Below are 230,686 nucleotides of genomic sequence, written 5' to 3'. Positions count from 1 at the left end.
ATGAGATTGTCGTCAGTTGCCGACGTTGCCACCGTCCAAACGCCATCGCCGTTCGGATTTGGCCGCTGGGCAACAAGCAGCGTAGCGGCAGGTTCCGGCGTATAGGGCGCATCGCTCTCATCGGAGGTCATGAGGCTCGCCAGGGAAATGTTGAACGTGCGGTTCAGCCAGTCGTCAAACGAGGAAATCTGGCCGCGCCAACCTCTTCCGGAAAGCCGCTCGCGCCACTCGTTGAAGTCGCTCTGCGTATTTTCCTCGGGTGCCGGTTCGACATTGCCTTTGACGGCACTCCAGATCGTCCGAGTGTTCTCGGAAATCCCGGTCTGCGTCAGAACGCTCGATTCGATTTGCGGGATGGCGCCGATAAACAGGGCATTTGAATTCATGGCGGAATTCGCGGTTGCCCTCGGATCGACCTCCATCGGCCGCCCGGCAGCCACGGCCATGCGGGCAAGCAGCGTTGCGGCCGCCGACAGGCTTTTTTCCCCGGCATTGTTCATCACGACAGGCAACGGTTTGTCCGAACGATTATAGGGGAAGCTCGTTCCGCTCAAGCCGGCAAGGTTGGGGAGGGTACCGATCCTGGCAAAACTTGGAATGACGAACTCAGACGAATCGAAGAGCGCGAACCGCGTCGTCGAGGATGCGTTGGATCCAGGCGCGCAGATGGAATCCGTCTTGGTGGTAAGCGCTGCCTCGATGGTGATCAGGTTCACGCCGGGCCGGAAGTGCCGCATGGTGAAGCTGATCGGAAAATGCCGCAGGATTTCGCCGCCTGAAGTGGTTATCGGTAGCGTGGCGGCAATATTGTCGTTGACGTAAATATTGATCTGACTGCCCGGCAAGACGTCTTCCGAGTAGGCGGCGTCGAGGAGAATGGTCGCCTTTCCATACTCGTTCGCGTAGAAATCCGAAGGAACGCCAATTGCAAATTCAGTTCGCAGCCGGCGTCCGGTGAAATTCTTCGTATCCACCCCAAGTTCGCTGAGCTTTACCCGCGATGAAGAAATGAAAAGCGGCACGTCGGGTGACCGCCATGTCTGGGTAGAAATGAACGTCCGCGGCACGCTGAGATCGCGCTTCAGCGGGTCGACAAAGCCGGCAACCGCATTGGTGACAGATTGCCAATCGGCGCCGCGAAAGCGGAGGATCGAACTGCCGGTTGCAGGGTCGTCCACAAATGCCACGCCGGGTGCCGTTCGACTGTCTCCTGCCCACGGCGCGAGGGATTGCAGTTCCTCGTCGGTACCAAGAAGGACCGTCAGCGCGCCGGGCGACTGCTCTGCCGGCAGGGTGGACGAGACCGTCACCGTCTGGTTCGGCATATTGGCAAGGATCGCCAAACCCTGGGCTGTGTGAAGCATGGGAGCCGTCGCTTGGGTGCGGTCAATGGCGGGAACGACAATGTTGAACGCCGTTCGTCCGGTCCCGTCGACACCGATTGCACGTATGTCGTCCAGCTTCTTGAGCCTGCGCGGATTGTCCCCGGTGAAAGAAAGATAAGTCTTTGACGGATCGACTTCAGTCCACAATTCGTAGGTCGATTGCACCGTGCAGTCGGTGCGGTGGCGAAGGCTGGTGTTTATGCGGAATGTGTTGAGCCCCTCTTTCAGGACGCCGGCCGGTATCTTCGCCGTCAAAGTCTTCCGGCCCTCCGGCGACTGTACCGGCTCGCTGATGATGCGGGCGTTGTTGATGGAAACGGTCATGGTGGACCACTCCGGCGCCACGACGAGGCTGCTCTGATAGGCCAGCGTCAGAGTGGCAGGAGCTGCCGCCTGATCCGCAGTAATGAAAACGGCCCACGTCTTGTCACCGTTCTCACCGTTGAACGAAAGGCTGTCCTGAGGCACGATATAGCGTCGCCATTGTCCGTCGGCCCTGATCGGCGCCGGCGCCAATTTGGGAGCGGGGGCGGGTGCGGCCGGTGCCTGCTGGCCGGGCAGTGGCGAGAACGGCGCGGCCGGCTTCTCGGCCGGTGCGGGTTCGGCGGGGCGCTCGGGCGACATGTCGAAAGGCGCGACCTGCGCATAAGAACTCAGGGTGGAAAGGCCGAGAAACAGGCAGGCGCCAAGCAGCCGCTTCATAGCGTGCCCTCCCATTCCCTTTTGCCTCTTCCAGTCAAGTGGCGGAAAAGATAGGAAAAACCCCGGTATGTCTGGAATATCGCCACCCCGAAAAACCAGATCGTACCCTTGAACAGGCCGGGATTACCACGCCGATCCAGCTGGAATTTGGTCCACTGAGCCGAATTGGCAAAGATCAGGTCGGCGATCAACGAGTGATCGGAGGGCTGGTCAGGCATGAACATGCAGCCGACCGACGTTTCTCCAGCTTGCTTTCTGACATTGCGGACCTGCAATGGAAGATCGCCGAGATCTCCCGTTGCGAATGTCTTGAAGCGGACGTCGGTCAGCATGCCGACGGAAACCGCCTCGGCCACATCGCCCAGCACCTGAACGCGCAGACCATTGACCGACACATCGTCGATCGTCCCTTGCAGCCAGCGCTCGCCCACGCGAAATTCGCAGCGGCGGCTCACCTTCACGCGTCGCGAAGGCCGCTTGTCACCGCGCTCGGATACAACCCCAAGCGCACAGCCCGCGAAAACCAGATTGAGAAGGTTCCACGCACCCACGACAAGCGTGACATCCGCTTTGTATGGCTCGGTGTAAATTCGATAGATCGTCACCCCCACGCCGACTAGCAGCACCAGGAAGATGACAAAGAATGGCGTGCTCAATTCCGAAAGGCGGCTTCGGTCGATACGCTCGTCCTTCGCGGTGACCTTGAATGTCGGCTTGCGCGGGTTCAGGGCAACCGACACGACTGCCGGCAGGAGATGCACGGTCTGGACATATTCGTAGAGCTCGGAAATCCAGGGCCAGCGGAATGCGCCGTAAAGATAGTTCTGCATCATCAGGTTCACGACCATATAGATGAGCGTATAGGCGAGGAATTCGCCGCCTGATGCCGTGAAGATCTCAAGCCCGAAGAACAGATAGAACAGCGGCGCGACCAGAAAGATTGCCCGCGGGAATGGAAAGAGCCAGAACAACGTCGAAGAGAGGTAGCAAAGGCGTTGCGGGATCGTGAGCCCGCCATTGAATAAAGGAAAGCGGAACCGCAGGATTTGCATCATACCCTGCGCCCAGCGGCTGCGCTGGCCGATGAAACTCGCGAACGTGGCGGGTTGCAAACCTGCAATGAGGGGCTTGTCGAGATAGACGCTGTTCCAGCCCTTTGAATGGAGCGCGATGGCAGTCTCGCAATCTTCCGTGATGCTGATGCCGCTGAACCCGCCGGTAACATTCAGGGCCTCGCGGCGGAGCACGGCGGCCGAGCCGCAAAAGAAAGCAGCGTTCCATTTATCGAGCCCGCGCTGGATGATGCCGTAGAACATTTCGTTTTCGGATGGCATTTCCTCGAACGTACGCAGATTGCGCTCGAGCGGATCCGGGTTGAGGAAGAAGTGCGGCGTCTGCACGAGAAACAGTTTGTCGTCCTCATCGAAATAGCCGACCGTTTCGAGCAGGAAATCGCGTGTTGGCGCGTGATCCGCATCGAACACGGCGATCAATTCGCCGGTTGAATGTTCAAGGCCATTATTGAGATTGCCAGCCTTGGCATGGACGTTCTTCTCACGCGTCAGGTAGTGAACGCCCAAAGCCTCGCAGAGCACCGAGAGATCCTTGAAACGCTTTTCAGCGATGTGGGATTCGACAATCTTGTCGGCATTGCGCTTTTGCAGCGTACCGCCGTCATCGAGTATCCATACGGTGAGCTTGTCAGCCGGATAGTCCATGGCCTTGGCTGCGGCCATGGTGTTTGCAAGCAGTTCGATGTCCTCGTTATAGGTCGGGATGAACACGTCAACGCTTGGCAATTCACCTTTGGTTGCCGGCCGTGTCGTGCGGTGCGGCAGTGGCATCGAGACGACAAAAAGGCTGAGCGCCAACATCATCACACTGTAAATCTCGGCGAGATACAGCAGGAAACCGGGGATGAAGTTTTCGAGCTGGTTGACCGGAGGCAGCGTGCTCGTCGTACGCCAGTAGACATAGCGCATGACGATGGCCGTACCGAAGGCAAGGGCGATCAGCCGCCAGATACCGCCGGCATTCAGCGTCTTCAACACCATCATGAGGAACAGTACCGAGGCGCCGGCGATCAGCTGCGTCTGCAGATTTACCGGGAGCGTGACCAGGAGCAGAACGCTGATCGACGTTACGAGCCACATCAGGATGATGAGGAACTTACGCATGGACGGCCGTGCTTTTCGATGGGCGGGCGGGCGAAGAATTCATCTCATGTCCTGGCGGTGGGTTAATGGGAGGGTCATTCCCCAATGAATGTAACTGCGTTTTGGCTCCGGTTTATTGGGCGGCGGGTGGCGGGGGTGGAACGACGGCCCGATTGATCTGGGTCGGTGCAGGCATGGGCGGGGCCGCACCCGATACAGGCGGCGGCGGTACGATGGGTCCGATCGGCGCAGGTCTTGCCGGACGGGTCTCGACAGCCGGCGCGGCGGGGAGCCGTGCGCGCCGTTTTGGCGCCGCTGCAACGGGTTGCGGCGCCGGAGGCGGCATCAATGCGGCAGATGGCGGCATATCAGGGCCAGCCGGAAAGACATTGGCGCCCGGGCGGCCAAGATTGTCCGGCACGCCAGCCGGTTCGCCATAAGGGTTCCAGCTGTAATTGTTGAAGGCTGCGTTGATGGTGAACCCATACATGAACGCCAGCAATTGTTCTTCGGTCAAGCGCGAGTCGCAAAGACGCAGCCGGATCTGGATCGAGCCGCGCCCGGTAAACCAGCGCGATTGTGTTTCAGGTGGCCGGATGCGCTGCCAGGCATAGACGCAGGTATCGCCGGAGCGTGAATGCCCGCTGGCGAAACCGAAGGCACCGTAGCGGTTCTGCACGAAGTTGGGAGAACGATGCATTGGAACACCCGGCAACGTGCCTCGGAGCTCGCGATCGATATTCGTTGTCCCAAGCTGACGGTCGCGCAGCGTATCACCACCCGAAAGGTTTGCCTTCACCGGTCCGAACAGCTGTACGCGCAGGACATTCTGCCCAGGCGTGCGCGCGGACGTCGCCAACAGAATTTCCTGTTGAACGGCATTGTTGTAGGATCGTTCGACGACACTGACGATGGATGGACCGCCAGGCGGCGGTAGCGCATAGGCCTGCTGCGCGTCGACTGTTCGCGTCGATGCCAGGATCTGCGGCGGCCCCCCGGACGCGCAGCCGCCAACCAGAAGTAGCAAGATCAGACAGGAAGTCCTCTTCAACATTTGGGAAAACTAGGCGATTGAATTGATTCGTACAAAGGAAATGCTCTACGTCGTTGGGAAAGTTCAAACTTCTCACATCAACAGTTGCCCGATGGTTACACCTAAAAATTGAAGAACGGCATGTCCCGCAGAACTGTCCGTCGCACCTTAGCTTTATTTTCAACGTGGATCTTCGCAATTTGATAGTCCTGGCCCTCGTCTACTTCGCTAATCCATCCGTCTGGCAGCTAATACTCGCAATCGCGGAACCTTCTGCCGAAACTTCCATCTATCTCCAAGGGAGATCGAAGGAGCCGCGTTGCGTGCCACAGTTGGTTTTTAACAGCCACCCACACACAGTCAGCCCGATTCGGATCGGGCATAGCGCCTGCGAAAGCCTTCCGGCTGTCTCTCAGATTTTGGCCGCTTGATCGCGGCCTTCGTCGGCACTGAAACTATGGTCCGGCTGGAAGGCCACCCGGACGGTAGTAATGGGTCCAAGATCATTCCAGGTTGTGCGATGCAGGATCAACAATGCCTGGCCCTGCCTCGTCTGCAATAATCGCGCATCGCGCCGGTCGGCATTCTCAGCTGAAAACGAGAACTCAGCCCGCAGGTAGGGTGCGTTGCGCACCAGCCATTCATTCGCATTCAAATCCCGGAAGCCGGCGTGCTCAAGTCCTGGCACGACGTGCGGATTAATCCAGCGGTCTTCGAGCTGGTAGGGTTTGCCGTCGGCGTAATGCACCGCCCTGAGATGGACCAGCCGTTCCCCTTCCGGAAGACCGAGGCGTGCCGCGATGTGTACGGGAATCGGACTGAGCCGCTGCGCAACGACACGGTGGCTGTAGGTGAGGCCCGCGTCCTCGACCTGCTCACGCACGATGGGAATCGAGAAAGTGGCCTTGCGCACCGGATTGACCACCACCCGCGTGCCCGCGCGACGCCGGCGATCGAGAAGGCCTTCATCGGCGAGCACTTGTAACGCCTTGTTGACCGTCGCCCGCGCGGCGCTGAACTCGACCGCCAGATCCGCCTCGTCCGGTATGCGTTCGCCTTCACGCCACTTCAGTTCGACAATGCGACGACGTACCTCGTCAGCGATGCTTTGGGCCTTGCGCATGGTTGCCGCCTATGGCTGCTACCGCCGATGAATATCCAGCGGAATGCGAGCAAGTTTAGACATATCCATAAAATAAGTATAGACATATTTGCGGGCTTATGTGTAGACATATTCCGTCACAGCGCGCTATGGAGGAGTGCAGATGTACCGTTCCCGTTATACGGCAGCCAGCAATTTTGCCGCGCGTCCAATGTCGGAGGCGCGGGCATGAACCGGCCGCTGGCGGGGATCAAGGTGCTGGATCTGTCGCGTGTGTTGGCGGGTCCTTACTGCACGGCGCTCCTCGCGGATCTTGGCGCCGAGGTCATCAAGCTTGAACCGCCGGCAGGCGATGATTATCGCCATGTAGGCCCGTTCAGCCAAGGTGAAAGCGCACTTTTTACTCTCAACAATCGGGGCAAGCGCAGCATCGTTCTGGACCTCAAGGTTCCGGAAGACCAGGCGCTGGCACAAATGCTCGCCGAGCGCGTAGACGTGGTGGTCGAGAATTTCCGTCCCGGCGTGGCCGAGCGCTTGGGGCTGGGCGCCGCGGCGCTGCGGGCGGCGAACCCCAGGCTTATCTATTGCTCGATCTCCGGCTTTGGCCAGGAGGGACCATTCAAGGATTTGCCGGCCTATGACCTCATCGTGCAGGCCATGTCCGGCCTGATGGCGAGCACCGGCGAGGAGGGAGGCGGTCCGCTCAAAACCGGTGAAAGCATTGCGGATCTGCTCGCCGGATTGTTTGCCAGCTGGTCCATCATGGCCGCGCTGGTGCAACGCAATTCGACAGGGAAGGGTGCCACGCTTGACGTCGCCATGTATGACGCCCTGTTTTCAGTGTTGACGACCAGCCATGCACTGCACCTCTATGCTGGCCTATTGCCGCAACGCGTCGGCAATCGCCATCCGCTCTCGACGCCCTTTGGCTGCTTTGCCACCAGCGATGGGCAGGTGGTGATAACCGTTCTGAACCCCAGGCAGTTTAGCGCGCTTGCTCAACTTGTCGGCGCCCCTCAGGCCGTCGACGACCAGCGTTTTGCTACAGATGAGAGCCGCACCGAACATGAACCAGCCTTGAAGGCCTTGATCGAAAACTGGTCGCGCGAGCTGACCACCGAGGAAGCCATTGCCGCACTCTCTGCAGCCGGTCTGCCGGCTGCCCCGATCTGGGACATTGCGCAGGCAATTTCGAATGAGCATTCGGCGGCGCGTGGCTTGGTCAGCCTACTGCAGCATCCGGTGCTGGGGGAGGCGCCGACAGTCGGTCAGCCCGTTCGTTTCGACGGCGAAAAGCCGTTAGCAGCAGCTTCGGCGCCCCGGCTCGGCGGCGATCGCGAAACAATTCTGCGGGAGTTCGGGTTGGAGAAGCGCGCATGACGGATGAATGGTACATGCTGTCCGACGAGGAGCGGCTGTTCTGCGACGTGCTTGGGCGGCTGTGTGCGGAACGCATTGCGACGAAAGCGGCGGCAACCGACGAAGCCTCTACCTTCGTGCATGAACAACTCGCGGTTCTGGCCGAAGCCGGAATGCTGGGCGCAAATCTGCCGGAAGCCTATGGCGGGAGTTCCATCTCGGCAACTGCGCTGCTGCGGGCAGTGGCGATCGTCGCCGGAGCCTGCGGTTCCACTGCTTCGGCGCTGACCGCGCACTATCTGGCGACCGACTCCATCCTCATCGGCGGAACGGAAGCGCAAAAACAGAAATGGCTGCCCAAGGCGGCAACGGGCGAGGCTTTGGGATCGTTCGCGCTGACCGAACCCACTGCCGGATCCGATCCTGCCGACATGAAGACTCGGGCGCGCCGCACGAGTGCGGGTTGGCATGTCAAAGGCACGAAATGCTTCATCTCCAATGGCGGCGTTGCAGATTTCATTGTTCTCTATGCCGTGACCGATCCGGAAAAGGGACATCGCGGCATTTCAGCCTTTATCCTCCCCAAGGGGACGCCGGGGCTTGAAGCTGGTGTGGCTGAAAGGACAATGGGTCTCAAGGGCGGCCATGTCTTCACACTGAACATCGACTGCGAGCTGCCGTCCGATGCGCTGTTGGGGGAGGAAGGCAAGGGTTTTCGCACGGCCATGCAAGTGCTTGACAATGGCCGTATCGAGGTTGCCGCGCAATGCCTCGGCATGGCCGAGGCTGCAATGCAAGCTGCGATCGCTTACGCTAAGGAGCGTGTCATCGGTGGGCAGCCACTGAGTGACCGGCAGGGCATACGCTGGATGATCGCCGATATGGGTTTGGCCTATCGCTCGGCGTTGCTCGTTGCGCAGGACGCGGCGCGACAACGGGATCTGGCGCATGCAGGCGGCGGGCGGTTTTCGCTCGCAGCCTCCATGGCCAAGTTGCACGCATCAGAAGCTGCGGGCCGCATTGCGGATATCGCGCTGCAACTGCATGGAGGTTATGGATATACGCGTGATTTCCCCATCGAACGGATCAATCGCGATCTTCGGATCATGCGGATCTACGAAGGCTCGAGTGAAATCCAGCGCATTATCATTTCCGGCCATATGCTGAACTGACCGAAGGCGACCCGTGCATCAGTCAAAGCGCAATGCATCCAATGTTTTCCCAGCGAGCGCCATGGGAAGAAGCGGCAAGAACCGGCGGAGTGTAATGCCTCCGCTCGTCGCGCCGAACGGCCGGTTCCTATCCGGTGGTGACGGGCCAGACGGCGGTCCTGCTGCTTTGCCGAATCCGCTTATTGAGTACTTTTCGTTGCATTCTGGCATGGTAAGGTTGCGCAGCGAAGCGGAAGATACCGGGCGGCGGTGGACTCCTGCGCTGTGGAATAATCTGGCGAAAAGCGTGATCCGTTGCGCTTTGGCCAACGTGAACATAACAGCCGGTCAAGGAGCGACATAGGGCCTCGATCGGCGAGGCATTTCTCTGATCTAAAAAATACGGCGACACAATAAGTGCCCGCCGTGTCAATCCCGTGGGAACAACTAGGAGAACTTAAATGAGCATTCACATCACCTTCAAAGGGGCGCTTGTCGGCTTGGCCGCACTCTGTCTTGCCAGCGCCGCCGAGGCGGACCAGCTTGCGGACGTCAAGGCCGCGGGCAAGATCGTCACCGCCACCGACATGCACTATGCACCCTTCGACATGCTCAACAACGGCACGTATGAGGGCATGACCAAGGACCTGTTCGACCAGGTTGCCAAGGAAATCGGGGTCGAGCCGGTCTACCAGGATATCCCGTGGACCGCCGAGCTCCCGGGTCTTGAAGTCAAGAAGTTCGACATCGTGATCGCCCCCGTTACCATCACCCCGGAGCGGCTCGAGCGCTACGGCTTCACCCTACCTATTGCCGATGCCACCGTTTCGCTGCTGAAGGCTGCGAGCAACACCGAACTCACCAAGCCGGAAGACATCAAGGGCAAGACCGTCGGCGTCCAGCAGGGTACCGCGCAATTCAAGCAGCTTGAAGCCTATGGCCAGAAGCTTGGCGGTGTAACGATCAAGGAATACGGCACCACCGACGAAGCCTATGCCGACCTCGCTGCCGGCCGTCTCGATGCGGTTGCGGGCTCGCTTCCGAACCTTACCTATCTCGTGAAGAGCCGTCCTGAGAGTTTTGCTCTCTTCACTCCTGCCCAGTTCGGTGAGCCGAAGTATTTCGCATGGGTGCTGCGCAAGGATGCCGACAGCGAAAGCTTCAACAAGGCCATCAACGATGCGGTGCTCAAGATGACCGATGACGGCCGCGTCAAGGCGATCCAGGAGAAGTGGCTCGGCACCTACACCGAACTGCCGCGTGAGGTTCCGACCAAGTAATTTGCGGCGGGCGGAGTCAGCTCCGCCCGCACATCTTGGGTCAAGTGAGGGCGGATGTTTTCCTTAGCGGTTTTCCTTCAAAGCTTCGAGCCGTTGTTGTGGGCGGCGCGATACACGCTGCTGATCTCTATACTCGGTATCGGACTGGGTCTTGTGATCGGCACGCTGGTCTGCGCAGCTCGCCTGTCGCCTTACCCGATGCTGCGCCGCTTTGCAGCCATCTGGGTCAGTTTCCTGCGCGGCGTGCCGCTCCTGGTGCAATTGCTGGTGTTCTACTACGCGTTGCCGGTCATTGGCCTCGACGTTCCTGCAATGGTCGCTGCCGTCGTGACCGTCGGTATCTGCGCCAGCGCCTATATCTCCGAAATCTGGCGCGGCGCGATTGCGGCGCTGCCGAGGGGACAGGCAGAGGCGGCGGTCGCCATCGGCATGACGCCATTCGACGTATGGATCCGGGTCATTCTCCCGCAAGCCGTGACGCTTTCGCTGCCGGCATTGATCAACGAACTTATTCTTCTGGTGAAGGCGTCCTCGCTGGTCTCGGTTGTCGGTATTCTTGAAATTACCCGCGCCAGCCAGGCGCAGGCCGCTACCACCTTCCGGCCGCTTGAGGTCTACATCGCCGCCGCCTGCATTTATCTCGTGATCAATTTGTGCCTCGCGGCGCTCGGACGTTACCTCGAACACAGGACGGCCGTCTGATGGATTGGAGCATGTTGCAGCAATATGGCCCGTCGCTGCTCAAGGGGTTCGCCAATACCATCGTCTGCTGGGCGCTTGGCACCGTCTTCGGCATGGCGCTTGGCCTCGTCATTGCGCTCATTCAACGCTATGCACCGCGCTGGGTGACGTGGATCATCCAGGTCTATATCGAAGTTATCCGCGGCACACCGTTCCTTGTGCAATTATTCGTGCTTTATTACGGTGGCCCACTCATCGGCCTGCGCCTCGATGCCCTGCCGGCCGGCCTGCTTGGGCTGACAATCTATGGCAGCCCCTATTTCGCGGAAATATTCCGTTCGGGATTCCGGGCAGTGCCCGATGGGCAGATCGAAGCCGCCCGCGCCATCGGCATGGCCGAAGGCCATATTGTGCGGCGTATCCTGCTGCCCCTCGGCTTGGTCTCCGCCTTGCCGGCGCTGGTGAACTTTTCGATCATCCTGACCAAGGAAACCGTGATTCTGTCGATCATCACGGTTCCCGAATTGCTGTACCAGGTGCAGCGCATGTCCGCGGAAACCTTCCGGTATGTCGAGGCAAACCTGGTGCTGGCGCTGTTCTTCTGGGGCTTAGTAGAGACGATCTCGCGCGTCGGCCACAGACTGGAAGCGCGTATCACGAAACATCTGATTGAAAGGACGTAAGATGCTTGCAGCGTCATCCGTCGAAATGCGTAAGGTCAACAAATTCTACGGCAAGTTTCAGGCGCTGAAGGATGTCGACCTGTCGATTATGCCCGGCAAGGTCACCTGTCTCATCGGACCTTCCGGTTCCGGCAAGTCGACGCTGCTCCGCTGCATCAATTTCCTTGAAGAATACGATTCCGGCGAAGTCCGCATTGACGGCCAGTTGATTGGCTATGAGGCGCCCAACAAGAAGATGTCGGGCCGCAAGCTCCGCGAGATGCGCCGCTCGATCGGCATGGTGTTCCAGCAGTTCAATCTCTGGCCGCATATGACTGCCAAGGAGAACGTCGCCGAGGGGCTGATCCGCGTGCGCCGCATGTCCAAGGCCGACGCCGAGCGGCGCGCCGTGGAGGCGTTGGCCAAGGTGGGGCTGGCGGACAAGATGGCAAACCATCCTTCGCGGCTCTCCGGCGGACAGCAACAACGCGTTGCAATTGCCCGCGCCATCGCCATGGAACCGAGGCTCATGCTCTTCGACGAGCCGACGTCCGCACTCGACCCGGAGCTGGTGGGCGAGGTGCTGAGCGTCATGAGGACACTGGCTGGGGAGGGGATGACGATGGTGGTCGTTACCCACGAAATGGGTTTCGCCGCACACGTCGCCGATCAGGTCGGATTCATGGAAAAGGGCGAACTCGTGGGCGTCGATAGCCCCGACCGCATCCTGCATCATCCCCAGGATGCGCGTATCCAGTCTTTCCTGCGTACTTATCACGAGCGCAACAGCTTCTGATCGTCAAGGTCCATAAGCTGCCGGATCCCATTCAGGTACAGATCGGCTTCAAAAAAGAAAATTGCCCGCGTGGTGTCGGAAATGGTCCGCAGCACTCGTCCTTGCAGCGAAAGCTTCGAGACTTTGCTTCAGGAGGACCAGTATGACAACGGCAACAGGCAATGCGGGATGGACGACGGCGGCGATTCTGGTGGGGCGACTTATCTTCGCGCTCGTCTTCATCATGGCCGTGAGCTTCAAGTTGATGGATATCGGCGGAACGGCCACGTATATCGCGGGGGCCGGATTTCCGTTTCCCACCCTGTTGGCGTGGCTTGCTGCGCTGCTTGAGCTTGCTCTCGTCGCATGCTTCCTGACCGGCGCCTATTTCTCCGAAGCAGCACTTGTAGCTGCCGCCTACGTTCTGTTTCTGGCATTTGCATTTCACGGACCGTCACACTGGGCGGGAAACCAGGCCGAGTTCGGATTCTTCATCGACCATTTCACGTTTGCTGCCGGTCTGCTCTTTGCGGCAGCGCACGGACCCGGACGGGTATTGGCGATCAAGAAGGAATGGCTTCGGCGATAGTGCCGGATTAAACTACCGACAGCCGATAGCCGCGTGTCAGCGCCGCACGGCGCTCTCGAAAATGCGGATGGGCGCGCTCAGCGCAGCGCCTGTCACGGTGCCGATGGTCTGGCCGGCCTCGATTGCGGTGGCGCCAAAATTTCCGGACCCATTCGGGTCGGCATCGGAAAGCGATTGTCCTCGCAACAGCCGTTCGCCGAAGAGGCGGACGACCTCGGGGCTCGTTGCAAACTGGGTGTGGTTGAGACTGTCGCCGTCGCGCAGTTGAGTAAGGTCATAGACCGTAATGCCGGTCGCCTTTTCCAGCTGGGCCTTGTAGGCCGCGTCGGTAAGATCCACGCCCCCTACGCGCGTGACCTGGCCGGATATCAACCTCGAAAGGCGCAGAGCCCTGTCGTTCGCCGAAACGAATATTGAGATATGCGGCCGTTCCTGGCCGATATCCGTGAGCTGCTTGCGGAAAACGTCGATATCGAGATCCGGCGAGGCAAGGATGACGTCGGTGATCTTGGGCGATATGCGCTTGTTCTGCATCGATATATCGCGCAGTGCTTCCATCACCGGCCAACTTCCCATCGAATGACCGACGATCGTGATTTCGGAGACATCGGGGCTTTTTACCGCCTGCTGAATGACATAGACCAGTTCGGAGCGGGAAAAATTGGTACTTTCTCGATCGTAATTGTAATCGAGCAGAGCCCCGCGCGATGGCCAGGAAAACAGGACCGGGGTGACCTCCGCGCGCGAGTCGTGAACAATCTGCGCGAAGCGAAACACCGAATCCTCGAACCGGGTGTTGAAGCCGTGAACGAAGATCAATACGCGCCTGTCGCTTACCGCATGCGATCGGTACCAGGTACGAATATCTCCGATCTTGATCGGGTTCACCGCTGTCGTTACAAAACTCCGCTCAGGATCGCCAGGAAGCCGGCGCGGCCACTGGATTGTGCCGGGTTGACGGTTCGGCGGAATTGAAACCACGACATTGGCCAGGCTCAAATCGCTGCCGCGCTCGCCGCTGAAGAAGACCCCTTTCTGCGTCGTTGGCGCGCGGGTCGTGGCCACAAGGATATCAACCTTTGCCGTGTCGGGCGATGGCGCAGCCACGGGCGCGAGAACACCGCGTGCCGGCGAGGCGCATGCCGCAATGCCGCCGGCGACGAGCATCAGCAGGATTGCACGGAGGATCAATACGCTTCGACTGAGCACTGAGTGGGTATCCAATTCGCCATCACGACCATGACACAGTGAGCGCGCGAGAGTTCAAGCATAGTGTATTTGGAAGAAGGCGAGGATCAAGCCCACGGCGATGCCGATGAGGGGCGCAATTATTCCTCCAAGTTTTGCTCTCCTCAGCGCGCGTGCCTGACGCTCGCTTACCCTCCGGTTGGTCCGGTAGCGTTCCCTGAACCCTTCGAGATAGTGCCGTGAAAAGGCAGGCCGGTCGTCTCCCGCATCCGCCGCACGCAACCAGAATTCGGCATCGCGACCCGGCAGGTCGATATCCCCGACTTCGAGGGCCCGGAAACACTGCCATGACGACCAGACAAGAACCAATGTCAGGGATGCAAGCTCCCAGCCAACCGCCGGTGAGAATTCGCCTGCGGCAAGTGACGTAACCGCCCCGGTCGCGGTGGCAAGGGCAATGACGGAAAACAGCCGCAGAAGCCCCAAGGCCTGATTGTTGCTCGAATGAATGAGGGCGACGATGGCATTTTGCCGAAACCGCGTATCCTCAATCGCCAGTTTCCAGTCGTCGCTATCAAACATCGTAGTCAATACCTCCAGCCAGCGGGCGAGACTAGTACAAGAGCCAGCCAAGACCCGCCGCAACGATGACGCCGATCAGGAACAATACAGTGAAGGTGAAGGGACCGACATTCACGCCGAGTTTTCTCAATCGTTCGTCCACATCTTCATGACGCATCGAAAACCTCATCAATTGTTGCAGATCAACCGTGGAGCTTGCGCAGGAGAAGACCGAGACGTTCTTCGGGAGCAGCACTGGTGATTTCGCTTGCCGACCTGCGCGGTATCCCGCTCTTGCGTCCGGCGCGCACCTCCGTGGGTGTGTAACCGAATTCCCGCTTGAATGCCCGGCTGAATTCCGCGCCGTCGCTGAAGCAACGCTGCTCCGCAATTTCGACGATGCGGCGCTTGTCATTCGGATCCGCCAGTGCCGCATGCGCATCGAGCAGCCGTTGGTGCTGGACGTAGTGCATGACGCCGCCGAAAGGTTCGAACATCCGGTAAAGCCCGGTCCGCGAGATTGCGAGATCGCGCCGCAGTGCTTCGGCATTGAACGACGGGTCAAACAATCTGGCGTTTACGATACTGCGCGCCTTTTCGAGAAGAACGCGCGTGATCGGCGCCTGCGCCTCCTCGATTGTTCCGGGCGAAGGCATGACGCAAGCCCTGATCATCGCGCGCGTAGCGCCCACCAGTTCTGGAATATTCTCCGCCTCGACCCCCGGCAGCCGCTTGGCCAGGCCAATGAAGTAATCGGCGAGCAACCGGCCCATCGCTGTGTCGACGGAGGAAAATTCCGCGGCGCTGAGCGCATGGGCGACGTCCGGGTCGAAGTCGCGCGGAACGAAAAGCATCAGCATATCGCTGTCCGTTACATTGCCTTCGAACCAACGTCCGAGCGAATGGATCTGCACGATGCCCGCGCCGCCTGCAAAACTGCCTGCCGGACCGAGGGTGCTTATCGCTCCGTCGAGCGGAAGTGTCATTGTCCAGTGATCGAGCGCTTCCCGCCTCGTATGACCGGGAACGCTCGCAAATTCGAGTGCGTTGGTCCTGATCCTGGAAAAGGCGAGATTGCCGAGATCCCAGACGGTTTGCCTGCCGTCAAAGCCGTTCGACGTGTCCCTGCGGTCGCCGAACTCCAGCATGGAGGAGAAACTCTTGCGCCAGGATTCATATTGATCGTCAAGCGGCACGCCCCGGGTGTCGAACTTGAACGCGGGTATCGTCGTCGGGTAGGGAGGCCGCTTCGAAGGCAATGGAGGGCAGTCGATAGGAGATATCGCGGCCGCTTGGGCAAAGTTGTGATCAAGCGACGCTTCAGACGGTGTGGTGTGGTCATGGGCGTTCATGCCGTCACCATGCGCCGCAACAATCGAGTGAAAACCTTTGCCCATGCATCGCTATCCGTACCGGGCAAACTGGTTCGATCCGTTCTTGCTGAAGAAAATGCTGGCATTGCTACCCCAAAAATTCCCCGAAGTGACAAATCACGCAGTTACGAATGCTCGTCTTGAATAGTATGGCACAACCTCTATCGTCTGTTCAGTACGTAACTGTTACCAAACGGGTTGCACGACTGACGATCTCCTCCCGACAAGTGTCGGTTGTTAGCCAAAGCTTTGCCGGAGTTGTCAAAGAACTTTGCCGACCACAATACGGCCATCCATGACCGCATCCTTTCATGCGATCTATGCTGGGCTTGGGGCAGGTTGGCGAGAAGGTTGATCGGTTGTCGGTTCCTTGACGCGGAACGAGGCCACATAGAGGGCCGGCAGGAAGATCAAGGTAAGAACGGTCGCCACCAGCAAGCCGCCCATAATCGCAATTGCCATCGGCCCCCAGAAGATGGTCCAGGCAATCGGAATCATGCCGAGCACGGTGGATATCGCGGTGAGCATGATCGGGCGGAAGCGCGACACCGTGGCGTCGATGACGGCATTCCACACATCCGTTCCCTTGGCCCGCTCCGTCTCGATCTGTTCGATGAGTATGACGGCATTCTTGGCGATAAGCCCGAGCAGCGACAGGATACCAAGAATGGCGACAAAGCCTAAGGGCCGGTTGAAGATGAAGAGCGAACCGACGACACCGATCAATCCCATCGGAACAACGCTCATCACTAGGAACAGGCGGCTAAAGCTCTTCAGTTGCACCATGAGTATGGTGATCATCAGGAACAGCATGATCGGTACAACGGCAATCACGGACGCCTGCGACTTGGCGCTTTCCTCCACGGTGCCGCCTGCGACGATGCGATATGGAACCGGCAAGGTGGCGTTGAGTTTGTCGATTTCCGGTTCCATGGCCTGGACGATCGCCTCCGGCGAACCGCCCGCCGTTACATCCGCCTGCACGGTGAGTGTCGGCACGCGGTCGCGCCGCCAGATCACCGGGAACTCCTGGTCGACTTCAAAGGTCGCGAACTGGCTGAGCGGTACAGTACGGCCATTGGGAAGCGGGAACTGCAACGTGCGCAGATTGTCGAGCGATACGCGCTGCTCGTCGGTCGAGCGCACGACGACGTCGACCAGATAGATATCATCGCGCACCTGCGTGACCGCCATTCCGGACACGACGGTATTGAGCGCCGTCGCCAGCGCCTGCGAACTCAGGCCCAGGAGGCGCGCCTGATCCTGATCGATATGGACGCGGATGGAGCGGGCGGGTTCGATCCAGTCGAAATTGATGCGGTTGAGCTGCGAATTGGCGCCCATGACCTGTGCCAGGCGCTGAGCAATCTCTCGGACCTCGTTGGCATCAGGGCCGCTCACGCGATATTGCACCGGCCAACCAACTGGCGGACCGAGTTCGAGCAGCGAGACACGCGAAATGGCGCTTGGCACCTTTTCAGCCAATTCCTGTTCAAGTCGCGCGCGCAGCCGCTCACGGCCCGGAACGTCCTTCGCAACGACAACCGCTTGCGAGAAAAATTCATTGGGCAATTCGACGTTGAGCGGCAGGTAAAAGCGGATCGCGCCGCGCCCGACATTGGTGCTCCAATGTGCCACGTCCGGATCGTCCCTGAGGAGCGCGTCAAGTTGGTCCGATGCCTTCTGGCTCGCCTCGATGGACGCGTTCTGCGGCAGCCTTATATCGACAAGCAGCTCAGGACGGTCGGACGAAGGAAAGAACTGCCGCGGCACCAGCGGAAGCGCCAAAAGGGCGAGCACGAAACATGCAAGCGTGATGCCGATCGTCAGCCAGCGCATACGCAGCGCGCCGACAAGCAGGCTGCGGAAGAAGCGAAGAATGATGGAGGGCTTTCCGGTCTCGATCTTGTTGGGCTTCTTCAGCAACGCAACGCCGAGGAGCGGAGAGAAGATCACGGCGCCAAGCCAGGATACGACCAGTGCGATACTCACGACGGCAAAGATCGAGAATGTATATTCGCCGGCTGAACTGCGCGCAAAGCCGATCGGCACGAAGCCGGTTGCGGTGACCAGGGTGCCGGCAAGCATGGCGGCAGCGAGCGTCCGGAACGTGAAGCTCGCGGCCTCTTCCTTTTCATCGCCGAGTGCGAGCCGCGTCGTCATGGAATCGACCGTCGTCATGGCATCGTCGACGAGCAGGCTGAGCGCGATGATCAGGGCGCCAAGGGAGACGCGCTGCAGATCGATCCCGAGGATCTGCATCACCGCAAAGACCATCGCCAGCGATAGCGGTATCGCGAGGGCGACGACGGTTCCCGCCCGTATGCCCAAGCTGATGAAACTGACGGCCATTATGATGACGATCGCCTGCCAGAGCGATTCCGTGAACTCCCCGATTGCGTCATCGACCACCTGCGGTTGATTGGCGACGAGCGTCGTTTCGATGCCGATCGGCATGTTCGCGGTGATCTCTTTCATCGCCGCGGTAATGTTGTGGCCGAGCGCGAGAATATCGCCTCCTTCGCGCATCGATATCGCAAGACCCATGGCAGGCTTGCCGTTCACCCGGAACATCGGCTGCGGCGGGTCCGCATATGCGCGGTGAATTTCAGCGATGTCGCGCAGCCGGATCAGCCTGCCATTTGCGACGAAATTCAGGTTGCGAAGGTCCTCTTCGGAATCAAAGGCGCCGCTGACGCGCAGGCTCAAGCGCTCGTCGGCGGTTCGCAGGGTACCCGAAGGACTGACCACATTTTGCGCCTGCAAGGCAGCGATCACGGCGGTCCTGTCGATGCCGAGGCCGGCCATTTGTTCGGTGGAAAACTCGATGAAGATGCGTTCAGGCTGTGCGCCGAGCACGTCGATCTTGGATACGTCCGGCACATGCAGCAGGCGCGAGCGCGCCTCATCGACATAGTCGGCGAGTTCGCGCTGGGTAAAGCCGTCTGCCGTGAAACCGTAGATGATGCCGAACGTATCGCCGAAATCATCGTCGAATCCGGGGCCGACGATACCCGCCGGCAAGGTCGGGCGAATGTCGCCGATGCTCTTTCGTACCTGATACCAGACATCGGGAACTTCGGCCGCCGTCGTTGCGTCCTTGAGGTTGACGAAGATGGTCGTGACGCCCGCATTGGTAAAGCTGCGCAGGAAATCGACTTCGGGTATTTCCTGCAGCTTGCGCTCGAGCCGTTCGGTCACCTGTTTCAGCGTATCGTCGAGGGTTGCCCCGGGCCAGCCGGCCCTGACGACCATGGTCTTGATGGTAAAGGCTGGGTCCTCGTTGCGGCCAAGATTGATGAAGGCGAATACGCCGGCAACGACGACGGCAATCATCGCATAGATCACGAGCGAGCGGCTCTTCAGCGCCCAGGCGGAAAGATTGAAGCCGTTCATTGGGTGGATCCGAGTAGACGCACTTCCTGGCCGTCATGCAAAGCCTGGACGCCGGCCGTCACGACGACCTCACCGGGGGTGAGGCCCTGCGAAATGATGACGGTAGCGGGATCGAAGCGAACCACTTCGACATTGCGCGTCGACACAGTCTTCTTCTCCTGGTCGACAATCCAGACCGCAGGCTGGCTGTTGAACTTGGTGAGGGCCGTTGCTGGTATCGCGATCTCAGGCGATGAATCCACCGTCACACGGCCCGTCACGGTCGATCCAAGGCGCATGGCAGCGGGCGTGTCGCTGAGGCCGACGCGCACCCTGAAGGTCCGCGTCGTCGGATCGGCCTGCGGCGCCACTTCGCGCACTCGTCCGGTGGCCTTTACCGTCGGATCGTCGGTCAGCGCAACCTCGACAATCGCTGTGTCGTGCGCCTGTCGCAGCAACTGAGCCGGCACGTCGAATATCGCATCGCGCCCATCTTGGCGCGCAACCTGCAGCACCATTTGCCCTGCCTGTACGACCTCGCCGGGCTCGGCGCCGACAGCGGTCACGGTGCCCGCCGCATCTGCGTAGAGCTCGGTGAAGCCCACGCGATCCTCGGCATTTTCCAGCTGCGCCTGCGAACTGTCGACCTGCGATTGCGCCGCGCGCATCGCCTGCTGTGCCGCATCATATTGCGCGCGCGTGGTGAAGCCCTGCCTAAGCAGCGTTTCCTGCCGTGCGAATGCATTGCTCGTCTTGACGAGTTGCCCCTCGGCGGCGACGAGGGTTGCCTGTGCGGTGCGCAGCGCGCTGATTTCATTTTGCGGGTCCATGCGCGCAAGAATCTTCCCGGGTTCGACCGGGTCACCGACGTTGGCAAGGCGTTCGATCATGCGGCCTCCAAGGCGAAACGCGAAGGAGACCTGGTTCTCGGCCTCTACATGTCCGGTAAGGCTGACGCTGTCGCCAAGCTTGCGCTGTTCAACCGTAACCGTTCGCACCGGGCGAATGACCGGAGGCTCATCCTTGGCTTCGTCCCGGCATCCTGCAAGCATTGGACCTGCCATCAGAAGGCCCATGAACGCGCCCAGCGCGCGCACCCTTCGCATCGATTTATTCACTGAAACCAGCATTTCTCATGGACTCCAGGAAACTCTCGTGAAATGGGACAAAGCATGGGTCTGCGGGGCAATTCGACTATAACGTCTGCCAATCGTTTGTGATTGGTCAGAAATCCCAAATGCCCGCCCGGAATCCCAATTTCCGCAGTGCGAGAAGCGGCCTCCAGCTATCGTCCGAATGGTTGGCGTTGACGTGCACTCGTAAAGTGCTCAGCGTGGCCCAGGACCATGCGGGATTTTCGCCCACCGGAAGTTTGCATGAAGATCAGAGATTTAAAGGCGCTGCGTTGGGCCGGGTAATGCTCGGCGCGACAGAAACCGGCACATTGAAGCTGGGATCCTTATGTTGTCGCGATCGCATTTGCTGGCGTTTGTACGCAATACTCCGACGTAGCCGCGCACGGCAGCAAAATTAGAGACGCGCAGCCTATTTGTGGGATTCTGTGCTGATCACATAGAGAATTGAAACCTCCTATAATCTTTGCCGGAGCCACACCTTGCGCTCCCCTAACCTGACCAATTCTTGGGGGGTAACTCATGGCCTCAGGTTCTACTCAAAAGTTCTCATTGTTCGCGCTGACTGCCATGGTCGTGGGGTCGATGGTGGGCGCCGGCATTTTCTCGCTACCGCGCACGTTTGGTAACGCAACGGGTCCCTTCGGGGCGATCATCGCCTGGTGCATTGCCGGGACTGGCATGTATATGCTTGCCCGCGTTTTCCAGTCGCTTGCCGAGCGCAAGCCCGAACTCGATGCTGGTGTCTTCGCCTATGCCAAGGCGGGCTTCGGCGATTATCCGGGCTTCCTTTCGGCGTTCGGTTACTGGATCGGCAGCTGCATCGGCAACGTCTCCTACTGGGTGCTGATCAAGTCCACGCTTGGCCTGTTCTTCCCGGTCTTCGGAGATGGCAATACGGTGGTCGCCATCGTCGTCGCATCGATCGGCATCTGGCTGTTTCATTTTACGATCCTGAGAGGCGTCCAGCAGGCCGCGTTCATCAACACGGTCGTCACCGTCGCGAAGATCGTGCCCATCCTCACCTTCATTCTGATCCTCATCGTCATGTTCAAGGGCGACATGTTCAGCGCCAACTTCTGGGGCGGCGTCGGCATGCCCGACTCGCGCATCTTCGATCAGGTGCGGGCGACAATGCTGGTCACCGTCTTCGTGTTCCTCGGTATCGAAGGCGCGAGCAACTACTCACGCTACGCCTCAAAACGGTCGGATGTCGGTACAGCCACCATCCTCGGCTTCATCGGCGTCACCACCCTTATGGTGCTGGTGTCGCTGCTCCCCTATTCGGTCATGGCCCGCGCCGATATCGCGGCTCTGGGACAGCCCTCGATGGCCGGCGTTCTCGAAGCCGTCGTCGGCCACTGGGGGGCGATCTTCATCAGCGTCGGCGTGATCATTTCGGTGCTCGGCGCCTATCTCGCCTGGTCGCTGGTCTGTGCGGAAGTTCTCTACATCGCCGCGCAGAAGGAAGACATGCCAAGGGTGTTCGGGACCGAAAATTCAAACAAGGTTCCTGCGGCTGCGCTGTGGCTGACGAACATCGTGGTTCAGCTTTTCGTCATCAGCACCTACTGGTCGCGGGACGCCTTCGCGCTGATGCTGAGCCTGACCAGCGCCATGTCGCTGATACCCTATCTCTTCGTGGCCGCCTATGGCGTCATGCTGGCGCGGCGAGGGGAGAGCTACGAAAAGAAGCCTGAGGAGCGCCAGCGCGATCTGATCATTGCCGGCGTAGCCGCTGTCTACACCCTGTTCATGATTGCGGCGGGCGGACTGAAATTCGTTCTCCTTTCGGCGCTGCTCTACGCGCCGGGAACCATTCTCTATTTCTGGGCCCGCCGTGAGCGCGGCAAGCCAATATTCAACACAACTGTCGATTGGCTGATTTTCGCTGCAGCAGCAATTGGCTGCGTCGCCGCCCTGATCGGGCTCATATCCGGCTACATCACAATTTAAGCTACCTCGGGAGGTACAACCATGTCAGCTTCTCCAAATACTCAATCCAGCGACTTCGGGGTCCATTCCGAGGTCGGGCAGCTGCGTAAGGTCATGGTATGCGCACCGGGGCGGGCGCATCAAAGGCTCACACCCAGTAATTGCGACAGCTTGCTCTTCGACGACGTGCTCTGGGTCGATACCGCCAAGCGCGATCACTTCGATTTCATCACCAAGATGCGCGATCGGGGTATCGAAGTGCTGGAAATGCATAATCTCCTTACTGAAACCGTGGCGGTTCCTGAAGGCAAGAAGTGGATTCTCGACAATCAGGTTGTCGTCAATCAGGTTGGGTTGGGCTTGGTGGACGAGATCCGCAGCTATCTCGAGGGACTTTCCAACCGCGAACTGGCCGAGACCCTCATCGGCGGCCTTTCCACCTATGAGTTTCCGGAGACCCATGGCGGCGAGATGCTGAAGCTTGTCAGGGACGCGGCAGGCGTCAATGAGTATCTGCTGCCGCCGCTGCCCAATACGCTCTATACCCGTGATACGACCTGCTGGATCTATGGCGGCGTTACCTTGAACCCGCTCTACTGGCCTGCGCGCCATGAGGAGACGATTCTAACGACCTCGATCTACAAGTTCCATCCGAGCTTTGCCGGCAAGGTCAATGTCTGGTGGGGCGATCCGACTGAGGATTGGGGTCTCGCCACGCTCGAAGGCGGCGATGTCATGCCCATCGGCAAGGGCAATGTTCTTATCGGTATGAGCGAGCGCACCTCACGCCAGGCTATTAGCCAACTCGCGGCCAAGCTTTTCGAAAAGGGTGCGGCCGAGCGCGTGATCGTTGCGGCCATGCCGAAGCTGCGAGCAGCAATGCACCTCGATACGGTGTTCACCTTTGCCGACCGCGATTGCGTGCTGCTCTATCCGGATATTGTCAATGGTATCGACGCTTTCTCCTATCGCCCCGGTGACAAAGAAGGAACTGTCGAACTTCACAAAGACAAGGGCACGTTCGTTGAGACCGTACGCGATGCGCTCGGCCTCAAGAAGATGCGCGTCGTCGAGACGGGCGGCAACGACTATATGCGTGAACGCACGCAGTGGGACAGCGGCGCCAATCTCGTTTGCGCTTCGCCGGGTGTCGTTTATGCCTATGACCGCAACACCTACACCAATACCTTGCTGCGCAAGGAAGGCATCGAAGTGATCACCATCAGTGGCGCCGAACTCGGCCGTGGCCGGGGCGGCGGCCATTGCATGACTTGCCCGATCGCCCGCGATCCGGTCGACTATTGATTAGCCGGATCTATCTGAACTATCCCTGGGGCCGCTTGGAGCGGCCCTTTTAGATGGTTCAGATGGTGATGCGGCCCGTGGCAATGCCGAAAATCGCGATAGCCGCCCCGAGAGCCGCAATGGCGAACATGATCATTTCTGTTGGTGTAAAGACCTTCCTGCCCTGCTCGCGCCGGGCCATGATGAAAAGGATCGTGCCCGGGCCGTAGAGTACAAGCGAGAGCAGAAGATGCTTGGCGCCGGCGGCATAGATGAGACCTGAAGTATAGACGAGCGCAACCAAGCCCCTGATCAGGTCCGTCCGGTGGCCGGCGGGATCGCGGTCATAGGTTTCTTCTGTCCAGGCAAGCTTGAACCCATAGGCTGCCACGAGCAGATAGGGGATAAGGATCATCGAACTCGTCAATTCGATCGCGAGGCGAAACGCATATTCAGTGAAAAGCGTGATGATCAGAAACGACTGCACGATGATATTGGTCAGCCAGAGTGCGTGCGACGGCACACCATTCTTGTTTTCATGGGAGAGAAACCGCGGCATCGTCTCGTATTTCGAGGCAGAGAAGAGAATTTCTGCGGCCAGAAGCACCCACGACAGATACGCGCCGAGAACCGAAATCAGCAGGCCGAAGCTGACGAATATCGCGCCCCAGGGTCCGACCACCGCCTCGAGCACGCCCGCCATCGACGGGTTGCGCAACTGGGCAAGATCGGTGCGCAACATCACGCCATAGGACAGGATGGTAACGAGGACGAGAAGGCAAAGCACGCCGAGGAAGCCAACAACCGTGGCCACGCCGACATCATTGCGGTTGCGCGCGTAGCGGGAGTAAACGCTTGCGCCTTCGATGCCGACGAACACGAAGACCGTGACCAACATAGTGCCGCGCACCTGACTGGCGATGTTGCTGAAACTGACGTCTTCGCCGCCCCAGAAATTGAGGGCAAACACGTCTGCCTTGAAGCCGTAGATGACGAAGACGATGAATAGAAGGATCGGTATGATCTTGGCGAAGGTGACGATCGTATTGATCGACGCCGCCCCCTTCACACCCTTCAGGATCAGCGTGTGAAAACTCCACAGGATGACGGATGAGGCGACGACGGCGATGACCGTATTGCCATCGCCGAAGACCGGAAAGAACAGGCCGAGCGTCGATTTGATCAGCACGAAATACGACACATTGCCGAGGCACGCTGCCGACCAGTAGCCGAGGGCCGACAGGAAGCCGAGATAATTGCCGAAGCCGGCCTTGGCATATGCGTAGATGCCGGCATCAAGGTCCGGTTTTCGGCGGGAAAGGACCTGGAACACGAAGGCCAGCATGAGCATTCCGACGCCGGCGATCGACCAGGCGATCAGTGCGCCGAAAGGCCCTGTGACGCGGCCGAAGCCTTGGGGCAGGGAGAAGATGCCGGCGCCGACCATCGATCCGACCACCATGGCCATCAGTGCCCATACGGAGAATTTTATCTCGGATGTCGATGCCATTTCGCCCCACAAGCAGATGCTGATTTCGCCGAATCGTGCCGGCCGCCAGACGGCCCCGCAACCACTTTAACTTTCGGCCGCGACGGTGTGATTGGCATCCAGTCCCAAACCTTTGCACCGGATACTATTCGCCAGAACAAAAGCAGTCCCTCCGGCAAATAAAAACCAAAAAGCCAGCAACAATTCGAAAGCATTCTTCCTAGAAATTCGCTTATAATAGAACCGGTTATTGCGTGGCATAACTACTGCCAGCCGGTTGCATCATCCCGATTTTCTACGAGGGTCGCTTCGATGGCTTCAGACCGTGGGACAGCTCACAATGGCGTCGCACCTTCGCCCTTGGGCTCGATCAGCCTCTGGCTGCTGCTGTTTGCGCTTTGGCTGATCATGAATGCCAGTATCGAGCTTCCGGTCGTCCTCACTGGCGCCGTGATCGCACTCGTCATCGACTGGATCTTCATGCGTCGCAGCGGCACCTGGTGGCAGGTGATACTGACCCCGAAAAGCGTGGTCCATTTCATTGCCTATACCGGTGTTTTCTTTGTAGAGTTGGTGAAGGCCAATTTGAATATGCTGCGCTATGTTTATTCGCCGCGCATCGACATTCACCCCGGCATCGTCAAGATCAATACGGGGCTCAAATCGCCGATAGGACGTCTGGCTCTTGCCAACTCAATTGCGCTCACTCCCGGATCCCTGGTCATGGATATCCAAGGCGATGTGATTTTCATTCACTGGCTGGACGTCAAGACCGTCGAGCCAGGGCTTGCGACTGAAATGATCGCAGCGCCCTTCGAGAAACATCTGGGAGCGGTCTTTGGCTGATATCATCCTGAAGATTGCCGGTGCCCTGATCTTCCTGAGCATCACATGCGGTATCATCCGGCTCGTCATCGGGCGCACGATCGTCGACAGGGTCGTTGCCATCGACATGCTGACGGTTGTCTCAATCTCGCTTATCGCCCTTTACGCCCACTTGTCGGGCCGTTTCGTCTATATCGACGTGTCGCTCGTCTATGGCCTTCTCAGCTTTCTTGCAGTGCTTGCGATCGCGCGTTACCTCGAGCGGAGGTCGTAGCGCCATGCTGGAACTGCTGGTCATCCTCGTTTGTGCCGGCATCCTTGTGAGCGGCGTCCTTGCCGTTTGGCTCAGCAACCTGCTCGCCGCGATGATCAGCGCGAGTCTTGCCAGCCTTTTTGCAGCCGTCTCCTATGTTTTGCTTGCGGCTCCCGATGTGGCGATGGCAGAGGCGGCGATCGGTTCTGGCCTGGCGACCCTGATCTTCCTCTATACGATGCGCAAGACCGATGGCGGGAGAGAGCCATGACGGAACTGACCGGCAGTATCATAATCCTTGCCGGTGCATTCTTTCTCTTTTCCGCCGGGCTCGGTCTTTTGCGCATGCCCGATGCTTTCACCCGTATACAGGCCGGCACCAAGGCGTCGACACTCGGCAACATTCTCGTTCTTGTCGGGCTGGGCTTTTACCACCCCGATTGGAGCCTGAAGCTGCTGATCGTTGCCTATTTCGTGCTGATGACGAATCCCCTGTCATCCCACGCACTTTCGCGTGCCGCGCACAGGATCGGCATTCCAATGGCAGCGTCGACCTTCACCGACGCATTGCGTGACGCGGAAAACGAACAGAAAGGGAGGGGCGCCCAATGAAGCGAAGCTTCGCCATTCTCGCTGTCATCATGTTCGGGGTGATCTTTTTCGGCCTGATTACAGGGTATACCGAACGCCAGACGATATCGCCGCTTGCTGAATATTATCTCACGCAGGTCCCGCGCGAACTTGGCGCGCCGAATGTGGTGACCGGGATCCTGATCACCTATCGTGGCTTCGACACGCTCGGGGAAGTGGCCGTACTTTTCATGGTGGCTGCGAGTGTTGGCGTGCTCCTCAAAAGCAACACTGGGCAAGATGCGCCAAGTGGTGCCGGAAGGCGCGAACCGAGCGAGCTCGTTCGCACCGGAGCTGAGGTCATCCTGCCGCTCATTTTCCTTTTCGGCGCCTATGTGATCATGAACGGCCATCTTTCAGCGGGCGGTGGTTTTCAAGGCGGCGCTGTGGTGGCATCCGGCGTCATGTTGCTGATGCTGGCGAGCCCGGCCAGCCAACTCCATCACGGCTTCCTCAGCGTGACGGAGTCGCTGGCAGGGGTTATCTATGTCTCGATCGGCGTCCTCGGAATTGTTTTTGCTGGAGGATTTCTCGACAGCCACATTCTCCCGCTCGGCAAATTCGGCACGTTCCCCAGCGCTGGGGCGATCCCGGTCATATCGGCACTGCTTGGCATCAAGGTCGGCGCGGAACTGAGTGTCGTCATCGATCGGTTCCGAAGCTGACATGGCAGGCGAGGTACGTTGATGGGACTGCCGGTTTCGCAAATCTTGCTCGTTACGGGGTTTCTTTTGATCCTGATCGGATTTTGGGGAATCTTTGCCCACCGCAATATCCTGCGCATCATCATCGGGTTTTCGCTGATCGACACCGGCATTCACATCGTCATGGTGGCAACCGGCTATGTGACCGGTGGTACTGCGCCAATCATTGATGCCGCATTGGAAAAGGCGCACGCTGCGGCGAAAGCTGTGGATCCTGTTCCGTCGGCGCTGGTTGTCACCGCCATTGTCATCGGCTTTTCCGTCACTGCGATCATGCTGTCCTTCGCAATACGCCTGTACGACGCAAAGAAGACGCTTGATATCGACGCCTTCACGGAGTCGAAATGGTAGAGGCGTTGTTGCAACCGCTGAACATTTTCCTGTTCGGCCTTGGCGGCAGCTTTCTTATCCCGCTGCTTTACCGGATCGCCAAGCCTTTGCCCGCGGTCGCGTTCGGCCTTGCACTTGTTGGGATGACAGCCATCAGCGCTGCCTGCCTGTGGGCGGTTTATCATGGGCAGCCTGCGCTGGAGAGTTTTACGGCCGGCAGCGTACCACCCTATTCGATCAATCTACGCATTGGCCCTTGGGAAGCCATCTGTGCCTTCAGCATCAACATTGTCGGGCTTCTGGCTGCCTGGCACCTGTGGGGCCAGCTCCGTCAAAGTTACGCAGCCCTGTTGCTCTTTCTGCTGCTGATCATGGGCGTGAACGGCATGGTGATGACGCGTGATCTGTTCAACTTATTCGTGTTCCTCGAAATTGTATCGATTGCGACCTACGGCCTCTTGGGCTTCGACGGGACCCCCGCCGCGCTCGCCGCCGGCTTCAAATACATTCTGGCGACTGTGCTTGCATCGACCTTTTTCCTGCTTGGCACCGTGCTGCTTTATCATGTGACCGGCACACTCAACATCGATGATCTGATCGTTCACCGTGACCAGATAGCGGGCCCGATCGGAACGACGGCACTCCTGTTCGTGCTCGCCTGCCTTCTTATCGAATTGAAGCCGTTTCCAGCCAATGGCTGGGGCCTCGATGTGTACGAGTCAGCGTCGAGCGGCATTGCAGCGCTCGTTTCCGGTGTGGTCTCGGCAGGCGTGTTCTTTGCCCTGTTCAAATTGCTCCCGCTTTTTGACGATTTTCTCACAATCATTGCGGTTTCGGGCGGCGCCACGTTTCTGTTCTCCAACCTTGCAGGGCTGCGCCAGACGAATGTTCAGCGCATCCTCGGCTATTCGTCGATGGCACAAATGGGATTACTGACGCTCGCGCTTGCGCTGATGCGGCAGCTTGGCTCTGACGCGTCGATGCCGCTTGTGGTTGGCGGTCTCTTCGTCAATCACCTCTTGGCAAAGGCCGGTCTCTTCTTTCTGGCAGGCGCTGTCGACCGGCATAAGGTCGATGGCTGGGCTACCATCGCCGGACGTCCGCTACTCCTGCTGGTCTTCGCCATGCTGCTTCTTGCCATTGGCGGCCTTCCGCCTTTTCCAGGGTTCTGGTCCAAATGGGAACTGGTCATGAGAGTGGCCGATGCCGGACAGTATGGATGGATCGCCGTCATTCTGGTCGGGTCGCTTTTCGAGATCGCGTATATGTTCCGCTGGTTCAAGGAGGCGACCCGCGCCGCGCCTGAAGTGCAGATCGTGGAGGTCTCTCCCGGTCATCTCGTACCGGCGGGAATGTGCGCCCTGCTTCTCTGCGTTTCCGGCTATATCGCGGCGAGCCTTTCGGGTGCCGCCTCTCTCTGGCTGTTTGCGCCGCTTGGCGGGGCGGGCTTTCTTTGTCTGCTCGACCGGCTTCCGGGCCGATTGAAATCCGTGTTGATGCTCGTCCTCGTTCTTGTCGTTGGCGCCTGGATCATTTCTCCCGCAGAGGGCATAAGCCGGCTGTTTGCGGTGCTGCTTCTTGCAGGCGGTCTGGTCGTCGCTGCGGCAAGTCTTTATCGCACCGATCCTCGCCCGGGTTATTACCCACTCATGGCGCTCCTGCTACTTTCCATTGCAGCGCTTCTGCGGACGAAGACCAGCCTCGAATTCTTCTTCAGCTGGGAGATGATCACGCTCGCGTCCTATTTCCTGATCGCCCAGGCGCGCGGCGCACATGCTTACGCGCTGCCATTCCTGTTGTTCTCCATTGCCTCGGCCTTCTGCCTGCTCACTGGCTTCGCCATTGCCGCTGCCGCCAATGGTACGATGGATCTTGCTGCGTTTGGCGCAGCCGGAAACGATGCCTGGCGGGCATTCGTCCTGCTGGCAATCGGCTTTCTCATCAAGGCGGGTGCTGCTGGTGTCCATGTCTGGTTACCGGGCGCCTATGCGGAAGCCGACGACGACCTTTCGGCTATGTTGTCTGCTGTCGTCAGCAAGGTCGCCATCTTTGGACTGTTTTCAGTCACCTATCTCGCCATTCGCTCGCAGATCGGGCTCGACATGGCGCATGTCGTGGGTTGGGTCGGCCTGCTGACAACCGTATTCGGCGCTCTAATGGCGTTGCAGCAGAATGACGTGAAACGCATGCTGGCCTATTCGAGCATGAGTCAGCTCGGCTATATTGTCACTGCCATCGCACTGATGAGCCATCTCGGCTGGGTCACAGCGCTTTATCTCGTCGCCAACCACCTGATGGTGAAAGGCATCTTGTTCCTCGCTGCAGCCGGCATCATCCTGCGAACCGGAACGCGTCTGATCGATGGAAGCGGCGGATTGGTGCGCAACATGCCTTTCACTTTTGCGGCCGTCGCCACGGCGCTCATCTCAATGTCAGGCCTGCCGCCGCTTGCCGGTTTCGGGGGAAAATGGCTGCTGCTCAGCGCCCTGGTGGAGAAGGGCTGGTACGGACTGGCAGCGATGGCTGTCGTCGCGACGTTCGTCGGCTTCCTCTACATGTTCCGCCTGGCCTATTCGGTTTTTCTCGGGGAGCGAAGGGCCGGACTTGACGCTGTTCAGGAAGCGCCCCTGGCGTTGCTGATGCCGCAGTATGTGCTGGTCGCAGCCATACTGGCTTTGACCTTTTTCCCGAAGATCTTCATGGAGCCAGTATCCGCGGCGATCGACCCGACATTTGCATCGACGCTGGTGTGGGAAGGCATGTCGCTCGAAACGATTTACGGTTACTGGAATCCGCTACCTGTCATGGCGATAACGGTCGCGCTTGCCGCGGTCCTCTTCTTCGTGGTCTGGCTGCGCTACGTATACGGCTACCGCAGGACCCCGACGACGGGCGTCGCGGTCTTTTACGCATTCTATCAGCCGACGCTTGCGCACTTGCTGAAGCCGGTCGCGATCGCATTCTGGCGCGGTGTGTCGGCGTTAACGCTAGGCGCCGCGGACCGGGTCAGAAAGGTCTATACCGGAAACGGCCAGACCTACTGCCTATGCGTCCTTTGGTATGTCATCGTTATTATTGCGGTCGGGACGATCGGCCACTAGCGCCGATCTGCGCTCAGCAGGGCGCGATGAAGATCGTGCCGTCGCTGCGCCGATAACGGCACTTGCTCCGGTCCTGGCTCGGCGTCGATGCTGTACCGACGACAGCGCCAAGGAGGGCACCACCAGCAGCGCCACCCACGGTGCTGCGCGTATTGTTGCCGATCGCTTGACCGGCAACGGCGCCGACGCCCGCACCGACCACCGCGCCAGTTCCTGCACGCCGATCCTGTTCGTTCGTGGCACAGGCCGAAAGCAATGCAGTTGCGCTTACAACAAGAATGGCCACATTCAACGATTTCATGACGACCTCCTCGACAAATTCGTTTCGCTCGCCAGTGAGTTCAATGTTCAGGAAGCGCCAACGTCAACAAGGATCGCTTTCCCCGAGCCACGCATACCGAAGAAATGGACGCCAGGCCTAGTCTACGGATTCTCGGCAAAGTCACCGTAAACTTGACAGGCCTGCCGCCCGCGACATGCGCCCGGTTGGCGCATGTCGCCAAGGTCTATTGCGATTTGTGTCTTCCGCCCGGATCTGCAGCTGTCTTGGTTTGCTCAAGGACAGCTTCGGTTATCGAATTCGGCAGTCGACGCGGTGTCTCGATGAGCCCCAGCAGCGGCATGATGACGATGAAGAATGCGAAATAGTAGAGCGTCGCGAACTGGGACAGGATGACGTAAACGCCTTCCGGCGGCCGTGAGCCCAGCCAGCCGAGGAAGAGGCCGTTGGCGACGAAGAGCGCAAAGAACAGCCTGTACCAAGGACGGTACACCGCCGAGCGCACCTTTGACGTGTCGAGCCACGGTACGAAAAACAACACGGCGATCGCGGCAAACATGGCCAGTACGCCGCCCAGCTTGGAATCGATCGGTCCAATGCTGAAGGTGATGGCACGCAAGATGGCGTAGAACGGGAGGAAGTACCATTCAGGTACGATATGTGCCGGCGTCTTCAGTGGTTCGGCAACCGTGTAATTGTCAGGATGGCCGAGAAAGTTCGGCATATAGAAGACGAAATAGGCCAATACGAGCGAGAAAACGACAATTCCAAGCGCGTCCTTAACCGTTGCGTGGGGCGTAAAATCAACGACGTCGGCGCTCGACTTTACGTCAATGCCGATCGGATTGTTTTGGCCGACCACATGCAATGCCCAGATATGCAAGGTCACCACGCCGACAAGCATGAATGGCAGCAAGTAGTGCAGCGCAAAGAACCGGTTGAGGGTGGGATTGTCGACGGCGAAACCTCCCAACAACAGTTGCTGTATCCACTGGCCTGCCACCGGTATGGCGGTGAAGAAGTTGGTGATGACGGTGGCGCCCCAGAACGACATCTGTCCCCAGGGCAGCACGTAGCCCATGAAGGCCGTCGCCATCATCAACAGGAAGTTGGTGCAGCCGAGGACCCACAGAAGCTCGCGGGGCGACTTGAAGGAGCCATAGTAAAGACCCCTGCCGATGTGGATATAGACTGCGATGAAGAAGAACGACGCACCGTTCGAATGCAGATAGCGCAACAGCCAGCCGGAATTCACGTCACGCATGATCTTTTCGACTGAATCGAAGGCCAGTACAGTATTGGGAGCATAATGCATCGCCAGGACGACGCCGGTCAGGATCTGCGAAACCAGCATGACGGTGAGAATGCCGCCGAAGGAATAGGCGTAGTTCAGATTGCGCGGGACCGGGTAGACGATGAACGAATCATACACCAGTCGGGGCAGCGGCATGCGGGCATCCAGCCAGCGCTCAATGCCTGTCTTTGGCGTATACGGCGAACCCACACCCCGCATCGCATTTCTCCCGTTACCTTGACCTTCAGCGTTGTGTCTCGCGCAGTTTATTTCACCGGCATGACAACCGGGGCATCCTTTTTCTTCAGCAGCACGACGATGAATTTCGCCGGTTTGGTCTTGCTGGCATTGCGGCTGATCAGGTGAATGTCGTCAGGACTCTCGTAGAAGGTCTCGCCCGGTGACACGGTGACTTCCTTTTCTCCCTTGACCTGCATCACGATGGAACCCTCGAGCACATAGACGAACGCGTTAGCTTCGTGTTTGTGAATAGGTGACGAGCCACCCGGGCCATATTCGACCGAGATCATCAAGCCCTCCTTGCCGGGATAGTTCGGGAGGTCCTTTTTCATGAGCGGCGTGACTTTTGCAGTGTCGCCAGCGGCGACCGACGGCAAGGTGCCAACGAGACAAATGGCGGCGGATACAAAAAGCCTCAACAAAGCTGATTTCATTGTCGTGATCCCTTAGGTTGTTGAACGCAAATAGATGGATGGCTTACTTCGGCTGTTGGGCCTGGCGGAACCAGTCCTGGAAGGTGATCTTGCCGATCCGTGCACCCTCGCCAGGCACGATCGACTGGTCGTTGAGCTCAGACCCAAAATAGCGCGCATGCTGATCTGCCTCGACCGTTCGAGGATCGTCGGCGGCTTGCAGATACCGGGCAATGATCGCGTTCATGGGGGCGCGCTCGGGGCCGGCAATTTCCATCGTTCCGTTGAGCGGCTTGCCTGTGGCTACATCGGCCATCACATCGGCAACGTCGTCCGAGGCGATTGGCTGGAAGGCAGCAGGAGAAAGACGAGCGACGGTGCCGACTGTCGCCTCATCGGCGATTCCCTTCAGGAATTCAAAAAACTGGGTGGAATGGACGATCGTGTATGGAATTGGCGATTCCTTGATGAGTTTTTCCTGGGCAAGTTTGGCCCTGAAATAGCCATTTTCGGGCAGCCGTTCCGTTCCGACGATCGACAGGGCGACGTGGTGTTTTACGCCGGCCTTGGCTGCGGCGGCGAGAAGGTTGCGGCCCGACGTTTCGAAGAATTCAAGCACAGCCTTGTCTTCCCATGAAGGCGCGTTTGCCAGATCGACGACGACCTCGGCGCCGACGAGCGCCTCCGCCAGGCCTTCACCTGTGATGGTGTTTACACCGGTGTTTGGCGACACAGCGAGCACCTCGTGTCCCTTGTTGCGCAGGCGTAGCGCGGTCTTCGACCCTATGAGCCCGGTCCCACCAATAATGACAATTTTCATGACTTATCTCCTTCGTTGTCGGCGTTTTCGACAATGAATGGAGAGACAAAATCATTCTATAATACGCGGGGCGTAGCGACCTAACCGCATTGGTTAGCAGCATCATGCCTAATTATAGGAGTGATCTAGCTGCCGGGTGTCACCAGCGTCAGTGTTGGAAAGTAGGTACGGTATCGTCCGACGTCACGCGTAAGCAAAGTCAACCGGGCCACGGCCGCCTGGGCTCCTATGAAAAAGTCAGGCAGCACGCCTGTGCGGGCCCCACCTGCCTTGCGATATTGCATAAAGACTTTACCGGCAAGGAAGAGTGCTTCTCTCGGGATCGGTATTATTTCCAGTCCGGCCTCATCAATGAACGCGTCGAGGTGTTCGATGCGATTGTAGCGAACCGCAAGTTCGGCGTAGACAACGTCGTTGATCAGCAGGGGGCCCCGCAACGACGCGGCCTCCAACTGCGCGATCGACCAGTCGGCCCATTTCGGGTCGTTGGTGACAAGATCGAGCAACACATTGGTATCAACGAGGATCACTTCTCACCGCGGGTGAGGGCAAGGATCGCATCCGTATCGAGACCGGCACCAGCGTGGCCGCGCAGGCTCCCAAAACGGCTCTTTGGCTGCTTGTTGTCGGCGCGGGTAATGACGACGCTGCCATCGACCGCCCGGTGGAAATCGACCTTGCTGCCGGGCCCGATTCCCAGAAAGTCGCGCACGGGCTTGGGGATCGTCACTTGCCCTTTCGTCGTCACGGTGGTGGTCATTTTATGCCTCTGGTAATGCTCATGTCGCAGAAGGTATTACTTTTGGGCAGGGGATTCAAGCGGTCAGTGGAGCCTATGGCACCACGCGCCACGTACGAATCATCGACATAACGCTCTATGTGCCGGATTTACGGTCATCGTCCGTTGAAGCCGCGCCGCTGCGGCCTTGCGTCGCCCGCAAAAGGTTGTCGCGCAGTTTCGTCACCGATTTCTGCACTTCCGGAAAATCCTCACCAAGACCGGTGGCGTCAACAACCGACGCGGCAGGGATTTTATCGAGAAGTTTCCGTCCGGCAGGCAGTAGGCTCACGCGCACCTGCCGTTCGTCCGCTGGATCGCGGCGACGCTGCAGATAGCCTGTTGTCTCGAGTTTCTTGAGAATAGGCGTCAGCGTATTGGATTCGAGGAATAGTTTTTCACCAAGCGCGCCAACGGTCAGATCGTCCCCTTCGGAAAGCGCGACCAGAGTGATATATTGGGTATAGGTCAGGCCAAGCTTATCGAGTATGGGTTTGTACGCTCGACCAAACGCCAAATTCGCCGAGTAAACCGCGAAACACAGAAAATTCGACAGCTGTCGGCGCTCGTTGGCGGGCACCGTAGAAGAAGGCGCGGCTAAGTCCGTGCCTTTGGCTTTCGAAACAGACATGACGCCTCCTGGGACATAATTTAGATTGCTCCTATATAGATCGCATACGATTAAATCGCAATGGTATTGACATTAGGGTTGCATCTGACTATTTACGTCGCATCCGAAAGGATCGGATACGAGATAATAGCGCGAGGATTTGACGATGACCGAGAAGCTCCTTTTTACTGGAAAGACGCATAACACGAGCGGGCGCGACGGCAGGACGCGCAGCAGCGACGGCAAGCTGGACCTCAAGGTTCCGCAGCCGCATCCTGCCGCCGAAAATCTGTTCGGCGCCGCTTGGTCCGCTTGCTACATGGGAGCGATTGAGGTCGCTGCGGCCCAGAGGAATATCAAGCTTCCAGCAGCAACCGAAGTCGACGCCGAAATCGACCTGAATGTCGACGAGGGCTCCTATTTTCTCCGGGCGCGACTCAGTGTAAGCGTGCCGGGAATCGACCGCGCTCTGGCCGAAGAGTTGCTCGAAGCGGCTCATGCGATTTGCCCGTATTCCAAGGCGGTGCACGGCAATATTGAAGTCGCGACCAAACTCATATGAGGCCAGATCGGTCGGTCTGTTCAAACATGGCAGGCCGACCACTTTGGTAAAAGTGACATCCCAACAGGAGCGCGTTCGATGATCGATGACAATGGAAGGTCAAGCCCGGCCTACAGCGAGTTTTCGCGCGTGCTCGACCCCGCCATTTATGAGGCTTTACCGGACGATTGGATCATCGGAATAACGGACGTCATCGATTCAACCTCTGCTATCGAGGCAGGGCGATATGAAGACGTAAACTACGCCGGGGCGACGATCATAGCCGCGCTCGGCAATGCTTGGGGGTCGTTCGATTTTCCGTTTGTGTTTCGCGGCGACGGCGCCGCGTTCGCGTTGCCGCCACACGGCCATAGGATCGCAACATCGGTGATGCGGCAGGTCTCAAGATTTGCGCAAAGCGATCTCAATCTCAAGTTGCGAACTGGCCTGGTGCCCATTGGAGACATTCGCGCCGCTGGACGCGATGTCAGAATCGCCCGCTACGCGGCGTCGGAACAGGCCACCTATGCTATGTTTACCGGAGGCGGGGTGAAATGGGCCGAGCAGCAGATCAAGGGCGGGCGTTTTCTCGTCGAGCAGGGTACAGACAAGACCAAGCCTGACCTGTCTGGACTTACCTGCGACTGGACACCCTTTCCCAGCCGGCGAGGGGAGATCCTGTCACTTCTGGTAGAGCCGTCGGAAAATACGCACCCCGAAGCCTTCGCCAAGGTCGCGCGAGCGGTCCTTGCAGTCTTCGATACCGGTTCGCGCCGCTCTCATCCGCTTCCCGAGGAGATCGGCATCCCAAGGGACAGCAAGAAATACATCGATGCGAAAATGTGGACGGAGATCGCTTCCAATTCCGATTTCCGCAAGTTTGACGATGGGTTGCGCCTGACGCTGGATTGCACGACCGAACAAATCGAGACAGTGGAAGCCCTGCTCATCGAGGCAAGGGCGCACGGCGAAATCAACTTCGGACTGCATCGACAGTCGCATGCCCTGATGACCTGTCTGGTACCATCGGGACAGCCCAATTCGCATTTGCATTTCCTCGACGGATTGGGCGGGGGCTATACCAAGGCGGCGCAGATGCTTGAAGCAGCTGAGCGCCGTGAAACGTCAACATCGGGCAGGGGTTAGTCACCGGGTTGGGACGACCGCCAGCCGCGCGTCGATAAAAGCGCCAAGGCAAGCGATGTTACCGTAACGTACTTGTCGGTGGATATGTTTGCAAAGGATCATCGGTCCCGCACGCACGCCGTTCACTCCTGTTGTTGGCATCGCGGCGTGGTGTTTTTCGCACGGGCCACATCTACAGAGTGCATGAGATGCTACCGGCGTAACCTTAAGCGTATCACCTGCAGGACATGTCTCTCTGTTTGGGCCCGACCAACGGGAGCACTACAATGGCAGACACAGAATATCCCAACGAGCATTCATCTGTGCCGGCGGTCAGACCTATCCGACAAAGCCGGCGCGAGTTCTTGAGCACTGCCGCCCTGGGGATTGCGGCGGCAACCACGGCGAGCCTTTTTGCCGGACCGGACGCTATGGCCGCGACGGAAGAAATCCGCCCGTTCACGGTGAACATTCCGGACGCCCAACTCGAAGATCTGCGTCGGCGCATCGCCGCTACCAAACTGCCGCCGCAAGAAGTGGTGACGGATGCAACACAAGGTGTGCAACTCGCGACGATCAAGGCACTCGCCGGCTATTGGGGAACGGATTACGACTGGCGCAAAGTCGAGGCCCGGCTCAACGCCTTGCCGCAATTTACGACCGAGATTGACGGGCTGGAGATTCACTTTATCCACGCCCGTTCGAAACATGAGAACGCATTGCCGCTCATCGTCACACATGGGTGGCCCGGCTCGATCATCGAGCAATTGAAGATCATTGACCCGCTCACAAATCCGACAGCATACGGCGGCACCGAAAAGGACGCCTTTCATGTCGTCATACCGTCGATGCCCGGCTACGGCTTTTCCGGTAAGCCGACCACCACGGGCTGGGACGCAGTCCGCATCGCAGCCGCCTGGACCGCGTTGATGAAGCGCCTCGGCTACACGAAATTTGTCGCGCAGGGCGGTGATTGGGGCGCGCTTATTGTCGATCAGATGGGCGTTCAGGCGCCGCCGGAACTGATCGGCCTTCATACCAATATGGCCGGCGCGGTTCCGCCTGAAATTGACAAGGCGGCTTTCGCGGGAGCGCCGCCTCCCGAAGGACTCTCGCCTGAGGAGAAGAACGCCTATGACCAGCTTGCCTTTTTCTACAAGCACGGGCTGGCTTACGCGCAGGAGATGGGGAACCGACCCCAGACCCTCTATGCGATCGAGGATTCGCCGGTCGGCCTCGCCGCCTGGATACTCGATCACGACATCCGCAGTTATGAACTCATAACGCGTGTCTTCGACGGTAAAACCGAGGGCCTTACGCGCGACGACATTCTCGACAACATTACGCTCTACTGGCTGACGAATACGGGTGTGTCTTCGGCTCGCCTCTATTGGGAAAACAAGCTTCCATTCTTCGCGCCGAAGAACGTCACCATCCCGGTAGCCGTAAGCGCTTTCCCCGACGAGATCTATACGGCGCCGCGGAGTTGGGTGGAGAAGGCCTATCCCAAGCTGATCCACTACAACAAGCTCGACAAGGGAGGCCACTTCGCCGCCTGGGAACAGCCGGCGCTGTTCACTACGGAACTTAGAACGGGGCTCCAGTCGCTGCGCTAACCAGCAATCAACGGGGCGGCGGCAATGTGCGGCCGCCCCATTGTGCCGCGAAGTCTTGGAAGAGTTCCGTCGATGCCTCGGCTTTTCCTTAAGGGTCAGCCCTTTGCTGCAGCTTCCAGTCCGGCAATGTCGAATTTCTTCATCTTGAGCATGGCCTCGGTGACACGCTTGGCCTTCGCCGGGTCAGGGTCGCTCATCAATTCACCGAGAAGCTTGGGGGTGATTTGCCAGGACAACCCCCAGCGATCGCGCAACCATCCGCATTGCTCGGTCGAGCCTCCATCTTGCAACGCTTCCCACAGGCGGTCTATCTCGCCTTGGGTCTCGCACTCGACGATGATCGAAAAACTGTGATTGAATGGATCGAGCGGTCCGGCTTCGATAGCCATGTAACGCTGATCGCCGAGGGTAAAGCCTGCGAGTTTAACGCTCCCCGCCGGTCCGCTTGGCGTATCTGCCGGAATGGTCGAGACCCATTCGACGGAAGAGCCGCCAATCAGCGAGGTGTAGAAGCGGATTGCCGCCTCCATGTCTTTCTCGAACCAAAGATGTTGCGTAACCTTCATCGTGCATCCTCCTGTTGAATGGAACTCTGTCCGCAGGACGAAGCTGGAGCTACCATACCGACAGGGCCCACTCAAAAAAACGAACGAAAGTTTGGTATGCCCCGACGTGGGCAGGATATCTTGTCCGCTTCAACTGTCCGGTTGATGCGAACGCCTGAGGGATGCAGAAACCCGTAAATCCTTGATCGACAGGGTTATTCATGTCTCTATTCAGCCTTCGATCGGGCGAGGCATGCTGCGGGCGGCAAGCATCAGGGCAGCCAGCCAAATAGGTGCAGGACTGGGCAACAGAAGAAAGTGGAGCGGGCACTGTGCAAAAGAATTTGACTCGGGTCGGACCCGGCTATCCGCAGGTCGTCGTCCTCTTCGGGGCAACGGGCGATCTCTCCCGGCGCAAGCTTCTGCCGGGCCTGTTCCATCTCGTTAGGGCTGGCTTTATACCCGGGTGCCGCATCGTCGGTGTCTCGCTTGATGAGATCGATGCAGACGGTTTCCGCGCCATCGCACGCGAGTCGCTCAGCACTTTCCTGACCCGCAAATTCACCGAGACCGAATGGGAAGATTTCTCTTCATCGCTTGACTATGTCCCGCTTTCTGCCGGCGCGGGCTTATTAAAGGAAGCGGTGAACAGGGCCGAGGAGGCGCTTGGGCCGGAAACGCGGCGCGTGCATTATCTCTCAGTGCCGCCAAGGGCGGCGCTTTCGGCCGTGCAACTCCTTGCTGAGGCGAAACTCGTTGAGGGTTGCCGCATCATAATGGAAAAGCCGTTCGGCACGGACCTTGTCAGTGCGATGGAACTGAACAAGAGACTGCACGAGGTTTTCGACGAAAAGCAGATTTTCCGTATCGACCACTTCCTCGGCAAGGAACCCGCGCAGAATATCCTCGCTTTCCGCTTCGCCAACGGACTTTTCGAGCCAATCTGGAACCGCAACTTCATAAACCATGTGCAGATCGACGTTCCGGAGACGCTGGGGCTTTCCACCCGCGCGGCTTTCTACGAGACGACGGGCGCCTATCGCGACATGGTGGTGACCCACCTCTTTCAAATCCTGGCCTTTATGGCGATGGAACCGCCCACGGCCTTGGAGCCGGCGCCAATCTCGGAGGAAAAGAACAAAGTGTTCCGCTCCATGCTGCCGATTGAGCCACGCGATGTCGTGCGCGGCCAATATATCGGCTACCGCAAGGAGCCGGGAGTTGATCCGGAGAGTGACACCGATACCTTCATCGCCCTCAAATGTGCCATCGACAATTGGCGCTGGGCGGGCGTGCCCTTCTTCCTGCGCACGGGAAAGCGTCTTGCGGAGGGCCAGCGCATCATCTCGATCGCCTTCCGAGAGCCTCCCAAGTCGATGTTTCCGGCCGGCTCGGGTGTTGGGGCGCAAGGACCGGACCACCTCACGTTCGACCTTGCGGATGCCTCAAAGGTCTCGTTGTCCTTCTATGGCAAGCGACCCGGCCCAGGGTTCAGGCTCGACAAACTGTCGTTGCAGTTCGCAATGAGCGAAACCGGTCTGATCGGCGAAGTGCTCGAGGCCTACGAGCGCCTGATCCTCGACGCCATGCGTGGCGATCACACGCTGTTTACCACCGCCGAGGGTATCGAGCGGCTCTGGGAAATCTCGCAACCGCTCTTGGAAAACCCGCCACCGGTGCGCCTCTATGATCAGGGCGGCTGGGGCCCGAAATCGATCCACCAGCTCATCGCGCCTCATGCTTGGCGCCTGCCGTTCGAGCGTGCCTGGCGAGATCCGGCGAAGGAGTAGTCGGCGGACTTGTCAGCCTTTCCAGGCGAATGCATTCCACGACGGCTTTGCGCCCTCGGCCGACCTTAAGCGCGTGATGTTGGGACCCGGCAACAAATATAGCGCCTAGCCGAACCTGCCGCAGCCATCGCGTAGCGAGGTGAGGCTCCAACCCGTCTGCCTGGGGAATCGTGCGCATTGACCGTCGCGCAATTCTGGATCAACTTAAAAGTGCAGAGATACGCAGCGGCCGTGGGCGGAGGCGGCTGTGATGCTCTCCGTCGAACGGACAGGGCCACAATTGCTCTCGCCCTGCAACGGCTGAAAGCCTCACATATTCAATCCGCATTGGAAAACCGCGTTTCAGACAGCCAACAGGCATAGGCGATCAGCAGTGACAACAGCTGCCGGACCATTGAGGCGTAGCTTATTCAGGAAATACTTCACGACGATTTTTGCTGCAGTTCTGCTGCCCATCATTGTTAGCGGAACGATCGAGGCATGGCTTGGGTATCGCGACCAGCGCGCCTCCATTGATTCCAGGCTCTTGTCTGAGGCGCGCGCATCGTCGGAACGCATCAGCAGTTTCCTGAACTCAATCATTGACCAGATGGGATGGACCGTCCAGTTGCCCGTCGCCTCTGTGAGCCCTGAAGAACGGCGGTTCGACGCCCTTCGCCTGCTGCGCCAAGCGCCCGCCATCACCGAGTTCGCGCAGGCCGACCGCCAGGGCAAGGAACTCCTGCGCGTCTCCCGCGTCGTGCCGGACATCATGGACAGCGGGCGTGATCTGTCGAACGAAGCCAGCTTTCAGGAATTGATGGAAAACGGGAGCCGGTTTGGGTCGGTCCATTTCTCGCGAGGATCGGAGCCCTATATGGCTATCGCGATTGCCGGCGAGAAGAGCAGCACCGGGGTGGCGATCGCGGAAGTCAACCTGAAGCTGATCTGGAGCGTGATCGCCAACATCAGGGTCGGCCAGAAGGGCCACGCCCATGTCCGCGACCGCATAGGGCGGCTGATCGCGCACCCCGAAATTGTCCGGGTGCTTCGTGGCGAGGACCCGGGAGACCTTATGGCAGTTCCCGAACGGCAGGCTGTGGCCGATGATATAACGCAGGTGCCGGTCCGATCGGACCCGGTGATTGTCCGGCGCGGGGATAGCGGGGCGTGGGTGATCGCCGGCAGCGCCATCGTTCCCGGACCGAACTGGACCGTGTATGTCGAGCAACCCCTATCGGAGGCGTTCGCTCCGATCTATGCCGCGTTGTGGCGGACCGGCCTCCTCCTCATCGCAGGCATCGGGGTGTCGGCTGCACTCGCTTACGTGCTCGCAGGCAGAATCACCGGTCCCATCCGCTTGCTGGAACAGGGCGCCACCAAAATTGGTGCGGGACAGTTCGATCATCGCGTTCGCATCGACAGCGGCGATGAACTCCAGGAACTGGCGGAACGATTTAACATAATGGCGGATGAAATCGCGCTTTCGAAAGAGCGTTCAGAGCGCATCGCCCGACTGAGGCAGTTTCTTGCGCCGCAAGTGGCGGAGTTGATTGAGATCGAGGGCTCCGAGAAACTGCTGGAGAGCAAGCAGGCCGATGTCGTAGTGGTGTTCGGGGACCTGCGCAATTTTACAGCCTTCTCGGCGAAAGCGGAGCCGGGCGAAATCATGGCGGTACTGGAAGAGTTCTTCACCGTGCTCGGTCAGCTGGTGCAGAGGCACGAAGCGACGCAAACCGGCTTTTCTGGTGATGGTTTTATGCTGCTATTGAACGCCCCCGTGCCCTGTGACGATCCAGTAGGGCGTGCAGCGCGGATGGCGGTGGATATACAGGAGGCGGTTCAGGAACTCGTCTTCCACTGGACTTCCGTCGGCTACAGGATTGGGTTCGGGATGGGGATGGCAGCGGGTGCCGCGACGGTAGGGCGTATCGGCTATGAGGGGCGGCTCGAATACACGGCTATCGGACCCGTGGTCAATCTGGCGTCGCGCCTTTGCTCCGCGGCGAAAGATGGGCAGATCCTCATCGACGCTGCCACCGCACGGCAGATCGGACCTGCTTTTCCACTGGATGACCTTGGAGAGCGCTTGTTGAAAGGGTTCGAGGCAGACACCCGCGTATTCGCCATCAAGATGAAAGAGCGACGGGTGTGCGAATAGATGAGCTTACTCAATCACCTCGTCCGCCATCAGTAAAATGGAGCGCGGCACTTCTATTCCGAGGGCTTTTGCTGTGGAAAGGTTGATCGCAAGTTCAAAGACGGTCGGCTGGATGACCGGCAATTCAGAAGCAGCCGCGCCCTTGACCATTCGCGCGGCATAGACGCCCGCCTGGCGATAAGCCTCCGAGAAGCTCGAGGCGTAACTGATTAGACCGCCATCGATCACATAGTCCTTCTGGTCATAGATGGCGGGGAGCTTATGCTTGGCCGCTAGTTTGACGATCGTAGCGCGCTGGCTCGTCAGGAAGGGACTGCCGCCGATAACGACGGCATCGGCTCCCGCTGCGGATATCCGGTCGAAGGCAGCTTCAAGTTCCTCGACTCCACTGACTTCTGCAACAATCAGCCGCCGTCCAATCGAGGTGATTGCGGACTCGGCCTTGGCGCGATTTGCTTCGAACCCGGGATATTTCGTGTCGATCAGCAAGGCGACATCGACTGCGGCGGGCGCCAGTTCCATCAGGATTTCGGTTCGCTTACCCGCAAGCTCGCCGCCGCCGAAGAACGTGACACCTGTCAAATTGGCGTTCGGCCGGGCCAGATTATCGACGAGGCCCGCCTTGACCGGATCGTCGGCCGACACGAAAACGATGGGAATGTCGGATGTAGCGGCTCGTGCCGCTTCCACAGCGACGCTGTTGCCCACGATCACTGAGACTTTGGCAGACACCAGTTCCGCTGCGATCTGCGGCAGCAGTTCCGGCTTGTTGTCGGCCCAGCGATATTCGATCACGACGGTCTCGCCCTCAACCAGCCCTTCTTCGGCCACCCCCTTGCGGAAGGCCTCTACAAGGGAAGCGAAGGGTCCGGCAGGCGAACTCCTGAAGAACGCAATCACCGGCAGATTGGCGGCGCGGGCCGGCGGCGCACCGTTGAATGGGAGCACAAGAAGTGCTCCGGCCATCACGCCGACCAGCGCCCGACGCCCGATCCCAGCACCCTGTTTCATGGATTTGCCTCCAGACCTGAATGGTGCTGCCTCGTGGCGGGGCATCTCGGCGCCGCTACGCGCACGTTCGTGAATTTAAACATCACTCCGAGCCTCCTCACATCCTATCAGCAACCAGCCGAACGGCAACGGCGCGCAACGGTACCCACTGCGGGAATGATTTTCGCTTTGCGCCCGCGTATCGGTGTCGCGGCGGTCTCCAAATGGCGAGGTCAATAGGGCCAATACCGGCGGACAGCCTGGAGTTGTCGCGGGGCGATCACACTTGAGGCGTCGCAGCGCAGGCCGAGCCTATCGATAAGGGCGCCACTCCGGCCAATGATTCCGTTCGGTATATGGCCTGTCTGGCATTCGACAGTGAAACTGCGCACGGCTTGCCCGCCGATGCCTTCTTGCGGGCGGAATATGCCGGATGGTGCACTGTTCGCCAATGTGCGGCATTGAATTTCAATGTGATTGACGATCTCGAAACGGTCGACGAAGACATTCAAACGCGCAACGAAGGTGTTGGCGCCCATACAGTTCACGCGGTTCGAGTGACCACCATTGCCGCCGGTTGCGCCTGGATTGCTGATCGGCATCAGTGTCGTACCGTCTGCCTTAAGTCTTTTGCAGGCCGGTGCAATTGCGTCGAGTGCACTACCCGTTCTCATGTTGAATCCGATCAGGACATGATTTGGGGGACACAAGATCTTGAAGGGGCTACCCCCGGAGCCGCCGACTTGCGTTGTCTGGCTTGCGCCATGGGCAACCGTTGTCAGGGCGAAGAAAATTAAGCCGACGCTGCGAGCCAAAGCGCTCATGGGGGAACCTCCTTTATGTCTCGGACTGTTCGCTATGGTCTTGTTCTAGCAGCGACACATCTTGTTCGCGTCAACCGTTCGGTTGATGCGGGCCAGATCCGTATGATCCGAGGGGATTAGCCGACGAGGGCGTTTGAATACCCGGCAACCAGTTTCACCAGATCGGACTGCCGGGCGCTGCCAGTCTTGTGGAATAGGCGTTGGAGGTGCGTCTTCACCGTCGCCTCGGAAAGTCCAAGCACCGCTGCCACGTCCGCAACGCCGCCGACCTCGATGATCGCAAAGAGAACCCGTAATTCCGCCGGCGTCAGGTGAAACTCCTGCGCGACCGCCTCTGGCGGCGATGGCAAATCCAGTGCAGCTTTGTGAATGAAGACAGTTGCCACGGCCTCGTAGGAGATACCCGCCCGACGCCGCGCACCGGAGGTCAGGGTTAGCACGTTGGCGACAAACCGCTCACCATTGTGCGCCCGCAGCGGCACTGCGATACCCCTCCGGCCCAACGTCGCATCGCCGCCGCCCGAAGCGTTGAAGCTATCCAGCAACGCTCGGTCAGCCGCCTGGTCGATCGCCCCAAGTCGGCCGTTGCGCGCTCGCACGACACTCGCTTCGGCCACCATGATGTGGCCGCTGACATTGGCGTGGACGACGCGGCCGGTGCCATCGACCATGAACATCGCGGACGCAAGCGTATCGAGGCTGTCAGCAAGAGCCGCGGCCTCGACCTTCTTGAGATCGATCACTCTTCCGATCAGAAGCGCCCGCCGCACATGCGGGACGACGAGATCGAACCGTTGGCGCATCCGGTCGTCGACCATACCGTCGCTCATGCGGCGGAATACGGTGAAAAGTGCGCAACCCGTCGGCGTTTTTTCGAGGTTCGTGAACAGACCATCCATGTAGCCCTGGGGCAGCAGGAATTCCTGAAAAAACCGTGTGCGGCAGAACTCTTGGCGCGGGAGGACATCAGGAACCCAGTGTGTCTCTTCGACATCGAAAAATATCACGGTTGGAAAGATCGGGTTAATCTTAAAGTATTTTTCAGAATAGAGTTGAATATACTGAGGATCTTGATTGGCAGCGAAGTAAAAATCAGGGTTTTTTCCAACCGCACTGTGCGAAATAAGATTGGCCGAGCTCCCGCCGATGAACCCGCAGGCGAGATCAAACACTCTTGGCCACAGGTCAGGGTTTAGCGCGGCATCATAAATTTCGCCGACCAGCGTCGAGAACCCCTCAATCTCGGACATGTGAACAATCCGTGTTCTGGCCCCGTATTGATAGACCCATAGCACACGGTGCACGTGGCCGCATCCCGTTCGTGATTACCCGAGAAAGTTTGTCAAGCCGCGAGCCAGACAGGAAAGTGCACCTTGGGGCCGGCCAGTGGCGGGTAGGCAGAAGCCTCTCTTCACTTTACTGGCTAACACTGAATTATATGTATAATACGAGTTATTCAGGAAAGGTTCGCCCCATTACGATGAAAGTCACCATCGCCGAATTCATCCGCCATTTTGGCCGGTTCCACGATCAGGCGCGAAAAGAGCCAGTCATCCTGACCAAGCACGGACGCGAAAGCGTCGTTGTCGTCTCTGTCGAGACCTTTGAAAAGTTGATGCAGAGCAACGATCCTCGCCGCGCCTACGACATCGACGAAACGCCGCCCGAACTGCGCACCATGATCCTTGACGAACTCGACCGGTTCGACACCGAGCTAGCAAACGATCATGACTGAGCCGCGCTATCCCTCCGGCACCATTGTCGAATATCCCTATCTTTGGCGCTGGCAGGCCGAGAAAGGCCGCGAGCATGCCGAGAAACACCGGCCGGTCTGCTTGCGCTATAGATTTGGGATGACCGGCAGGCGGTTCATCACATGATCTATTTGCCGATTTCAGGAACGCCGCCGCATAGGGACCAAGTTGCCCTCGAAATCCCGACCCTGGAACTTCGCCGCGACGGGTGCGCGATCACAAGCGCGGCGGGATTGCGCTTCACGAATGTAACTACGACATAGCCGAGCGCTCGTTTCAATTCGATCTAACAAAGGTCGCTAGGCCACATCACTGTAAAATGCTGAAATCAAAAACTTAATTGGAAGTTTGATATTGCGTAACTTACTTTTTTGTGGGACGTGTGGGACGTAAGACAAATGACATTTTTTTGATTGATTTCAATTTCTCCCCGCTATCTTCGGCGCCCGCCTGGTAGCTTTTTTAAAAGAGGAATATATTCATGAAATTTAAATTGTTTGCCGTTAGCGCACTCGCGTTGCTGGCAGCCTGCAACGATGACGAAAAATCTGCAAAGGCTCCGCCTTCCACCACCTCGACGTTTGAAACGCCTGCCGCTATCTCGACATCTGAAACGCCTGCCGCACCCGTGGCCGAGACTTCGGCGCAAGGTACACAGGGTGTATCTACTGCGGTTGTTGCCGTTCCACCGGAAGCGACGGAAACGGCTGCATTTGAAACGCCTGCCGCACGGGTGGTAGCCGAGACTTCGGCGCGAGGCACGCAAGGCTTATCTACTGCGGTTCCTGCGGTTGTTGCCGTTCCACCGGAAGCGACGGAAACGGCTGCATTTGAAACGCCTGCCTCACGGGTGATGGCCGAGACTTCGGCGCGAGGTACGCAGGGCGTATCTACTGCGGTTCCTGCGGTTGTTACCGTTCCATCGGAAGAGACGGAAACGGCTGCATTTGAACGGCTGGCGCCCGCCGACAAGGTGTTCGAAGACCCCAATACATATCAGACGAGTTTTCTAGGACAGATCGGACTTGCCGACGTGACGGAAGAGGCATCGGTCAAACGGCATGTCATCAATATCAATGGTCAGGATGTGCCCTTTGTTGCGCGGGCGGGGCATCTGATTGCCTATGAGGTTGATCAGACGGGCGAGAGCGCTACCACGCTTCCGGATGGAACCGTTGAGCCAGGCAAAGTGCCGCAAGCCGCCATTTTCTACACGGCCTACACACGTGATGGCTTGGACAAGGGCAAGCGGCCGGTAACCTTTATATGGAATGGCGGGCCAGGTTCGTCTTCGATCTGGCTGCATCTGGGATCGTGGGGACCAAAGCGGCTGAAATCGGATGCGCCCAACATGCCCGATAGAACCATAATGCCGGAAAGTTTTCCCTTTGTCGACAATGACGTCTCGCTGCTCGAAGTATCGGACATTGTCTTTGTCGATCCTCCAGGCACCGGTTTTTCGACAGCAATCGCCCCTCTCGAAAATCGCGACCTGTGGGGTACCGATATCGATGCCTCGGTTGTGGCCAATTTTATCACCAGCTATATCAACACATATAACCGGCAAAGTTCGCCCAAATATCTCTACGGGGAATCCTATGGCGGCATTCGCACGCCCATCGTGGCCAATCTGCTTGAACAGGCCGGCACGAGCGGTTATGCGACAGACCCTTCCGGCAAGCCGGCTCAGGTCCTGAACGGTTTCATTCTCAACTCGCCTTTGGTCGACTACAATTCAAACTGTAGTATGGCGAAAAATCCAGTTATGGCTGCTCTCGCGGGGAGTTATATAAAATATAGGTCTTGCGCCGGCTACTTTCCTTCGTATGCGATGACGGCTGATGCATTGAAGAAGTCGACCAAACGCGGCAACAAAAGCCAGGAACAATATCTGGATGAGCTGCGCCAGTTCGCACGCAAAGCGAACGACGAATACGAGAACATGATCGACACCTCCTTGCGATCACCGGCTCTTACTGATGAGGGCACATCTTATCTCACTACGTTAAGCTCTTATATCGGGATTCCACTTGAGCCTACGGTCGACAATCTCACGTATGTACCCGAAGATTTTCGAGAAAATTTGATTCCAGGCTTTATACTCGGTCGCTACGATGCGCGTATGATGGTTCCGAAAGGCAATTATTTTGATGCCGATGCCTATCTCGACGAGGCTTTCGCCAGTCAGTTACTAACATATTTCCCCGATTTTACGAATTACAAGACGGAAACACGTTATGAGCCGTTAAACATCTTCAGTATTGTGTTTTGGAAGTGGGCGCGTGCAGACGCCGGAAAAGGGTTCCCGCAAAGTGTGACCGACATTCAAAGTGTGCTGACAGCCAATCCGAATGCAAAGATGCTGGTCCTGCACGGCTATGAGGATATAGCCACACCCGGCTTTCAGACGGAGCTTGATCTGGAGCGCGCCAATCTTAAGGAACGCATTCCGGTCAAATGGTTCGAAGGCGGCCATATGACTTATAATACCGAAGCATCGCGGGCGCCCCTGAAGGAGACAATCAACAAATTCTATACGACACCGGCGGAAGAATATGTCAACGGAGCCGATTCATCGACCTCTGCAGCCGTTGCCACCGCTGTCCAGGCCATGCGGTAAAGGGGATTATGATGAAGACCAACAGATTATTCCATGTATCATCTCTTGTCATCGTATCGCTGCTCACCGGCATTAATCTGGCCGCGGCTTTCGATGAGCTACCGCGCCCACCGGAAAGCGCCGGTCTCACGGTGGCGCCGCCACAGACGGAGCAAACGGTCACTGCCGCAGTGACCAAGCAATTGCGCGGTCGCTTTGCCAAGGCGGCGGGAGGAGAAGGCAGGCTCCTGTCACAGGCGCAGGCCAAGGCTGCCGGATGGGGATTTGTCAGCGACAATTTCAGTAGCATCGACCGTGACAAGGACGGATTTATCAAATTCGACGATCTGCAGCTTTTCGCCGCTGCGCGCAGCCCGCAAAAGCTGATGCAGGCGCGCAAAATGCAACAACAGCAAAAGCAGACGATTCAGAAAATCGAATAAGGAAATCGTCAGCTGGAAATAGCGATATCTATCGTTCAACGGTAGATATCCGCGGGCATCTGGGGCACGGATAAAGCAGAAGACGGGTGGATTGATCACACGCGCTAGCGCGCATCTATTAATGTTTCTTCTCTCTGGAGATTGTCCCGGCAAACCGCGGGCGGCATCGAGCCGCCCGCGGTTGTTTGCTGCCGGGCTGCTAGACCGTGATCCGCCCCTGTCGCCTTGGCGATTTGCCAACGTCAGGTTTCGCGACCGCTACCGGGTGCACACAATGTTCCTCGCGCCGGACCATCTGGTCGTCATGGCGTTCGCGGCGCCTGAGAGTTCACGAACCAGCTAATAGAAAAGGCCGTCATTCTCGCCATCCGTTTCATGAGCCGCGTGCCGGCAAGGCGATATTTGACCCGTGGACCAACTCGCCGTCTTTGACTTGCACCGTCACGCTGGGCCGGAATGAGTTCGATAGGCGGATTGCAATATCTCCCCATGGCCTTTCGCCGGATTTGGTCGCCGATGTTGAGGAGGCGTGATGCGCGGCAGGGAGGGGCGGACACCAACTTCCAGCGGACGATCGGGGGCAAACGATATTTTCGCTGTCACGCGCTTGAAAGATGGGGCAATTTCAAAGACAAATTAACTCTAATTGCCGCCGCCTTCATTTTCTTGTTTCGATTTTTAGATCAGTTTGATTCTTGGGGTTCCCATGCGTTATGGTTCTATATTTGTTTTCTTGCTTGCCCTGACATTTCCCCCACTGATTTCAACAGTATGGAAGAGATCAACGCCTTTATTGCAAAACACAAGGGAGAAGCCATGCCCGACGGCTATGTTCTTCCGCTGGGTTTTTGTGGCGATGGAATCCAGTGCCTATTACTCCAGGCTAATGTGTTGAAATATCACAAGGCCGCTTACAACAAGGACAACGATGCCCAGAGGAACGTCTCCTATTGCATTTATTCTGGCTGCCGCAATGCAATAGGCAAGAACCCGGTCCTTGGCTGCGCCTGGCGGATCGTCATCCTGGCGTCGGGAAGCTCGAGGGAATCAGACACAGTCTTCCTCAAGTTGTGCATAGATCAAATCGGCGCGCCGGGGATGGCAGCCGCCAGGGCGCAGGCCGCAACCCTCTTCCGGACAATTTACAAGCGCGAGATACCGGCTGAGTGGCAGTGACCACTACTCGCAGGAAACTGCCACACGGCGAGCTTATCGCCGCGCTATCCCCGCGAAATTCGCCCGCGCTCCACCCCATTAAAATCCCCTATGGGATACCAGCCGAGAATGTCATAGGATCGAGTATCAAGACCAGCCGCAGATGAGCCTATGACGACCGCGTTATAATTTTCTCGAAGGCTATTCATTGATGTCGCCGGCAATTGGAAGACAAAGAACGCGCGGGCCTCACTTGCGAAATTCGACGTGGGTTCGCGCCACCGGAAACCCGTACTTGCTCACCCATGCATCGTTGATCAACAACCCATTGCTTTGCAACGTCATCTTGTCATGAAACCGGACGCGATTTTTACGGGTGTTGCCGTCAAGATAGACGTCGTAGCTGAAGCGCGCCGTGTCACCGTTCACGCTTACAAGCGCACGCCCGACCACGTCTTCTCGGGTGCCAAGGTATGTCGTGGGGCTTGTCTTGACGAATTGCCAGGTCTTGCGGTCCGTCTGACCGTCCGCATAGGTGAAATCCTCTCGGAGAAGCAGACGCTTGCCGTTCCACCGGCCGGTCAGCCGAACTTTGAAGCTTTTTTTAACGCCGTTGATGGCACTGAATTGTCCGTCCGCGCGAGTATGCCCGGTGAAGTACTTCTCCAGCACAAGGTCGTTTGCCGAAGCGGCGGTGAGAAGGCTGCTGGCAATGAAGGCAATGGCAATCGTCAAACACTGGCGCAAGGTTTTCTCCTTCGCTATTCGGATACGTCTGTATACGCAAAGCGCTCGGTTTTGGATGACGAGCGCGATTTCTGGGATCGTTCGATGTTCTGGCGCAGCTTGTGCTGAGCTGCCTCGTCAAGCGGGAAGTTCCACATGATGCCGATCGCTGCCAGTTTGAAGGCGATCGGTAGCCAAGCATAGAGCATGCTCAACACATCAAGAGCGAATGCCCCGGATTGGCCCTGAGCCTGTGCATTAAAACCGGACCACTGCAGGATCGGAAACACCAGCCCGACCGCAAGAGCCAGTGAAAACTTGGTGGCCAGACTCCAGGCCGCAAAATATATCCCCGTCCTTTGACTGCCGGAGGTGGCTGTATCGATGTCAACGACGTCCGCCTGGATCGAAGCGGGCAGGGCGAGGTCAAATCCGAGAAGCAGTCCGGTGAAGCCGCAAATTATCGCAAATGGGCCGACATCTCCCCGGTCAAGAAAGCCGCTGAAGGTAAACACCAGACATGCGACGCCCATGGCATAACACCATGCCCTATGTTTGCCGACGATCTTTGCCGCCCATGCGGCAAGCGGGACGCCCACAATCCCGCAGATAAAATACAGAAAAAGCAACGGACCGCGCATACTCGGTGCGTCCAGGCGGTCCGATACGAAATAGAGAAACAGGGTGGCGGGAATGGCGTTGGCAAGACCATTGAGGACGAATGCCAGCAGGAGGCGCAGGAATGCATAGTTGCCGATTAGCGCTTGCACGCCTTGCATCAAGGTCACGCTTCTTGTGGATCGATTGCGCGGCTCGGCCACGCACCACACCGCAATTAAGCCGGCAACCGGTAGCAACACCGCGACGAGGACCCCGACAGCCGCAAGTCCGTGGAAGGTGAGGGTGGGATCGAGCCCGACGGCGAAGGGTAACACTATCGCGAGCAAGGTGCCGGCGAGTGTCGCGCTTTCACGAAACGCGGCAACTGTCGAGCGGCCGCTGTAATCGGTTGCGAGTTCGGCGCCCCAAGCCGTATAGGGAAGGATTGTGGCGGTATGTCCAACCGACAGAACGATGCCCCACCCGAACAGATAGTACACGCCGGCGTCTGTCGGCGGCCAGAAGACCATGAGCGCTGCGGTTGTGGTAACGGGTATCGACAGGACAAACAGGCTGCGCCTTCGCCCGAAAGCCGGGGTATAGCGATCCGAAAACCACCCGATGATTGGATCGCTTGCAGCATCGAAGAGCCGTATTAGAAGCAGCACCGAACCGAGCGTCGCAAGGGATATGCCCGTAACCTCGCTGTAAAACGTGGGCACAATGATATAGAGCGGCAGTGTAAGAGCGGCGATGGGAATGGCCGGCAAGGCATAGGCGATGTACCGACCCAGTGCTAACGGCCTCAATGAATTTGTCATCCGCCTATGCGGGCTGTGCCGGCCGTCCCGTCGTCCCGCAGCCACGCAATCCTATTGATGCCGATCTTGCGCACTGCAAAACAGAATTGCTTTCCGTCGTACCATGTCGGCCATTTCTGGCACAGCACATTGCCTTGGATCCACCATTTTCCCGCTTCCCGCGGCGCGAACATCCGTGCAATCGTTATCCCTGAAATGTTGCCGATGACTGTTCCGTTGGATTGATAAATCAGCGGAAGCTCGACTCCAAACGGTGTTGAAAGATAAACTCTTTGGCCGCTAATCAGCTCTCTGATGTCGGCTCCGGACAAGCTTTGTGCCCATGTCGGATGGACCAGCGCCAAGACGATAAGCGCCGACGGGAGAACAGAAGTTTTGAGACGTACAACCATTTGCAAAACCCTTCAGCAGCGACGAATTGGGTACGGGTGTAGTCATCGGCATTGTCCAAAGTATTTGGGCCACGCTGATTTCGAACGCTTTAATTACGTCGCGACACAAGTGTTGGATTACCCTTAAGCAGGATTTTCTAAGTCTTTTAATTCAACAGTAATTTTAGACCTGCGTGATATTGTCGGTGTGCAACCGTGCTTTAGGTTTCGAAAATGACTGCGTAAACATCAGCTCCCATGGAGCGAAAGGCTTTTGCAATGGATCGGCCTCGCTCAAATGGAATGGGCGAATTTCCGATGCCGTCAACGAATTGACTTTTATTGCGAAAGATCTGCCCGTGCTCGGGATTGGGGCATTGTTGGGGAAAGCGGAAGGTGGCACGTCATAGTTGACTATACGCAAGGTAACTTGCCGACCGGCTCGATTACTCGGGATAGGACTCAACGCCCTCGGGCACCGACTTATTGAAAAGAATGAATACCAAGGGGTTTCCGGGCTCTGACATTGCATCGCTGCGCTGGCCTGTTACCTCCCCGGCAACGCTGCTCGTATACTCCGCAACAATCTCGCCGAAGCTATTGCGCTGGATGGCAACTTTTTGTCCGGCTTCAACTTTGTCGTTAAGTTTGACCAAATGCTCAACTAGTCCGCCTGCGGTCGCCAGGACCGGGAAGGCGCTGTTACCGACAAAGACAGTCACGTCCTTGCCTGTACGCCCCATTGGCCCGGCGATGATGCCATGATGCTTGAGGACGTTCATCGTCCCTTCGACGAAGAGGGAGCTCATCTCGATATCGAGGTGGCGCGCAGCACCGATTTCCGGCGTAAACGACGGAATGCCCACGTCCATGAACGCGTTGTGCAGAACGCCGGGATAAACGTGATTGTCGAAAATCTGACCGACGGGATAGAGCTCCACCATCGCCTTGACCTCCGGCACATCCATGCCGCCGAGGTTAAATGCAGTGACTTCAAATCCAGTTGTTCCGGTGTGGAAATCGATCGCGAAGTCGGCATTCGGCCGCAACAGCCGGTTGAACAAAAGCCCGGCGTGCCGGCTGGGTGCGGTGGCGCCGTTCTCGTTGCCGGGCCACTCGCGATTCATATCGATGAGATCGATGCCCCTGCCCTGATTAGGCCATCTCCGCTGCATGCTTTCGAGGGCGGGGCGGGAGATATCTGTGACCGCCATCACGGTACCCGACATTTCCGCAGGATTGAGCTGGTTCATCACTGTCTGGACCGTATGCACAGAACTCATCTCATCCCCGTGCACGCCACTTGTCAGGATGCCGCGCTTCCCGGGTTTTGCTCCCTTGGCCACCGTCACAGACACATACCAATGCTGTCCAGTCGGCATCTCAACGCCCTGAAAATATAAAAGGTGCTTCTTGCCTGGCTCCAGGTCATTGACGTCGAGCGAACTGACGACCTTTTTGCCTTCGATAACATCGCCAGCGTAGACGGTTCCGGATGTCGGATTGGCAGGGGGTGTCGCTTGGGCTTGAGCATTCGCAGTGCCAGCGTTGCCGGCGAGCGCAGCCGACGCGCCGACTGTGGCAATGGATGCGATCATGAAATCGCGGCGATCGAGGCGGCCTTTCGATTTGTCCGACATGAGGAATCGTCCTTTGTCATCTGAGAAACTGCGTAAGAACAACTACGTACACGTGGTCACAGGTATCTTCAGCAACCTAGACCACAACCAGCTACTCGCAAAGTTGCTATTTCTGTGGGGCTGTGCGGGAGGGCCCAAGCAGTTGGTGGAGCGGGCACAATAAGAAAGAACAGCCAACCAAATTGACTGGCGCCCGGCGCTTTGCGGAAGGATTGCGCTACATCAATTGTATCGTATGCCTAATAATTTTGACTGATCGCTGAAATTCAATCATTATCTATTTTGGTCGGAATCGTTTGGTACCTCGGGGGGAGGACGCGATGAGCATGACCCAAGCGCTTAAAACCTTGCCGAGGGGCCGCCTGAACTACTGTTGGCTGCCAGCCGCTCTAACTTTTATTATGACCGCGCTGGCCATCCCCGTGAGCTTCGCCCAGACAACCTGTCCTACTCCTGTAACCGCGTCCGGAACGGAATGCACGGTGCCACCCGGAACGACAATCACCGTCGCGCCAGCCAACAGCGTCGGTGAGAATGCATCTGCGGGAGCAGAGATCACCAGCAACGGCGTCACAGTGAACCTCGGGGCCGCAACCACAACGGGAGCCTTGGCCCAGGCCGCTGCATCGATCGTTTTCAATGGCAGTACGCTCGTTACCACCGCGACAACCACGGCGACGTCGGCGGGGCAGATCGGATTGCGTGCTTTGGGCAGCGGCAGCACGATCAATGCTTCCGGATCGTCGATTACAATGGGGCCGGCCAACGGAACGACGACGGCCAACGGCATGACCGGGGCTGTCGCAGAGGGCGGTGCTGCCCTCTTTCTTACTAACACACCGATTACGATGCTGGGCGGAGCAGCGGGCATCAACAATCACGGCGTGGTTGCAACAGGAACGGGAAGCACGGTCAGCTTTCTCGGTGGAAGATAGCGACGCGATCCAGGACCTCGTACGGTGTCTTGGCGCAAAACGGGGGCGTCGTCACCCTCGGCAACGCCGCCCAGGTCTCGACAACCGGCGTCGGTTCAGCCACGGTTGCCGGAAGTCATGCCCTGTTTGCGACGGGTGCCGGCAGCGAGATCAACGGCACCGGAATTGCTGTCAACACCTCCGGCCTGATGGCCAGCGGCGCGCGGGCGGAAAACGGCGGCAAGGTCTCTCTTGTCAGCTCCACCATTGAGACGAGCAGTACAGCAGTCGCCGACACGGATCCGTCGTCGGCGGCGCGGGCGCTATCTGGCGGCATTGTTCAACTCGGGGGTGTGACGATCAACGCAACGGGACTTCGGGGCGTGGGGATCTCGGTTCAGGACGCGGGCTCGCAAGCAATCGTTTCGAATTCCAATATTACGGTCACCGGCACCCGCGCCCCGGCAGTGTTCATCTTTAACGGCGGTCAGGCAAGCTTCACCAGCAGCAGCCTGGTTTCTAGCAACCAGCACGGCGTCCTTGTGCAAGATGCGGGTTCGACGATCAATCTGACCGATACTTCGATTCAGGGCAGTACGTCACCGGCGGTAATAGGCTACGGGTTGCGGGTGCAATCCGGAGGGGCCGCCACGATGGTCGGGGGCTCGGCGGCGACGGCAGGTCGCGATTCTCCCGGCCTGTACGCCGCCAACGGAACCATTTCGGCCACCGATGTGGCGGTAACGACCTCCGGGCCGGACAATGCCATGGGCGTGCTTGCCGATCTTGGCGGTCAGATCACTCTTAATGGCGGGACAGTCACAACAACCGGAAATGCGGTCAGGCAAGCCTCTTTCCCGCATGCACTCGGCGCGCGCAACCCGGGCGGCATTCTAACTTCAACGGACACCACGGTCCTGACCACCGGCATTACCGCGATGGGCGCGGTTGCCGACGACGGCGGCACGATGTTCCTGACCGGAAATCAGATCACGACACTCGGCTTCCGCAGTATTGGCCTGTACTCGATCACCGAACAGGTCGGCGCGCAGTTTCCGGCAAACCTGACGGCGAGCGCTGTAACTGTCGATACGTCCGGCGAATTCGCGCATGGCGCAGCAGCGCAGGCGCGCAATGACGTCGCGGTGGAGAAGGCTACACTCACTGTCAATGACAGCAGCATAACAACTCATGGCGGCGGAGCTGTTGGTTTGCGCGCAACGCTCGGCGACTATGGGACCCGCCCGATCTCGGGCCGGGGTGAAGCCGCCGTGATCGCCAACCGAAGTACCATTTTGACCGAGGGCGCGGGCGCACATGGTGCGTTGTCGCGCGATAATCCGACTTCGGTTACCATGAACGATACCTCGGTTCTCGCCACAGGCGCAGTCGCGCACGGATCGGTGGCGCAAGCCGGCGGCCTTATCGTGGGCAACAATGCAAGCGTGACCGCGATCGGGGCCGATGCTGCCGCGCTGTTCCTGGTTGGCGAAGCAGCCCCTGTGTCGACAGCGATCTTTACAAACAGCCAATTGCGCAATGTCAGCGGGCCCACGATTGGCGTGGCTGGTGTGGGAGATGCCTCCCTGACCGGCTCGGTTGCTGGCGGCAGTGGCGAATGGCTGCGAGTGGGTACGATCGACGACTTTCCTCTGCTCGCAGCGCCTGAGCCTCCTCTGACCGGAATACCAGACCCGCTCGATCCTGACTCGCCCTTGCCGCCGCCGCTGGGTGCTTTTCCCGCTCCCGCCGCGCCTGCTGCGATCCCGGGTCTTGCCAATATTCTCCTCGACGGTTCCACGGTGACGGGGTCGGCTTTCACCGCTCCCGGCAGCGTCTCCAATGTGATTATGCGCAACAACAGTCTTTGGAACGTCACGGGCAATTCCAACGTGACTTTTCTGCTTAACGATCCGAGCCTCATCGACTTTTCGCCGCCGGTCGGCGATACCACCCTCTTGTCCAGCTATAAGACGCTGACAACGGTCAACTATGTCGGCGAGGACGGCCAGATCGCCTTCAACACCTATCTCGGCGCGGATGGCTCACCCTCGGACATCCTGATCATCGATGGCGGCACAGCAACAGGCAGCACCGGGGTGATCGTCAGGAACACCACGGGTCCGGGCGCGCTGACGGTAGCCGATGGCATCCTAATCGTTGATACCATCAACGGCGCGACCTCGACACCAACTGCCTTTTCCCTTATCGGCGATTACGTCACCAGGCAGGGCGAGCAGGCGGTTGTCGGCGGTGCCTACGCCTATACACTCAACTATGGCGGCGTTGGTGCCAACGTCGCCGACAACAACTGGTATCTCCGCTCCGTCCTTGAGCCGACGCCACCTGGACCGACACCCGATCCACCGGTGCCGTTGTACCAGGCTGGCGTGCCGCTCTACGAAGCCTATGCACAAAACCTTTTGGCACTGGGCGGCTTGCCGACCATGCAGCAGCGTGTCGGCAACCGCTACTGGCAGGAGCCGGCCCCGGTGGGAGAGGTATTCTGTAAGGATCCCGATCAGAACTATCGCTGCAAGGTCACCGCGGAACAGGCGCAGTATTATGGACTTGGTGGCCAGAATGTCATCGAAGGCAACGGCATGTGGACACGGCTTGAAGGATCGCACCTCAACATCGATCCGGCGGAGAGCACCAGCGGCACCGACTACGACACCAATCTTTGGAAGCTGCAGGCAGGGTTTGACGGGTTGCTATACGAAGCGACGGACGGCAGCCGCCTTATTGGCGGTGTCACTCTCCACTACGGTCAGGCCAATAGCGACGTCAGTTCCATCTATGGCGAGGGCAGCATCGACACAGACGGCTATGGTTTTGGCGGTACTTTGACGTGGCTATCGCAAAACGGATTTTATGTCGACGGTCAGGCCTCGCTGACCTGGTTCAACAGCGATCTCGATTCCGACACCGCCCATCGTAATCTTGCCGACGGCAATGACGGCTTCGGTTATGCGCTGTCGGTTGAAACCGGCAAGAAGGTCGATGTCAGCGAGAGCTGGACAGTCACGCCGCAAGCGCAACTTGTCTATGCCAATGTCGACTTTGATGACTTCACCGATCCGTTCGGGGCTGATGTTTCGTTGGGCAGCGGCGAGAGCCTGCTTGGGCGGCTCGGCATTTCGGCGGACCGCGATCAAATTTGGAAAGACGAGGCGGGCAAAATGAAGCGCAGCCACGTCTACGGCATTGCCAATCTCTACTACGAATTCCTCGGTGAAACGAACGTCGACGTATCGGGAACAAGGTTCGAGACGCGTCCGGAAAAGTTCTGGGGCGGCATCGGCGTCGGTGGTTCCTACAACTGGAACGACGACAAATACTCACTTTATGGCGAGGTCTCCGCCAATACCAGCCTTGAAAGCTTTGGCGACAGCTATGCCTTAAACGGAACGGCCGGTTTCCGGGTGAAATGGTAGGACCGGACATGGCCAACCGAGGTCCAATCGTAACTGCGTTAACAACAGACGTACGAGACATGGCTGCGGAGTGGCGATTAACATCCTGATGTCGGCGAGATTGTATTGGACACTGGAGGATAAGCATGAAGGTGAACTCATGTGACTTTTCAAAACAAGCTGGCGGCGCGTTCACGAATTCTCGAAAGGTAGCTCTGGCCACCGGGACGGCTATGGCGCTGGTTTTGTTTGCAGCACGACCGTCGGTCGCCATCGATTACACGAATGTTGTGGTTCCTCAGAACTCGTCTTTCACCCTTAATAGCAACGACACCGTGACCGGGACAACGGGCGTCGCACTTAAGCTCTCCCGAAACGACACGCTCGGTCTTCAAAGCGGCCCCATTACTATCAATGGAAATGGTTTCAATGGTCACGGAATTTGGGCTGCGACAGACGGAACCGTAGTTATCACGGGCTCAACGCTTACGTTCGGTCCGGGAGTGACCACGAATATTTCAACAAACGGCAACCAAAGCTCGGGAATTTTTCTCGGCAACGGCGTGGGGGCACACGCGGTCTTTTCGCCGGGATCGACGACGAACATCAATGCCTACCTCGGCATTAATCTCGGACCGGTCGACCAGGCTTTTCCGGCACGCAACAATACAATGGTGTTGCAGGACGGATCGGTCGTCGACATCCATGCCGTACCGCAGGGTGGGGGCACTGCGTTCCAAGGGGTCACCATGAGTGGTGCCGGATCGCTCCATCTTGATTCGGGCAGTCAGTTGCTGGTCGACGTCGCCGGTGGAGGCCGTTTCGCCAGAGGAATCCTCGTTTCCTACCACGTGAACAGCACATTGGGCGGGATCTTTACATCTGATCCAGGATCACTCGTCGCGATCACCACACGATCCAACAACTCATCGGACGGACTTTATACAATCCTCACAGGTCGGACCGAACTCCTGGGTACAACAACAATAACAACCTCGGGCAACGACAGTAATGGTGCGTTGCTTATAGGCAATCCCGACATCGACCGGCTGATCATCGAAGCGGACGCCAACGGATCGCGTTCGTCGATCGGCACATCGGGTGATCGGAGCAACGGCGTCTATATAGCCCAAGGACATGCGCGTCTTGGAAACACTGATATCGAAACGAGCGGTACCGACGCATTTGGCATTCTGGTGGAGGACGTGGACAGCAGTGTCGTTACGACAAACTCGACGGTAACAACCAGCGGTACCGGAGGGCACGGCATCGTCGTCGCATTAGGTGCATCGGCGACGTCAACCGACACGGACGTTCTGGCGCAAGGCGCTACTGCGGCGGGACTGCTGCTCATTGGAGATGCGACCACCACCCAGACGGCGTCGTTTACAGGCGGGACCATCATCAGCAATGTGGGTCCGGCCATTCAGGTCGCCGGCGGCACAGGCTTGTTGACACTTGACGGGACCACCGTACAGGGACCGAACTGGTTGCAGGTCGGCAACTCCACGCCCTCCAGGGCCCTTCCTTCGCGGACCCTCGACCTCCAGAATGTTGATGATTTAGGTAACGTCGTCAGTGTCGGCAGTGCCGCTCCGCCCGCGCTCCAAGCAGGGGCTGCGGGTATCGCCGAGATTACCGCGACCAATTCGGACCTGACAGGGGCGGCCATCACAGAACCTGGAAACATTGCCAATGTTACCCTTATCGACACTAAGTGGCATCTTACTGGAAACTCCAATCTGACGAACCTGATCAACGATCCGAGCCTCATCGACTTTTCGCCGCCCGTCGGCGATCCCACCCTTTTGTCGAGCTATAAGACGCTCACGGCGGTCAACTATGTAGGCGAAGGAGGGCAGATCGCCTTCAACACCTATTTGGGCGCGGACGGATCGCCCTCCGACCGGCTGATCATTGACGGGGGCACGGCAACAGGCACCACAGGTGTCATCGTCAGAAACACCACAGGTCCCGGCGCGCTGACGGTAGCCGATGGCATCCTCGTCGTTGACACCATCAACGGCGCGACCTCGACACCCACGGCTTTCAATCTCATTGGGGACTACGTGACACCGCAAGGCCGACAGGCGGTTGTCGGCGGAGCCTTTGCCTATACGCTCAATTATGGCGGCGTGGGAGCCAACGCGACAGACAACAACTGGTATTTGCGCTCCCAGCTGGAACCGACACCGACCCCTCCGGGACCCACACCTCCAGGCCCAACCCCGCCGCCAGACCCGCTCTATCAGGCGGGCGTGCCGCTCTACGAAGCCTATGCGCAGAACCTTCTGGCGCTGGGTGGCGTCCCGACCATGCAGCAGCGCGTCGGCAACCGCTACTGGCAGGAGCCGGCCCCGGTGGAGGAGGTATTCTGCAAGGATCCCGATCAGAACTATCGCTGCAAGGTCACCGCAGAACAGGCGCAGTATTATGGACTTGGTGGCCAGAATGTCATCGAAGGCAACGGCATATGGACACGGCTTGAAGGATCGCACCTCAGCATCGAACCGGCCGAGAGCACCAGCGGCACCGACTATGATACCAATCTCTGGAAACTGCAGGCAGGGTTTGACGGGTTGCTATACGAAGCGACCGACGGCAGCCGCCTTATTGGCGGCCTCACCCTCCACTACGGTCAGGCCAATAGTGACGTCAGTTCCATCTATGGCGAAGGCAGCATCGATACTGACGGCTATGGCTTCGGCGGTACTTTGGCGTGGCTGGGTCAGAACGGATTTTATGTCGACGGTCAGGCCTCGCTGACGTGGTTCAACAGTGATTTGGATTCCGACACCGCCCATCGTAATCTTGCCGACGGCAATGACGGCTTCGGTTATGCCCTGTCGGTTGAAACCGGCAAGAAGGTCGATGTCAGCGATAGCTGGACAGTCACGCCGCAGGCTCAACTTGTCTACGCCAATGTCGATTTTGATGGCTTCACCGATCCGTTCGGGGCTGATGTTTCGCTCGGCAGCGGCGACAGCCTCCTTGGACGGCTGGGCATTTCGGCGGACCGCGATCAAATCTGGAAAGGTGAAGCGGGCAAAACGAAGCGAAGCCACGTCTACGGCATTGCCAATCTGTACTACGAGTTCCTCGGTGAAACGAACGTCGACGTATCGGGAACAAGGTTCGAGACGCGTCCGGAAAAGTTCTGGGGCGGCGTCGGCGTCGGTGGTTCCTACAACTGGAACGACGACAAATACTCACTTTATGGCGAGGTCTCCGGCAATACCAGCCTTGAAAGTTTCGGCGACAGCTACGCGTTGAATGGAACGGCCGGCTTCAGAGTGAAGTGGTGAAAATGATGTCTGGTCGATAGCAACACCCTTCGATGTAGTTGAGACTAACGTGCGAGGCAAATGCGCCGCTGTCGTGAGCGGGCAGGAGGTGTTTAGATTCTCTCCACTGAATAGCAAGAAGGGCTCCCAACCGGCTAACGACCGCCAAGGCGTGACTGAGCGCCGCGTAAAATTAATCACGAGGCGGAACGACTTCTGTTTGAGAAGGTTAGCTCTTAAACAGGAGCTACCGACATGCGTGCACTTTGCTGGCATGGAAAGGGCGATGTCCGAATTGACACTGTTCCCGATCCCAAGATTGAACATCCTCGCGATGCAATCATCAAGATAACCTGTTGTGCGATATGCGGGTCCGATCTGCATCTGCTGGACGGCTACCAGCCCACAATGGAAAAAGGCGATATTCTCGGCCACGAGAACATGGGTGAGGTGATTGAACTTGGTTCTGACGTCACCAATCTGAAAATTGGCGATCGCGTTGTTGTACCTTTTACAATCAGCTGCGGCGAATGCTGGTTTTGCAAGCATGGAATGTTCTCGTGTTGCGATCGCACCAATCCCAACGCTGAAATGGCTGTCAAAGCTATGGGGCACTCGCCCGCCGGCCTATTCGGGTTCAGTCACATGCTTGGTGGGTATAGTGGCGGCCAGGCGGAATATCTGCGCGTGCCGATGGCAGATATCGGGCCTATCAAGATTCCTGACAGCGTGACGGATGAACAGGCCCTGTTTTTATCCGATATTTTTCCGACCGGATACATGGCCGCTGAAAATGCGCAGATCGAGCCGGGTGATACGGTTGCGATCTGGGGATGCGGACCGGTTGGTCAGTTCGCCATCCGCTCCGCGCTCATGATGGGCGCTGGGCGGGTTATTGCGATCGACGAAGTTCCGGAAAGGCTTGCGATGGCCGAAGAGGGTGGCGCCGAGACGATCGATTTTTCGAAAACGGATGTCTACGACGAGTTGATGGCAAGGACCGACAAGCGCGGACCTGATAGCTGTATTGATGCTGTCGGCTGCGAGGCTTCCGGCCATGGTGCGACGGACGCAATAATCGACAAGGTCAAGGCCGCGACCTACCTTGCTACTGATCGGGTCCACGTCCTTCGAGAAGCCATCATGAGCTGCCGCAAGGGCGGAACCGTGTCGATACCGGGTGTGTATGTCGGTATGGGCGACAAGATTCCACTTGGTGCCGCGATGAACAAAGGGTTGACCTTCAAGATGGGGCAGACACACGTTCAGAAATATACGAAACCGTTGCTGGAGAAGATCGAGGCTGGCGAAATAGATCCGAGCTTTGTCGTCACACATCCCGCGGCACTTGAAGATGCGCCTGAAATGTACAAAAAATTCCGCGACAAAGAGGATGGCGTAATCAAGGTGGTGCTACGTCCATAGTTACAGTGCTGCACATAATGAAGACCTAGACGGGCCCGCGCGTGTTTCTTGACTAAACAAACCGCAAGCCGCCACTTCCGCCGGTTTCACCCCCCATGCGTTGTACTTTGACGGATTGGCGTACAGTGGATCGGCCCCTGGCTTGTATCGTACTTCGAGATTAGATGTTCGATTCATAATCGTCGATTGACGATCGCGAGCACGATCTCGCGCATCGGCACGATCATGAGCTTCTTTGCCTCGCGTTGATGCCAGTAAAAACCATGCTGTGGAGATCGTTTGCATCGCGAGCGGAAACTAGCCCAGCGTGCGAGAAAACTACGTAGCGGACGATGGTAGCGCTTCCCATGGCGATCGAAAGGCGACGCCAACCCGCCGGCGCAAGGACCGGCTGAGCCACTGCCAGAGAGCGATCGAGTAGGTTGCTTGATCTTTTTGGTGAGGCCGTGGGTGAATCTCTGCGCCGCTCGTCCCTCCGGAGAAGACATCATTCTCTATTTCATCTACTCTCGATCCAGTTTGGAGAACTACGATGTTGGGTCATCTATCGATCGCGGCAATCAGCGCCTTGATGCTTGTAAGCAATGAGCCATCCCCGCCTGGAGCGTCGGTGGGCGTGGGCAACCCCTATCCGGTCAGCAACTACAAGTGCGAGGACGGCACGCATCTGGCAGTACGTCTCCTTGGCGATCGGGCTTCGGTATCCGTCAACGGTGCGACAGCGGTCGAGCTGCCCTCCATGGGGCCAGAAGGAACGACTTTTTCGAATGGCCGACAGACGCTGAGTATCGTGCAGGGGAAGCTATCGTGGGGCGTTGGCCGGGCCGTGCCGTCCGAATGTACCGGCGGTTGAGCTAAGGAGGCGCGCCAGTTCTGGCGCAAAAGGAACCTACTTCGTTACCTAACGCTTTCGACCCTTGCTACCAGATCAGGCAGAAGACAACAAACGGCAGCTATCCCCAAAGCGGACACTCATCTCACCCGGCGCAGATGTCTACTCTTGGCGCAAAGCGGACATTGCAAACAAAACGAATCCAGCCCCAGCTACAACCTGCCACGGAGCTGGACACCGCTTGGATTGTCTCAGTCCGTCATTGGCTCTCCAAGCGTATGCATGAGACGGTTGGCCCAGCCGAAAATGGCAGAGGACAGGACAAGGTCGAGACGCTCCAGTTCGTCGAGCCCGACGTCGGCCAACGCCTGCACATCCGCTGAAGTCGCCTCGGGAGGGGTGGTCGACAGTCGTGCGGAGAAATCGAAGATTGCCTGGAGGTGCTCGTCGAGCGTTGCCTCGAGGCCGTCTGCGAACACGGCTTCGATGACATCCGTTCGTTTCGTCAGGTTGTTGAAGCGTGAGGCATGCACGGCGGCGCAGTAGATGCAGCGGTTGACGACGGATGCCGCGACAGCCCCAAGTTCACGCTCGCTCGCTGCCAGCCCGTCTTTACCGTACATGATCAGGTTGAAGAGGGGCGAGCGCACCGCGAGCGACTCCGGGTCGTGGGCGAGCGTGAGGACGTAGGTGGAGATGCCCCTGTTGGATGGCGTCACCTGCATTGCCGCACGCTGTTCATCGGTGGCAGTCGCAATATCAACCGGAACAACGTAGGGCTGCCAGCGTGGTACGGTAGTCGTGAAGGTATGGACCATCTCGCTCATTGGATTCCTCCGATCAGCGCCATACCCGCAATGACCCGCACCTGATAGTTGACGAAGGCGGCGAGCTCCGAGAGCCGGACTATGTCAGCGTCGGAGACACCAACCTCGCGCAGCGCTTCCACATGGCCCCGTGTGGCCTCCCTTGGTGCGACCGTGAGTCGATCCGCATGACGCACGATCTCCGCTATACGCGGGCCCGTTGCGTTTGTGCCGGGTCTAGCCAGCAAGGCCGTCGCCGGTTCGTTGGCTCTGGCGACTAAGCTATCATAGTGGCTTGCGAGCGCCTCGTTGCGGTTAAGACGCGCCATGCGCGCTGCAAGCGCGGCCCTTAGGCCGTGAGCCAGACCACCTGGATCACGCGGCAGAAGGACGGCGTCATGCGCCGCTTGGCTGAGACGCAAGATCTCAGCGCGTTTTTCCATGGCTTGGGCGAGCGCGGAGCCCGGCCGTGCGGAGACTAGGGTTTCGATGAGTGTCAAAAACAAACTCCTCGGTTTTAGTGGTGTGCAACCTAGGTAGGCGCGCCGGGGTATCATGTCAATTAAGAATGATAGATCCGGAATGATGCGGAATAATCATCTATTCATCGTCGCCAATTGAGAAATATCATGCTTTACTGACATTAAGGAGAGTGTTTGATGTTTGTTATGCATTCAGACTCTATTGATATCCGACAACTAGAAGCCTTTGCCGCGGTGATGTCCGCGGGCAGCGTGACAGGTGCGGCACGGCTGCTCGGCCGCTCTCAACCCGCGGTCAGCAGGCTCATTCAAGATCTGGAAGCCGACATCGGCTATTCGCTGTTGCATCGGAGCGGCCCGCGCATCACTCCGACCTCTCGCGGCGTACTCTTTCACGCCGAAGTAGAGCGCCATCTCGCGGGCCTGGCTCACATCCGTGAGCGGGCCACCGCCATTGGTCTCGGTGAACCACCGACGCTGACGATTGCGGCAACGCCATCGCTCGCTGCCGGTATTCTGCCGCAGGCGATCGCTGCCATCGCCACAATCCTGATTCCGCGCCATCTACATGTGCAGGCGCTGGCAGCCGAGAACGTTGTGCAGGCCGTACTCGCTCGCTCGGCAGACTTCGGCATCGCAAGCCTGCCGCTGGAACATCCGGGCCTTGATGTGCACTGGGTAGCCGATGCCCCGTGCGTTGTCGCGTTGGGCGCGAGCGATCCGCTCGCCGCGCAAGACGTTGTGCGGCTCGCCGATCTGGCTGAACGCCGTATCATCACCCTGGCGAATCCGTATCGCTTGCGACACCGTGTGGACGAGGCTCTTGAACGAGCGGGCGTGACGCCGCAACGGATTATCGATGTCAACGCCTCGATGACAGCTCTGGCGATGGCACGGGCCGGACTTGGCGCCGCCATCGTCGAGCCCGCGACAGTCTGCGGTATTCCCTTGGAAGGCATCGTGATGCGGGTGCTCGACCACACGATCCCCTTCCTTTTCGGGGCAATTTCGTCGGCCGCTCGCCCGCTTACACCGACCGTCGCTGCGGTGATCGAAGCGGCGCGCGCCGCAGCCTTGGCGATGCCGGGTTGCCGCCTGCATGACTCGAGCGGTGCAGAGGCATTAGCGAACACCGTATACGGAAAAGCCTCGCTGCCCGCGGGAGCGCAATCATGACCGACATGTCCACGTTTCCGAAGGGGCTCGAGGCTCTCGAGGAGCGCTTGCGACAGGATCTCGCCTGGCTGGAACTTCCGGCCAAAGCTTGGGTACCGCCACGCATAGTCGACGGCAAGCGCGTTGTCGATGTCGTCATCATTGGCGCGGGCATGGCTGGGCTTGTCGCTTCGGCCATGCTGAAGCGATCTGGCGTCGCCAACCACATCGTCCTCGACAAGGCACCCGCCGGTCGTGAGGGCCCGTGGGTCACCTTCGCACGGATGCGGACCCTTCGCTCTCCCAAGCAACTGACCGGGCCGGCGATGGGGCTCCCGGCGCTCACCTTCCGCGCCTACTACGAAGCGCTGCATGGACGTGACGCCTGGGTCGCTCTCGAAAGGGCGCCCCGCGAAACCTGGATGGATTACCTGATCTGGTATCGGCGCGTCCTCGACCTGCCGGTGCGCAATGGGACGACGGTCGACACGATCCTCCCACGCAGCGACGGTCTGCTCGACGTCATTTGCCGCCAGGAAGAACGGACCGAAACGATGATCGCCCGCCACGCCGTACTTGCCACTGGTCGCGACGGTCTCGGTGCTCCTTTCGTCCCACCTCTCGCCGACGAGATAGATCCAAAATTCTGGGCCCATTCCGCCGATGCCATCGATTTCACGGACCTGCGCGGCAAACGCGTTGCGGTCGTCGGGGCCGGGGCTTCCGCAATGGACAACGCCGCCACAGCCCTGGAGGCAGGAGCAGCTCGGCTCGATATGTTTGTACGCCGGAAGGAATTGCCACGGATCAACAAGTTTACCGGCATCGGCAGCCAGGGCGTGGTGCACGGGTTCGCGGGCCTGCCCGACGAGTGGAAGTGGCGGTTTCTCGATTACGCGATGCGCGCCCAGACGCCGCCGCCCCGCGCTAGCGTTCTGCGTGTCAGCGCATTCCCTCAGGCGCACCTTCACTTGGCAAGCCCGATCATCGCGCTGGCGCAGGACGACAATCATCTGGTGGTGACGACGCCAAAGGATAGCTATCCGGTCGACTTTCTGATCTTCGGCACCGGCTTCAAGGTCGATCTGACAAGCCGGCCGGAACTCGCCGCCGTAGCGTCTCACATACGGTTCTGGCGCGACCGCTTCCCAGTGCCGCCTGACATGCCGAACGGCGAACTCGAGGGCTCACCAGACCTCGGAGATGCGTTCGAGTTTCTCGAAGCCCAGCCCGGTGAATGCCCGGCGCTGGCCAAAATACACTGCTTCAATTTTCCGGCCACGCTGAGCCACGGCAAGCTCACTGGCGACATTCCCGCTATCAGCGAAGGGGCCGACCGGCTCGTACGCGGCATCGTAAGGGCGCTCTTTGTCGCTGACCGCGAGCGCCATTTCGCAGATCTCAAGGCGTTCGACACACCCGAGCTCCTTGGCGACGAGTGGAGCGACGACGAGACCGATGCGAACCACGGCCAGACGCTTCCTGAACCCTCTTCCGAAAGGACATCGACCTGAAATGCTTGAGTTCAAAGATTTGAAGCTGTCCTACGGAAACACGCGGATATTGAACGGCGTCAATCTGACGGTGAAACGTGGCGACGTGGTTTCGATTATCGGTCCCAGCGGCACCGGCAAGACGACGCTTCTGAAATGCATAAACCATCTCGCCAAGCCGTCGTCGGGGACCATCACGTTCGATCAGATCAAGATGGACTACCAGCGCCCCGACAAGAACGCGATCCAGGCAATCCGGCTGCGGACAGCCATGGTCTTCCAGCAGTTCAACGTCTTTAAGAACATGACGGTCATTCAGAACGTAATGGATCCGCTTGTTGTAGTTCAGCGCAAGTCGAAGGACGAAGCGCGCGAAATCGCCCAACGGGAACTTGAACGCGTGGGTCTCTCCGACAAGCTGGACAACTATCCGTCCCAGCTCTCCGGCGGTCAGCTCCAGCGCACCGGCATCGCGCGTGCGCTAGCGGTTCGACCGGATGTGATGCTTTTCGACGAACCCACTTCATCGCTGGACCCTGAACTTGTCGGCGAGGTTCTGAAGGTGATCAAGGACGTTACGTCGTCGGGAATTACCTCGCTCCTTGTTACCCACGAGATGCAATTTGCCAAGAACATCTCCAACCGGATCGTCTTCATGGACCGGGGCGTCGTGGCTGCCGAGGGTAGCCCGACCGAGATGTTCGATACTCCCTCCAGTCCGCGCCTTTCTCAATTCCTCAATTCCGAACACACACTCCAGTAAAAAGGGATTCCAAAATGTCTGCATTCCAAACTTTCGCCCGGTCCGGCTTCGCCATCGCAGGTGCCATCACAATCGCCCTTGCAACGGCAGGGGGATCTTATGGTCAGGATACGGTCCGGACAATAAAGATCGCGACAGCCGCGGAATCCAAGCCGCTGTCGTGGGGCGCTATCGGTGTCGAGCCGCAAGGATATGAGCCTGACGTGCTGAAGGCCATCAACGCAAAGCTGCCCCAGTACAAGTTCGAAATGGAAGGCGCTGCGGACATCGCGCAGGAGACCGGCCTCGCCACCGGGAAGTACGATATGGCTTCCGGCGGCTACTATAAGGCGCCGGCGCGCGAAAAACAGTTCATCATCCCGGACAACCCGATGGGTGCGAGCTTGATCAAAATCTATAGCCGTAAGGACAGTAATATCAATGAGATGAAGGATTTGGTCGGCAAGAAGATCGTGCCTGTGACGGCTGGCGGCGGTATCTACAAGTTTGCTACTCAGTGGCAGGAAAAGAATCCCGACCACAAAATCGAGATTACCGCATCGAGCGCCGGGGTTCCTTACCCAGACCGCCTGAAAGAGGTTCAGAACGGCAAGTATGACGCGCTGGTTCTGCCGTCGAATCTTGGGGAGCAGACCGTGATCGACAACCAGAAGCTCGACGTAAAGGCGAGCGAACCTGTCGCCATCAATAATACCTACCTCCTGATCCACCGTTCGGAGGAAAACAAGACCTTGGCCGACGACATCAACAAGGTGCTCAAGGAGTTGAAGGACGACGGCACGCTGGGCAAAATTTCGCAGAAATGGTTCGGCGAGGACGTCACGACATACATAAAGTAATACCATTGCAGGGCTTACGTTCAAGGCTGACATTGTAAGAAGGAGCGTTCCGCGTTGGACTTTTCCATAATGATATCCGAGCTTCTCAAGGCATTGCCGCTGACGCTCGCGATCACTTTCACAGCCATGGTCGTCGGCTTTTGTCTGGCTCTGTTAGCGACGGCGTTCCGGGTTCGAAGGATACCTGTGATTAGCCAACTGGCTGATCTCTACGTTTCCTACGCACGGAGCGTCCCTGTCGTGCTCCAGTTGTTCGTTGCCTTCTACGGACTTCCCCTCGCGGTGGGTCTGCTTGAAGTCGAAGACTTTGTCTCGCCCAACGTAGCGGCGATGGTCGGTCTCAGCCTTTATCATGGGGGGTATCTGTCCGAGGTCATGCGACCGGCATATCTCGCAGTCGAACGGGGTCAGCATGATGCAGCCGACAGTCTCGGATACACGTTCCGACAGAAGCTCGTGCGTGTCGTCGGCCCGCAGGCTGTGCACATTGCACTGCCGGGCTACGGGAACGCCATCATCTACCTGATCCACAATGTCGCGCTTGTCATGTACATCGGCGCAGCCGATGTGATGGCGACGGCGCATCTCGTCATGGAGCGGGACTATAATCAGTACCAGTTCGAAACCTATCTCGTTCTGGCGGTGATCTATGCCGCGCTTTGCCTGATCGCGTGGCTTGTTGTGCGCTTCTTCGAACTTCGTTTTTCAAAGTTCGCACCGAAGGTCGCGCCGCTGAAGACTACCATCATGGCGAGCGTCTGATCGGAGAAAGGTTCTTATGTTCGATATTGAAGTCTTGCTACCGGATCTTTGGAGCATCTTGGGCGCAGTGCCGATGACGCTCGCCATGGCCCTGGTGATTTTTGTGTTCTCCACGATCATCGGCAGCCTGTTCGCTATGATCGAATATCGTCAAATATCAGTCCTACGCGAACTAGTCGTAGCCTATAAGGTCGTCTTCAAGGGCGTGCCGATGGTGATTGTCATCTTCCTCGCATATTACGGCCTCCCTCCGACCCTCCAGTTCCTTTCGTCGCTGGTCGGGATGGAGTTCAATGGTCACTCGACGCCGAACTGGGTGACGCTCATCGTTGCGTTGACCGCTTGCATCGCAGCATTCCAGGCGGAGGTCGTTAAGGGAGCGCTGAACTCCTTCGACACGGGCCAGGCAGACGCAGCCTATTCGTTGGGCTACAGACGCAGCCAACTGTTTCGACGGGTCATGCTGCCCCAAGTGATCGTTGCCGCGATTCCGGATCTCGCCAACTCGTTCATGGTGATCATGAAGGCGTTATCTCTTGGGTTTGCCATTGAGGTTGTCGATATCTTTGCACAGTCCCAGTTGACCGCCGCTCTCAACTTTTATTACCTGGAGGCCTTTTTGGTTGCCGTCGCGATCTACATGATAATCGCCTACTTCGTCACTCACAGTGCGGACAGTATAGAAGCGGCCCTTAGAGTGCGAACCTGAGGATCGCTTCGTCGCAACTTGTTTAAGCTTGAACGGCGGTTCCGCATCGCTCAAGCCCGTGAGGTCATCCATACGCCAACCAACGTCACCGCCAGCCCAGCGAACATCGCGCCTGTCAGCGGCTCTGAAAACATCATCCACGCCCACAGCATCGTCACGGGCGGGCTGAGGTAGATCGCTGCGCTCACCTGGGCAACGGGGAACAGCCGCAGACTGGTATAGTAGACCCCGTAGGCGAGGAACGTCGCGATCAGGACCAACCAGATCATCCCGATAGCGAAATTGCGGGTCATTGGCGGAGCAAGGCTACCTTGTGTCAATGCACACACTCCGAAGAGAACTGCACCTGTCAGGGTATGTATGCAAAGACTCTGATGCACAGGCATATGCAGCGTCTTGCGTTTCCGGTGCAAGACTGAAGCGACAGCGAATATCAGCATCGATCCCACCGTCAATCCGTATGCCCAGAGCGGGGCCCTACCGAAACTTATGCTGTCGAAGGACACGATCAATACACCGATGACGGCAATTATAGTGCCCAGCCACTGCCGTCCGGTCAGCCGCTCACCGAGGACGGGTTGTGAAAGGGCGACAATCGCCAGCGGCAGAAGGTCGGCGATGAGCGCGACCAGCCCAGTAGGCACTTTTTGCTCGATAGCCAGGGCGAAGCCTCCCAGATACAGAAACACGGCCATGATGCCGAACAGGGCCTGGTCTCTGAGCGCACGCATGGATATTTTTGGCCCTAACGCGAACGGCAAAAGAATCAAACCTGAAAGCAATGTGCGCCAGAAGAGCAGAAGCATGACGCTTGCCTCCTGGTTGGCATACCGGATGCCGACGAAACCGGAGCTCCATCCGATGATCAGGAGAGTGGCGAGTAAAGGCCATAGCAGAGGACGACGGCTTGCGGTGGCGGAAGCAAGAGAGGCATCGGTCATTGAGGGCTCTTTCACGAGGAATGCGATCCACCCATAGTCGGATCGCGCCCCTGACGCATATGACAAATTTCGATGACCGCATGACATTATGCAAATAAATGTCATGGGGACTTTCGTTCGTGATACGTTGTCCGATGCAGAGAAGGAAACGGACATGGCCATGAATGAATTGCACAGTCGGCGGCTCGAGATCGACGCTTTGAGAGCGCTTTCCGCTATCCGCCAGCATGGCGGCATTACCAGAGCCTCGGTCGCTCTGGGCCTCTCACAGTCCGCCGTGAGCCATAAGATCAAGAGACTGGAAGTCAGCCTTGATTGCGAGCTGCTCGGACGAAAATCCGGCGGATCAATGTTCACGGCTGCGGGTGAAGACTTGCTGGAATACGCTGGTCGCATTCTTGCGCTACATGACGAGGCGCTGTTGAGCCTTTCCAAGACGCCGCTCGCGGGAAGACTTGCACTCGGACTCACCGAAGACACCGCATGCACCGACCTCGCACGGGTCTTGGGTCGCTTTAAGCGGCTCCATCCAAACGTCACGGTCCGAACAAAGGTGCGCATGAGCTTGGTCCTGCGGGCCATGCTGGAGCGGGGCGAACTTGATGCTGCAATCGTTCAGCTCTTCAACCACGATGTGCGGCCGAGTGACGTGGTCCTCTACAGGGAAAACCTTCACTGGGTGAAGCATCCTGAGCTGATGATCGGACAGGAGGGTCCGGTCCCGTTCTTGTCGTTCGATGACGAGTGTTTTTATCGACAATGGGCGCTCGACATTGGTCAGGAGGATGTGGTTCTCGAAACCGTCTTCGAGTGTTCTAGCGCCGCTGGTATTGTGTCGGCGGTCAATGCGGCGATGGGTGTAGCGTTGCTAAGCGACCGCCATATCCGAGGTGACATGCAGATAATTACGGAGCGTCTGCCTCGGCCTCCATCCCTAGCTTATATCGTTAGGCGTGCGCGCAAGTCGAGAAATCCGGCTCTCGACAGCTTGGTTGGAGAAATCGAGAGGGACATCGGTCACGGCCGGTTGGCGCTCGCTGGTTGATCGCAATGCAGCTCTGGGCGCAAAGCGGATAAGACTTCTGCCCCGCTGACCCTATGCCGGCGCTGGCGTCCCTTCTCGTGAACTGCCACGGCTATCGCCATGGGCGGTCTCGCGAGTTACTTACGGAAATTCAAAACTCTCAATTCCTTGGTCGACGGCTCAAGCAATATCAAGGCCTCCGGACGGTATTTCCGCCGGTTACAGCCCGATGCGTTTTACTTTGACGGATTGGCTGCACTGTGCGACCGTCGCCGGCAGGGACCCGCCTTGGCAAATAAATCCTCTTCGAGAGTTTTGAGTCCTTTGTGGGTGAGAGATATCCTCATGCGGATCGTCATCTTCGTGCCTGCGGACGTGCATTCTCTGGAACTTGCCGGGCTCATGGACGTGTTCGCCGAACCGAACGCGCGGGTCGGCAAGATGTTCTACGAGGTTGCGATCGTGGCGGAAGACAGTCGCACGATCCGCTGCGCATCTGGGCTCAGAGTCCTGCCTGACTGCGCTTTCGATGCGTACCCAAGCGTTCCCGACACCTTGCTCGTGGCCGGGAGCGTCGGAGTTCCTTATCGCCCGGGCAGGTTGGTTATCGACTGGTTGATTAATATTGCCCCGCAGACGCGGCGCAACGGCTCCGTATGCACAGGGGCGTTCGTGCTCGGCGAAGCAGGTCTACTCAAGGGCCGGCGCGTTACCACCCACTGGCAGTTCGCATCTCTGCTTGCCGAGCGCTTTCCCGAGGCGCGGGTGGAAGGCGACCGGGTTTTTGTCCGTGACGGCGTTATGATCACGTCGGCGGGATCCAGCGCGGCGATCGATCTTGGGCTTTCCCTCGTCGAGGAGGACCTCGGCCGAGAGGTGGCGCTCTACGTCGCCCGCCGGCTCGTCGTGTTCCTGAAGCGACCAGGTGACCAGTCACAGTTCAGCGTGCATCTGGCGGCGCAGGCGATCGACCGCAGCCGTGTATACGATGTCCAGCAATATGTTCTGAACCATCCCGCAGCGGACCTTTCGGTCACCGCTTTGGCGAAGATCGCCGCGATGAGCGCGCGGAATTTCACGCGCGTTTTTTCACAGGAGGTCGGGATATCGCCATCCGACTATGTCGACCTGACACGTATCGACGTTGCACGCTTTCTGCTGGAAGGGAGCCGGCTGTCGATCGCATTGATCGCAGAGAGAAGTGGCTTTGGATCGGCACGCGCGATGCGCCGTGCCTTCCTTTCGCATGTCGGAGTGACGCCGTCCGACTACCGCGATCGCTTCAGGACGTCTGGAGACGGAGCAAGACACAGTTTGTCCGAAAACGGCTGACGGTTGTCCTGGAATCGTCTCGGCTGCAGGTTGCGCCATTTGGGGTCGCCGTCCATGGTTTTTATCATGGACGAATTCAAAAAACGCGTGCAGTCGGACCTCACAAAGCGCGTGCCAGGCATGGCCGATACTGGGTTTCTCGGCTCCGACGCGGTCAGGCCAATCCTTCCGGCGCTGGTCGAGGAACTAACCGATGGGATCGCGATCGCGCAGCGTTTGGGCGCCAATGCGCCTTTGCTCTACGTCAATAAGGCCTTCGAGCACCTGACGGGATACGCTCGGAATGAGGTCATCGGAAAGGACTGCCGCTACCTGCAAGCAATGAGCGTGACCAACCGGAGATCGCCCGTATTCGCGCAGCGATCGAGGCGGGGGAGCCTGTGGACGCAACACTGCGCAACTATAGGAAGGACGGGTCGGCGTTCTGGAACAGCCTCAGTCTCAGGCCTGCCTGGGTGGGCGAAGACCTACTCTACGTCGGCATACTGCGTGACGTCTCGGCGCTTCGCCAGGCGCACATCGCCCTGGATCGCGTCGCGAACATGGACGGCACCACGGGCTGCCTGAACCGTCAATCGTTTCTCCTGGCTGCCGAAGAACGCTTTGCAAAGCACGCCGCGGCCACACTTCTGGTTGTGAAGCTGGACGTGATCGGCTTTCACCATCTCAACACCGGGTACGGTTTCGAAGTCGGGGATGCCCTTCTTTGTGAAACAGGGCGGCGGCTGCGAGACTTGGGCGCTGCGCTGGTGGCCCGAATGGGCGCGAATGAGTTCGCTCTGGCCTTCGAGTTGCCGGATGAACAAAGTGCCGACGCGATCGTAAGCCTGGTGTCCACCGCGCTCGCAGCGGACTTCGTGGTGGCAGGCGCCAATGTGTCACTGCGCTTCGCCATCGGCTATGCTATTGGAAAGCCTGTGGGCAGCACCCTTTCACTGATCCGGAATGCCGGTACTGCCCTGTGGGCATCCAAGTCCGACCCGCTGGGTGGTCCGCGCCGGTTTCGAGACATAGACCACGAGCAAGCCCGCCGACATGTGCGAATGACACGCGAGTTAAAGGTCGCTGTCGCGAACGACGAGTTTGTCTATCACTACCAACCCCAGGTGGATCTCCTTACCGGTGAATGGCTAGGCACGGAGGCCCTGATCCGCTGGAACCATCCCCTGTTCGGCAACCAGCTCCCCGGCAGATTTATTGAGACCGCCGAGCGATCAGGCCTGCTGCTTGATCTGACCGAACGAAGCCTCACCACCGTCGCGACGTTTGCCCGGCGCGTCAACGCGAACCGCGACAAGGCACTACGCTTTTCGGTAAACGTGTCTGCGGGAGAATTCCTCCAGCATGACATGGCAGAAATGCTGGAGCGAGTCCTGCGTCTGACCAGTGCAGACCCCGCATGGCTCACCCTTGAGATCACCGAAAGCATGTTCCTCAGCGACACGTCCGGCGTGATGGACGCATTGGCGCGGCTGCGACAGATCGGGGTCGGACTTTCGGTCGACGACTTCGGCACCGGCTATTCGAACCTGCGCTCGCTCGAAACGTTTCCGGTTACCGAGATCAAGATAGACCGCACCTTTGTCAGCGAACTTGCGACGCGGCCCTCCAGGAGAGTGATTGTCCGCGCCGTTATCGACCTGGGGCACGCCCTTGGCCTGACGGTAGTCGCAGAGGGCGTGGAGACCGAGGCCCAGCGCGCAATGCTTGGCGAACTGGGCTGTCCGGTCGGCCAAGGCTACCTATTCGGGGCACCCACCGACGAAGAGGGCTTCGCAGCCAGCTTGGCACGGGTGAGACCGGCGGAATGGACGCAGCCGATGGTCCGTCGTAGTTGATACTTTGTTCGAACCGGACCTCTCGAACGGTTATGTGTAACGGAGCGAGCGGCCGATGAGGGTCGTTCTCTTAAGTGTGAGACTTAGCGCGCTTAGATGGCTTCGAAATCAAGGCCACCGTCACCAGGGACCGTGCAGGCCCCTTTGATGACCGCATCCAAAAAACTCTCTTTGCTTCTGTCCAGCGTATTGATGACGGGCAGGCGCACGGCTTTCGTGTGGAACGTGAGAAATACGGGCATGATGCTTATCAATTACCCGAAGCACGTCTCCGCCAGCAAATGCCATATACGTTGCACTCGCGTTAGTTCCATAATGATCCTTATGCCACAAAGTGTTGTAGCGGGGTGGGTTCCCAATTTGAAGTGCGACTTTGCGGCGACGACAATGGCTTATCGCACCAAAGGACTCGCCCATGAGCAGCTGCGATTATCTCAATGCGAGGCCGCGCAAATGTCTGGGTGACGGACCCCTGCCGAAGTCTTCCGCCAAAAGGTCATGGCAAGGCCAAGATGAAGACGTTAGCCTGCCGTTGCTCCAACGCCGCACTTCAGTGAGAACTCACATGTTCAATATTACGCCGACCGTACTCAAGCCTATTTACGAGAGCCGGGACTTCAATCGCCCTTGTCGCTCGCTGCGACCACACAAAGTTTCTTAAAGTCTTCCTTTGCAATCATGCTTACGCAGCGTTCTCTGCGGCCAACTCCAGAGCGATTAGAAGTTTGATCATCTTGTGCTTTTTGAGAGCACGTTGATAGTCTTTGGTCATCCGAACATTTTGTGCTTCTGCCAATTCACAATCCAATTTCGACAGTTCGAACGTAACAACAGTGTTGTCATCGACCAGAACGGTAAAGATGTCTTCCCCTTGCTCTGGTATCCAATCCAAGACATACGCCGAATACATTTTCGGAAACGCGCGTCTAATTGAGTTAAGCAGACGACGATTAGCGCTGTCGTTGAAAAGCGCATGGTGACCGCTCTGAAGTTCATCACGATATTTTTTCTCAAGTCCACTCCGAATCAGCTTCATTTAATTCTCTCCGGTGTAACCGTGACAAGATTGCCGAAGCGGGCCGTCAATATTGTCATTGTGGACGTCGCTTGAAACCCATTAAATTTATCTGTTCCTACCGCATACCCAAATCAACCTCTCTCCCATATCGAATTCCGCCGGCGCGTTATCGACACCGGTGCCAATTTAACGAATACACCGACTGGTAACGACGTTTTCCATATCAAGTCCGATCGCAACAAACGGTCTTGTCATTTATCGGTCCTCCATAGAGTTTGTGGGGGACTGATTTGGGGGAATCGATGACCGGGCTGTTGATGAACCTTGACCATGAAGAAGAGCGTCCAGCGGCGACATCAGACACAACGCCATGAGGCATTCTTGCCAATCCTTTTCTTTGGGAGATGTGTAGATGTGGCGGCTAGTCCCAACGAAGTATCAGTTCGGCCTGGTTCTCGCTGGCGTGGTGCTAAGCTTTTATCTTGCCCAGAATGCATATGGATATGTGTTCGGTGACATGCCCGCGACCCCTGAAAAGTGGTCGCTCTTATTTCTGGTGTCAGCGGCGATCCTTGCTGGTCTCGGGCAGTTGATTTGGAGCCTCGCCTGGCATTGGCTTCCCTCGCTGCAGCGGCATACCTTCCCTAATCTCAATGGCACATGGACCGGCCAAGTGGTCTCGACCTATTCGGATCCTGCGACAGGAATTCAGGTGCCACCTATTCCAGTTGCGATCGCCATACGGCAAGGATTCTTCTCCACGTCGGTTACGTTCAAGTCCGGAGAGACGAAGTCGCAAACGACGCAATGCTTCCTGAAGCCGTTCTACCAGATCGGCAAGTTTCGTATCTGGTATATCTACGATACCGATCCCCAGGCGCAGTTTCGCAGCCGCAGCATGCCGCATGAGGGCGTGTGCTATCTCGACCTCTGTTTTGATGAAGACAGAAACAAACTGCGTGGGACCTATCATACCGAGCGCAAGACGACCGGTGAGATCATCGTCGCCCGGTCCTTCAACCGGCAGCGCTAATCGAAACAGAGGCGCGGCAGGCTGTCGGCAAGTGCCGACGTGACGACCCTCGCCTAACGAATGCCGGCGCGCAGGAATGCCTGGATGAATTGTCTCTGAAAGATCAGGAAGGCGATCATCAGCGGAGCGACGACCATGATCGTAGCCGCGCTGATCGTCGAGATATTGACGCCGCTCTCTGGTGCGCCAAACAGCGAAAGCCCAACGGTAACGGGCCGCGTTTCGGCGGAATTGGTGACGATCAATGGCCACAGGAAGTTGTTCCAGTGCGTCGCCACCGAAACCAGCGCATAGGCGAGGTAAACCGGCTTCGCGGCAGGAACATAAACTCGCCAGAGCACGCCAAGCCAGCTGCAGCCTTCAATGCGCGCTGCTTCCTCGAGTTCTACCGGAACCGATTTGAACGCCTGGCGCAGAAGGAAGATGCCAAAGGCGCTGGCGATGTAGGGCAAGCCCATGCCTGCAATCGTGTCGAAGAGGGAAAGGCGCGAAATCATCGCATAGTTTTCGACGATCAGCACTTCCGGCAGGATGAATAGCTGTATGAGAACGAGCATGAAAACGAGTTCCCGCCCGACGAATTCGAAGCGTGCGAATGCATAGCCGGCAAGGGTGCAGAGGATAAGCTGGCCGACCAATGTGAAGCTGACCAGGAGCAGCGTGTTGCGGAAGTAGAGCCCCCAGGGCGCGGCATTCCAGGCGTTTTGATAGTTGTCCAGCGTCGGCATGACGCTGCCGCTGAAGTCGAGCGCATGGCCGGAGGGCATCAACGACGCCCAAACCGCAAAAAGCAGCGGCGCGATCCAGATCAGGGCCAGGAGCCATGCCCCGGCGGCATCAAGGAGACCATCGAGCCGCAGGCCGCGACGGGCGGTGGGAATAGCAATGGTCATCGGTAATGGATCCGGCGGTCGAGGACGCGGAACTGAAAGACCGCCACTGCGCCGAGCGCGAGCAGGACCAGGGCCGTCATGGCGGCGGCGTGCGAACGGTCGAAATAGGCAAATGCCATTTCCCAAATCCAGTAGAGCACCAGCTTGGTGGCGTTGTTCGGTCCGCCCTTGGTGAGAATGAAGAGATGGTCGATCAGTTTGACCGAGTTGATCAGCGCGTTGATGAAGATGAAAGCGGTCGTTGGCATCAATAGGGGAAACAGCACGCGCCTCGCATAGGTGATCCGGCCCGCGCCCTCAATGGCTGCGGCTTCCTTGAGATCGGGGGGGATCGTCTGCAGGGCGGCGAGATAGAAGATCATGAAGAAGCCGGCTTCCTTCCAGATCGTGACGACGATTACCGCCCACAGCGCCGTGCCCGGCTGGCCCAGCCAGTTCGTCGGTGCAATGCCGAAGAGGCTCGTGATGCTGTCAATCACGCCAAGGCCCGGCGTATAGAAGAAGAGCCAGATATTCGCGGCGGCGATCATCGGCAGCATGGTCGGGGTGAAATAGGCGCCGCGCACGATACCGCGCAGCGGAATGCTGGCATTGGCCCAGAGAGCCATGGCAAGGGCGATCGCAATCGAAAAGGGAATCGTGACTCCGGCATAAACCGCATTGTTGCGAACGACGGTCCAGAAGGCGGGGTCATTGATCAGGTCGGCATAGTTTCCGAGGCCGTTGAATGCCGCCGGAAGTCTCGCCGTTCCCGACGAATAGAAACTCGACCACACTGTGGTGATCGTCGGAATGAATGCGAAGATCGTGAGCAGGATCAGCGCGGGAGCCGCCAGCATCCATCCATAGAGTGATTGCCTGCGTTTTTGGTAGACGGTTATTTGATCCATGCGACCGCTCTTGAGTACTGGTGTCTGAAGTTGCTGGAACGGAGGCACCCCTCCGTTCCAGCCTGGCATGGATTACTTCTGGTAAGGCTTGAGCAGGTTGTTGGCAGTCGCCTGCGCTGCCTTCAACGCGTCGGCCGAGCTTTGCGTGCCCGTCAGGGCAGCCTGGACGGCATTGTTCAGGGCTTCGCGAACGCGCGCCGTCTTCCAGGTGGAGAACTCCGGAATTGCAACCTTGAGCTGGTCACGGGCGACCAGGGCCTGCGGAAACTCCTTGCCATAGGTCTTGAGCTTTTCCGTCTCGTAGGCAGCCGGGCTGACGCCGACATAGCCAGTCTCGATCGACCACTGGGCGGCGCGCTCCGGCGCGGTCAGATAGCGGATCAACTTGAGCGAAGCGGCGCGTTCTTCCGTGGAAGCCTTCTTGAACAGGTAGGAGATTGAGCTTGACGCCGCTTTCAATTGAAGTGCCTTTTGTTGAAGGCGCGGCGTCTCCATTGGCAAGGATACTTCCGATATTGCTTTCGAAACTGTTCTGCCAGTTGGCATAGACCGAAATGCTGTCAGTGACCTGATAGGCGACGCCGACGTTGGGCGTCCAGGCATTGACGCTGTCGGCACCCTCGCTCCCGGCGGTGTTGTAGGTGACATTGGCGAGCACGTGCAGCCTGTTCCAATCTATCTGATCCTGGATGAACAGGCCGCTGTCGCTGCCCGCTTCATCCGGCATCTGAAACATCTCGATATGTTCAACAGGTGGCAGTCTCTCATCGGGTGCCAGTAGAAAGATGGGCTCACCCATGCCTACGGACATTGCAGAGGACGTGTTCTTGTATCTCCATCCTGCCAGCATCTCGTGCTGAAGCACTCCGGTATTCGCCTTGCCGGCAAGAGTGGCTTCGAGGTTCCATGTGGCTTGCTGTATGTCCGTTGAATAAGGCGTTGCTAGATTTATCAGTTCGCCCATAGCCGGCATGGATTGCAGCATGTTGAGCCTACCGGACAGATCCAGTTGTTGGTATTGTCCCTTGGCGTGTAATGTCAGGTCGTTGTCGAATTCATGCTCGACGTCGAAGTAGGCGGTCTTGCTGTTTTCCTCGTGGCCGTCAGCCGGATTTCCGGTCAAGGAGGAAAGAGGGATTGGCCCGTCCACGCCAATGAAAGTGAGCGGCGTTGCTGGGACACGCTGAGACTGAAACTCGCCGCCGAAAACAATGTCGGTTCCGCCGTGCGTCCAGCGCATGGAAGGCGCCAGGTAGCCGTCTTTGGTGCCGTCGTATCCAAACGAATTTTTTGCATCGTATTGACCCATGACGATCAGGCGATAGGTCAGTTCTTTTTCTGGAGTGAGCGGTCCGGTCATGTCCCAGGTGTTTTGAAGATGCCCGAACGATCCAGTCTCAACGGTAACTTCCCGCACTGCTTCACTTTGCGGGCGCTTGCGGACGAGGTTGATTGAACCGCCAGGCGCCATTCTGCCGGCCAGTATCGAATCCGCTCCCTTAAGTACGTCAACGCGTGCATAGCCCGCCGCTGGTGGCAGGGTTTGTGAACTCCCCGAGCCCGCGTGTCCGTCAATCATGACAGGTGCCTCAAAGCCCCGCACCTCTACCTTGCCAAAGCCGGACGGGGACGTGCCGCTGACATTGTGCAATACATCAATAATGCTCTGCGACTGCTGGCTTTTCATCACGTCCTTGGTGATGACCTGCACCGATTGCGGAATATTGCTCAGCGGCGTATCGGTGCCGGTGGCCGACCTCGATTCCGCCGCGACAAATCCCGTGTCGGTTTCTCCGGAAGCCGCGCCGGACGTGTCTGTCACGGTAATCGTCGGAAGAGCATCCGCGTTGCCCTCAGGGTTGGGCACCGCCTTTTTTTCCACCTGTTTGGCAGAAAGTTCCTCGGCCCATGCGGTGCTCGTCAGACCACAACCGGCGAGGACCAGTACCGACACCGAAAGTGCTAGAAGTTGCCGATTGCTGCTCCTCGCAACGCGACCAAAATTGAAGCTCAGCCCAGCCATAATCCCCTCTGGTGATCTTGGCCGAACGGATCGCATTCCTTAAAAAAGCTGAACAATTAAAACAGCAATGAATAAAAAAATGCGGCCGAGGCCATATCTAAAATTGGATACGCCAAACGGCGCGATGAAATGTGATTAAAAAATAGTCCGTCAGTGATGCGAATAAAATATATGCGGTTCTATTCTGTCAAGGATCAATCTCCCACAATATATGCATACTTTAGAATAATGCAGCGATCTGGCGGCCGATCTCGACAAAAAAATACCCGTAGAAACAGCTAGCTAGCTGAGTTGAGCCACAGGTAGCCACAACCTTTCGCCACCCCTAATACAGTTTATTTCCGATTTCGCATCAAGGAACAATATTCCGAAAAAGCCTGTTGGCATGGCAAAAGCCAAACAAATTTCCCGTTCGGCAGTTGCACAACTGCTATCCGCTCCCTGTCGTGCATCCCTGATCCGGATTTTGAGCCAGGTGTGCAAGCCAGCAAGGATTTGCGCTTTGAATACGCGGAAAGGTTGTATTGCAACCGGTCAAACTCGCGATCAGTCAGGAATCAGGCAGAATGGCGCAGGCCCGGTCACTCCGGCAGGGCGAACACTGGGCACGGCATGGCAATGCCGCGCAATTTGTGCTCCCCCAGCGGCACGAGCGGCCTTGTCGTTTCCGCGGCGAACGCCCCTGACAACAATACCTTATGGCCGAGCGGACGGCACAGGCCCTCCAGGCGGCTCACAAGATTTACGGCGGAGCCGATCGCGGTGAAATCAAGCCGGTCGGCGGTCCCGATATTTCCCCAAAGCATGTCGCCCAGATGCAGCGCGGTGCCGAAGGACAAGGGCTGCAATCCTTTGGCGCTACGGGATCGGTTCAGGTGGTCCATGCCCGCACGTGCGGCGACGACGGCACTCAGCGCTGCCTCGCAGGAGGCAGCGGCGTTTCGCGTTCCGATAGGAAAGACAGCAAGGACACCGTCGCCGATAAACTTCAGAACCTCGCCGTCAAAGGCGTGGACGGCTCCCGCAATCCGATCGAACCAGGCGTCGAGGGCAGCAATTACATCCTTGGGTTCGAAGGTCTCTGAGAGCTCGGTGAATCCGCGCAGATCGGCATAAAGCAGCACCGCCCGGATCGTTTCGCCGCGTTCCCGCCGCGAGCGGCCCGCCAAGACCCGCGCAGCGCTGCGCTTGCCAAGATAGGCTGTCAGCAACACGGCAAGGGTCGAACGCGTTGCCAGTAGCGCCAGGGGCGTAGCGGCAAAGCGCGCCACTTCCCGCAGCAACGCCGACTCGGCTGGGCTGAACGGCTGCTTGGCGGCCCAGCCCAGTATCGCACCGTCAATGGAGCCGCCGGTAAAATCCACCTGCACATGCGTGCCGATACCCGTCAGCCAGTTGCGCGCGAGTTCGGCGGGGTCGGCTGGGCCAGCCAGGCCGAGCGCCTCGATGACCTCTCCCGTGTCGGCGCGCCACAGGAAGGTGCGTTGTTTGATGATCGGGTGCGGTGCCGATAGCGTAAGCGTACCGCCGGCCAGCGGTATATTGTCGGCGGCAATCTGTGCGGCGAGTTCCTTCAGCAAGGCAGCGCCATCCTGGAACTGAATTGCGTTGTCGATCAGGAAGGAAAGTGAAGATGGCATTCCCATGCCTGTCACTATGGAACGGCATTGCGCCCCTGTCATGGGATTTGATCCTTGTCTCGGGCCGTGATTGGCTTAAATTACCACCCAAGGTTGAATGAAATGTGCCATTGAGGGAAGCCGACGATGACCGAGACGCTTCAACGGGAAATCGAGATAGCAGCGCCGCAGGCAACAGTTTTCGCCTTCTTTACCGATCCGGACAAGATCCTGCGCTGGATGGGCACCAAGGCGACGGTCGACCCGCAGCCAGGCGGCATCTATCTCGTCAGCATGGATGATGCACATACGGCCCGTGGCCATTTTACGGAAGTCATCCCTGTGCATCGCCTTGCCTACAGCTTTGGCTGGGAGGGAAGCGAGACCGTGCCGCCTGAGTCCGGTCTCATCGAGATCGACCTTATCGAAAAGGAAGGCGGCACTTTGGTGCGTTTCACCCATGGCGGCCTGCCGGACGAAAAGGAAAGAGCGAGCCACGAAAAGGGCTGGAACCATTATCTGGACCGGCTTGCCATCGCAGCGGCCGGAGGCGACCCTGGACCGGACATGCCTGTCGAATAACCGGCCTAGAACGACCCGAAAACCGTTCCAAGTCCGATAACGGCAACCAGGGCGATGAGCGCGCCGACAATTGCAGCCATGACGATATCGAGATAGCTCTCCTTGTGCGACGAACCGCATACAGCGAGCAACGTCACGACAGCACCATTATGCGGCAGACTGTCGAGCGTACCCGCGCCGATGACCGCCACGCGATGCATCAGACCCGGATCGAGGCCGATCTCCTTGGCGATCGTCATATAGGCGGGTCCGAGCGCATCGAGCGCTATCGTCAATCCGCCCGACGCGGACCCGGTCAGAGCGGCGAGGATATTGGTTGCGAGCGCCAGCGACACCAGCGGGCCGCCTTCGATGCCGAGCACCCAGTTCTTGACGACTTCGAATGCCGGCAGTCCGGCAACGACGGCGCCGAACCCGACGAGGCTGGCAACGCTGAGGATCGGCAGTACCGAAGCATTGGCGCCGGCATCCATCGTCGCGCGCAGGCTGGGCAAACGCCTGTGGCTGGTTGCGATCAGGACAAGGATGGCCGTCGCCAGCGCCACGATCACGGACCATACGCCGCCAACGGCGGCAAGCGATGTGTTTCCCCATCGGGCGTCCTGCAGAAAGGACACGTCCATCCTTGGAAGGACCACGAAGGACATGATCAAATTGGTCAGGACCACGACCACCAGCGGCAGGGCGGCCACCCTGAACGACGGCAGGCTGCTCGCATGGCCGCCACGCTTGATCTCGCCGGGATCGAACTCCCGGGCGGTGGTTGCGCGCTCGCGAACAAGTTCATCCTCGGCAGCATCGTTGGGGTTGATGGAGCCGGCGTAACTGTAGCCCTCCCCTTTCAGCCTTGCTCTGGCTTCGGCCCGGCTGAGCCACCACATCCCGAATGCCAGCATTATGGCCGAAGCAATCAGCCCCAGTCCCGGTGCGGCAAAGGGGTTGGTGCCAAAAAAGGGCATGGGAATTGCGTTCTGGATGGCAGGGGTTCCCGGCATGGCCGACATGGTGAAGGTGGAGGTTCCGAGCGCGATGGCGGCGGGCATCAGCCGATGCGGTATATTGGCGACCTTGAACAAGGCGTGTCCCATGGGCGCCAGCACGAAGAAGGCGACAAACAGGCTGACGCCGCCATAGGTGATGAAGGCTCCCGCGAGAACAATCGCAAGGATTGCGCGCTGCGTTCCCAGTTTCTCGGTCATATAGGCGGCGATCGCTTCGACCGAGCCGCTTGATTCCATAAGCTTGCCGAAAAGGGCGCCGAGCAAAAAGATGGGAAAGAACTGTGCAACGAACTGGGCGGCGTTGCTCATGAATGTCTGCGTCCAGTTTGCAAGCAGCGGTTCGCCGGCAAGCAAGGCCGCCAGAAGCGCACCAAGCGGAGCAAGGAGCAAGATGCTCCAGCCGCGATAAGCAAGCCAGATGAGCAGACCGAGCGCGATCAGGATGCCAAGAATGCCCATCGGACGTCACACCTGTTCGAGGATGGTATCAAGAAGGCTGTCGATGTCGAAGGAAGATCGAACGCCGAGGTCAGTGCCATGATCCTTGAGGAATATTTCGGCGCAGGCGTGACCTTCGAGCCGCAGCATCGTCAGGAACTCCCATTCCGCATTGAGCTTTGAGGACACGCCGAGTTCGACCATCTTCGGGCTTGTTATGCGATGGATACGCATGTCGGCCCATTGTTCGACCCATTCGGCGTGTTCGAGCCCGCCCTCCTCTGCGATGAGGCGCTGAAACATTGCAAGGCCGCGAAGCTCTTTCTTGAGGCTGGAATTGAAGGAGATTTCGTTGAGCCGGTTGAGAATGTCCGGGGCCGTCTTTGGCACGCCTGGCCGCTCGATAGGATTGATCTGGATGAGCAACGTGTCGCGCGCCTTACTCTCGCGAATGATCGGCGTCAGCAAAGGATTGCCGGAAAAGCCGCCATCCCAATATGGATCGCCGTCGATCTCGACAGCCTGATGAATGAGGGGCAGGCAGGACGAGGCCAAAAGGACATCGACATGCATTTCGGCATTGCGGAACACGCGGGGCAGACCGGTCCGCACATTGGTCGCATTCACGAAGATCTTGATTTCAGACTGCTTCAGCCGATCGAAATCAATACATTCCTCAAGAACGTCGCGAAGAGGATTGAGGTTGGCCGGATTGGTTTGATAGGGCGAGAACAGCCGGCTGAAGATATCGTAGAACAGATAGCCTGGCGAATTATCGAGAGACCAGTTGCCGACCATCTTGTCTAACGGCGTCCGCTGGATCGGACTGTATTTTGCTGCATCGCTGACGCGGCGCCAAAACACTTCCAGCGCGGTCTTTGCGCCTTCAGCACCATTCAAGGCGTAGCCTGACACGAGCGCAGCGGCGTTCATTGCTCCGGCCGACGTTCCTGTCACGCTTTCGATCGTCAGCCATGGCTCATCGAGCAGTCGCTCGATGACGCCCCATGTGAAGGCGCCGTGGGCCCCGCCGCCTTGCAGGGCGAGGTCTATTGGCAGAGGATTTCGCGCTTTAGCGTTGGAAGCTTCAGACCTGTTGTCACTTGCCGCGCTCATGGACCCCTACCCCGCCGGAAAACTTGCGAAGCCAAAACGCTACAAGGGCAGCATGCCGTTGCAACTCAAGCGAGCAAATCCGGCTATTTGGGTTGAACTATGCTGCAGTGCAGCAAGCTTGGCAAGTGGGAGCCAGAAATTCGCACGCAGGTGTACGAGACGGGTCGGCGAATAACTTGCTTACTTCGGCTTGCGGATGGCTCTGACCTTGCTTTCACTGCCATCGCCGCAGAAAAACCGATCTTTCCCATCGGACTCGAGGCCTGACACGCCCGAGCCCTCCGGCATGTCGATGCGTTGCAGGACTTCTCCGGTCTTCGGATCGATGCGCCGGACATCGCTATGGTTGCCTTCCCAGGTTCCGTGCCAAAGCTCACCGTCCACCCAGGTAACGCCCGTTACGAAGCGGGTGGACTCGATTGTCCGCAGGATTGCACCACTTTCGGGATCGATCTGGTAGATTTTTCGGCCGCGATGTTGCCCAACCCACAGCGTATCCTCGGCCCAGGCCAAGCCGGAATCGCCGCCATTGCCTGGCGCCGGGATAGTCGCGACGACTTCACCAGTCTCGGGATCTATCTTCTGGATGCGATCTTCGGCGATTTGATAGATATATTTGCCGTTGAAGGCTGTTCCGGCATCCGCGGGGACATCGATCGACCGCACGACCTTTCCGGCGGCGGGGTCGAGAGCATTGATCCTCTCGCCAGATGCAAACCACACGTGATGACCGTCATAGGTGACGCCATGGACGCGTTCCACGCCGGGAAACGGTCCATACTCGCGGAGAATTTCAGCTTGGGAGTGTTTCATTGCTATATCCTAGCCGTTCATCAATGGACCGGGGAGTAACAAAGTTGACGGAAATCCCGGCATGGACGGGATCATCCATCTGCGCGCCGGCCCGCGACCGAAGGCCTGTACTTTGCCAGCAGACGCCAAGGCTTCGAGCGACCTCTGAACGGTGCGAGGGCCAGTTCCAAGAGCGATGGCCAGGGCGGAACTCGACCATGCTTCGCCATCGGCAAGCAAGGCGAGCAGCGAGCCATGCTGCTCTTCGACAGGCGGAGCGAGGATGACCGCGGCTTGAGAATGCAGCGGATGCAGTGCAAAACCTTCGCCGGTCGCCTTGATATCCGCTATTGCACGAAGCTCACTGCGGAGCCGGCCGATCTCGACGCGCAGGCGAGCACGGTGCGATTCATCGGCTTCCTTGCCGCCAAAGGCGCTGGCAATAAGGTCACGTCGCGATGCATCGCCTGGCCAGTTCTCGCAGAGGGCGCGGACAAGTGTGAACAAGACCGGGCGGCTGGCCAGCGAAACGCAGGCGCTTGAATCCCGTACCACGTAGCGGCAGGCATCGACGACGAGAGTGTCCGACGCGTAAAGCGCCTCGACGTCTTCGAGCCTTACAAGCCGCTCATGGCTGCCCGCGATGAGGCGCGCGGCGGGCATTTCCATCACGCGCGACGCGCTTTCAACTTCCGCAACAAGTGCCGGGATACGGGCCTGCATTGCCGCATCGGCCGCGTGCTGCAGGGCGACGCGCGCAGCTTCGGTCTGCAAGCGCCGGATGGCAATTCCGGCAATCACCAACTCGTAGGCGGCGCGCAAGGGCGGGGGAAGCCTCGTGGCATCGCGATCGCCGAGCAATTGCTCCGCTTGATCGACATGGCCGATCAAAACCAGCCGCCGAGCTTCCACGTGGCGAGCATGCGCGGCATTCAATCGGTCTCCATGCGCCTCGAGCACGGCCCGGGCGCCGGCCAATGTTTTGACGGGTCCCGCAAGGTCACGAGAGACGAGCGCAATCTCCGCCTCGGCGACGATGCAGCGCGCCCTGGCGACGGCTTCGCGCGGCCCGAATGCGCGCGCGGCAGACTTTAACAGCGCTCTGGCGCGAGCAAGTTCACCGAGCTGCGCCATTGCGATGCCGCGTAGCGCCAGTGCCGGTGCGTCGTCACGAAGCGCGACCCGCTTCAATGCGCCGAGGAGATCTCCGGTCGCGAGCAGCCGTGCGGCGGCGGTAATCATCGAGTCCATGCAGATCCCGTCAAACTTGTAACTCTCGGCATTTCCACCGCCATCCTAGTCTGCCCATCACCGGCAACCGCCCGCAATGTCGATGCTACGATAAAAGCAGGAGAAGGAGAATGACTGCATCCAAGGTCACTGCACGCTCGCCGAAGCTTAATCTGCTGCTGCGTATTGCGGACGGACTGAGCTACGCAGCGACGCCTGCCTTTGCTTTGATGGCGGTGCTGACGGCAAGTGGCACGGCGGAAAGCATGTGCGGCTCCGTTCAAAGCATGTCCCCGCTCAATGATATGGCTATTATGTATCTGCTTATGAGCGTCTTCCATCTGCCGACGTGGCTGCGCCTTGCTGCGAGGCCTGGAAGCTCACATCTTCGCGTTTAAGCGTTGTCCGTATATAGTGGCGACAACACGGGGACATCGCCATGAACAAGCAGGATGTCATTGCGCTCTTCGCGCATCTCGAGCACGGCGACGGCGCAAATTTCTTCGCGCATGTTGCCGATGATGTCGATTGGATCGTAGAGGGCACCCACCCGCTTGCGGGTCACTATCACAGCAAGAAGGATTTCATCGCCGGCACGTTTCAAAAACTGGCGAAGGTGCTGCCCGACGGCGTACAGCTCACTGTTGAGAATGTCCTGATTGATGGCGCATGGGCGGTGGTCGAACTCCGGTCGATGGCGACGGCCCATAGCGGCCTGCGGTTTGACAACCGCTATTGCTGGCTGTGCCGTTTTGCTGACGCCAAAATCGTCGAAGTGCGCGCTTATCTCGATAGTTGGCTGGTCGGTGAACTGTTCAGGCAAAATCCAATCGACGACGAAGCTTCCACGTAGCCTGTTGCACCGGGCTGGAAGGCTGCAAAGGCCGACATATTCAAGCGAGCATGCAGAAAATCCTTGATTTATCGCTTTGCGTGTCGCCGTATCAATAACAACCAGATGATATTTCTAGTTGAGTTCAGGTGATCATAAGAAAACGACCAGAGACTTTTCCTCAGGGGGCGCATGCGGAAGTCGCTACAACTGGATTTTAAAGCCATTCAGGCCGAATTGCGCAACAGGCCCATCATCCGCAGCAGCGAAGCGTGGGGTCCGACAGAAGACATCTTTGCAACACGGCATCATCAATACCGGCGAATAGACGATTCGACCGTATTGCATGTTATGGATTTCCAAGTCGTGCAGCCCTACGCGATAGATACATCGCGAAAAAATCTGGTGTGCATCCAGATTATTCTTACCGGTACCTATAGTCGCCTGGCCAGCGATTATGTCGACACTGTCAATTCGGCGTCGGTACAGATCACCAACTTCCCGCGATCGGTCAGCGAAGCGCGTGCCGGCGAAAGGCTGCGAGGCATCCTGATTGTCGTGGAGCGGTCCCATCTGCTCGAGCATTTCGGCGTCAACCTGGATCGGATCCCGGTTGCCTACAGGCCCATCTTTGCGTCGGATGTGGGCATGGTGCAGGCCATGAAAATTCCGGCAGTCAGTTCGGTTCGCATATCCGCGGAGCAAATCCTCTCGTGCAAATATCAGGAGCCGTTGCGAAGTATCTATTTCGTCAACAAGACCACGGAAATCATCTGCGACATCGTTTATCAACTCAACAGCATGCTTCCTTCACGGTCGCGGATCGCGCAGGCACCGAGCGTGTTTCACGCCATCGAAGCCGCGGCAGCGATTTACAGACGCGAGTTGCACCGGCCACCGACACTGGAGCAACTCGCGATCCGTGTGGGCGTGAATCGCAATGCGCTCGTGAGCGGTTTTCTGGAAAATTTCGGAGTAACGCCGCACGCCTTCTCACTCAACCTGCGCATGGAGGAGGCGCAGAATTTTCTGCGCAACAGCAATCTGTCGATCAGCGAGATCGCACGCCGTGTCGGGTATGGCGGCTATGCGAGCTTTTCGCGCGCCTTCAGCGAGCACTTCGGCCATGCGCCGTCGGCCGTCAAGGATGAGGGTGAAAGGCCGATTGCCGGTTCCCATGCATCCGCAATCGGGATCGATGCCCGGCATGGCAACTGAGGCGGACGAGGCTCTAGCGGAACCCGGTACTTCAATCGACCGCGCTCGAATGAGCGCCCTCGTTGCGACCTTCTTCGGCAATACGCTCGAGTGGTTCGATTTTGTAACATACGGCATCCTTGCGACTTATATCGCACGGGCTTTTTTCCGCGCCGACAACGGTAATACCGCATTGCTGGAGACGTTCGCGGTCTTTGGCGTCGGTTTCGTGTTGCGGCCTTTGGGGGCGATCGTGATCGGTTGGGTCGGCGATAGCTACGGTCGAAAACCCGCATTTCTTTTGACCATCATCACCATGACGGCCGGCACATTGATGATCGCGTTCCTGCCGACCTACGCGATGATCGGTATGACGGCTCCGCTCCTATTGCTCTTGGCGCGTCTCCTGCAGGGATTTTCGGCCGGCGGAGAACTTGGTGTTGCGATTTCCTTTCTTTCGGAGTGGTCACCGCCCGGAAGACGGGGCTTTTTCAGCAGCTTTCTTTCAATGACAGTGGCGCTCGGCAGCCTTCTTGCCAGCGGAATTGCCGCCATCCTTATTTCATTCCTGCAACCTGAAGACATGGCGGCCTGGGGATGGCGTATACCCTTTCTGATTGGGGGATTGCTCGGGCTGATCGGCCGGTGGATGCGGGCCAGCGTCGATGAGACGCCCGCTTACCGGCAACTGCAACGCACACGTCCGGAAAACAGCAGTGCTCCAATCCCAAGATCGGACCTTGTGCGCGGCCTGCTTGCATTCGGCCTTACCATTCACTGGACGGTCTGTTTCTATATGTTCCTCGTCTATCTTCCGACCTATGCGCGGGTGCAGGCCGGTATCGCTCCGGCGTTGGCCGCGTGGTCAAACACCATATGCCTGCTGACGATCGTCATCCTCGTTCCAATTGTCGGGCTCTTGTCGGACCGGCACGGACGACGGCCGTTCCTCATTACGTCGTGTCTGGCAATTGCATTGATGACCCTTCCGGCACTCTGGCTGATTCTTGCGACGCAAAGCTTCGCGGTCATTGTCCCCGTACAGATTGTCTTCGGACTGGCCATTGCTCTTTATTCGGGCCCCGCCCCGGCACTCATGGCTGAACTCTTTCCAACGCAAAATCGCGCAAGGCTGGCGGCGACATCCTATGCCTTCGCGGCCGCCCTGTTTGGAGGCTTTGCGCCCTTTATTGCCGACTGGCTGATCAACGCGACGGGGAGTCCGTACGCCCCTGCGCTCTACGTGGTATCCGCGTCACTCGCCAGCCTGCTGGTGGTCCTTCGCATTCCTGAAACTGCTGGAAAGTCATTCCATTAGTCGCGGTGGCAGACGTTGCAATTTGGCACGGCGATGTATCGAATTTTCCAACCCGTCTTTACCCGACCCGCTCCCACGCTGACAATTCCGGTCCCAACGAGGGGAAGAATTGCCCAGGGAACTGCGTTAGAAAGGGGAATGGCGCAATGGGATACGAGAATGCTCTGAATTCCCATACGCTGGCGGAAACCATATCCGCCAATGTGATTGCCGGCCTGTCGCAATCGCCGCTCACCGACTTCGGCCAATCGGACCACAACGGCATCCCGACCTTCGAATTTGACACGCGCGATCTTCCGGTAGAACTCCAGTTCGAGGCCTGGCGCAGGAGCTTCTCATCCATATTTACCATCGACGAGCCCGATGACCGCGCATCGGGCTTCAAGGGCCGGCAATTGATATGGGATCTCGGATCTCTTGTATTTGCTCGTATCAATACTGATCCGCTGCGTCTTGTAAGTGCCGACACGCCCAAAACGCCGATCAACCACTGGGCCATGACGCTGCCCCTCGACGGCAGGATCAACACCGCCTGCACATCCGGCGTCTTTGGCGGCGGCGCCGGCGTCATCCAGGTTCACGCACTTGGCGACCCGTTCGAGTGCCATATGGCTGCCGGCGAAATGTTGACCCTGTTCATCCCGCGCGATTTTTGCAGCGAGGTTGCCCATGCCTTGAGGGGAGCAGAGTTTTCGGCCATGGATACAGCGATGGGGCGGCTCCTGTCGGATTATTTCGTTGGTCTCGCCAAGCGGTTGCCCATCATCGACGCAGCAAACCTGCCGGAACTTGTCGCCGCCACGCGAGCCATGATCCGCGCGTGCGTCCTGCCATCCAGCGACAATGTCGAAGAGGCGCAGGGCCCTGTCGTGCGCGTGTTGCTCGAACGCGCACGGGGCGTCATTCAGTCGCGACTGTTTGATCCGACGTTCAGCGCTGAAGCCCTCAGGCGCGAGCTCGCCATCTCGCGCACCGGCCTTTACCGGATGTTCGAACCCTTTGGCGGCGTGATGCACTATGTCCAGCATCGGCGGCTTCTTGATGCACATGCCGCGCTCGCCGATCCGAACGATGGCCGGCGCATCATCGAGATAGCCGAGCAACGCTGTTTCAGTGACGGAGCTGAATTCAGCCGCGCCTTCAAGCGTGAGTTCGGATACACACCGAGCGAGGCACGCCTTCGCGGTAAGGAACGTCCCTCGATCCATCCCTCCTCCGATGTAATGACAAGCGCTCCCGAAGACCGGCTCGGCATTCTCCTGCGCCGACTTCACGGCTGAAGAACCAACTCTGTGGCCAGATGGCTGCCATTGCTGCATTCGCCTGCCGGGGGTAGATTTGGCGCGACCGAATTGGGGTCCGGTGATGGGGGCACGCGATGAGAATCGGCATTGCATTCGATCTTCGTGATGATTACGCGCGTGCCGGATATGACGAGGAGGACATTGTCGAGTTCGATAGCATCGAGACCATCGAGGCTATTGAAGCAGCCCTGCTCTCGCTTGGTCACAATACGGAACGCATCGGTTCTGCGTTGAAGCTCGCACAGCGGCTGCAAAATGGTGATCGATGGGATCTGGTCTACAATTCGGCTGAGGGAATGCATGGCTTCGGACGCGAGGCCCTGGCTCCCGCCTTGTTGGACTCCTATGGCGTTCCTTACGCCTTTTCCGATCCCCTTACCCTGACGGTAACGCTGCACAAAGCCACTGCGAAACACGTCGTTCGCGACTGTGGCATTCCCATTCCGGATTTCGCCGTTGTGGAAACGCCGGGCGATGTTGAACGTATTGCATTGCCATATCCTCTGTTCATAAAACCCATTGCGGAGGGCACGAGCAAGGGGATCTCGGCTTCATCAAAGGTCCATGACTTGGCAGAGCTCCGAAAGGGGTGCGAAAGGCTGCTTTCACGACACAAGCAGCCGGTATTGGTTGAAGTTTATTTGCCAGGCCGTGAATTCACGGTTGGAATCCTCGGAACCGGCGATCATGCCCGTGTGCTTGGGATCATGGAAATAATGGTGAAAGATGGGCCCGAGCCCGAAATCTACTCCTATCAGAACAAGAAGAACTTTGACGACAGGGTCACTGTCAGGCTCGTGGACGATGCGGCAGGCGCAGAAGCGACGCGGCTTGCGCTCGCAGCATGGAAACACCTAGGATGCCGCGATGCAGGTCGCATAGACATACGCTGCGACCACGCTGGCAAGGCCCATTTCCTCGAAGCAAATCCGCTTCCCGGCATGCATCCGAGAGATTCGGATTTGCCCCTGCTCGGCCGCATGAAAGGGATGTCATATCAGGGGTTGATCGAGCAGATCATACGCTCCGCTTCAACCCGACATGCATTCCAATCCGGGCAGCGCAATCCCCTATAAAATCGGCGATTTTCAGCGCTTCCAGCGCCGTTCTAATGCCTTTGGCCATCCTTCCTGTGCCTACCCTACTCATGGTATGATGGGAGTGCTGGGGGAAGCAAAGATGCAGCGCAGGCTTGTCACGATACTAGCCGCTGACGCCGTCGGGTACAGTCGTCTCGTCGGCAAGGATGAAGATGCGGCCCTCAAGCTCTTCAAGGAATGTGCGACAATCATCGACGAGCGGGTTCGGGCCCATAACGGCCGCATATTTGGCGGCGCCGGCGATAGCGTTGTCGCGGAATTTCCAAGCCCTGTTGAAGCAATGCGTTGCGCCATCGAAATTCAGAACCAGATAGCGCACCTGGATGAAAAACTCTCCGAAGATTGGCGCATGCTGTTTCGCGTCGGCCTCAATCTTGGCGATGCTGTTGTCGAACAGGACAATCTACTCGGAGAAGCAGTAAACGTTGCCGCCCGCCTTGAAGGCTTGTCCGAGCCCGGCGGAATTTGCGTTTCGGGGAGCCTCTATGAACAGGTGAAGCACCTTCCGGATGTCGGGTTTCAAGATCTCGGCACAAAGAGACTGAAAAATATCCCGCTGCCGGTCCATGCCTACTCTGTCAAGAGCATCCATTCAAAGCGCTCCCGCAAACGCCTGCCTATGTGGGGACTGGCGGCGGCAACGACAGCCTTGCTTGCCGTCATCGCGCTGCCGATCTGGTGGAAGTACGTACCGGGCGTTTCAGGCAATCAGACTACCGGGACGCAAATCGTGGCTTCCTCGCAGCCTTCGATCGCAGTGTTGCCGCTGGACAATATAAGCGGCGACCCCTCGCAGGAATATTATAGCGATGGCGTCACCAATGACATTACCAGCGATCTTTCCAAGTTCTCCGGCCTTCTCGTCGCCGCGTACAATTCGTCGTCGACCTTCAAGAACAAGCCTGCCAAGATACAGGATATCGGGAAGGCTCTGGGTGTGCGCTACGTCCTTGAGGGCACCGTTCAGAAGACGGCCGAGCGGCTCCGCATCAATGCCCAACTTATCGATGCCGAGACCGGTTATCACGTGTGGGCCGACCGCTACGATCAGCCGCTCGGAGACACTTTTGCGGTGCAGGAAGGCATTACGAAAAATATAGTGACGACGCTTGCGGTCAAAGTGACCGACGCCGAGGAGCGCCGTACCCGCCTGAAGCCTCCGGCAAACATGGATGCCTACGACTACTACCTCAAAGGCAAGCAGATATGGGCCGACCCGACCAAAGTCACGGCGGAAGGCAATGAGGAAGCACGTCAACTCTTTGAGAAGGCCATCGAACTGGACCCGAACTATTCGGCGCCCTATGCGGAACTATCCTATGTCTATGTGCGTGCCTATCAGAGCGGCCTCGACGATGGCGGCAAGGCGAATCTCGACAAGGCGGAAGCTTTGGCGGAGAAGGCCCTCGCACTCAGTGATAATGCCAATAGCCATTGGTATCTTGCCATCGTCGCCTGGAATAAAGGCAACTTCGATAAGAGTTTCAGCGAGTATGAGGCCGCGCGACAGATAAATCCGAACGATCCGGATCTCGCCGCGGATATGGCGGAGGCGCTTATCTATGGTGGAGAACCGCTGAGGGCCATTGAGCAGATCGAAGAAGCCAAGAAGCGCAACGTAAGGGTCCCGTTCTGGTACTTTTGGAACGAGGGCAAAGCCAGATACATGGCGGGCCAATACCAGCAGGCCATTGACGCCATCAACAAGATTGCCTCGCCGCCAAACGATGTTCGCCTAATCACCGCTGCAAGCAAAGCCCAACTCGGCGACATTGCTGGCGCCAAGGCGATCATGGCCGAATTCAGCAAGATCGACCCGGATTGGTCGATCGAAAAATCGGCCGAATACTACTACCGAAACGACAGCGATCGTCAGCATTGGCTGGAGGGATTGCGCAAGGCCGGATTGAAGGAGAAATAGCCCCTGACAAGCATATGGATACTTTGGACAAACGTTGACATTCCTCGAAACAGAGCGGCAAAATTGCATCGTAACTTGTGATTATTGCCCACTTCGGTGGATGTCTTTTCTTGGCGAATGAAGCTGAGAGAGCTCTTTCAAATTTGTACTTGAGCTGATCTCAGACTGACAGTGCCCCCCGGTTCGGACAGTTCCGCCTGGGTGGCACCTACCATTGGTACCCTGTCTTATGAGTTAAGCATTGAATTGAGTAACCAAGCCGGCGTTCAAACGAGCGTATGAGCTTTCAATGTAACATCAAAAGGGGGAATATCATGCCAACCGCTAAACAATATTGCCACGACGCACGTCAGCAGGAACTAACGCCTGCAGGAAACATAGAAGCGGCAAGGCTTTACGGCCTCGCGATCAAGGAAGACGAAGGCTATTTGCCCGCTTACGCGGAGTGTTCCTATGTGCACCTGCGCGCCTTTCAGAACAACTGGCCGCCCAAGCTCCGAACGAATGATTCGATTACTGAAGCAGCGAACCTGGCCGATAAAGCAGTCGCATTGAGCAACGATCCCGACAGTGACTGGCACCTTGATTTCAGGGGGCTCTGGTACCGCGCGATGGTGTCGTGGAACGCAGGCGATTTCAAGCGAAGCTTCGACGAATATGATGCGGCACGCTCGCGTATAACGGATCCCGTCTGGAAGATTAAAAACACCGCCGAGCTTGATGCCGACAAGGCCGAGGCCCTGATCTACTACGGCAATCCAGGCGCGGCTCTGGACCTGATCCTCGGGGCAGAAGCTGCTTATCCCGACTATCCATGGTGGTTGAAATGGCTTGCGGCCCGCGCGCACTATCAGCTTGGGAACTATACTGAAGCGATCAATGAAATCAACAGCATCGACCCCGCCAAAAAGCCCAATGACGTTCTCCTGATTTTGGCCGCCAGTGAAGCCCGGCGTGGGAACATTGATGACGCGAAGACCATAATGGCAGAGTTCAGCAAGAATGATCCTGATTGGACGGTGGAACTGTCGGAATCCTACATCTACGGCGACCCGGATCAAAAAACGCATTGGATCGATGGGCTGCGTTTAGCCGAGCTTAGGGAAAACTGAGCTTTCGCCGCATGTTGAGGAGTTTTTAAGGCTCCCAGGGGTCTGCCGCCGCGGAACGGAGCCCCCCTTGGATAGAGATGAACCGCACGCCAACTCGGCGTGCGGCTTTGATTTTATGCCTCGTAACAGACCTTTGAATATTCGCTGGGCATCCGAACATTCGCAGTGAACATTTTCGATTGGCCGTGGCTAATAGCTTGCAAATAAACATTGTTCATGATTATATTGAATGAACGTTCAATAAATACGGGTGAATTTATGCAAGCGCGGGACTTGACGATTCCGAAAGGTTGGGACCGGCGGGGACTGCCGGCCTGGTGCTATAACAGCCCGGCGCTCCTGGAACTCGAGAAGGAACATATTTTCCGCAGCCATTGGCAGATCGCCGGTCACATTTCTGATGTGCCGAATGTCGGAGATTACGTAACACTCGACGTCGTCGGCGAGCGGGCGCTTATTGTGCGCGGCAAGGACGGTGAAGTGCGCGGCTTTCACAACATCTGCCGCCATCGGGGCTCGCGCGTTGTCACGGACAACAAGGGGACCTGCAACAATGCGCTGGTTTGCCCTTTCCATGGCTGGGTCTACAATCTCGACGGCACGCTGCGCGGCGCCGCCCGTCCGCGCTCGTTCCCTGATCTCGACAAGACTGAATTCGGGCTGCTGCCGCTCGACCTCGAAATCTGGATGGGATTTATCTTCGTTCGCTTCCGCAAGGGCAATCAGCCGGCGGTCGCCACGTTGATGCAGCCTTTCGAGCAGGAACTCTCACATTACCGCATTGCCGAAATGGTGCCCGCCGGTTTTTGGAAGCAGAAGTCCCCGGTCAACTGGAAATCAGTGCGCGACGTCGACAACGAAGGATACCATGTCGCCATGGCGCACCCTGCCCTGCAGGATCTTTACGGCTCGACATATTACGACGAGCCCTTCATTGATGGCGTCTCGCGTTCCTTTGCCCGTTACAACCCGCATGCGGGGCGTCGCTGGAGCGTGCGCAACTACATCAAGATTGCGCCGGAAGCGACGCATCTCCCCGAGCATTTGCGCAAGGCCTGGATCTATTACGGGTTCTTCCCGAATGCAGTCATCGCGGTGACCCCTGAAGGCGCGCAATACTACCAGGAGTTTCCGCTCTCCACGGGCGAGACGCTGCTGCGTGGCGCGGTCTTCCGTTACAGGGACGAAAGCCGCGAGCAGGCCGCCGCTCGCTATCTTGCCTCGCGCATCGACCGGGAGACGAACTCCGAGGATATCCAACTGACCAAATGGTCGAACGAGTCGATGATGTCGAAATCCTTCTCCGGCTTCTACCTGTCCGATCTTGAATATACGGTGCGTTCGCACCACGACCATCTGCGCAAGGTTCTGCCGGTCCTGAACGTCGACAAGGCGCCGGATGAACGCGAGGTCTCGGCCCTTAACGAAAGTCTCTGCGCCCGCCATTAAACGAAGCGATCAGCAAATGAGAACGGCCCGGCAAGTAGCTTGCCGGGCCGAATTCATTTGAGCTCTTTGATCGAATTCAGCCCTGCCAGACGCCCTCGCTTCTCAAATCGTCCATGGTGCGCGAGATGCCTTCGCGCAGGATCGTTACCATGTCGTCGATCTGATCACGGGTTATTACAAGCGGCGGCGACATCACACACATGTTGATGAGCGGTCGCACCAGCAGCCCAAGGTCATGGCAATGTGCATCGATACGCATGCCGACACTGGTGTCGAGTTCAAGCGGGTTCTTGCTTTCGCGGTCGGCAACGCATTCTACGCAGGCCATGAGACCGGTGCCGCGCACCTCGCCGACGAGCGGCAATTCCTCTAGTGTGCGGAGCTGTTCCTGGAAATACGGCGCGATGGCCCTAGCATGCGCCAGGATGCCGCCTTCGAGCAGATCGAGATTGGCGAGAGCCACGGCGCAGCCGACCGGGTGGCTGGTATAGGTGAGCCCATGGGCGTACATCGCGGTCGGGTGATTGGAGCGGCGAAGTTCCGCCAGCAGGCGCTCCGATACGACCATGCCACCCAAAGGAAAATAGCCGGAGGTGACGCCCTTGGCGAAGGTGATGATATCCGGGTCAAGGCCGAATTCCTCACCGGACGAGAACACGTGGCCGAGGCGGCCAAAGGCGGTTACGACTTCGTCGGCGATGAACAGGATGTCATTGTCGCGGCAAATCTTGCGGATGCGCGGCAGATAGTCATCGGGCGGCACGATCACGCCGCCGGACGCCTGGATCGGCTCGCCAATGAAGGCGCCGATCTTGTCGGCGCCGATGCGGCTCACCGTTTCCTCGAACTCGGCAACAAGCATGTTGGAGAAGATCGCAAGGCTCATACCCTCTGGCCTGCGGAAAGGGTTGGGCGACGACAGCTTGACGACGAGATCATCGGCTCCATCCATCCAGTCGCGGTCACGCGGACGTCCGTTCAGCGAAGCGGAGAGATAGGTGGATCCGTGATAGGCGCCGCCGCGCGACAAAATGAGCTTCTTTTCCGGACGGCCACGCACATTATTGTAAAACTGCATGAAGCGTAGTGCACTTTCGACAGCTGACGAGCCGCCTGTCGTGAAGAACACATGATTGAGATCGCCCGGAGCATAGTCGGCGATACGCTTCGCCAGAACCGCCGAGGGTTCGCTCATCGTATACCACGGCGTATTGTAGGAGAGCTGCATTGCCTGCTCGTACATGACGCTTGCCAGTTCCTCGCGGCGATGACCGGCATTGACGCACCACATGCCTGCCGGACCGTCGATGAGCCGCTTTCCCGCGCCATCGGTGATGTAGATCCCCTCGCCGCCACAAATAAGCGGGCGTGCTTCCGCGCCGACTTCGCCGGCCGTGGGCCAGGGTTGGACGAGGTGGCGCTTTGCGAGCTCAACCACGTCCTGAGCGTTGGATTGGGCCGTTTCCCTGATTGCGTCCGTCATTTGCTTCGCAGCAGCCACGCTGTCCTCGCTTTCCGGTATCCCCACATACTTTCGATACCAATTATCGGAAATAAAACATATTTCTCGAATATATTGAATGTTCGTTCAATCAATATGTCAGAAATAGTTCTTGATTTCAACCGTCGATTGAGCGCATGATGGAGGAAAGATGGCGACTAACGGGAACGCGCCACATTTCGGAATGGGATAGAATGCTTCATTGTTGTTGTAAGCTCGCAAATCTGTATGGACCGTGCCAATGACGGTACCTGCAGAAACCATTGTCGCCATGCCTCCTGACAGAGGCCGAAAAAGAAAGTGGCTGCAATCCGAATCTGCGACGGGCCTCGGCCTCATTAGTCCGACACTCATTTACGCCCTGATCTTCCTCTTGGTGCCGATTCTTCTCGTCATCGCCAACAGCTTCTGGACCCAGCACTATCTGGTTGTCGACAGAACCTTCACCCTCGAAAACTACCGGATCGCACTGACGGATCCGATATACCGCGATCTTCTCATGCGATCGCTGTGGATCTCGCTTCTGGTCAGCTTCTTCACGGTGGTCCTCGCCTACCCTATCGCGTTTTTCATTTCCTTTCATGGCGGCAGGCACAAGGGGCTGTGGTTGTTCCTGATCACCGTCCCGTTCTGGACCAGCTATTTGCTGCGCGTCATGTCGTGGAAGGTCATCCTTGGCTATAACGGCGTCCTCAACGCCACCCTCATGGGGCTCGGCATCACCGACCAGCCGTCGGATGCTTTTCTCTACAATACGAGTGCAGTGGTCATCACGCTCACCCATGCATGGGCGACGTTTGCGGTCTTGCCGATCTTCGTGTCGCTGGAAAAGATCGACCGCACGCTGATCGAGGCCGCGACCGATCTCGGCGATGGTCCGGTGCGGCGCTTCCTGCGCATAACATTGCCGCTTTCAGCGCCCGGCATTATTTCGGCGGTGCTCATCGTGATGATCCCGACCGTGGGCGATTTCGTGACACCGAAGCTTGTCGGCGGCAAGGACGGCGTGATGATCGCCAATGCCATTCAGGCACAGTTCGGCAAGGCTGCCAACTGGCCGCTCGGCGCCGCGCTTTCGGTTACGACCATGGCGGTTGTGACGGCAATTGCTGCGGCCGTCGTCCTCACCATCCGCACGGCTGCGAGGCGCATAAGATGACGGCTTTGCGCAAAATGCTTCCGAGTTGGCTGACAGCCTACGCCGTGCTCTATATCGGCTTCCTCTATCTGCCGGTGATCTTCCTGCCGATCTTCTCCATCAATACTGCAGCGACGCCGAAATTCCCGCTGAGCGGCTATACGCTGAAATGGTACCGCGACCTCGCCACGACGCCCGCCCTGACGGACGCCGCCTGGAACAGCCTTATGGTTGCAGTTTCGGCGTCACTTCTCGCCACGATGTTCGGCATTTGCGCGGCCCGGGCGATTACGCGCTATCGCTTTCCCGCCCGCCGCAGCATTAACGGCCTGCTCATGGCGCCGCTTGTCCTGCCGGAAATCATTATTGCCGTTTCGATGCTGCTGGTCATGCTGCAGCTTGGGCTCAATCTGTCCTTGATCACAGTGGTGTTCGGACATGTGCTGATCTGCATTCCCTATTCGCTCAGCGTACTCACCTCCGGATTTGAGGGCTTCGACAGAAGCCTTGAGGAAGCATCTGCCGATCTCGGGGAATCGCCCTTCGGTACATTCCGCCGCGTAACCTTGCCGATGGTCGCCCCGGCGATCATTTCGAGCCTGCTCGTCTCCTTCACCATATCGCTCGATGAATTCATCATGGCGTTTTTCCTCACCGGAACTGATGCAACGCTACCCGTCTATATCTGGGGCCAGCTCAGATTTGCCGCCAAGCTCCCCGGTGTCCTTGCGCTCGGTACGCTGCTGCTGATCGCCTCTGTCATTCTACTGACCATTGCCGAAACTGTGCGCCGCCGTGCCAGCCGCCGCACCCAGAACATGGGAGGCTTGATTGCCTGAACGTACGATGATCGAAATCTCGCGCGTGACGCGCAGCTACGGCGCCTTCAAGGCGCTCGACGAGACGTCGCTCTCGATCCGCGAGGGTGAATTCTTTTCACTGCTCGGACCGTCCGGCTGCGGCAAGACCACCTTGCTGCGCATGATAGCCGGTTTCGATACGCCCACGAGTGGCACGATCTCCGTCGACGGTCAGCCAATGGACGGGATCCCGGCCAATCGACGGCCTACCAACATGGTGTTTCAAAGCTACGCAATCTTTCCGCATCTGAACGTCGAGCAAAATGTCAGCTATGGCCTGAAGCGGCTCCGTCTCGATCCTTCCGAAGAAAAACGGCGCGTCGAGGAAGCGCTTGCCCAGGTTTCGCTCGGGGGGCTCGGCAAACGCGGCGCCACCGAACTCTCAGGCGGCCAGCGGCAACGCGTTGCGCTGGCGCGGGCGCTTGTCATGCGGCCAAAGGTGCTGCTGCTCGATGAGCCGCTCTCGGCGCTCGACAAGAAACTGCGTGAGCAGATGCAGGTGGAGTTGCGGCGGCTGCAGCAGGCGGTGGGCATTACCTTCATCCTCGTCACGCACGACCAGTATGAGGCGCTCGCCATGTCCGATCGCATCGCCGTCATGTTCGGTGGCAGGATTGCACAGGTGGCGACGCCGAAGGAAATCTACCAGCGGCCTACCAATTGCCAGGTCGCGGATTTTCTTGGCGGCATGAATTTCGTCAAGGCCAACATCGTCGAAGAAAATGGCAGCACCATCACGCTCGATACCCCGGTGTTCGGGCGCGTCAAGACCGACAAGCCGGTCGCGTTTGCCCGCAATGGCAATGCGGCGACGCTCGGCATTCGCCCGGAACGGCTGCGTGTCCTGTGGGACGACGCAACCGACAAGCATGAGGTGGCGGGGAAGGTGGTGGACCGGCACTATTTCGGGGAAATCACGCACCTGGTCATCGAGATCCCCGGCTTCGAAAAGCCCCTGTCCGTCACCGAGACGAATAATTTCGGCGCGGACGATATTCCTGTCGGCGCGCCGATCAGGCTGGCCTACGATCCGGATGCGCTCGTCGCGCTTGCGGACTGAAGCGAAACGATGGCTTGGGCGGCAGCTGACCTGCCGGCGACGATCGCGCCTTCGATGTAGCCGGGAAAGGACAGCGAAAGTTCCGATGCGCCGAAGGTGATACCCGGCAAGCCTTGTCTCAGCACATTCTCCGTTTCAGTGTCGGATGTTCCAACGTCAATGACATCGGAATAACCGCCACCGCTCCACGCATCATGCGACCAGTTCCTTAAAAGGATGTCCAGCGGCTTGCCTGCCTCCGGTCCAAGGGCCCTACTCAGCCGCAACAGCACTTCATCCCTCAGACCATTTTCTCCCAAGGCAGGCCATTCAACGGCGCAGCGTCCGCCTACGAACACCACGAGGGTGGGATGTTCCTGATCCTGACTGATGTCGCAAGCGAACAGTCCATGTGGTTCCAGGAAAATCACGCTTCCGCTCAAATTTGCAGTGCGCCAGAATGGCGTTCTGTAGCGAAGCAGCAGCTTGGCGACGGTCCCACTCTTCCAGGCAGCAAGAGCGTGGGAGATCGGTCCGGGTAGCGCCGGTTCAAACGCTATCTTGCGCACCATGGTCGGCGGGACAGTGAGAATGACGTGCTGCGTAGCGAAGCGCTGGCGCGCCGTGTCCACCTCAAAGCCCGATCCCTGCCGTATTATCCGCTCGACCGCGTGCCCCAGCTTCAATCTCCTCCCCAGTTCCCGACCAAGGTTTGCGGCGAGCGAATGCATCGTCTCCTTCAGGAAATACTGAAGCTCCGAGACCTTGTTGGTGATCCGCTCATCATTGTCGACAAGGAACCAGAGCGGCATGCCCTCGGCCGCGCGGCACCACAGGCCTTCAACGAGCGACAGGAACATTAATTTTGCGTCCGGTGGGTCGCCTTGACGCTGCAGCCATTCTGCCACGCTCAGGCCAGCGAGCGACGGATCGCGCGGATCGAGCTGGCGCAGGCGTCGGCGAATGGCTGCGGAACCTGCAGAAATATGCGCTGCATCATGCCTGCCATGCGGCGGGGGCTGGGCCATGGTATCACCGCCCTTTGGCGGCTCAAGAAACGTCTTGCCGTAGGCTCGAGCAAGGCCAGTGATTTCCTTCATGTCCTCGCAGAAGAACTGGCCGCCGACGTCAAGCAATTCTCCGAGCCCGTTGCTCTTGGCCTCGACCCGACCCCCGACGCGGTCACGTGCCTCCAGAACAACGTAATCGACGCCGGCGCTCTGCAATTCGCGGGCGGCGGAAAGACCGGCAAAGCCGGCCCCCACGACGACGACATCGGTCTCTGTGACCTTTGGGTTCAATAGCCCGCCTTGATCTTCTCGAACTCGGCAATCATCTTCGCCTTGAGCTCATTGGGAAGCGGCGATTGGAACAGAACGTTCTTCGTCGTTTCCTGGTTATTGGCATAGCCCTTTTCTTCGAGGAGTTTCGGATCGACGGAAGCCATGCCTTTGCCGTTGGCCATACCGTAACCCCAATCCTTGACCATGTAATTGGCAATGGCCGGATCATTTACCGCATTGAGAAAATCGTAAGCCTTTTGCTCGGAGCCCGGTGCATCCTTGAAGCGGACATAGCCGCAGACCCAGGTCGAGATGCCTTCATCAGTATCGGGCTTGCGTGCGACCGGCGTGCCATTCATGCCGAGCTGGGTGGCGGCATCGTTCCATGCCCAGGCAAGATCGACTTCACCGCCGCCCATGGCCTGTACGATCTCGGTCGTATCGGTCCAGTAGAGCCGGACATTCTTGTGCACGGCGCGCAGGAAGTCTGATGCCTCCTTGAACTGTTCGTCGGTCATTTTCGTCCAGTCGTGCAGGCCGATGGCAAGGCTGGCGAGGGCATAGGCATCGTCGACATTGTCGTCGATCGACACGCGCCCCTTGAACTTCGGATCGGCAAAGGCCTTGAGCGATTGGACGTCCTTTGCATCCACCTTCTCGGTATTATAGGTGAGCGAGGTATTGCCCCAGTCCCACGGCATGAACCAGGCCTTGCCGTCGGCGGTGGTGGCCAGATCCTTCATGGCCATGATGTCGGGGAGGAGATCATTCCAGCCGGCAATCTTCGATGTGTCCAGCGGCTGCAGCAGACCGGCATCACGCCATTTGGCGACACTTTGCGAGCATGGATGACCGAGATCGGCCTTGAAGCCTGAACGAACCTTCTCGAACGCCTCGTCCTCGTCGCCGAAGAAGGCGAAGGTCGGCGAATCGCCATTCTTGGCAGTGTAGCCCGGATGGAAAGACGGCTCCTCGTAGCCCGCCCAGTCGAAGACGATCAGATCGCCGTCGGCCGCAAGGGCGATTGTCGCCGCCGTTGCCGATAGTGCGGCAATTCCCAAAAATACGCTTACGCTTCTGCCAAGTCCTGTCATGGTTCATTCCCCATTTTTGATTGTTAGGCAATTTTTCTTGCGCGCAGCTCTTCCCTGGAAAAGTGCTTCGGAAACACCGAAACGAGGTGATCGCATGCCGCCGCATAGGCGGTCGCGCGCGTGACATTTTCCGTTCCCATCAGCAGTCGCAACCACAGGCCTTCCAGCATTGCGCTCAGCGCCAGCGCCGCAGATATCGGGTCGAAGTCATAATCTCCGCTCGACTTCAGTGCCGTGCAGATATCGATGATGACATTCTGGTAGTCCTCATCACGTGCGCCGCAGAGACTTTGGTAGGTAGGCCGAGACTTGGCCTCACCCCAGAAGGCGCACCAGGCGGCAAGCTTGCGCTTGTTGCAGATCGCACGATCGAAATCGGCGGCAACGACGCTTGCCAATTGCCGGGCCGGGTCGTCCCCTCCCTTGGCGAGCGCATTGCGCCAGTGAACCGCATATTCCTCGGACATGTACTGCAGTGTCGCGACGAGGAGTTTTTCCTTGCTCTCGAAGTGGAAGTTGACGATGCCGCGCGACAGGCCCGCACCATCGGCAACATCTGCCATCGTTGTTTCCGAATAGCCGCGCTTGGCCAGCGAATCGATCGTCGCCTCGATGAGCTGAAGCTGCCGCGTCTCCTTCGAGGCCTTTCGGCCGCGTTTACCTGGCTCTGCTTCCTTGATTGGTGTGACCTTCATGCTTGACCCTTCCTGCATCGCGCCGGCTTGCAGCTGCACCCGGTCAACGGATGAGTGAAGCGATGGGATGCATTGTCAAGCTTGGTCTGCATCATATTGGGCGCCAGGAACTCCAAGGTAGCTATCGTCGCGATCCACGCGATCGGGCCAAGATTAACCGACTGTCTTCAAAACGCAATCAAATTTGTTGAACATTCATTCAATATCTGCTGGACAGAAGACAATTTTCCGTGTGAAATTATGCAATAAGAAAATAAGGTGGAATGAAATCGCATGAAAAGCTGGGATGCAATTGTCATCGGCGCCGGGCATAACGGCCTCGTAAATGCCTGCTACCTGCAGCGCGCCGGCCTTGATGTGCTGGTCGTCGAAAAGAACGACTGGATCGGCGGCGCCGCGACGAGCCGTTCGCTGACGCCCGGCTACCTCTACTCCAACTGTTCATACGTGTGTTCGCTGTTCCGCCCGGAGATCATGCGCGATCTCGAGCTACCCCGCTTCGGACTTCAGGTCATTTCGTACGAAGGCGGCGCGGTCTTCACTCAGGACGGCGATTATCTTGCCAATTACCGTGATCATAATGCGCATCGGCGCGAGTTTGCCCGCTTTTCGCCGCGCGACGCCGAGGCCTATGACCGCTATGCCCGCGACGTGACGCGCCAGTGCCGATTCATTCAGCCGCTCTTGATGCGCACGGCTGCCGATCCGACGAGCCTGCGCCCGCGCGACATTTCCGAACTCATGTTTCTCGCCAAGAAATTCTCCGGTCTTGGAGCAAAGGAGATGGCGGACACGCTGCGTTTCTGGACGATGTCGATTTCGGACTTCCTCGACGAATATTTCGAGACCGACGTGATCAAGGCGAATTTCGCCCTGTCAGGTATCATAGGTACAGCGCTTGGTCCTATGTCGCCCGGCACGGCCTATGTGCTCCTGCATCACTATATGGGGGAAGTCGATGGTTCGGTCGGCGCATGGGGTTATGCGCGCGGCGGCATGGGAGCCGTCACGAAAGCGCTCGCCGCGTCGTTCGAAGCATCCGGCGGTACGATCCGCACCGGAGCCGAAGTGGACCGGGTGCTCGTCCGCAATGGCATCGCCAAAGGGATCGTCCTCGCCAATGGCGACGAAATTCACGGCAAGATGGTCATCTCCAATGCCGACGTCAAACGAACCTTCCTGAAGCTTGTGGAGGAAAAGGAACTCCCCTCCCCGTTCCTGCGCCGCGTGAAGAACTTCAAGATGCGCGGATCGTCAGGCAAGGTGAATATAGCCCTCGACTCCATGCCGGAATTTCCGGCATTGCCGAAGGACTCTCCCGTCTATCGCGGCGACATGCACTTTACCGACACCGTGGAGCGCATGGAGCGGGGCTATGACGACTGGAAAGCTGGACGCTGGTCGGCCGATCCGTTCCTCGACATGGTGATCCCGACGACGCTCGACCCCACCATGGCGCCGTCCGGCAAGCATTTCATGAGCTGCTTCGTGCAATATTGTCCGCCCAAGGTCGAGGGCCGGGAATGGACCGATGCCGACCGGGACGCCTTTGGCGAAACGGTCATCGCGCAGATCGCCGACTATTCGCCCGGGTTTCGCGATCGCATCGTGCACATGGAAATCCGTACCCCGCGCGAGATCGAAGCGGAAGTCGGCCTGACCGAAGGCAATATCTTCCAGGGTGAACTCACCTTCGACCAATTGCTCTTCAATCGACCGGTGCCTGGATACGCGCAGTACCGGTCTCCGATTGGCGGTCTTTACATGTGCGGTTCGTCGACCCATCCGGGCGGCGGCGTGATGGGCGCCCCCGGACGAAATGCTGCAGCCGAAATCCTCCGCGACCTGAAGCGCGGCACCAAACATATGAGCCCTGCCCATGACGTCATTTGATGCAATCGTAATCGGCGGCGGCCATAACGGACTGGTCGCAGCGGCAACGCTGGGCCGATCGGGGCGCAAGGTGCTGGTCCTAGAGGCAGGAAGCGATGCCGGCGGCGGCACGCGGACCGAGGAATTCGCACCTGGGTTTTCCGTCTCCACCCTTGCCCATGTCATCAACCGTCTCCATCCCGAAGTGGTGAGTTCGCTAGAGCTCGAACGCAACGGCCTGCGCGTTGCGCAGAGCGACTTCATGCCAAGCATTGCGCTTTCTGCCACGGGGCAACCGCTTGTGCTGACCGGCGCCTACGGGGAAGGCATTCAAGGTGCTGCGCCCTCCGAAACCGCTGCGTGGCGGGGATTGCGCGAACAGGTTTTGCAGTTCGCCGGGATCCTGAAGCCGATGCTGATCCGCCGTCCTCCCGACCTTCGCGGCAATATGGCATTGTCGGAAACCGCAGCCCTCGCAATGCTCGGCGTTTCCTTGAAACGACTTGGCAAGGAGGGGATGCGGGACTTCCTGCGCATGCTGCTGATGAACGTCTCGGACGTCCTCGACGAGCATCTTGAGGATGACCGGCTGAAGGGCCTCCTCGCCTTTGACGCAACGCTCGGCAGCCACCTTGGCCCTCGCTCCCCCACCTCGCTGCTCGGGCTCTATTATCGGTTGACCGGCGAAGTCGCCGGCGCCTCGGGCGCCCAGGTCGGCGCTGCGGGTGGGGCTGATGCTGTCATCGCCGCAATCCGCTCTGCCGCAGAGAAAGCCGGCGTTCGCGTGCGCTCCAATGCGCCGGTCGGCAGCATATTGGTCGAACGCGGCAAGGCCGTCGGCGCGGTCCTCGAAAACGGTAAGGTCCTGCGCGCCAATACGGTTGTCTCGGCGATCAGCGCGAAGACGACTTTCCTCAACCTCGTGGGAACCCCCAATCTCGATACGGGCTTCGTTCGCCGCGTCAGCAATATCCGTACCCACGGAAATGCCGCCAAACTCCACCTTGCGCTCGACGAATTGCCAAAGTTTCTCGGCGTCGATGAGGCCGGCCATCGCGGCCGTCTCGTCATTGCTCCTTCGGTCGATCATGTCGAGCGTTCTTTCAACCCGTCGAAATACGGTGAGTTTTCCCCCGAGCCGGTCATGGAAATCACCTTGCCGAGCCTCGTCGATGCCTCGCTCGCACCGGAGGGCGCCTGCACATTGTCGGCGATTGTGCAATATGCGCCCTACGCCCTGAAAGAGGGCTGGGCCGCTGGCAAGCCAAAACTCCAGGCGGCCATCATCGCGCAGCTGGAGCGTCACGCCCCCGGCATCGGCGGCTCGATCCGCCATGCCGAACTGCTGACCCCGGTTGATATCGAACAGCGCTATCGTATTCCCGGCGGTCATTGGCACCATGGTGAATTGCAGGCCGACCAGATGCTGATGTCGCGTCCCGTCTTCGGCGCCGAGGGTTACGACACCCCCATCGATGGGCTTTACCTCGCCGGTGCAGGCTCGCATCCGGGCGGCGGCATATCCGGAGTTCCGGGCCTCAACGCCGCACGCCGCATCATTGCAATGAAGGGCTGAGACCATGGAACACGCACCTTTGAGCAAGCTCTTGCCAGCCCGCACGCGCAAACAGGGACATTTTCGCAAGCCGCTGATTACAACGCCATACCAGCCGCGCCTCGAAGCCCTGATGCAGAGCGAGGAATGGTACGCCTGGGGCGGCTACAAGGCGCCCATGTCGCTGTGGGACGAGGAACTCGAATATTTCGCGATCCGCAGCCAGGCCGCATTGTTCGATATTTCGCCGATGGTGAAATACCGCATCGATGGCCCAGATGCGGAGGCCTATCTCAATCGCCTGACGTTGCGCGATGTGACCAGGCTCAAGCCGGGGCGCGTCCACTATACCGCCTGGTGCGACGACGAGGGACATGTGCTGGACGATGGCACTCTTTTCCGGCTGGCGCAAAACCGGATCCGCCTTTGCTGTCAGGAGCGACACCTGCCCTGGCTCCTCGATAGCGCGATCGGCTTCGATGTCACCGTTGCCGAGGAGACGGAAGCGGTGGCGGCACTGGCCTTGCAGGGCCCTGCTTCGTTCGCGGTGTTGCGCGACGCAGGTTTCGACGGGGTCGGAGCGCTCAAGGTTTTTGATCTTGCCGAATTCGCCCACGAGACCGGTACTGTCACTATATCGCGCACCGGATTCACCGGCGATCTTGGCTACGAACTCTTCATCGAGGCTAAGGCGGCGCTCAGCCTCTGGGACCGGCTGTTCCGTGCCGGCGAGCGACGGGGCCTTCGAGCGATAGGCTATGCGGCGCTCAATCGTGCGCGCATCGAAGCGGGCTTGATCGTTGCCAATGCCGACTTCATCACCGCCGACCACGCGCTGCGCGCTGATCGCACGCGCATGCCGGACGAGATCGGCCTCGGCTTCATGATCGACTTTAAGAAGGGCCACTTCAACGGCCGCAAGGCAATCGAGCGAGCGCGGTTCAAGAAGCAGTTGCGCCATGTCCTCGTTGGGCTGGAAATCGAAGGCAACATCCCGGCCGAACATGCAATCGTCTATCACAAGGGCAAGCGTGAAGTCGGTCTTGTCAGTGCCGCCATCTGGTCACCCCTTGCCAAGCGCAATATTGCGATCGCGAGTCTCGAACGGCCTTGTGGCGATACGGTCACCGATGATCTTTGGGTCGAGATCTATGCGATGCGCGAACTGCGCTACGAAAAGATGATGAAGCGTGCCAGGGTCGTGGCGAGGCCGTTCATAAAGCTTGACCGGCGCACGGCCAATCCGCCCGGGGATTTCTGATGCATGGGTCTGGCGAGGAGGCCCGCGAGCAATTTGCCCTGCTCAATACGCCGCTCGGACACAAATGGTCAGGCCGCACCCGCTACGCTGCCGCCATGTATTTCAACAAACGCGGTGAATTGAGTGATGAGGCCCTCGAGATATACCGGATTTGCGCGCGGATGGATGGTGAAGACCCGATTGCCGTTTTGAAATCCCAGCATGTAGGCATCGCCTGGCTCAACAGGCTCAATGAAGCATATCAGTAGTATTAATGTCACTCATCGAGAAAATATCAAGCAAGAGGCGTTCAAACTGAGACAAGGCAATTGCATTCATCAAGCATATCGAAATACTTCCGTGACGGGAGTTCGTCACGGGGCAACTGACACTCTGGGACCAGGACTGATGGAAAGGGGAACTTTCGCATGAATATAAAGAGCTTGCTTCTCGGCTCAGCCGCCGCCCTCATAAGTGCATCGGGCGCCTATGCCGCCGATGCTGTCGTGGTCGCCGAACCGGAACCGGTCGAATATGTCCGTGTTTGCGACGCCTATGGCGCCGGGTTTTTCTATATACCTGGAACAGAGACCTGCCTGAAGATCGACGGCTATGTCCGCTACGATGCCGCCGTCGGCGATGATCCATATGACGGCACCAATGTCGGCGCCGACGACAACGAAACCTGGTACAAGAAGACACGTGCCGAAATTAGGTTTGATGCCCGTTCCGAAACCGAACTCGGCACCTTGCGTTCCTATGCGGAAACACGTGTCGAGTTCGAAAACGGATCGGATATCGGCGCGACGCTTTCCCAGGCCTTCATCGAACTCGGTGGCTTTCGCATCGGCACGGCCGACGAACTCTTCGGTTCATGGACCAATTATGCCGGCAACATCATCAATGACGATGTGATCAACTATCAGTCCGGCGAGAGCAATCAGGTCAGCTACACGTTTACGGGCGGCAACGGCTTCTCCGCCATGATCGGCGCCGAACAGGGCCAGGATGACGTCACCGGTCTCGGCGGCAACTACGTCATTGAAGATTATATGCCGCATGTCCTGGCGGGCGCAAAATGGGAACAGAACTGGGGCGGCATTTCCGGCGTCGCTGGCTATGATTCCAACGTCGAGGAGTTTGCGGGCAAGTTGCGTCTTGATGTAAAGTTCAGCGAGACGTTCTCAGCTTTTGTCATGGGCGGCTACCAGTCAGATTATGATGACAATTTCGACCCGGATACGGGCGACGTCGATCCCAACAATCGCAACTGGTTCGGCACCTGGGAAGGCGATTGGGCTGCCTGGGCCGGCGTTACCGCAGCTCTCACGGACAAGGCAAACCTCAACGGCCAGGCTGCATATGAATCGGAAGGGACCTGGGCGCTGGCCGCCAACGTCGAATACACGCTGGTCCCCGGCTTGGTCATCACGCCGGAAATCAACTACACGAAGTTCGACGGCGCGCGCCGGGCATTCTCCGAGGCCAATGGCGGCGGCGACGACGCGCTCGGCGGAACCATCCGTTTCCAGCGCAACTTCTAACGCTCGAATGTCGATGAATTGGAGACGGCCCCGTTTGGGGCCGTTTTTCTTGGGGCCAACCCGGCGTTCCCGGCCTGAATGCGAGCGTCAGCGAAAACACTGTTGTTTGTCCGAAAACTGCAATATGCTGCATATCAAGACATCAAAGTTTCAGGACATCGATATGCATACCATTGGTTTCGTCGTCTTCCCGGACTTTCAAGTCATGGGATTTGCTGCGCTCACTGCATTCGAGATCGCCAATCTCACGGTCAACGAGCCGGTGTACACCATTAGCCTGCTCTCAGAGACCGGCGGGATGGTGCGTGCCTCGGCCGGCTTCAATGTAGAGACGGAGCCCTTCGGCAAGTCGACATTCGACACGGTCATCTTCGGTGCCGGGACGTCATTGCAACCGGCAACCCCAGGGCTCCTCGACTTTGTGCAGAAATCGACGCGGACATCGCGCCGGGTTGCCGCGCCATGCCTCGGCGCCTTTACGCTTGCCGAGGCAGGCATCCTGGATGATCGGCGGGCGACGACGCATTGGGCCTTCGCCCGCGAACTTCATAACCGCTTTCCCCGGGTGAAGGTGGAAGAGGACCGGATTTTCATCATCGATGGCCCTGTCTGGACCTCTGCCGGCATGACCGCTGGCATCGATCTGGCATTAGCGATGGTGGAGAAGGATCTCGGTGCTGAGGTAGCGCGTACAGTCGCCCGAAAACTTGTCGTGTATCATCGCCGTGCCGGGGGCCAGTCGCAGTTTTCCGCTTTGCTCGAGCTTGATCCGAAATCTGATCGCATCCAGAAGGCTGTCGATTTCGCCAAGCAGAACCTCAAGACAGATCTTTCGGTCGAGGACCTGGCGGATGCCGCGAACTTGAGTCCGCGCCAGTTCAGCCGGGCATTTCGCGCGGAAACCGGTCAGTCGCCTGCGAAGGCAGTCGAAAATCTGCGTGTGGAAACTGCGCGCCTGCTGATGGAGCAAGGCCGTCTCTCCATGGATATGATCGCAAATGAGACCGGCTTTGCCGACCGCGAACGGATGCGCCGCGCGTTTCTACGCGCTTTCGGCCAGCCTCCGCAGGCCATGCGGCGGATTTCCCGATTGTCGGCCTGACCCGATCCAAAATGCGGCTTCAGGTTCAGTAATTTCCGAGCGCAGCAAATGGGCTTTGGAGGTGCTAGATTGCGCAACCCTTGAGAAAGATTTCGGCGCACATTTTTGCCCGCGCGACAATTTCTTCGCTCTGCGGCGCGGGTTCCTGGCGCAGCATCGCTGCCCGCTGCGGCTCCATCACCATCATTCCGCGCAGCATACCGCTGGCAGCATGCGGATCGGTGAGCGCTATTCGCCCCCGCTTGATCTGATCGCGGAGCCAGGCCTCCATCACCGTATTCGTTTTGACGATTGCCCGCTCATAGAACGATGCCGCGAGCTCGGGAAACCGGTCGGATTCGCCAATGACAAGCCGTATAATATCAATCGTATCGTGCGACAGCGTCAGCATGCCATAGGCCGTCAGCATGCGTTCGAGACCTTCTCTCATATCCTCGTTTGCGTGGGCATCGGGATTGACCGCAAGGAAAAAGCGACCGATGCGATCGGAAATCATGCAGGCAAACAGATCCGCCTTGGTGGGAAAAAGCCGATAGAGGGTCTTGGTTGAAACGCCGGCGTTTTGCGCGATCGCGCTAATGCTCGCAGCGGCGTAGCCGCTCTCATGAAACTGCGCATTGGCAGCTTCGATGATGAGGCTCTTCGTATCATCGTCGCAACGGATTTGCGGGCGTCCTCGGGGGCGCTTCTCGATTTTGTGAATTAGGACCATCATCATTTTCCAAAATATTATTGACAAGTCATTTATAGAGCGTATTTTGGAAAACATCAAGTTTCCTAAATGGAAATTATCGACAAAGGCCGCAGCCCGAAGTGACGGCGACCCGTAAATTCGGAGATCAAAAATGAGCAAGCTGCATGCCTTGAACAATAATGTCGCCAAGCCCGACGAAACTGCACCAACCGCGGAAGCCGGCAGGCCCGTACTCGTGCCAGACGTGATGCCGGCACCCGCGGCCGACGCAAAGCCGGCCCGAAAACGCGGCCGACGTCTGCTGTTCGGGACCGCGGCGATCGTCCTGCTGGCTGGCAGCGTCTACTACGGCCACAATTACTGGACGGTTGGCCGTTTCAACGTCGAAACCGACGACGCCTATGTCAAGGCGGACAATAGTTCGGTCGCTCCCAAAATCTCGGGCTATATCGCCGAAGTTCTGGTCAAGGACAACGAAACGGTGAAGGCCCGTCAGCCCCTCGCCCGCATCGACGATCGCGATTTCAAGACCGCGCTCGAACAAGCAAAGGGCGATGTCGCTGCCGCCGAGGCGACGATCGAAGCAAAGCAAGCTTCGCTCGAGATTCAGGAGTCGGTCATTGCGGCTGCGCGCGCCACTGTCGATGTCGATCAGGCCAATGCAATCTTCGCCGAACAGAACAACAAGCGTTATGCGACGCTCGCAACCAGCGGCTATGGCAACATCCAGAATGCACAGCAGGCCGCCTCGCAGATCGCGGCGGCAAAGGCCACGGTCGTTCGCGATAGCGCTGCCCTGGACGCTGCGACCAAGCAGGTTGACCTGCTCAAGGCCGAACTTGCGCAGGCAAAGGCGGCTCTGGAGCATGATCTTGCTGTTCAACATCAGGCCGAACTCAACCTGTCCTATGCCACGATAATTGCGCCTGTCGATGGAGTCGTGGGCAACCGTACGCTGCGTGTCGGACAATATGTCCAGGCTGGAACGCAGCTCATGACGGTGGTGCCGACAGCTTCGGTCTACGTCATTGCCAATTACAAGGAAACGCAGCTTACCGATGTCCATGCGGGCCAGGCGGTCGATATCGACGTCGATATGTTTCCGGACCGGGTCTATCACGGTCACGTCGATAGCCTTGCTCCGGCGAGTGGACAGGAATTTGCGCTCCTGCCGCCGGACAATGCGACCGGCAATTTCACCAAGGTCGTGCAGCGCATTCCCGTGAAGATCGTCCTCGACGCCGATAGTGCCGCGGCCGGGGACCTGCGGCCCGGCATGTCCGTTCAACCAAGCATCGACACCAAGCCCGACGCTGCCCAGCGTCAGAGCCGTTGATGGCCGGCAGGAGGATCGTGTCATGTCTGCCGTCACATTCAACGCCCCAGCCGTGCCGCAGCCGCGCGCAAGCACAAAGGAGTGGATAGCCGTACTCGCCGGCATGATCGGCGCGTTCATGGCAATCCTCAACATCCAGATTACCAATGCATCGCTGCTCGATATCGAAGGCGGCATCGGCACCGGCGTCGATAATGGCGCCTGGATCTCGACGTCCTACCTCATCGGCGAAATCGTCGTAATTCCGCTTACGGCCTATTTCAGCAGCGTGTTTTCATTTCGTCGCTACATGCTTGTGAACACGATACTGTTCCCGCTGTTTTCGATAGCCTGTGCCTTCACGCATGATCTCGGCTCGATGATAGTCATGCGCGGCCTGCAGGGTTTTGCCGGCGGCGTGCTTATCCCCATGGCCTTCACCATGGTGCTGACGAAGCTGCCAAAGGCACAACAGCCGGTGGGCCTTGCGCTGTTCGCCCTGTCCGTCACTTTCGCTCCGGCGATTGGCCCGACGATCGGCGGCTACCTTACCGAGAAATACGGTTGGCAAACGATCTTCTTCATCAACGCGGTTCCAAGCGCCGTCATGGCGGTTGCCCTGGCGGCAACGCTGGACAAGGCGCCGATGCAGCTTCATCTGCTGAAGGAGGGCGACTGGGCCGGCATTTTCACCATGGCTATCGGCCTTTCGGCTCTGCAAACCGTGCTCGAAGAGGGCAACAAGGATGACTGGTTCTCTTCGCCCTTCATCCTGAAGCTCAGCGCTGTCGCCGTCGTCTTTCTGGTAACTTTCATCTGGATTGAATTGACCGTTGACAAGCCCCTGGTGAAACTCAGCCTCTTGAAGCAGCGCAACTTCGCCATCGGTGTCGTTGTCAACGTGCTGGTTGGCGTCGCCCTGTTTGGCACCGTCTATATCCTGCCCCAATACCTTGGGCAGGTGCAGCGTTACAATGCCGAGCAGATCGGCAATGTGCTTGCCTGGACCGGTCTGCCGCAATTGTTGCTGATCCCGCTGGTACCGATGCTGATGAAGCGTTTCGACGCCCGTTACATCGGCTTTCTCGGCATCAGCATCTTTGCTGCCAGCTGTTTCATGAACGTCATGCTTTCACCCGACAATGCCGGCGATCAGTTCTGGATCCCGAACATTGTTCGTGCAAGCGGGCAGGCGCTTGTCCTAACTCCGATAACTGCCATCACCACGGCCGGGATCGCCGCCGCCGACGCCGCTGCAGCATCGGGTTTGACGAACATGCTGCGCAATCTCGGCGGCGCGGTCGGTACGGCAACGCTCGGAACTGTTCTGACCAAGCGGGAACAATTCCACTCGAACATCATCGGCCAGTCTGTGACTTTGGCCCGCGACGAGGTCCATCAGCGTCTCGACCAGTTGACGGGTTATTTCATCGCCCACGGCGTTTCCGATCACGCCCTGGCCGCCCAACAGGCCGTCGTCGTCCTTGGTCGGCTTGTCAAGCGACAGGCATTGATCCTCGGCTTCGGCGACACCTTTGCGGTTATTGGCGTCCTGCTTGCTATTGCGGCAATTGCCCTATTGTTCGCCGAAAAGCCGAAAGGCGCTGCGGCGGCCGGCGCACACTGAGGCTCTCAATACCTCGCGCCTTGCCAATTTTGCGCAGGGCCATTAACTCGTGGCATGGCATTTACACTGCGGCAACTGCAATATTTCGTAGCGGTGGCGGAGCAAGGCTCCGTCACCAGAGCAGCACAGAATCTTTCCATTTCGCAGTCATCCATCACCGAAGCAGTGAAGGAACTTGAAAACGACCTTGGCGTCGAACTTTTCGAGAGGCATCCGCGCGGGCTTGATATCACCTATAACGGGCACCAGTTCCTGCGACACGCGACGAAGATCCTCGCCGACGTCTCGGATGCGCGCCGTTCTTTTTCCAACGATGCGCCGGTTATGGGTGGAAAGCTGCACCTCGGCGTGACCTCGCTGGTGGCAGGGTATGTGCTGTCCGACCTGCTTGCCAGGTTTCGCCGTGCAAGTCCCGGTGTCGAAGTGAGCGCCATCGAGGACAATGGTTCATATCTCGAACATCTGCTCGTCGGAGGCGAACTCGACGTCGCCGTCATGGTGATCTCCAACCTGCGCGATCGGATGGCGCTACAGGCTGAAATTATCGAGACCTCGCCCTATCGCCTGTGGCTGCCCCTCGGGCATCCGCTGGTCAGCGCCGACATCATTTCGATCAACGATATCGCGAAAGAGCCGTTGATCATGCTGACCGTCGACGAGATCGAGGAGAATACCGGCAAGCTTTTGACCGCTCTTGGTGCGCGCCCGCACGTGGCCTTTCGCACGCGCTCGGTGGAAGCCGTACGCAGTCTCGTGGCGACCGGTGCCGGCATCGCCCTTCTTCCCGATCTTGTGTACCGCCCGTGGTCGCTGGAAGGCGACCGCATCGAAAGCCGCGACGTTTCAGGCGCCCTCCCGTCGTCCAGGTCGGCATGGTCTGGCGCAAAGGATCGAGCCTGCCGCAGGCGGCGCGGGATTTCGTCGGCATAGCAGAAGCACTTCGCAGCGGGCGCACCCGTTAACTTCGGTAGATATCGGAAATTCCGATACCTACCTTCTCATAAATGAATTTGCGAATGCAGCGAAACAGAGGCAGTCTCTTCTCAGGGAACATGGCTCGCAAAATCGCGGCCGAATCGGGGAGATTCGAACATGAAGCAGCTACTCAAATCCTGCACTGCGCTAACGCTTTCGTTGGTGTTCGCGACACAGGTCATGGCGCAGGAAGCGCTGAAGGAACTCGGCAAAGGTGAAGGTGAAGTTTCGATCGTCGCCTGGCCGGGTTATATCGAACGGGGCGACACAGACAAGAACTACGACTGGGTGACCGGCTTCGAAAAGGAAACCGGCTGCAAGGTCACCGTCAAGACGGCGGCCACATCCGACGAGATGGTAGCGCTGATGAACGAAGGCGGCTTCGATCTTGTGACCGCATCCGGAGATTCGACACGGCGCCTGATCGCAGGCAAGCGGGTCCAACCAATTAACACGGACCTCATCCCTAGCTGGAAGACCATCGACGAGCGCATGCAAAATGCGCCATGGCATACAATCGATGGCGTCCATTACGGCGTCCCCTATGTCTGGGGCCCGAATATCCTCATGTACAATACGGATGTTTTCAAGGACAAGGCGCCGACGAGCTGGAGCGTGGTGTTCGAGGAAATGAATCTGCCGGACGGGAAGTCCAACAAGGGCCGGATTCAGGCTTACGACGGTCCAATCCACATTGCCGACGCTGCCAACTACCTGATGTTCCACAAGCCCGAGCTTGGCATCAAGGATCCCTATGAATTGAATGAGGATCAGTACAAGGCGGCGCTCGACATCTTGCGCGTGCAGCGCACGCTCGCCGGTCGTTACTGGCACGATGCGATGGTACAGGTTGACGATTTCAAGAATGAGGGTGTTGTCGCATCGGGATCCTGGCCGTTCCAGGTCAATCTCCTGAAAGGCGAGAAGCAGCCGGTGGCATCGGTTTTCCCGGAGGAGGGAACGACGGGCTGGGCCGATACGACCATGCTGCATGCTGACAGTAAGCACCCCAACTGCGCCTACATGTGGATGGAACATTCACTTTCGCCCAAGGTGCAGGGTGACGTTTCCGCTTGGTTCGGGGCCAATCCTTCGGTCGGTGCTGCCTGCAAGGGCAATGAGCTGCTGACGGAGGAGGGCTGCGCCGCCAACGGCTATAACGACTTCGCCAAGATCAAGTTCTGGAAGACGCCGGTTGCCAAGTGTGAATCACAGGGCCAATGCATTCCCTACAACCGCTGGGTCTCGGACTATATCGCCGTCATTGGCGGACGCTGAGACCGGTCACTGCCGCTGCGCCGCTTAATGTTTGCAGATTTGTCGACCGGCCATGGACGCCGGTCGATCGCAAACCGCATAGGTTAGGCCCGGGCCAATAGTAACCCAACTTACTGGAGCAAAGGCCATGACACCTGCTGTTCTATTCCAGAACGTATCCCGCCATTTCGGTGCCGTTCGTGCGGTAGATGCAGTTGATCTGGCAGTCGCTGAAGGCGAGTTCTTCGCAATGCTTGGCCCATCGGGATCGGGCAAGACGACATGCCTGCGGCTGATGGCCGGGTTCGAACAACCGACGAGTGGTCACATCGAGATCTTCGGAGAAACCGCCGAGGGCGTTCCCCCTTACAAGCGCAGCGTCAACACGGTGTTTCAGGACTACGCACTGTTTCCGCACCTCAATATTCTCGACAACGTTGCCTACGGGCTCATGGTGAAGGGCGCAGGCAAGGACGAGCGGCGCAAGGCCGCGGAGGACGCCCTCGCCATGGTGAAGCTTCCCGGCTATGGCTCGCGGCGTCCGGGTCAGTTGTCGGGCGGCCAGCGCCAGCGCGTGGCGCTCGCGCGTGCGCTCGTCAACAAACCGAAGGTACTTCTGCTTGACGAGCCGCTCGGCGCGCTCGATCTGAAGTTGCGCGAGCAGATGCAGGAGGAACTGAAGTCCCTGCAGAAGTCGCTCGGCATCACCTTTGTCTTCGTTACCCACGACCAGGGCGAGGCCTTGTCGATGGCCGACCGCATTGCGGTGTTCAATGATGGAAAAATTCAACAGCTTGGCACACCGGAGGAGGTGTACAAGCGACCGCAGACGCGCTTCGTCGCCGACTTCGTCGGTTCATCGAACGTGTTGCCGCCGGAATTCGTCAGCCAGTTTGGCGCTGCCAATCGCTATGCAAGCCTGCGCCCCGAGGCTATCACGCTCGGCCACGCTGGCGACGGCAAGCTGGTGCTTGACGGCACCGTCGTGTCGCGCAGCTTCCTTGGTGCGACCAACCGCATCCTCGTCAGCGTCAATGGCACGCGCATCCACGTGATGAGCCCGGCCGCAGCGACGGTCCCGGCCGAAGGCGGGCGCGTGACATTGAGTTTCGACCGGGCCGATCTCCACCTGATGGATCAGGCGTCATGAGCGCCATCGCGCAACAACGATCAACCCTCACCGATCGCGGCAGCTTGAGCGGGCGGCTCTCGGACTTCCTGTGGAAGCATCCGCATATTTTGCTCATGCTCCTGCTCGCCCCGCCGCTGCTGTGGCTCGGCATAATCTATCTCGGTTCCCTCTTTGCGCTCCTGCTGCAGAGCTTCTTTTCCATTGACGACTATTCAGGGCTTATCAACTACCAGTTTACACTTGCCACGTATGGCCAGTTGCTCAACGAAGCCAATTTGGACATCATCCTCCGGACGGTTCTCATGGCTTCGATCGTGACGCTGGTTTCGGCGGTCATTGCTTTTCCCATCGCCTATTTCGCCGCGCGCTATGCGCAAGGAAAATGGAAGGCCTTTTTCTACCTCGGCGTGATGTTGCCGCTCTGGTCGAGCTACCTGGTGAAGATCTATGCCTGGAAACTGATCCTCGCCAAGGAAGGCATCCTCACCTGGTTTCTGACCAAGCTCAATCTGATGTGGCTGCTCGACGCCTGGCTCTCCCTCCCGGTCATCGGAGGCAATTCCCTCTCGGTCAGCTATACGGGGACGTTCATCGTCTTCGTCTATGTCTGGATGCCGTTCATGATACTCCCGATCCAGGCAGCGCTCGAACGGGTCCCCGGCAACCTCATCGAAGCCTCTTCCGACCTTGGGGCCACGCCACAACAAACCTTCCGCCATGTCCTTTTCCCGCTTGCCCTGCCCGGAATCGTGGCAGGCTCGATCTTCACCTTCTCGCTGACGCTCGGCGACTACATCATTCCGCAGATCATTGGTTCGTCGCGCCTGTTTATTGGACAGGCGGTCTATGCGCAGCAGGGCACGGCGGGCAACATACCGCTGGCAGCGGCGTTCACCGTTGTCCCTATCGTGATCATGGGCTTCTATCTCTGGATGGCGCGGCGCATGGGGGCATTCGATGCGCTCTGATCGCTCTGCCCCGCTCGGACTGAAGATCGCTGCCGGTTGCGGCCTCCTCTTCCTGCATGTGCCGCTGCTTCTGATCTTTCTCTATGCCTTCACGACCGAAGACAAGAGCTACCAGTTCCCGCCGCCCGGCCTGACCCTCCAATGGTTCGCTGTCACCTGGGAGCGGCCCGATGTCTGGCAGGCGCTGTTTCTCTCCGTGCGTGTCGCGACGGTATCGACTATACTGGCGCTAATTCTCGGTACGCTTTGCGCCGCCGCCGTGAGCCAGACGCGCTTCTTCGGCCGCGAGACGATATCGCTCCTCGTCATCCTGCCGATCGCGCTGCCCGGCATCATCACAGGCATTGCGCTGCGGTCCGCCTTCAGCCTGGCCGATATACCCTTCTCGTTCTGGACCATCGTCCTTGGTCACGCGACCTTCTGCATCGTCGTCGTCTACAACAATGCAGTGGCCCGCTTCCGCCGCGTTTCCGGCTCGCTAATGGAAGCATCGATGGACCTCGGCGCCAACGGCTTCCAGACGTTCCGCTACATCATCCTGCCGAACATCGGAACCGCCCTGTTGGCCGGGGGCATGCTCGCCTTCGCCCTGTCGTTCGACGAGGTGATCGTCACCACCTTTACCGGTGGCCAGCAATCGACACTGCCGATCTGGATGCTGCAGGAGCTTATTCGTCCGCGCCAAAGGCCCGTCACCAACGTCGTGGCAATGGTAGTGGTGCTCGTGACGTTCCTGCCGATCCTTGCCGCCTATTACCTTACACGCGACGGCGACCAGATCGCCGGTTCAGGCAAATAATAAGACTATGGGAGAACATGTCATGGATACGCAATTGCTCATCGGGTCAAGGTTCGAAGCCGGAACGGAAACGGAGGAACAGATCCTCAATCCCAAGACCGGCGCCAGGATTATCGATCTCGCCGAAGCTTCCCACAGCCAGATCGACGCGGCGGTAGATGCTGCCGAAGGAGCTTTCCTGGGCTGGTCGCGCACAACGCCGGCCGAGCGCGCGGGGTATCTTCTGAAGATTGCGGACGCCATCGAAGCGGAGGCAGACGGTTTTGCCGCGCTCGAAGCACTGAATTGCGGCAAGCCGATCAATGCGGTGCGCAACGATGAACTGCCGGCCATTATCGACTGCTGGCGGTTTTTTGCCGGAGCAGTTCGCACATTGACCTCCCCTGTTGCCGGAGAATATCTGCCCGGACATACCTCCATGATCCGCCGCGATGCGATCGGCATCGTCGGCTCGATTGCCCCATGGAATTATCCGTTGATGATGATGGCCTGGAAGCTGGCGCCAGCGATCGCGGGCGGCAACACAGTCGTGTTCAAGCCATCGGAGCAGACACCGCTTACAGCCTTGAAAATGGCGCGCCTGCTCGCCGGAATATTGCCTGAAGGTGTCGTGAACATCATCCTTGGCCGCGGCGAGACCGTCGGCAACGCCCTTATCAACCATCCGAAGATCGCCATGGTTTCCATTACCGGTGACATTGCGACAGGCAAGAAAGTCTTGCAGGCGGCGGCGAAGACCGTCAAGCGCACCCATCTCGAGCTTGGCGGCAAAGCGCCGGTAATCGTATATGGAGACGCCGACCTTGAAGCCGTCGTCAATGGCATCCGCACGTTCGGCTACTACAATGCCGGCCAGGACTGCACTGCGGCCTGCCGCATCTACGCGCAAGACAGCATTTATGAGCGCCTGGTGGCCGACCTGTCTTCGGCAGTGTCGACGATCCGCTATAACGACCCTGACGACACGGTCAATGAGATCGGGCCGCTGATCTCGGGACGCCAGCGCGACCGGGTTGCGAGCTTCGTCGAACGGGCAACGGAACAGAAGCATATCGAGATCACGACGGGCGGCGGCCCCGGCAGCACCAATGGATTTTTCTTTCAGCCGACGGTGGTCGCCGGCGCCATGCAGGAAGACGAAATCGTGCGCAGGGAAGTGTTCGGACCGGTCGTTTCCGTGACACGGTTCAAAGAGGACCAGCAGGCGGTTAATTGGGCCAATGACAGCGATTACGGTCTGGCGTCGTCGGTCTGGACCCGTGACATCACCAAGGCGATGCAGGCAGCATCACGCCTGCAATATGGCTGCACCTGGATCAACACGCATTTCATGCTCACCAACGAGATGCCGCATGGCGGCGTCAAGCAGTCAGGCTACGGCAAGGACATGTCTGTCTACGCGCTGGAGGACTATACGGCCGTGCGCCACATCATGATCAATCATGGGTAAGGCCTTGCGCCTTGTAAAAGAGGAAGCGGGGCCATTGGTCGGCCCCGCCGCTTCAATCAGCTACGGATGAACGCGAGAAGGTCCGCGTTGATTGTCTCTGCGTGGGTCGTCGGCATGCCGTGCGGGAAGCCCTTGTAGGTCTTGAGCGTTCCATTCTGCAAAAGCTTTGCCGACAAAGGAGCGGAATCGGCATAAGGAACGATCTGGTCGTCGTCGCCGTGCATCACGAGTACCGGGACCTTGATCTTCTTCAGATCTTCGGTGAAATCGGTCTGCGAGAAGGCGACGATGCCGTCATAATGCGCCTTGGCGCCGCCCATCATGCCCTGACGCCACCAGTTCTGTATCACGGCCTCCGACACATTGGCGCCGGGCCTGTTGTAGCCATAGAACGGGCCGGCCGCTATCGCACGATAGAAATCACTGCGGCCTGCGGCGAGCTGCTTCTGGAAGTCGTCGAATACATCCTTCGGCAGTCCGCCGGGGTTAGAGTCGGTCTTGACCATGAGCGGCGGCACTGCACTCAGGATCGCCGCCTTGGCTACCCGGCTTTCGCCATGACGCGCAATATAGTGCACGACTTCCCCGCCGCCGGTGGAATGGCCGACGTGAATGGCGTTCTTCAGGTCGAGCTTTTCGGTCAATGCAGCAAGATCATCGGCATAATGATCCATGTCGTGGCCGTCGCTTACCTGACTTGAACGCCCGTGACCGCGCCGATCGTGGGCGATGACGCGAAAACCGTTGTTGGCGAAGAACATCATCTGCGCATCCCAATCGTCCGCCGATAGCGGCCATCCATGGCTGAAGACGATCGGCTGCCCTGCTCCCCAGTCCTTGTAGAAAATCTCGACCCCATCCTTTGTATTGATCGTTGGCATATCGCTCTCTCCTGACGGTTTGAATTGGACGGGACGGAGGGTATTGCAGCCGCGCTCGAAAGCAAATGCCATCTAGGCACAACTTATCGGGGAAATATTCCGATCCAAGTCAATCATTGGCTGGTCTACGTAGTTTTCTCGGCAGAGCCTAGGGTTAGTGCTGATTGCGGCGGGCTGATCCCGTCAATATTGTCGATATCTCAAGTTCCCCTCTCTAGACTTGAAACTTGGCCCGCCGCTGCTGCAAACCCCTGGCAGCGGCGGGCGCATTTGTTTCTGGCGGCAGGTTGCCTGTAGCGAGGCACGAGGCCCGCTGAATGGATCGCACGCAATCGTTTGGTACAGACCTGCGCACTCTGCGTATCAGTGCGTCGTTGCGCCCCGTACCCGCCCCGGCGTCTCCCCGTAAGCCTTTTTGAAGGCCTTTATGAAGTGCCCGGCGGTCTCGAAGCCTACCTCAATGGCGATCTCGATCAGCGGCGCCTTGGTCTGCAGGAGCAGCGCCCGCGCGCGATGCAGTCTCAACGCCATATAGGCCTGAGCGGGCGAGCGGCCTGTCTTTTCATGGAAGAGACGCTCCAATTGGCGACGCGAGATGCCGACAGACGCTGCGAGGTCGGGGATGCTGATAATGTCCTCGACGTGCCGTTCCATGGTGATCAGGATCGACTTCAGGCGATCGTCGCTGCAGTCGATATCCAGCGGCCTGCGCGGCTGAATATCGAGCGCAGTTCGTGCCCGTTCTATTTGCAGCACTTCGAGCGCGTTGCGTTCGGCGTCCCTGCTGATCGACTGGCGCACGATCGACGCCGCCAGATCGGCGGCACTGGTGCCGCCAGCACAGGAACCGCGCGCCTTGTCGAGGTTGTACAATCGATCGGAACGTACCGCCAGATCAGGAAAGCGTTCCCTGAATGCCTGGTAGTGCAGCCAGCTGACGCACGTCTCATGATGATCCATCAATCCGGCTTCCGCCAGAATGAACGAACCGGTGCACACGCCGATCAGAGGCACCTTTTGCAGATCTGCCCGCTTGAGGAAAGCGATCGTGTCGTTGTCGATGGGGCGTTCCACGGTCAACAGCCCCCCGACCACCACGATGTAGTTAAACTGACCGGGATCAACGAAATCCGACGTCGGAGCCACCTCGACGCCGCAACTTGACGTGATCAGATGCCGGGTGCTGCCGAGCACCTGCCAGTCGGCATGCACCCGTCCAGAACGGTCGAGTTCATCGCTTGCCAGCCGCAACGTATCGACGAACATGGCAAAGGCCGACAGCGTGAAGGAACGCGCGAGGACGAAGCCGATTTTCAATCGCGCCGTCTCGGAGGTCAGGGGTCTCGCATTCATCCGTCAGTCCTTCTATGGCGTCGTCGATAATGCCTTGGCCTTGCGGTAAGCGGCGTCAAGACCGGCGTCCACCGCGGCGTCAAAGCCCCCTTGCCGCATGGCAATGATGCCTGCCGCCGTCGTCCCCTTATAGTCCACGAACGATTTGACCGTCTCGGATGGCGATGCGCCGTTGAACTCCTGAAGCCGGCCAGCGCCAATGATCATCTGCTCTGCGGCGCGGCGCGCGACGTCAGCGGGAACACCCCGGGCCACCGCATGGTTCATCATCGCTTCGGCGAGCAAGGCCGGGAATGCAGCGCCCGAACCCGACATGGCGGTGAAGTAATCAATGTGCTCCTCCTCGCTGACCGCGTCGACCACGCCGCAACTGCGGAACAGCCTCGCTATCGTATCGCTATCTCCGGGTTCAGGCGAATCGATGAAGAAGGGGGTATAGGAATAGCCGAGTTCTGCTGCCGCATTGGGCAGTGCGCGGGCTACCCTATTGCTGCCGGTTCGTTGCTTGATGCCCTTGATCGTCACACCGGCCATTACCGACACCACCAATTTTCCCGCGGCGTCGATATCGACAGCATTCCAGTCGTTCGGCCGCACCGAGAGCACAATGACATCAGAATTCTTTACGAGTTGCGTGTTGTCAGACGTCCAATGACAGCCGAGCGATTTTTCTGGTCGTCCGCTGCGGAACGAGCAAGTGAGCCGTTCAGACGCGACTGTTCCCGAACCGACAAGAGCTTTCGCTATGGCTGTTCCCAGCCAACCCGACCCTCCAATGATGCCTATGCGATCGATGTGAACCATGCGGGGACCTCCTTGCTGTCAAGCATCATACGCGACCTGAGGTTCCATGACCGCGACATATGGTTGCCGTCTTGCGGCTTTACACGTTTGAGGCGCTGGCCAAGCGAGACAAGCCATTGTAAAACCGCGCTCCGATCCCGGTGAACGAGACAGGTATGGCTCAAACTCAATCAGCAAATATCGGCACGTGGTATATCGATCCCGATGCAGAAGACAAGATGGCCGATGGTCATGCGCCGATCTGGCGGCACCTTATCGACCTTATCGTCGAGAAGGACCTTACCGCCAAGAGCGTGCTTGATTTCGGTTGCAATCAAGGCGGCCTTCTGAGGCATCTCTATGCCATCCGGCCCTTTCACAAAGCTCTTGGCGTCGATATCGCCGACACGTCCGTCGCCAAGGCCGAGGCCCTGAAAGGCAGCCTGCCGGTCCAGCATCAGGCGACCAGCAGTCTTGCAGGTTGGGCGGATCAATTCGATGTCGCGATCAGTCACGAAGTAATTTACCTCATTCCCGATATCGATGCTCATGCCGCGGACATCTGGCAGGCGCTGAAGCGTGGCGGCGTCTATTATGCGGTAACCGGCTGTCATACGGACAATCCGCTATGGCCGAAATGGCGCGAGCTTGTGGCGAAGCGGACCAATACGATCGTACAGGAACGCTCGATCACGGATTACGGGCGCGCCTTCGAGAAGGCGGGTTTCGAGGTTTCGGCGCGCAAGCTCGAATTCAACGGTTTCATACCCTTTGTGGCCGATGGTTGGACCCCGAATTTCGCCGACGCGCTGGAATATTATACGCAGACCAAGATCGTCTTCCGATTGGTCAAACCATAGGCCGCTGCAACCTGGCAAGCTCGACGTCAAAGTGCGGCGGGCTGTCGGCGGCGACTTGAACGAAACGGCCTCTCACGCGAAAAATATCCTGGATCAACCCGCTGCCGGCCAGGTCTTCCGGCAAGCCGTCAAATCGAAGCCTGCCCTTCTCCAACAATGAAATGCGGTCGCTAACGGCGATCGCCTGGTTGATGTCGTGGATTGCCATGACGATGGTGACGCCTTTTTCGCGGCTGAGGCGGTGGATAAGGTCAAGGACTTCCACCTGGTAGCCGATATCGAGGAAGGATGTCGGTTCATCGAGGAGAAGAATGGCTGCTTCCTGCGCCAAAGCGGCCGATATCCAGGCCCGCTGGCGCTCGCCGCCCGAAAGCTCGTTGAGGCTGCGGTCGGCGAGACTGCTCAATCCAGTGCTTTCCAGCGCCCATTCGATGGCCTTTTCGTCCGTGCTGTCGTAGGAGCGGTATAATCCCACATGCGGATAGCGCCCTTGCCGGACGAGCTGGGCCACGGTCATTTCGTCCGGCGCTGCCGGCTGTTGCGGCAGGAATGCGAGCTTCTTGGCAAGCGCTCGCCGTGACAAGGTTGCGACCGGCGTTTCGCCAAGGAGCACCCTGCCCTCGACGGGTCGGATCAATCCGGCCAAAGCATGAAGGGCAGTGCTTTTGCCCGAGCCGTTAGGACCAATGAGCGCGCGTATCTCTCCCTGCTCCAGCGAAAGGCCGAACTGGTTGAGCGCCGTGCGCTCCCCGTAGGCAACCGACACGTTGGAACAGGAGAGTGGCATGAGCGGTCTCACGTGGTTTTGCGCAACAATGCTAGAAGTAGGGGGACGCCGAAAATGGCGGTCACAATCCCGATGGGAATTTCCTCGGCCTGTCCGAGCAAACGCCCGATCAGATCGCCAAGCGTGACGACAATGGCGCCGAGGCCTATCATTAGCGCCAGCGACAGCACGAAGTTTCGGCCGGCAATGAATTTTGCCATATGAGGCACTATCAGGCCAACGAAGACAAGCGGCCCGACCGCTCCGACGGCGCTTGAAGCGAGCATGCAGGCAACGACGAGAACGATGGAAAACTGGCGGCGATAGGCAAGCCCGAACGATTGCGCCACCGTTGCATCGAAATGCAGGAGGCGCAGCGGCCGATAGATGACTGGAAGCATTAACAGGCCGGCAATCGTAAAGGGCAGCAGGAAGAGCGCATGGTCCCAGGTTCGGGCATAAAGGCTTCCGGACAACCATTCCAGAATGATCTCGATGCGTGCCGAGCCCCATCCTGCAATAAGGCCGATGGCTATCGCATGCAGCACTGCGCCGACCGCCACGCCGCAGAGCGTGATCCGCATGGCGCTGAGACCGAGGCGAAACGCCAGCAGGTAGATGATGCCGCCCGCAAGCAGTCCCCCGGCGAGCCCCGCCGCCGGAAGCCAAGCGACCGGCAACTCTGCGAGCGTGTTCGACCCCGGTTGGAAGATATAGACGGTGAACATCAGGAAAGTCGTTACCGACAGCGTAGCCCCTTGCGAGATCCCCATGAGCGATGGGTCCGCAAGCGGGTTGCGTGTGATTACCTGTAGAAGGAACCCAGCCAATGCAAAATGAATTCCTGCCAATACGCCGGTTACGATGCGCGGAAGCCTGATATCGAGGATGATCGCCCGGGCCTCATCGGATCCGTTGCCCTTCAGGACAGCCAGGATGTCGTTGCGGGAAATATCGGCGACGCCCAGCAACGCCGCTGCGAGGATCGAAGCTGCGGTAACGGCGACCAGAGCGAAAACGATCCAGCCGGCGTTCGAGCCCGCTCGCGTTGAGGCAACTGCACTCATCGCTCAGCGCCCGAAAGATTGAGCCGGCCGCGCTGGACAAGGTAGATGAAGATAGGGCCGCCGATCAGCGCCGTGATTATCCCGACCGGCAATTCCCGCGGGACGGCGATGCTGCGTCCAACAACATCGGCAAAGGTGACGATGAGCGCACCGATGACCGCGCTCAACCCGATGTCCCAGCCAGTCCCGCCTGGTCTGAGAAGGCGCGCAATGTGGGGTGCTGCAAGGCCGACAAAGGCAACTGGACCGGCGATCGGCGCGATACCCGCGACCGGGATAATCGCCAGAATGAGAATGACCGGCTTCCACAGCCCAAGCTGCAGGCCCATTCCGGCAGCGGCATGGTCGCTCAGCATGAACATTCCGATTACACGACGAAAAACGAGCGCCCCGACGACACCTGTTACCGTCCAGGGAAGCATATGCATGAGATGTGTCCAAGTCCTTCCCTGAAAACCGCCCGATAGCCAGAACAGCAGTGACGCGGCCTGCGGCCCCGTCTGCAACAGGACATATGTAATTATCGCGCCGAGAAACAGGGAAACGCTGACACCGCCAAGTGCCAGTTGCAGCGGACGCCCCTGCCCGCCGCGTGAAACCCAGAACGTCACGGAAGAAGCCGCGAGCCCGCCCAGCAGCCCGATGACCGGGTAATAAACCGGGGAGAGCCACGGCACGAACACAAAGCAACAAACGATCGGCGCAACGGCTCCGGCCGTCGCGCCGGTAATGCCGGGATCGGCCAGCGGATTGCGCGTCAGCGTTTGCAAGAGGTAGCCTGAAACGGCGAGCCCCGCACCGCCTGCGGCAGCGGTCAGGCTCCGCGGCAGCCGCAGCGTCCACACAAGGATTGAATCGATCTTGCCATCGGGCGCGACAAGAACATGGAAAATGGTCGCGACCGATAGTGTTTTTGCGCCAACCAGCAAACCGACGGCGATCGTCGCCAGGCAGGCCAGCACGATAAGCCCAATGAGCAGGAATGATCGGCTTGGGCTCATTCGTCGAACTGGCCGTCAGTCCTGAACGGTCGCGGGAATGATCTTTGCCGCTTCCGCACGGACATCGACGGCGGGGAAGGTGTCCGGATAGAGATAGTGCGCCGCTTCCCTCAGAACGATCTCGCGGGCGATCGGACCATTTGTTTCGACCCACTGATCACCGACATAGAAGACCCGGTTGTTCTTCACGGCTGAGAGCTGCGACCAGATCGGATTGCTTTCGTGGGGGCGGTCCGGCCCGGAATCGTAGACGAAGATGACCTCCGGATCTTTCTCCAGCATGGTCTCGAGACTGAGATCGATACCGAACTCGCCGCCCGGCGACTTCGGACCAGCGATATTGTCGCCCCCTATAGCCGCCACGATGGAGGCGGATGTGTTTTCGGTATGGAACGCAAACGGCGTTGCTCCACCCCACATGATCATGAAACGCGGGTGGACATCCTTCGGTGCCTTGGCTGCAAAGTTGGCAAGGTTCTTGCGGAAGTCGGCATTCAGCTTCTCACCCCGCTCGGGCTGGCCGAGCAGCTTCGAAATCTCGGCAACTTCCTTATAGCTTTCGTCGAGCAACTCCATGTTGTAAGCCACATAGGGTGCGATGCCCTGCAACTGCGCAGCGTTGCCGACGGTATAGCGGCGGATTGCGATGATGAGGTCGGGCTTTGCTTCGGAAAGTAGTTCAAGGTTTGGTTTGGCCCGCTGTCCGATCCGCTTCATCTGCGAGGTCAGGCCAAGCAAGAAATCCGGCTCACGGCCCGCTGTCATATATGTGCTTGCGATCGGCTTGACGCCGAGGGCTAGCGCGATGTCATCGGCGAAGTAGGATATCGAGGCGATGCGCTTCGGTTGTGCAGGAACTTCGACCGTGACGCCGCGATCATCGACAATCGACACCTTGCCCGGATCGGCAGCGAAAGCGCTGCCTGAAGCCAATAATGCCACGATACCGAGCGCGCGCGCACGCTTGAATAAGATCCCTGCCACGAAAGCCTCCTTGCTGGTTTGAATTTTTCATAAACCGCAAAGAGGAGTTTCACAATCATATTTAAGTCTAATGGCGGCGGAACACCCTTTCCTGCCATCAGTCGCTCGCGTCAATAGCGAGGTTTCATTGCATCCCGTATTCACTTTGCTTTTGAACGCCGGCTTGTGACAAGCGTGCGATCGCAGCGCCATTGGCATCGAAAATGTGGACGTCTTGCGGTCGCGCGGTAAAGCGGATCTTGTCCGTCCTGGCGTAGGTGCCGGTGCCGTCTACCTTGGTGAGATATTTTCGATCAGAGCCCGGCATATCGACATAAAGAATTTGTACTTCGCCGAGGTGTTCGACAAAATCGATGGTACCGGTAAACACGGGGCCATTCGTTTTTGCATCCGCGATCTGTGTATTCTCGGGTCGAATACCGATGCTGAGCCGATCCCCAGCAGAAACGCCAGCGGGCAGCACACCAAGATCGAGAGCGACCCCGCAATCCAGCTTGCATTTCGCGGAGCCCGACAAGTCTTTTTCGAGTTTTCCCTCCAATATGTTCATCGAAGGCGACCCGATGAACTGCGCAACGAAAAGATTGGCTGGATTTTTGTAGAGCTCGATCGGCGTTCCAACCTGCTCGATGTTTCCGTCTTTGAAGACGACGATGCGGTCGGCCAAAGTCATGGCCTCGACTTGGTCATGTGTCACGTAGATCATGGTGACGTCCGGCATGCTCTGCTTCAGCTTCGCAATCTCGATCCGGGTCGCCACGCGCAGCGCCGCATCGAGATTGGACAATGGTTCATCGAAGAGAAACACGCGCGGATCGCGTACGATGGCGCGGCCGATGGCTACACGCTGCCTCTGTCCGCCGGAAAGAGCCTTCGGCAGCCGCTGCAGATAACTGTCGAGCTGGAGGATGTTCGCCGCATTGCGCACACGTTTATCGATTTCGGCTTTGGGCAGGCCGGCTATGCGCAGACCGAAGGCCATATTCTCGAAGACAGTCATGTGCGGGTATAGGGCGTAGGACTGGAACACCATTGAAATGCCGCGCTTGGACGGCGCCACATTGTTGATCCGCTCGCCATCAATGATGAGGTCGCCGGAGGTAATCGTTTCCAACCCGGCAATCGAGCGAAGCAGTGTCGATTTTCCACAGCCCGAAGGGCCCACAAAAACGATGAACTCACCGGATTTGATGTCGAGATCGATGCCGTGAAGGACCTCCAGATTGGAGTATGACTTACGTATGTTTCTCAGCGACAAGTCAGCCATCGTTCCGTTCCTTATATTTGCTTCCCATCACTCAGGGAGCAAGATTGGCCAGGAATCGCGTGATCCGATCCGGCTTCTGATTGAGAATTTCCACGTCATTCTTGCGGCGAATGGCGCTCCTGACGATCTTCGCACCGACATAGCGCAACGGTTCGGGCGGGAGCTTCGTCCGGCGACCGATGCCGACCAGCCCGCATCTGCTCCACTTGTCGTCGCGTCCCAAAACGAGACTTGCCATGATGCGGCCGGCAACGGGCGTCTGAGCAATCCCGGTGCCGTTGAAACCGACAGCGTAGAAGATGTTCCGATGCTCTTTCAGATGATCGAAAACCGGCAGATGCTGGGCAGTGCAGTCGATTGGTCCGCTCCAATCATATTGTACCTCAACTTCTTTAAGCTGCGGATAGACGCGGTGCAGCTCGCGGATATTGTCCAAACCCTTGTCTCCGCTCCGGTTGAAGGTGGAGCCGATGCGGTCCTGATACGCAATGCCGCCGGTTCCCCGGCCGAAAATCACACGGCCTGAAGGGGTGCGCTGGTAGTAGAGCACGTGGTGTTGGGCATCGCAGATCGATGCGCCGTCGACCCAACCGATCTCATCCAGAATGTCGGCAGCAGGCGCGGTGGCGATGAGCTGACTGCTGACTACATAAAGATAGTGGTGCAGTTCCGGAATCGCCGAAAGCCATGCGTTGGCTGCGAGGACGATCTTCTTGGCAGACAACGTACCCTGGGCCGTGCGCAATTGCGGTTGTGCCCCAGGTACGATCTCCAGAACCGGACTCTGTTCGTGAATAATGACGCCTTTCGAGATTGCAAGCTGGCGCAAACCCAGCGCCAGCTTTGCCGGCTGGACCGTCCCTGCCCGGTCTTCCACGATGCCAAGGTAGGACGCGGAAGAACCGGTCCGCTTCAGCATGTCGGCCCGGTCAAGGGTCCGAAATCGCTTCTCGCCTAACGCTCGGGTGAGCTCATAGGCCTTCGACCACGCCCCTTCCTGGGCGGCGGAACTTGCCGTCCACAACCAGCCGTCCAGTCGCAAATCCATGTCGATCGTGCCGGAATCCTGGAGGGTCTTGAGTTCATCGATGGCGTCGGCAGTAGCGCGGCACAACATGAGCGCGTCTTCAGTACCCACGAGTTCCCGTAGCATGTCGATCTCGGCGAACCAGGTGTGGACTTGTCCCCCATTCCTGCCCGAAGCGCCCGACCCGCAAAAATCAGCTTCGAGGATTGTAACGCGCGTCTCGGGCGCATGCTCCTTTATCCGCAGCGCGGTCCACAGGCCGGCGTAACCACCGCCGACGATCGCAATATCGCACGTCTCGCTTCCCTTGAGCGGTGTTGTAGCGGCATCGGCGGCAATGCTCTGCAGCCAAAAGGACCGGTCTTCTCTTGGGGCCGCAACCGGCGGTCTCATTTTGATGCTGCTCATGCTCAAGCCCTTTGTGCCGTACGGATGACGCTGTCGTATTTGTCGAGAAGCCATTGCGGTATAGGCAGGATCGCCTGCAGAAACCCGCCAAGATGCGTACAGGTTTCCGCAGCCCGCACGGCCGAACGATTGAGCGCGGTTTCCTCCGAGCAGCCTTCTAGAAAGCGGCTAACGATGAATGTTGCGATGAAGCTGTCGCCGGCGCCGCAGGTATCAACGACAGCTACCGGGACGGAATCCGCGAAGAACAGAGCGCTGCCATTATCGTAGAAGGAGCCGCGCTTGCCGCATGTGACCACGACTTCGCGGGCCCCTGCTCGCTTGAACTTTTCGATGAGCGGCTTGACCGGTTCGTCCGGATCGTCTGGACCTGACGCAAAAACCAGCGGTACATTATCCAGCGGCAAATCGAAGTGTCGTGTCGACACGTCGACGCTGAACTTTACGCCATCCGCTACAAGCCGGCGCACCAGCTCTTCGCTCGCATTTGTGCCGAGATGGACCCAGTCGGCCCGCAGCATCGCATCATAATGTTCGCCTTTCGGAATATAGCCTGCCCCGACGCCGAGGGACTCGAGCAGGAAGCGCCGCTCGCCGGCATCGTCGGCAAGGAGGGTTACCGCGGAACTCCCTGTCAGCAATTCCACGTCACCCGGAGCGAGGCCGACACGCTCGATCTCGTCGAGCATGATCCCGGCTTCTTCATCATGGCCGAGGGCGCCGAAATAGCGCGCATTGTGGCCGTGTCGTTGCCATTGAACCGCGACATTGAGCGCATTTCCTCCTACCGTGACGAAGCCTTTGGTCAGGTAGGCATCAAGGCAATTGTCGCCGACAGCAATCAGCGTTGGACTGGCGTTCTGCATCATTGCTCCGCACGGTCAAGAAGAGGAGCAATCGCGGTCAGACAGCGTTGCCAGGCCGCGACGGGATCGAGCGCATAAGATCCATTGCCGAAGGGTTCGAAGGTAAGGGTCCCCGTAAAGGAACTCGCATCGAGTTCGGCGAGATAGTCGTGCAATGGCAGGTTGCCATCGCCCCAGACCAGGTGGCCGGCCGGCGTCCCGTCAACGATATGAACATGGGAAAGGCGCTCGCCAAACTTATCGACATAGGCGCCGACGCTGTCCTTCGCCGTTGCCATTGCCACAAGATCGAGAACGACGTCGACATTATCTGCGTCGAGCTCGCGCCAGAAGGCAAAGAGCTCATCCGCGTTGTTGACGATATTGCTCTCGGTTCGTTGCAGCGGTTCCAGAAGACAGGCAACCCCGTTGCTCCTGGCGTGCCGGGCAATCGTGTTGACTGACTCGATCGAACGAGCCCATGCGCGCTCGCGGCTTTCACTTTCGAACCCGCGGCCCGGTGTCAGAAACAGGTATTTCGCACCAAGTTCAGCACAAATATCGGCAGCGTGGAGAAAGCGCTCCACGCTCTTTGCGCGATAGGTGTCGTCGCCCGATGCGATGTTTATGGGATAGAGCACCTGTTCCGGCGTGAAGCAGTGAACCGACAACTGATTGTCGACCAGGACGGCCTTCACTTCCCTCAGGCGCGAATTGCTATCGTTGAAGAGGTCGAGGTGGGGAGCAATTCCCCAAAGCTCCATGCGGCTGAATCCCATCCGGCGCAGCTGCTCCGCGACCCACCGGAACGGGTGGTGCTGAAAGGAGAAATTCGCTCCGATGAGTTGTTCACGTCTCAACATTTCCAGCTCCCCTTACTTGCCGATGCCTTCGGCAAGGCCTCGGATGAAGAAGCGCTGCGCGGCGAAGAAAACAATGACGATGGGAAGTGCCGATAATGTCATCGCAGCGAAGACGATGGCGTAATTGGTTCCGTGTTTCGCCATGATCGATGTCAGGCCGACAGGCAGTGTCTGCAAGTCTGCGCCGCTCGTGAAAATCATCGCGAAGAGATATTCATTCCAGGCGAAAAGCACATGCAGGATGACACAGGATACAAGTATCGGCTTGCACAGCGGCAGGATCACCTTCCAGAAGATCTGTCCCTCAGTCGCGCCATCCATGATGGCTGCTTCATCGAGATCGCGTGGCAGTCCGAGCATGTAGGCGCGAATGAGAAAGGTCGTGAACGGGATGCGGAAGGCTGTATAGAGAATGATCAGCGCCCAATAGGTATTGTAGAGGCCGAGATCCTGCATCATGCGCACCAGCGGGATTACCGCGACAGTCGGGCTGAGCATGAGACCGCCAAGCACGATGCCTACGAAATAAGGCTTCCCTGGCAAGCTTGACCGCGTCAGGCCGTATGCGGTCCACGCGCTTACGAGAACGGTGCAGATGGCGGAACCAAGCGTCACGATTATGCTCGTCGCAATGTAATTGCGGATGCCCTGGTTCCAGGCAGAAATATAGTTTCCGATCGTAAAGCTGGTCGGAAGCGCAAACGGATTGCCGAAGATCTCCGAGTTGCTCTTGAAGCCGTTCAGGGCCATCCAGATCAATGGATAGATGACGATGACACCGAGGCTGACAAGAAAGGTAACGAGGCAGACCTTTGCCAGCGCCGACACGAAATCAACCGGTTCCCTCTCACGGGATTGAAGGGTAACGCTCACAGATGCACCCTCCGCTTCCTAGTGTACCAGAGTTGGGCGAAGCCGGTCAGCAAGGTGATGACGAAGATCACGGTTGCCACGGCGGCGCCATAGCCAAAGTCGTTTTCGATGAAGCCCTGTTGATAGAGCCAGGTTCCAAGCACTTGGCTGGAATTGTTCGGACCGCCGGCCGTCATGACCATGACCTCGTTGAAAACCTGGAAGGCGCCGGTGATCGTGACAATGACCATCAGGCCCGTCATTTCGCGTGTCAGAGGCATGGTGATGTTCCACAGCCGCCGCCAGGTGCCAGCCCCGTCCATGATCGCTGCATCGTAGAGTTCGCGCGGTATCTTCTGGATCGCAATGCCGAACAGCAGCGTCGAATAGCCGAAACCCTGCCATTGGCTCATGGCTATGATCGCATAGATCGCCGTGTGCTCTTCGCCGAGCCACGCCCGCGACCAATTCCCGAGGCCAATCTGTGTGAGAAAGGAGTCAAGCAAACCGATGTCCGGCTGGTAGATGAAGTAGAACAGCAGGCCGGTCACTGTGATCGAAATCGCCGAGGGGATGAAATAGACGGCGCGCCAGAACCTGCGCCATCTTTCGTTGTCGAGACCCTCGATGAGCGCAGCGAGCACGAATGCGCCAAATACCTGAAAAACAATCGAGATGACCGCATAAAGCGTGTTGTTGAGGATCGCGGTCCAGACGATCGGATCGCTCTGGAGCCGGCGATAGTTGTCGAGGCCGACAAAGGCGGTTTCGCCGGTGAAAATATCCTGGTTCTTCGTGCTGACTATGAAGTTGTCGATGATTGGATAATAGACGAACCAAAGGATCAGAACGAATGCGACCAGCACCCAGCGGAACGACAGCAAGCCGGACAAGGGGCTGGCCCGATCATTCCCGGCTTTGCTCCGCAGGGTGAAGCCGATCGCGGCGGCTTCACCCTTATAGTCATGCTTCACGACAGTCATTGTCTGAGAGCTTTCTTACTTTGAAGAAGCCGCAGCTTTCTTCACCTGTTCCATGACCTGCTCGGGAGTCTGCGAGCCGCCGATGAGTGCCTGCAGGCCCGAAAGCCAGGCAGCCGCCACGCGCGGTGGGTTGGCCGTATCGAGCCAGGGCATGAGATAGGAAGAGTCCGCGATAACCTTCAGGCCGCCGACGACCGCTGGATTCATCGTATCGGCGGAATATCCTCCGACTGTCGCACTGGGCTGGCCATAAGGCGGAGCGGACAGAACCTTGCCATTATCTGCAGAAGTGACGAACTTCATGAAGTCGATGGCAAGCGGAATGTTCTTCGAAGCGGCATTGATCATGTAACCTTCCGGCGCGCCTTCGATCGACTTCACGTCGCCCTTTGCGTCCTTCGGTGCCGGCAGTTTGAAGTAGCCGAAATCGTCCCGCTTCAAGGCGCCGTCGGCAGTGCTCTGATCGAACTCGATGATTTCCTGATAATACATGGCCGACTTGGCATTGGAGAACTGCTGCAGCGCCGATGCATAGGACGAGCCATTCGTCCCGGAACCATCCGAACATTCATCAATCAACTGCTTGAACTGGGTCAGGCTCAGCACATAGCCCGGATCGGAGTAGTCGGCCGTGGCTGGCGTGAAATCCTTCTCGAGCGTCGCCTGCGGCACGTTATAGGAGAGCAGTTGCCCGGCATAATGAACCGCCGGCCAGCCTTCCTTGTTGCCGAAGGAGATCGGTGTAACGCCCGACTTGCGCAGCGCCGCGCAGGCGCTCAGCAATTCATCGAACGTCTTGGGTTCGGAAACGCCGGCTTTTTCGAACAGCGGCTTGCTGTAGCCCATGAACTTGGCATCGAGATAGAGCGGGATGCCATAGAGCTTGCCATTGTACTGGAAGGCGCTGACTGCGGCGCCGGCAAGTTGCTTGCCCCAGGCGGTATCGGGACCGATCACCTTGCTCAGATCGACAGCGCGATTGCCGCGGACGAAGTTTTCGCCCCAGCTGCCGGTCCAGGAGAAATAGATATCAGGCAAGGAATTGGACGCAACAAGAGCCTTTGTCTTGCCCTTCACGCTGTCATCGCTCTCCTGGATGAGCTCGACTTTGACGCCGGGATGAAGCTTTTCGTATTCCTTGGCGGCATCGACGAAAAACGGAGAAAGCTGCTGCAGGCCGAACTTGGTGAGAATGCTGAGCGTGCCCGAATATTCAACTTTTGCATCCGGATCCGCTACGACCGGGTCTTTTGCCAGCGCGACATTTGCGCTGCCGGCAATCAATCCGGCCGCCATGAAAGAAGCGAGACTCGTCGTGCTTAAAAACGTGGTGCTTTTCATTTCGCAGTTCCTCTCTTTTTTGATCTTTCGTTTCTGTGAATGAATCAATCCCGATCCGACATGATCGGATCGGGACAATCTCAGTATTCGACGCGCTTGTAGTAGCGGCGCGTTGTCAGCGGATGGTCGCGCAAAACTTCGAGATGGGCGCTCAGACGCTCCAGCATGGTGGCGAGGATAATCGGAGAGATCAGCTTGCGCGTATTCTCGGAAATTCCCGGCAGCTTGACAGCGGCTGCGTCCAGAACCCGAACCTTGTCGGTATAGCGTTTTGCGAAGTTTTCGACGCGATCGGTCAGTGGGCGGCAGGCATCCTCACCCTTGAAGATGAACAGGCTGACACCGGGCTCGACCAATTCGAGCGTGCCGTGGAAGAAATCGGACGCATGAACCGGACGTGTGCGGATCCACTGCATTTCCTCAAGAATGCACATCCCGTAATAATGCGCTTCCGGCCAGACCGAACCTGCGCCGGTGAAGATGTGATAGGTCTCGTCCTTGATTTCCTGGGCGAGCGCGGCAGCGCCAGCCTCGTAATCTTCCTTCACCGATACGAGCAATTCCGGCAGCTTCTTAAGCTCTGCCACAGTCGCATCGAAGTCCGCAAATTCACCACGCTCAGCCAGCAGGGCAAGAACGATCAGGAGAGTTTGCAGGTAGAACGATTCCGAGGATGTATCGTCTTCGGCGAAGTTGGTGAAATTGTAGTCCGCATCGAGGCCCAAAGGCGTGTTCTTATGCCCGGTGAGGGAAAGCGTCTTGACGCCCCGCTCCTTCAGGAAAGCCATAAGCTGGACGCTTTCCTTGGTTGTTCCCGATAGCGACGGAAGAATGACGAGCGCCCGTTCATCAAGGCCAGCCGGCGCTTCGAGAACGACCTGCGCCGGAAATGCCGCCGAGACCGGGAAAACAGTTCCGTTCCGGGCAAGCTCGATCGCCGGCTGCGTCAGAAACTGCACGCCGCCCGTGCCCATGAAGAAAATCCGTTCGAGGCCATCGTCGAGCAGCTTGCGCACCAGGGCGCGCACGTCATCGGCGATTGCGACTGCGCCACTTTGTATCTTCACAAAGCGATCTTTATCGAAGTTGAGCATTAGAACCTTTCCCGTTTGCGCATATCAACACCGCTGGAGAGCGAGGTACCGTCTTGCGCGAATGTTCGTTAAGACAATGTGAGATCGATCTCACACATATTTAGCGCACAAGAATTTCACGCTGACAAGGGGGTTGGAGTATTTTTTTGCTGAGATGCGCGGTGTGGCTCAAACGTCCTGTCGACGGCTCACCGAACCTCTGACCAACAGCTTGGTTTCAAAGCGAATTTGTCTTGTCTGGCGGTTAGGTCCCGAGAGCCGTTCAAAAAGGAGCCGGGCCGCAGCAAGGCCGATTTCCGACACCGGCTGTGCAACGACTGTGATCTGCGGATCGGTAAATGTCGCCAGGTTGAAGTCGTCGAATCCGATGAGCGACACGTCATGCGGGATCGAGATTCCCATCGAACGAAAGGCCAACAGCGCGCCTTGGGTCATCAAACTGTCGACGGTGAAGAGTGCGGTCGGTGGCGATTTCTGGCTGAACAGTCGAATGGTCGCATCGATCGCGTGTTCGACGGTCGATTGGGATACGGAAATCATCCTGTCGTCCGGGTTTATGCCCGCGGCAACAAGCGCGCTTTGATAGCCGCTCAAGCGTGCCCGCGACGTGAAGATGCGCGTATCGTCCTGTAGAAGGCCGATACGTCGGTGGCCCATGGCGATCAGGTATTCGATGGCCTTGCGCGCTCCGCCTTCATTATCGACGACGACACTGTCGCAATCGATACCTTGCACGACACGGTCGATCAGCACCAGCGGGACGTTTTCCTCGATCAGGCGCTTAAGATGGATGTTGTTCTCGTCCGATGTCGGCGCGACGATGAAGCCGCGTATGCTCAGGGACTGCAGGCTCGCCAGCAAGGAGACTTCCTGTTCCAGTTGTTCTTCGCTGCTGCCGATAATGAGATTGTACCGGCTTTGGCGCGCCAAAGCCTCGATATCATGCGCGATCCGGGCGAAAAATGGATTCTGAATGTCACCGAGAATGCAGCCGATGATTGGCAATTGGCCGTTGCGCAGGGCCTGTGCCAGGCGATTGCCCCTGTAACCGAGCTTTTCCGCCGCTTCCTGGACGCGCTGCGCGGTCTCGTCGCCAACGTAACCATAGCTGTTGAGCGCACGGGCAGCCGTCGCACGGGAGACGTTCGCAAAAGCTGCCACATCCTTCAACGTCGCTGGTTTCTGAGCCATTTGAACCTTCTCGAAGCACGAATAGTGCGCCGCTTTCGCCCCTTTTATCCTCGGGATGCCGGTTAGCATAGGCGGGGCGCGATAGAATTCGGCATCGAAGGGAGAGCGAGTCTCCGCTTCATGCAACCAGAAATAAATTATGCTGTGAAATGTCTGCTTTTTGCGGCGGGGACGGTTTTGCCCGGGTGCTGCCTGAGCCCAAGGTTCCGTCTTGCGTGCGGCTACTATTCAGGACAATACGGAATGCGGCAGGACAAACGGCGTGCCCGGCGCCGGAAATGCGCCGACCTTCAGCGCACAATCATAGACCCGTAAGATGCGCTCGTCCGTGAGCACCTCGGCCGGCGTGCCGACGCAATCGGTATGACCGCGATTCATGATAACAACCTTGTCGCCGTACATCGCGGTGAGATTGAGATCATGCAGGATCGCAACGACCCCTCCCCCGCGTTCAGCAAAGTCGCGCGCGATCCGCATGATGATCAACTGATGCTTGATGTCCAGGCTCGAGACCGGCTCATCGAGGAAAAGAAAACGCGGCTGTCCGTCAAGCACGGGTTGCCAGACCTGACAGAGAACGCGGGCAAGTTGCACGCGCTGTTGCTCGCCGCCTGAAAGCTCCTGGTAGAACCGGCCGCCGAAGTCGGCAAGGTCTACAAGGTCCAGCGCAAGATCCGGCAGATCCCTTGCCGACCCCGCATCGGTACGACCGGCGATCACTCCCAGCTTGACGATTTCCCGGACGGTGAACGGAAATGAGAGCGAGGTGGCTTGCGGCAGGATCGCTCGCGCAGCCGCCATCTGCCAGGGTTTCATCCTGTCGATCGGTGTACCGTTGAGGCTGATGCGGCCCGTAAATGGCAGGTCGCCCGCCATTGCCCGAAGCAAAGTCGTCTTGCCCGATCCGTTCGGCCCCACGACGACGGTGAATTTTCCGGCTTCAGCCGTGAAAGTAGCGCCGTCGATGATCTTTTTGCGGCCAAGGAAGACAGTTACGTCGCTCACGTCAATGCAATGGGAATTCGCCATTGTACGGGTCCTAGAGATCGAGGATGCCGCGTCTGCGCAGCAATATCCAGAGGAAGAACGGTGCTCCAACAGCGGCGGTGACAATGCCTATCGGCAGTTCCGAGGGTGCTACGATCGTCCGGCTCACCGTATCGGCAAGCAGCAGCATGCATGCGCCGAGCAGCGCCGCGGCTGGCAGGAGGTAGCGGTGATCCGGGCCGATAACGATGCGCAGGAGATGCGGTACGACAATCCCCACAAAGCCGATGCCGCCGCTGACTGCAACGGATGCGCCGGTCGCCGCAGCGACTGTAACGATGGCAATATACTTCAGCCTTTGCACCGGAATGCCGAGGTGGCCGGCGGATGCTTCACCGAGGGCGAGCCCGTTCAGGCCTTGCGCGAGGAACGGGGAGGCAAGCAGCGAGGCGATGATGAACGGTCCGGCTGCCGCGATCTTGATCCAACTGGCGCCGGCAAGGGAACCAAGCCCCCAGAAGGTGAGATCACGCAACTGCCTGTCATCGGCGACATAGACCAGTATGCCCATATAGGCGCCGGCCATGGCGCCGAGCGCGATGCCGGCCAGCAGCATCGTCGCAATCGACGTTTGTCCGCGCCGGGTCGCAACCCGGTAAAGAATCGCGGTGAAACTCAAGGCGCCGGCAAACGCCGCAAGGGGCAGGGCGTACCTGCCGAAGAATGCGATCAGGGGCGCGAGCGCCGTGCCGCCAAGCACGATCATGCTCACCGCGCCAAGTCCTGCGCCAGCCGAGACCCCGACGATGCCGGGATCGGCGAGCGGATTGCGGAAGAGGCCCTGCATCACCGCCCCTGACACCGCCAGCGAAGCACCGATCAGTGCGCCAAGGATGACCCGCGGCAATCTGATGTCGTAGACGATGATCCGGTCGCGGAGCGAGACTGCGTCCAGATTTTCCTGCGAAGCGGAGAACAAACCCGAGAGCACGGAAAGAGCGGACGCATCCGATGCGCCGGCCGTAAGGCTGAACGCCATGGAAGCCAGAAGGCAACCACACAGGATGACGATGACTGCCTTTGCCAGATGTGACCGATCGCCATCGGCGAGGTGCCTCGTCGGTGTCTGGCGCCGCCCCATGAGTTTTGTGGTCAAGGCTTCACTCATTGGCTGAGTTTGTCGCCATAAATTGCCTTGGCAAGGTCATGCACGGCGTTGGGTGTGCGTGGACCGAAACCGAGGAGATATTGCCCGTTCATGCGTATTATCGATTTGGAAGCGCCAGCCGGTGTCGCGGCAATGGCCTTGTTGGCAAGCAGGTCAGCGTTGGCGGCCGCATGATCCCCTCCCCTGTCCATGACGAGAATGACATCCGGTTTTGCGGTAATGATCGCCTCGTCGGTGAGCGGCTTGTAGCCCTCGAAGCCGCTGATCGCATTCTCGGCCCCGGCAAGTTCGATGATCCCGTTGGCAGCCGTCTTGGAGCCGGAACTCATGATCTTGCCGCCCTGCGCGCTGAGGATGAACAGGACGCGTTTGCGCTCCTGAATATCCTTGGTCTCCGCCGCGGCTGATGCGAACTGCTTTTCGAGTTCGCCGGCAAGCGCTTTCGCTTTAGCCTCGGCTCCGAGGGCTTTGCCGACGACCTCGACTTTCGCGACAATGCCCGGGCCCGAATAGCTCTCCGGCACGGTGACCATGGGAACGCTCGCCTTCTTCAGGACATCGATCGTCTCTTTCGGTCCACTGCCTTCGACGGTGATAATTGCCGTCGGATTGATCGAGAGCACACCCTCGGGAGACAGTGCGCGCATATAACCGATGTCGGGAAGCTTGGTCGCTGCATCAGGGAACGTACTCGTCGAGTCCCTGCCGACGAGCCGCGACTCTTCGCCCAGCGCATAGATGATCTCGGTTATCGAATCGCCGATCGACACAATACGGCTCGCATCGGGCAGCGCTCCAGTAACCTCTTCGGCCTGACTTGGCACGCCAAGCGTCGCCAACAGGAAGCCGGCGCAGACAATTGTCCTGAGTGTCATGGTCGCCTCACGCCGCCGCATGCATGAGGTTGGGAAGATTTTCTACGAGGTCGCGCCAGTCGCTGCGTTCGCCCGATCCTTCGGCCCGCTTGCCGAAAAACTGCACGATCAACGCGCCTTTCGCATCGTAAGCCTCCAGGGATGTTACGTGGCCATCTTTAGTCGGCTTACGTACGGCCCATACTTCGGCGATGTGATCGGTTCGCAGATGCATATGGAACGTCTCGTCGAGGATGTTGATCCAGGGTCCCATGGGCTTCACCGCCTGGATCGGTCCGCTGTGAATCTGAATGCAACCGCGATTGCCGATAAAGCACATGATCGGCATTTCGCGCTCGGCCGCCTGGTGCAGCATCGTGGTCACCGTCTGCGCGTCGAGACGCCAAGCGAAATCGTCGCCGATGACTTGCACCGCCTGGTGGCGCGTCATGCTCAACGACCGCAATATGCCGAAGAATTCGTGGACGTCGCGCATTTTCTCCCAGCGATCACGCAGGCTGGCTGCGTCGAGCTCTTCGATTGCCAGTTTCTTTTCCTCGATTTCGGGCAATGAAGTCAGTTCGATCGTCTGCGATTGGTCGTCGAGGCGCAGCTTGGCGACCAGTTCTTCATACGCCTCGAGGCTGGAAGCAGGCCGCAAATGAATCTTGTGTATTGCCTCGCCTGCTGCGTCGAAGAATTGCAGGCTGCGGCGCACGCTGCCATCCTCGTCTTCTTTGGCAACTGCAAAACCATGGGCCCAATGGCCCTGGAAGATTCGCATGTCGATCTGTTCGCCGAGAACCATACTGGCATGTTTGCTGACATGGGCGTTTTCGTAAGTTCCGATCTTCTCGTGAACGGCGCTTTCGTTACGGGTAAGCGCCATTACTTCGCCGAGTGAAGCAATGTCGGTCAGAAACGTCTCGATGCGCGGGCTGATGCGCACGACGCTGATTCCGCAGTAAGCAGCGACGAGATCGGCTTCCGAGACGCCGAGCTGCTGTGCAAGGTCGCGCTCGCGCATTTTAGGATTTTCAGCACGAGCTTGCCGAATGGTTTCGGGAGTAGATTTTACTGGTTCAGCCATGGCGAGCGCCCCTTGGTGTTTTGTTCTCGAATGAAAGTCTGAAGCGGGCAAAAATGCCATTTTTCAAACTTGACTCTGATAGTCACCTTTATTACTCAACACAAAGAAGAGTCAACCAGTCAAGATTTGAAATGACCTTCTAGAAACAATCGTTTGCAAGCGAGCAATGAGCTTTTCTAAGAGCGCCTTTAAGCCAGCCAGCATTCAGACTCTGGAGAGAATGGGTAATTATGGGGCTTATTGCACGGAATACGGCTGCTCTGCTCGGCGGAGCGGCGCTGATGGTAATGATTGGCTCGGCGGTTGCGGGGGCGCAGCAGGTCACTCCAAATGCACAACCGGGGGCGCAACAGCCCGAGGGTGAAGCTGCAAAGAAGGGGCGCGTGACGCTGCTGCAGCGACTGGTGATCGGCGCCGGCGTCGACAAGATCGCGATCGATACGCCGCAGGCTGTTACCGTGGTCGATCAGGAACAGATGGATCAGGACCAGCCGACGACGATCGGCGATACGCTGCGCGACGTGCCCGGTGTCACCGCCATCGGCAGCGACCGCATTTTTGGCGAGGCGTTCAACATCCGCGGTATCGGCGGAGCTGCGGCGGCGGACGAATCGAAGATCATCATCAATGTCGATGGCACGCCCAAATTCTACGAGCAGTACCGCATGGGATCCTTTTTCAGCGATCCCGAGCTTTACAAGCAGGTCGAAGTCCTGCGCGGCCCGGCTTCGTCTACCCTCTACGGTTCCGGAGCCCTCGGCGGCGTCATCAATCTGACGACGAAAGACGCGGCAGATTTTCTTGTAAACGGTCAGAACAATTCCGTGCGCGTAAAGAGCGCCTATGATTCCAATGGTACGGGCATTCTCGGCTCAACCATCTATGCGACCCGCCTGAACGAGAATTTCGAGTTCCTCGGAATGGGCAATTATCGCCAGGGCGACGATTACAAGGACGGCGATGGCGACACGATCCAGGGTTCGAATTTCGAATCCTGGTCGGGTCTGGCGAAAGGCACCTATCGTTTCGGCGATGGTAACGAACAGACCATCCGCCTCTCCTATCAGCGCTGGCAGGGCAGCGGCGACGACCAGGCCTATTCACAGACCGACAATTTTGATTTTGGAACAGTCGATCGCAAGGTGACCGACCAGACGGCCGTCTTCAGCTACGAGAATCCCGCCAGCGACAATCCATGGCTCAATCTCAAGTTCGAACTCTCCTATTCGGACACGGCGAACGAACAGACCAATGCTTCGGGAATAGGGATGCCCGACCAGCTGTTCGACGATTCGGATTATTCGTACCAGACGTTGCAGGCTCGTCTCGAGAATACCTTTGAGTACAAGGCTGACGATTTCGAGAACTACCTGACGATCGGCACGCAAATCAGCCGTCAGGATCGCGACGCCGAATCGCTCGGCGGTATCAAGCCTGGGCCGATTCTGTTCCATCCTGAGGGAACCGAGAACAAGTACGGGTTCTACGCTCAGGACGAATTCGTGTGGCGGGAAAAGCTGACCTTGATCCCCGGCATCCGTTATGACTACCGCGACACATCGCCGGGCGAAGGTATCGCCAGTGCCGAAGACACCTCGGATGATGCAATTTCGCCGAAGCTTGCAGCGCTTTACAAGTTCAACGACAGCTTCTCGGTGTTCGGGTCGGTGGCCCACACGGAACGGTTCCCGACCATTGATGAGTTCTACTCAACGTCGGGTCCTGGACGCGGGACCTATCCTGGCGGTCGCACTGCCAGCCTGGATCTCGAGAAGGAGACGTCGAACAATTACGAAGCCGGCTTTTCTGTCGCCGGTTACGATCTGATGCGGGCCGGCGATACGTTGCAACTGAAGACCACCGGTTTCTACAACCAGATCCGCAACCTCATCAGCACCAATCCGAACAACCGCAGCCGCTTGCCCGTCACCTACTACGTTAACATCGCCGAAGCGAAAATTTATGGCGTTGAAGTCGAAGGGTCCTATGACGCTGAGGTCTTCTTCACTCGCCTCGCCTACAGCAACATAAAGGGCGAGGACGAGCAGACGGGTACTCCGCTGACAACGATCCCCGCGCAGCAACTGACGATGACTGTTGGCGGCCGGATGGTCGATTACGGCGTGGAGTATGGCTGGCGCGGCCAATTCGCCGCCCACACCGATACAGGCTTCACCGGCCAGCCGACACCGGGCTACGGCGTTCACGACATCTTCACAAGCTGGAAGCCCGCGGACGGCAAATATGCCGGTTTCGAAGCCCGCTTCGCTGTCGAGAACATCTTCGATCGGCAATATCGCGAGAATCTGTCCGGCACAGATGCCAAGGGCCGGACCTTCAAACTCACCTTGGCCAAACAATTTGGATGGTAACCATGAAATTTGCAGCAAGTCTTGGCTTTAGCATGACCGCTGTTACAGCCATATCACTTCTTGCCGCAACGGGGCTGGCGTCGGGGGAAGAGTCCACCCCGGCGCCAGCCCTGACTCTCGAATTGAATGCGCTGCAGCCCTCCGAAAAGGGCTGCCGCCTTACCTTCGTCGTCAGCAATAACCTCAAAGCACCGCTCGACAAGGCGGCGTTCGAGATCGCGCTGTTCAACGAAGCGAACGTCGTAGACCGCATCACGGTGCTTGACTTCAAGGACCTCCCCGAAGGCAAAACCAAGGTGCGGCGCTTCGATCTCGGCGACACGGACTGTGCCAAGGTGACGCGTGTCCTCATCAACGATGCTACTGAGTGCTCCGGCGCCGGGATCGACCCGAAAGCCTGCATCCGGCAGTTGAAGCCCATCACCAAATCATCGGTGCAGTTCGGGAGCTGAGTGATGGCCTACGCGCTGGCATTTCGTTCCGAGCCCCAGCCTGTCAGGCTGGCGGAACCGCCAGCGCTGCATCTTGTCTCCGATACCAGTCTGCTCCTCTCCTACGCGCATCCCGAAGAGCATCAGCAACTACCGGGCGCGTCGGCGATGGAACTTTCACCGGATGCCAACGCAGGCGAAAGCCTGTCAAGCACGCTTAGGCCGGCCGCTACAAGCTGGTATCGCAAGCTCCTTCTGTCGTGCGGCTTTCATGCCGCGCTGGCACTCTTCATGGTGGGCTTCATCGCAGACGAAGTCCTGATCGCGGGAAGCCAGCAGACCATGGCGTCTTTGCTTGGCGACGGCGCGGTCGACATGAACAGCTCAGGTGAGCCGGATCAACTTCCTGATGCGACCAACGTCACACTGATATCGATGCAGGCACCAATCCTGATACCGGTGGAAAATGTCGAAGTACCGCCCTCCCCTGCCGCTAGCGACGCCCCAATTGAGACACCGGTACCTGCGGAAGCGATTATGCCTGTTGAACCGGCAGAAAATGTCACGGCTGTCGAGGAGACGCCAGCAATCGTTGCACCCGCTGACGCATTTGAAGTGCTTGCGGTGCAGGTTCCGTCTGAACACGGCAGCGTCACCCCGGTAACGCAGGCGGCGGATGTTAAGACCGCTGCAGTCCAGCCGGTTGAAGAGCCTGCCGAGAGTCTGGCCGAAGCGCCGCGCATCGTCGAGAAGACCGACCCTCCCCCCGTTCAAAAACCCGTGCAGCGAACGGCAAAGATAGAGAGCGAAGCAAAGCCGGCTAAGCCCGCCAAGCCGCTAGCAGCACAGGGGCGTAAGGGCTCGAATGAGCGCACAGCGCGCGTCGGCGTTGCCGACGGCAAGAACGATGGCGACAAAAGTTCTGATGGCAACGCCAAAGGAAAGTCCACCGTTGAGGGAAATGCGGCGGTATCAAACTATCCGGGTACGGTGACGTCGAAGCTTCGGCGCGCTTTGCGCCGCCAGGGGCGATTGCGCGGTGAGTTGATCGTTTCCTTCGTCGTCGCCAATAATGGCAGCGTATCGAGCGTTGCGGTCGGCCGCAGTTCTGGCAATCCCGCCGTCGATCGGGCGGGGATTGAGACAGTCAGGCGTGCTGCGCCCTTCCCTCCGATCCCCGCCGACGCCAAACGCTCGAGCTGGGCGTTTGACGTTCCCCTCGCCTTTGGCGGTTAAGTGGATTACGCGTCCGTTACTTCCATGAATCGCATGTGATTGTTGAAGGGGTCGGTCACCTCGAGTTCAAGCCGAGTGCCCTCGTCATGAAGTCCAGGCTTCATGTAGCGGTAGTTTTTTGCTGAAAGCTCTGCGTGGAACGTTCGTATTCCCTTCATATAGATGACCATGTTGCCACCCGGCGTTGCATCGCCTGCATGTTCGGACAGGTGCAGCCGCAGGGCGCCGCGGGAGATTTGCGTGTAAAGCGGAAAGTTGTCGCCGTAGCGATGTTCCCAATCGACCTTGAAGCCCAGGAACCCCAGATAGAACTCGTGCGCCTTCGCCACGTCGAATATTCTGACGATTGGGACAGCCTGTTCAAAGGCGATGGCACTGTTCTCCGCCACGCCATCGATCCGCGCGGCGAGGATGTTCCAGTTCGCCAGGCCAAACTGCCGGGCCACAATCTCGAGTGCTTCGCTTTGTTTGATGGCCTGTTCGCGTTCGGCGAATGCATCTCTCAGCACTTTCGCCATAGCTTTCGCATTGCGGTAATCACGCATAACGTTTCCTTTCATCCGGCGAAATTCATACCCGTGCCCGCCTTGCAGATAATTCCGCCCGACGTTTGGAAGGTCAGGAAACATTATGCGAAGGCGTTCACCATGCTCCATTTCTGGAGTGCGGACGGCAGGCGCACCTTCAGGCCCTGTGAGCAACTTAGTGAAGGAAATCGCAATTGTCAGGCGGCAAAAATGCATTTCCGGTAATATTTCTACAGGTGAGACCGTGGCTGTCCGTGTGGCTGGCTGGTACCCTGCTTCCAGCGTGGGAAACGAGGACGTTGTCCTATCCCAAGCGCTGTGGTTATAGCGATCTCCCCTTCCCTTACCGTAAGGCTGCGACAGGCTCCTGGCCCCGCTTCGAAGAAATACTGATGGCTGTAGATTGCTAAAGTTGTCCGCGGACAACAGCCGCTCGACCGCCAATTCGCGCCATGGTTAAATGTTTGTGAATTCTTTACGAATCGGGCCATATTGTAACTGCGCAGTTTGAGCTAAAGTTTCGTCAATTGCGCAGTTCGAGGATTACCGATGTTACAGACACCAATCCAAAGCGGCGAGCAGGAGCACCTGCCATCGATGTTGTCCGCGGATTCGCTGGAATTGTCACGCCAGCTCCAGCTTCATCAGCAGAAGATATTCCCGCCAACGTCTCAGAAAAGCATCCGGCAGTTCACGCCGGCTGAGGCCGCCTACTATATTGGCATAGGTGAAGGCTATCTGCGGCAGGTGGCATCGGAAGGACATGGACCGGAACCCCTTGCAAACGGCAGGCGGATGTATACGCCAGCCGATATGGAGCGGATCCGGCGCTCCCTCGACGAAAAGAACGGATCGCAAAAATACGTACCCAACCGGCGGTCTGGAGAAAAGCTGCAGGTCATCGCGGTGATGAACTTCAAGGGTGGATCGGCCAAGACGACGACCTCTGCGCATCTGGCACAGTATCTCGCGCTGCGCGGCCAGCGTGTTCTGGCGGTGGATCTCGATCCGCAGGCTTCGCTGTCGGCGCTCTTCGGCCATCAACCGGAACTCGACGTAGGCGAGGGCGAAACGCTCTACGGTGCGATACGCTACGAGGACCCGCGACCGATCGCAGAGATCGTTCGGGCGACCTATACACAAAACCTCCATATCGTGCCGGGCAATCTGGAACTCATGGAGTTCGAGCACGAAACGCCACGGGCGATCACATCGGGATCGGCGGAGACGATGTTCTTCGCGCGCATAGGCGAGGTGCTCGCCGACATTGAAAGCCTTTACGACGTCGTTATCATCGATTGCCCGCCACAGCTCGGCTTCCTGACGATGTCGGCATTGTGCGCAGCAACGTCGGTTTTGATTACCGTGCATCCGCAAATGCTCGACGTGATGTCCATGTCGCAGTTTCTGGCCATGACCAGCGAGATGATGGCCGTGGTCGAGCGGGCAGGTGGCCGCACAAGCTATGACTGGATGCGCTATCTCGTGACGCGCTACGAGCCCAATGATGGGCCGCAAAACCAGATGACCGGATTCATGCGGGCGATTTTCGGCAATCGAATGCTACACAATCCCATGCTGAAATCGACTGCGATTTCCGATGCGGGCGTGACCAAGCAGACGCTCTACGAGGTCGAGCGGAGCCAGTTTACGCGGGGCACCTACGACCGGGCGATGGAGTCGCTGAACGCGGTCAATTCCGAAATCGAAGGCCTCCTCAACGCTACGTGGGGGAGGAAATAATGGCCCGCAAGAACCTCATCGAGGTTTCCGCCGCCGAGAGTCCCGCACCGGAACCGGCAACGCCAATGACGGCCACGAGACCGCTCGCTGGCTTTGTCGCGCCTACTGTGCGCAGCACGCCCATTGGCGGCATCACGAAGACGCTCGGTAGCATCACGCAGAAGTTCGAGCGTGCGCAGGATATCGAGAAACAGCTGGCCGAAGGGCAGACGATCGTCGAGCTCGATCCTGCCATCGTTGACGGGTCTTTCATCAGCGATCGGCTTGGCATCGATGCGGCGGAACTTGCCGAACTCGTTGAACAGATCAAGAGCCACGGCCAGCAAGTGCCGATCCTCGTGCGTCCGCATCCGCAAGATAAGGGCCGCTATCAGGTCGCCTACGGTCACCGCCGGCTGGCGGCGGTCAGGCAATTGGGCACCAGGGTTCGCGCCGTCATCCGGGAGCTTTCTGATGACCAGCTGGTTGTCAGTCAGGGCCAGGAGAATAATGCGCGAACCAACCTATCCTATATAGAGCGGGCCCTCTTTGCGGTTCGTCTCGAAGAACGGTCGTTCTCGCGCGATACGATCATGGCTGCGCTTGGCGTGGACAAGGCGGCTCTTTCGAAGATGATCTCGGTTGTACGTCAAATTCCGGTCGAACTTATTGAGGCAATCGGCGCGGCACCGGAGGTCGGGAGGCGGCGGTGGATGGAGTTTGCTGAGCTGGCGCCGAAATCAAGGCTCAAGGACTTATTGGCGTTGTTGTCCGCGGACAACTGCAGGGCCATGTCCAGTGACCAGCGCTTTCAAAAGGCCGTCGAGATATTGAGCCGAAGGCCTGACAAGGCGCAAGCAGCCACCGGGGCCAAGGTCTGGGTTCCAAGTGACAAGTCTGTCAGCGTTACGCTGAAAACAACGGCAAAGAGGGCCACGGTTACGCTCGAGGCGAGCAACGGCCCACGCTTTGCCGAATGGATCGCCGACAATCTGGGAGATCTCTATGAGGCTTTCCGGAAGTCAGCCAAGGAAACAACGGGAGACTAAACCGCAAAAGAAAAAGGCCCCCAAACGTTGCCGTCGTGGAAGCCCTTCTCATCTGTAGCAACTTGAGAATCGCATTTCCCCGAATCACTGTCAAGAGTCATTGGCGTCGTTTTGGCGAGTTGAGTTCTTTTGCCTTTTTGAAAAGGTGAAACGAGATGCTTCGAAATCTCATAACGACGCCCTTCGGGCGGCGGGCGATGTCGCTTGGCCAGTTGGAGGCCCAGCGGCAGGCGCAGACGATCGATCAGGACAAGACGGCCGACAAATGGCAGATCTATCGTTGGCTGTGCGAAGGCAAGGACATCATCGGCATCGGCGATCGGGCGCTTGCCGTTCTCAATGCGCTGCTATCTTTCCTGCCGGACAATGAACTTTCCAGCGCTAACGGGCTCGTCGTCTTTCCCTCCAACGCTCAGCTCTCAATGCGCGCGCACGGCATGGCGAGCGCGACCCTGCGCCGGCATCTGGCAGCGCTGGTCGAATGCGGCCTCATCACCCGCAAGGACAGCCCCAACGGCAAGCGCTATTCGCGCAAGGGCAGGGGAGGGGAGATTACCGACGCTTTCGGCTTTTCGCTGGCGCCCCTGCTTGCCCGCGCCGGGGAGATCGAGGCCGCAGCAGAAAGTGTGCGCGCTGAAAAACGGGCGCTGAAGCTCGTGCGCGAGCGTATTACCCTGCATCGCCGCGATATAGCCAAGCTGATCGAGGTTGCCGTTGCCGAAGCCATCCCAGGCGACTGGGCGACGCTGTGGCAGCGTCTGCGCACCCTGGTCGAGGCTATTCCGCGCCAGGCAGTCCTCGCCGCGCTGGAGCCAATCCTCGCCGCATTGGCCGATTTGCATGAGGAAGTCGCTATCCTTCTGGAAAACAACATTAATACCAGAAAAACGAGCGGCAATGAGTCTCAGACTGAGCCGCAGCAACAGAATTCAAATACCGACTCTCAATCTGACTTTGAACCCGGCTCAAGAAAGAGCCAAGGTGCGAAATCCGAGCCCATCCGGCAGAAGGCCGAGGATGTCACCAAGACCTATCCCTTGGGGCTGGTGATGAAGGCCTGTCCGGAAATTGCCGACTATGCGGCGGCCGGCATCGACAACTGGCGCGGCTTCATGGCGACTGCGGCGCAGGTGCGAGGTTACCTTGGCATTTCGCCCTCGGCCTATGCGGAGGCGCTCGACGTCTTTGGCGAAGAAAACACCGCCATCGTCATCGCCCTGATCCTCGAACGGGCCCAGCACATCAATTCCGCCGGCGGCTATCTGCGGGCCTTGACCGAGAAGGCGCGGGCAGGGGAGTTCACTGTCGGCCCCATGCTGATGGCGGCGCTCAAAGCCAATGGGATACGCCCCACATTGGTGGCACGGGAATGAGGATGGAGGTTGCCTTAGTTTATGCCCGAAGGCCGAGTTTCCTTTCCCGGTGGAGCACATGTTTGACCGAGGAAACAGCCGCGCGCACGATCCGCGCCGCGTACTTTAGATGACCGTCGGATGATTAATTCGACAAAAGGCGATTGGTTGACTCAAAATGCATTCGTCCAGCGTAACATCCAAGACACAGAAACGAATGTCTCGTTAGGTTCAATTATCACGAATATATTCCAACAAAACAATTTGTTAACCATAATGCGGCCAGGGTCGAAAGATTGTTGGCCGCTTCGTCACCAGGCCAGCTATGGCGTCAATGGTGAGAACATGCCAGATGCTCGCGCAGCGTGCTTAAGGGTGCTTGGCTAATTCCTGAAATCAAGGGTCATCTCGATTCGGTTGGCGCTGTTCTGGCCCGAATACACCTGGAATGATCCTCCCAGGCTTTCGACGCGATCCCGCAGCCCGTTGAGACCCATGCCTTCGCGCCAGACCGGGGGCTCCCTGTCTTGAAGGTTGTTTCCGCTTTTAACTGAAACGTTGAGCTGCATGCCGTCAAAGGTACATATGACTGATTGTTCGTGACCGCGCGCATGGCGGAAGGCGTTCGTCAGGCCTTCCTGAACGAAGCGATAGACGCAGATTTTGATGGCAAGGGGGAGGGGCTCCGTGATTGGCAGGCAGTCTACGTCCACTTTGGTATTCGTTCGCTGCTCGTGACTTCGCGCAACGCGAAAAATCAAATCGGAAAGTGCCAGCTTCTCGATATCCGGCAACATCAGGCCTTTCGAGATCGAACGTATCTCATCCAGTGCTTCCGAAAGCGCCCCGCCGATTTTCTTGAGCTCAATTTTCCGCGCGGCTCCATTCGGGGCACGGTGTACCTCATCCAGTTTTAGTGCCGCCAGCGTTATCAATTGCGCCGGACCATCATGCAGATCGGCGCCGATGTTGCGAAGCGCCCTTTCATTGAACTCTGCAACGCGGCTTGAGGCTTGTTGCGATCGTTCGCGCAGGCGACGATTGTGCTCCGAAATCTGTTCGATCTTTCTAAGGCGCTGCACGAGGCCGGCTTTCTGCACATCGATCAACCGGCTGCCGCGATAGACGATTCCGAACAGCCCGAGAACGATAAGGAGGGTCGCCGCCACAATGGCCAGCCAAGTGCGTCGTTGCACAAGGGTCAGCTTTTCCTCAAGTTGGCTGGGCACCTCGTGGATCTCGGCAACGGCAATGATATCGCCTGAAAGAAGTTCGCGGATAGGGACGTAAATTTCGAGATAGGATTTGTTGAATTCCCGCACCGTGTGTTCGGCGGCCGACAGGTCCGCATACTGCGCCGATACTTCTCCGGCAAGAGCGTCGACGAGGCCATGCGGTGCCGTAAATCTTCGCCCGATAATCTCCGCCGATCTGGAATAGACGATCAGGCCGTCATCCTTCCAGATCTCGAGGTGAGGAAACCTTTTGCTGAATTCATCGCCGCCCAGCAAAGCGTCCAGCCTTTGGATCTGTTCTGCCGACAGAGATTCAACCGTTGCGAGGTCGTGAACGAGAGGGGTGATCAAGCTTTGGAGAAACAGGGCGGTCGCACTGGCGGTGTCTTCGATAGTAACCTTCGATACGATATTCGAAACAACGGACCCTGCAAGAAACATGGCTCCCAGCATGAACACGCCGCCGGCAAGGGCAAATTGCGTCGACAGGCTTTTCTCGCCAAACCACGTCTTGATTTCTTGCCTCCATTTAGCTTGCAAGCATTCCTCCCGAAGCCAGCCGATCAGACCCTAATATACGGCAGGAACGCGCGACCGCTAGGAGATTAGGACATGTGTTCCATAGGCCGTTGGTCCAATCGACCATCAGCCTTAGGTCTGATTCATTTTCCGACCTTGCGACAATGCGATTTACGACCTGGAACAGTGGAATTGGGCAGACCTTGTTCCGTTACATCCGTGACCCGTTCGAGAGATGCTTCCCACAATGCCCGCTTCGTCTTTGAAGCAGAGGCGAGGACAACAGCATAGTTCCGTGGGAGACTGTCATGGTAACGTTGGTAAAGCACGATCTCGAGTTTATCCTCAAGCAGATCAAGATAGCGGAAGCGCACGCAGCCGGCGGTGACCTGGCCGAACTGGTGGCAGGCTATAATGGCAATGATGGCCTTACCCAGGCGCACCTGCTTCCCTATGGTCTTCGCACCGTTGATGGCAGCTATAATAACCTGATCCCTGGCCGGGAGAATTGGGGTGCAGCCGACCAGAGCTTCCCCGGCATCTTTGACCCGAACTACATGAACGATGCTGACGGCGACAGTCTCGTCTTTGGCCCTGGCATGATCTATGACAACAACGATTATGGCGTTGGCGGCAGCGGCGGTGGTGACGGCCGGCCCGCAAGCGGGACGGGCCCTGGCCAGACCTATGCCCCAGGCAGCGGAACGGTGATCGATGCCGATCCCCGCCTTATCTCCAATCTGATCGTCGATCAGACCCTCAACAATCCAGCCGCGATCAGTGCGGCCCTGATGCATGCAGGGGTGAGAGGCGCCGCACTGACGACGGCACTCACCGAAATCGTCAACGCTCATACCATTCTCAAAGCCATTCCGGCTCCGGGACCAGGCCAGACACCGTCGAATGCCTATACACTTGCCAAGGGCGTGCTCGATGGCTTGTTGCAGGAGCATGGCATCGAGATGGACGGCAAGAGCGTTCTTCTTCCGAATGTGTCTCCCGACGATGGTCTTTCCTCGCCCTATAATGGTTGGATGACCATCTTCGGCCAGTTTTTCGACCATGGTCTCGATCTGGTCGCCAAGGGCGGCAATGGCACAGTCTATGTGCCGCTACAGCCGGACGATCCGCTCTACGTTCCCGGCAGTCACACCAATTTCATGGCATTGACCCGCGTGACCGTTGATGCCGGCCGTGACGGCCTGATCGGTACGGCCGATGACGGACTTGGCCTCGATGGCATTGCCAATACAGCCGACGATGGTCCCGCGCATCCGGTCAACCTCACGACGCCGTGGGTCGATCAGAACCAGACCTATGGCTCAACTGCCTCCAAGCAGGTTTTCATGCGCGAGTATATTGCAGGTCCAGATGGCAAGCCGATTGCCACGGGTTACTTGCTGGAAGGCGCCGCGGGGGGCCTTGCAACCTGGGCGGACATCAAGGCGCAAGCCGCCAACGTTCTCGGTATTCGTCTCACCGACGCTGATGTCGGCAAAATTCCGCTGATAGCGGCGGACGAATACGGCAATTTCATACCTGGACCCAATGGCTATCCGCAACTCGTCGTCGGGCTTGGCCCCGATGGGCAATTGGGAACGGCGGACGATGTGCTGCGCGAGGGTAACCCGGCCGAACCCGTCAGCACCCAAGGCGCCATTCTGACGGGCCATGCGTTCCTCGACGACATCGCTCATGCAGCAGTTCCCATCCTTGACGCGTTGGGAGCCCTGCAGGCCGATACCGACTCCGGCCTAGGATATTTCAATGCAGATGGTACTGCCGGCGGCTTCAACACCCGCGGCGGTCAATTGGCTTACGACAATGAAATGCTTGACGCTCATTATGTGGCAGGCGACGGCAGAGCCAATGAAAACATCGCACTGACCGCCGTCCATCACGTTTTCCATTCCGAGCACAATCGCCTCATCGACCAGACCAAGGAGATCGCGCTTGCGTCTGGTGATCTCGATTTTCTCAACGACTGGCTGCTCGTCGATGTTGCTGCCATGCCGGCAACTCCGGAGGAACTGGCTGCGCTTGTCTGGGATGGCGAGCGCCTGTTTCAGGCGGGACGCTTCACCAACGAAATGGAATATCAGCATCTGGTCTTCGAGGAATTCGGCCGCATGATGCAGCCGGATATCGATGCCTTCGTGTTCGAACCTTCAGCCGATATCAACCCGAGCATCGCGGCCGAATTTGCGCACGTTGTCTACCGGTTCGGCCATTCGATGCTGCGCGAGGATATTGCCCGCATTTCCCTCGATGAGAATGGCGATCCCGTCGTCGACGATCTCGCGCTCTTCGATGGCTTCCTCAATCCGGTTGCCTTTGCCAATGCCGGCGATGCCGATACGGCGGCTGGAGCGATTATCCGCGGCATGACACGGCAGACGGGCAATGAGATCGATGAATTCGTCACCGACGTGCTGCGCAACCAATTGCTCGGCGTACCGCTCGATCTTGCCACGATCAACATCGCCCGCGGACGTGATGTGGGAACCCCGCCACTGAATGCAGCACGCCAGAAATTTTATGACGGAACGGGCGATACGCTGCTCAAGCCCTATCAGAGTTGGGCGGACTTTGCGCTCAATCTCAAGAACCCCGCCTCGATCATCAACTTCATCGCTGCCTATGGCACACATGACAGCATCACCCAGGCCTTGACGGTCGAAGCTAAGCGCTCAGCTGCAACGCTCCTCGTGCTTGGGGGCGCTGGCGCTCCAGCCGACCGGCTCGATTTCCTCAATGCTTCGGGAAGTTACGCGGGCGGGGTCCTGGGCGGCCTCAACAATGTCGACTTCTGGATAGGTGGTCTTGCCGAGAAGAAGATGTCGTTCGGCGGCATGCTCGGCTCGACCTTCAGTTTTGTATTCCAGATGACGATGGAGAACCTGCAGGACGCCGACCGGTTCTATTATCTGTCGCGTACCCAGGGTCTCAATCTTCTCAACGAGCTTGAGAACAACACGTTTGCAGAGATCGTCATGCGCAATACCGATCTCGGCGAGCCGGGATCGACGGCACTCCCTGGAAACGTGTTCTCCGCGTTCCAGATGCCGACGCTCGAAATGGACATCAGCAAGCAGCTAGGCGCCGACCCGGTCCAGGACGATCCCACCCTGCAGGCCTTCTCGCGGCTGGTGGAGCGTCGTGACGCCAATGGCAACCTGATCAACGACACGGTGACCGATGCTAGCTACATCCGCGTCAACAGCAATGAGCATTTTACCATCGGCGGCACCGAAAACGATGACACGATCATTTCCGGCGGCGGTGACGATGCCATCTGGGGACGGGGCGGCAATGACCGGATCGAGGCGGGCTACGGTGTCGACAAGGTTTTTGGCGGTGATGGCGATGACATCATCACCAATGCCGGCACCGACATCGGCGAAGCCGATTTCCTTCATGGCAATGCGGGCAATGACGTCATCCATGGCGGTTCCGGCCTGTCGCTGATCTTCGGCAACGAGGGCAACGACTTCATCATCACCGGTCCAGACGGCAAGGAAGCGTTCGGCGGTACTGGCAACGATTTCATCCTAGGCGGCACCGGCGGCGACTTCCTTCTGGGCAATGAGGGCGATGACTGGCTCGAAGGCGGCCAACGCTTCGATACGCTTGCGGGCGAAAACTCGGAACTGTTTTTCAACTCCGCCATCATTGGTCACGATGTCCTCAACGGCGGCAGCGGCGACACCGACTACGATGGTGAATCCGGCGATGACATCATGTTCCAGAGCGAGGGTATCCAGCGCAGCAACGGGATGGCCGGATTTGACTGGGCCATCCACAAGGGCGATGTCAATGCGGCCAATTCCGATCTCGGCATACCGCTCTTTGCAACCCAGGAAGCCTTCATTCTCCGCGATCGCTTCGATCTGGTCGAGGGCTTGTCCGGCTGGATCCATGACGACACCCTCACGGGTCGCCGGGAAGCGGTGAATACGCGTGCCGAAGCCACTGGTACAGCGGCAATCCCCGGCACTGACGCCGCGCTCGACTCCTATTCCAATGCACTTCTTGAAAAGAACGTGGATCTCATCACAGGCCTTCGGGCTCTCGTGGCCCACATTGCGCGTACATCGCAAACCGGCAACAACGGGGTGGTCGAACAGGTTGTCATGGACACGGCCGACGCCTCCGACATTCTTCTTGGCGGTGGGGGCGACGACATCATCAAAGGTCTCGCCGGCAATGATGTAATCGACGGCGACAAGTGGCTCAATGTACGCATTCTGGTGACGCCGCTGCCGGGCCAGGCCTGGACAGCGTTCAGCGTCGACAGCATGACGGAACTTGCCCCGCGCATGCTTTCTGGAGAAATCAAGCCGGGACAATTGTCGATCGTCCGCGAAATACTGGACGGTAATGTCGCGGGTGATATCGACACGGCAGTTTATACCGACGTTCGCGCCAACTATACGTTCGGGCTGAACACTGATGCGAGCCTCTATATCGACCATAGCGGTTTTGTCGAGCCGCAGCAGGACGATGATGCAGGCGAGAACGAGGCCAATCCAAACCCCGTATCGGATGGTCGCGATACCGTGCGTGGTATCGAGAAGCTGCGCTTCACTGACGGCGTGCTCAACGTGATCGAAGGTACGGCAGCATCGGAAACACTGAATGGTACCGGCGACGACGATCTCATTGTTGGCAAGGGCGGCAACGACATACTCAACGGCCTTGCCGGGAACGATATTCTATTGGGAGGGACGGGCAACGATACGCTGAACGGCGGCAGCGGCGACGACACCTATGTTTTCGGCCTTGGCGATGGCAGTGACACAATCACCGAGGCCAGCGGTACCGACCGCATCTCCATCGCGGCTGGGGCCCTTACGGGCCTGGCCTTCAGCGAACTCACGTCACCCGCCAGCGCCAATGACAATCTCCTGATCCAGTTCAACGGCCAGCAAATTACGGTGGTCGATCATTTCGACCAACCGGGCGAGGCGGTGGAGTTCGTCAACTTCAACGGCGGTACCTATGAGGGTTATGCGCTTGATGGCGATTTCGCCATCAGCACCGACGACAACGGGACCCGCACCGCAGCAGCGGGGGTAAACACGGTGCTTGCCGGAACGTCCGGCGGCGATGACCTGCTGGGTAATGACGGCAACGACCTGCTGTTTGGCAATGCCGGCGATGACGATCTTGATGGCGGTGCCGGGGACGACCTTCTGGTCGGTGGATCAGGCAATGACGAACTTATTGGCGGTCTTGGAGCCGACACGATGGTCGGGGGTACCAACAATGATGTTTACCAGGTCGATGACGCTGGGGATGTCGTCATAGAAGCGTTGAACGAAGGAACAGATACGGTTGAAACCACACTTGCCGCCTACACCCTCGGCGCAAATGTCGATAATCTAACCTTTACCGGCGCAGGCGCCTTTGCCGGCACAGGCAATCAGCTCGCCAATCGTATCGAAGGCGGTGACGGAATCGATACCCTGATCGGCCTCGATGGCAACGATACCTATATCGTTACGGCCGGCGACGTGATCGTAGAAACTGCGACGGGCGGCACGGATACCGTGCAGACCGACCAGAGTTACCAGCTCGGCGCATTTGTCGAAAATCTCACCCTTGGCGGCAATGGCGACATCAACGGCACCGGCAATTCGGAAGCCAATGTCATCAACGGCAATGGCGGCGACAACCAGCTCTTCGGTGCGGGCGGCAACGACACGATCAATGGCGGTGGCGGCAACGATTTCATCGATGGCGGCACGGGAAATGATACGATCAATGCCGGAACCGGCGACAACGTCATTGTCGGCGGCGACGGCAACGATATCATCAACCTGACCACTTCGAACGGCACCGACGATATTATCCGCTATACCGCCAGCAACTTCGGCGCCGATATTATCAATGGCTTCGATGCCAATGCGGCGCAGGGTCAGGATCGTATCGATCTCAGCGCTTTCGGCCTGTCCGCATCCGACATCGGAATGACAAGTGCGTCCCGCATACAGATCGAGGATATCGAAGACGGTGCAGTCGACGATACGCTGATCACGATCCGTGATGCGGGCAGTAACGTCATCGGCTCGATCAGGCTGGAGGAGGTCGACAACAGCACCATCACCGCTGCCGACTTCATCTTTACGACCCCGTCCACGCCCGTGACAGGCAATGATTTCGGCACAACAATCACGGGGACCAACGGTAACAATACGCTCGATGGCAATCTCGGCAATGACATCATCAACGCGCTCGGCGGCGACGACATCATCATCTGGAATGCCAATGCCTCGGGAGCCACCGATGGACGGGATATCGTCAATGGCGGCACCGAAGGGACAGCCGGCGATACATTCGTGATCAACGGCAATGCCTCGGCCGAGACATATCGGATCTATACGCTTGCTGCATGGGATGCCGTTCCTGGAAATAACCTTTCCAGCTTCAATGGGCGCACGCCCGAAATAGTCATAACGCGCAATGGAACCGGCTTTGCCAATGTCATTGCGGAACTGACGGATATCGAGGAAATCCGCATCAACGGAGTTGATCCGGCAGCTTCAGGTACGTCCGGTGGAGACACCATCGAAATCATCGGGGATTTCTCCGCTACGAGCCTCCGTCCCAATACGATCACGATCGAGGGTACGATCGGGGACGACATGGTCGATATCACCTCGCTCGGGTCTGCACATCGCATTGTCTTCCGGTCGAATGGTGGCAATGACACGATCGTGGGTTCCCTCCGTCCGCAGGATGTGATCGCACTCCCGGCTGGAACGACGATCGCGGATTATGAAGTTTCGATCAGCGAAACAGGGCAGACCACGCTTGTCGGCGACGACTACAGCATCACTTTCACAGCGCTCGAGGGCATGCCGCAGTTTGCCGATGAGGGCTATGATCCGGACGGCGATGACGACGACTATCCGCATCTCCCCGGCGATGACGATGACGACGACGATGACAGCGACGGTCACGATGATGATGACGTCGATGCCCCAGGCGAATCGACTGGGCAGCACACGGGTGTCGGTACTGCCGGCGACGATGTTCTCGTCGGAACTGCCAATGACGATACGATCCTCGGCCTTGCCGGCAATGACAGTGCTCTTGGCGGTTCCGGCCGGGACATATTACGCGGCGCGGATGGCGATGATTATCTTAGCGGCGAAGGTGGCCGGGACATGCTGTTCGGCGGCGCGGGGAACGACGATCTCTTTGGCGGCGGCGACGACGATATGCTCTACGGAGACGCGGGCGCCGACCGGATCTTCGGTGGCGATGGTCGCGATATCATTGATGGCGGGGCAGGCGACGATATTGCTCATGGCGGCGCGGGAAACGACCATTTCGTAGCGTCCGCCAATGACGGCAACGATGTCTACTACGGCGATGAATCGTCCGCCTGCTCTGTCGGCAGCGACACATTGGATATGGCGGCGATTACCGCCAACATCAATGTCGATCTCGGCTCAGGTTTCATGGGCCGGGGTAGCGCAACGAGCAGCCTCACCGGCAGCGACACGCTCTGGGGCATCGAGAATGTCATCACCGGTAGCGGCAATGACACGATAGTTGCAAGCGCGGCCGTCAACATCATGGACGGAGGCTCGGGCAATGATACATTCCGCTTCCTTTCCGCCGACGATGCCGACGGCGATACCATCCATGGCTTCCAGCCCGGCGACAAAATCGACCTCAGCGGCATTGATGCCAAGGGTTCCATTGCCGGAAATCAGGCCTTTACGTTGGTGACAGGATCGGGCTTCAACGCCGAGGGTGCGCTGAAGGTTACGCATGAAGTGCGCGGCGACGGCGACTACACCGTGGTTCACGGCAATCAGGATGGTGGAAGCGGCGCGGAGTTCAAGATCAGCATCAAGGGAACACACACGCTGACCGCATCGGACTTCGAACTGTAATTGCTTGATGCCGGGCCATGCCGGCCCGCCAGCCCTCCATAAGAAATCGCAAAGATCGGGGATCAGTAATGGCCAAGAGCAACAACCGGACCGCCAAAAACAGCGACGCGACCCAACAATTTGTCAAAGGCCTGCGCAGCGTATTTTTCTTTGTTTTCTCGCTGTCAGGCGTCATCAACATCCTTGCTCTGACCGGCTCGTTCTACATGCTGCAGATCTACGATCGGGCATTGACCAGCGGAAGCATACCGACACTCGTCGCCCTCTCGCTCCTGGCAATTGGACTCTATCTGTTCCAGGGCCTGTTTGACGTCATTCGCTCCCAGATCCTCGTCCGGGTGGGAGCGCGGCTTGACAAGAAGCTTGCTCCCCTTGCTCATCAGGTTGCAATCGACATGCCGCGCTTCGGCTTTTCGACCGCGGAAGCACTCGAGCGTGGCCGCGACGTCGACACGGTCCGCGGCTTTCTGGGAAGCCAGGGACCGATTGCGCTGTTCGATCTGCCCTGGATGCCGCTCTACCTCGTCTTCGTCTACCTCCTGCATCCGATGCTTGGCGCCTTGACCCTGGGCGGGGCATTCATCCTTGTCTGTCTGACGGTCGCCACCGAACTCATGACGCGCCGGCTGGCAGGCGCCTCGCACCAGTCCGCGATTGCCCGCAATGCCATTGCCGACTCCAATGCCCGCAACGCCGATATCCTGTGTGCAATGGGTTTTGCCCACCGCGCCATCGCCCGCTTCACCGAAGCCAATGCGCAGCATTTGCAGCTTCAGACCCGCACAAATGACATCAGCGGGACCTTCGGCGCGATCTCCCGCGTGCTACGGATGATCCTGCAATCGGCCATTCTCGGCCTCGGTGCCTATCTCACGATCCAAGGCGAACTCTCGTCCGGAGCCATTATCGCGGCGTCGGTAGCGTCGGCGCGGGCGATGGCCCCGGTTGACCTGGCCATATCGAACTGGAAAGGCGTCGTTGCTGCCCGTGGTGCATGGCACCGCATCAGGGAAACGGTCATCGCGCTCAGCAATGCCGACCTCCCGATGGACCTTCCGACACCGTGCATGAGCCTCAAGGTAGAAAAGATTACCGTTGCCGCTCCCGGGACGGGTCGCGTTCTCCTGAGCGACGTCAGCTTTGAGATCAAGGCCGGCGACGCACTCGGTATCATAGGCCCGAGCGGCGGCGGCAAGACCACGCTGATCCGGGCCCTGACCGGCATCTGGCCCGTGCTACGCGGCAGCGTGCGGCTTGATGATGCGGAACTCACCCAATGGCGCAGCGATGTCATTGGCGACCACATCGGCTATCTGCCCCAGGATGTGGGATTGCTCGATGGTACGATCGAGGAAAATATCTGCCGGCTTGCGCCGCAGCCCGATCCGCGCGCTATCGTCGAAGCTGCGCGCAATGCCGGGATTCACGAAATGATCGTGCGCATGCCGGACGGCTACCATACGCAACTGGGACCACAAGGCACGGCTCTTTCGGCCGGACAGAGGCAGCGCATCGGCCTTGCCCGATCACTTTACGGCAATCCATTCGTTGTGCTGCTCGACGAACCCAATTCCAATCTCGATGCGGAAGGGGAAGCGGCGCTGACGCGCGCCATCCAGGACATCCGTGCCCGCGGCGGCATCGCGATCGTGATCGCCCATCGGCCGAGCGCTCTTGCTGCAGTCAATCTCATCGCCGTCGTTCAGGCCGGCAAATTGACGGCATTTGGCGAGAGAAACGAAATACTTGGGGCCCCGGCTCAGCCAGTCGAAAAGCGACCGGTCCGCGCCGAGCAAGCGGAAAGGGTACCGGCATGATCATCGACGTCAAATCAACCAAAGTCGATGGTGTGGAGGCCGATCCGCAGGCCCGTTATCTTCTTTCGGAGAAAAAGCGATCCTCCTTGCCGCGTTATGTCATCATCGTGCTGACCGGCATAATGCTGTATCTGAAGAGCTTCTGGCCGGATGATCAGAAAACGGCGGCAAGCGAGGAAAGCGAACCTGAAGCCGACGTGCAGGATCCGACCCCGCCCGTTCTGAAGCTCGTCGGAAATTATGATACTTGGGCGGATGATGTGTCCGACGTGGCCGGTTTGGCAGTACGCGACCGCGACGCGCCAATCCTGACCCCGACGCGGAACTCCAGCTTCGACGTCGGTGTCGTGTCGAACTCCGTCGCGGCAACAATGGTCGCGCCGCCGCAAAAGATTGATTTTTCGATCGAGGACTTCGTTCGGGGCTTTGGACCCGTTTCCCTGTCGCTGCGCGCAGCCAACGACAACCCGCCGGATTTTGCGGCCCGGTCGCCGGCGGCGGGTGCAGTTGGCGGGCCTGACGAGTGGGGTCAGAACGATGGCGCGGTTGCGTTCGAGCAGGACCAGGATCCTGACGAGGATGACGAATCCACGACGGAAAAGCCGCACCAGAACCGTGCGCCGCGAACCGCAGGTCCGGTCCAGCTTCACGACGTTGTCGGCTGCGGTTTGGCCTATATCACCCTGGCAGATCTGCTGCGCAACACGACCGATCCCGACGGTGATGTTCTCTCGATAAGCACTGTCAGCACGTCATCCGGCACCATCACGCATTCGTCGGGCGGATGGATGTTCGAGGCGATGGAGCTTGGGCCCGTCACGATCAGCTACCAGATCACCGATGGCGCACTTAGCATCTGGCAGACCGCATATTTCGCCGTAGTGGCCGAACCTTTAGCCGGCACCGGCGGTGTTTTTGTCGGCACCGATTTGGCCGACGACATCAGCGGCACGAGCGGCGACGATATGATCGACGCACGCGCTGGAAAGGACAGCATTTTCGCCAGCGATGGCGATGACAATGTCGTGGGCGGTTCCGGCGACGATACAATCTACGGAGGTGCCGGCAACGATATTCTCTTTGGTGGAAACGGCAATGACTGGATCTCGGGCGGTGCGGGCAAAGATCGCGTGTCTGCCGGCTCCGGCAACGACATCGCGTTCGGCGACGATGGCGACGATTGGATTTCCGGCGGCGAAGGCAGTGATCTGATCTTCGGCGGCAGCGGCAATGACATCTTGCTGGGCGAAACCGGCGATGACGTTCTGGACGGAGGAGACGGCGACGACAGTGTTTTCGGAGGTGATGGAAACGACCGTCTTCTCGGCGCAAGCGGCGCAGACAAACTCGATGGCGGCTGCGGGAATGATTTTCTCGCGGGCGGAGAAGGTTCGGATACGGTGGCTGGCGGCCAGGGCAATGATGTGGTTGCGGGCGACATGGATGCCGTTGCCGACAGCTACTCCGGCGATGCCGGGATCGATGCGATCGACTATTCTTCCGCGCGGCGCGATATTGCCCTCGATGCCGCGGCCGGGTGCGCTACGGGCGTCGAGATCGGGGAGGATACGATCTCGGGTTTCGAGATATACAGAACCGGAGCTGGCGACGACACAGTCATAGGCAGCCTCCTCGACGATGCGATCTTCACGAACGAAGGCGACGACACCATAGTGGATGGCGGCGGTTGCGATACAATCGACGCAGGAGGCGGCAATGATACAATCCTTGTTGCCGCCGACGGCGCCAATGACAGGTTTATCGGTTCGGCGGGCATCGATACGATCAGCTATGCCCAATCGGGAGCCGGGGTCGTCATCGACATGGACAATGGCACCGCGACCGGCGTCATGGTCGGTTCCGACACTATTGACGGCTTTGAACGCGTCATTGGCGGCGAGGGCAACGATCACCTCATCGCCGCGAGCGACACCGTTTCGCTTACCGGCGGAAATGGCAATGACGTGTTCGAGTTCAGGGCAAAAGGTGATGGCGCAGCCATCATCCACGAGATACTGGACTTCATGGTCGGCGACCGTATTCGCATCTCGCAATACGACATCTTCAATGAAGTGATGGACGCAATCGAAGACCGCTTCGAAAACATCTACGGCGAAACAGAACGACCTGATCTTCCGATACGTATCAGCCATGCACAGACCGAGAATATGAACCGTACTTTGATCGAAGCGGATCTGGATGGCGACGGCTATCAGGAACTGACGATCAGCCTCGACGGCCATCACATGCTGATGTTCGTCGAGAACGTTTGAATGCAATTATAGAACGGGGGAACGAGAACCATGAAAAATCGGCAAGCCTTGCAAAACAGTGTTGCGGCGATAGCCGTAGCCGACGACGAACATTTTCGGCTGCGTGCCAGGATAATTTGCGGCCTGGCGTTCGGATTCTTGCTGCTGGCCGGTGCCGGCGGATGGGCAGCCACCGCCCAGCTTACCGGCGCAGTCATCGCGTCAGGTTCTGTCAAAGTCGACCGTAACCTCAAGGCCATTCAGCACCGGGATGGCGGCATTGTTTCCGAAATAGCAGTGCGCGAGGGTGATTTCGTTGAAAAGGGCCAGGTCATGCTACGGCTCGACGATGCCCAAACGCGCGCTGAACTTGCGATCATCCGCTCGCAGCTGGTCGAATTGACGGTGAGGAAAGGCCGCCTCGTTTCCGAGCGCGATGATCTTGATCATCTCATATTGCCGGAACGGACGCTTGACAGCGATCAGCATTCCGCAATGACGCTTGCCGGCGAAGAACGCCTGCTGCGCGGCAATCGCGGGCACCGCAACAGCCAGAAAAGGCAACTCGATCTTGGCATCGCCCAGCTAGGCGAAGAGATCAAAGGGCTTGAAGCACAGCGTGCCGCCAAGAACGAAGAGATCCGCCTCGTCGAGCTCGAACATGGAAAGATCAAGGGACTTGCCGACAAGAAGCTGATCGAAGGCAACCGCATCTATGTGATCGAACGCGAGTTGGCGAGCCTTCGCGCCACCCGCGCTGAAGCGGAAGCCGGTATTGCAAGGGCTAGGTCGCGCTGCAGCGAATTGCAATTGCAGATACTTTCCGTCGACGAGACGGCCCGAAACGAGGCTCAGCGCGAACTGACCACCATCGAACCGAAGATCGCCGAACTCAACGAACGCCGTGTTGCCGTCGAAGACCGGCTTTCCCGCACCGATATTCGTGCGCCGCTCGCGGGCACTATCAACGAGCTTGCCGTGCATACGATCGGAGGCGTGGTGACGCCCGCCGCACAATTGATCACGCTCGTTCCCGACAACGCGAAGCTGAAGATCGTCGCGCGCATCCAGCCGACCGATATCGACCAGGTGTCGACCGGACAAAAAGCCAAGCTTCGCTTTTCCGCGTTCAATCAACGGACCACGCCCGAAGTCTCGGGTACGGTCGCATTTGTTTCGCCTTCCACGTCGACCGATACGACCACCGGTCAGGTCTACTACCTGGCCGAGATCGAAGTGAGCGAGGAGGAAATGGAAGGGTTGGCGGGAAATGAGCTGAAGCCGGGAATGCCTGTCGAGGCGTTCATATCAACGGAGAACCGCACCGCTTTGTCGTTCCTGTCAAAGCCCCTTATGGATCAGTTTCGACGCGCATTCCGTGAGGAATGAAGCAGCCTTCCCGTCAGAACAATCGGTTAGTTGAGGAGTTGCCGGGTCTGGCTCCCCACGGAGCCAGGCAGGCGTTTCTGCGCCGCAAGCACGACTTCCAGCCGGTTGCGCGCATGCAGCTTCTGCATGAGGACGGTCATGTAGTGTTTGACGGTCTTTACGCTGATGTCGAGTTGTTCGCCAATTTCCTTGTTGGTCCGCCCTTCGAGAAGCAGGTTTACGATTTGCTCTTCGCGAACGCTCAAGCGTATGGCCTCGCTCTTGTTCTTTTGCATTGAGACACGGCGGAGCGCGAGGATGACCTGCGCTGCAAGGCTTTGCGTGATGTAGGTTTCGCCGCCAAGAACGGCCCGGACCGCCTGACGAAGGTCGTCGGCGCTGCTGCCCTTCAGCACGTAGCCGCTGGCGCCGGCTTCGAAGGCCTCTACCGCGCTGTCGACACCGACGGCGGAGGTGAAAGCCACGATCTTCGTTTCCGGCATAGTTTGTGAAATGGATGTCATTGCCTCGAGCGTGTCACCCGGCATATTCAGGTCGACGATAAGGACATTCGGCTTCAAGCGATTGGTAATATCGAGGGCATCCGCCGCTGTGCCGCCTTTCCCGACAACGTGATAGGCGTTGTCGCTCGCAAAGATACTGGCGATACCTTCTAGAAGAATGGGATGATCGTCGACAAATGCGATCGAAAATTTGGACATTTCGCCCCCGGGCCATTCCGATCTATTCGATCGGTGGTTTGTTTTTATTATCAGGAGCTTTGCATGGTCGTGGCCGAGATCCAATTACGGAATTCGATGTAAACTATCGGCAGCGTCTACGGAAATTGAAGTCCGGCCGTAGACTGACAAATCAAGGGACGGTGGATATCGGTGTCAGGTCACAAGTTCCAAAAGAACTTCATAAGCCGCGTCGATATCGGATTGTATTGCCAGTTTGACCCGATCCCCGTCATGGGCGCTCAGGGCAGCGAACATCGCCCGGTGATGTTCATTGGCCTTGGTGTAGTTGCCGGAATCATGCAGCATGTTGAAGTATGGGCTCACCTGCAACCACAGATTTTCGATGATGTTGAGGATGCTTTCGGAGCCGGCAGCGCGGTAAATGGAAAAATGGAAGGCATAATTCGCGCGTAGATAGGATTTTATGTTTCCAGACGCATTCCCTGCCTCAAGCGACTCCAGCACGACACGCAGGGAATCCAGCTCGTCCTGCTGTATGCGTTCAGCAGCCCATTTTCCTGCCAAGGCTTCAATCTCAATGCGCACATTCCGCAGATCCGTCAGCTTGGCGCGGCTCAAGCGCGGTATGCCGATCGATCGGCCCGAGACGACCGTCAAGGCGTTGGCAGCCGTCAACCGCCTTAAAGCCTCGCGTACAGGCATGGCACTCACGCCGAAAGCATCCGCGAGGCTCTGCACCGGAACCATCTCGCCCGGCACAATGCCACCCTCCAGGATGAGCCCTGTGACTTGACGGTATACGCGGTCCTGCAAGGTCTCCCTTGAAAGCGGGACTATCTCAACTCCTGGCCGTTTAAAACCAGCCTCAGCCATTTGCTATGCCTTCTGTGTCGGGGCGGTTGTCCCCGTGTTGTCTGCTCGCAATGCAACCTCTGCAGGAGCGCGTCAAGCCATGTCTGTTTATCACACGCATCGGCCTTTGTTATATTAATTTATCATTGATCTTTGATCAAATGGTGATACGGTCCTTGCAGCGGAACGGCAGGACGTTTGAGGAAGCGTCTTGGGAGGTGTTTCGTACAAAGGGGAGGAGTTAAACGATGGATGTCATATCGAGAATCCAGCGCCTTGTCGTATGCGCTGGGATTGCCGCCGGGGCTACTCTGGCTGGCGGGCATGCGGACGCTGCTGAAAAGCATAAAATCTTCCTGAGCATGAGCTTCATCGGCAATGACTGGCAGGCGGAAGCCGCCAACATGGTCAAGGCGATGGCAGCCCATAAGAGTCTCGCCGACAAGGTCGATCTGCAAGTTCAGGTGGCCGGGCCCAATGCTCAACGCCAGATTCAGCAAATCAACGCGATGGTGCAGGCAGGCGCCGAGGCGATCGTCGTGTTTCCGATCTCTCCGACTGCGCTCAACCAGGTCGTCAAGAATGCTTGCGACAAGGGCGTAAAGGTATTTGCCTATGACGGCGAAATCACCGAGCCATGCGCTTATAATATAGCGATCGATCAGGAAGAGGCTGGCCGCGTGACGGCGGAATGGCTGGTGAAGAAGCTCAACGGCAAGGGCAACATTATTGCGATTACGGGCGTGCCCGGGACTTCTGTCGATAATCTGCGCACCAAGGCGGCAAAGGAAGTTTTCGCCAAATATCCAGACATCAAGATCGTCGGTGAAGCCGTCGGCATGTGGAGTCAGGCGGTTGCCCGTACCGAACTGTCCAAGATTTTGGCAACCCGCAACTGGGACGAGATCAACGGGCTCTGGATGCAGGTGGGTTGCTTCACGGCAAACTCCATGCAGCTTGAAGCCGGCAAGAAGCCGGAACAATTGCTCCCATGCGCAGGCGAGGGATCGAATGGCGGGCGTATACAGATGCTTCCCGCCGGCACTGAAGTCGAAGGGGCCACTTCGCCCTATGCACCGCTCGGTGCCCCACGCATTTCCTATGCCTCGCCGCCTTATTCCGGTGCTCTGGCCCTGAAGCTCGCTGTTGAGGCGATCGAAGGCAAGGATGTGCCGAAAAAGACGGTATTGCCACTGCCTTTGGTAACGAACGAAACGATCAAGCTGTGCCAGGAAGGCACCTGGCAGGAAATGAAGGAAGGCTGCAATGCCTTCAAGCCCGCGATCGTCTCGAATCCCGGTTGGTTCGCCTCGATCTTTTCCGATCAGACACCAGAAATTGGTCTGAACGCGGCACTCGTAGGCCAACCCGAAAACTAGAGGACAGAGCGTGGAGCGGATTGGCCGCTCCACGCTTGCCGGCCCAATTATCATAATAAAGGCAGGACCCTCCGGGATGAAATCAGCAGTTGAACAAGCCGCGATAGAAGTTGCGGACCTTCGCAAGGCATTCGGTGCGACGGTTGCGGTGAACGGCGTGTCATTCGCGATCGCTCCCGGAAGCACCCACGCGCTGCTTGGCGAAAACGGTGCTGGCAAGTCGACGATCGTGAAGCTCCTGTCGGGCCTCCTGCGCCCGGATGAGGGTCAGATATCGGTATTCGGAGAGAAGGTGACACTGAAGGCGCCGCGATATGCCCATGCACGTGGCGTGCAAACTGCGTTCCAGGAAATGACTCTGGCCCGCGACCTCACTGTCCTTGATAACCTGCTTATGCCCTATGCGCCGATGGGGGTTACAGGCATGATCCGCCGCGCCTCGGCGCGACGCGCCATTGTCGAGCATTTGAAGGAACTCGACTTTTCGGTCGATCTCGATGCCGAAGTCGGGACACTGGATTTGGCCGTCCAGCAGAAAATCGAGATCGCGCGCGCGATCTACCGCAAGCCCCGCATACTGCTTCTCGACGAGCCGACATCGACGCTCGCCGGCGGTGACGTCGAGTGGCTCGGCCGTATCATTGCCAAATTGAAGTCGGCAGGAACGACCATCGTCTTCATCACACACCGCATGCGCGAGGTCCGGGCATTTTGCGACACGCTGACGATATTGCGCAACGGTCAGCATATAATGACATGCTCGGTGGAATCCATCACCGATGCACAGGTCATAGAGAGCATCGTTGGCCGCAGTATCGCGCAGACTTTCCCCGAACGACCGAAAAATGACTCTGCTTTTGGCGCACCGGTACTTGGGGTGCGCAATCTCGTTGCAGGTAAAAAACTGCAAGATGCCAGCTTTGATTTGCGAAAGGGCGAGATTCTCGGCGTCGCGGGGTTGCAGGGCATGGGTCAGCTCGACCTTTTTCTGGCCTGCTTCGGGATGACGGAGGTCGTGCGCGGCGACATCCTCGTCGACGGCCGCAAGGTCCGGTTTGGCTCGCCGGCGGACGCCCTGAAACCCAACATTGCCATCGGGCTCGTCCCCGAAGATCGCAAGACCGAAGGCCTGTTTCTGAAACTCAACGGCACGGTCAATGCGTCCCTCCCGGTAATCCAGCGATTTTCACGATTCGGCTTGATTCAAACCGGACTTGAGCAAGAGGCGGTCCGCACCGCCTTCGGCACAGTCGAAGTGGACGAACGCGCTCTTTGGACGAGGGCGGGGTCTTTTTCCGGCGGCAATCAACAAAAGATTGCGATTGCCAAGTGGCTCGTGGCGCAGAGCCGCATCCTGCTTTTGTTCGATCCGACCCGCGGCATCGATGTCGGCACGAAACATGAGCTTTATGTGATGATGCGAAATTTTACCGATTCCGGCGGTTCCGTCTTGCTGCACTCGACCGAAATCCCGGAACTCGTGCATTTATGCGACCGCGTCCTTGTCCTCTACGATGGTCGCGTTGCGGCGTTCCTGACGCGTGACCAGTTGACGGAAACCTCGATCATGCGCCCGGCCCTCGGTCACGAAACACCGACGCAGGAGGCAGCCGAATGACGATGACCAGTATGGCGGCCCCCAGACGCGACAGGCTTCGGTTTCTCGCCATGTCGCCGGAGCGTCGCAGTGTGGTCATTGCGATCGTGGTATTTCTTGGTCTGCTTGGCATTGTCGATCTCGTCAGCACGGGGCCACTCAGCTACTTCGATATTTCATTCCTTTCGAGCGGTGGTGCGACTTCGGCACTCGCCGCCATCGGCCAGACCATCGTTGTATTGTCTGGCGGGTTTGACCTTTCGGCCGGCGCGGTCATATCGCTCGTCAACGTCGTTCTTGCGCAGAGCATGGATCCGGCGGCCGCTGAGACGAGCGTGTTCTATTGGACATGCGTCGGGATCGGTGTCGGAATGTTGACCGGCGCGTTCAACGGCATTTTTATCGCTTTCTTCCGCCTGCAACCCATCGTCGTCACCCTGTCCACCATGTTCATCATCCAGGGTCTGACTTTGCTCGTCATGGACAAGCCGGGCGGCTTCGTCGCTCCTGATCTCGGTACGTTTTATCTCGGGGATGCCGTTACCGGATGGCTTCCGATGCCGCTCGTGGTAATCGGCATCGTTCTTCTCGCCTGGCTCTGGTTGAAGAATACGCGCCTCGGAACAGCCATATATGCTGTCGGTAGTGATCCGGACGCTGCCGCGGCCATCGGCATCCGCGTCAAGCTGACAAAATTCCTGGTCTATGTCATTGCCGGCGGCTGCTATGGCCTGGCGGGCGTCTTCATTAGCGCCCAAACAGGAAGTGCTGATCCGCTGGTTGGAAATCCGCTGCTGCTTTCGATGTTTGCGGCTGTGGTCGTTGGCGGAACGCGTCTCGGAGGCGGGCGCGGCGGCCCGCTGGGCACTGTATTCGGGGCCTATATCCTGATGATGGTCGTGAATATCCTGCTGGTGCTCAATGTATCCGCTTACTACTCCACCATTGCCGAGGGGACGATCCTGATTCTGGCGGTCCTTGCGGGATCGATCTCGTACAGTTCCACCCTTGCCAAGCAGATCCGCAGCGCGGGCGCCCAGTTTTCAGCCTGGCGAAACGGCTTGCTGCCATCGCAGCTCGACCGGACCGACCGGAGATTAAAACTTGCCGGCCCAACGCGTTTCAAGCCGGTGTCGGCATCATTTCTGTCGCGCAACCGCGAGACCATCCGCTATGCGCTTCCTGCCTATGTTTGCCTTCTCCTCGTCGTCATCGTCACGCAGCTCTGGCTTGGCCGAGCCGTCTTAAATCCGACCTATTGGAACTCATTGGCGGTTCTCTCCACCTTCCTAGCCATCCTGGCGCTTGGACAGGGAACGGTGATCCTCACCGGCGGCCTTGACCTTTCGGTGCCTTGGACGATCGGCATTTCGGGCATCCTGCTCGCAGGGATCGTCAATGGCTCGGACGCTGCCTTGACCTATGCCTTGCCTGCCGTCCTTTTGATCGCTGCAGCGATAGGCTTCATAAATGGCGTCGGTATCGTAATCCTTGGCATTTCGCCGATCGTGATGACGCTGGCAATGAACGGGATCCTGCAAGGTTTTGCGCTGGTCTATTCGCAAGGGACGCCAGCCGGCTTCTCCTCGCCCATGCTTCGCTGGTTCATGACCGGCAAGATATGGACTGTGACGCCCGTTGTCCCTTTCATGGTGCTGTTCGTCATAGTGTCGGTGCTCCTCCTCGGAAGAACCGCCTTCGGCCGCAAGGTCTACGGTATCGGCAATGGCCTGCGCGCCGCACAGCTTTCCGGGATCGCGGTCGGGCGCACGCTCATTCTCGTCTATGTCCTTTCCGGTTTTTGCGCTGGTCTCGTTGGCGTATTGCTCACCGGGTTTTCCGGCCAGGCGAGCCTTGGCATGGGCGATGATTACCTGCTGCCGTCCATTGCCGTGGTGGTGGTCGGTGGCGCTTTGATAACCGGCGGGCGCGGGCATTATCTCGGCATGCTCGGAGGCGTACTCCTGCTTACGGCACTGCAGATGTTCCTCGCCGGAACAACGTTGCCTTACGCCACACGCGCGATCCTGTTTGGACTTGTCGTGCTCGGCGCGGTCATGGCGCTTCGCGAGAAGCGATCTTAAGAGAGGATGAATGATGAATAGGGTGGCTCCAGCATCGGCGGAAGAGTTCTTGGGCGGCGTGCGCGGCCAGCGCGTACTGGTTACCGCAGGCGGTTCGGGTATCGGATTTGCTATCGCTTCAACGCTATCGGCGCTCGGTGCGCGCGTGGCAATCTGCGACATTTCACAGGCTTTGCTTGAAGAAGCGAGCGCTTCGATGAAGCCGGCTCTCGCAACCGTTGCCGACGTTTCGAGCGAGGCCGATGTCGACCGCATGTTCGATGACGTGTCGGCTTCTTTGGGCGGGCTCGACGCTCTGATCAACAATGCTGGAATTGCCGGACCGACCGGAGGCGTTGACGAGATCAGCACCGAAGACTGGCGGCGATGTATCGACATCTGCCTGACCGGACAGTTTCTCTGCGCCCGGCGTGCAACCCCCCTGCTCAAGGCCGCCGGTGGCGGATCGATCGTCAACATGTCGTCAGCCGCAGGCAGGCACGGTTATGCGTTCCGCTCGCCCTATTCGGCGGCCAAGTTCGGCGTCGTCGGTTTTACCCAAAGCCTTGCCAAGGAACTCGGACCCCATGCGATCAGAGTGAACGCCATCCTGCCCGGTATCGTTGAGGGACCAAGGATTGAAAACGTCATCAACAACCGTGCGAAACAGTTGGGCATATCTCACGACGAGATGACGGAACGCTATCTGCAGAACGTCTCGCTTCGCCGGATGGTCAGCCCCTATGACGTGGCGAATATGGTCGCATTTCTGCTTTCCAATGCCGGGGTCAATATTTCTGGCCAGTCCCTCGGCGTCGACGGCAATGTCGAGACCTTGTGAGGGAAAAATGACGGAGAAAACAGCGATTATCGGTAGCGGCTTTATCGGCAGGGCCTGGGCGATAAGCTTCGCCAGGGCAGGCTATGAGGTCGCCCTGTGGGATCAGTCGTCCGAGGCCGTTGCCAAGGCCCGCGATTATGTTGCCGAGGTCCTCACTGACCTTGAGCGAAATGATCTTCTGAACGGGCATACACCGGAAGCGGTGCTGGAAAGGATTACCCCCGAAGCAGATTTGGCAAGGGCCCTGGACGGTGCGATCCACATCCAGGAAAACACGCCCGAAGACGTCAAGATCAAGATCAAGGTTTTCTCCCAGCTCGACGAGGCGGCCAGTCCTTCTGCGGTGATCGCCAGTTCAACGTCGGCGCTGTTGCCGTCGAAATTTACCGAACATCTGGCCAACCGCCATCGCTGCCTGGTCGTCCATCCGATCAATCCACCCTACCTGATACCAGCGGCGGAGGTCGTGCCCGCACCATGGACATCGCCAGACGTGGTGGAGCGGACGCGTGCATTCCTGGTCGCTGCCGGTCATGCACCGCTTGTGATGAAACGCGAACTGGATGGGTTCATCATGAACAGAATGCAGGGCGCATTGCTCGAGGAAGCTTTTCGGCTTGTCGCTGACGGCTACGCCACGGTCGAGGACGTCGATATAGGCATCAGAGACGGTCTTGCCTTGCGCTGGTCGTTCATGGGGCCGTTCGAGACGATCGACTTGAATGCTCCCGGCGGCGTTCGCGACTATGTGGAAAGATATCAGATTATCTACGAGCGGTTGTTCCCGCAGATGCAGCGCCGCGTCGACTGGGCCGGCGACGTGCTGGAGACCGTGGAATCCGGCCGGCGCGAGAAGCTGCCCAAGGAAAAGTTGGTGGAACGCCAGGTCTGGCGTGACCGCCGCCTGATGGCACTCGCGGCACACAAGCAAAAATCAACGCAGGAGTTCGGACGATGAGCGAGACAGCGAGAGTGACCGGAGGATCAACGATCAAGGGCAAGGTCATCATCACCTGCGCCATCACGGGTGCGATCCACACGCCGACGATGTCCCCTTATTTGCCGATCACACCCGACGAAATCGCCAAGGAAGCGCTGGCGGCAGCAGATGCCGGGGCTGCGATCCTGCATCTGCACGCGCGTGACCCTGAAACTGGCAAACCGGACCAAACGCCTGAAGCTTTCGCCAGGTTTCTGCCCCGGATCAAGCAGAACACGAAGGCCGCGATAAACATTACGACGGGTGGCAGTCCCTATATGAAGGTCGAGGAGCGGGTCAAACCGGCAGCGACATTCAAGCCCGAGGTGGCTTCGCTCAATATGGGTTCGATCAATTTCGGACTTTATCACCTTGTCGACAAATACAAGGAATTCAAGTTCGACTGGGAAAAGCCGCATCTGGAAGCCACCCGGGACCTCGTTTTTCGCAACAGTTTCAAGGATATAGAGTACATTCTGGCAACCTGCTACGACAATGGCACACGCTTTGAATTCGAGTGCTACGACATTGCGCATCTCTACAACCTCGCGCATTTCGCGGATCGCGGTCTCGTCAAGGCACCGTTCTTCGTGCAGTCGGTGTTCGGGCTGCTCGGCGCAATCGGGACGCATCCGGAAGACGTGGCCCACATGAAACGCACGGCAGATCGGCTCTTCGGCGATAGTTTCCGGTGGTCCGTTCTTGGCGCGGGCTCGAGCCAGTTGCGCATCGCTGCTCAGGCCGCGGCTCTCGGAGGCAATATCAGGGTTGGCCTTGAAGACAGCCTGTGGGCGGGGAAGGGTAAACTCGCCAAGTCGAATGCCGAACAGGTGTTGCTCGCACGCAAGATCATCGAAGGCCTCGGCATGGAGGTGGCAACCCCCGATGAGGCTCGCGAGATTCTTCAACTCAAGGGAGGCGACAAGGTCGCGTTCTAGGAGAGAGCCATGTTGCGCATCGAAGTTTTCAGCAGCGACCGGAATGAGCTCGGTGAGGGTCCTCTATGGGATGTCGAACAGCAACGGCTTTACTGGATCGACTCATACGCGCCGGCCGTTTATTCCTGCGATGCAAATGGCGGGGATCGCAAGACCTGGAAAATGCCGGAGCCAATTGGGTCGATGGCCTTGCGCTCCAGGGGCGGAGCGATCGTTTCACTGAGAAACGGGTTTTACACGCTGGACTTTGCAACGGGGTCAGTGGAACTCCTCCACGAAACGCATCCGGGAGAACTTCGTCCGCGGCTGAATGACGGGAAAGTTGATCGCCAGGGCCGCTTCATAGCCGGCTCGATGGATTTCGAGGAACGCGATCCGGTCGGCACGCTTTACCGCCTTGACCCCGATCTGTCGCTTCACACCCTCGATACCGGCATCGTCTGCTCGAATGGCCCGTGCTTCAGTCCCGACGGCGCAACCCTTTATTTCGCCGACACCGGCACACGGAAGATCCATGCATATGCCTATGACACGGCGACCGGCGCTGTAGGCTCGCGCCGCATCTTCACGAGTTTCGAGGGTCTGCGCGGCTTTCCGGATGGCGCGACGGTGGATGCGGAAGGGTACGTGTGGAGTGTCGAAGTGTATTCCGGGCGCCTGATCCGCTTCGACCCGAATGGAGTTATCGATCGCATCGTTGGCCTGCCGGTCCAATCGACCACAAGCATCACGTTCGGCGGGCCGGAACTTGACATTGCGTTCGTAACGTCGATGGCCCGGCCGTTCAACAACCAATACCATCGCGAGCGCGAAGCGGGCTGCATGTTTGCGGTTCATGGGCTGGGTGTCCGCGGATTGCCGGAACCGCGTTTCAAAGGATAGGGGAGCGACATGAAAATAGAAGTGGTGGTAGACGTCAAGACAACCCTCGGCGAGGGTCCGCTATGGGACGTGGACCAGGAACGACTCTACTGGATCGACAGTTTCGACGGACGCGTTTTCCGGGCTACCGCCGACGGGCGTGAACTGCGCGCCTGGGATGTGCCGATGAAAATCGGCTCCATGGCGCTGCGCAAGGATGGAAACGGGGCAATCGTCTCACTCGCCCGGGGCTTTCATCTCCTCGACTTCAAGACAGGCGACGTCGACCTGATTCACGATCCTGAACCCGATAAGCACGAAAATCGCATCAATGACGGCAAGGTGGACAAGCAGGGCCGCTTCGTTGCGGGCTCGATGGACACGATGGAGAGCGGTCCCAATGGCGCGCTTTACCGGGTCGATTCCGATTTGAGCGTTCATACCCTCGATGACGGCATCATTGTTTCGAACGGTCCGTGCTGGAGCCCGGACGGAAATACATTCTACTTCGCGGATTCCTGGTCGGGCGAGATCTGGGCCTATGATTACGACCAGGCCAAAGGGACAGTCTCCAATCGCCGGACGTTCGTGAAACTCGACACATCGACGGGCGGCGCTGCCGACGGTTCCACGGTGGATGCCGAGGGATGCTTGTGGAACGCTCAAGTCTATGACGGGAAGGTGATCCGCTACAGGCCGGACGGAACGGTGGACCGGGTCATTGATATGCCGGTGAAAAAAGTGACCAGTGTCATGTTCGGCGGACCGAACCTCGACATTCTTTATGTAACCTCCATGGCAAAGCCACCGCTGCCGCGCTTTCCGGGAGATGGGGTTCTACGTGGTAGCCTGTTTGCGATTACTGGGCTTGGCATCAGGGGCGTTCCTGAGATGCGTTTTGCCGGCTAATAAAGGCGCTCTCCGGTTCCTCTAGGTTCCCGCTGCGACAGGCGTTATACGACACCGATGCGATTGTGAGGATCAACGACCGCGAACGGTGAAACGCCGCAGGTAAAGCTCCAATACGCAGACGAGATCAGACCCAGCATCCGGCTGGGTCAACGTTTCACGTTGCGCTATCCGTGAAGATGCCAAGAAGCAGCGGTTTGCAATAAATTGTTGACAATAAGCAATCTGCAATCTATCTCCTGTTGAAACAGGAATAGGCGGATGAATCAGACAGCCTTCGAAATTCTCAGGTCCACGTCCCTTCCGGGACTGTTGGAACAGGAGATCGAACGATTCATTCTCGACGGCGAGGTAGCGCCTGGCGGTCATTTGAATGAAAAGGAGATTGCGTTCCGGTTCGGCATCAGCCGCGGACCCGTCCGCGAAGCACTCCGATCGCTCGAGTCGTCAGGTCTCATCGAGCAGGTCCCCAACCGGGGCTTCTTCGTCCGCCGGCTCAGCGCAGCGGAAGCATCCGACGTTTATGACGTGCGCACGGTGCTCTTCGGCCTTGCCGGAAAGGTTCTGGCAGAACGCGCAAGCGACGATGATATTGCAAGGCTGAGGCGCTTCGTCGATGACATGGACGAAGCCATCGGCGCGGATGACCATGCCCGCTATATCTCGCTTAATTTCGCCTTGCATGAATTCATTGTCGTTCAATCAGGAAACGAAGTTCTGGCGCAGCAGTATCTGACGCTGGTCAAGCAGCTCAGGCTCCACCGGGCCCACAGCCTGATGCACGGCGACGCGACCCACGCTTCCAACCTGGAACATCACATGATGGTCGATGCCATCGCCGCTCGCGACCCGGTGCAGGCCTTCAAAGCTCACGCCAACCACGTCGAGACGGCGAAGGGCCGGCTCATGGCGGCGACAAACCCCCTTGCATAGCACTGGAGATATTTGTGACTCCCTCACTCGACATTACGGCCCAGGCCATACGTTTCATAGAACGCACGACCTATGCGGATTTGCCGGAAGAGGCGCTCATTATTGGCCGGCGTTGCATGGTCGATACGGCGGGCCTGTATCTGGCCGGCAGCCGCGAAGCTTCGGTTGAAATCCTTATTGGCGATGCACTGGATCAGGCTGGGCGCGAGGATGCGCCCCTGCCAGGCGCCGGGACGCAGAAGGTTCCGGCCCCCCTGGCCGCGCGCGTCTGGGGCACCGCCGGACACGCCCACGATTGGGATGATACGCAGGTTTCGCACGATCCGGCCCATGTCTACGGCCTGCTCACGCATCCGTCTGTTCCACCCCTGACCGCCGCGCTTATCATTGCCAGCCGCGAAGGGATCGTGGATGGGCGTGAACTGATGCTCGCTTTCCAGGTGGGTTTCGAAGTCGAATGCAAGATCGCGGAATGGATGAAACCACGCCACTATCGACGCGGTCACCACACCAGCGGTACCGTCGGCACGTTCGGGGCGACGGCGGCGGCTGCGAAACTCCTCGGCTTGAAAGGCGACGCGCTCGCACACGCGCTCGGATTGGCCGCAAGTTTTGCCGCTGGCATACGCGCCAATTTCGGCACCATGACGAAGCCGCTCCATGTCGGCCGAGCCTGCGAGAATGGCGTAACCGCAGCCCTGCTTGCCGCACGCGGCTTTGAGGCGGACCCTTCAGTCCTCGACGGTCAGTGGGGTTTCTTCTCGGTGATGGGCGAGGGTCTCGATCCGGACAAGGCAGCTGCGGGATTTGCCGCGCCTTTGACGATCATCGAGCCCGGCGTCAGCATAAAGCCGTACCCGTCGGGCATTCTCACGCATCAATCAATGGATGCGATGTTGAAGCTGGTTATAGACCATGATCTCAAGCCTGAAGAGGTAGAGCGCATCAGGTTCTTTGCCGGCAAAAATATCATCGAACCGATCCGCTATCCGATTGCGCAGAACCATCTTCAGGCGAAGTTCTCCATGCCCGCACTGCTCGCCATGATCATCCTGTGCCGGCGGGCAAGCCATCATGAATTCGAGGACAGCTTTGTTGCCGGCGAGGCTATGCAGGATCTTCAGGCACGAACCGACGTTATAAACGATCCGGCTATCGACGCGGCGGGGTACGACCGCATACGGTCGCGCATCGAAGTGGTTACGAAGGACGGCCGGACATTGGTGCAGGAGGCGGACGAGCGCTATCGGGGCGGCCCGTCCAACCCGATCAGCGATGCCGGTCTGGACGACAAGTTCCGCATGTGTGCCGAGGGCGTCATTGATCGTGAAGCGCAGGAAGAATTGCTGGCGCTGGTCCGAAATATCGATGCCGGCGCCGACGTCGGTCGCTGCATGGAATTGATCAGCGGGGAAGGAAAAGCCCCGTGAACTGAGTTTGAGGAAGCCGTTCTGGAGAAACGGTAGCTAAATGGGAGAGAGAAATGACATTCATCAAGTCTATCGGCCAGGCAGTGCTTGGCCTTGCCACGCTAGCGATTGTTTCCGGCGCAAATGCCCAAGCTGAACCTCTGCCATACCCGAACAAGGTGGTGACGCTGGTGACGCACTCAAGTCCCGGCGGTGGCAGCGACGTGTTCCTGCGCGAAATGACCAAATATCTCGGCAAGTACATCGACGCCACCTTCATCGTGGAAAATGTCCAGGGTGGCAGCGGCGCCAAGGCCATGGCTCGGGTTGCAAGCGGGCCAGCCGACGGGAGCGTCTTCTACGCGACGACGCCGACGTACATCTATACATCCTTGATGAGCAAGCCGCAGAGCACCTACAAGGACATGGATCCGCTGGTTAACATCTTCGCCGACAGCGAAGTGATCTACACGCGTACGGATGGGCCCTACAAGTCGCTGAAGGACGTGATCGAACATGCCAAGAAAGAACGCGGTCGGTGGGGGGCAGCCAATCCGGCATCCCTGGAACGGCAGGCGGCCGAGCAGCTGAAGCGCGCCGCAGGCGTGACACCTGCGATCGTCACCCATGAGGGCGGCGGCGACATGATGCTCAATGTTCTCAACGGCACGCTCGACATCGGCATTGGCGAGATCCAGGAGCTTCGATCGCAGCTCGATGCCGGCAAGATTACGTTGCTCGCTACATTCAATCCTGAACGCATCACCGAAAAGCCCGATGTGCCTACGGTAAAGGAATTGGGCTACGACGTCAGCCTGGTGAAATTCCGTGGCCTCGCTGGCCCCAAGGGCGTTCCGGATGCCACCAAGGCGGTCTGGGACGAGGCGATAAAGAACCTGCTGGCCGATCCGGAATACAAGAAAGCCTATACGGCCGAAGTGCTCGTTCCCCAGTTGATCGGCGAAAAGGACTATCCGGCATTCATCAACAATTTTGCCACGTCGACCGAGGAATTCCTGAAATCGACGGGCGCCATCAAGTGAGATTGATCGCGGGGGCTGGCGAAAAGGCTGGCCCCTCGTCGATCATCGTTAAGGGTTGATCCCATGAGAAAAGACCTTATCAGCGGCCTCGTTCTCCTTGCTGGCGCAGCTACCTACTATGCCTGGGCAGGTGAAATCGCCGACAGCACTTTGTCGGATGAGGTTGGCGCGGCCGGACTGCCGCATGTGCTTGCCATCGTACTTGCCATCCTCGGAATACTGCTTATCGGGCGGACGTTGCTCGCAAGCCAGGCGCGCCCGGTGACGGCGGGTGCGGATGACGATGAAGGAGACGCGCGTCTTCCGCGTGCCGTCGGCTTCCTGTTGTTCGGGGCTGCCTATGTGATCCTTTTGCCTTTCGTCGGCTACGTCATCGGTACCGCCCTCCTCATCGGGGGGGTCGCGCTTTATGAAGGCGCGCCGCGCACCTGGGTCGTCCCGGTGGCGGCCATTGGCGGCGGCATTTTCTACTGGGCCGTCTTCGTCAAACTGCTCGGGGTCCACCAGCCGGCAGGTTCGCTGGTACAGGGGTTATTCTGATGACGACGATTATGGACATAATCAGGCTTCTGACGGAAACGCCGCTCATTTTCGTTTCCATCGCCGGCCTCACCTGGGGCATTCTCGGCGGCGCCCTGCCGGGTATTTCGGCTTCCATCACCATGGCCCTGGTTTTGCCGTTCACCTATACGATGGATCCTGCGCAGGCGATCGCCTTGCTCGCCTGCGTCTATATCGGCGCCGAGTATGGCGGCTCGATCCCGGCGATCCTGATCAGGACGCCAGGCACCAATTCTTCCGCGGCCACTGTGATCGACGGTTACGAACTCAATCGCCAGGGTCGCGCCGGCGAAGCGCTGGGCATTTCCCTGATGTCAGGGGTGATCGGCAGCCTGTTCGGCCTCGCAATGCTGATAATGCTGACGGAGCCACTGTCGTGGCTGGCGCTGGCATTTACGCCTGCCTCCTATTTCGGGCTCGGTATCCTTGGCCTTAGCGTTATTGCATCGATGAGCGGAGGCTCGCTGATCAAGGGTCTTGCGGCTGCAACTGTCGGCCTGATGATCGCAACAGTCGGCACCGATCCGATATCCGGCGTGACACGCTTTACCTTCGACATACCCGACCTCTTGGGCGGCGTCGAACCGGTGCTGGTGATGGTCGGCCTCTTTGCGTTGACCGAGTTGATGAGCCAATCGGGATCGACCAACACGGCGCAGCTCAATCAGAAAATCAAGATCAAGCTGCCAAGCCTTGCTGTCATGAACAAGCTCAAGCGTTCGCAATTCATCGGCTGTGTCCTGGGCTTGTTCGAGGGGCTCACCCCCGGCGGCGGCGGTTCGATTGCAGCGTTCATGTCCTATAACGAGGCAAAGCGCTGGTCGAAGACACCGCATTTGTTTGGCAAGGGGTCCGAGGAGGGCGTCGCTGCGCCTGAGGCCGCCAATAACACGGTGGCAAGCACCGCGCTGATCCCGCTTCTCAGCTTCGGCATCCCGAGTTCCAACTCGACGGCGGTCTTGCTTGGCGGCCTATTGATGCACGGGCTGATTCCTGGACCGCGCCTGTTCGAACAGAGCGCCCAGGTGATCGACAGCATTTACGTCGGCTCGTTCATCGCGATCATTGCGCAAATCGGTGTCGGTATCATCATCCTTCCGGCCTGCATTTGGCTGGTCAATCGTCCGCGCCCCTACCGCGCTGGCTTCATCTTCGCGCTTATCCTGTCGGGCATTTTCACGCTGAACAACAGCCTGTTCGACCTTGGCATCGCACTCGCGCTTGGCCTTGTCGGCTTCCTTATGCGCATCGCCGGATTCCCGGTCCTGCCGATGATTCTTGGCGTCGTGCTTGGCCACATGGTTGAATCGAGTTATCGCCGCTCGCTGGTGCTTTCGGGGGGTGACCACATGATCTTTCTTCAGGATCCCATCGCCGTGGCGCTGCTTTCCATCGCGCTCATATTCGTCGTTTTCTCGCTTAGCCGCGAGGTGCGCGACGCCCGCAAGACCAGAATAGAGGAAGCCCGTTCATGAACCAGACCGTTCCCCCAGTGTTGCCCGTCGCGGCAAGACTGGCGAATTTTGCCGCGGAATGCACACCGCCGGCCGCCGTCGAGGCAGTCAGCCGGCGGCTCCTCTTCGATATTGTCGGTCTGGCCGTTGCTGCCCGGGGCACCGACTATGTCGGAGCAGCACTGGCAAGTGCCGTGGATGCCGGAAGCTGCACCGCTTTCGGTCATGAACGCCAGCTTGGGCTTTACGATGCCGCGCTCGTCAACGGCACAGCCGCACACGGCGAAGATTTCGACGACACCTTCGAAGGTGGCCCGATCCACGCGGGCGCAGTGGTTGTCTCCGCGGTCCTTGCGATCGCCGAAAGGCGCGGACTTGACGGTCGCGCCGCCATGCGCGGCATCGCGGTGGGCGCGGAACTCATGTGCCGAATGAGCCTGGTAGCACCGCAGGCAACGCACAAGGCGGGCTTTCATCCGACTGCCATATTTGGCGCGCCGGCAGCGGCGGCGGCTGTCGGTGCAGCGCTGGGGCTAGGGCCCGACGTGATTGGCAGGGCCCTCGGAATTTCGGGCAGCCTTGCTTCCGGCATCATCGAGTATCTTGCAGATGGCAGCTCGACAAAGCGTCTGCATGCGGGCGCTGCAGCGCAGGCCGGCGTGCGAGCCGCCCTGCTCGCAGAAGCCGGCTTCACAGGTCCCATAAGTGTTTTCGAAGGTTCACATGGAATGTACAGGGCCTTTGCTCCGTCTAAGGCACCCGATTTCATGCCGTTGCTCGAGGGGCTGGGCAAGCAGTGGATCGTCGAGACGCTGGCGTTCAAACCATACGCCTGCGGAACCATGACCCAACCCTTCATCGACTGCGCCAAGAAGCTGGCGGCGCTCGGTATCGGCGCCGAGGACATTGCATCCATCGTCTGCAAGGTAGGGGAGGGCACAGTTCATCGTCTATGGGAGCCATTGGCCGAAAAACAAAGGCCGCCGAATGGTTATGCCGGCAAGTTTTCGACACCCTATTGCATGGCAGTCGGATTCCTGGACGGGGAGGCCGGGCTGGGGCAGTTTACCGATGAGCGGGTCCGCGATGCCGCGATCCGAGCGCTGGCAGCCAAGATCTCGTATGAAATCAATCCGGCCGATCCCTATCCGTCCAACTTTACCGGCCATCTCAAGGCGATTTTGAAAGACGGCACGGTTCATGAATTCCACCAGCCCTATATGCGCGGCGGAGCGCGCGAACCCTTGCCTGACGCCGAAATGGAAAGCAAGTTCGAAGCGAATTTGCGCTTTGGTGGCCTGCGGGAGCGCAGCATTACGGCGCTGCGCGCATCCCTCGAACAAATCGCGGCTGGCGGCCCTATCGATCTGGCGGGAGCACGCGCATGAACGCGGATCATGCAACGCACCGGGAACTCGACGGACAGGTGGCGCTGGTAACCGGCGCCTCGCGCAACATCGGTCGGGCGATCGCCCTTGCCCTGGCTGACGCCGGTGCCGGGATCGCGATTGTGGCCAGATCGGATCAGGGGGCGGCGGAGGCTGTCGCGCGCGAGGTCGAGCAACGGGGCAGCCGCGCCGTCGTCCTTCTTGGTGATGTGGCGAATGAAGCCGATGCCGACCGCCTTGTCGGGCTTGCGGCCGCACAACTCGGGCGCCTCGACATCCTCGTCAACAATGCCGCCATACGGCGCGAGGCTCCCATTGAAGCCTTGTCGTTCGAGGATTGGCGGGAAGTGATGAGCGTGACGCTCGATGGCGCGTTCCTCATGAGCCGCGCGGCGATCCCCCATTTACTCTCCGGCGGACGGGGCACCATCATAAACATCGGCGGGTTGACGGCCTATACGGGCGCGGTGCACCGCGCCCATGTCATATCGGCCAAGGCTGGGCTCGACGGTTTCACCAAGGCGCTGGCCCATGAACTTGGACCGCGTGGAGTAACGGTGAACCTGGTTTCTCCGGGAATGATCGATACGAACCGGGTGCATGCCTCGTCGGGCGGTGAGCCCGCGCACCACAACACCACGCGCACGCTTGTGGGAAGGCGCGGTACTCCTGAAGAAGTTGCAGCTGCGGTCATGTATTTCGCGAGCGAGCCGGCCCGGTTTGTGACCGGCCAGACCCTGCACGTCAATGGCGGCGCTTTCCTGCCCTGATCCGCCAGGGGTGTGTTGGATTCGAATACAGGCTTGATCCATAGGCGGTGCACCCTCCTGAGGGTCTCAGTGAAAGGACGGCATTGCCCGTGTCAGATCTTTCCCATTCCTTGCCGCCGCCGCGCCTGCGTTCGCTTTTCCTGCTCTGCTTCAAGATAGGCATATTGAGCTTTGGCGGCGGCCTGACCGGCTGGCTGTATCAGGGGTTCGTGCTCCAACATCGCTGGATCGATGAAGATGACTTCGCCAGCAGTCTTGCTATCTCACAGATGTTGCCTGGCGCGAATGTGGTCAATCTGGTCATTTGCATGGGCGAACAACTTCGGGGCCCCATCGGAGCGCTTAGTTGCGTCGTTGGCTTCCTCGTTGGCCCATTCTTCGCCGTCATTGCGCTTTGTCAGGTGTTCGATGCTTTGGCAGGCTTTGCATTGCTTCCCGCCATCTCCGACGGCGTGGCCTTTGCGGCGATGGGTTTGCTGGTCGTCATGTGCATCCATGGCCTTCGGCGGGCAATGCGCTTTCCTCCCTCGGTCGCCATCGTTGTTGTCACCGCATTCCTCGTTGGAGTGCTTGAGATGCCGCTGATACCGGTGGTGCTTGTGCTGGCGCCAATCAGCGTCGCTCTGTCTTGGCGCAGGGCGTGATCGTGCGGTTCGACACACTCATTGCCATAGCCCTCGTGTTCATTCCGTTTTCCCTGACTTCAATCGGGGGCGGCAGCGCAATCGTGGCGGGTATCCAGCACGAGGCCGTGACCGTTCATGGTTGGGTGAGTTCCCGGGAGTTCCTCGATCTTTTTGCCGTGTCGCGGGCGGCACCGGGTCCGGGTATGATGCTGGCAACCGTCATCGGCTGGCGGGTGGCGGGTTGGCTGGGCGCAGCAATAGCGACGCTCGCGCTGTTCGTGCCGTCTTCGATGCTGTGCTATGCGGTGTTCAAATTGACCAACAACCATCGTCAGAAGCGCTGGCACCGTGCCATGCGCGAAGGACTGGCTCCTGTGGGCATTGGACTGATCATCGCCGGAATCATATCGCTGTTCCGGCTGTCGCACGGCGGACCATCGGCCATTGCCATCATTGGCCTCGCCGCCGCCATCTTCCTGTGGATGCCGAGATTTCCGGTGCTCGGCGTGCTGGTTCTCGGCGGCTTGGTCGCTGCGCTCGCCGCAACCGGCTTTTGAACCTTAGGAATCAAGCTGCTTGAAGCGCACCAATTGGCTTGCGAGCTTGATCGCGTTTTCAAAAGCGCCGGTATCGGCAATTCCCTTGCCGACGATATCGAATGCCGTGCCATGCGCAGGCGTCGTAAACACCGTATCGAGCCCCGCCGTTACCGTTACGCCCCGGTTGAAGCCTCGCATCTTCGTCGCGATCTGCCCCTGATCGTGATACATGGCGAGAACCCCATCAAATTCCCCGGCAAAGGCCTTCAGATAGACCGTATCGGATGGAAACGGCCCTTTGCAGTCAATACCCTTGGCGGCCATGGCATCTACGGCTGGACGGATAAGTTCGATCTCGTCCGTACCGAAAAGACCGTTCTCTCCGGCATGCGGATTGAGCGCTGCGACGGCAAGGCGGGGTTTTGCTATACCGGCCTTGCGCATCATGGTCGTGGCAAGGACGATCGCCTCCTCGATGGCCGGTCGCGTGATCTGGTCGACGGCCTGGCGCAACGAGACGTGCGAGGTAACGCGCGACATCCATTGACCGTCGAGCACGTTCATCTCGCTGAAATAGCTGTGATGACCGAGGAGATGGGCGAACATCTTGTGTTCGTCAGGGAATTTCCAGCCGCCATCGTACATGGCCCGCTTGTTCAGGGGAGCAAAGGTTACCGCATCGACCTCGCCTGCCAGGGCGAAGTCGATCGCACGCGCCAGCGTGTCTCCGGTCAATCGGCCAGATTCGGCGCTTGCTACGCCCGGCTCATAGAGCGAGGGATCGGTGTTGCCGAGGTCGATCAGCGGCACGGCGCTATCGGACCAGTCGACGGAAGCCGGAGACTGGTAGGTTCGATATGCAAACGATACGCCGGCCTGGCGTTTTCCGAGATCGAGGGTGCGAGCGTCGCCCACGACAACGATGCGGGCCACATCGGCCATGCGCTGGTCATGCAGGATGCGGGCGGTCTGCTCGGGTCCGATGCCGGTACAATCGCCGGCGGTGAGCGCGATGATTGGACGTTCGCTGTTCATGATTTCCTCATCTGTTCTTCGGGCAGCCGGATGGCCTCGGCGATCGCACGACCGCAGGTGATGGTGTCGGCTCGTCCGCCCAGATCTCCCGTACGCAGCGCCGGATCCATCAGGATGCTTTCTATTGCCGACACGATTGCCGCTGCCGCCTGTGGATGACCCAGATGATCGAGCATCATGGCGCCCGCCCATATCTGGCCGATCGGATTGGCGATGCCCTTGCCGGCGATATCCGGTGCCGAGCCATGGACAGGTTCGAAGAGCGAGGGGAACAGGCGTTCCGGATTGATGTTGCCGGACGGCGCAATTCCAATCGTACCCGTACAGGCGGGACCGAGATCTGAGAGAATGTCGCCGAATAGATTGGAGGCCACGACCACATCGAAGCGATCCGGATTGAGCACGAAATGCGCGCAAAGGATATCGATGTGATACTTGTCCCAGCGCACATCCCCATAGCTCTTGGCCATCTCTTCGACGCGCTCATCCCAGTAGGGCATGGTGATCGAAATGCCATTGGATTTTGTAGCGGACGTCAGATGCTTCTTGGTGCGGCTTTGGGCAAGCTCAAAGGCAAAACGGAGAATGCGGTCGATGCCGACCCGGCTCATCACCGTTTCCTGCACGACGATCTCGCGCTCGGTTCCCGGATACATCTTGCCGCCGATGGAGGAATACTCGCCCTCGGTGTTCTCGCGAACCACGAAGAAGTCAATATCGCCGGGCTCGCGTCCCGCCAGCGGCGACGGCACGCCGGGCATCAGGCGGACGGGCCGCAAATTCACATACTGGTCGAACTCCCGGCGAAACTGCAAAAGCGAGCCCCATAGAGAGATATGATCGGGAACCGTCTCAGGCCAGCCAACAGCACCGAAGTAAATGGCATCGTGCCCGCCAATGAGATCCTTCCAGTTCTCCGGCATCATGCGGCCATGCTCGGCGTAATAGTCGCACGAGGCGAAGTCAAAGCTGTCAAATCTGAGATCGAGGTCGAACCTTTCAGCGACCGCCTTAAGGACGCGTAGTCCCTCCGGCATGACTTCCTTGCCGATGCCGTCGCCGGCGATAACGGCAATCCTGAAGCTGTTTGCAGTCATGAGAATGCGTCCTTATTCGTTGTCGCCGAGGATGGCAGCGCAGACCGCTTCCGTGACCATGTCCGTGGTGGCGCTGCCGCGCAGGTCCGGTGTATGCAATGACGGGTCGGCGGTCACGCGCTCGATTGCCCGCATCAGGCGCGCAGCTGCTGCCGTTTCGCCAAGGTGTTCGAGCATCATCACGGCTGACCAGAAGGTTCCAACCGGATTGGCGATCCCCTTGCCGGTGATATCGAACGCCGAACCATGGATCGGCTCGAACATCGAGGGGTATTGCCGTTCCGGATTGAGGTTTGCCGTAGGTGCAATGCCGATCGATCCGGCAAGGGCCGCTGCAAGATCGGAAAGAATATCGGCATGAAGATTGGTCGCGACGATCGTATCGAGAGAGGCAGGATTGAGCGTCATGCGCACCGTCATTGCATCGACGAGCATCTTGTCCCAGGTCACGTCGGGAAATTCGGCTGAAACGTCCTTGGCGATTTCGTCCCACAATACCATGCCGTGTCGCTGTGCATTTGATTTGGTGACGACGGTGAGCAGCTTTCGCGGCCGCGACTGCGCGAGTTGGAAAGCAAAGCGCATGATGCGGGTAACGCCGACGCGGGTGAAGATCGAGACTTCCGTAGCGATTTCTTCCGGCAGCCCCCGATGCGAGCGACCGCCCTGGCCGGCATATTCGCCTTCCGAGTTTTCGCGGACGATGACCCAGTCGAGGTCCTTGGCTGTTACGCCACGCAACGGACTTTCGATGCCCGGCAGGATCCTCGTCGGACGGACGTTGGCATATTGGTCGAACGGCTGGCATATGGCGAGGCGCAGACCCCATAGGGTCAGGTGATCCGGCACGTCAGGGGCACCGACAGCCCCGAAATAAATAGCGTCGTATCTCTTCAACTGCTCGATGCCGTCATCAGGCATGAGATGACCATGTTGTTTGTAGAAGTCCGATCCCCAAGGAAATTCTGTGATCGCGGCCTGGAAGTTGCCGTCGCGACGGGCACTTGCATCGAGAACGCGCAGGCCGGCAGCGACCACTTCCTTGCCAATTCCGTCCCCAGGAATGGCCGCTATCTGATGTGTCCTCATGAAAATAACTCCCGCTGCTGCGCTCCCAAGATACTCCGATGCCGAATATTCGCAAGATTGTCAATTACAAACTGTTGACAATTTACCAAAAAGGGCATGAGTTCCTGTACCTGAAAGCATATGCTCGTCTGGACCAAAGCAAGGAGACATATTATGGCGCCGATCGAACCGATATCCGCAATGCCGCCATTCGCTGAAGAAAAGGGAAAGCTCATGCACGGCTTTCGCTATGAGCGCATCCCAACGGCCGGCGCCGAAATCAACGTCGCGATTGGCGGTGAGGGTCCGCCGCTGCTGCTCCTGCACGGCAATCCGCTGACTCATGTGAGCTGGCACAGGATAGCACCGGCACTTGCCAGGCGGTTTACCGTTGTGGCTCCCGACCTGCGCGGCTACGGCGACAGCTCGAAACCGGATGGGGGTGAGGACCACTCTGGCTATTCGTTCAGGGCAATGGGCGACGATAATGCGGAAATTATGTCGAAGCTGGGGTTCGACAGGTTTCAGGTGGCCGGTCACGACCGCGGCGCTCGTGTCGCTTTTCGAATGGGCCTGGACTATCCCGATCGTATCGAGCGCCTCGCCGCCCTCGATATCGTGCCAACCCATCATGCGCTGACAAATGTGACGCTGGGGTGGGGTATCGAGGCCTATCATTGGTTTTTCATGGCGCAGAAGGCGCCATTTCCCGAAAAGCTGCTGACGGCCGATCTCGCCTATTACATCGATTACAAACTGAACAAGAAGGGGGTGGGCCTCGAAATATTCTCCCCCGAAGCAATGGCCGAGTACAAGCGCTGCACCACGCCTGAACAGATACATGCTGTCTGTGAGGATTATCGGGCCACGGTCAGTGTTGACCTTGCAATGGATACCGCCGATTTCGGCAAGAAGACGATCGATTGCCCTGTTCTGGTGCTATGGGGCTCAAACAGCCATTGCGGGCGACACTTCAAACCGCTTGAAGCCTGGAAACCTTGGGCCCCTGATTTGCGCGGCTGGGCAATCCCGACCGGACATTATCCCGCCGAGCAACGGCCGGACATTGTCTATGATGCGTTCGGCAAATTCTTTACCGGGGAAGAGCCGCTGCCTTTTGCCGCCTGAGCATCACCGCCCTCCCGCCCACCTTAGGTGAGCGGTGAGGGCGGGCGACCCTTAACCGATTGCCGCCAGTATGCCTCGGGTCATGCCGGCGGTATCGGCAGTTCCCCGGATATCGCGTGTGCGGGTGGCGGGATCGGCCAGCGCAACGGCTATTGCCCGCTCCATGATCGCCGCCGCCTCGACAGCCTTCGCTATACCGCGGTTGTGCCCGAGCCATTCGATCATCATGCGGGCGGATTCGATCATGGCAAAGGGATTGGCAATGCCCTTTCCGGCGATGTCTGGCGCGGACCCGTGAGTAGCCTGCGCCATGGCCAGATTGCCTTCGCCAATGCAAAGGCCGGGCGCCATGCCGAGACCGCCGACGAGACCGGCCGCTTCATCCGTCAGGATGTCACCGAACATGTTTGTCGTGACGATTACATCAAAGCTCTGCGGATCGCGAATAAGACGCATTGCCATCGTGTCGACGATGACCTCGTCGACTGTGACGTCCGGAAATTCCTTGGCCACCCGATGGCATTCCTCGACGAACATCCCGCAGCCAAGTTTGAACACGGTGTTCTTGTGAACGAGCGTCAGGCGCTTCTTGCGCTGCTGCGCAATCTCCAATGCCGCGCGGGCCACCCGTGCTGAACCGACACGCGTGATAACCCGGACCGAAATGGTGACATCTTCGGTCGGCCGGAATTCGCCGGAACCTGCCACCACATTTCGGTCCGGCTGGAAACCTTCATTGTTTTCCCGCACGATAACAAGGTCGATGCCCTCGTGAATGGCGCCCAGCCCTGGGAAGGATTTTGTAGGCCGGACATTGGCAAACAGATTGAACCCCTTGCGCATGATCGGATGCGGATTGATCGCCCCCGGAACCTTCGGATAGGCCTGGTGTCCGATCGGACCCAGAATGAAGCCATCCATCTTGGCGAGGGTCTCCATGGTACCTTCGGGAAAGGTCGAGCCGTGCGTATCCAGCGCGCTGCGTCCGATTGGCATCGGACGCCAGTCGATCTCGAGGCCGGTCCTCGCGGCAGCGGCGCGGGTGACTTCGACCGCTGCCGGGACGATTTCATGGCCGATATCATCACCGTTCAGTATCCCGATTACGAGATGGGCAGTCATCTGTGCAGTCCTTTCATTCAGATGCGGCGCCGAAGCGACGCGCAAGGTGTTCAAATATTCGAAAGCTGATGAGGATCGTGGTCATGACGACCGCTATTCGCGTGATCTGGAATGCTGTCACGGTTGTCGTGTCGAGGTGCATTGCCGTTGCCGTCAGCACCATTTCGGTGACGCCCGCGGGTGCAACTGCGAGGAGGCTGGTGACAAAGGAAAGGCCCGTTGCAGCCGAAAGCAGCCAGGCCAACCCCATGGCGACCGCAAGCAGAAATGCCGTAGTTGCAAATGCAGAGAACGTCACCCTCGACAAGCGCCCTAGCAAGGAACGGCGAAAACGGCAGCCCAGCCAGATTCCGATGACGACTTGAGCGACCACCAGGACAGTCGAAGGGACGGCAAAGGGGCCGAACCCGAAGCCGGCCACGAGCCCGCCGACGAGCGCAGGAACGAGCAGCCAGGTATTGGGGATCTTCCAGGGGCTCGCCAAATACCCCGCAACGGCCGCCAGGACGTAGAGCGCAACAAGTGGCATTGCCTCGGCCCGGAAGGGTATTGGCACCGCGGTGATGCCACCATCTTCCCCGAAAATGGTGACGAGGAACGGCACGACCGTTACGATCGATGTCACGCGAATAAGGTGGACGACCGCCACCGTGTCGCTGTCGGCGCCCTTCTGATGGGCAACCACGGCCATCTCGGCCAAGCCCGCAGCGGCGGTAGCAAAGAATGAAGTTCTAAGGTCGAGCGCGGCAAGTTTGCTGATCATGAAGGCGGCAATCATGGTCGCGATGATCATCAGGATCGTTGCCGCCAGCATGAATGGCAGCATGGCGATGATGGCGATGACGACCGTAGGGATGAACCGCAAGCCGATGGCAAGTCCCACAGCAACCTGTCCAAGTTCGCGGCCATAGGGTACGGGCGAAATCGGCGCGCTGAGTATCGACGCGCTGGCGCACGTCAGCAGCGGACCGAGAAGATAGGGCAGGGGCATCGCAACCACCCTGGCAGCGATTGCCCCCAATACGCCGATAAGCAGCGCCAGAGCGACCCGGGCGGGAGCGCGGTCGAAGAGTTTTGGACCTTGCCCACGCCAAAGGGTTCCTGAATCGGGCATTCCGGGCCGTTTGTCAGCCGACCGAAATCAGGCGCGATGTCAGATCGTCCAATGACGTCAGCCGTTCGAGGCCGCGGACAAGTTCAACGATCTCGTCAGCCCTTGCCCGTGCCATGCCGGCAAACTCGGCGTTCTCGCGGAATTTATCGGCGACTTCGTCGTAGCTCATGGGGAAAGCAGGGCTGCCCTTGCCGAAATCCGCGCGTCCGGAAATTTTGCGTCCGTCCTTGAGATGGATGTCGATCAATGTCGTCATCAGATGGTAGCCCGCTGCCTCGGCCTCGTCATCGATGACGAAATCGACCTTCTCAATCATTGCCTTGACGTCGTCGCGTTCGACGGCTGCATCTGTGAACTCGTTAAGACCAGCACGACCGTCGAGCAAGAGGATTGCCATGCAGAATTCCATCGAGAATTTTGCCTGCAATTCGTCCTTCGGGCGATGGTGGATAAGGGCGTTCGGCATGTTGGAATTCGTGCCGACACGAACGCGTTCCACATCTTCGGCCCGGATGTCATGCTCCTTGATGAGCCGTAGCATCTCAGTCATTCCGGGATGGGTGAGCGAGCCTGAAGGATGCGGCTTGATGGAAATGCCCGGGTTCGCGAATGTCCACGGGGCACCGAGCTTGTTTAGGATCGCATTCGGGTCATACCCGCCGCCGGCAGCTGAGAAGAACCCCCGGGGCGCCTCGAGAATACGCGCAGCGGCCGTCCAGCCATAGGACGCAAACTGCGCCGCCGCTACGCCGCTTTCGGAGGAACGGCCCGCGTGGAAGGGCTTGGTCATGGTCCCGAAATTCTCGCGCAGTCCGGCGGACTGGCTACCTGCGATCGATAGGGCGCGTTGCGTGGTCGGCACGTCGAAGCCCATAAGCCGCGCGCTTGCGGCAGCCGCCGCAAAGGTTCCGCAGGTCGCAGTGGCGTGAAACCCCGTCTGATAGTGCCGGGGAGCGATCGCCTCTGCGATCTTGCATTCGACTTCCACGCCGAGATGATAGGCGAGCATCAGATCCTTGCCCGTGCCATTGACGAGTTCGGCTACCGCGAGTGCCGCCGGCAATGCCGGTGCGGTGGGATGCGTCAACAGACCGTAGACGCGATCCTTGGCCACGGCGAGCTGCGTGTCGTCATAGTCGTCGGCATGGATGCCGACGCCATTGGCGAAGGCCGCAAAGCGAGGTGCGACCTTCCGGCCGCCACCGATCACGGTTGCCGCACCATCGGCGAGGCCAAGGTCATCCAGGTGTTGGCGAACCAATTCGCCGCTCCTCGCGACTGAACCGGAGAGGGCGAGGCCAAAACCATCAAGTATCGATTTCTTGCCGAGCTCGATAACTTCGCTCGAAAGGTCGTCAAATTTCGTCTCGACAACAAAATTGGCAACGTACTTCGTCAGTTCGGCATCTGCCTGATTATTCTGGTTCATGCTCAATCCTCTTTTGGCGCTGCCTTGCGGCAATTCGAGTTTTGACCATGCTGGTGAGATTGTTAATTGTCAACAGTTTTATGTTGGCAAGATAGTTGAGAAATCGGACAAAAAGCTAAGCAAGCGTTCACGTGACCAAACGTGCGGTCTGGGAAGGGATTTTTGAGAAACGCGGTCCTTAGGTGCCTGTCGGCTGGCCGGCGCGGCGGGTGCGGACGATGCCGTTCAGAATATGCGTACGCGCCGCAATCAGGCTGCGTATCGGGTCGCGTGCTTCGAGCGCATCGACGATAGCGCGATGCTCCTCGTTTGAAATATGCAACACATCGTGGCTCGAGAGCGCACGATACCGCTGAATGTGCAATTCGCGCACAAAGCTCTGATAAATGAGCTCCAGCCGGTTATTGCCGGCCATGTGGGTGATCTGCTTGTGAAATTCGAGGTTGACCGGATAATAGACGTGAACGTCGCCAAGTTTGACGATCTCGTCCATCCGGGCAAGGAGCGCTCTCAGAATCCCGATCTGGGCGTCGGTTATGCGCTCGGCAAGGATCATCGCCATGCATCCGAAAACCCCGGCGCGCGCCTCCGAAAGGTCCTGCGCTTCGTCATTGGTCAGCGCCCGAATGAAGAACCCCCGATTGGGGATGATTTCGATGAGCCCCATCGCCGCGAGCGCGCTGCATGCTTCGCGAATTGGCCCCCGGCTTACGCCCAGGCGTTGGGAGAGACCGTTTTCGTTGACCCGTTCGTTGGGCTTGAGTTCGCCGTCGATGATCATCCGCTCGATCTCGGCCTGGACCACATTTGCAAGCGAGCGGGTGCGGAGAAAATCGATCGCGGACAAATTCTGTGGTGCGTTCGTTGTGTCGGTCATGAGCAAGCCATCGTGACGGGTCTATGAAACGGGTCCAAACTCAGTCCTTTCGAGTTTTGCTCCCAAGCTTTCGTTTAGCAGCAAATGCTTAGGTTGGCGACCCTGCTCGATGGCGGGGTCCACCGCGATTTTAGCACACGATATGCCTTAACCCCGCGCATTCATTTGCGATCCTCCGAGCACTGGCACCCGGTTGGCCACGAAAACGACGGCGAAGGAGGCGGCGAGCAGGATAATGCCGAGAACGCAGATCGCTCCGAGATCACCGCTCTCGTTGAGATCGTAGATGATGACCGAAACCAGCTTGGTATTAGCAGTGGTCAGCAAAATCGTCGCCGAGAGTTCGCGAATGGTGCCGACGAAAACGAAACACCATGCAGCCACCACGCTCGTACGCAGCAACGGTGCCGTGATGTCCCACAGGGTGCGCAACCGTGAAGCGCCCATGATGCGGCCGGCTTCCTCGAGCTCCGGGTGAACTCCCGAAAAGGCAGATGACATCTGCTGGTATCCTGCGGGCAATTCGATGGTCATGAAGGCGATCAACAGGATCCAGATGGTCCCATAAAGCTGGAATGTCGGGTTGGCATAGCTAAGGAAAAGGCCGACGCCAAGCACGATCCCCGGGATCGCCACCGGCGCCGTCGCAAGGACGCCCAGGAAGCGGGAACCCGGCACCGAACGGCGCGTAACGAGGTACGACACGATCAGAGCGATGGCGGTGACCGCCGTCGCCGTCAGGAAGCCAAGAAGGAAGGTGTTGCGCAGAGCAAGCTGCGTCGCCGAAAACTCGAACAGCACGAATCTCCAGTGACTAAGGGTCAGCGTGGAGAGATTGATCGGGTCGCCAACCGTGCCCGTAAAGGCCGTCTTGAGGATGGCAAGGTAGGGCAGGAGGATCGTCAGGCTGAGGATCGAGAACACGAATAAAATGGCGGCCCATTTCCAGCGCCCGAGTTCCGTTACCCGCGGGGTTCCGCTCTTGCCGCCGAGAACGGTGTATCCCTTCCGGCCGAGAATCGACTTCTGCGCGCGCAAAAGGATGATGGTGATGATCAGCAGCGGCAATGCCGCCGCAGCTGCGAGACCGAGACGGGGCGGAAACTGAAACAGACTCCAGATCTTGGTGGTGATCACGTGAAATCCGGCGGGAAGCGCCAGGATGGCCGGCGACCCGAACATGGTCAGCGCTTGCAGGATGGCGATCAATGTCCCCGCGAGCATTGCAGGCAATACCAGTGGTATCGTCACCTTGCGCAATGTGGTCATCGATTTGCCGCCAAGGATCGAGGACGCATCCTCGAGATCCGACGGGACCTTGTCGAGCGCGTTGGCAACAAGGGTAAAAACGTATGGGAAAGTGAAACATGCAATGGCGAAGATCAGGCCGCCGAACGTGTAGATGTTCACCAGGTACTGGGATGAATCGAGGCGGAACACACTGCGGTAGATGATGTTCACAAGCCCGCTATTGGGCGCGGCAAGAATCTCATAGGCGATGGCGCCGAGAAAGGGCGGTGTAACGAACGATGCAGTCACCAGCATGCGGATGATGCGTCGGCCGGGCAGGTCCGTTCTGGCCACCAGCCAGGCCATTGGCGTGGCAACGACGCAGGACAGCAGTCCCACGCCGAGCGCCATGGCAATCGCCAGTCCATATGCCCGCAGCAAGGTCGGATCGGCGACGAGTGCGATGAAATTGTCGAGAGTCGCCCCTCCACCCGTATCGCTACGAAAGCTGTAGAAGGCGAGCCAGAACAATGGCAGGAGTACCAGAACGCTCAGGATGAGGGATAACAGAGCGAAAGTTGGCCATGAAAGGTCGATGCCGCTGCGCCGACCCTGAACCTGAGCGATACTGGTCATGATCAATTATGTCCCGAAATACTTTTCGTAGTTGGATTTGATGGTCTGGATCTCAGGCTCGAGTTTTGCCGGATCAGAATGAAGGATCTTGATCTTGGAAAGCGGGGTGCGCCCCTCCTTTTCCTTCACATCGGGATGGAAGGACCTCAAGCCGCCGAAATCGCTGTTGAGCTGCTGCGCATCGAGCGAGAAAAGATAGGCATAGAACAGCTTGGCAGCATTGGGATGCGGTGCCTGCTTGAGAACGGCCGCATTTCCGACTGCCAGCGGCGTGCCCTCGTCCGGATAGATGATCTTGATCGGCTTGCCTTCATCGATCAGACGAAAGACGTTGTACTCGTTGCCGTCCACCTCGAGAGCACGTTCGCCCTGCGCAAGCTTCTTCGGCGGCTCGGTCGAGGACTGGACTTGCATGATGTTCTGCTTGCCAAGCTTCTCGAAATATTCCCAGCCGAGAAGCTGGCTGAGTACGAAGGTTGAGGTCATCACAGTGCCGCTATAGCCCGGATGCGCCTTCACCATCTTGTCCTTGAAGCGCGGGTCGAGCAGGTCTTCCCACGTTTTCGGCGCCTCTTCCTCTTTCATAAGGTCGGAGCGGTATGCAAGGACGGAAAGATGCGCGCGATAGGCGGCAAAATTGCCATCGGGGTCACGTTCGTCCGCCGGCCATTTATCCGCGACTTCCTGCGGCACCATGGGGGTGAGCCAGCCCTGGCGTTTGAAATATTCGAAATGCACAGCGTCGGATGTTTCGATCACGTCGGCATTGTAGATGCCGGTCGAATATTCCTGGCCGATGCGCTGGAAGACCCGTTCCGATCCGGCGCGTTCCACCTGGACATCGATGCCCGGGTATTTCGTCTTGAATTGCTCAGCCAATTTCTCGGCGACCGCAACGTCGGTGGCCGTATAGAACACGACCTTGCCCTCAGCTTTAGCGGCAGCCTCCAGTTCTGGCGTAATCTGATAGGGGGCTGGCGCCTCGGCAAAGGCCGCGGACGATACCGCGAGCCCCGAAGCGAACAGCGCGGCAGACAGCGCTTTCTTCCACATGCGTAGTTCCTCCCTTATTGCGCGAGCGCCCGGCATTTCTCTGGCGGGAAATGCAGCCATACCTCCTGGCCGACCGGGATCGCGACGTTGACTGGTGCGACGGTGCGCACCATTTCTCCACCGGCGATGGAAACGAGGTAATCCCGGTGCGAACCGAGATAGATCTGCCGAGTAACCGTGCCAATTGTCGTGTTCGTGTTGGCACCGTTCGGCTTGGTCGAGAGTTCAATGTCGTGGTGGCGGATCGAAACCGCTGTCTTTGTGGTGCCGTCAGCCGTGCCGTTGCCACAGCGCAGCACAAGGCCGGACTGACACAGGACGCTTTCTTTGTCGTTTCGCGTTCCGCTGAGGATGTTGGTCCCGCCGATAAACCTCGCCACAAATTCAGTCGCGGGCCGCTCGTAGATGTCCTCAGGCGACCCTGACTGCTCTATGCGCCCGTCATTCATCACCACGATAATGTCTGCCGTGGTCATTGCTTCGGCCTGATCGTGGGTAACGTAGACGGTCGTGTAGCGGAATTCGTCATGGAGCCTGCGGATTTCGAAGCGCATCTCTTCGCGTAAATTGGCGTCGAGATTGGACAGGGGCTCGTCGAGCAGCAGTATTTCGGGTTTTATCACCAACGCCCGCGCCAGCGACACACGTTGCTGCTGCCCCCCGGACAATTCGCCCGGATAGCGGTCCGCAAGCTGAATAAGCTGAGTGGCGGTGAGGATGGTGCGGACGAGTTCGGTGACTTGAGATTGCGGCATCCGGCGCAATTTCAAGCCGTAAGCCACGTTTTCAAAGACTGTCATGTGCGGCCAGAGCGCATAGCTCTGGAAGATCATAGACATGTTGCGGGCTTCAGGCGGGACGGTACCGCGCGATGAAGAGACGACCTTGCCGCCGACGCGTATTTCTCCGCCATTCGCTGGAGCAAATCCTGCGATGAGCCGCAAGGTTGTGGTTTTGCCGCAGCCGGATGGGCCAAGCAGGCAAACCAGCTTGCCCTGATCGACTGACAAATTCACGCCTTTTACGACTGTCAGACTACCGTAGCTCTTCGTCAAACCGTCGAGTTCCAGAAATGCCATCACACCTCCCAAGTGTTGGCGGCAACGTGTTGCCGCTCCTTTGGCCACTGCAGGGAAGGTAGGCAGCAAATTGAAGACTGTCAACAGATTACTATTTTATGGTGCGATGAACTTCTTGTGTTCGCAGACACCGTGCGGAAGCCGCCCGCGTTCCCGCCGCAGTTGGTGCGGCACCACAGGGTATTGAGCTGATAGAAGCGGCTGAGAGGAGTCTGCGGCGATGCAGCGGCGTGGCGCCCAAACGGACAGGCCAAGATCGCCCGGAATTAATTCTCTCGCAAAATGCGATCCATGGCTTTTCCGCGAGCCAATTCGTCAATGAGCTTATCGAGGTAGCGGATTTCCCGCATGGTCGGCTCCTCGATATTCTCCACGCGGACACCGCAAACCACGCCCGTGATCAAGGTTCTCAAAGGATTGGGATGCGGGGCCTCGGCAAAGAATGTTTCAAAATCGGTTTGTCGATCAAGCTGAGCGCGCAACGCAGGCGCGTCATAACCGGTCAACCAAGAGATGATCTGGTCGACCTCTGCCTTTGTGCGTCCCTTTTTCTCGGCTTTGGCAACATAAAGAGGATAGACGCTGGCGAAGCTGGTCGTATAAATCCTGTGTTTTGCCATCGACTCCTCCAGCCCAGCAACACGCCCGCGACCAACCCGAGCAAGGCTTGAAGTTCAAATCGCAATCGGCGTTAGCCAAGGCTGATCGAGGGCTGCCACGCTGTCAACAGCCGCATAAACGATGCGACCCCTTTGCCGGCCCGTGCATCGGTTCCGTCAAAGGTCGTCGACACCATTCATGGTTTCAGGCCGTGCGCTTGGGTCTGACACCGCTCTCGAAGGTCTGGTTGTCAGTACCGACAGTGTGTGCGCTTTCGCCTGTGACCCCGAGTTGGGGGAAAAGCAATTCCGCGACACTGAAGGCCTCTTCAAGATGCGGATATCCCGAGCCGATAATCGTGTCGATCCCGATTGCCTGGTATTCCCTGAGGCGGGCAGCGACATTCTCTGGGCTTCCGACGAGCGCAGTGCCGGCGCCGCCCCGCACCAGACCAAGACCGGCCCATAGGTTCGGGCCGACGACCAGCTTGTCACGGCGTCCGCCATGCAGCGCCGACATCCGCTTTTGCCCCACGGATTGCGAAACATTGAGGAACTCGTTCTGGGCTGCCGCGATCTGATCGTCTGTGATCCGGCTGATAAGGTCGTCCGCGGCAGCCCAGGCCTTTTCCTCGGTCTCACGTACGATCAGATGAACGCGCAGGCCGAAACGAATCCTGCGGCCCTGGGAAAGAGCGCGTGCCCGTACGCGGCCGAGCTTTTCTCCAAGCTGGTGTACGGGTTCTCCCCAGCTCAGATAGACATCCGCATGCCGCGCGGCAACGTCGATGCCAGCGTCTGAAGAGCCGCCGAACCAAATTGGTGGATGCGGCGACTGGACTGGAGGGAAGGAGAGGCCGCGGCCGTGGGAAGAAAGATATTTGCCTTCGAAATCCGCTGCTTCCCCAGAAAGTATCCGTCGCCAGATCGTGAGAAACTCGTCGGTCTGTTCGTAGCGTTCACCATGGCCGAGTTTGTTGCCGTCGCCCGCGAGATCCTTGGGATCGGCTCCAGTCACGACATTGAACAGCGCCCGTCCGTTGGAGATCCGGTCAAGCGCGGCAGCGTGACGTGCGAACATTGCAGGGGTCCCGCTCCCGGGGCGAAGCGCAACGAGAAAGCGAAGACGTTCCGTCAGCGGCACGAGCGCCGCTGACGTGATCCAGGCGTCTTCGCAGTACGGTCCCGTTGGCAGGAGCACGCCCTTGAAGCCCAAACGGTCCGCCGCCTGGGCGATGTCGCGCATATAGCCGAAGGTTGGTGGGCGATGACGTTCGTCGCTACCAAGGTAGGGTCCGTCACCGTGGGTCGGAAGATACCAGTATATGTCCAGTGGACCAGCAGATGCAGTCATGGTTTCAAACCTTAAATTAGAGTTTGCCCTTCCAGGGCGCGATACGATTTTCGAGAAAGCGCATCCCCGTGGCGAACGCGAAGGCGAAGATTGCGATGACGATGAGCCCGACAAAGACGACGTCTGTCGCAAGGAAGTTGGCAGCCGACATGATCATATAGCCGACGCCGGACTGCGCAGCGATGAGCTCCGCCGCCACCAGCGTTGACAGGGTCGCACCGATTGCAATGCGCACGCCGGTGAAGATCTCCGGAAGCGCCGAAGGAAAAATGATCGAGGTGAATACCTGATAAGATGTTGCGCCGAGCGATCGGGCAGCGTTGATGCGTTCCTGCGGTACCGAGCGGACGCCCGCCTGAGCCGCGAAACAAATGGGGGCGAACGCCGCCAGACTGAGCAGAACAATCTTCGACGCCTCACCGATTCCGAGCCATATAATCATGAGCGGCAGGTAAGCGAGCGGCGGAAGGCCCCAGTAGATATCGATGGGAACACCGAGGATGCCCTTGGCCCAACGGTTGAGGCCCATGAGCAGGCCAACCGGAATGCCGAGGCCGATCCCGAAAGCGAGGGCGACGCCTATGCGTCCAAGGCTGGCAAGGATGTGATCGAGGAGGGTTCCGTTCGCATAGCCTTCCGAAGCGATGGCGACGGCCTGCACAGCGACATCTGATGGTGAGGGCAGGAATAACGCTGAGGCGAAGTGATACTTCGTTGCGATGATCCACAAGGCCAGCAATCCGATCAGGGTCGCAAAACTGATCACGGCGGTCCCATGCGTCTTTTTAATGCGACGCGGCTGCTGCGTCGGTTGCCTCTTGACTTCCGATATGGCCACTGCGGGGTCAATCACTGCGCTCATCATGAGCTCCTCTCTGCATTCGCGGCGTAGTTATCAGGCCGCGTGTCGCTCGTTGTGGCTGGCGGGCGTATGGATGATCGAGCGTATTTCTTCACGCAGCGACACGAATCGGGGGTGGGCGAGGATGGGCCCTAGGTCACCGGTTGCTGCAAACGTCCGGACAAAATCGGCCTCGTAGCGAGCGACGATACGCCCCGGCCGTGGGGACATCACCAGAATATGGGTGCCGAGCGCCAGGGCTTCTTCGATCGAGTGCGTGATGAAGAAGACCTGCTTTCTCGTCTTGGCCCAGACCGTCGCCAGAAGCTGTTGCATGTTTTCCCTGGTGAGGCTGTCAAGCGCGCCGAAGGGCTCGTCCATCAGCAGTATCTTGGGGTCGGTGGCGAGTGCACGCGCTATGCCGACCCTCTGACGCATGCCGCCAGAGAGTTCATAAGGGGGCTTGGTCTCGAAATCCGACAGGCCGACTAGTTGCAGGAGTTCGCGCGCCTGACGATACCTTTCAAGCTTGGGCACTCCGCGGTAGCGCAAGCCAAGCGCGACATTGTCGAGGACATTCGACCAGGGCAGGAGCGTATCCTTCTGGAAGACGACACCGCGATCCCCGCCGGGCTTGTCGACGGGGAGCCCATCGATAAGAATCTGTCCCTCGGTCAGCGATTGAAAGCCGGCAATGGCATTGAGCAGGGTTGACTTTCCACATCCCGACGCACCGAGTGCGACAACGATGGAGTCAGGCGGAATGTCGAACGAAACCCGATCGAGCGCGTGGATTTCTGTTCCGTCAGCGGCTTCGAATTTTACGGTGGCGTTGCGGATTGAAAGCATTGTCGAGTTCCAATGAGGATGGCGGCCGGCAAGGGGCGGCCGCCAGGCGGTTGCAAGATTTCAGTTGGAAGCAAGTGCGGCCGCTGCAAACTGCGGGTCGACGAAGTCGCCGTAGCCGTCTTTGACCGCCGTTATCTTCTTCTGCTCCTTGAGGAATGCAGCCGTGTCCTTCAGCGTCTTGGCGACGCTCCCCTTGTCCCCGCCGCCAAGCCATGCATCGGTGACCTGCTGCTCCAGCGGAACAACCACGGTGGTGTTAAGCCAGCCAGCGTTTTCTTCGGGTGTGCCGCCCTGAAGCTTGGCGATCAGCTTGATATTGTCGGACGCCGGCCCCCAGGCATCAGGGTGGTTGGCAAAGTCGACATAATACTTGTCGATGAGACCGACATATTTGGCGAGGAAGTCGGGGTTCTTCTTCGAGAAGTCGCCGGTTACGACGAGCGAGCTGAACACGGGCGCGCCGCGCTTGGAGACTTCGCCAGACGTGATCAAGACTTTGCCATCCTTTTTCAGCTCGGAAAGCGCCGGATCCCAGACGAACGCGCCGTCGATGTCGCCACGCTTCCATGCGGCGACGATCTGTGGCTGAGGCATCGCAATGACCTGAGCATCATTTTCGGTCAGGCCTTCCTGCTTCAAATAGGCCAACAACTGATAGTGGTCGGTGGAGACCGGAGCTGCTGAAAACTTCTTGCCCTTGAGATCAGCCGCCGACTTGATCTCCGGCCGAACGACCAGGGCTTCGCTGTCGCCAGCACCCGCCGTAATGTAGATTCCCTTGACGTCGAGGTCCTTGCTGACCGACGCCGCATAGGGGCTGGAACCGACGTCGCCGATCTGGACGTCGCCCGAAGCGATCGCCGCAAAAATATCGGCGCCGGAGTTGAAGCGGCGGAACTCGATATCCCATCCGGTCCCCTTGGCAAGTTCGCCATTGGCAATGCCGACAAGATATGGAACCGCGCCGGTCTGATATGCGATGACGACTTTTTTCGTATCCTCTGCATGCGCCGAGGCGATAAGCGAAGCAATCAGACCGAAAGCTCCGAGAACTGTTTTGATGCGCACGGTTGTACCCTCTCTATTTACCCATCAGCCAAAGTGGCGAGGACCCGACGAAAGGTTTCCACAATGTCTACCAAGTTGGTAGACTATTCTTTTCAAGATTCGCGCGTTTCGTAAAACAGTCATGCTGCTGCGGGGGCGGCGCTCGTTGAAAACTGTTCGAGGATGAAGAAACCTCGACTTGGCGCGCCAGGTCGGTCTGGTAGGACTAAGGTCCGAACTGGTCGCGTATAGGTCTGTAGGACGTATAATTTCCTGATGGCCGGCGGTTTAGTTGCGGAAGAAGACGGGCCACCGTGGCTCGCCGGCCCTTCCCGCCAAGGCGGGCCGCGGCCTCCTTAGGGAGATTTGACCCATGAAAATCGCTCAATCCATTATGACCGGTGCCGGAGTGATCGCACTAAGCTTTCTCGGACTGACTGCCAGTACCAGCGCTTCCACTCAGTTCGATTCACATCTGACCAAATCCGGCACGACCAACATGATCCTGATGGCCCGCAGTGGCTCGGACAATAGTGGCCGGGGCAGCGATCATGATGGCGGTGGCGATGACCACGGCGGCCGCGGTGACAACGGCGGCGGCGATGATCACGGAGACCGGGGCAATGATGACGGAGGCCATCATGGTCGCGGGGCCGATGATCCCGCAGGCGACGATCATGGCGGTCGCGGTGAAGCCAGGCACGGACGCGGCGCTGACGATGCGCCAGGGGACGATCACGGCGTCCACCAAGGCGTCCACGATCAGAACGATGATCATGGCATCCACCGGGGTCTCCACGACCAGAATGACGATCATGGCATCCACAGGGGTCTTCACGACCAGAACGACGATCGTGGATTGCATCAACGCAGGAAAGTCAGCGATCAACGTGTTATGCTTACAGGTGAGGCCGGAATAGGCGTTTGTTGACAGTGGCTGACCGACGCTGGCGAAACACTGTGTCGTCGCGCCGTACGAAGCGGCGGCACAGAATCTGGTCGGACAGAGTCTTATGAGGTGAGTTTTGAATCGGGCAGGTATCCGTTCCATCGCGACAGATTGCAGAGCAGCCTCTGCAATCCGTGTCTCCTTGCTTGCCGTTGCCCTGTTGTCGGGGGTTATTGGCCCGACGAGCTATGCCTGGGGCGACAAGGGATCGGGGTCGAATTCCGGGTCAGGTGGGGATTCGGACAATTCAGGCTCCGGATCGAGCAATTCAGGCTCCGGCTCGAGCAATTCAGGCTCCGGATCGGGCGGTTCGCGAGGATCCAGTAGTTCGGGATCCGGTTCAGAGAGTTCGCGCGCAAACTCAAGTGACAGCGAATCGCATGCAACACCCTCCCGTTCCGCGGGGCAGGAACGCGTCTACCAGGGAGGATGGACCGAGCGCATCCGTAACGGCCGTTATGAAATCTTCGACCCACAGGGCCGTTCGGTCATCAACAGGAAGGCGATCCCTGCCGATGCGCTCCGCATCGACAAGAGCAGCTCCCGCTAGGCCGTTTCAGGATTGCCAACGCGCCTCGCGCAGCAACAAGGCAGCTTCGGTGCGATTGCGCACCTGCAGTTTCTGCAGAATGCTGGTCATGTGATGTTTGATGGTTTTTTCCTGCAGTCCAATTTCGCGTGCGACTTCCTTGTTGCTTTTGCCGTTGGAGACGAGCGTAAGGATTTGTTCCTCGCGCGGCGTAAGGGAGTGAATGGCATCGGAAATGTCCGAAACAGGCTGGCTCGGCGCTACCGCAGCGCCCGAACCGCGCATTTCCGTCAGGATGCGCGCCGCGAGCGCCGGTGAAACATAGCGTTCGCCGGCCACGACATTCTGGATGATTTCGCAAAGGCCTGCTGCCCGGACACCCTTCAGAACATAGCCGTGGGCCCCCCTCCGTAGTGCCTGCAACACATCCTCGTCGCTCTCCGAGACGGTGAGGATGACGACCTTCAACTCCGGGCTAGCTTCCAGAATAGTAAGGAGCGCACTCAGTCCGCCGCCCGGCATCGACAGGTCGAGAAGCGCTACGTCGGGTCGCAGCTCGTTGACCAGGCGGACGGCGTCATCGGCACTCGAACCTTCGCCCACAACTGTGAATCCCTGCTCGGAAAGACTGACTGCAACGCCTTGGCGAAAGAATGGATGATCGTCAACGATGATAATCCTGATGCTTGCCGTGGTCATGCGTCCCGCCCTCCCGGTAGATGCATTGTAACGATCGTGCCGTGCCCCGGCGATGAGTTGACGACGAATGTCCCACCCAAACCTGCAAATCGCTCCTCAAGTCCGGTCAGTCCGAGGCCCTTGTCTGCCTTGGCTGGATCAAAGCCCTTGCCTCGATCGGCTACAGTCGCGCTTAGCCCGTCATTTGACGATACGACGGTGACCTTCTGGCCTATCCCGTTCGCATGGCGAAACGCATTGTTGAGGCTTTCCTGGATAAATCGATATAGGCCGATCTTCTCGGCCTGGTTCAATTCCGGGAGGTTGTCACCGCACTGGAATTCAACGCTCGTTCTGGTTCTGCTTTCATGCGCCTTGATCACGCGCATACAAATCTCCCGTGTTTCTAGATCATCGAGTTCCGGCAGCATCAGTCCATGACAGATATTGCGAACCTCCTGCAGTGCTTCCTCGAGCGAAGTCGTGACTGTTTCGAGATCAGGACCCATCACCGATCCCTTTGTTGCAGTTTCGAGCCGCAGACAGGCGAAAGCGATGAGTTGGGCGGGACCGTCGTGCAGATCGGCAGAGATGCGGCGAAGATATCGCTCATTGAGCGCCGCGGTGCGGTGCGCGGCCTGCTCGGCCCGCAATCGAAGCGCCCGATTTGAATTCAGGAGACGATTGAGTTCGTCGAACCTGTCTCTCAAGATCGCGGCTTGCCGTGTGATCAGCTTGCTGCCGCGCGCCACGATCCCGAAAAGCACCCCGAGCATGGCAAGTGTGACCAGACCGACGACAATCCAGCTGCGCAGGCGGGCGCGGTTTAGATCGGCTTTCAGGTCCGTGGCGATCTCATAAAACTCCGCAACGCCGATCACCCTGCCGGACCATGGTTGCCGGATAGGGCTGTAGATTTCGAGGAGCGGAATTCCCTTGGCGCGTTCCGGCGCATTTTCAGCGCTGTCGAGTTTGTCGAACTCCGCCTGAACCGTGCCCGCGAAAGCTCCCTGCAAACGATCGCTGATTGGAAAACGGCGACCTACGATTTCAGGTTGATTGCTGAACACTACGCTCCCATCCGGCTTCCACACTTTGAAGGACACAATCTTGTCGCCAAGCACGCCCTGTCCAAGTGTCTCCGTCAATGCCAGGCGCGCACCTTCCCCAAGAGTGTCGGAGTCGGCCAGCTCCTGGGTGAGGGGGGCGATGATGCTATCGACATAGAGCGCGGTGGCGGATGCCGCATTGCGGGTAACGGACTCCTCAATGCGGGAGGTGACCCAGAAGGCAATGATGGCCATGCCTACAATCAACACGGCGCTCGCAGCGAGGATGAACTGACGGGCAAGCGTCATTCCACCGAATAATTCGGCCGTTTCAGCTGGCGGAGCGGATTTGGCGAATGTCGTCGTCAGCGGCTCGCTCCATTGTGTTTTGGATGTTCCAGTCCTGCCTATGCTGTTCCAGGCATTCAATGCCCTCCTCGGACAAGGCCATTCAAACTAAACACGCGGGCACGCCAGTTTATTCATCGCGGACCAAGCAGCGGATGGGGTTCTCCGTGGTCCTTGGCCGATTCTTTCACTAAGCCATCAATTATCGATCTCATGCTCAAAGCAGCCCGTGACGCGGGCACGTAGGTACGGACGACTGTAGTAATGCAGACTGAGCCAGGGCGTGGACCACTCGACGTAGTGGTTCACGCCCCGGTCCGGTCAGTAATCCCAGAATATGGGAACCCAGCGAAAGGCATCCCCCTCGACCGCCACATGGCCGATGGATGGGAACGGCAGGTGCGTTGCTACCAGCAGCTCGCCGGTCGCTGCCAGCTCCTTCAAAAGACGAACGCGTACGCGGGCCGCTTCCTCGGGGTCGTGTTCGAAGCCGTTGAACCAGTCAGGATGCTCGAAACCCACCGCGAACACTGCGTCGCCGGCGAACATCAACCGGTCGTTGCCGGAGGCGAGGCGCACCACGCTGTGCCCCGGGGTATGACCGCCGGTGCGGGTGGCGACCACTCCGGGCGCAACCTCGTACTCCTCCTTGAATGTCTGCAAATTGCTCTTGTACTCTTCAGCGAACCGCTTGGCCGCCGCACGAAGCGCATCCGGAAACCCCTCTGGCATGGAGACGTGGGAAAAATCCGGGTGTGTCCAGAACTTGACTTCGGCTTCCGCCACGTGGATCCGCAGGTCCTTACGCAACTGCTCCTTCACCCCGTCGACGAGAAACATGCCAATGTGGTCCATGTGCATGTGTGTCAGGATCACGTCGGTCACCGACGCAAGCTCGATGCCGGCGGCCTGCAGCCGATGGGCCAGCTGCCCGGCCCGCGGCAAGTTCAAGTTGGGGTCGTCCCCCAGCCCGGCGTCGATGAGGATGGTCTTGCCGCCACTACGCACCACAACCACGTTCAGCCCCCAGTCGAGCTTATCCGTCGGCAGGAAATTGTAGCTGAGCCAAGCGGCCCGGTCGGCAGCATCGGCGTTGTGGCCCAACATCTTGCCTGGCAACGGCAGTACACCATCGCTTACAATCATTACGTCAATCTCGCCGATCTTCAGTGCGTAGCGCGACGGGACCAGCTCGTCGGGCGCAGGTTTAACGGCGGGGTGTGAGGTCTGTAAGTTCATATCAGTTCTCCTGTTTCTTCGCCTGCTGACCGCCGTCTTGTGCACGGCATGGTTGACGTTATTTCGCGGCCTGTTTGCGGACAATTGGGGTCAGGGACAGACCGGGCCATACGGTCGTATAGGTCCGGCTACCAAGGCGGACCGGTGAACCAACGCAGCGGAAACGGGCTATAATGCCGCCAAAACGGCGTTTCGAGCAGCCTTTGGCGGCATCAGAAATGGGGTTGCCTTCAAGCGCACCATTCGGCGTGCGAGGGCATATGTTACACGCGCTGGTAAAGCTGATGGCCCTGCAGCATTGGGCAGCGATACCAAAGCATAGGTTCGCTCATCCATTAATCAGGAGGGTATGGCTGGCCGTATAATGGGTAGACGGGATCAAACCACGCACGATCGACCAACGACGGTCTGGGCCGCCGCCGCTTTAGAGGCGCTTCTCAAAGAAGGTGTCAGGGTAGGGGTCGTCATTGAAACGTGCGATCTCAGTCCAACCAGTCCTGCGATAAAGCTGCTGCGCTTCGGTCAGTGCACTATTCGTATCCAGACGCAGGACCTCTATGGATAGCTCACGAGCGCAATTTTCGGCGGCAGCCATAAGCCGTTTTGCCAGCCCAAGTCCGCGTGCCGATGGCGCGACCCAAAGCCTTTTGATCTCCGCAACGTCGCCGCCACTGCCCTTCAACCCGACACAGCCTATGGGCAGAGAATCCGATGTGGCTACCAGGAATACGCCGCGCGGGCGGATCATATCTGCGGCGTCCGGATCCCGCGACAGCGAAACGTCGAAACCCTTCTCGAAACGGCGCCCAAGCTCGGCGTAGTATTCGCCGAGACAATAGGTGGCGTCCGCGTGTCGCGGATCTTTCTCCTCGACCGCGATGTGGCTGCGCCTCAGCGCGGAAGCCACAATATCCATGGCGTGCAGAAGTTCCTCCGGCTGGGAATGGCGCGCCAGAAATGCCGTCGCCTGCGCATTGGAAAGCGCTTCGTATGCCTGAAACTCGGAGCGGCCGGTTTCGGTCAACCTGGCGATGCGCCGACGCGCATCCTGCGGATTGGATACAGTCTCAATGAGACCTTCTTCTTCAAGGCTGCGCAGCAGACGGCTCATGAGACCCGAGTCGAGATCGAGATCATCGCGGATAGCCGCAACATCCGATTGCCCTTGGCCGATCAAATTAAGCACGCGTGCCGCGCCAAGCGGACGGCCACGTCCGAGGAACGAGGTATCGAGAGCTCCGACTTCGGCGGTGACGGCACGGTTGAAGCGACGGACGCGAAAAACTGGGTCGTAAGGCATTTATCTGACTTAGGTCAGACAATTCGTTCTGTCAATACATGCCGCCTGCTGCCGCTACAAATCGCACTTCCGGTAAGTTACATATGTGTTCTCGCCGAAAGGATCGAACCGCTTAAGCTCCGACGGGTTGGGAATGTCGAACCCGACGGAAACGTTTTCAACGATCATCGACGTCTCACAGGATAGCTGGGCTGAAAGATGCGAGGACTTCTTTCGAATCTTCGTGACCGTACAGACCGCCATCGGCCCCGCAACCTTGTTGCCAGCGAAAAGGAGGCCGGTAGTGGTTGAAGCGATCCTATCCTTGAATTCGATTTTACTGCCGACCTTCTGAAAGATCTCTTCGCATTTGCTACCTTTCATCGCCCAGGCACCCTGGAGATCCTTTATTGTGGCCGCTTGCGCACCATATCCGGTCGCTGTGGCAAACAGCGTGACCAAAAGCGCTACTCGAACCCTGTACATGTTGCCCTCCGAACGCTGCCCTCTGTCTATCGTCCGTCAGCCTCACGATCGCTCGTGACTTTGCCGGCTAATTGCACGCGCCTAGCTATTTTCCTTTTTTCGATGCGTTGAACGTATCAATATATCCGCGTGCGACAGCACGAACGCCTCTACCGATATCGTCATAGACATCATCGGAAAGATTGGCGAAGGAGACGCGGACGCTCCAGTTCGGCGCATCGAAACCACCGCCATTGAGAAGCACGATCGAATGGTCTTCCGCCAGGCGATAGACGAGGTCGAGCGGATGGACATGCTTTTTCAGCCACTTTACCATGTCGTCGCCGACATATCTGCGCAGCCAGAATTCGAAGTCGATCGTGCCGTAATAGTAGGCAAAGTTCGGATTAGGCTGGACATCAAGCGGCAGGCCTTCAAGAAGACTATCGACGCGGCTGTGACAGATATCCATGCACGCCTTCTGGTAAAGCTTTTCGGTGTCCATCAATTCGCTGAGCGAAAACATGGTCATCATCACCTGTTGCGGCAGGGACAGCCCTGCGGTGTGATTGAGAGCGACGTCGCGACTATCAGCAACTATTCGGTCAATCATCTTGAGCTTGCGGGGCTCGAGCGTGATCGAGATGTAGCGCTTGTCGACGGCCTCCAGTTCCTTTTGCGGCAGCTTCTTTGTCATCTCGTCCAGGATGTTCTTCTCATGGATGGCGATAAGGCCAAGCCGCCAGCCGGTGCAACCAAAGTATTTCGAGAACGAGTAGACGCCGATGGTATTTTCCGGCAGCTCGGCGATCAATGAGCGGAAGCCCGGCACGAAGGTGCCATAGACATCGTCGGTCAGCAGCAGCAAGTCGGGCCGCTTCTTCTTGACGAGATCCACGATCTTCTTGAGCGTAGGCGCATCGATCGCCATAGAAGTGGGGTTACCGGGGTTGACGACGAAGAAGGCCTTTATCTTCGGATCCTCGAGTTTCTTTATCTCCTCGTCCGAGTATTGGAAGCGATGCTCTTGCGTTGCCTTGATGTGGACGGCCTTGAACGCATAGTCTTCAAGTTCCGCGATTTCGATGTAAGGCGTGAATATGGGCGTCCCCAGCGCGATCGTATCGCCCTTCTTCAGAATGCGGTTGGCGATCAATGACTTGAAGATGTAACACATCGCGGCAGTGCCGCCCTCCACCGCGTAGAGGTCGAATTTGCCGGGTGGAACCTTGTCGCCGCACATTGCCCACATGAGGTAGCGGTGCGCCACCTGTTCGGCATGGACCAGCATGCGATCAGGCACAGGGTAATTATCGCCAATGATCGAATCCGTTAGCTCGAAGACAAAGGCGTCCGCGTCAAATCCGAAAGCCGTGACGGCATGTTCAACCATCTTCGTCAGGAAGTCTGCGCCCGGCATATCGGCATGCTTCTCGATCCAGGCCTTGAAGCGCTCGGCAATGTCCTTCTGCTGCGGCATGCCGGCAACGCCAGCGGTGGGATTGTCCATCGTACGGCGGCATTCGGACAAGGCGAACTGGCCGAACAGGAAGAACCCCTCGCGAGGCCTGGTCGCAATCCAGTTCGGATTGCCGCGGCCTGCATTGAGCAGCACCTTTGCCGATTTCTGTGAACTGCGTTTGGCGAGCTTGATCAAGCCGTCCTTTATTTCAAACGGGCTCATCTTCTCGTAGTCGCGGTAATCGATGACTGTCATAGGGTCTTCCTCCCCGGTAATACAAAGTAGCCACGGCAGTTTTGGAAAAATCATTCCGGCTTTCACTTCGGCGAGCAGAATCGGGAAGCTGGTAAGCCATAGTGCAACTCTTCAAAGTACTTGAAGGCGTCACAGTTGAGACTAGCAAACACAATAGGTTTGCAGCACGTACCATACAGTATGATACAGGATACTACTTTTTCCCTGGGCTCAGCAGTGTAAAGCTCGTGTGATTGACCTGTTCTGGCTGACAACGATGGCCCGTTCCAAATTGTTGGATGGCGGGGCGTTTCTTTAAGCTTTCTGGGAGGGGCATGATGATTGACTGGTTCGTTAATGTGCTGCGTAGCTATCCCGAAATCGCCATCTTCCTGTCTCTTGCGCTCGGTTACTATTTCGGGTCCTTCACCTATAAGGGCCTTGGACTAGGCGCGGTTACGGCCACCCTCATTGCCGCCGTCCTCATAGGGCAGCTCGGCATCACCATCTCGCCGCCGTTGAAGGCAACATTTTTCCTGATGTTTCTGTTCGCCATTGGCTACGGCGTTGGCCCACAATTCGTGAGGGGCATCGCCAAAGACGGGATTCCTCAGGCTCTGTTTGCGGTCGTTGTCTGCCTGTTCTGTCTGGTGACCGCTTATTTTGGCGCAATTCTCGCGGGCTATGACGTCGGCTCCGCTGTCGGCCTCTACGCGGGTTCGCAGACTATTTCGGCTTCCATGGGGCTTGCCACCGATGCAATCAATCGCCTGGCGCTGCCGCCCGACCAGACGAAGGCCTTGCTTGATGCAATGCCCGTTGCTTATGCCGTTACTTATATCTTCGGCACCGTAGGCTCAGCTATTGTGCTCGCGCTTCTCGGACCCGCCTTGCTGGGGATCGATCTTGAGGCGGAGTGCAAGCGCTACGAGCAGGAACAAGGCGGCGGCGACAAGGAAATCGGCGGCGCGGGCACGGCCTGGCACCACTACGAATTGCGTGCCTACCGCGTGCGCGAAGGCGGCCCAATCATCGGCAAGACGGCGCAGGAAGCCGAAGCACTCCTTCCGGAGCAACGGGTTTTCATCGAGCGCATACGCCGCGGCGGCAAGCTCTTGGACGCCACCGCCGACACTGTGATCCAGGCGGGCGACATCGTCGCCGTCGCCGGGCGCCGCGAAGTCCTCGTAAACGTCATTGGCCACACCGCCGAAGAAATCGACGATCCGCAGCTTTTGGCGGTTCCGGCTGAAGGTGTTGACGTATTTGTGACCAATAAGGAGGTCGATGGAAAGACCCTGGCTGAACTCGCAAAAATGCCGTCGGCGCGTGGTGTGTTTCTGCGAAAGATAACGCGGGGCGCCACCGCAATATCGATTCCAATCCTGCCGAACACCCAAATCAACCGCGGCGATATCGTCACAATCGTGGGGCGGACCCAGGATACCACAGCAGCGACCAAGGCTCTCGGAGTACCCGACCGGCAGACCGACATCGCCGATGTCGCTTTCATAGGCGGGGCTATCGCTATCGGTGCGCTCGTTGGCGCCTTTGTCTTCAAGATCGGCAGCGTTCCGCTCACTCTGTCGACGTCAGGCGGTGCGCTGATTTCAGGGCTCTTCTTCGGCTGGCTGCGCTCGGTACATCCAACGTTTGGCCGCATTCCCTCATCGACCGTCTGGTTCATGAATTCTGTCGGCCTCAATATTTTCATCGCGGTGGTCGGAATTTCTTCCGGGCCGGGCTTTGTCGCGGGGTTGAAGCAGCTCGGTTTCAGCCTCTTCCTCTGGGGCATTGTCGTGACCACCATTCCGCTCGTCCTCGCCATGTATGTCGGGAAATACGTGTTCCGGTTCCATCCCGCCATCCTCTTGGGGTGCTGTTCAGGCGCTCGCACGACCACCGCTTCCCTTGGCATGATCAACGACCGGGCAAAGAGCACGATCCCTGGCCTCGGCTATACGGTTACCTATGCGGTGGGGAATACGCTGCTGACCATCTGGGGCATGGTGCTGGTGATGTTGCTGGCCTGACCAGGGTGATCCGGGACGTCGGATTGGCCCAGCCCCATCTTGTTGGTGATTTCTATTGATCTCATCAATCCCGTGAGTTCGACCGGAACCGGGGAATGCCGAGAGACGCTGTATATGTAAACACGGGAGGAGAACCGTGATGTTGCTCCACGCGAATAAAGTCGCCCTCGTAATCCTCGCGGGATTTGTGCTGTCTGCGGGCCCATGGATGGGCAGCGCATCCGCACAATCCCCGAACACGACGGCAGCTACCCCTGCAGCCGAGGAACAAACATTGTTGACGGAGGACGAGCTCGAAACGCTCGTTGCCCGCATTGCCCTCTACCCCGACGACCTTGTGGCACTGGTGTTGTCCGCCAGCATTAACCCGTTGCAGATCGTGCAGGCCGCCCGATTCATGGATCAAGTAAAAAGCAAACCTGACCTCAAGCCTGATCCAGCCCTGGACGGCAGCATCATTGCTCTGCTCAACTATCCCACTGTCCTGACGATGATGAATGACGATCTCCAATGGACCCAACAGCTTGGCCGTGCGATTACCGACCAGCAGAAGGACGTCCTGGTCGCGATACAGCAGTTGCGCGACCAGGCGGTGGCAGACGGGACGATCAAATCGGACAGCAAGGTGGTCGTCGAAACGAAGAACGACAATGTCATTATTCGCCCCGCGCAAAAGGAAGTCACTTATGTTCCGACCTATGACCCGGGGATCCTGACAAACCCGGCTTACGTTGCGACGGAGCCAATCGTCTACGGCGACCCGTATCCGTCATACTACTACCCCTATGCGCCCTATTGGCCCGGCTTCGTGACCGGTGCAGTTTTTGGCGCAGCGGTTGATTGGGACAACTGGGACTCCTGGGGTGGGGACGATATCGATATCGACATCGACAACATCAACCGCGACGATTTCCACTTTGACAGGAACAACATCGGCAACATCAACTTCGATCGAGACAAATTCAAGTTCGATCGCGATTCAGTCGCCAGCAATATTCGGCAGAACAAGGCAAACCGCGTTGATCTGAAAAACAATCTGCAGGCCAAAAACGCCCCTGGCAACCTTGCAGGAGCACGGGCGAAAGTTCAAAGCAGCGATATTCGGCGCGACGTGCAGCAGGGCCTTAAACAAAAAGCGGGCGGCATGTCCGGAGAAAAGTTACAGGGTCAGATCGCCAAACGCGATGCGGGGCAAAAGGCGATAGCCAACCGTCCCAACAAGGGCCAGGCCGCCAATCTTGACCGACCGCGCAAAGCGGCGGGCCAGATCAAGAACACCAATCGTCCGACCAAAAAGGCGGCGGGCCGTATCGACAACCGTCCGCGGCAGCCAAGCGCGCTCGGCAATTATGGACCCGGCCGTGACACGCGCATCGCGTCGCAGCGCGGCAACATCAGTCGCAACGTCGGCGGTGGCGCAAGAATGGGACACGGCGGTGGAGGACCACGTATATCCCACGGCGGCGGCGGCCGAGGTGGTGGTGGCGGCGGCCGAGGAGGGGGTGGACGAGGCGGCGGCGGTCGCCGTTGATGCAACAGTTTGAAGGGAATTCCAAATGTTCCGCACAACCATGGAAATGCTTATTACCGCCGCCGTCCTCGCAACGCTGTCCGCGCCTGCATCATTCGCGGCGGAGGCATCGCTCCAGCGCTTCGTTGGCTCCGATTCCCAGATTTTCAAGGAGCCCAACGAAGCAGTGGACGCGCTCAGGAAGGAACTTGAGGCAAAGGACATCACCGCTTTGGCAAAGTTACTCGGACTGAACGAAGAACAAGCTGGAAAGTCCGAAGACATCGGCGATCGGCTCTCGGAACTGCAGCAGGCGGCCAAGGAACGAACTACGTTGCAAGACCGCAACGACGGCTCGAAGGAAGTGGTCCTCGGCAACCGGGTCTGGCCATTCCCGTTTCCACTGGTGAAGCACGATGCCGGCTGGCAGTTCGATACCGTAGCCGGCCTTGAGGAAGTGCTCGCGCGCCGCATAGGCGAGAATGAGTTGCAGGCGATCCAGACCTGCCGCGACGAACTCGTAGCACAGGCTGCTTACGCGGAAGAAGATCACGATGGTGATGGCGTTCTGGAGTTCGCGCAGAAGCTTATCAGCCAAAAGGACGCGCACGATGGCCTCTATTGGACGTCTGATGGCGGCGAAGAAAGTCCGGCGGGACGTTTTGCGGATCCCGCCAAGGTTCAGGGTGCGGCGGCATCGGACCACGGATATTTCGGCTATCGCTATCGGATCCTCAAGTCGCAAGGCAGCAATATTGCCGGTGGCAAATACGATTTCGTCATCAACGGCAATATGATTGCCGGGCACGCCTTGATCGCCTGGCCGGCAATCTATGGCGAGACCGGGGTGATGACGTTCGCCGTCAGTCAGCACGGCACTGTCTACCAAAAAGACCTTGGGGCCGGAACCGCGAAACTGGTGAAGGATATCAATTCCTTCAACCCGGACAAGACATGGGAGGCAGTTCCAGAGTAGCGACAACGAGCAAAAAGCGACCTCAGAACCTCTAATCCCTCGCCACGATATTGCCCGCGACATGGGTCGGTCCCATGTCACGGGTATAAGACAATCGGCCCCCTCCCGTCAGGAACCCGGTTTCCGGCTATTTCTGGGCGGCCTGACAAGCCCGCAACGCCTTGAACGCGTCATCGGTGCCAGTGAGATTTACCACCACGGTTTTGCGTCCTTTCGCGGTGATCGTCAACGCCTTCTTCTTGGCGAGATCGTAGATGAAATCGAGGTTGTCGAACGGAACATAAGCGCCGTCATATCCTTGCATCTGCTGTCCCTTGGCTACGCCCGTGTATTTCTGACCATCGACATCGAAAACGACATCAAGCTTTTCACCCGCGGTAATTTTTGTGGGTGTCTTGGTATAAAGCGCGAGAAAGCCGCGGGGGGCCGCGGTCGCATCGATACCGATCTGCGCCTGTGTTTCACCGTCGGGATTATCCCGCATGATAAGACAACCAGGTCCCATGGTGTCGTCGACATATATGTCCCAGCCCGCCGCCGAACCATATTTTGTGACGGCGGCCTCACATGGAACGGCGAGGACAGCGACTGCTAGGGTAGTCCAAGCGAATAAATGCATGATCTTCTCCTGTGCTCTGTTTTGATTTAAAATTATGCGAAACTGAAATCCACTGAATGCGATAGTCATGGCTTCCCGGCTGTGGCTGCTGCTACAAGCGCTTGCACGCTGACCGCCGCAATAAGCCCGGTCAGGACGATTCCACAAAAACCAATTCCGACAGCCAGCAAGCGCGATGAAGTGTGGGTCGGCGCGAGATCACCATAGCCTATTGTCAGCCCGGTAACGAAGGTGAAGTAGAGCGTGTCCATGGCCTGCCAATCTTCTATTCTGCCAATTACGAGCCCAAACCCCACCATCAACAAAAGAATTCCGGACAGGATTGGCCAAACAACGCCGAGCTGGCGAAAGAACTCTCTGAAGAAAATGCGCCGTGTTTCCCTGGATTTCGCGCTCATTGCCTGACCGATGACCTACATGCACCCTTTGTTGAGGAAATACTTCTCGACGCCTTCGAGAGCGCTCCCCGAATATTCCTTGGGATCCACGTCTGCGATCAAATCCGGGAATGCGAGGCTTGAGTTGGGGTGGTCGATATATTCTTGAAGGACCGTGCAGTGCTTGTTGTCGTGGACAATACGAAGCGCAACCGCTTCAAGAAATCCTACACAATATCCATGGTCCAAGGGGTCCTTCACATTGCCGCACATCGCTTGAAGTTTTGTGAAGGATGGCGCCTCTGCGAGGGCGGACACGCTGAGGCAGGAGATTGCCAATGCCAACGAGATCTGGCGCATGGCAATCGCTGATTTCAACACACAGGCGTTCGTGGCTGTCATTGTTGCTTATCTCCCGGAGCGCGGGCAAATTTCGTCCACCGCGTGCACGATCGCACCCACCGCGCTCGTTTGTTCAGGATGAGTTTGGATGAAGCTGATGACTGTCCCATAGAGCTGTTGGGACATGAATTTGCCGTCGACCAGACACTTGCGAATTTCCTGACGGCGCACCGAGACATCGTCATCGCATGCGACGGCAATCTGATATTCGATCGCACCAAAAATGTAGCCTGAGGCGAATCCCTTATCGGCTTTCAAGAGTTCGGCTGCACTCATTGCGTTGACCGGCGACACAGAAAGCAAGACCAGCAAAAGCGCTAACTTCATGTTTCGGCTTCCTTTTGAGTAACTTGCTGCTCAGCTGCCTAGATCGGAGCCCCAATTTAAGAAGAAGCCGACGTCGCCGGGCATTCCATTGGGGAAACTGATGATCATTGCCTTGAGCCTGAACCCTTGCGGCTTACCGAATTTCTGGTAGCGATCGTAAAATTCCTTCGCCTTTCCCTGAAGGGTCTCGGGCCAGCTCTTGTCGCCACTGTTGATCGCACGACCGCTGTCCGAACAAAGGTCCGAGGAGAAGGTATAGACCATGGCTTCGAATTTGCCGTTTTCGACCGCAGCCGCCACGGCGCGGCGTACAGCGAGAATGTCCGCCTCGCCGACATGGTTCTTGAGAAAGTCTTCGGCGAAATCGGCGATCTTCTGTTCTTGGACGGACTTGGCTTTCGCCTGCTTTTTTGCCTCCTCCGACTCCCGCTTCTTAACTTCCTGGCGAAGCTCCGTCGCACTCGGAGGCATCGCGTTCACATCAAGTTCTTTTTTGTCAGACATCTCTTTTCCTCCACTTCGTCGAGAATATGAGGCCAGCACCTCGTCGCTTAGAGAATCCTCGGAACCACGTTCAACGTCATCTCGGGGTCGATGTAGTCGCCGGGTCGCTTTTGGCGTTTGCCAAGATCGGGTTCGTCAAACTTGACCCTTTCATAAGGGATCGATTTGAGGATGTGGGAAATGCAATTTATACGCGCGCGCTCCTTGTCGTCGGATGGCACGATCCACCACGGCGCGTGTTGGCTGTCCGTCATCTTGAGCATTTCGTCATAAGCGCGCGTATAGTCCCACCACCGCTGATAGGATGTTATGTCCATCGGACTGAGCTTCCATTGCCGCAATGGATCGTCAATGCGACGACGGAAGCGGCGGTCTTGCTCCTCCTCGCTGACTGTCAGGAAATACTTCAGCAGAATGATGCCGCTCTCGACGATGGCTGCTTCAAAACGGGGAGCCAGCTCAAGAAAGCGGCGGGCCTTTTTTTCACTGCAAAAGCCCATTACGCGATCGACGCCTGCCCGGTTGTACCAGCTACGGTCGAAGATCACGATCTCCCCGGCAGCGGGCAGGTATCCGATGTAGCGCTGCATGAAGATCTGGGATTTTTCCCGATCACTTGGCGCTGGCAGGGCGATGACACGAAAAACCCGCGGGCTCACGCGCTCGGTAATCCGTTTGATCATGCCCCCCTTGCCGGCTGCATCGCGCCCCTCGAACAGGATGACGACACGGGCCCCAGATTTCTTTACCCACGCCTGCAGGTGAGCAAGCTCGATCTGAAGCTTCCTCATCTCCTTGTTGTAGCGGTCCTTGAAACCCTTCTTGTCGTCAACTTCCGTGGCAGCAGATTTGTGATTGTCCTTACTCATCTTTTCACCTCCGAAACGTGGATCGGCAATGCCGATGACAACAATCCTTCTTGGGCGCGAGGCTGCCCTGCTTCAGTCTGAAAAGCAGCGACAGCGTCTTCCAAATCATCGAAGACATATTGCGTGCCGATACGCTCGATCACGCCGCTGCGTTCGAGTATTTCCCTCACCTCGGTGTGGACCTCCGCAAGGCACAGCCTGATGTTCCTGGCAGCAAGTTCCTCCCTGACTTCATCGAGCATGGCAGCAGCCGTGCTGTCGACCTGGACGATTGCGCTGGCGTCTATGACGAACCAGCGGCATCCCGGCGCCAATTTGCGAACCGTGGTCTTGATGCGCTCCGCAACGTAATCGGCGTTGACGAAGAGCAGGCTACCCTGGACTACGTAGAGCACGAGACCTTGTATCGGCACGGCCTCGGGCGAGCGATGCAGCTTATAAAGTCCGTCGCGGCCAGGAATGCGGCCGAGCTGCGCGTCGCGGGGGTACATCGACTTGCGTAACAAATAGACCAGGGTCGCGGCGATAGCTATGACCACCCCATTGAGCACGCCAAAGCTTATCGCGCCCCACATCGTAATCATGGCGAACACGAATTCGGGCCGGCTGATTTGCCAGATGCGTTTCAGCTCGCCGATATCGATCAGGCCGATGGCCGCTGATACGAGGATCGCTCCAAGCGCTGGCAATGGCAAAATTCGCAATGCCTCTCCGAGGAAGAGCAGTGTGGCGATCAAGGTAGCTGCCGAGACGAGCCCGACAATTTGCGATCTGCCGCCCGCCGCGAACGCGATCGCCGTCCGTGAGTCCGACATGCTGATCGGAAATGCGCCGAAGAGACCGGCAGCAATATTGCCGGCCGAGAGCCCAATCAGTTCACCATTGGCGTCGACCGCTTCACCCGAGCGCGCCGCGAAACTGCGCGCCGTAATAATACCCGCGCCAAAGCTCACAAGAAAAACCGCGGCAGCACCGAGCAACATCTTGTCCAATGGCAGCCCACGAAACGAGGGAATAGAAAACGATGGGAGCCCGAGGGGAATGTCTCCCACCACCTTCACGCCCATTTCGCGAAATCCAAAAAGCGCCGAGAGGACCATGGCAAGGACGACGACAAGGACTGGCCCGGGAATGGGGAGCCGTAATCTGTTTGCCGCTTGCAGGAGAACGAACATGCTGGCACCGAGCAGCAGGGACGGCCAATGGATTTCGGTGCTTTTGCCGATCAGTTCGAGTACTGGCGCGACAAGCCCTTCGGATTGTATTTTCACTCCCGTCAGCCGGCCGATCTGACCGACGACTATGGATATCGCGATGCCGGCGAAAAAGCCGACCAGAATGGGGCGGGACAGAAACGTCGCAACGACCCCGAGCCGCAACAGCCGGGCTGCCAGGCAGACGCCCCCTACCGCGAGCCCCAATGCCGAAGCTATGGTTACACGGTCAACCGCTGCGTCCGCCGGCATCGACGCTGTGATTGACGCGATGGCGGCGCCGAGCACCGTCATCGTAGCCGCATCGGGCCCGAGTACGAGCCTTTGAGACGGCCCCAATAGTGCATAGGCGATGGGTGCAGCGATACTGGCGTAAATACCTGTTTCCGGGGGCAGGCCGACAATTGCCGGATAAGCTATAGCGCTGGGCAATCCAACGGCGGCAACCGCAAGACCCGCACCGATGTCGCGTCCCAGCCAATTGGCCCGATAGCCCGCCAGGCTCTTAAAAACAGGCCAGGGGTGCGTTGCCGCGGCCATTTTAATCGATATTGTGAATGGCGATGATCCCATCCATCGGGGTCAAGGCCATGAACAAGAGCACACCCAACGCGGAGTAATCGAGAAACACGGCTACCTCCCTCGAGCGGGCGCTGTGCCCGTTTCATGTGGTTAGAGTGTAGACCGATGCGAACGCCAATACGTGTAGCATCGTGTAATATACGGCGCCCGCTTACAGAGCGGGCAGCAAAGCGGCTAGTTTCCCGGGATCGTAAGGCCCGCTTTTCTCAGTCCATCGATAAAGATCAACTGGTCTTCCGGTCGAAGGATGCGCGTGGCGACGACATTCCTGATATCCGGGAGAAAAGCCGGAGCATTTTGTTCAAGCCACTTCCGTTCGATGTCGGCTTCCTCGCGCTTGCCGAGTTTTCCGAGGATCGCCATGCGTATGATATGAAAGATGGGATTGGGGCCAAGGTCCGACAATTGCGACCATTGTTCGGCCGCAACATAGTCGCCCGCCATGTATGAGCAGACGGCAAGCGCTGCTTCGAAATATCCGGACGGTCCCGGATTGCGCGAAACCGCCGAGGCGATCAGCTTGCAACCTTCGTCCCATTTTCCCGATAATGCGAGGCGAAACCCATACTCGCCCGATAGTTCCGTGTCGTTGGGGTTGATCGCGTAGGCGCGCGCGCCGATCTGCAGTGACTCCTGGACTTGACCCCGGAAGAAGTACGTCAGCATCTCCGCCTGCAGACCGCGTACGTTTTGCGGATCGAGTTCGGTGGCCCGCTTTGCAGCCGAGGCCGCAAGCTCCAGCGACGGGGCAGTGAGCGAGTCCAGGCGGTATCGAAAGCGGACCTCATCGAGATAGGTCAATGAAAGAAGTGCCCAGGCAGTTGCATAGCCCGGATAACGCTCGACGGCCCGCTTCAAGCAATTCTGCACCGAAGCGTGGGTTTGCGGAATAAGGTTTGCGCGGTAGCGATAATAGGCCAAAGTGCAGGTATAGGCCTCGATATTATTTGGCGGTGATTGTGCGAGCTGAGCCGAATCCTTCTGAAAGAGAATGCCGTAAGGTTGCGCCAGCGCGGTGGCCACGGAGCGAGCTATGTCGCCTTGAAGTTGGACCAGACCCTCGGCTTTTAGGTCGTTCTCGTAGTTGCCGGTCCAAACAATGGAACTGTCGGCGCGATTCATGAGCCGCGTGCTCAACCGAAGCTTCTCCCCCTCGATGCGGACACGCCCTTGCAGCGCAAAGCTTGGCCGCGTGTCGTTGATCCTAAACAACGTGCTGGAAGGGTCGGATGAGTGTCCTGCCACGACGACGACTTCCTTGAATTTCGCAAGCTGACTGATGACTTCATCAGTCAAATCCTGCGCAATATTTGCAGAGCGCTGTGTCCCCGAAAGGTCCTCGATTGGTTCGACCAGAACTTTCTGTATGTCGGGTCCAGCCTGCCTGTTATTATTTCCGCCCGTAAGGTCCAGCGGGTCCAGGCGAAACAGATAGCCGCCAGCAAACATGACTGAGCCAATGACAATAGCGGTCAAGACCAGTACTGACCATTTGCCAGGAGACGCGCGCTCCAAGAGGCGGCCGAGGTTTTTTCCATGAATCGGCTTAAAATAGCTCTCGGGCGCCGTTACCGGATCCTTGCGCGAGAAGTTGGGAATGTAGCCGCCCTTCGGCATGGTGATAACGACTGGATCGTCGTTGCCGGCAACGAGATAATAATGTTCGAGGCCGCGCCTGATGAGACCCGCCTGGATTCGGACCACGGGGTCCAATTGCGCGTCAAACGATGAATCGCGCCCAAAGACTTCCATGGCGATCGAGTAGGCCTTGATCCGGTTGCCGCGACCCGCAATTGCCTCTTCAACAACATAGGTCAGGAATCTGCGGGCGCGCTCAGGCACATCAAATTCGGCACTTGATCGAATGCGATCAAGTTGCGCAAGGACATCGGCATCCGTCGGCAGAGCTTGCTTGTCTACCGGCACGCCGTCTGCGGCAACGCTCACCCCTTGTTTCCCCGAACAAGCAACCGTCTTCCACGGCTGTATGGTACAGTATCTTACGCCTCTAACTGAAGTTATTCCAATACTATGGGACGACAAACGAGAGCAGTCAGCGGAGGCACCGATGACGCCGCGATCCTGGAACACGGAGCGGGAAGATGGATTGGCTGCGGCTCTTCGCAGATTTCCGGAATCCGCATTTCGTATTCGACAACTCATGCTGGGAAACGAAGCATTTGAGGAGCTATGCTCCGACCTCGCGGCAGCCGAACGCGCGCTTGAAAATTCTCAATACCTGCCTGTTCATATTCGTGAGAAACGGCGCGACGAATTCGCGGAGATGGCCGACAGTCTCGCGAAGGAGATCGCTGAAGCGCTCGGGTCCAAGGGCTATCCTTAAGGCTGGTCCCGACCGAAATTCAACGGACTGAACCACAACGTACCGGACTTGCAAAATTGGCTATAGAGATCGAACGCAAATACCTCGTCAAGGACAAACGCTGGAGGAAATATGCCTCCAACGGTTCAACTTTGCGCCAGGCCTATCTGCTGGCAGCCGCACAGCGATCGGTGCGGGTTCGGACCATCGATGACTTACGTGCGACACTCACGGTAAAGGTTCGTCTCGGCCCACTTCGACGCGAAGAATTCCAATATGAGATCCCCTACGCGGACGCTCTCCAGATATTTCGCCACTGCATCGGCGTCGTTGTTGAGAAGACCCGTTATGAACTCGTCGATGCAGGCCAGCGTTGGGAAATTGATGTATACCACGGCATCCACCAGGGACTGACGGTCGCAGAAGTCGAGTTGCAAAGCGAAAGCGACCTGTTTCCGCGTCCTGTTTGGTTGGGCATCGAGATAACAGGCGAGTACAGGTACTCAAACCAGGTCCTGGCGATGGCAAGGCTGGCTCCGGGCCAAAGCGGACGGGAGACGATCAGCTGATGGGAACTGCTCCTTCGACCGGTGTTCGAAACCAGGATATTACCCGCGTGACACTCGCGGTCCTCTTTATTGGCGGCCTGCTTGTCAGCTCGATCTGGATCATGCTGCCATTTCTTGCGGCAATCATCTGGGCCTTGACCCTGGTCATCGCCACGTGGCCGCTGATGATCTGGGTGCAGCGTCACACGGGCAACCGCCGCGGCGTTGCCGTGTTCGTCATGACCGTCGTCCTTCTCCTTGTCCTTATCGTGCCGTTCCTGCTGGCAATCAGTCTCATCATGGACAACATGGATCGCATCACGGACAACATCCAGACCGCGCTTGCGCTCAAATTACCCGAGCCGCCAATCTGGCTTAATGAAATTCCGCTGGTCGGAGAGCGGCTGCACGACAGCTGGGAACGGCTTGGGCGCCTTGGCGTGAATGAACTCGGGCCAAGGCTCCAGCCCTACGCCGGCTCCTTTGCGCACTGGTTCGCGGCGGCAGCGGGAAGTCTTGGCGGCATGGTCCTCGAGTTTCTTTTGACGACCGCGATAGCCGCCATCATGTACGCAAAGGGTGAGCAGGGCGCCGCGACAGCGGTCCGGTTCGGGCATCGGCTTGGAGGTGACCGGGGCGAAATGGCGGTACGTCTCGCTGGCCGGGCCATCCGCGGCGTTGCTCTCGGCGTGGTCGTCACGGCAGTCGCGCAGACCGCCGTAAGCGCGATCGGGCTTCTCGTCGTCGGCATACCATTGGCTGGCGTATTGACGGCCCTGGTCTTTGTCCTTTGCCTGATGCAGATCGGCCCTGCCTTGGTGTTGGCGCCCGCCGTTTTCTGGATGTACTACAGCGGCGACACCCTCTGGGCGACAGTCCTTTTGCTGTTTGCCATCATCGCCGGGACAATGGACGGGTTCCTGCGGCCCTTCTTGATCCGAAAGGGCGCGGACCTGCCGCTGTTGCTGATCTTCGCAGGCGTCATCGGTGGCCTGATCTCATTCGGAATTCTCGGAATATTCGTGGGACCGACCCTGCTTGCGGTTGCCTACACGCTCCTGGACGCGTGGATGGCAGAGGATGAGAGAATCGCAGCGGTATCCATCCAGAACGAAGCCCATGGCCCGCCGAAAATCCTGGATGATGTCATCTGAAAAGCCGTCGCAGCGATCCGACAGTCGTGAACGAGGCATTGCCTCCAAAATCGGACGTCTTTTGGCTGAGTCGGTCGACCGATCCTTTGGAACACACATGTGGCTTGGGCGTTTCAGTCTGACAAACAACGAGAAATTGTCATGGACTGGGAATCGATTTCGGCGAAATCGTCCAGTGCCTTTAGGAGATGGGATGAAACAGATTTATTTTGTAGCGGTTTATGATCAGGGTGAAGCTGGAGAATTGTTTCGATCCGGCGAACCGCAACGGTTCGACGGTGAGGAAGAAGCGCAGACGGCTGCCGATGATTTGGCGTCAAAGCATGCAGGCGTCATTGCCTGGAGCCAGGACGTGAAGCAAGGGGACGAGTACGGCCCTCCCATGGTTTTCTACACTGCCGGCGAAACCGTCGACATGAAGTGACTGTTCAGGCTTCGGCTGTGTGACAAACCGCTTCGATGTTGTGCCCGTCCGGACCAATGACAAAAGCAGCATAATAGTTCGCGTGGTAGTGCGGGCGAAGACCGGGCGCACCATTGTCTTTGCCGCCGGCCTCGAGAGCGGCGCGATAGAAAGCTTCGACCTGCTTTCGACTCTCAGCCGTAAATGCCAGGTGAAGATGTGCTGGCTTCTCATCCGATTGGTACAGGCAAAGCGATGCCTTGCCGTTTGAGCTCATTTCGACGCCATATGTCGGCGGCCCCTCCGAAACAACCGCTACGCCGAGCGGTTCGAGCGCCTTGAGGAAGAATACCTTGCTTGCCGAATAGTCGGTAACGCCAAATTTGACGTGGTCGAACATGAATGCTCCGCGAAGTTCTGGGTGTTCCGACTGATATCGGCCAGGGTTGCTGATTTTCCCGCAAGGGTTGGGTTCGCACCCTACACCTCAAAAAGCCGGATTGAGGAGTGCTGCGGGTCGATATTCGAAGAAACTGTGCGGCGAATTGCTTCCGATGTTT

General features: G+C 58.4%; 202 protein-coding genes and 4 pseudogenes (1 of these 206 cut by a window edge). 106 read left to right on the top strand and 100 right to left on the bottom strand.

The genetic code is table 11. The annotated features are described in order from the left end of the window. From AC1DNI_RS19460 to AC1DNI_RS19445, 4 genes are all read right to left on the bottom strand, one after another. Positions 1-2,087, bottom strand: the 5' portion of a protein-coding gene (locus tag AC1DNI_RS19460) for a cellulose biosynthesis cyclic di-GMP-binding regulatory protein BcsB (protein WP_477693062.1). Its footprint begins 277 nt before the window's first position; the window shows 2,087 of its 2,364 coding nt (coding positions 1-2,087); its start codon is at positions 2,085-2,087; its stop codon lies off the left edge, out of view. Continuing rightward, on the bottom strand, positions 2,084-4,264 hold the full coding sequence (gene bcsA / locus AC1DNI_RS19455) for a UDP-forming cellulose synthase catalytic subunit (RefSeq protein ID WP_477693061.1): 2,181 nt from the start codon (positions 4,262-4,264) through the stop codon (positions 2,084-2,086). Before bcsA ends, AC1DNI_RS19460 begins: the two co-directional genes overlap by 4 nt. Positions 4,265-4,376: 112 nt before the next feature. Continuing rightward, positions 4,377-5,270: a cellulose biosynthesis protein BcsN gene (gene bcsN, locus AC1DNI_RS19450; protein ID WP_477693060.1), complete on the bottom strand. Its 894-nt coding sequence runs from the start codon at positions 5,268-5,270 to the stop codon at positions 4,377-4,379. Positions 5,271-5,688: 418 nt separating this feature from the next. Continuing rightward, the gene (locus AC1DNI_RS19445; RefSeq protein ID WP_477693059.1) at positions 5,689-6,399 is read right to left on the bottom strand and encodes a GntR family transcriptional regulator; all 711 of its coding nucleotides are present in this window, start codon (positions 6,397-6,399) and stop codon (positions 5,689-5,691) included. 207 nt (positions 6,400-6,606) lie between these two features. On the opposite strand from AC1DNI_RS19445, the gene AC1DNI_RS19440 reads away from it, so the two are divergent. From AC1DNI_RS19440 to AC1DNI_RS19410, 7 genes are all read left to right on the top strand, one after another. Beyond that, positions 6,607-7,758: a CaiB/BaiF CoA transferase family protein gene (locus AC1DNI_RS19440; protein ID WP_477693058.1), complete on the top strand. Its 1,152-nt coding sequence runs from the start codon at positions 6,607-6,609 to the stop codon at positions 7,756-7,758. After that, a complete protein-coding gene (locus tag AC1DNI_RS19435; RefSeq protein ID WP_477693057.1) occupies positions 7,755-8,909 on the top strand; it encodes an acyl-CoA dehydrogenase family protein in 1,155 nt (384 codons plus the stop codon). The genes AC1DNI_RS19440 and AC1DNI_RS19435 overlap by 4 nt, the downstream gene beginning before the upstream one ends. A 440-nt stretch (positions 8,910-9,349) precedes the next feature. Further along, positions 9,350-10,168, top strand: coding sequence for a transporter substrate-binding domain-containing protein (locus AC1DNI_RS19430; RefSeq protein ID WP_091951652.1), 819 nt, complete (start codon positions 9,350-9,352; stop codon positions 10,166-10,168). 54 nt (positions 10,169-10,222) lie between these two features. Continuing rightward, on the top strand, positions 10,223-10,870 hold the full coding sequence (locus AC1DNI_RS19425; protein ID WP_091951650.1) for an amino acid ABC transporter permease: 648 nt from the start codon (positions 10,223-10,225) through the stop codon (positions 10,868-10,870). Next, on the top strand, positions 10,870-11,532 hold the full coding sequence (locus tag AC1DNI_RS19420; protein ID WP_027232773.1) for an amino acid ABC transporter permease: 663 nt from the start codon (positions 10,870-10,872) through the stop codon (positions 11,530-11,532). The genes AC1DNI_RS19425 and AC1DNI_RS19420 overlap by 1 nt, the downstream gene beginning before the upstream one ends. Before the next feature lies 1 nt (position 11,533). After that, positions 11,534-12,307 carry an amino acid ABC transporter ATP-binding protein gene (locus AC1DNI_RS19415; protein ID WP_477693056.1) on the top strand — a complete coding sequence of 258 codons (774 nt, stop codon included), beginning with the start codon at positions 11,534-11,536 and terminating at the stop codon, positions 12,305-12,307. A gap of 142 nt (positions 12,308-12,449) precedes the next feature. Continuing rightward, positions 12,450-12,875 carry a DoxX family membrane protein gene (locus AC1DNI_RS19410; RefSeq protein ID WP_477693055.1) on the top strand — a complete coding sequence of 142 codons (426 nt, stop codon included), beginning with the start codon at positions 12,450-12,452 and terminating at the stop codon, positions 12,873-12,875. A 36-nt stretch (positions 12,876-12,911) separates the two neighbouring features. On the opposite strand, the gene AC1DNI_RS19405 is transcribed toward AC1DNI_RS19410, so the two are convergent. The 6 genes from AC1DNI_RS19405 to AC1DNI_RS19380 all read right to left on the bottom strand — a co-directional run bounded on the left by AC1DNI_RS19405 (position 12,912) and on the right by AC1DNI_RS19380 (position 20,502). After that, positions 12,912-14,066, bottom strand: a complete 1,155-nt coding sequence (locus tag AC1DNI_RS19405; protein WP_477693054.1) for an alpha/beta hydrolase — start codon at positions 14,064-14,066, stop codon at positions 12,912-12,914. A gap of 72 nt (positions 14,067-14,138) precedes the next feature. Continuing rightward, complete coding sequence (locus tag AC1DNI_RS19400) at positions 14,139-14,645, bottom strand: hypothetical protein (protein ID WP_477693053.1); 507 nt, start codon at positions 14,643-14,645, stop codon at positions 14,139-14,141. 31 nt (positions 14,646-14,676) lie between these two features. Beyond that, positions 14,677-14,802 (bottom strand): hypothetical protein, encoded by a 126-nt coding sequence (locus tag AC1DNI_RS19395; RefSeq protein WP_280139098.1) that lies wholly within the window; start codon positions 14,800-14,802, stop codon positions 14,677-14,679. Between the two features lie 25 nt (positions 14,803-14,827). Continuing rightward, positions 14,828-16,021 (bottom strand): helix-turn-helix domain-containing protein, encoded by a 1,194-nt coding sequence (locus AC1DNI_RS19390; protein ID WP_477693052.1) that lies wholly within the window; start codon positions 16,019-16,021, stop codon positions 14,828-14,830. 294 nt (positions 16,022-16,315) lie between these two features. Further along, positions 16,316-19,393 (bottom strand): efflux RND transporter permease subunit, encoded by a 3,078-nt coding sequence (locus AC1DNI_RS19385; RefSeq protein WP_477693051.1) that lies wholly within the window; start codon positions 19,391-19,393, stop codon positions 16,316-16,318. Continuing rightward, positions 19,390-20,502, bottom strand: a complete 1,113-nt coding sequence (locus AC1DNI_RS19380) for an efflux RND transporter periplasmic adaptor subunit (RefSeq protein WP_477693050.1) — start codon at positions 20,500-20,502, stop codon at positions 19,390-19,392. The genes AC1DNI_RS19385 and AC1DNI_RS19380 overlap by 4 nt, the downstream gene beginning before the upstream one ends. Before the next feature lie 525 nt (positions 20,503-21,027). On the opposite strand from AC1DNI_RS19380, the gene AC1DNI_RS19375 reads away from it, so the two are divergent. Further along, on the top strand, positions 21,028-22,461 hold the full coding sequence (locus AC1DNI_RS19375) for a basic amino acid/polyamine antiporter (protein WP_477693049.1): 1,434 nt from the start codon (positions 21,028-21,030) through the stop codon (positions 22,459-22,461). A 21-nt stretch (positions 22,462-22,482) separates the two neighbouring features. Beyond that, positions 22,483-23,745 carry an arginine deiminase gene (arcA, locus tag AC1DNI_RS19370; RefSeq protein ID WP_091951636.1) on the top strand — a complete coding sequence of 421 codons (1,263 nt, stop codon included), beginning with the start codon at positions 22,483-22,485 and terminating at the stop codon, positions 23,743-23,745. Positions 23,746-23,803: 58 nt separating this feature from the next. Here the strand turns inward: arcA and AC1DNI_RS19365 are convergent, their stop codons facing one another. Then, entirely contained in the window at positions 23,804-25,234 is a 1,431-nt protein-coding gene (locus AC1DNI_RS19365; RefSeq protein ID WP_477693048.1) for a basic amino acid/polyamine antiporter, read from the bottom strand. A gap of 291 nt (positions 25,235-25,525) precedes the next feature. Here AC1DNI_RS19365 and AC1DNI_RS19360 point away from each other — a divergent pair, with 291 nt between their 5' ends. The 7 genes from AC1DNI_RS19360 to AC1DNI_RS19330 are packed head-to-tail and all read left to right on the top strand — an operon-like array spanning position 25,526 to position 31,056. Continuing rightward, positions 25,526-26,059, top strand: coding sequence for a Na+/H+ antiporter subunit E (locus tag AC1DNI_RS19360; protein WP_477693047.1), 534 nt, complete (start codon positions 25,526-25,528; stop codon positions 26,057-26,059). Next, positions 26,052-26,312 carry an MrpF/PhaF family protein gene (locus tag AC1DNI_RS19355; RefSeq protein ID WP_477693046.1) on the top strand — a complete coding sequence of 87 codons (261 nt, stop codon included), beginning with the start codon at positions 26,052-26,054 and terminating at the stop codon, positions 26,310-26,312. The genes AC1DNI_RS19360 and AC1DNI_RS19355 overlap by 8 nt, the downstream gene beginning before the upstream one ends. A gap of 4 nt (positions 26,313-26,316) precedes the next feature. Next, positions 26,317-26,562, top strand: a complete 246-nt coding sequence (locus AC1DNI_RS19350; RefSeq protein ID WP_477693045.1) for a Na(+)/H(+) antiporter subunit B — start codon at positions 26,317-26,319, stop codon at positions 26,560-26,562. Next, positions 26,559-26,903, top strand: a complete 345-nt coding sequence (gene mnhG, locus AC1DNI_RS19345) for a monovalent cation/H(+) antiporter subunit G (RefSeq protein ID WP_477693044.1) — start codon at positions 26,559-26,561, stop codon at positions 26,901-26,903. Before AC1DNI_RS19350 ends, mnhG begins: the two co-directional genes overlap by 4 nt. Beyond that, positions 26,900-27,586 (top strand): hydrogen gas-evolving membrane-bound hydrogenase subunit E, encoded by a 687-nt coding sequence (gene mbhE / locus AC1DNI_RS19340; protein ID WP_477693043.1) that lies wholly within the window; start codon positions 26,900-26,902, stop codon positions 27,584-27,586. The genes mnhG and mbhE overlap by 4 nt, the downstream gene beginning before the upstream one ends. A 21-nt stretch (positions 27,587-27,607) precedes the next feature. Continuing rightward, a complete protein-coding gene (locus AC1DNI_RS19335; protein WP_477693042.1) occupies positions 27,608-27,976 on the top strand; it encodes a sodium:proton antiporter in 369 nt (122 codons plus the stop codon). Next, positions 27,970-31,056, top strand: a complete 3,087-nt coding sequence (locus AC1DNI_RS19330; protein ID WP_477693041.1) for a proton-conducting transporter transmembrane domain-containing protein — start codon at positions 27,970-27,972, stop codon at positions 31,054-31,056. The genes AC1DNI_RS19335 and AC1DNI_RS19330 overlap by 7 nt, the downstream gene beginning before the upstream one ends. Positions 31,057-31,069: 13 nt before the next feature. Here the strand turns inward: AC1DNI_RS19330 and AC1DNI_RS19325 are convergent, their stop codons facing one another. From AC1DNI_RS19325 to AC1DNI_RS19295, 7 genes are all read right to left on the bottom strand, one after another. Further along, the gene (locus AC1DNI_RS19325; RefSeq protein ID WP_153670223.1) at positions 31,070-31,357 is read right to left on the bottom strand and encodes a glycine zipper 2TM domain-containing protein; all 288 of its coding nucleotides are present in this window, start codon (positions 31,355-31,357) and stop codon (positions 31,070-31,072) included. Positions 31,358-31,562: 205 nt separating this feature from the next. Then, positions 31,563-32,849 (bottom strand): cytochrome b, encoded by a 1,287-nt coding sequence (locus AC1DNI_RS19320; protein ID WP_477693040.1) that lies wholly within the window; start codon positions 32,847-32,849, stop codon positions 31,563-31,565. 47 nt (positions 32,850-32,896) lie between these two features. After that, the gene (locus tag AC1DNI_RS19315) at positions 32,897-33,304 is read right to left on the bottom strand and encodes a cupin domain-containing protein (protein WP_174208418.1); all 408 of its coding nucleotides are present in this window, start codon (positions 33,302-33,304) and stop codon (positions 32,897-32,899) included. A 43-nt stretch (positions 33,305-33,347) separates the two neighbouring features. Next, entirely contained in the window at positions 33,348-34,103 is a 756-nt protein-coding gene (locus tag AC1DNI_RS19310; protein WP_477693039.1) for an SDR family oxidoreductase, read from the bottom strand. A gap of 125 nt (positions 34,104-34,228) precedes the next feature. Next, positions 34,229-34,633, bottom strand: coding sequence for a PIN domain-containing protein (locus AC1DNI_RS19305; RefSeq protein WP_113281075.1), 405 nt, complete (start codon positions 34,631-34,633; stop codon positions 34,229-34,231). Continuing rightward, on the bottom strand, positions 34,630-34,863 hold the full coding sequence (locus AC1DNI_RS19300) for an AbrB/MazE/SpoVT family DNA-binding domain-containing protein (RefSeq protein WP_091924085.1): 234 nt from the start codon (positions 34,861-34,863) through the stop codon (positions 34,630-34,632). Before AC1DNI_RS19300 ends, AC1DNI_RS19305 begins: the two co-directional genes overlap by 4 nt. Before the next feature lie 115 nt (positions 34,864-34,978). After that, positions 34,979-35,512, bottom strand: coding sequence for a MarR family winged helix-turn-helix transcriptional regulator (locus tag AC1DNI_RS19295; RefSeq protein ID WP_477693038.1), 534 nt, complete (start codon positions 35,510-35,512; stop codon positions 34,979-34,981). Between the two features lie 145 nt (positions 35,513-35,657). Here AC1DNI_RS19295 and AC1DNI_RS19290 point away from each other — a divergent pair, with 145 nt between their 5' ends. The 3 genes from AC1DNI_RS19290 (at position 35,658) to AC1DNI_RS19280 (ending at position 38,773) form a co-directional block, all read left to right on the top strand. Next, positions 35,658-36,053 (top strand): Ohr family peroxiredoxin, encoded by a 396-nt coding sequence (locus tag AC1DNI_RS19290; RefSeq protein WP_477693037.1) that lies wholly within the window; start codon positions 35,658-35,660, stop codon positions 36,051-36,053. Positions 36,054-36,131: 78 nt separating this feature from the next. Beyond that, a complete protein-coding gene (locus AC1DNI_RS19285; protein ID WP_477693036.1) occupies positions 36,132-37,178 on the top strand; it encodes a DUF3095 family protein in 1,047 nt (348 codons plus the stop codon). Between the two features lie 266 nt (positions 37,179-37,444). Then, the gene (locus AC1DNI_RS19280) at positions 37,445-38,773 is read left to right on the top strand and encodes an epoxide hydrolase family protein (RefSeq protein WP_477693035.1); all 1,329 of its coding nucleotides are present in this window, start codon (positions 37,445-37,447) and stop codon (positions 38,771-38,773) included. Between the two features lie 95 nt (positions 38,774-38,868). On the opposite strand, the gene AC1DNI_RS19275 is transcribed toward AC1DNI_RS19280, so the two are convergent. After that, entirely contained in the window at positions 38,869-39,339 is a 471-nt protein-coding gene (locus AC1DNI_RS19275) for a VOC family protein (RefSeq protein WP_477693034.1), read from the bottom strand. Positions 39,340-39,650: 311 nt separating this feature from the next. On the opposite strand from AC1DNI_RS19275, the gene zwf reads away from it, so the two are divergent. Both zwf and AC1DNI_RS19265 read left to right on the top strand, forming a co-directional pair. Further along, the gene (gene zwf, locus AC1DNI_RS19270) at positions 39,651-41,108 is read left to right on the top strand and encodes a glucose-6-phosphate dehydrogenase (protein ID WP_477693033.1); all 1,458 of its coding nucleotides are present in this window, start codon (positions 39,651-39,653) and stop codon (positions 41,106-41,108) included. Between the two features lie 373 nt (positions 41,109-41,481). Then, positions 41,482-43,248, top strand: a complete 1,767-nt coding sequence (locus AC1DNI_RS19265; protein WP_477693032.1) for an adenylate/guanylate cyclase domain-containing protein — start codon at positions 41,482-41,484, stop codon at positions 43,246-43,248. A gap of 6 nt (positions 43,249-43,254) precedes the next feature. Here the strand turns inward: AC1DNI_RS19265 and AC1DNI_RS19260 are convergent, their stop codons facing one another. The 3 genes from AC1DNI_RS19260 to AC1DNI_RS19250 form a co-directional block, all read right to left on the bottom strand. After that, the gene (locus tag AC1DNI_RS19260; protein WP_477693031.1) at positions 43,255-44,259 is read right to left on the bottom strand and encodes an ABC transporter substrate-binding protein; all 1,005 of its coding nucleotides are present in this window, start codon (positions 44,257-44,259) and stop codon (positions 43,255-43,257) included. A 212-nt stretch (positions 44,260-44,471) separates the two neighbouring features. Beyond that, on the bottom strand, positions 44,472-45,062 hold the full coding sequence (locus tag AC1DNI_RS19255; RefSeq protein WP_477693030.1) for a hypothetical protein: 591 nt from the start codon (positions 45,060-45,062) through the stop codon (positions 44,472-44,474). Between the two features lie 116 nt (positions 45,063-45,178). Then, positions 45,179-46,312: a helix-turn-helix transcriptional regulator gene (locus tag AC1DNI_RS19250; protein ID WP_477693029.1), complete on the bottom strand. Its 1,134-nt coding sequence runs from the start codon at positions 46,310-46,312 to the stop codon at positions 45,179-45,181. A gap of 230 nt (positions 46,313-46,542) precedes the next feature. Here AC1DNI_RS19250 and AC1DNI_RS19245 point away from each other — a divergent pair, with 230 nt between their 5' ends. From AC1DNI_RS19245 to AC1DNI_RS19225, 5 genes are all read left to right on the top strand, one after another. Next, positions 46,543-46,797 (top strand): type II toxin-antitoxin system prevent-host-death family antitoxin, encoded by a 255-nt coding sequence (locus AC1DNI_RS19245; protein ID WP_477693028.1) that lies wholly within the window; start codon positions 46,543-46,545, stop codon positions 46,795-46,797. Beyond that, positions 46,790-46,942, top strand: a complete 153-nt coding sequence (locus AC1DNI_RS19240; protein ID WP_477693027.1) for a hypothetical protein — start codon at positions 46,790-46,792, stop codon at positions 46,940-46,942. Before AC1DNI_RS19245 ends, AC1DNI_RS19240 begins: the two co-directional genes overlap by 8 nt. 355 nt (positions 46,943-47,297) lie before the next feature. Beyond that, the gene (locus AC1DNI_RS19235) at positions 47,298-49,436 is read left to right on the top strand and encodes a S10 family serine carboxypeptidase-like protein (protein WP_477693026.1); all 2,139 of its coding nucleotides are present in this window, start codon (positions 47,298-47,300) and stop codon (positions 49,434-49,436) included. 11 nt (positions 49,437-49,447) lie between these two features. Further along, the gene (locus AC1DNI_RS19230) at positions 49,448-49,858 is read left to right on the top strand and encodes a hypothetical protein (RefSeq protein WP_477693025.1); all 411 of its coding nucleotides are present in this window, start codon (positions 49,448-49,450) and stop codon (positions 49,856-49,858) included. A gap of 456 nt (positions 49,859-50,314) precedes the next feature. After that, positions 50,315-51,034, top strand: a complete 720-nt coding sequence (locus AC1DNI_RS19225) for a hypothetical protein (RefSeq protein ID WP_477693024.1) — start codon at positions 50,315-50,317, stop codon at positions 51,032-51,034. Between the two features lie 228 nt (positions 51,035-51,262). On the opposite strand, the gene AC1DNI_RS19220 is transcribed toward AC1DNI_RS19225, so the two are convergent. The 4 genes from AC1DNI_RS19220 to AC1DNI_RS19205 all read right to left on the bottom strand — a co-directional run bounded on the left by AC1DNI_RS19220 (position 51,263) and on the right by AC1DNI_RS19205 (position 55,171). Then, entirely contained in the window at positions 51,263-51,748 is a 486-nt protein-coding gene (locus AC1DNI_RS19220) for a DUF3833 family protein (protein WP_477693023.1), read from the bottom strand. A gap of 26 nt (positions 51,749-51,774) precedes the next feature. Further along, a complete protein-coding gene (locus tag AC1DNI_RS19215; RefSeq protein WP_477693022.1) occupies positions 51,775-53,160 on the bottom strand; it encodes an MFS transporter in 1,386 nt (461 codons plus the stop codon). Continuing rightward, a complete protein-coding gene (locus AC1DNI_RS19210; RefSeq protein ID WP_477693021.1) occupies positions 53,157-53,552 on the bottom strand; it encodes a hypothetical protein in 396 nt (131 codons plus the stop codon). The genes AC1DNI_RS19215 and AC1DNI_RS19210 overlap by 4 nt, the downstream gene beginning before the upstream one ends. Positions 53,553-53,977: 425 nt before the next feature. Next, complete coding sequence (locus AC1DNI_RS19205; RefSeq protein WP_477693020.1) at positions 53,978-55,171, bottom strand: M14 family metallopeptidase; 1,194 nt, start codon at positions 55,169-55,171, stop codon at positions 53,978-53,980. Positions 55,172-55,653: 482 nt separating this feature from the next. Between AC1DNI_RS19205 and AC1DNI_RS19200 the strand changes: the two genes are divergently transcribed. The 5 genes from AC1DNI_RS19200 (at position 55,654) to AC1DNI_RS19180 (ending at position 65,063) form a co-directional block, all read left to right on the top strand. Beyond that, on the top strand, positions 55,654-56,106 hold the full coding sequence (locus tag AC1DNI_RS19200) for a hypothetical protein (protein WP_477693019.1): 453 nt from the start codon (positions 55,654-55,656) through the stop codon (positions 56,104-56,106). A 29-nt stretch (positions 56,107-56,135) separates the two neighbouring features. Continuing rightward, positions 56,136-59,522, top strand: a complete 3,387-nt coding sequence (locus AC1DNI_RS19195) for an autotransporter family protein (RefSeq protein WP_477693018.1) — start codon at positions 56,136-56,138, stop codon at positions 59,520-59,522. 542 nt (positions 59,523-60,064) lie between these two features. Beyond that, entirely contained in the window at positions 60,065-62,806 is a 2,742-nt protein-coding gene (locus tag AC1DNI_RS19190) for an autotransporter family protein (RefSeq protein WP_477693017.1), read from the top strand. Between the two features lie 234 nt (positions 62,807-63,040). Beyond that, the gene (locus tag AC1DNI_RS19185) at positions 63,041-64,210 is read left to right on the top strand and encodes a zinc-dependent alcohol dehydrogenase (protein ID WP_477693016.1); all 1,170 of its coding nucleotides are present in this window, start codon (positions 63,041-63,043) and stop codon (positions 64,208-64,210) included. Positions 64,211-64,742: 532 nt separating this feature from the next. Continuing rightward, positions 64,743-65,063, top strand: a complete 321-nt coding sequence (locus tag AC1DNI_RS19180) for a hypothetical protein (RefSeq protein ID WP_477693015.1) — start codon at positions 64,743-64,745, stop codon at positions 65,061-65,063. A gap of 230 nt (positions 65,064-65,293) precedes the next feature. Here the strand turns inward: AC1DNI_RS19180 and AC1DNI_RS19175 are convergent, their stop codons facing one another. Both AC1DNI_RS19175 and AC1DNI_RS19170 read right to left on the bottom strand, forming a co-directional pair. Further along, positions 65,294-65,869 carry a peroxidase-related enzyme gene (locus AC1DNI_RS19175; protein ID WP_477693014.1) on the bottom strand — a complete coding sequence of 192 codons (576 nt, stop codon included), beginning with the start codon at positions 65,867-65,869 and terminating at the stop codon, positions 65,294-65,296. Next, positions 65,866-66,348, bottom strand: coding sequence for a CMD domain-containing protein (locus AC1DNI_RS19170; RefSeq protein WP_477693013.1), 483 nt, complete (start codon positions 66,346-66,348; stop codon positions 65,866-65,868). Before AC1DNI_RS19170 ends, AC1DNI_RS19175 begins: the two co-directional genes overlap by 4 nt. Positions 66,349-66,507: 159 nt before the next feature. Between AC1DNI_RS19170 and AC1DNI_RS19165 the strand changes: the two genes are divergently transcribed. Genes AC1DNI_RS19165 through AC1DNI_RS19140 form a run of 6 tightly spaced genes read left to right on the top strand, consistent with a single transcriptional unit; the run spans position 66,508 to position 72,051 of the window. Continuing rightward, positions 66,508-67,506, top strand: a complete 999-nt coding sequence (locus AC1DNI_RS19165) for a LysR family transcriptional regulator (RefSeq protein ID WP_477693012.1) — start codon at positions 66,508-66,510, stop codon at positions 67,504-67,506. Next, complete coding sequence (locus tag AC1DNI_RS19160) at positions 67,503-68,999, top strand: NAD(P)-binding domain-containing protein (protein ID WP_477693011.1); 1,497 nt, start codon at positions 67,503-67,505, stop codon at positions 68,997-68,999. The genes AC1DNI_RS19165 and AC1DNI_RS19160 overlap by 4 nt, the downstream gene beginning before the upstream one ends. Before the next feature lies 1 nt (position 69,000). Further along, the gene (locus AC1DNI_RS19155) at positions 69,001-69,741 is read left to right on the top strand and encodes an amino acid ABC transporter ATP-binding protein (RefSeq protein WP_477693010.1); all 741 of its coding nucleotides are present in this window, start codon (positions 69,001-69,003) and stop codon (positions 69,739-69,741) included. A gap of 14 nt (positions 69,742-69,755) precedes the next feature. Further along, entirely contained in the window at positions 69,756-70,580 is an 825-nt protein-coding gene (locus tag AC1DNI_RS19150) for an amino acid ABC transporter substrate-binding protein (protein ID WP_477693009.1), read from the top strand. A gap of 54 nt (positions 70,581-70,634) precedes the next feature. Further along, positions 70,635-71,342 (top strand): amino acid ABC transporter permease, encoded by a 708-nt coding sequence (locus AC1DNI_RS19145; protein WP_477693008.1) that lies wholly within the window; start codon positions 70,635-70,637, stop codon positions 71,340-71,342. Between the two features lie 16 nt (positions 71,343-71,358). Next, positions 71,359-72,051 (top strand): amino acid ABC transporter permease, encoded by a 693-nt coding sequence (locus tag AC1DNI_RS19140; RefSeq protein WP_477693007.1) that lies wholly within the window; start codon positions 71,359-71,361, stop codon positions 72,049-72,051. A 50-nt stretch (positions 72,052-72,101) separates the two neighbouring features. Here AC1DNI_RS19140 and AC1DNI_RS19135 read toward each other — a convergent pair whose 3' ends face one another. After that, complete coding sequence (locus AC1DNI_RS19135; RefSeq protein WP_477693006.1) at positions 72,102-72,992, bottom strand: DMT family transporter; 891 nt, start codon at positions 72,990-72,992, stop codon at positions 72,102-72,104. Positions 72,993-73,152: 160 nt separating this feature from the next. Here AC1DNI_RS19135 and AC1DNI_RS19130 point away from each other — a divergent pair, with 160 nt between their 5' ends. From AC1DNI_RS19130 to AC1DNI_RS19115, 4 genes and pseudogenes are all read left to right on the top strand, one after another. After that, positions 73,153-74,037 carry a LysR family transcriptional regulator gene (locus tag AC1DNI_RS19130; RefSeq protein ID WP_477693088.1) on the top strand — a complete coding sequence of 295 codons (885 nt, stop codon included), beginning with the start codon at positions 73,153-73,155 and terminating at the stop codon, positions 74,035-74,037. A 324-nt stretch (positions 74,038-74,361) separates the two neighbouring features. Next, positions 74,362-75,348, top strand: a complete 987-nt coding sequence (locus tag AC1DNI_RS19125; protein ID WP_477693005.1) for a GlxA family transcriptional regulator — start codon at positions 74,362-74,364, stop codon at positions 75,346-75,348. Positions 75,349-75,402: 54 nt separating this feature from the next. Continuing rightward, positions 75,403-75,806: pseudogene (locus AC1DNI_RS19120) on the top strand (PAS domain-containing protein); the annotation flags it as partial. An 84-nt stretch (positions 75,807-75,890) separates the two neighbouring features. Next, positions 75,891-77,186, top strand: coding sequence for a putative bifunctional diguanylate cyclase/phosphodiesterase (locus tag AC1DNI_RS19115; RefSeq protein ID WP_477693087.1), 1,296 nt, complete (start codon positions 75,891-75,893; stop codon positions 77,184-77,186). Between the two features lie 95 nt (positions 77,187-77,281). Here the strand turns inward: AC1DNI_RS19115 and AC1DNI_RS19110 are convergent. Together AC1DNI_RS19110 and AC1DNI_RS19105 are read right to left on the bottom strand one after the other, a co-directional pair. Further along, positions 77,282-77,483, bottom strand: a pseudogene (locus AC1DNI_RS19110) (myo-inosose-2 dehydratase); the annotation flags it as partial. A 385-nt stretch (positions 77,484-77,868) separates the two neighbouring features. Beyond that, on the bottom strand, positions 77,869-78,222 hold the full coding sequence (locus tag AC1DNI_RS19105) for a hypothetical protein (RefSeq protein WP_477693004.1): 354 nt from the start codon (positions 78,220-78,222) through the stop codon (positions 77,869-77,871). Between the two features lie 394 nt (positions 78,223-78,616). On the opposite strand from AC1DNI_RS19105, the gene AC1DNI_RS19100 reads away from it, so the two are divergent. Then, a complete protein-coding gene (locus AC1DNI_RS19100; RefSeq protein ID WP_477693003.1) occupies positions 78,617-79,237 on the top strand; it encodes a Cap15 family cyclic dinucleotide receptor domain-containing protein in 621 nt (206 codons plus the stop codon). 53 nt (positions 79,238-79,290) lie between these two features. On the opposite strand, the gene AC1DNI_RS19095 is transcribed toward AC1DNI_RS19100, so the two are convergent. From AC1DNI_RS19095 to AC1DNI_RS19075, 5 genes and pseudogenes are all read right to left on the bottom strand, one after another. Continuing rightward, on the bottom strand, positions 79,291-80,130 hold the full coding sequence (locus tag AC1DNI_RS19095; RefSeq protein ID WP_477693002.1) for a carbohydrate ABC transporter permease: 840 nt from the start codon (positions 80,128-80,130) through the stop codon (positions 79,291-79,293). Beyond that, on the bottom strand, positions 80,127-81,020 hold the full coding sequence (locus tag AC1DNI_RS19090; RefSeq protein ID WP_477693001.1) for a carbohydrate ABC transporter permease: 894 nt from the start codon (positions 81,018-81,020) through the stop codon (positions 80,127-80,129). The genes AC1DNI_RS19095 and AC1DNI_RS19090 overlap by 4 nt, the downstream gene beginning before the upstream one ends. Before the next feature lie 72 nt (positions 81,021-81,092). Continuing rightward, positions 81,093-81,404 carry a hypothetical protein gene (locus AC1DNI_RS19085; RefSeq protein ID WP_477693000.1) on the bottom strand — a complete coding sequence of 104 codons (312 nt, stop codon included), beginning with the start codon at positions 81,402-81,404 and terminating at the stop codon, positions 81,093-81,095. A gap of 67 nt (positions 81,405-81,471) precedes the next feature. After that, a pseudogene (locus AC1DNI_RS19080) lies at positions 81,472-83,043 on the bottom strand (TonB-dependent siderophore receptor); the annotation flags it as partial. A 581-nt stretch (positions 83,044-83,624) separates the two neighbouring features. Then, positions 83,625-84,689: an adenylate/guanylate cyclase domain-containing protein gene (locus AC1DNI_RS19075; protein ID WP_477692999.1), complete on the bottom strand. Its 1,065-nt coding sequence runs from the start codon at positions 84,687-84,689 to the stop codon at positions 83,625-83,627. A gap of 120 nt (positions 84,690-84,809) precedes the next feature. On the opposite strand from AC1DNI_RS19075, the gene AC1DNI_RS19070 reads away from it, so the two are divergent. Next, complete coding sequence (locus AC1DNI_RS19070) at positions 84,810-85,244, top strand: SRPBCC family protein (RefSeq protein ID WP_477692998.1); 435 nt, start codon at positions 84,810-84,812, stop codon at positions 85,242-85,244. Positions 85,245-85,249: 5 nt separating this feature from the next. Here AC1DNI_RS19070 and AC1DNI_RS19065 read toward each other — a convergent pair whose 3' ends face one another. The 4 genes from AC1DNI_RS19065 to AC1DNI_RS19050 form a co-directional block, all read right to left on the bottom strand. After that, the gene (locus AC1DNI_RS19065; protein WP_477692997.1) at positions 85,250-86,704 is read right to left on the bottom strand and encodes a GntP family permease; all 1,455 of its coding nucleotides are present in this window, start codon (positions 86,702-86,704) and stop codon (positions 85,250-85,252) included. Between the two features lie 6 nt (positions 86,705-86,710). Continuing rightward, positions 86,711-87,799 (bottom strand): patatin-like phospholipase family protein, encoded by a 1,089-nt coding sequence (locus AC1DNI_RS19060; RefSeq protein WP_477692996.1) that lies wholly within the window; start codon positions 87,797-87,799, stop codon positions 86,711-86,713. Positions 87,800-87,979: 180 nt separating this feature from the next. After that, positions 87,980-88,612: a Vgb family protein gene (locus AC1DNI_RS19055; protein WP_477692995.1), complete on the bottom strand. Its 633-nt coding sequence runs from the start codon at positions 88,610-88,612 to the stop codon at positions 87,980-87,982. Positions 88,613-88,621: 9 nt separating this feature from the next. Further along, entirely contained in the window at positions 88,622-89,842 is a 1,221-nt protein-coding gene (locus AC1DNI_RS19050) for a helix-turn-helix domain-containing protein (RefSeq protein WP_477692994.1), read from the bottom strand. 110 nt (positions 89,843-89,952) lie between these two features. On the opposite strand from AC1DNI_RS19050, the gene AC1DNI_RS19045 reads away from it, so the two are divergent. The 9 genes from AC1DNI_RS19045 (at position 89,953) to AC1DNI_RS19005 (ending at position 100,054) form a co-directional block, all read left to right on the top strand. Beyond that, positions 89,953-90,219 carry a hypothetical protein gene (locus AC1DNI_RS19045; RefSeq protein ID WP_477692993.1) on the top strand — a complete coding sequence of 89 codons (267 nt, stop codon included), beginning with the start codon at positions 89,953-89,955 and terminating at the stop codon, positions 90,217-90,219. Between the two features lie 41 nt (positions 90,220-90,260). Beyond that, a complete protein-coding gene (locus AC1DNI_RS19040; protein ID WP_477692992.1) occupies positions 90,261-90,674 on the top strand; it encodes a nuclear transport factor 2 family protein in 414 nt (137 codons plus the stop codon). A gap of 384 nt (positions 90,675-91,058) precedes the next feature. Continuing rightward, positions 91,059-91,871 carry a helix-turn-helix transcriptional regulator gene (locus AC1DNI_RS19035; protein WP_477692991.1) on the top strand — a complete coding sequence of 271 codons (813 nt, stop codon included), beginning with the start codon at positions 91,059-91,061 and terminating at the stop codon, positions 91,869-91,871. Beyond that, positions 91,861-93,168: an MFS transporter gene (locus tag AC1DNI_RS19030; RefSeq protein WP_477692990.1), complete on the top strand. Its 1,308-nt coding sequence runs from the start codon at positions 91,861-91,863 to the stop codon at positions 93,166-93,168. The genes AC1DNI_RS19035 and AC1DNI_RS19030 overlap by 11 nt, the downstream gene beginning before the upstream one ends. Positions 93,169-93,314: 146 nt before the next feature. Further along, entirely contained in the window at positions 93,315-94,448 is a 1,134-nt protein-coding gene (locus AC1DNI_RS19025; protein ID WP_477692989.1) for a helix-turn-helix domain-containing protein, read from the top strand. 98 nt (positions 94,449-94,546) lie between these two features. After that, entirely contained in the window at positions 94,547-95,548 is a 1,002-nt protein-coding gene (locus tag AC1DNI_RS19020) for a D-alanine--D-alanine ligase family protein (RefSeq protein ID WP_477692988.1), read from the top strand. 103 nt (positions 95,549-95,651) lie between these two features. After that, a complete protein-coding gene (locus tag AC1DNI_RS19015) occupies positions 95,652-97,493 on the top strand; it encodes a tetratricopeptide repeat protein (protein ID WP_477692987.1) in 1,842 nt (613 codons plus the stop codon). Positions 97,494-97,807: 314 nt separating this feature from the next. Continuing rightward, a complete protein-coding gene (locus AC1DNI_RS19010) occupies positions 97,808-98,605 on the top strand; it encodes a tetratricopeptide repeat protein (protein WP_477692986.1) in 798 nt (265 codons plus the stop codon). A gap of 258 nt (positions 98,606-98,863) precedes the next feature. Continuing rightward, on the top strand, positions 98,864-100,054 hold the full coding sequence (locus AC1DNI_RS19005) for an aromatic ring-hydroxylating oxygenase subunit alpha (protein ID WP_477692985.1): 1,191 nt from the start codon (positions 98,864-98,866) through the stop codon (positions 100,052-100,054). A gap of 76 nt (positions 100,055-100,130) precedes the next feature. On the opposite strand, the gene AC1DNI_RS19000 is transcribed toward AC1DNI_RS19005, so the two are convergent. Then, positions 100,131-101,537 carry an aminotransferase gene (locus tag AC1DNI_RS19000; RefSeq protein WP_477692984.1) on the bottom strand — a complete coding sequence of 469 codons (1,407 nt, stop codon included), beginning with the start codon at positions 101,535-101,537 and terminating at the stop codon, positions 100,131-100,133. A gap of 259 nt (positions 101,538-101,796) precedes the next feature. Here AC1DNI_RS19000 and AC1DNI_RS18995 point away from each other — a divergent pair, with 259 nt between their 5' ends. From AC1DNI_RS18995 to AC1DNI_RS18985, 3 genes are read left to right on the top strand one after another with little or no spacing between them, the layout of a single operon-like run. Then, a complete protein-coding gene (locus AC1DNI_RS18995; protein ID WP_477692983.1) occupies positions 101,797-102,714 on the top strand; it encodes an ABC transporter permease in 918 nt (305 codons plus the stop codon). Beyond that, positions 102,711-103,532: an ABC transporter permease gene (locus AC1DNI_RS18990; RefSeq protein WP_477692982.1), complete on the top strand. Its 822-nt coding sequence runs from the start codon at positions 102,711-102,713 to the stop codon at positions 103,530-103,532. The genes AC1DNI_RS18995 and AC1DNI_RS18990 overlap by 4 nt, the downstream gene beginning before the upstream one ends. 7 nt (positions 103,533-103,539) lie before the next feature. Beyond that, positions 103,540-104,613 (top strand): ABC transporter ATP-binding protein, encoded by a 1,074-nt coding sequence (locus tag AC1DNI_RS18985; protein ID WP_091924370.1) that lies wholly within the window; start codon positions 103,540-103,542, stop codon positions 104,611-104,613. Here AC1DNI_RS18985 and AC1DNI_RS18980 read toward each other — a convergent pair. From AC1DNI_RS18980 to AC1DNI_RS18970, 3 genes are read right to left on the bottom strand one after another with little or no spacing between them, the layout of a single operon-like run. After that, positions 104,577-105,893 carry a flavin monoamine oxidase family protein gene (locus AC1DNI_RS18980; RefSeq protein ID WP_477692981.1) on the bottom strand — a complete coding sequence of 439 codons (1,317 nt, stop codon included), beginning with the start codon at positions 105,891-105,893 and terminating at the stop codon, positions 104,577-104,579. The genes AC1DNI_RS18985 and AC1DNI_RS18980 overlap by 37 nt on opposite strands. Continuing rightward, positions 105,890-106,969 (bottom strand): extracellular solute-binding protein, encoded by a 1,080-nt coding sequence (locus AC1DNI_RS18975; protein ID WP_477692980.1) that lies wholly within the window; start codon positions 106,967-106,969, stop codon positions 105,890-105,892. Before AC1DNI_RS18975 ends, AC1DNI_RS18980 begins: the two co-directional genes overlap by 4 nt. Positions 106,970-106,992: 23 nt before the next feature. Then, entirely contained in the window at positions 106,993-107,664 is a 672-nt protein-coding gene (locus tag AC1DNI_RS18970) for a TetR family transcriptional regulator C-terminal domain-containing protein (RefSeq protein ID WP_246272723.1), read from the bottom strand. Positions 107,665-107,937: 273 nt separating this feature from the next. On the opposite strand from AC1DNI_RS18970, the gene AC1DNI_RS18965 reads away from it, so the two are divergent. From AC1DNI_RS18965 to AC1DNI_RS18940, 6 genes are all read left to right on the top strand, one after another. Then, positions 107,938-109,557 carry a phytoene desaturase family protein gene (locus AC1DNI_RS18965; RefSeq protein WP_477692979.1) on the top strand — a complete coding sequence of 540 codons (1,620 nt, stop codon included), beginning with the start codon at positions 107,938-107,940 and terminating at the stop codon, positions 109,555-109,557. Further along, the gene (locus AC1DNI_RS18960) at positions 109,544-111,112 is read left to right on the top strand and encodes a phytoene desaturase family protein (RefSeq protein WP_477692978.1); all 1,569 of its coding nucleotides are present in this window, start codon (positions 109,544-109,546) and stop codon (positions 111,110-111,112) included. Before AC1DNI_RS18965 ends, AC1DNI_RS18960 begins: the two co-directional genes overlap by 14 nt. Positions 111,113-111,116: 4 nt before the next feature. Continuing rightward, a complete protein-coding gene (locus tag AC1DNI_RS18955) occupies positions 111,117-112,352 on the top strand; it encodes an aminomethyl transferase family protein (protein ID WP_477692977.1) in 1,236 nt (411 codons plus the stop codon). Continuing rightward, a complete protein-coding gene (locus tag AC1DNI_RS18950) occupies positions 112,352-112,600 on the top strand; it encodes an aminopeptidase (protein ID WP_228020338.1) in 249 nt (82 codons plus the stop codon). The genes AC1DNI_RS18955 and AC1DNI_RS18950 overlap by 1 nt, the downstream gene beginning before the upstream one ends. Before the next feature lie 159 nt (positions 112,601-112,759). Then, positions 112,760-113,875 carry a porin gene (locus AC1DNI_RS18945; protein ID WP_113280979.1) on the top strand — a complete coding sequence of 372 codons (1,116 nt, stop codon included), beginning with the start codon at positions 112,760-112,762 and terminating at the stop codon, positions 113,873-113,875. A gap of 163 nt (positions 113,876-114,038) precedes the next feature. Further along, entirely contained in the window at positions 114,039-114,977 is a 939-nt protein-coding gene (locus AC1DNI_RS18940) for a GlxA family transcriptional regulator (RefSeq protein WP_477692976.1), read from the top strand. A 64-nt stretch (positions 114,978-115,041) separates the two neighbouring features. Here the strand turns inward: AC1DNI_RS18940 and AC1DNI_RS18935 are convergent, their stop codons facing one another. Further along, positions 115,042-115,689 (bottom strand): TetR/AcrR family transcriptional regulator, encoded by a 648-nt coding sequence (locus tag AC1DNI_RS18935; RefSeq protein ID WP_477692975.1) that lies wholly within the window; start codon positions 115,687-115,689, stop codon positions 115,042-115,044. A 133-nt stretch (positions 115,690-115,822) separates the two neighbouring features. Between AC1DNI_RS18935 and AC1DNI_RS18930 the strand changes: the two genes are divergently transcribed. From AC1DNI_RS18930 to AC1DNI_RS18895, 8 genes and pseudogenes are all read left to right on the top strand, one after another. Continuing rightward, positions 115,823-117,007 carry an HlyD family secretion protein gene (locus tag AC1DNI_RS18930; RefSeq protein WP_477692974.1) on the top strand — a complete coding sequence of 395 codons (1,185 nt, stop codon included), beginning with the start codon at positions 115,823-115,825 and terminating at the stop codon, positions 117,005-117,007. A 22-nt stretch (positions 117,008-117,029) separates the two neighbouring features. Next, entirely contained in the window at positions 117,030-118,613 is a 1,584-nt protein-coding gene (locus AC1DNI_RS18925; RefSeq protein WP_477692973.1) for a DHA2 family efflux MFS transporter permease subunit, read from the top strand. A 54-nt stretch (positions 118,614-118,667) separates the two neighbouring features. Next, positions 118,668-119,575: pseudogene (locus AC1DNI_RS18920) on the top strand (LysR family transcriptional regulator). A 130-nt stretch (positions 119,576-119,705) separates the two neighbouring features. Then, positions 119,706-120,866: an ABC transporter substrate-binding protein gene (locus AC1DNI_RS18915; protein WP_228020342.1), complete on the top strand. Its 1,161-nt coding sequence runs from the start codon at positions 119,706-119,708 to the stop codon at positions 120,864-120,866. A 127-nt stretch (positions 120,867-120,993) separates the two neighbouring features. Beyond that, entirely contained in the window at positions 120,994-121,995 is a 1,002-nt protein-coding gene (locus AC1DNI_RS18910) for an ABC transporter ATP-binding protein (protein ID WP_153670106.1), read from the top strand. After that, the gene (locus tag AC1DNI_RS18905) at positions 121,992-122,945 is read left to right on the top strand and encodes an ABC transporter permease (protein WP_477692972.1); all 954 of its coding nucleotides are present in this window, start codon (positions 121,992-121,994) and stop codon (positions 122,943-122,945) included. Before AC1DNI_RS18910 ends, AC1DNI_RS18905 begins: the two co-directional genes overlap by 4 nt. After that, entirely contained in the window at positions 122,935-123,744 is an 810-nt protein-coding gene (locus tag AC1DNI_RS18900; RefSeq protein ID WP_091924331.1) for an ABC transporter permease, read from the top strand. Before AC1DNI_RS18905 ends, AC1DNI_RS18900 begins: the two co-directional genes overlap by 11 nt. Before the next feature lie 22 nt (positions 123,745-123,766). Beyond that, positions 123,767-125,194 (top strand): gamma-aminobutyraldehyde dehydrogenase, encoded by a 1,428-nt coding sequence (locus AC1DNI_RS18895; protein ID WP_477692971.1) that lies wholly within the window; start codon positions 123,767-123,769, stop codon positions 125,192-125,194. Positions 125,195-125,250: 56 nt separating this feature from the next. Here the strand turns inward: AC1DNI_RS18895 and AC1DNI_RS18890 are convergent, their stop codons facing one another. From AC1DNI_RS18890 to AC1DNI_RS18880, 3 genes are all read right to left on the bottom strand, one after another. Then, positions 125,251-126,075 (bottom strand): alpha/beta fold hydrolase, encoded by an 825-nt coding sequence (locus AC1DNI_RS18890; RefSeq protein ID WP_477692970.1) that lies wholly within the window; start codon positions 126,073-126,075, stop codon positions 125,251-125,253. 363 nt (positions 126,076-126,438) lie between these two features. After that, complete coding sequence (locus AC1DNI_RS18885; protein WP_477692969.1) at positions 126,439-127,428, bottom strand: GlxA family transcriptional regulator; 990 nt, start codon at positions 127,426-127,428, stop codon at positions 126,439-126,441. A gap of 12 nt (positions 127,429-127,440) precedes the next feature. Next, a complete protein-coding gene (locus AC1DNI_RS18880; protein WP_477692968.1) occupies positions 127,441-128,232 on the bottom strand; it encodes a pyrroline-5-carboxylate reductase family protein in 792 nt (263 codons plus the stop codon). A gap of 155 nt (positions 128,233-128,387) precedes the next feature. Between AC1DNI_RS18880 and AC1DNI_RS18875 the strand changes: the two genes are divergently transcribed. Further along, a complete protein-coding gene (locus AC1DNI_RS18875; RefSeq protein ID WP_477692967.1) occupies positions 128,388-129,071 on the top strand; it encodes a class I SAM-dependent methyltransferase in 684 nt (227 codons plus the stop codon). Here AC1DNI_RS18875 and AC1DNI_RS18870 read toward each other — a convergent pair. From AC1DNI_RS18870 to AC1DNI_RS18790, 17 genes are all read right to left on the bottom strand, one after another. Then, a complete protein-coding gene (locus tag AC1DNI_RS18870) occupies positions 129,061-129,858 on the bottom strand; it encodes an ABC transporter ATP-binding protein (protein ID WP_477692966.1) in 798 nt (265 codons plus the stop codon). The two genes, AC1DNI_RS18875 and AC1DNI_RS18870, sit on opposite strands and share 11 nt — an antisense overlap. A gap of 8 nt (positions 129,859-129,866) precedes the next feature. After that, complete coding sequence (locus tag AC1DNI_RS18865; RefSeq protein WP_477692965.1) at positions 129,867-130,904, bottom strand: FecCD family ABC transporter permease; 1,038 nt, start codon at positions 130,902-130,904, stop codon at positions 129,867-129,869. Beyond that, positions 130,901-131,905 carry a FecCD family ABC transporter permease gene (locus AC1DNI_RS18860; protein ID WP_477692964.1) on the bottom strand — a complete coding sequence of 335 codons (1,005 nt, stop codon included), beginning with the start codon at positions 131,903-131,905 and terminating at the stop codon, positions 130,901-130,903. Before AC1DNI_RS18860 ends, AC1DNI_RS18865 begins: the two co-directional genes overlap by 4 nt. Positions 131,906-131,920: 15 nt before the next feature. Next, positions 131,921-132,889, bottom strand: coding sequence for an ABC transporter substrate-binding protein (locus AC1DNI_RS18855; protein ID WP_477692963.1), 969 nt, complete (start codon positions 132,887-132,889; stop codon positions 131,921-131,923). Positions 132,890-133,013: 124 nt separating this feature from the next. Continuing rightward, on the bottom strand, positions 133,014-134,156 hold the full coding sequence (locus AC1DNI_RS18850; protein WP_477692962.1) for an ABC transporter ATP-binding protein: 1,143 nt from the start codon (positions 134,154-134,156) through the stop codon (positions 133,014-133,016). Between the two features lie 31 nt (positions 134,157-134,187). Further along, on the bottom strand, positions 134,188-135,591 hold the full coding sequence (locus AC1DNI_RS18845; protein WP_477692961.1) for an NAD(P)/FAD-dependent oxidoreductase: 1,404 nt from the start codon (positions 135,589-135,591) through the stop codon (positions 134,188-134,190). A 2-nt stretch (positions 135,592-135,593) separates the two neighbouring features. Continuing rightward, a complete protein-coding gene (locus AC1DNI_RS18840; protein ID WP_477692960.1) occupies positions 135,594-136,457 on the bottom strand; it encodes a PfkB family carbohydrate kinase in 864 nt (287 codons plus the stop codon). Continuing rightward, a complete protein-coding gene (locus tag AC1DNI_RS18835; RefSeq protein ID WP_477692959.1) occupies positions 136,457-137,299 on the bottom strand; it encodes a sugar phosphate isomerase/epimerase family protein in 843 nt (280 codons plus the stop codon). Before AC1DNI_RS18835 ends, AC1DNI_RS18840 begins: the two co-directional genes overlap by 1 nt. A 12-nt stretch (positions 137,300-137,311) precedes the next feature. Then, the gene (locus tag AC1DNI_RS18830; protein ID WP_477692958.1) at positions 137,312-138,172 is read right to left on the bottom strand and encodes a carbohydrate ABC transporter permease; all 861 of its coding nucleotides are present in this window, start codon (positions 138,170-138,172) and stop codon (positions 137,312-137,314) included. Continuing rightward, complete coding sequence (locus AC1DNI_RS18825) at positions 138,169-139,134, bottom strand: carbohydrate ABC transporter permease (RefSeq protein ID WP_477692957.1); 966 nt, start codon at positions 139,132-139,134, stop codon at positions 138,169-138,171. The genes AC1DNI_RS18830 and AC1DNI_RS18825 overlap by 4 nt, the downstream gene beginning before the upstream one ends. Positions 139,135-139,149: 15 nt before the next feature. After that, the gene (locus AC1DNI_RS18820) at positions 139,150-140,475 is read right to left on the bottom strand and encodes an ABC transporter substrate-binding protein (protein WP_153670122.1); all 1,326 of its coding nucleotides are present in this window, start codon (positions 140,473-140,475) and stop codon (positions 139,150-139,152) included. A gap of 80 nt (positions 140,476-140,555) precedes the next feature. Next, the gene (locus tag AC1DNI_RS18815) at positions 140,556-141,569 is read right to left on the bottom strand and encodes an SIS domain-containing protein (protein WP_477692956.1); all 1,014 of its coding nucleotides are present in this window, start codon (positions 141,567-141,569) and stop codon (positions 140,556-140,558) included. A gap of 168 nt (positions 141,570-141,737) precedes the next feature. Next, positions 141,738-142,760 carry a LacI family DNA-binding transcriptional regulator gene (locus tag AC1DNI_RS18810; protein ID WP_477692955.1) on the bottom strand — a complete coding sequence of 341 codons (1,023 nt, stop codon included), beginning with the start codon at positions 142,758-142,760 and terminating at the stop codon, positions 141,738-141,740. 228 nt (positions 142,761-142,988) lie between these two features. Continuing rightward, positions 142,989-143,789 (bottom strand): heme ABC transporter ATP-binding protein, encoded by an 801-nt coding sequence (locus AC1DNI_RS18805; protein WP_477692954.1) that lies wholly within the window; start codon positions 143,787-143,789, stop codon positions 142,989-142,991. A gap of 10 nt (positions 143,790-143,799) precedes the next feature. Next, complete coding sequence (locus tag AC1DNI_RS18800; RefSeq protein WP_477693086.1) at positions 143,800-144,888, bottom strand: FecCD family ABC transporter permease; 1,089 nt, start codon at positions 144,886-144,888, stop codon at positions 143,800-143,802. Positions 144,889-144,911: 23 nt separating this feature from the next. Further along, entirely contained in the window at positions 144,912-145,790 is an 879-nt protein-coding gene (locus AC1DNI_RS18795) for a heme/hemin ABC transporter substrate-binding protein (protein WP_477692953.1), read from the bottom strand. Positions 145,791-145,797: 7 nt separating this feature from the next. Next, the gene (locus tag AC1DNI_RS18790; RefSeq protein ID WP_477692952.1) at positions 145,798-146,859 is read right to left on the bottom strand and encodes a hemin-degrading factor; all 1,062 of its coding nucleotides are present in this window, start codon (positions 146,857-146,859) and stop codon (positions 145,798-145,800) included. 230 nt (positions 146,860-147,089) lie between these two features. Here AC1DNI_RS18790 and AC1DNI_RS18785 point away from each other — a divergent pair, with 230 nt between their 5' ends. The 3 genes from AC1DNI_RS18785 to AC1DNI_RS18775 are packed head-to-tail and all read left to right on the top strand — an operon-like array spanning position 147,090 to position 150,898. Next, on the top strand, positions 147,090-149,231 hold the full coding sequence (locus tag AC1DNI_RS18785; RefSeq protein WP_477692951.1) for a TonB-dependent hemoglobin/transferrin/lactoferrin family receptor: 2,142 nt from the start codon (positions 147,090-147,092) through the stop codon (positions 149,229-149,231). A gap of 2 nt (positions 149,232-149,233) precedes the next feature. Continuing rightward, positions 149,234-149,683: a hypothetical protein gene (locus AC1DNI_RS18780; RefSeq protein ID WP_091924289.1), complete on the top strand. Its 450-nt coding sequence runs from the start codon at positions 149,234-149,236 to the stop codon at positions 149,681-149,683. Between the two features lie 3 nt (positions 149,684-149,686). Further along, positions 149,687-150,898, top strand: a complete 1,212-nt coding sequence (locus AC1DNI_RS18775) for an energy transducer TonB family protein (protein ID WP_477692950.1) — start codon at positions 149,687-149,689, stop codon at positions 150,896-150,898. A gap of 5 nt (positions 150,899-150,903) precedes the next feature. Here AC1DNI_RS18775 and AC1DNI_RS18770 read toward each other — a convergent pair whose 3' ends face one another. Continuing rightward, a complete protein-coding gene (locus tag AC1DNI_RS18770) occupies positions 150,904-151,443 on the bottom strand; it encodes a glyoxalase superfamily protein (RefSeq protein ID WP_477693085.1) in 540 nt (179 codons plus the stop codon). 531 nt (positions 151,444-151,974) lie between these two features. Here AC1DNI_RS18770 and repA point away from each other — a divergent pair. The 3 genes from repA (at position 151,975) to repC (ending at position 155,569) form a co-directional block, all read left to right on the top strand. Continuing rightward, positions 151,975-153,168 (top strand): plasmid partitioning protein RepA, encoded by a 1,194-nt coding sequence (gene repA, locus AC1DNI_RS18765; RefSeq protein ID WP_477692949.1) that lies wholly within the window; start codon positions 151,975-151,977, stop codon positions 153,166-153,168. Continuing rightward, complete coding sequence (gene repB / locus AC1DNI_RS18760; RefSeq protein ID WP_477692948.1) at positions 153,168-154,196, top strand: plasmid partitioning protein RepB; 1,029 nt, start codon at positions 153,168-153,170, stop codon at positions 154,194-154,196. Before repA ends, repB begins: the two co-directional genes overlap by 1 nt. 155 nt (positions 154,197-154,351) lie before the next feature. Further along, positions 154,352-155,569 carry a plasmid replication protein RepC gene (repC, locus tag AC1DNI_RS18755; protein ID WP_477692947.1) on the top strand — a complete coding sequence of 406 codons (1,218 nt, stop codon included), beginning with the start codon at positions 154,352-154,354 and terminating at the stop codon, positions 155,567-155,569. A gap of 362 nt (positions 155,570-155,931) precedes the next feature. On the opposite strand, the gene AC1DNI_RS18750 is transcribed toward repC, so the two are convergent. Further along, positions 155,932-157,323: a sensor histidine kinase gene (locus AC1DNI_RS18750; RefSeq protein ID WP_477692946.1), complete on the bottom strand. Its 1,392-nt coding sequence runs from the start codon at positions 157,321-157,323 to the stop codon at positions 155,932-155,934. 287 nt (positions 157,324-157,610) lie between these two features. Here AC1DNI_RS18750 and AC1DNI_RS18745 point away from each other — a divergent pair, with 287 nt between their 5' ends. From AC1DNI_RS18745 to AC1DNI_RS18730, 4 genes are all read left to right on the top strand, one after another. Next, positions 157,611-165,212 carry a peroxidase family protein gene (locus AC1DNI_RS18745; protein ID WP_477692945.1) on the top strand — a complete coding sequence of 2,534 codons (7,602 nt, stop codon included), beginning with the start codon at positions 157,611-157,613 and terminating at the stop codon, positions 165,210-165,212. Positions 165,213-165,280: 68 nt separating this feature from the next. Continuing rightward, a complete protein-coding gene (locus AC1DNI_RS18740) occupies positions 165,281-167,029 on the top strand; it encodes a type I secretion system permease/ATPase (protein WP_477692944.1) in 1,749 nt (582 codons plus the stop codon). After that, positions 167,026-169,302, top strand: a complete 2,277-nt coding sequence (locus tag AC1DNI_RS18735; RefSeq protein ID WP_477692943.1) for a calcium-binding protein — start codon at positions 167,026-167,028, stop codon at positions 169,300-169,302. Before AC1DNI_RS18740 ends, AC1DNI_RS18735 begins: the two co-directional genes overlap by 4 nt. 30 nt (positions 169,303-169,332) lie before the next feature. After that, positions 169,333-170,670 carry an HlyD family type I secretion periplasmic adaptor subunit gene (locus AC1DNI_RS18730; RefSeq protein ID WP_477692942.1) on the top strand — a complete coding sequence of 446 codons (1,338 nt, stop codon included), beginning with the start codon at positions 169,333-169,335 and terminating at the stop codon, positions 170,668-170,670. Positions 170,671-170,696: 26 nt separating this feature from the next. On the opposite strand, the gene AC1DNI_RS18725 is transcribed toward AC1DNI_RS18730, so the two are convergent. Further along, positions 170,697-171,371, bottom strand: coding sequence for a response regulator (locus AC1DNI_RS18725; RefSeq protein ID WP_477692941.1), 675 nt, complete (start codon positions 171,369-171,371; stop codon positions 170,697-170,699). Between the two features lie 174 nt (positions 171,372-171,545). After that, a complete protein-coding gene (locus AC1DNI_RS18720; protein WP_477692940.1) occupies positions 171,546-172,226 on the bottom strand; it encodes a GntR family transcriptional regulator in 681 nt (226 codons plus the stop codon). 227 nt (positions 172,227-172,453) lie between these two features. On the opposite strand from AC1DNI_RS18720, the gene AC1DNI_RS18715 reads away from it, so the two are divergent. The 17 genes from AC1DNI_RS18715 (at position 172,454) to AC1DNI_RS18635 (ending at position 190,513) form a co-directional block, all read left to right on the top strand. Continuing rightward, complete coding sequence (locus tag AC1DNI_RS18715) at positions 172,454-173,584, top strand: sugar ABC transporter substrate-binding protein (RefSeq protein WP_091951462.1); 1,131 nt, start codon at positions 172,454-172,456, stop codon at positions 173,582-173,584. Between the two features lie 76 nt (positions 173,585-173,660). Further along, positions 173,661-175,202, top strand: a complete 1,542-nt coding sequence (locus AC1DNI_RS18710) for a sugar ABC transporter ATP-binding protein (RefSeq protein WP_477692939.1) — start codon at positions 173,661-173,663, stop codon at positions 175,200-175,202. A gap of 50 nt (positions 175,203-175,252) precedes the next feature. After that, entirely contained in the window at positions 175,253-177,265 is a 2,013-nt protein-coding gene (locus AC1DNI_RS18705) for an ABC transporter permease (protein ID WP_477693084.1), read from the top strand. A gap of 13 nt (positions 177,266-177,278) precedes the next feature. Continuing rightward, complete coding sequence (locus tag AC1DNI_RS18700) at positions 177,279-178,085, top strand: SDR family oxidoreductase (RefSeq protein ID WP_477693083.1); 807 nt, start codon at positions 177,279-177,281, stop codon at positions 178,083-178,085. A 7-nt stretch (positions 178,086-178,092) separates the two neighbouring features. Continuing rightward, on the top strand, positions 178,093-179,043 hold the full coding sequence (locus AC1DNI_RS18695; protein ID WP_477692938.1) for a 3-hydroxyacyl-CoA dehydrogenase: 951 nt from the start codon (positions 178,093-178,095) through the stop codon (positions 179,041-179,043). Next, a complete protein-coding gene (kce, locus tag AC1DNI_RS18690) occupies positions 179,040-180,002 on the top strand; it encodes a 3,5-dioxohexanoate:acetyl-CoA acetone transferase (protein ID WP_036814903.1) in 963 nt (320 codons plus the stop codon). The genes AC1DNI_RS18695 and kce overlap by 4 nt, the downstream gene beginning before the upstream one ends. A gap of 9 nt (positions 180,003-180,011) precedes the next feature. Further along, the gene (locus AC1DNI_RS18685; protein WP_477692937.1) at positions 180,012-180,884 is read left to right on the top strand and encodes an SMP-30/gluconolactonase/LRE family protein; all 873 of its coding nucleotides are present in this window, start codon (positions 180,012-180,014) and stop codon (positions 180,882-180,884) included. A gap of 9 nt (positions 180,885-180,893) precedes the next feature. Next, positions 180,894-181,772 (top strand): SMP-30/gluconolactonase/LRE family protein, encoded by an 879-nt coding sequence (locus tag AC1DNI_RS18680; protein WP_477692936.1) that lies wholly within the window; start codon positions 180,894-180,896, stop codon positions 181,770-181,772. Between the two features lie 261 nt (positions 181,773-182,033). Continuing rightward, entirely contained in the window at positions 182,034-182,705 is a 672-nt protein-coding gene (locus tag AC1DNI_RS18675; protein WP_477692935.1) for an FCD domain-containing protein, read from the top strand. A gap of 14 nt (positions 182,706-182,719) precedes the next feature. Next, complete coding sequence (locus AC1DNI_RS18670) at positions 182,720-184,135, top strand: MmgE/PrpD family protein (protein ID WP_027232703.1); 1,416 nt, start codon at positions 182,720-182,722, stop codon at positions 184,133-184,135. Between the two features lie 53 nt (positions 184,136-184,188). Continuing rightward, positions 184,189-185,157, top strand: coding sequence for a tripartite tricarboxylate transporter substrate binding protein (locus AC1DNI_RS18665; protein WP_027232704.1), 969 nt, complete (start codon positions 184,189-184,191; stop codon positions 185,155-185,157). A 63-nt stretch (positions 185,158-185,220) separates the two neighbouring features. Continuing rightward, complete coding sequence (locus AC1DNI_RS18660; RefSeq protein ID WP_477692934.1) at positions 185,221-185,697, top strand: tripartite tricarboxylate transporter TctB family protein; 477 nt, start codon at positions 185,221-185,223, stop codon at positions 185,695-185,697. Then, positions 185,697-187,193 (top strand): tripartite tricarboxylate transporter permease, encoded by a 1,497-nt coding sequence (locus AC1DNI_RS18655; protein ID WP_477692933.1) that lies wholly within the window; start codon positions 185,697-185,699, stop codon positions 187,191-187,193. The genes AC1DNI_RS18660 and AC1DNI_RS18655 overlap by 1 nt, the downstream gene beginning before the upstream one ends. Then, the gene (locus AC1DNI_RS18650; protein ID WP_477692932.1) at positions 187,190-188,560 is read left to right on the top strand and encodes an MmgE/PrpD family protein; all 1,371 of its coding nucleotides are present in this window, start codon (positions 187,190-187,192) and stop codon (positions 188,558-188,560) included. Before AC1DNI_RS18655 ends, AC1DNI_RS18650 begins: the two co-directional genes overlap by 4 nt. Continuing rightward, positions 188,557-189,330, top strand: coding sequence for an SDR family NAD(P)-dependent oxidoreductase (locus AC1DNI_RS18645; RefSeq protein WP_477692931.1), 774 nt, complete (start codon positions 188,557-188,559; stop codon positions 189,328-189,330). The genes AC1DNI_RS18650 and AC1DNI_RS18645 overlap by 4 nt, the downstream gene beginning before the upstream one ends. Before the next feature lie 89 nt (positions 189,331-189,419). Then, complete coding sequence (locus AC1DNI_RS18640; protein WP_175499074.1) at positions 189,420-189,974, top strand: chromate transporter; 555 nt, start codon at positions 189,420-189,422, stop codon at positions 189,972-189,974. A 2-nt stretch (positions 189,975-189,976) separates the two neighbouring features. Continuing rightward, on the top strand, positions 189,977-190,513 hold the full coding sequence (locus AC1DNI_RS18635) for a chromate transporter (protein WP_091924451.1): 537 nt from the start codon (positions 189,977-189,979) through the stop codon (positions 190,511-190,513). Positions 190,514-190,516: 3 nt separating this feature from the next. Here the strand turns inward: AC1DNI_RS18635 and AC1DNI_RS18630 are convergent, their stop codons facing one another. From AC1DNI_RS18630 to AC1DNI_RS18620, 3 genes are read right to left on the bottom strand one after another with little or no spacing between them, the layout of a single operon-like run. Then, complete coding sequence (locus tag AC1DNI_RS18630; protein ID WP_477692930.1) at positions 190,517-191,530, bottom strand: PdxA family dehydrogenase; 1,014 nt, start codon at positions 191,528-191,530, stop codon at positions 190,517-190,519. Then, positions 191,527-192,627, bottom strand: a complete 1,101-nt coding sequence (locus AC1DNI_RS18625) for a tartrate dehydrogenase (RefSeq protein ID WP_477692929.1) — start codon at positions 192,625-192,627, stop codon at positions 191,527-191,529. The genes AC1DNI_RS18630 and AC1DNI_RS18625 overlap by 4 nt, the downstream gene beginning before the upstream one ends. A gap of 12 nt (positions 192,628-192,639) precedes the next feature. Further along, positions 192,640-193,716, bottom strand: coding sequence for a tartrate dehydrogenase (locus AC1DNI_RS18620; protein ID WP_477692928.1), 1,077 nt, complete (start codon positions 193,714-193,716; stop codon positions 192,640-192,642). Positions 193,717-193,869: 153 nt separating this feature from the next. On the opposite strand from AC1DNI_RS18620, the gene AC1DNI_RS18615 reads away from it, so the two are divergent. Further along, positions 193,870-194,823: an alpha/beta fold hydrolase gene (locus AC1DNI_RS18615; RefSeq protein WP_477692927.1), complete on the top strand. Its 954-nt coding sequence runs from the start codon at positions 193,870-193,872 to the stop codon at positions 194,821-194,823. A gap of 51 nt (positions 194,824-194,874) precedes the next feature. On the opposite strand, the gene AC1DNI_RS18610 is transcribed toward AC1DNI_RS18615, so the two are convergent. The 13 genes from AC1DNI_RS18610 to AC1DNI_RS18550 form a co-directional block, all read right to left on the bottom strand. After that, positions 194,875-195,945 carry an isocitrate/isopropylmalate dehydrogenase family protein gene (locus AC1DNI_RS18610; protein WP_477692926.1) on the bottom strand — a complete coding sequence of 357 codons (1,071 nt, stop codon included), beginning with the start codon at positions 195,943-195,945 and terminating at the stop codon, positions 194,875-194,877. A gap of 13 nt (positions 195,946-195,958) precedes the next feature. After that, the gene (locus AC1DNI_RS18605; RefSeq protein ID WP_477692925.1) at positions 195,959-197,059 is read right to left on the bottom strand and encodes an AbrB family transcriptional regulator; all 1,101 of its coding nucleotides are present in this window, start codon (positions 197,057-197,059) and stop codon (positions 195,959-195,961) included. A 13-nt stretch (positions 197,060-197,072) separates the two neighbouring features. Then, entirely contained in the window at positions 197,073-198,488 is a 1,416-nt protein-coding gene (locus AC1DNI_RS18600) for an MmgE/PrpD family protein (RefSeq protein WP_477692924.1), read from the bottom strand. Between the two features lie 178 nt (positions 198,489-198,666). Further along, on the bottom strand, positions 198,667-199,365 hold the full coding sequence (locus AC1DNI_RS18595; protein ID WP_091951425.1) for an FCD domain-containing protein: 699 nt from the start codon (positions 199,363-199,365) through the stop codon (positions 198,667-198,669). A gap of 147 nt (positions 199,366-199,512) precedes the next feature. Further along, entirely contained in the window at positions 199,513-201,231 is a 1,719-nt protein-coding gene (locus AC1DNI_RS18590) for an ABC transporter permease (RefSeq protein ID WP_051615237.1), read from the bottom strand. 6 nt (positions 201,232-201,237) lie between these two features. Then, a complete protein-coding gene (locus AC1DNI_RS18585; protein ID WP_027232720.1) occupies positions 201,238-202,284 on the bottom strand; it encodes an ABC transporter substrate-binding protein in 1,047 nt (348 codons plus the stop codon). A gap of 14 nt (positions 202,285-202,298) precedes the next feature. After that, positions 202,299-203,363, bottom strand: a complete 1,065-nt coding sequence (locus AC1DNI_RS18580; protein ID WP_027232721.1) for an ABC transporter ATP-binding protein — start codon at positions 203,361-203,363, stop codon at positions 202,299-202,301. A 266-nt stretch (positions 203,364-203,629) separates the two neighbouring features. Continuing rightward, on the bottom strand, positions 203,630-203,983 hold the full coding sequence (locus tag AC1DNI_RS18575) for a DUF2200 domain-containing protein (protein ID WP_477692923.1): 354 nt from the start codon (positions 203,981-203,983) through the stop codon (positions 203,630-203,632). A gap of 184 nt (positions 203,984-204,167) precedes the next feature. Beyond that, entirely contained in the window at positions 204,168-205,316 is a 1,149-nt protein-coding gene (ssuD, locus tag AC1DNI_RS18570) for an FMNH2-dependent alkanesulfonate monooxygenase (protein ID WP_477692922.1), read from the bottom strand. A gap of 16 nt (positions 205,317-205,332) precedes the next feature. Further along, complete coding sequence (locus AC1DNI_RS18565; RefSeq protein ID WP_477692921.1) at positions 205,333-206,178, bottom strand: ABC transporter permease subunit; 846 nt, start codon at positions 206,176-206,178, stop codon at positions 205,333-205,335. Between the two features lie 33 nt (positions 206,179-206,211). Next, a complete protein-coding gene (locus tag AC1DNI_RS18560) occupies positions 206,212-207,006 on the bottom strand; it encodes a taurine ABC transporter ATP-binding protein (RefSeq protein ID WP_477692920.1) in 795 nt (264 codons plus the stop codon). Between the two features lie 60 nt (positions 207,007-207,066). Then, positions 207,067-208,074, bottom strand: coding sequence for a taurine ABC transporter substrate-binding protein (locus AC1DNI_RS18555; protein WP_051615203.1), 1,008 nt, complete (start codon positions 208,072-208,074; stop codon positions 207,067-207,069). A gap of 448 nt (positions 208,075-208,522) precedes the next feature. After that, positions 208,523-208,942: a hypothetical protein gene (locus AC1DNI_RS18550; protein WP_477692919.1), complete on the bottom strand. Its 420-nt coding sequence runs from the start codon at positions 208,940-208,942 to the stop codon at positions 208,523-208,525. Positions 208,943-209,078: 136 nt separating this feature from the next. Between AC1DNI_RS18550 and AC1DNI_RS18545 the strand changes: the two genes are divergently transcribed. Further along, a complete protein-coding gene (locus tag AC1DNI_RS18545) occupies positions 209,079-209,552 on the top strand; it encodes a hypothetical protein (protein ID WP_477692918.1) in 474 nt (157 codons plus the stop codon). 6 nt (positions 209,553-209,558) lie between these two features. Here the strand turns inward: AC1DNI_RS18545 and AC1DNI_RS18540 are convergent, their stop codons facing one another. The 6 genes from AC1DNI_RS18540 to AC1DNI_RS18515 form a co-directional block, all read right to left on the bottom strand. After that, positions 209,559-210,230: a response regulator gene (locus tag AC1DNI_RS18540; RefSeq protein ID WP_477692917.1), complete on the bottom strand. Its 672-nt coding sequence runs from the start codon at positions 210,228-210,230 to the stop codon at positions 209,559-209,561. Then, positions 210,227-211,687 carry a sensor histidine kinase gene (locus tag AC1DNI_RS18535; protein ID WP_477692916.1) on the bottom strand — a complete coding sequence of 487 codons (1,461 nt, stop codon included), beginning with the start codon at positions 211,685-211,687 and terminating at the stop codon, positions 210,227-210,229. Before AC1DNI_RS18535 ends, AC1DNI_RS18540 begins: the two co-directional genes overlap by 4 nt. A 240-nt stretch (positions 211,688-211,927) precedes the next feature. Next, positions 211,928-212,845 carry an MBL fold metallo-hydrolase gene (locus AC1DNI_RS18530; protein WP_477692915.1) on the bottom strand — a complete coding sequence of 306 codons (918 nt, stop codon included), beginning with the start codon at positions 212,843-212,845 and terminating at the stop codon, positions 211,928-211,930. 424 nt (positions 212,846-213,269) lie between these two features. Further along, positions 213,270-214,145, bottom strand: a complete 876-nt coding sequence (locus tag AC1DNI_RS18525) for a bifunctional helix-turn-helix transcriptional regulator/GNAT family N-acetyltransferase (RefSeq protein ID WP_477692914.1) — start codon at positions 214,143-214,145, stop codon at positions 213,270-213,272. Between the two features lie 54 nt (positions 214,146-214,199). Beyond that, a complete protein-coding gene (locus tag AC1DNI_RS18520; RefSeq protein ID WP_477692913.1) occupies positions 214,200-214,586 on the bottom strand; it encodes a hypothetical protein in 387 nt (128 codons plus the stop codon). Between the two features lie 109 nt (positions 214,587-214,695). Beyond that, a complete protein-coding gene (locus AC1DNI_RS18515) occupies positions 214,696-216,306 on the bottom strand; it encodes a bifunctional aspartate transaminase/aspartate 4-decarboxylase (protein WP_477692912.1) in 1,611 nt (536 codons plus the stop codon). Positions 216,307-216,623: 317 nt separating this feature from the next. Here AC1DNI_RS18515 and aspT point away from each other — a divergent pair, with 317 nt between their 5' ends. The 3 genes from aspT (at position 216,624) to AC1DNI_RS18500 (ending at position 220,804) form a co-directional block, all read left to right on the top strand. Further along, complete coding sequence (aspT, locus tag AC1DNI_RS18510; RefSeq protein WP_477692911.1) at positions 216,624-218,318, top strand: aspartate-alanine antiporter; 1,695 nt, start codon at positions 216,624-216,626, stop codon at positions 218,316-218,318. A gap of 139 nt (positions 218,319-218,457) precedes the next feature. Continuing rightward, positions 218,458-219,849 carry a DUF3300 domain-containing protein gene (locus tag AC1DNI_RS18505; protein WP_477692910.1) on the top strand — a complete coding sequence of 464 codons (1,392 nt, stop codon included), beginning with the start codon at positions 218,458-218,460 and terminating at the stop codon, positions 219,847-219,849. Positions 219,850-219,874: 25 nt separating this feature from the next. Then, complete coding sequence (locus AC1DNI_RS18500; protein ID WP_477692909.1) at positions 219,875-220,804, top strand: DUF2950 family protein; 930 nt, start codon at positions 219,875-219,877, stop codon at positions 220,802-220,804. Between the two features lie 127 nt (positions 220,805-220,931). Here the strand turns inward: AC1DNI_RS18500 and AC1DNI_RS18495 are convergent, their stop codons facing one another. From AC1DNI_RS18495 to AC1DNI_RS18460, 8 genes are all read right to left on the bottom strand, one after another. Next, positions 220,932-221,423, bottom strand: coding sequence for a hypothetical protein (locus AC1DNI_RS18495; protein WP_027232734.1), 492 nt, complete (start codon positions 221,421-221,423; stop codon positions 220,932-220,934). Between the two features lie 65 nt (positions 221,424-221,488). Further along, entirely contained in the window at positions 221,489-221,821 is a 333-nt protein-coding gene (locus AC1DNI_RS18490; protein WP_477692908.1) for a potassium channel family protein, read from the bottom strand. Positions 221,822-221,836: 15 nt separating this feature from the next. Then, positions 221,837-222,202: a hypothetical protein gene (locus tag AC1DNI_RS18485; RefSeq protein WP_477692907.1), complete on the bottom strand. Its 366-nt coding sequence runs from the start codon at positions 222,200-222,202 to the stop codon at positions 221,837-221,839. 6 nt (positions 222,203-222,208) lie between these two features. Further along, a complete protein-coding gene (locus AC1DNI_RS18480) occupies positions 222,209-222,529 on the bottom strand; it encodes a hypothetical protein (protein WP_027232737.1) in 321 nt (106 codons plus the stop codon). Positions 222,530-222,559: 30 nt separating this feature from the next. Next, positions 222,560-223,033: a histidine kinase gene (locus tag AC1DNI_RS18475; protein ID WP_477692906.1), complete on the bottom strand. Its 474-nt coding sequence runs from the start codon at positions 223,031-223,033 to the stop codon at positions 222,560-222,562. A 47-nt stretch (positions 223,034-223,080) separates the two neighbouring features. Then, on the bottom strand, positions 223,081-223,902 hold the full coding sequence (ppk2, locus tag AC1DNI_RS18470; protein ID WP_027232739.1) for a polyphosphate kinase 2: 822 nt from the start codon (positions 223,900-223,902) through the stop codon (positions 223,081-223,083). Then, the gene (locus tag AC1DNI_RS18465; protein WP_477692905.1) at positions 223,899-225,656 is read right to left on the bottom strand and encodes a SulP family inorganic anion transporter; all 1,758 of its coding nucleotides are present in this window, start codon (positions 225,654-225,656) and stop codon (positions 223,899-223,901) included. The genes ppk2 and AC1DNI_RS18465 overlap by 4 nt, the downstream gene beginning before the upstream one ends. Positions 225,657-225,872: 216 nt before the next feature. Beyond that, positions 225,873-227,645: a hypothetical protein gene (locus AC1DNI_RS18460; RefSeq protein ID WP_477692904.1), complete on the bottom strand. Its 1,773-nt coding sequence runs from the start codon at positions 227,643-227,645 to the stop codon at positions 225,873-225,875. Positions 227,646-227,766: 121 nt separating this feature from the next. Between AC1DNI_RS18460 and AC1DNI_RS18455 the strand changes: the two genes are divergently transcribed. The 4 genes from AC1DNI_RS18455 (at position 227,767) to AC1DNI_RS18440 (ending at position 230,147) form a co-directional block, all read left to right on the top strand. After that, positions 227,767-228,042: a hypothetical protein gene (locus tag AC1DNI_RS18455; RefSeq protein ID WP_477692903.1), complete on the top strand. Its 276-nt coding sequence runs from the start codon at positions 227,767-227,769 to the stop codon at positions 228,040-228,042. Positions 228,043-228,098: 56 nt separating this feature from the next. Next, entirely contained in the window at positions 228,099-228,590 is a 492-nt protein-coding gene (locus AC1DNI_RS18450; protein ID WP_477692902.1) for a CYTH domain-containing protein, read from the top strand. Beyond that, positions 228,590-229,723 carry an AI-2E family transporter YdiK gene (ydiK, locus tag AC1DNI_RS18445; protein ID WP_477692901.1) on the top strand — a complete coding sequence of 378 codons (1,134 nt, stop codon included), beginning with the start codon at positions 228,590-228,592 and terminating at the stop codon, positions 229,721-229,723. Before AC1DNI_RS18450 ends, ydiK begins: the two co-directional genes overlap by 1 nt. Positions 229,724-229,916: 193 nt before the next feature. Then, a complete protein-coding gene (locus AC1DNI_RS18440; protein ID WP_477692900.1) occupies positions 229,917-230,147 on the top strand; it encodes a hypothetical protein in 231 nt (76 codons plus the stop codon). A 4-nt stretch (positions 230,148-230,151) separates the two neighbouring features. Here the strand turns inward: AC1DNI_RS18440 and AC1DNI_RS18435 are convergent, their stop codons facing one another. Beyond that, positions 230,152-230,526, bottom strand: coding sequence for a VOC family protein (locus AC1DNI_RS18435; protein WP_477692899.1), 375 nt, complete (start codon positions 230,524-230,526; stop codon positions 230,152-230,154). Positions 230,527-230,686 lie beyond the last annotated feature (160 nt).

The sequence above is a fragment of the Phyllobacterium sp. 01N428 genome (assembly GCF_056399405.1).
Note: the sequence above shows the minus strand (reverse complement) of the source record. Positions and strands in the feature narration are given on the sequence as shown.

Excerpts from the sequence above, each read along its gene's own strand:
- AC1DNI_RS18810 (WP_477692955.1), bottom strand. The coding sequence starts at position 142,760 with ATGGCTCAGAAACCAGCGACGTTGAAGGATGTGGCAGCTTTTGCGAAC.
- AC1DNI_RS19135 (WP_477693006.1), bottom strand. The coding sequence starts at position 72,992 with ATGACCGATGCCTCTCTTGCTTCCGCCACCGCAAGCCGTCGTCCTCTG.
- AC1DNI_RS19285 (WP_477693036.1), top strand. The coding sequence starts at position 36,132 with ATGATCGATGACAATGGAAGGTCAAGCCCGGCCTACAGCGAGTTTTCG.
- AC1DNI_RS19245 (WP_477693028.1), top strand. The coding sequence starts at position 46,543 with ATGAAAGTCACCATCGCCGAATTCATCCGCCATTTTGGCCGGTTCCAC.
- AC1DNI_RS18710 (WP_477692939.1), top strand. The coding sequence starts at position 173,661 with ATGAAATCAGCAGTTGAACAAGCCGCGATAGAAGTTGCGGACCTTCGC.
- AC1DNI_RS18500 (WP_477692909.1), top strand. The coding sequence starts at position 219,875 with ATGTTCCGCACAACCATGGAAATGCTTATTACCGCCGCCGTCCTCGCA.
- AC1DNI_RS19250 (WP_477693029.1), bottom strand. The coding sequence starts at position 46,312 with ATGTCCGAGATTGAGGGGTTCTCGACGCTGGTCGGCGAAATTTATGAT.
- AC1DNI_RS18995 (WP_477692983.1), top strand. The coding sequence starts at position 101,797 with ATGACGGTACCTGCAGAAACCATTGTCGCCATGCCTCCTGACAGAGGC.
- AC1DNI_RS19205 (WP_477693020.1), bottom strand. The coding sequence starts at position 55,171 with ATGTCGGACAAATCGAAAGGCCGCCTCGATCGCCGCGATTTCATGATC.
- AC1DNI_RS19075 (WP_477692999.1), bottom strand. The coding sequence starts at position 84,689 with ATGGGAATGCCATCTTCACTTTCCTTCCTGATCGACAACGCAATTCAG.
- repA (WP_477692949.1), top strand. The coding sequence starts at position 151,975 with ATGTTACAGACACCAATCCAAAGCGGCGAGCAGGAGCACCTGCCATCG.
- AC1DNI_RS19230 (WP_477693025.1), top strand. The coding sequence starts at position 49,448 with ATGAAGACCAACAGATTATTCCATGTATCATCTCTTGTCATCGTATCG.
- AC1DNI_RS18435 (WP_477692899.1), bottom strand. The coding sequence starts at position 230,526 with ATGTTCGACCACGTCAAATTTGGCGTTACCGACTATTCGGCAAGCAAG.
- AC1DNI_RS19000 (WP_477692984.1), bottom strand. The coding sequence starts at position 101,537 with ATGACGGACGCAATCAGGGAAACGGCCCAATCCAACGCTCAGGACGTG.
- mbhE (WP_477693043.1), top strand. The coding sequence starts at position 26,900 with ATGAAGCGAAGCTTCGCCATTCTCGCTGTCATCATGTTCGGGGTGATC.
- AC1DNI_RS18960 (WP_477692978.1), top strand. The coding sequence starts at position 109,544 with ATGACGTCATTTGATGCAATCGTAATCGGCGGCGGCCATAACGGACTG.
- AC1DNI_RS19300 (WP_091924085.1), bottom strand. The coding sequence starts at position 34,863 with ATGACCACCACCGTGACGACGAAAGGGCAAGTGACGATCCCCAAGCCC.
- AC1DNI_RS19020 (WP_477692988.1), top strand. The coding sequence starts at position 94,547 with ATGAGAATCGGCATTGCATTCGATCTTCGTGATGATTACGCGCGTGCC.
- AC1DNI_RS19045 (WP_477692993.1), top strand. The coding sequence starts at position 89,953 with ATGACTGCATCCAAGGTCACTGCACGCTCGCCGAAGCTTAATCTGCTG.
- AC1DNI_RS19010 (WP_477692986.1), top strand. The coding sequence starts at position 97,808 with ATGCCAACCGCTAAACAATATTGCCACGACGCACGTCAGCAGGAACTA.
- AC1DNI_RS18565 (WP_477692921.1), bottom strand. The coding sequence starts at position 206,178 with ATGAGCGCAGTGATTGACCCCGCAGTGGCCATATCGGAAGTCAAGAGG.
- AC1DNI_RS18695 (WP_477692938.1), top strand. The coding sequence starts at position 178,093 with ATGACGGAGAAAACAGCGATTATCGGTAGCGGCTTTATCGGCAGGGCC.
- AC1DNI_RS19400 (WP_477693053.1), bottom strand. The coding sequence starts at position 14,645 with ATGTTTGATAGCGACGACTGGAAACTGGCGATTGAGGATACGCGGTTT.
- AC1DNI_RS18870 (WP_477692966.1), bottom strand. The coding sequence starts at position 129,858 with ATGCCACTCTCCTGTTCCAACGTGTCGGTTGCCTACGGGGAGCGCACG.
- AC1DNI_RS18725 (WP_477692941.1), bottom strand. The coding sequence starts at position 171,371 with ATGTCCAAATTTTCGATCGCATTTGTCGACGATCATCCCATTCTTCTA.
- AC1DNI_RS19040 (WP_477692992.1), top strand. The coding sequence starts at position 90,261 with ATGAACAAGCAGGATGTCATTGCGCTCTTCGCGCATCTCGAGCACGGC.
- AC1DNI_RS18575 (WP_477692923.1), bottom strand. The coding sequence starts at position 203,983 with ATGGCAAAACACAGGATTTATACGACCAGCTTCGCCAGCGTCTATCCT.
- AC1DNI_RS18530 (WP_477692915.1), bottom strand. The coding sequence starts at position 212,845 with ATGAACTTACAGACCTCACACCCCGCCGTTAAACCTGCGCCCGACGAG.
- AC1DNI_RS18740 (WP_477692944.1), top strand. The coding sequence starts at position 165,281 with ATGGCCAAGAGCAACAACCGGACCGCCAAAAACAGCGACGCGACCCAA.
- AC1DNI_RS18930 (WP_477692974.1), top strand. The coding sequence starts at position 115,823 with ATGAGCAAGCTGCATGCCTTGAACAATAATGTCGCCAAGCCCGACGAA.
- kce (WP_036814903.1), top strand. The coding sequence starts at position 179,040 with ATGAGCGAGACAGCGAGAGTGACCGGAGGATCAACGATCAAGGGCAAG.
- AC1DNI_RS18800 (WP_477693086.1), bottom strand. The coding sequence starts at position 144,888 with ATGGGGCGGCGCCAGACACCGACGAGGCACCTCGCCGATGGCGATCGG.
- mnhG (WP_477693044.1), top strand. The coding sequence starts at position 26,559 with ATGACGGAACTGACCGGCAGTATCATAATCCTTGCCGGTGCATTCTTT.
- AC1DNI_RS18775 (WP_477692950.1), top strand. The coding sequence starts at position 149,687 with ATGGCCTACGCGCTGGCATTTCGTTCCGAGCCCCAGCCTGTCAGGCTG.
- AC1DNI_RS18495 (WP_027232734.1), bottom strand. The coding sequence starts at position 221,423 with ATGCATTTATTCGCTTGGACTACCCTAGCAGTCGCTGTCCTCGCCGTT.
- AC1DNI_RS19030 (WP_477692990.1), top strand. The coding sequence starts at position 91,861 with ATGGCAACTGAGGCGGACGAGGCTCTAGCGGAACCCGGTACTTCAATC.
- AC1DNI_RS18485 (WP_477692907.1), bottom strand. The coding sequence starts at position 222,202 with ATGACAGCCACGAACGCCTGTGTGTTGAAATCAGCGATTGCCATGCGC.
- AC1DNI_RS19290 (WP_477693037.1), top strand. The coding sequence starts at position 35,658 with ATGACCGAGAAGCTCCTTTTTACTGGAAAGACGCATAACACGAGCGGG.
- AC1DNI_RS18970 (WP_246272723.1), bottom strand. The coding sequence starts at position 107,664 with ATGAAGGTCACACCAATCAAGGAAGCAGAGCCAGGTAAACGCGGCCGA.
- AC1DNI_RS18650 (WP_477692932.1), top strand. The coding sequence starts at position 187,190 with ATGAACCAGACCGTTCCCCCAGTGTTGCCCGTCGCGGCAAGACTGGCG.
- AC1DNI_RS19360 (WP_477693047.1), top strand. The coding sequence starts at position 25,526 with ATGGCTTCAGACCGTGGGACAGCTCACAATGGCGTCGCACCTTCGCCC.
- AC1DNI_RS18655 (WP_477692933.1), top strand. The coding sequence starts at position 185,697 with ATGACGACGATTATGGACATAATCAGGCTTCTGACGGAAACGCCGCTC.
- AC1DNI_RS19255 (WP_477693030.1), bottom strand. The coding sequence starts at position 45,062 with ATGAGCGCTTTGGCTCGCAGCGTCGGCTTAATTTTCTTCGCCCTGACA.
- AC1DNI_RS19130 (WP_477693088.1), top strand. The coding sequence starts at position 73,153 with ATGAATGAATTGCACAGTCGGCGGCTCGAGATCGACGCTTTGAGAGCG.
- AC1DNI_RS19050 (WP_477692994.1), bottom strand. The coding sequence starts at position 89,842 with ATGGACTCGATGATTACCGCCGCCGCACGGCTGCTCGCGACCGGAGAT.
- AC1DNI_RS18785 (WP_477692951.1), top strand. The coding sequence starts at position 147,090 with ATGGGGCTTATTGCACGGAATACGGCTGCTCTGCTCGGCGGAGCGGCG.
- AC1DNI_RS18790 (WP_477692952.1), bottom strand. The coding sequence starts at position 146,859 with ATGGCTGAACCAGTAAAATCTACTCCCGAAACCATTCGGCAAGCTCGT.
- AC1DNI_RS19330 (WP_477693041.1), top strand. The coding sequence starts at position 27,970 with ATGGTAGAGGCGTTGTTGCAACCGCTGAACATTTTCCTGTTCGGCCTT.
- AC1DNI_RS19425 (WP_091951650.1), top strand. The coding sequence starts at position 10,223 with ATGTTTTCCTTAGCGGTTTTCCTTCAAAGCTTCGAGCCGTTGTTGTGG.
- AC1DNI_RS19315 (WP_174208418.1), bottom strand. The coding sequence starts at position 33,304 with ATGAAATCAGCTTTGTTGAGGCTTTTTGTATCCGCCGCCATTTGTCTC.
- AC1DNI_RS19375 (WP_477693049.1), top strand. The coding sequence starts at position 21,028 with ATGGCCTCAGGTTCTACTCAAAAGTTCTCATTGTTCGCGCTGACTGCC.
- AC1DNI_RS19430 (WP_091951652.1), top strand. The coding sequence starts at position 9,350 with ATGAGCATTCACATCACCTTCAAAGGGGCGCTTGTCGGCTTGGCCGCA.
- AC1DNI_RS18630 (WP_477692930.1), bottom strand. The coding sequence starts at position 191,530 with ATGAACAGCGAACGTCCAATCATCGCGCTCACCGCCGGCGATTGTACC.
- AC1DNI_RS19390 (WP_477693052.1), bottom strand. The coding sequence starts at position 16,021 with ATGGGCAAAGGTTTTCACTCGATTGTTGCGGCGCATGGTGACGGCATG.
- AC1DNI_RS19070 (WP_477692998.1), top strand. The coding sequence starts at position 84,810 with ATGACCGAGACGCTTCAACGGGAAATCGAGATAGCAGCGCCGCAGGCA.
- AC1DNI_RS19225 (WP_477693024.1), top strand. The coding sequence starts at position 50,315 with ATGAGTTCGATAGGCGGATTGCAATATCTCCCCATGGCCTTTCGCCGG.
- AC1DNI_RS18685 (WP_477692937.1), top strand. The coding sequence starts at position 180,012 with ATGTTGCGCATCGAAGTTTTCAGCAGCGACCGGAATGAGCTCGGTGAG.
- AC1DNI_RS18845 (WP_477692961.1), bottom strand. The coding sequence starts at position 135,591 with ATGAGCAGCATCAAAATGAGACCGCCGGTTGCGGCCCCAAGAGAAGAC.
- AC1DNI_RS18865 (WP_477692965.1), bottom strand. The coding sequence starts at position 130,904 with ATGAGTGCAGTTGCCTCAACGCGAGCGGGCTCGAACGCCGGCTGGATC.
- AC1DNI_RS18745 (WP_477692945.1), top strand. The coding sequence starts at position 157,611 with ATGGTAACGTTGGTAAAGCACGATCTCGAGTTTATCCTCAAGCAGATC.
- AC1DNI_RS19325 (WP_153670223.1), bottom strand. The coding sequence starts at position 31,357 with ATGAAATCGTTGAATGTGGCCATTCTTGTTGTAAGCGCAACTGCATTG.
- AC1DNI_RS18975 (WP_477692980.1), bottom strand. The coding sequence starts at position 106,969 with ATGACAGGACTTGGCAGAAGCGTAAGCGTATTTTTGGGAATTGCCGCA.
- AC1DNI_RS19175 (WP_477693014.1), bottom strand. The coding sequence starts at position 65,869 with ATGAGCGAGATGGTCCATACCTTCACGACTACCGTACCACGCTGGCAG.
- AC1DNI_RS18620 (WP_477692928.1), bottom strand. The coding sequence starts at position 193,716 with ATGAGGACACATCAGATAGCGGCCATTCCTGGGGACGGAATTGGCAAG.
- ydiK (WP_477692901.1), top strand. The coding sequence starts at position 228,590 with ATGGGAACTGCTCCTTCGACCGGTGTTCGAAACCAGGATATTACCCGC.
- AC1DNI_RS18910 (WP_153670106.1), top strand. The coding sequence starts at position 120,994 with ATGACACCTGCTGTTCTATTCCAGAACGTATCCCGCCATTTCGGTGCC.
- AC1DNI_RS19320 (WP_477693040.1), bottom strand. The coding sequence starts at position 32,849 with ATGCGGGGTGTGGGTTCGCCGTATACGCCAAAGACAGGCATTGAGCGC.
- repB (WP_477692948.1), top strand. The coding sequence starts at position 153,168 with ATGGCCCGCAAGAACCTCATCGAGGTTTCCGCCGCCGAGAGTCCCGCA.
- AC1DNI_RS19215 (WP_477693022.1), bottom strand. The coding sequence starts at position 53,160 with ATGACAAATTCATTGAGGCCGTTAGCACTGGGTCGGTACATCGCCTAT.
- AC1DNI_RS18580 (WP_027232721.1), bottom strand. The coding sequence starts at position 203,363 with ATGGCATTTCTGGAACTCGACGGTTTGACGAAGAGCTACGGTAGTCTG.
- AC1DNI_RS19275 (WP_477693034.1), bottom strand. The coding sequence starts at position 39,339 with ATGAAGGTTACGCAACATCTTTGGTTCGAGAAAGACATGGAGGCGGCA.
- AC1DNI_RS18490 (WP_477692908.1), bottom strand. The coding sequence starts at position 221,821 with ATGAGCGCGAAATCCAGGGAAACACGGCGCATTTTCTTCAGAGAGTTC.
- AC1DNI_RS18665 (WP_027232704.1), top strand. The coding sequence starts at position 184,189 with ATGACATTCATCAAGTCTATCGGCCAGGCAGTGCTTGGCCTTGCCACG.
- AC1DNI_RS19115 (WP_477693087.1), top strand. The coding sequence starts at position 75,891 with ATGGACGGCACCACGGGCTGCCTGAACCGTCAATCGTTTCTCCTGGCT.
- AC1DNI_RS19180 (WP_477693015.1), top strand. The coding sequence starts at position 64,743 with ATGTTGGGTCATCTATCGATCGCGGCAATCAGCGCCTTGATGCTTGTA.
- AC1DNI_RS18515 (WP_477692912.1), bottom strand. The coding sequence starts at position 216,306 with ATGACAGTCATCGATTACCGCGACTACGAGAAGATGAGCCCGTTTGAA.
- AC1DNI_RS19125 (WP_477693005.1), top strand. The coding sequence starts at position 74,362 with ATGCGGATCGTCATCTTCGTGCCTGCGGACGTGCATTCTCTGGAACTT.
- AC1DNI_RS19210 (WP_477693021.1), bottom strand. The coding sequence starts at position 53,552 with ATGGTTGTACGTCTCAAAACTTCTGTTCTCCCGTCGGCGCTTATCGTC.
- AC1DNI_RS18915 (WP_228020342.1), top strand. The coding sequence starts at position 119,706 with ATGAAGCAGCTACTCAAATCCTGCACTGCGCTAACGCTTTCGTTGGTG.
- AC1DNI_RS19090 (WP_477693001.1), bottom strand. The coding sequence starts at position 81,020 with ATGGATCAAATAACCGTCTACCAAAAACGCAGGCAATCACTCTATGGA.
- AC1DNI_RS19015 (WP_477692987.1), top strand. The coding sequence starts at position 95,652 with ATGCAGCGCAGGCTTGTCACGATACTAGCCGCTGACGCCGTCGGGTAC.
- AC1DNI_RS18525 (WP_477692914.1), bottom strand. The coding sequence starts at position 214,145 with ATGCCTTACGACCCAGTTTTTCGCGTCCGTCGCTTCAACCGTGCCGTC.
- AC1DNI_RS19410 (WP_477693055.1), top strand. The coding sequence starts at position 12,450 with ATGACAACGGCAACAGGCAATGCGGGATGGACGACGGCGGCGATTCTG.
- AC1DNI_RS18705 (WP_477693084.1), top strand. The coding sequence starts at position 175,253 with ATGTCGCCGGAGCGTCGCAGTGTGGTCATTGCGATCGTGGTATTTCTT.
- AC1DNI_RS18895 (WP_477692971.1), top strand. The coding sequence starts at position 123,767 with ATGGATACGCAATTGCTCATCGGGTCAAGGTTCGAAGCCGGAACGGAA.
- AC1DNI_RS19240 (WP_477693027.1), top strand. The coding sequence starts at position 46,790 with ATGACTGAGCCGCGCTATCCCTCCGGCACCATTGTCGAATATCCCTAT.
- AC1DNI_RS18885 (WP_477692969.1), bottom strand. The coding sequence starts at position 127,428 with ATGAATGCGAGACCCCTGACCTCCGAGACGGCGCGATTGAAAATCGGC.
- AC1DNI_RS18955 (WP_477692977.1), top strand. The coding sequence starts at position 111,117 with ATGGAACACGCACCTTTGAGCAAGCTCTTGCCAGCCCGCACGCGCAAA.
- AC1DNI_RS19280 (WP_477693035.1), top strand. The coding sequence starts at position 37,445 with ATGGCAGACACAGAATATCCCAACGAGCATTCATCTGTGCCGGCGGTC.
- AC1DNI_RS18505 (WP_477692910.1), top strand. The coding sequence starts at position 218,458 with ATGTTGCTCCACGCGAATAAAGTCGCCCTCGTAATCCTCGCGGGATTT.
- AC1DNI_RS19310 (WP_477693039.1), bottom strand. The coding sequence starts at position 34,103 with ATGAAAATTGTCATTATTGGTGGGACCGGGCTCATAGGGTCGAAGACC.
- AC1DNI_RS18700 (WP_477693083.1), top strand. The coding sequence starts at position 177,279 with ATGAATAGGGTGGCTCCAGCATCGGCGGAAGAGTTCTTGGGCGGCGTG.
- AC1DNI_RS19415 (WP_477693056.1), top strand. The coding sequence starts at position 11,534 with ATGCTTGCAGCGTCATCCGTCGAAATGCGTAAGGTCAACAAATTCTAC.
- arcA (WP_091951636.1), top strand. The coding sequence starts at position 22,483 with ATGTCAGCTTCTCCAAATACTCAATCCAGCGACTTCGGGGTCCATTCC.
- aspT (WP_477692911.1), top strand. The coding sequence starts at position 216,624 with ATGATTGACTGGTTCGTTAATGTGCTGCGTAGCTATCCCGAAATCGCC.
- AC1DNI_RS18680 (WP_477692936.1), top strand. The coding sequence starts at position 180,894 with ATGAAAATAGAAGTGGTGGTAGACGTCAAGACAACCCTCGGCGAGGGT.
- AC1DNI_RS18825 (WP_477692957.1), bottom strand. The coding sequence starts at position 139,134 with ATGACTGTCGTGAAGCATGACTATAAGGGTGAAGCCGCCGCGATCGGC.
- repC (WP_477692947.1), top strand. The coding sequence starts at position 154,352 with ATGCTTCGAAATCTCATAACGACGCCCTTCGGGCGGCGGGCGATGTCG.
- AC1DNI_RS19440 (WP_477693058.1), top strand. The coding sequence starts at position 6,607 with ATGAACCGGCCGCTGGCGGGGATCAAGGTGCTGGATCTGTCGCGTGTG.
- AC1DNI_RS18770 (WP_477693085.1), bottom strand. The coding sequence starts at position 151,443 with ATGCGTGATTACCGCAATGCGAAAGCTATGGCGAAAGTGCTGAGAGAT.
- AC1DNI_RS18935 (WP_477692975.1), bottom strand. The coding sequence starts at position 115,689 with ATGGTCCTAATTCACAAAATCGAGAAGCGCCCCCGAGGACGCCCGCAA.
- AC1DNI_RS18660 (WP_477692934.1), top strand. The coding sequence starts at position 185,221 with ATGAGAAAAGACCTTATCAGCGGCCTCGTTCTCCTTGCTGGCGCAGCT.
- AC1DNI_RS18610 (WP_477692926.1), bottom strand. The coding sequence starts at position 195,945 with ATGACTGCCCATCTCGTAATCGGGATACTGAACGGTGATGATATCGGC.
- AC1DNI_RS18615 (WP_477692927.1), top strand. The coding sequence starts at position 193,870 with ATGGCGCCGATCGAACCGATATCCGCAATGCCGCCATTCGCTGAAGAA.
- AC1DNI_RS18585 (WP_027232720.1), bottom strand. The coding sequence starts at position 202,284 with ATGTGGAAGAAAGCGCTGTCTGCCGCGCTGTTCGCTTCGGGGCTCGCG.
- AC1DNI_RS18720 (WP_477692940.1), bottom strand. The coding sequence starts at position 172,226 with ATGGCTGAGGCTGGTTTTAAACGGCCAGGAGTTGAGATAGTCCCGCTT.
- AC1DNI_RS19235 (WP_477693026.1), top strand. The coding sequence starts at position 47,298 with ATGAAATTTAAATTGTTTGCCGTTAGCGCACTCGCGTTGCTGGCAGCC.
- AC1DNI_RS19380 (WP_477693050.1), bottom strand. The coding sequence starts at position 20,502 with ATGCTGGTTTCAGTGAATAAATCGATGCGAAGGGTGCGCGCGCTGGGC.
- AC1DNI_RS19160 (WP_477693011.1), top strand. The coding sequence starts at position 67,503 with ATGACCGACATGTCCACGTTTCCGAAGGGGCTCGAGGCTCTCGAGGAG.
- AC1DNI_RS19420 (WP_027232773.1), top strand. The coding sequence starts at position 10,870 with ATGGATTGGAGCATGTTGCAGCAATATGGCCCGTCGCTGCTCAAGGGG.
- AC1DNI_RS18900 (WP_091924331.1), top strand. The coding sequence starts at position 122,935 with ATGCGCTCTGATCGCTCTGCCCCGCTCGGACTGAAGATCGCTGCCGGT.
- AC1DNI_RS18950 (WP_228020338.1), top strand. The coding sequence starts at position 112,352 with ATGCATGGGTCTGGCGAGGAGGCCCGCGAGCAATTTGCCCTGCTCAAT.
- AC1DNI_RS19385 (WP_477693051.1), bottom strand. The coding sequence starts at position 19,393 with ATGAACGGCTTCAATCTTTCCGCCTGGGCGCTGAAGAGCCGCTCGCTC.
- AC1DNI_RS19065 (WP_477692997.1), bottom strand. The coding sequence starts at position 86,704 with ATGGGCATTCTTGGCATCCTGATCGCGCTCGGTCTGCTCATCTGGCTT.
- AC1DNI_RS19100 (WP_477693003.1), top strand. The coding sequence starts at position 78,617 with ATGTGGCGGCTAGTCCCAACGAAGTATCAGTTCGGCCTGGTTCTCGCT.
- AC1DNI_RS18815 (WP_477692956.1), bottom strand. The coding sequence starts at position 141,569 with ATGCTCAACTTCGATAAAGATCGCTTTGTGAAGATACAAAGTGGCGCA.
- AC1DNI_RS18540 (WP_477692917.1), bottom strand. The coding sequence starts at position 210,230 with ATGACCACGGCAAGCATCAGGATTATCATCGTTGACGATCATCCATTC.
- AC1DNI_RS19335 (WP_477693042.1), top strand. The coding sequence starts at position 27,608 with ATGGGACTGCCGGTTTCGCAAATCTTGCTCGTTACGGGGTTTCTTTTG.
- AC1DNI_RS19055 (WP_477692995.1), bottom strand. The coding sequence starts at position 88,612 with ATGAAACACTCCCAAGCTGAAATTCTCCGCGAGTATGGACCGTTTCCC.
- AC1DNI_RS18645 (WP_477692931.1), top strand. The coding sequence starts at position 188,557 with ATGAACGCGGATCATGCAACGCACCGGGAACTCGACGGACAGGTGGCG.
- AC1DNI_RS19185 (WP_477693016.1), top strand. The coding sequence starts at position 63,041 with ATGCGTGCACTTTGCTGGCATGGAAAGGGCGATGTCCGAATTGACACT.
- AC1DNI_RS19165 (WP_477693012.1), top strand. The coding sequence starts at position 66,508 with ATGTTTGTTATGCATTCAGACTCTATTGATATCCGACAACTAGAAGCC.
- AC1DNI_RS18730 (WP_477692942.1), top strand. The coding sequence starts at position 169,333 with ATGAAAAATCGGCAAGCCTTGCAAAACAGTGTTGCGGCGATAGCCGTA.
- AC1DNI_RS18835 (WP_477692959.1), bottom strand. The coding sequence starts at position 137,299 with ATGTTGAGACGTGAACAACTCATCGGAGCGAATTTCTCCTTTCAGCAC.
- AC1DNI_RS18925 (WP_477692973.1), top strand. The coding sequence starts at position 117,030 with ATGTCTGCCGTCACATTCAACGCCCCAGCCGTGCCGCAGCCGCGCGCA.
- AC1DNI_RS18945 (WP_113280979.1), top strand. The coding sequence starts at position 112,760 with ATGAATATAAAGAGCTTGCTTCTCGGCTCAGCCGCCGCCCTCATAAGT.
- AC1DNI_RS18675 (WP_477692935.1), top strand. The coding sequence starts at position 182,034 with ATGAATCAGACAGCCTTCGAAATTCTCAGGTCCACGTCCCTTCCGGGA.
- AC1DNI_RS18595 (WP_091951425.1), bottom strand. The coding sequence starts at position 199,365 with ATGACCGACACAACGAACGCACCACAGAATTTGTCCGCGATCGATTTT.
- AC1DNI_RS18840 (WP_477692960.1), bottom strand. The coding sequence starts at position 136,457 with ATGCAGAACGCCAGTCCAACGCTGATTGCTGTCGGCGACAATTGCCTT.
- AC1DNI_RS19435 (WP_477693057.1), top strand. The coding sequence starts at position 7,755 with ATGACGGATGAATGGTACATGCTGTCCGACGAGGAGCGGCTGTTCTGC.
- AC1DNI_RS19140 (WP_477693007.1), top strand. The coding sequence starts at position 71,359 with ATGTTCGATATTGAAGTCTTGCTACCGGATCTTTGGAGCATCTTGGGC.
- AC1DNI_RS19445 (WP_477693059.1), bottom strand. The coding sequence starts at position 6,399 with ATGCGCAAGGCCCAAAGCATCGCTGACGAGGTACGTCGTCGCATTGTC.
- AC1DNI_RS18820 (WP_153670122.1), bottom strand. The coding sequence starts at position 140,475 with ATGAAAAGCACCACGTTTTTAAGCACGACGAGTCTCGCTTCTTTCATG.
- AC1DNI_RS18605 (WP_477692925.1), bottom strand. The coding sequence starts at position 197,059 with ATGCCCGATTCAGGAACCCTTTGGCGTGGGCAAGGTCCAAAACTCTTC.
- AC1DNI_RS18905 (WP_477692972.1), top strand. The coding sequence starts at position 121,992 with ATGAGCGCCATCGCGCAACAACGATCAACCCTCACCGATCGCGGCAGC.
- AC1DNI_RS19025 (WP_477692989.1), top strand. The coding sequence starts at position 93,315 with ATGGGATACGAGAATGCTCTGAATTCCCATACGCTGGCGGAAACCATA.
- AC1DNI_RS18560 (WP_477692920.1), bottom strand. The coding sequence starts at position 207,006 with ATGCTTTCAATCCGCAACGCCACCGTAAAATTCGAAGCCGCTGACGGA.
- AC1DNI_RS19395 (WP_280139098.1), bottom strand. The coding sequence starts at position 14,802 with ATGCGTCATGAAGATGTGGACGAACGATTGAGAAAACTCGGCGTGAAT.
- AC1DNI_RS18625 (WP_477692929.1), bottom strand. The coding sequence starts at position 192,627 with ATGACTGCAAACAGCTTCAGGATTGCCGTTATCGCCGGCGACGGCATC.
- bcsA (WP_477693061.1), bottom strand. The coding sequence starts at position 4,264 with ATGCGTAAGTTCCTCATCATCCTGATGTGGCTCGTAACGTCGATCAGC.
- AC1DNI_RS18875 (WP_477692967.1), top strand. The coding sequence starts at position 128,388 with ATGGCTCAAACTCAATCAGCAAATATCGGCACGTGGTATATCGATCCC.
- AC1DNI_RS18735 (WP_477692943.1), top strand. The coding sequence starts at position 167,026 with ATGATCATCGACGTCAAATCAACCAAAGTCGATGGTGTGGAGGCCGAT.
- AC1DNI_RS19095 (WP_477693002.1), bottom strand. The coding sequence starts at position 80,130 with ATGACCATTGCTATTCCCACCGCCCGTCGCGGCCTGCGGCTCGATGGT.
- AC1DNI_RS18990 (WP_477692982.1), top strand. The coding sequence starts at position 102,711 with ATGACGGCTTTGCGCAAAATGCTTCCGAGTTGGCTGACAGCCTACGCC.
- AC1DNI_RS18965 (WP_477692979.1), top strand. The coding sequence starts at position 107,938 with ATGAAAAGCTGGGATGCAATTGTCATCGGCGCCGGGCATAACGGCCTC.
- AC1DNI_RS18860 (WP_477692964.1), bottom strand. The coding sequence starts at position 131,905 with ATGAGCCCAAGCCGATCATTCCTGCTCATTGGGCTTATCGTGCTGGCC.
- AC1DNI_RS18465 (WP_477692905.1), bottom strand. The coding sequence starts at position 225,656 with ATGGCCGCGGCAACGCACCCCTGGCCTGTTTTTAAGAGCCTGGCGGGC.
- AC1DNI_RS18455 (WP_477692903.1), top strand. The coding sequence starts at position 227,767 with ATGACGCCGCGATCCTGGAACACGGAGCGGGAAGATGGATTGGCTGCG.
- AC1DNI_RS19295 (WP_477693038.1), bottom strand. The coding sequence starts at position 35,512 with ATGTCTGTTTCGAAAGCCAAAGGCACGGACTTAGCCGCGCCTTCTTCT.
- ssuD (WP_477692922.1), bottom strand. The coding sequence starts at position 205,316 with ATGACTGCATCTGCTGGTCCACTGGACATATACTGGTATCTTCCGACC.
- AC1DNI_RS18480 (WP_027232737.1), bottom strand. The coding sequence starts at position 222,529 with ATGAAGTTAGCGCTTTTGCTGGTCTTGCTTTCTGTGTCGCCGGTCAAC.
- AC1DNI_RS18780 (WP_091924289.1), top strand. The coding sequence starts at position 149,234 with ATGAAATTTGCAGCAAGTCTTGGCTTTAGCATGACCGCTGTTACAGCC.
- AC1DNI_RS19365 (WP_477693048.1), bottom strand. The coding sequence starts at position 25,234 with ATGGCATCGACATCCGAGATAAAATTCTCCGTATGGGCACTGATGGCC.
- AC1DNI_RS18440 (WP_477692900.1), top strand. The coding sequence starts at position 229,917 with ATGAAACAGATTTATTTTGTAGCGGTTTATGATCAGGGTGAAGCTGGA.
- ppk2 (WP_027232739.1), bottom strand. The coding sequence starts at position 223,902 with ATGAGTAAGGACAATCACAAATCTGCTGCCACGGAAGTTGACGACAAG.
- AC1DNI_RS19155 (WP_477693010.1), top strand. The coding sequence starts at position 69,001 with ATGCTTGAGTTCAAAGATTTGAAGCTGTCCTACGGAAACACGCGGATA.
- AC1DNI_RS19350 (WP_477693045.1), top strand. The coding sequence starts at position 26,317 with ATGCTGGAACTGCTGGTCATCCTCGTTTGTGCCGGCATCCTTGTGAGC.
- AC1DNI_RS18805 (WP_477692954.1), bottom strand. The coding sequence starts at position 143,789 with ATGGCGAATTCCCATTGCATTGACGTGAGCGACGTAACTGTCTTCCTT.
- AC1DNI_RS18475 (WP_477692906.1), bottom strand. The coding sequence starts at position 223,033 with ATGTCTGACAAAAAAGAACTTGATGTGAACGCGATGCCTCCGAGTGCG.
- AC1DNI_RS18985 (WP_091924370.1), top strand. The coding sequence starts at position 103,540 with ATGATCGAAATCTCGCGCGTGACGCGCAGCTACGGCGCCTTCAAGGCG.
- AC1DNI_RS19150 (WP_477693009.1), top strand. The coding sequence starts at position 69,756 with ATGTCTGCATTCCAAACTTTCGCCCGGTCCGGCTTCGCCATCGCAGGT.
- AC1DNI_RS19105 (WP_477693004.1), bottom strand. The coding sequence starts at position 78,222 with ATGAAGCTGATTCGGAGTGGACTTGAGAAAAAATATCGTGATGAACTT.
- AC1DNI_RS18940 (WP_477692976.1), top strand. The coding sequence starts at position 114,039 with ATGCATACCATTGGTTTCGTCGTCTTCCCGGACTTTCAAGTCATGGGA.
- AC1DNI_RS18715 (WP_091951462.1), top strand. The coding sequence starts at position 172,454 with ATGGATGTCATATCGAGAATCCAGCGCCTTGTCGTATGCGCTGGGATT.
- AC1DNI_RS19260 (WP_477693031.1), bottom strand. The coding sequence starts at position 44,259 with ATGAAACAGGGTGCTGGGATCGGGCGTCGGGCGCTGGTCGGCGTGATG.
- AC1DNI_RS19005 (WP_477692985.1), top strand. The coding sequence starts at position 98,864 with ATGCAAGCGCGGGACTTGACGATTCCGAAAGGTTGGGACCGGCGGGGA.
- AC1DNI_RS18880 (WP_477692968.1), bottom strand. The coding sequence starts at position 128,232 with ATGGTTCACATCGATCGCATAGGCATCATTGGAGGGTCGGGTTGGCTG.
- AC1DNI_RS18795 (WP_477692953.1), bottom strand. The coding sequence starts at position 145,790 with ATGACACTCAGGACAATTGTCTGCGCCGGCTTCCTGTTGGCGACGCTT.
- AC1DNI_RS18850 (WP_477692962.1), bottom strand. The coding sequence starts at position 134,156 with ATGGCTGACTTGTCGCTGAGAAACATACGTAAGTCATACTCCAATCTG.
- AC1DNI_RS18890 (WP_477692970.1), bottom strand. The coding sequence starts at position 126,075 with ATGCCAACGATCAATACAAAGGATGGGGTCGAGATTTTCTACAAGGAC.
- AC1DNI_RS18590 (WP_051615237.1), bottom strand. The coding sequence starts at position 201,231 with ATGACCAGTATCGCTCAGGTTCAGGGTCGGCGCAGCGGCATCGACCTT.
- AC1DNI_RS18600 (WP_477692924.1), bottom strand. The coding sequence starts at position 198,488 with ATGAACCAGAATAATCAGGCAGATGCCGAACTGACGAAGTACGTTGCC.
- AC1DNI_RS19060 (WP_477692996.1), bottom strand. The coding sequence starts at position 87,799 with ATGAGCGCGGCAAGTGACAACAGGTCTGAAGCTTCCAACGCTAAAGCG.